General features: G+C 46.0%; 186 protein-coding genes and 3 pseudogenes (1 of these 189 running past the window's edge). 160 read left to right on the top strand and 29 right to left on the bottom strand.

The features are described 5' to 3' along the window. From ADS79_RS17325 to ADS79_RS17220, 22 genes are all read left to right on the top strand, one after another. Positions 1-1689, top strand: partial view of a M28 family metallopeptidase gene (locus ADS79_RS17325; protein ID WP_049739661.1) — the 3' portion only. Its footprint begins 54 nt before the window's first position; the window shows 1689 of its 1743 coding nt (coding positions 55-1743); its start codon lies off the left edge, out of view; the stop codon is at positions 1687-1689. A 265-nt stretch (positions 1690-1954) separates the two neighbouring features. After that, complete coding sequence (locus ADS79_RS17320) at positions 1955-2950, top strand: ABC transporter ATP-binding protein (protein ID WP_049739660.1); 996 nt, start codon at positions 1955-1957, stop codon at positions 2948-2950. Next, on the top strand, positions 2947-3918 hold the full coding sequence (locus ADS79_RS17315) for an ABC transporter ATP-binding protein (RefSeq protein ID WP_049739659.1): 972 nt from the start codon (positions 2947-2949) through the stop codon (positions 3916-3918). The genes ADS79_RS17320 and ADS79_RS17315 overlap by 4 nt, the downstream gene beginning before the upstream one ends. A gap of 58 nt (positions 3919-3976) precedes the next feature. Next, positions 3977-5686, top strand: a complete 1710-nt coding sequence (locus tag ADS79_RS17310) for an ABC transporter substrate-binding protein (RefSeq protein ID WP_049739658.1) — start codon at positions 3977-3979, stop codon at positions 5684-5686. A gap of 71 nt (positions 5687-5757) precedes the next feature. Next, a complete protein-coding gene (locus ADS79_RS17305) occupies positions 5758-6717 on the top strand; it encodes an ABC transporter permease (protein WP_049739657.1) in 960 nt (319 codons plus the stop codon). 14 nt (positions 6718-6731) lie between these two features. Then, entirely contained in the window at positions 6732-7646 is a 915-nt protein-coding gene (locus tag ADS79_RS17300; RefSeq protein ID WP_049739656.1) for an ABC transporter permease, read from the top strand. A gap of 19 nt (positions 7647-7665) precedes the next feature. Beyond that, positions 7666-8826, top strand: a complete 1161-nt coding sequence (locus ADS79_RS17295) for a M24 family metallopeptidase (protein ID WP_049739655.1) — start codon at positions 7666-7668, stop codon at positions 8824-8826. A gap of 9 nt (positions 8827-8835) precedes the next feature. Further along, the gene (locus tag ADS79_RS17290; protein ID WP_049739654.1) at positions 8836-9663 is read left to right on the top strand and encodes an alpha/beta fold hydrolase; all 828 of its coding nucleotides are present in this window, start codon (positions 8836-8838) and stop codon (positions 9661-9663) included. 44 nt (positions 9664-9707) lie between these two features. Next, entirely contained in the window at positions 9708-11138 is a 1431-nt protein-coding gene (locus ADS79_RS17285; protein WP_049739653.1) for a M20/M25/M40 family metallo-hydrolase, read from the top strand. 49 nt (positions 11139-11187) lie between these two features. Then, on the top strand, positions 11188-12978 hold the full coding sequence (locus ADS79_RS17280; RefSeq protein ID WP_049739652.1) for a M28 family metallopeptidase: 1791 nt from the start codon (positions 11188-11190) through the stop codon (positions 12976-12978). A gap of 12 nt (positions 12979-12990) precedes the next feature. After that, a complete protein-coding gene (locus tag ADS79_RS17275) occupies positions 12991-14757 on the top strand; it encodes a M28 family peptidase (RefSeq protein WP_049739651.1) in 1767 nt (588 codons plus the stop codon). A 345-nt stretch (positions 14758-15102) separates the two neighbouring features. Further along, on the top strand, positions 15103-16872 hold the full coding sequence (locus ADS79_RS17270) for a M28 family metallopeptidase (RefSeq protein ID WP_049739650.1): 1770 nt from the start codon (positions 15103-15105) through the stop codon (positions 16870-16872). Between the two features lie 13 nt (positions 16873-16885). Further along, a complete protein-coding gene (locus ADS79_RS17265; protein ID WP_236700016.1) occupies positions 16886-18610 on the top strand; it encodes an ABC transporter substrate-binding protein in 1725 nt (574 codons plus the stop codon). Positions 18611-18646: 36 nt separating this feature from the next. After that, positions 18647-19702 carry an ABC transporter permease gene (locus ADS79_RS17260; RefSeq protein ID WP_084765973.1) on the top strand — a complete coding sequence of 352 codons (1056 nt, stop codon included), beginning with the start codon at positions 18647-18649 and terminating at the stop codon, positions 19700-19702. Between the two features lie 5 nt (positions 19703-19707). Continuing rightward, a complete protein-coding gene (locus ADS79_RS17255) occupies positions 19708-20643 on the top strand; it encodes an ABC transporter permease (RefSeq protein WP_236700015.1) in 936 nt (311 codons plus the stop codon). 17 nt (positions 20644-20660) lie between these two features. After that, on the top strand, positions 20661-21674 hold the full coding sequence (locus ADS79_RS17250; RefSeq protein ID WP_049739649.1) for an ABC transporter ATP-binding protein: 1014 nt from the start codon (positions 20661-20663) through the stop codon (positions 21672-21674). Beyond that, positions 21653-22684, top strand: coding sequence for an ABC transporter ATP-binding protein (locus ADS79_RS17245; RefSeq protein WP_049739648.1), 1032 nt, complete (start codon positions 21653-21655; stop codon positions 22682-22684). The genes ADS79_RS17250 and ADS79_RS17245 overlap by 22 nt, the downstream gene beginning before the upstream one ends. Beyond that, entirely contained in the window at positions 22681-23436 is a 756-nt protein-coding gene (locus ADS79_RS17240) for an aspartate/glutamate racemase family protein (protein WP_049739647.1), read from the top strand. Before ADS79_RS17245 ends, ADS79_RS17240 begins: the two co-directional genes overlap by 4 nt. A 93-nt stretch (positions 23437-23529) precedes the next feature. Further along, positions 23530-24327, top strand: coding sequence for an aspartate/glutamate racemase family protein (locus ADS79_RS17235; RefSeq protein ID WP_049739646.1), 798 nt, complete (start codon positions 23530-23532; stop codon positions 24325-24327). Continuing rightward, entirely contained in the window at positions 24311-26074 is a 1764-nt protein-coding gene (locus tag ADS79_RS17230; protein WP_049739645.1) for a M28 family peptidase, read from the top strand. Before ADS79_RS17235 ends, ADS79_RS17230 begins: the two co-directional genes overlap by 17 nt. A gap of 163 nt (positions 26075-26237) precedes the next feature. Continuing rightward, entirely contained in the window at positions 26238-27074 is an 837-nt protein-coding gene (locus ADS79_RS17225) for a TIM barrel protein (protein ID WP_049739644.1), read from the top strand. Between the two features lie 289 nt (positions 27075-27363). After that, entirely contained in the window at positions 27364-27819 is a 456-nt protein-coding gene (locus ADS79_RS17220; protein ID WP_049739643.1) for an Lrp/AsnC family transcriptional regulator, read from the top strand. A gap of 97 nt (positions 27820-27916) precedes the next feature. On the opposite strand, the gene ADS79_RS17215 is transcribed toward ADS79_RS17220, so the two are convergent. Beyond that, positions 27917-29125: an MFS transporter gene (locus ADS79_RS17215; RefSeq protein WP_049739642.1), complete on the bottom strand. Its 1209-nt coding sequence runs from the start codon at positions 29123-29125 to the stop codon at positions 27917-27919. Between the two features lie 334 nt (positions 29126-29459). Then, positions 29460-31454, bottom strand: a complete 1995-nt coding sequence (locus ADS79_RS17210) for a Na+/H+ antiporter (protein WP_049739641.1) — start codon at positions 31452-31454, stop codon at positions 29460-29462. Positions 31455-31804: 350 nt separating this feature from the next. Between ADS79_RS17210 and ADS79_RS17205 the strand changes: the two genes are divergently transcribed. The 15 genes from ADS79_RS17205 to katG all read left to right on the top strand — a co-directional run bounded on the left by ADS79_RS17205 (position 31805) and on the right by katG (position 54335). Beyond that, the gene (locus tag ADS79_RS17205) at positions 31805-32518 is read left to right on the top strand and encodes an HAD family hydrolase (RefSeq protein WP_049739640.1); all 714 of its coding nucleotides are present in this window, start codon (positions 31805-31807) and stop codon (positions 32516-32518) included. A gap of 15 nt (positions 32519-32533) precedes the next feature. Then, on the top strand, positions 32534-33379 hold the full coding sequence (locus tag ADS79_RS17200; RefSeq protein WP_049739639.1) for a MurR/RpiR family transcriptional regulator: 846 nt from the start codon (positions 32534-32536) through the stop codon (positions 33377-33379). Between the two features lie 4 nt (positions 33380-33383). Then, entirely contained in the window at positions 33384-34136 is a 753-nt protein-coding gene (locus ADS79_RS17195) for an MBL fold metallo-hydrolase (protein ID WP_236700014.1), read from the top strand. 21 nt (positions 34137-34157) lie between these two features. Then, positions 34158-35747: an ABC transporter substrate-binding protein gene (locus ADS79_RS17190; RefSeq protein WP_049739638.1), complete on the top strand. Its 1590-nt coding sequence runs from the start codon at positions 34158-34160 to the stop codon at positions 35745-35747. Between the two features lie 15 nt (positions 35748-35762). After that, positions 35763-36707, top strand: coding sequence for an ABC transporter permease (locus ADS79_RS17185; protein ID WP_049739637.1), 945 nt, complete (start codon positions 35763-35765; stop codon positions 36705-36707). 5 nt (positions 36708-36712) lie between these two features. Beyond that, positions 36713-37531, top strand: coding sequence for an ABC transporter permease (locus ADS79_RS17180; RefSeq protein WP_049739636.1), 819 nt, complete (start codon positions 36713-36715; stop codon positions 37529-37531). A gap of 12 nt (positions 37532-37543) precedes the next feature. Beyond that, positions 37544-38527, top strand: a complete 984-nt coding sequence (locus ADS79_RS17175; RefSeq protein ID WP_049739635.1) for an ABC transporter ATP-binding protein — start codon at positions 37544-37546, stop codon at positions 38525-38527. Next, positions 38524-39504, top strand: a complete 981-nt coding sequence (locus ADS79_RS17170) for an ABC transporter ATP-binding protein (protein ID WP_049739634.1) — start codon at positions 38524-38526, stop codon at positions 39502-39504. Before ADS79_RS17175 ends, ADS79_RS17170 begins: the two co-directional genes overlap by 4 nt. Then, positions 39501-40313 carry a metallophosphoesterase gene (locus tag ADS79_RS17165; RefSeq protein ID WP_049739633.1) on the top strand — a complete coding sequence of 271 codons (813 nt, stop codon included), beginning with the start codon at positions 39501-39503 and terminating at the stop codon, positions 40311-40313. Before ADS79_RS17170 ends, ADS79_RS17165 begins: the two co-directional genes overlap by 4 nt. 375 nt (positions 40314-40688) lie before the next feature. Next, entirely contained in the window at positions 40689-41879 is a 1191-nt protein-coding gene (locus ADS79_RS17160) for a HupE/UreJ family protein (RefSeq protein ID WP_049739632.1), read from the top strand. A gap of 166 nt (positions 41880-42045) precedes the next feature. Beyond that, the gene (locus ADS79_RS17155) at positions 42046-42930 is read left to right on the top strand and encodes a permease (protein WP_049741033.1); all 885 of its coding nucleotides are present in this window, start codon (positions 42046-42048) and stop codon (positions 42928-42930) included. Between the two features lie 30 nt (positions 42931-42960). After that, entirely contained in the window at positions 42961-43785 is an 825-nt protein-coding gene (locus ADS79_RS17150) for a TIGR03943 family putative permease subunit (protein ID WP_049739631.1), read from the top strand. 24 nt (positions 43786-43809) lie between these two features. Beyond that, positions 43810-44268, top strand: a complete 459-nt coding sequence (locus ADS79_RS17145) for a cupredoxin domain-containing protein (RefSeq protein ID WP_049739630.1) — start codon at positions 43810-43812, stop codon at positions 44266-44268. A gap of 81 nt (positions 44269-44349) precedes the next feature. Then, a complete protein-coding gene (locus ADS79_RS17140) occupies positions 44350-51597 on the top strand; it encodes a DUF4350 domain-containing protein (RefSeq protein WP_049739629.1) in 7248 nt (2415 codons plus the stop codon). A 554-nt stretch (positions 51598-52151) separates the two neighbouring features. Beyond that, a complete protein-coding gene (katG, locus tag ADS79_RS17135) occupies positions 52152-54335 on the top strand; it encodes a catalase/peroxidase HPI (RefSeq protein ID WP_049739628.1) in 2184 nt (727 codons plus the stop codon). An 85-nt stretch (positions 54336-54420) separates the two neighbouring features. Here the strand turns inward: katG and ADS79_RS35710 are convergent, their stop codons facing one another. Beyond that, positions 54421-54579, bottom strand: coding sequence for a hypothetical protein (locus ADS79_RS35710; RefSeq protein WP_162839540.1), 159 nt, complete (start codon positions 54577-54579; stop codon positions 54421-54423). A gap of 267 nt (positions 54580-54846) precedes the next feature. Here ADS79_RS35710 and ADS79_RS17130 point away from each other — a divergent pair, with 267 nt between their 5' ends. The 4 genes from ADS79_RS17130 to ADS79_RS17115 all read left to right on the top strand — a co-directional run bounded on the left by ADS79_RS17130 (position 54847) and on the right by ADS79_RS17115 (position 59595). Next, positions 54847-55092 carry a YokU family protein gene (locus tag ADS79_RS17130; RefSeq protein ID WP_049739627.1) on the top strand — a complete coding sequence of 82 codons (246 nt, stop codon included), beginning with the start codon at positions 54847-54849 and terminating at the stop codon, positions 55090-55092. Between the two features lie 143 nt (positions 55093-55235). Continuing rightward, a complete protein-coding gene (locus tag ADS79_RS17125; RefSeq protein ID WP_049739626.1) occupies positions 55236-55778 on the top strand; it encodes a cupin domain-containing protein in 543 nt (180 codons plus the stop codon). A gap of 245 nt (positions 55779-56023) precedes the next feature. After that, on the top strand, positions 56024-57205 hold the full coding sequence (locus ADS79_RS17120) for a DNA glycosylase AlkZ-like family protein (protein ID WP_049739625.1): 1182 nt from the start codon (positions 56024-56026) through the stop codon (positions 57203-57205). A 122-nt stretch (positions 57206-57327) separates the two neighbouring features. Beyond that, entirely contained in the window at positions 57328-59595 is a 2268-nt protein-coding gene (locus tag ADS79_RS17115) for an ATP-binding cassette domain-containing protein (RefSeq protein WP_049739624.1), read from the top strand. 176 nt (positions 59596-59771) lie between these two features. Here the strand turns inward: ADS79_RS17115 and ADS79_RS17110 are convergent, their stop codons facing one another. Further along, complete coding sequence (locus ADS79_RS17110; RefSeq protein WP_049739623.1) at positions 59772-60647, bottom strand: succinylglutamate desuccinylase/aspartoacylase family protein; 876 nt, start codon at positions 60645-60647, stop codon at positions 59772-59774. Continuing rightward, positions 60640-62754 carry a sigma 54-interacting transcriptional regulator gene (locus ADS79_RS17105; RefSeq protein WP_049739622.1) on the bottom strand — a complete coding sequence of 705 codons (2115 nt, stop codon included), beginning with the start codon at positions 62752-62754 and terminating at the stop codon, positions 60640-60642. The genes ADS79_RS17110 and ADS79_RS17105 overlap by 8 nt, the downstream gene beginning before the upstream one ends. A 246-nt stretch (positions 62755-63000) precedes the next feature. Here ADS79_RS17105 and ADS79_RS17100 point away from each other — a divergent pair, with 246 nt between their 5' ends. The 18 genes from ADS79_RS17100 (at position 63001) to ADS79_RS17015 (ending at position 83392) form a co-directional block, all read left to right on the top strand. Continuing rightward, positions 63001-64641: a glutathione ABC transporter substrate-binding protein gene (locus tag ADS79_RS17100; protein WP_236700013.1), complete on the top strand. Its 1641-nt coding sequence runs from the start codon at positions 63001-63003 to the stop codon at positions 64639-64641. Positions 64642-64722: 81 nt separating this feature from the next. Then, the gene (nikB, locus tag ADS79_RS17095) at positions 64723-65646 is read left to right on the top strand and encodes a nickel ABC transporter permease (RefSeq protein ID WP_049739621.1); all 924 of its coding nucleotides are present in this window, start codon (positions 64723-64725) and stop codon (positions 65644-65646) included. Between the two features lie 19 nt (positions 65647-65665). Further along, positions 65666-67246, top strand: a complete 1581-nt coding sequence (locus ADS79_RS17090; RefSeq protein ID WP_049739620.1) for an ABC transporter permease — start codon at positions 65666-65668, stop codon at positions 67244-67246. A 12-nt stretch (positions 67247-67258) separates the two neighbouring features. Next, positions 67259-68245 (top strand): ABC transporter ATP-binding protein, encoded by a 987-nt coding sequence (locus tag ADS79_RS17085; RefSeq protein ID WP_049739619.1) that lies wholly within the window; start codon positions 67259-67261, stop codon positions 68243-68245. Continuing rightward, positions 68242-69210: an ABC transporter ATP-binding protein gene (locus ADS79_RS17080; RefSeq protein ID WP_049739618.1), complete on the top strand. Its 969-nt coding sequence runs from the start codon at positions 68242-68244 to the stop codon at positions 69208-69210. The genes ADS79_RS17085 and ADS79_RS17080 overlap by 4 nt, the downstream gene beginning before the upstream one ends. Before the next feature lie 14 nt (positions 69211-69224). Further along, complete coding sequence (locus tag ADS79_RS17075; RefSeq protein WP_049739617.1) at positions 69225-70247, top strand: asparaginase; 1023 nt, start codon at positions 69225-69227, stop codon at positions 70245-70247. Between the two features lie 13 nt (positions 70248-70260). Continuing rightward, positions 70261-71493, top strand: a complete 1233-nt coding sequence (locus tag ADS79_RS17070) for a cyanophycinase (RefSeq protein ID WP_049739616.1) — start codon at positions 70261-70263, stop codon at positions 71491-71493. 300 nt (positions 71494-71793) lie between these two features. Beyond that, on the top strand, positions 71794-73026 hold the full coding sequence (pepT, locus tag ADS79_RS17065) for a peptidase T (protein WP_049739615.1): 1233 nt from the start codon (positions 71794-71796) through the stop codon (positions 73024-73026). A 235-nt stretch (positions 73027-73261) separates the two neighbouring features. Beyond that, positions 73262-73981: an arginase family protein gene (locus ADS79_RS17060; RefSeq protein ID WP_201783412.1), complete on the top strand. Its 720-nt coding sequence runs from the start codon at positions 73262-73264 to the stop codon at positions 73979-73981. A 314-nt stretch (positions 73982-74295) separates the two neighbouring features. Further along, positions 74296-75639, top strand: a complete 1344-nt coding sequence (locus tag ADS79_RS17055; protein WP_174769619.1) for an SCP2 sterol-binding domain-containing protein — start codon at positions 74296-74298, stop codon at positions 75637-75639. An 87-nt stretch (positions 75640-75726) separates the two neighbouring features. Beyond that, complete coding sequence (locus ADS79_RS17050; protein WP_049739614.1) at positions 75727-76158, top strand: MarR family winged helix-turn-helix transcriptional regulator; 432 nt, start codon at positions 75727-75729, stop codon at positions 76156-76158. 44 nt (positions 76159-76202) lie between these two features. After that, positions 76203-77372 (top strand): HlyD family secretion protein, encoded by a 1170-nt coding sequence (locus tag ADS79_RS17045; protein ID WP_049739613.1) that lies wholly within the window; start codon positions 76203-76205, stop codon positions 77370-77372. Next, positions 77369-78559, top strand: coding sequence for an ABC transporter permease (locus tag ADS79_RS17040; RefSeq protein WP_162839539.1), 1191 nt, complete (start codon positions 77369-77371; stop codon positions 78557-78559). The genes ADS79_RS17045 and ADS79_RS17040 overlap by 4 nt, the downstream gene beginning before the upstream one ends. Positions 78560-78782: 223 nt before the next feature. Further along, positions 78783-79337 carry a helix-turn-helix domain-containing protein gene (locus tag ADS79_RS17035; protein ID WP_049739612.1) on the top strand — a complete coding sequence of 185 codons (555 nt, stop codon included), beginning with the start codon at positions 78783-78785 and terminating at the stop codon, positions 79335-79337. 101 nt (positions 79338-79438) lie between these two features. Then, complete coding sequence (locus ADS79_RS17030; RefSeq protein ID WP_049739611.1) at positions 79439-79777, top strand: cupin domain-containing protein; 339 nt, start codon at positions 79439-79441, stop codon at positions 79775-79777. Between the two features lie 75 nt (positions 79778-79852). Further along, positions 79853-81532 carry a peptide ABC transporter substrate-binding protein gene (locus ADS79_RS17025; protein ID WP_084765968.1) on the top strand — a complete coding sequence of 560 codons (1680 nt, stop codon included), beginning with the start codon at positions 79853-79855 and terminating at the stop codon, positions 81530-81532. Between the two features lie 79 nt (positions 81533-81611). After that, positions 81612-82703, top strand: a complete 1092-nt coding sequence (locus ADS79_RS17020) for a M24 family metallopeptidase (RefSeq protein WP_049739609.1) — start codon at positions 81612-81614, stop codon at positions 82701-82703. A 224-nt stretch (positions 82704-82927) separates the two neighbouring features. Continuing rightward, entirely contained in the window at positions 82928-83392 is a 465-nt protein-coding gene (locus ADS79_RS17015) for a M24 family metallopeptidase (protein WP_049739608.1), read from the top strand. An 89-nt stretch (positions 83393-83481) separates the two neighbouring features. Here the strand turns inward: ADS79_RS17015 and ADS79_RS17010 are convergent, their stop codons facing one another. Then, positions 83482-84396: a LysR family transcriptional regulator gene (locus ADS79_RS17010; protein WP_049739607.1), complete on the bottom strand. Its 915-nt coding sequence runs from the start codon at positions 84394-84396 to the stop codon at positions 83482-83484. Between the two features lie 142 nt (positions 84397-84538). Between ADS79_RS17010 and ADS79_RS17005 the strand changes: the two genes are divergently transcribed. From ADS79_RS17005 to ADS79_RS16950, 13 genes and pseudogenes are all read left to right on the top strand, one after another. Next, positions 84539-85792: an MFS transporter gene (locus ADS79_RS17005; protein ID WP_049739606.1), complete on the top strand. Its 1254-nt coding sequence runs from the start codon at positions 84539-84541 to the stop codon at positions 85790-85792. Between the two features lie 34 nt (positions 85793-85826). Then, complete coding sequence (locus tag ADS79_RS17000; RefSeq protein ID WP_049739605.1) at positions 85827-86780, top strand: hypothetical protein; 954 nt, start codon at positions 85827-85829, stop codon at positions 86778-86780. 98 nt (positions 86781-86878) lie between these two features. Then, positions 86879-87457: a DUF4062 domain-containing protein gene (locus tag ADS79_RS16995; protein ID WP_049739604.1), complete on the top strand. Its 579-nt coding sequence runs from the start codon at positions 86879-86881 to the stop codon at positions 87455-87457. A 189-nt stretch (positions 87458-87646) separates the two neighbouring features. After that, complete coding sequence (locus ADS79_RS16990) at positions 87647-88651, top strand: ABC transporter substrate-binding protein (protein WP_049739603.1); 1005 nt, start codon at positions 87647-87649, stop codon at positions 88649-88651. Between the two features lie 100 nt (positions 88652-88751). Then, positions 88752-88934, top strand: a pseudogene (locus ADS79_RS36720) (helix-turn-helix domain-containing protein); the annotation flags it as partial. A gap of 122 nt (positions 88935-89056) precedes the next feature. Continuing rightward, positions 89057-89266, top strand: a complete 210-nt coding sequence (locus ADS79_RS36170; RefSeq protein WP_049739602.1) for a hypothetical protein — start codon at positions 89057-89059, stop codon at positions 89264-89266. Between the two features lie 512 nt (positions 89267-89778). Continuing rightward, positions 89779-91203 carry a serine hydrolase domain-containing protein gene (locus ADS79_RS16980; protein WP_049739601.1) on the top strand — a complete coding sequence of 475 codons (1425 nt, stop codon included), beginning with the start codon at positions 89779-89781 and terminating at the stop codon, positions 91201-91203. Positions 91204-91339: 136 nt separating this feature from the next. Further along, positions 91340-92353 (top strand): MerR family transcriptional regulator, encoded by a 1014-nt coding sequence (locus ADS79_RS16975; RefSeq protein ID WP_161807302.1) that lies wholly within the window; start codon positions 91340-91342, stop codon positions 92351-92353. Between the two features lie 258 nt (positions 92354-92611). Further along, positions 92612-93724, top strand: a complete 1113-nt coding sequence (locus ADS79_RS16970; protein ID WP_049739599.1) for a TolC family protein — start codon at positions 92612-92614, stop codon at positions 93722-93724. A 492-nt stretch (positions 93725-94216) separates the two neighbouring features. Further along, positions 94217-94621 carry an alpha/beta hydrolase fold domain-containing protein gene (locus tag ADS79_RS16965; protein ID WP_236700012.1) on the top strand — a complete coding sequence of 135 codons (405 nt, stop codon included), beginning with the start codon at positions 94217-94219 and terminating at the stop codon, positions 94619-94621. A 357-nt stretch (positions 94622-94978) separates the two neighbouring features. Further along, complete coding sequence (locus ADS79_RS16960; protein ID WP_049739597.1) at positions 94979-96397, top strand: PQQ-dependent sugar dehydrogenase; 1419 nt, start codon at positions 94979-94981, stop codon at positions 96395-96397. A gap of 144 nt (positions 96398-96541) precedes the next feature. Beyond that, positions 96542-96835 carry a hypothetical protein gene (locus ADS79_RS16955; protein ID WP_049739596.1) on the top strand — a complete coding sequence of 98 codons (294 nt, stop codon included), beginning with the start codon at positions 96542-96544 and terminating at the stop codon, positions 96833-96835. A gap of 215 nt (positions 96836-97050) precedes the next feature. Then, a complete protein-coding gene (locus ADS79_RS16950; RefSeq protein ID WP_049739595.1) occupies positions 97051-97773 on the top strand; it encodes an SDR family NAD(P)-dependent oxidoreductase in 723 nt (240 codons plus the stop codon). A gap of 105 nt (positions 97774-97878) precedes the next feature. Here ADS79_RS16950 and ADS79_RS16945 read toward each other — a convergent pair. Continuing rightward, positions 97879-98777 (bottom strand): annotated as a pseudogene (locus ADS79_RS16945) (EamA family transporter). Between the two features lie 523 nt (positions 98778-99300). Here ADS79_RS16945 and ADS79_RS16940 point away from each other — a divergent pair. From ADS79_RS16940 to ADS79_RS16925, 3 genes are all read left to right on the top strand, one after another. Next, the gene (locus ADS79_RS16940) at positions 99301-100845 is read left to right on the top strand and encodes a spore germination protein (RefSeq protein ID WP_049739594.1); all 1545 of its coding nucleotides are present in this window, start codon (positions 99301-99303) and stop codon (positions 100843-100845) included. Then, positions 100842-102053 carry a Ger(x)C family spore germination protein gene (locus ADS79_RS16935; RefSeq protein WP_084765961.1) on the top strand — a complete coding sequence of 404 codons (1212 nt, stop codon included), beginning with the start codon at positions 100842-100844 and terminating at the stop codon, positions 102051-102053. Before ADS79_RS16940 ends, ADS79_RS16935 begins: the two co-directional genes overlap by 4 nt. A gap of 248 nt (positions 102054-102301) precedes the next feature. Next, positions 102302-103408: a GerAB/ArcD/ProY family transporter gene (locus tag ADS79_RS16925; protein ID WP_049739592.1), complete on the top strand. Its 1107-nt coding sequence runs from the start codon at positions 102302-102304 to the stop codon at positions 103406-103408. Between the two features lie 178 nt (positions 103409-103586). On the opposite strand, the gene ADS79_RS16920 is transcribed toward ADS79_RS16925, so the two are convergent. Beyond that, positions 103587-104561 carry an HPP family protein gene (locus tag ADS79_RS16920; RefSeq protein WP_049739591.1) on the bottom strand — a complete coding sequence of 325 codons (975 nt, stop codon included), beginning with the start codon at positions 104559-104561 and terminating at the stop codon, positions 103587-103589. Between the two features lie 189 nt (positions 104562-104750). On the opposite strand from ADS79_RS16920, the gene ADS79_RS16915 reads away from it, so the two are divergent. Beyond that, positions 104751-105674: a LysR family transcriptional regulator gene (locus tag ADS79_RS16915; RefSeq protein WP_049739590.1), complete on the top strand. Its 924-nt coding sequence runs from the start codon at positions 104751-104753 to the stop codon at positions 105672-105674. A gap of 291 nt (positions 105675-105965) precedes the next feature. On the opposite strand, the gene ahlS is transcribed toward ADS79_RS16915, so the two are convergent. Next, positions 105966-106811, bottom strand: coding sequence for an AhlS family quorum-quenching N-acyl homoserine lactonase (ahlS, locus tag ADS79_RS16910; protein WP_049739589.1), 846 nt, complete (start codon positions 106809-106811; stop codon positions 105966-105968). A 229-nt stretch (positions 106812-107040) separates the two neighbouring features. Here ahlS and ADS79_RS16905 point away from each other — a divergent pair, with 229 nt between their 5' ends. The 4 genes from ADS79_RS16905 to ADS79_RS16890 all read left to right on the top strand — a co-directional run bounded on the left by ADS79_RS16905 (position 107041) and on the right by ADS79_RS16890 (position 109928). Beyond that, positions 107041-107448, top strand: coding sequence for a winged helix-turn-helix transcriptional regulator (locus ADS79_RS16905; RefSeq protein WP_049739588.1), 408 nt, complete (start codon positions 107041-107043; stop codon positions 107446-107448). Between the two features lie 139 nt (positions 107449-107587). Beyond that, entirely contained in the window at positions 107588-108046 is a 459-nt protein-coding gene (locus ADS79_RS16900; RefSeq protein ID WP_236700011.1) for a delta-aminolevulinic acid dehydratase, read from the top strand. Positions 108047-108475: 429 nt separating this feature from the next. After that, the gene (locus ADS79_RS16895) at positions 108476-109222 is read left to right on the top strand and encodes an SAM-dependent methyltransferase (RefSeq protein WP_049739587.1); all 747 of its coding nucleotides are present in this window, start codon (positions 108476-108478) and stop codon (positions 109220-109222) included. Positions 109223-109343: 121 nt separating this feature from the next. Continuing rightward, positions 109344-109928, top strand: coding sequence for a TMEM175 family protein (locus ADS79_RS16890; protein ID WP_049739586.1), 585 nt, complete (start codon positions 109344-109346; stop codon positions 109926-109928). Between the two features lie 62 nt (positions 109929-109990). Here ADS79_RS16890 and ADS79_RS16885 read toward each other — a convergent pair whose 3' ends face one another. Then, a complete protein-coding gene (locus ADS79_RS16885; protein ID WP_049739585.1) occupies positions 109991-110899 on the bottom strand; it encodes a LysR family transcriptional regulator in 909 nt (302 codons plus the stop codon). Positions 110900-111042: 143 nt separating this feature from the next. On the opposite strand from ADS79_RS16885, the gene ADS79_RS16880 reads away from it, so the two are divergent. From ADS79_RS16880 to ADS79_RS16760, 24 genes are all read left to right on the top strand, one after another. Beyond that, positions 111043-111531 (top strand): DinB family protein, encoded by a 489-nt coding sequence (locus tag ADS79_RS16880; RefSeq protein ID WP_049739584.1) that lies wholly within the window; start codon positions 111043-111045, stop codon positions 111529-111531. 202 nt (positions 111532-111733) lie between these two features. Beyond that, entirely contained in the window at positions 111734-112249 is a 516-nt protein-coding gene (locus tag ADS79_RS16875) for a putative periplasmic lipoprotein (protein WP_161807301.1), read from the top strand. An 80-nt stretch (positions 112250-112329) separates the two neighbouring features. Further along, positions 112330-113115 carry an aminoglycoside nucleotidyltransferase ANT(9) gene (gene ant(9), locus ADS79_RS16870; protein ID WP_049739582.1) on the top strand — a complete coding sequence of 262 codons (786 nt, stop codon included), beginning with the start codon at positions 112330-112332 and terminating at the stop codon, positions 113113-113115. Positions 113116-113745: 630 nt separating this feature from the next. Continuing rightward, positions 113746-114780, top strand: a complete 1035-nt coding sequence (locus tag ADS79_RS16860) for a Cfr family 23S rRNA (adenine(2503)-C(8))-methyltransferase (protein WP_049739580.1) — start codon at positions 113746-113748, stop codon at positions 114778-114780. 222 nt (positions 114781-115002) lie between these two features. Then, on the top strand, positions 115003-115266 hold the full coding sequence (locus ADS79_RS16855) for a CD3324 family protein (RefSeq protein WP_049739579.1): 264 nt from the start codon (positions 115003-115005) through the stop codon (positions 115264-115266). A 361-nt stretch (positions 115267-115627) separates the two neighbouring features. Next, positions 115628-116254: a 50S ribosomal protein L4 gene (gene rplD / locus ADS79_RS16850; RefSeq protein WP_049739578.1), complete on the top strand. Its 627-nt coding sequence runs from the start codon at positions 115628-115630 to the stop codon at positions 116252-116254. A gap of 135 nt (positions 116255-116389) precedes the next feature. Next, on the top strand, positions 116390-116851 hold the full coding sequence (locus tag ADS79_RS16845) for a DinB family protein (RefSeq protein WP_049739577.1): 462 nt from the start codon (positions 116390-116392) through the stop codon (positions 116849-116851). Positions 116852-116984: 133 nt separating this feature from the next. Continuing rightward, complete coding sequence (locus tag ADS79_RS16840; protein WP_049739576.1) at positions 116985-118742, top strand: methyl-accepting chemotaxis protein; 1758 nt, start codon at positions 116985-116987, stop codon at positions 118740-118742. A 184-nt stretch (positions 118743-118926) separates the two neighbouring features. Further along, positions 118927-119391, top strand: coding sequence for a GNAT family N-acetyltransferase (locus ADS79_RS16835; RefSeq protein ID WP_049739575.1), 465 nt, complete (start codon positions 118927-118929; stop codon positions 119389-119391). A gap of 353 nt (positions 119392-119744) precedes the next feature. After that, positions 119745-121718, top strand: a complete 1974-nt coding sequence (locus tag ADS79_RS16830; protein ID WP_201783411.1) for an elongation factor G — start codon at positions 119745-119747, stop codon at positions 121716-121718. A gap of 389 nt (positions 121719-122107) precedes the next feature. Continuing rightward, on the top strand, positions 122108-124945 hold the full coding sequence (locus ADS79_RS16825) for a phycobilisome rod-core linker polypeptide (RefSeq protein ID WP_049739574.1): 2838 nt from the start codon (positions 122108-122110) through the stop codon (positions 124943-124945). A 302-nt stretch (positions 124946-125247) separates the two neighbouring features. Next, the gene (locus ADS79_RS16820; RefSeq protein ID WP_049739573.1) at positions 125248-128628 is read left to right on the top strand and encodes an ATP-binding protein; all 3381 of its coding nucleotides are present in this window, start codon (positions 125248-125250) and stop codon (positions 128626-128628) included. Between the two features lie 59 nt (positions 128629-128687). Beyond that, positions 128688-130853 (top strand): RCC1 domain-containing protein, encoded by a 2166-nt coding sequence (locus ADS79_RS16815; RefSeq protein WP_084765954.1) that lies wholly within the window; start codon positions 128688-128690, stop codon positions 130851-130853. Positions 130854-131035: 182 nt separating this feature from the next. Further along, positions 131036-131770: a hypothetical protein gene (locus tag ADS79_RS16810; protein WP_049739571.1), complete on the top strand. Its 735-nt coding sequence runs from the start codon at positions 131036-131038 to the stop codon at positions 131768-131770. A gap of 228 nt (positions 131771-131998) precedes the next feature. Further along, positions 131999-132565, top strand: coding sequence for an SLOG family protein (locus ADS79_RS16805; RefSeq protein ID WP_049739570.1), 567 nt, complete (start codon positions 131999-132001; stop codon positions 132563-132565). Between the two features lie 555 nt (positions 132566-133120). Then, positions 133121-134770 (top strand): ABC transporter substrate-binding protein, encoded by a 1650-nt coding sequence (locus tag ADS79_RS16800; RefSeq protein ID WP_049739569.1) that lies wholly within the window; start codon positions 133121-133123, stop codon positions 134768-134770. Positions 134771-134843: 73 nt separating this feature from the next. Continuing rightward, positions 134844-135770 carry an ABC transporter permease gene (locus ADS79_RS16795; protein WP_236700010.1) on the top strand — a complete coding sequence of 309 codons (927 nt, stop codon included), beginning with the start codon at positions 134844-134846 and terminating at the stop codon, positions 135768-135770. 15 nt (positions 135771-135785) lie between these two features. Then, a complete protein-coding gene (locus ADS79_RS16790; protein ID WP_049739567.1) occupies positions 135786-136676 on the top strand; it encodes an ABC transporter permease in 891 nt (296 codons plus the stop codon). A 24-nt stretch (positions 136677-136700) separates the two neighbouring features. Further along, complete coding sequence (locus tag ADS79_RS16785; protein WP_049739566.1) at positions 136701-137489, top strand: sensor histidine kinase; 789 nt, start codon at positions 136701-136703, stop codon at positions 137487-137489. Further along, the gene (locus ADS79_RS16780) at positions 137486-138616 is read left to right on the top strand and encodes a response regulator transcription factor (RefSeq protein ID WP_049739565.1); all 1131 of its coding nucleotides are present in this window, start codon (positions 137486-137488) and stop codon (positions 138614-138616) included. Before ADS79_RS16785 ends, ADS79_RS16780 begins: the two co-directional genes overlap by 4 nt. A gap of 5 nt (positions 138617-138621) precedes the next feature. Next, positions 138622-139890, top strand: coding sequence for a hypothetical protein (locus ADS79_RS16775; RefSeq protein WP_049739564.1), 1269 nt, complete (start codon positions 138622-138624; stop codon positions 139888-139890). Beyond that, positions 139865-140887 (top strand): ABC transporter ATP-binding protein, encoded by a 1023-nt coding sequence (locus tag ADS79_RS16770; RefSeq protein WP_049739563.1) that lies wholly within the window; start codon positions 139865-139867, stop codon positions 140885-140887. Before ADS79_RS16775 ends, ADS79_RS16770 begins: the two co-directional genes overlap by 26 nt. Next, positions 140857-141825, top strand: a complete 969-nt coding sequence (locus ADS79_RS16765; protein ID WP_049739562.1) for an ABC transporter ATP-binding protein — start codon at positions 140857-140859, stop codon at positions 141823-141825. The genes ADS79_RS16770 and ADS79_RS16765 overlap by 31 nt, the downstream gene beginning before the upstream one ends. A gap of 21 nt (positions 141826-141846) precedes the next feature. Then, complete coding sequence (locus tag ADS79_RS16760; RefSeq protein WP_049739561.1) at positions 141847-142923, top strand: M42 family metallopeptidase; 1077 nt, start codon at positions 141847-141849, stop codon at positions 142921-142923. 93 nt (positions 142924-143016) lie between these two features. On the opposite strand, the gene ADS79_RS16755 is transcribed toward ADS79_RS16760, so the two are convergent. After that, positions 143017-144348 (bottom strand): aspartate aminotransferase family protein, encoded by a 1332-nt coding sequence (locus ADS79_RS16755; protein WP_049739560.1) that lies wholly within the window; start codon positions 144346-144348, stop codon positions 143017-143019. After that, a complete protein-coding gene (locus ADS79_RS16750) occupies positions 144345-146132 on the bottom strand; it encodes a sigma 54-interacting transcriptional regulator (RefSeq protein ID WP_236700009.1) in 1788 nt (595 codons plus the stop codon). Before ADS79_RS16750 ends, ADS79_RS16755 begins: the two co-directional genes overlap by 4 nt. 319 nt (positions 146133-146451) lie before the next feature. Here ADS79_RS16750 and ADS79_RS16745 point away from each other — a divergent pair, with 319 nt between their 5' ends. Genes ADS79_RS16745 through ADS79_RS16730 form a run of 4 tightly spaced genes read left to right on the top strand, consistent with a single transcriptional unit; the run spans position 146452 to position 151532 of the window. Beyond that, positions 146452-147603 carry an amidohydrolase family protein gene (locus ADS79_RS16745; RefSeq protein WP_049739559.1) on the top strand — a complete coding sequence of 384 codons (1152 nt, stop codon included), beginning with the start codon at positions 146452-146454 and terminating at the stop codon, positions 147601-147603. Positions 147604-147618: 15 nt separating this feature from the next. Then, the gene (locus tag ADS79_RS16740; RefSeq protein WP_236700008.1) at positions 147619-148968 is read left to right on the top strand and encodes an APC family permease; all 1350 of its coding nucleotides are present in this window, start codon (positions 147619-147621) and stop codon (positions 148966-148968) included. A gap of 18 nt (positions 148969-148986) precedes the next feature. Further along, complete coding sequence (locus ADS79_RS16735; RefSeq protein WP_049739557.1) at positions 148987-150192, top strand: M20 metallopeptidase family protein; 1206 nt, start codon at positions 148987-148989, stop codon at positions 150190-150192. After that, the gene (locus ADS79_RS16730) at positions 150186-151532 is read left to right on the top strand and encodes a glutamine synthetase family protein (protein ID WP_049739556.1); all 1347 of its coding nucleotides are present in this window, start codon (positions 150186-150188) and stop codon (positions 151530-151532) included. The genes ADS79_RS16735 and ADS79_RS16730 overlap by 7 nt, the downstream gene beginning before the upstream one ends. Positions 151533-152027: 495 nt before the next feature. Here ADS79_RS16730 and ADS79_RS16725 read toward each other — a convergent pair whose 3' ends face one another. Both ADS79_RS16725 and ADS79_RS16720 read right to left on the bottom strand, forming a co-directional pair. Further along, positions 152028-153224 carry an MFS transporter gene (locus ADS79_RS16725; RefSeq protein WP_049741025.1) on the bottom strand — a complete coding sequence of 399 codons (1197 nt, stop codon included), beginning with the start codon at positions 153222-153224 and terminating at the stop codon, positions 152028-152030. A gap of 429 nt (positions 153225-153653) precedes the next feature. Then, entirely contained in the window at positions 153654-155033 is a 1380-nt protein-coding gene (locus tag ADS79_RS16720; RefSeq protein ID WP_049739555.1) for a D-serine ammonia-lyase, read from the bottom strand. 154 nt (positions 155034-155187) lie between these two features. Here ADS79_RS16720 and ADS79_RS16715 point away from each other — a divergent pair, with 154 nt between their 5' ends. The 10 genes from ADS79_RS16715 (at position 155188) to ADS79_RS16670 (ending at position 165568) form a co-directional block, all read left to right on the top strand. Continuing rightward, positions 155188-155742, top strand: coding sequence for a cupin domain-containing protein (locus tag ADS79_RS16715; RefSeq protein WP_049739554.1), 555 nt, complete (start codon positions 155188-155190; stop codon positions 155740-155742). Between the two features lie 200 nt (positions 155743-155942). Then, a complete protein-coding gene (locus ADS79_RS16710) occupies positions 155943-156800 on the top strand; it encodes a MurR/RpiR family transcriptional regulator (protein ID WP_049739553.1) in 858 nt (285 codons plus the stop codon). Between the two features lie 27 nt (positions 156801-156827). After that, positions 156828-157937, top strand: a complete 1110-nt coding sequence (menC, locus tag ADS79_RS16705; RefSeq protein WP_049739552.1) for an o-succinylbenzoate synthase — start codon at positions 156828-156830, stop codon at positions 157935-157937. A gap of 33 nt (positions 157938-157970) precedes the next feature. Next, positions 157971-159581, top strand: a complete 1611-nt coding sequence (locus ADS79_RS16700) for an ABC transporter substrate-binding protein (RefSeq protein WP_420835287.1) — start codon at positions 157971-157973, stop codon at positions 159579-159581. An 83-nt stretch (positions 159582-159664) separates the two neighbouring features. Next, a complete protein-coding gene (locus ADS79_RS16695) occupies positions 159665-160585 on the top strand; it encodes an ABC transporter permease (protein WP_049739551.1) in 921 nt (306 codons plus the stop codon). Positions 160586-160602: 17 nt separating this feature from the next. Beyond that, the gene (locus ADS79_RS16690) at positions 160603-161496 is read left to right on the top strand and encodes an ABC transporter permease (RefSeq protein WP_084765951.1); all 894 of its coding nucleotides are present in this window, start codon (positions 160603-160605) and stop codon (positions 161494-161496) included. Between the two features lie 24 nt (positions 161497-161520). Further along, positions 161521-162408 carry a serine hydrolase gene (locus tag ADS79_RS16685; RefSeq protein WP_049739550.1) on the top strand — a complete coding sequence of 296 codons (888 nt, stop codon included), beginning with the start codon at positions 161521-161523 and terminating at the stop codon, positions 162406-162408. A gap of 32 nt (positions 162409-162440) precedes the next feature. Then, the gene (locus ADS79_RS16680; protein ID WP_049739549.1) at positions 162441-163421 is read left to right on the top strand and encodes an ABC transporter ATP-binding protein; all 981 of its coding nucleotides are present in this window, start codon (positions 162441-162443) and stop codon (positions 163419-163421) included. Then, positions 163418-164389 carry an ABC transporter ATP-binding protein gene (locus ADS79_RS16675; protein ID WP_049739548.1) on the top strand — a complete coding sequence of 324 codons (972 nt, stop codon included), beginning with the start codon at positions 163418-163420 and terminating at the stop codon, positions 164387-164389. The genes ADS79_RS16680 and ADS79_RS16675 overlap by 4 nt, the downstream gene beginning before the upstream one ends. A gap of 30 nt (positions 164390-164419) precedes the next feature. Next, positions 164420-165568 (top strand): M20 family metallopeptidase, encoded by a 1149-nt coding sequence (locus tag ADS79_RS16670; RefSeq protein WP_049739547.1) that lies wholly within the window; start codon positions 164420-164422, stop codon positions 165566-165568. 186 nt (positions 165569-165754) lie between these two features. On the opposite strand, the gene ADS79_RS16665 is transcribed toward ADS79_RS16670, so the two are convergent. Both ADS79_RS16665 and ADS79_RS16660 read right to left on the bottom strand, forming a co-directional pair. Next, the gene (locus ADS79_RS16665) at positions 165755-166861 is read right to left on the bottom strand and encodes a toxic anion resistance protein (protein ID WP_049739546.1); all 1107 of its coding nucleotides are present in this window, start codon (positions 166859-166861) and stop codon (positions 165755-165757) included. Positions 166862-166887: 26 nt separating this feature from the next. Further along, a complete protein-coding gene (locus tag ADS79_RS16660; protein WP_049739545.1) occupies positions 166888-167538 on the bottom strand; it encodes a hypothetical protein in 651 nt (216 codons plus the stop codon). 418 nt (positions 167539-167956) lie between these two features. Between ADS79_RS16660 and ADS79_RS16655 the strand changes: the two genes are divergently transcribed. The 5 genes from ADS79_RS16655 (at position 167957) to ADS79_RS16635 (ending at position 174294) form a co-directional block, all read left to right on the top strand. Continuing rightward, positions 167957-168757 carry a VWA domain-containing protein gene (locus tag ADS79_RS16655; RefSeq protein ID WP_049739544.1) on the top strand — a complete coding sequence of 267 codons (801 nt, stop codon included), beginning with the start codon at positions 167957-167959 and terminating at the stop codon, positions 168755-168757. 832 nt (positions 168758-169589) lie between these two features. Then, the gene (locus tag ADS79_RS16650) at positions 169590-170606 is read left to right on the top strand and encodes an NAD-dependent epimerase/dehydratase family protein (protein ID WP_049739543.1); all 1017 of its coding nucleotides are present in this window, start codon (positions 169590-169592) and stop codon (positions 170604-170606) included. A gap of 1 nt (position 170607) precedes the next feature. Then, on the top strand, positions 170608-171687 hold the full coding sequence (locus ADS79_RS16645) for a dihydrodipicolinate synthase family protein (RefSeq protein ID WP_049739542.1): 1080 nt from the start codon (positions 170608-170610) through the stop codon (positions 171685-171687). Positions 171688-171704: 17 nt separating this feature from the next. Beyond that, on the top strand, positions 171705-172937 hold the full coding sequence (locus tag ADS79_RS16640; RefSeq protein WP_049739541.1) for an Nramp family divalent metal transporter: 1233 nt from the start codon (positions 171705-171707) through the stop codon (positions 172935-172937). A gap of 37 nt (positions 172938-172974) precedes the next feature. Beyond that, entirely contained in the window at positions 172975-174294 is a 1320-nt protein-coding gene (locus tag ADS79_RS16635; protein WP_049739540.1) for a GGDEF domain-containing protein, read from the top strand. A 194-nt stretch (positions 174295-174488) separates the two neighbouring features. Here the strand turns inward: ADS79_RS16635 and ADS79_RS16630 are convergent, their stop codons facing one another. Beyond that, positions 174489-175094, bottom strand: a complete 606-nt coding sequence (locus tag ADS79_RS16630; protein ID WP_049739539.1) for a TetR/AcrR family transcriptional regulator — start codon at positions 175092-175094, stop codon at positions 174489-174491. A gap of 186 nt (positions 175095-175280) precedes the next feature. On the opposite strand from ADS79_RS16630, the gene ADS79_RS16625 reads away from it, so the two are divergent. The 4 genes from ADS79_RS16625 (at position 175281) to ADS79_RS16615 (ending at position 179266) form a co-directional block, all read left to right on the top strand. Continuing rightward, a complete protein-coding gene (locus tag ADS79_RS16625) occupies positions 175281-176735 on the top strand; it encodes an MDR family MFS transporter (RefSeq protein ID WP_049739538.1) in 1455 nt (484 codons plus the stop codon). A gap of 48 nt (positions 176736-176783) precedes the next feature. After that, positions 176784-177032, top strand: coding sequence for a hypothetical protein (locus ADS79_RS16620; RefSeq protein ID WP_049739537.1), 249 nt, complete (start codon positions 176784-176786; stop codon positions 177030-177032). Between the two features lie 6 nt (positions 177033-177038). Next, a complete protein-coding gene (locus tag ADS79_RS34495; protein ID WP_084765949.1) occupies positions 177039-177362 on the top strand; it encodes a VWA domain-containing protein in 324 nt (107 codons plus the stop codon). Between the two features lie 146 nt (positions 177363-177508). Continuing rightward, positions 177509-179266, top strand: a complete 1758-nt coding sequence (locus ADS79_RS16615) for a Rieske (2Fe-2S) protein (protein WP_049739536.1) — start codon at positions 177509-177511, stop codon at positions 179264-179266. 261 nt (positions 179267-179527) lie between these two features. Here ADS79_RS16615 and ADS79_RS36715 read toward each other — a convergent pair whose 3' ends face one another. Beyond that, positions 179528-179668 carry a choice-of-anchor Q domain-containing protein gene (locus tag ADS79_RS36715; protein ID WP_420835288.1) on the bottom strand — a complete coding sequence of 47 codons (141 nt, stop codon included), beginning with the start codon at positions 179666-179668 and terminating at the stop codon, positions 179528-179530. A gap of 2 nt (positions 179669-179670) precedes the next feature. Continuing rightward, the gene (locus ADS79_RS16610; protein ID WP_328136577.1) at positions 179671-180246 is read right to left on the bottom strand and encodes a tetratricopeptide repeat protein; all 576 of its coding nucleotides are present in this window, start codon (positions 180244-180246) and stop codon (positions 179671-179673) included. 333 nt (positions 180247-180579) lie between these two features. On the opposite strand from ADS79_RS16610, the gene ADS79_RS16605 reads away from it, so the two are divergent. The 3 genes from ADS79_RS16605 to ADS79_RS16595 all read left to right on the top strand — a co-directional run bounded on the left by ADS79_RS16605 (position 180580) and on the right by ADS79_RS16595 (position 183678). Then, a complete protein-coding gene (locus ADS79_RS16605; RefSeq protein WP_049739534.1) occupies positions 180580-180819 on the top strand; it encodes a hypothetical protein in 240 nt (79 codons plus the stop codon). Between the two features lie 115 nt (positions 180820-180934). Continuing rightward, on the top strand, positions 180935-182260 hold the full coding sequence (locus ADS79_RS16600; protein WP_049739533.1) for an ArgE/DapE family deacylase: 1326 nt from the start codon (positions 180935-180937) through the stop codon (positions 182258-182260). Positions 182261-182265: 5 nt separating this feature from the next. Further along, a complete protein-coding gene (locus ADS79_RS16595; protein WP_049739532.1) occupies positions 182266-183678 on the top strand; it encodes a purine-cytosine permease family protein in 1413 nt (470 codons plus the stop codon). A 1370-nt stretch (positions 183679-185048) separates the two neighbouring features. Here ADS79_RS16595 and ADS79_RS16585 read toward each other — a convergent pair. The 3 genes from ADS79_RS16585 to ADS79_RS36710 form a co-directional block, all read right to left on the bottom strand. Beyond that, positions 185049-185273, bottom strand: a complete 225-nt coding sequence (locus ADS79_RS16585; protein ID WP_049739530.1) for a hypothetical protein — start codon at positions 185271-185273, stop codon at positions 185049-185051. 334 nt (positions 185274-185607) lie between these two features. After that, positions 185608-186012 carry a hypothetical protein gene (locus ADS79_RS16580; RefSeq protein ID WP_049739529.1) on the bottom strand — a complete coding sequence of 135 codons (405 nt, stop codon included), beginning with the start codon at positions 186010-186012 and terminating at the stop codon, positions 185608-185610. A 535-nt stretch (positions 186013-186547) separates the two neighbouring features. Next, positions 186548-186742 (bottom strand): aspartyl-phosphate phosphatase Spo0E family protein, encoded by a 195-nt coding sequence (locus ADS79_RS36710; RefSeq protein WP_049739528.1) that lies wholly within the window; start codon positions 186740-186742, stop codon positions 186548-186550. Between the two features lie 534 nt (positions 186743-187276). Here ADS79_RS36710 and ADS79_RS16570 point away from each other — a divergent pair. From ADS79_RS16570 to ADS79_RS16495, 16 genes are all read left to right on the top strand, one after another. Beyond that, positions 187277-187666, top strand: coding sequence for a hypothetical protein (locus ADS79_RS16570; RefSeq protein ID WP_049739527.1), 390 nt, complete (start codon positions 187277-187279; stop codon positions 187664-187666). 342 nt (positions 187667-188008) lie between these two features. After that, positions 188009-189907: a serine hydrolase domain-containing protein gene (locus ADS79_RS16565; protein WP_049739526.1), complete on the top strand. Its 1899-nt coding sequence runs from the start codon at positions 188009-188011 to the stop codon at positions 189905-189907. Positions 189908-190284: 377 nt separating this feature from the next. After that, on the top strand, positions 190285-190878 hold the full coding sequence (locus tag ADS79_RS16560; RefSeq protein ID WP_049739525.1) for a TetR/AcrR family transcriptional regulator: 594 nt from the start codon (positions 190285-190287) through the stop codon (positions 190876-190878). 90 nt (positions 190879-190968) lie between these two features. Further along, positions 190969-192468 (top strand): ABC transporter substrate-binding protein, encoded by a 1500-nt coding sequence (locus ADS79_RS16555; RefSeq protein ID WP_049739524.1) that lies wholly within the window; start codon positions 190969-190971, stop codon positions 192466-192468. After that, the gene (locus tag ADS79_RS16550) at positions 192465-193592 is read left to right on the top strand and encodes an alpha/beta hydrolase family protein (protein WP_049739523.1); all 1128 of its coding nucleotides are present in this window, start codon (positions 192465-192467) and stop codon (positions 193590-193592) included. Before ADS79_RS16555 ends, ADS79_RS16550 begins: the two co-directional genes overlap by 4 nt. Next, entirely contained in the window at positions 193586-194512 is a 927-nt protein-coding gene (locus tag ADS79_RS16545; RefSeq protein WP_049739522.1) for an ABC transporter permease, read from the top strand. Before ADS79_RS16550 ends, ADS79_RS16545 begins: the two co-directional genes overlap by 7 nt. Before the next feature lie 64 nt (positions 194513-194576). Next, entirely contained in the window at positions 194577-195458 is an 882-nt protein-coding gene (locus ADS79_RS16540; RefSeq protein WP_201783410.1) for an ABC transporter permease, read from the top strand. Between the two features lie 12 nt (positions 195459-195470). Then, positions 195471-196469: an ABC transporter ATP-binding protein gene (locus ADS79_RS16535; RefSeq protein WP_049739521.1), complete on the top strand. Its 999-nt coding sequence runs from the start codon at positions 195471-195473 to the stop codon at positions 196467-196469. After that, positions 196456-197424 (top strand): ABC transporter ATP-binding protein, encoded by a 969-nt coding sequence (locus ADS79_RS16530; RefSeq protein ID WP_049739520.1) that lies wholly within the window; start codon positions 196456-196458, stop codon positions 197422-197424. The genes ADS79_RS16535 and ADS79_RS16530 overlap by 14 nt, the downstream gene beginning before the upstream one ends. A gap of 42 nt (positions 197425-197466) precedes the next feature. After that, positions 197467-199770 carry a S9 family peptidase gene (locus tag ADS79_RS16525; RefSeq protein ID WP_049739519.1) on the top strand — a complete coding sequence of 768 codons (2304 nt, stop codon included), beginning with the start codon at positions 197467-197469 and terminating at the stop codon, positions 199768-199770. A gap of 349 nt (positions 199771-200119) precedes the next feature. Further along, positions 200120-202135, top strand: a complete 2016-nt coding sequence (locus ADS79_RS16520; protein WP_049739518.1) for an alpha/beta hydrolase family protein — start codon at positions 200120-200122, stop codon at positions 202133-202135. A 733-nt stretch (positions 202136-202868) separates the two neighbouring features. Continuing rightward, complete coding sequence (locus ADS79_RS16515; protein WP_084765940.1) at positions 202869-203588, top strand: response regulator transcription factor; 720 nt, start codon at positions 202869-202871, stop codon at positions 203586-203588. A gap of 1 nt (position 203589) precedes the next feature. Then, entirely contained in the window at positions 203590-204525 is a 936-nt protein-coding gene (locus ADS79_RS16510) for a sensor histidine kinase (RefSeq protein ID WP_049739517.1), read from the top strand. Between the two features lie 155 nt (positions 204526-204680). Then, complete coding sequence (locus ADS79_RS16505) at positions 204681-205604, top strand: ABC transporter ATP-binding protein (RefSeq protein ID WP_049739516.1); 924 nt, start codon at positions 204681-204683, stop codon at positions 205602-205604. Beyond that, complete coding sequence (locus tag ADS79_RS16500; RefSeq protein ID WP_049739515.1) at positions 205597-206289, top strand: ABC transporter permease; 693 nt, start codon at positions 205597-205599, stop codon at positions 206287-206289. The genes ADS79_RS16505 and ADS79_RS16500 overlap by 8 nt, the downstream gene beginning before the upstream one ends. Positions 206290-206390: 101 nt before the next feature. After that, complete coding sequence (locus ADS79_RS16495; RefSeq protein WP_049739514.1) at positions 206391-207206, top strand: DUF4097 family beta strand repeat-containing protein; 816 nt, start codon at positions 206391-206393, stop codon at positions 207204-207206. Between the two features lie 373 nt (positions 207207-207579). Here the strand turns inward: ADS79_RS16495 and ADS79_RS16490 are convergent, their stop codons facing one another. Beyond that, positions 207580-207819, bottom strand: coding sequence for a hypothetical protein (locus ADS79_RS16490; protein ID WP_049739513.1), 240 nt, complete (start codon positions 207817-207819; stop codon positions 207580-207582). Between the two features lie 383 nt (positions 207820-208202). Here ADS79_RS16490 and ADS79_RS16485 point away from each other — a divergent pair, with 383 nt between their 5' ends. The 3 genes from ADS79_RS16485 to ADS79_RS16475 are packed head-to-tail and all read left to right on the top strand — an operon-like array spanning position 208203 to position 211827. Continuing rightward, positions 208203-210527 carry a xanthine dehydrogenase family protein molybdopterin-binding subunit gene (locus ADS79_RS16485; protein ID WP_049739512.1) on the top strand — a complete coding sequence of 775 codons (2325 nt, stop codon included), beginning with the start codon at positions 208203-208205 and terminating at the stop codon, positions 210525-210527. Continuing rightward, a complete protein-coding gene (locus tag ADS79_RS16480) occupies positions 210514-211347 on the top strand; it encodes an FAD binding domain-containing protein (protein ID WP_049739511.1) in 834 nt (277 codons plus the stop codon). The genes ADS79_RS16485 and ADS79_RS16480 overlap by 14 nt, the downstream gene beginning before the upstream one ends. Positions 211348-211350: 3 nt before the next feature. Further along, a complete protein-coding gene (locus tag ADS79_RS16475; protein ID WP_049739510.1) occupies positions 211351-211827 on the top strand; it encodes a (2Fe-2S)-binding protein in 477 nt (158 codons plus the stop codon). 266 nt (positions 211828-212093) lie between these two features. Here the strand turns inward: ADS79_RS16475 and ADS79_RS16470 are convergent, their stop codons facing one another. Continuing rightward, positions 212094-213107 (bottom strand): FUSC family protein, encoded by a 1014-nt coding sequence (locus ADS79_RS16470; RefSeq protein WP_049739509.1) that lies wholly within the window; start codon positions 213105-213107, stop codon positions 212094-212096. Positions 213108-214418: 1311 nt separating this feature from the next. Here ADS79_RS16470 and ADS79_RS16460 point away from each other — a divergent pair. Both ADS79_RS16460 and ADS79_RS16455 read left to right on the top strand, forming a co-directional pair. Then, on the top strand, positions 214419-215561 hold the full coding sequence (locus ADS79_RS16460) for an alpha/beta hydrolase family protein (protein ID WP_049739507.1): 1143 nt from the start codon (positions 214419-214421) through the stop codon (positions 215559-215561). Between the two features lie 93 nt (positions 215562-215654). Beyond that, positions 215655-216128 (top strand): DUF6896 domain-containing protein, encoded by a 474-nt coding sequence (locus ADS79_RS16455; RefSeq protein WP_049739506.1) that lies wholly within the window; start codon positions 215655-215657, stop codon positions 216126-216128. A gap of 228 nt (positions 216129-216356) precedes the next feature. Here the strand turns inward: ADS79_RS16455 and ADS79_RS16450 are convergent, their stop codons facing one another. Continuing rightward, the gene (locus ADS79_RS16450; protein ID WP_049739505.1) at positions 216357-217418 is read right to left on the bottom strand and encodes a LuxR C-terminal-related transcriptional regulator; all 1062 of its coding nucleotides are present in this window, start codon (positions 217416-217418) and stop codon (positions 216357-216359) included. Between the two features lie 224 nt (positions 217419-217642). On the opposite strand from ADS79_RS16450, the gene ADS79_RS16445 reads away from it, so the two are divergent. Beyond that, a complete protein-coding gene (locus tag ADS79_RS16445; RefSeq protein ID WP_049739504.1) occupies positions 217643-219103 on the top strand; it encodes an amidase in 1461 nt (486 codons plus the stop codon). Between the two features lie 1115 nt (positions 219104-220218). On the opposite strand, the gene ADS79_RS16440 is transcribed toward ADS79_RS16445, so the two are convergent. After that, on the bottom strand, positions 220219-220410 hold the full coding sequence (locus ADS79_RS16440; RefSeq protein WP_049739503.1) for a hypothetical protein: 192 nt from the start codon (positions 220408-220410) through the stop codon (positions 220219-220221). A gap of 366 nt (positions 220411-220776) precedes the next feature. On the opposite strand from ADS79_RS16440, the gene ADS79_RS16435 reads away from it, so the two are divergent. The 8 genes from ADS79_RS16435 (at position 220777) to ADS79_RS16400 (ending at position 228247) form a co-directional block, all read left to right on the top strand. Next, positions 220777-221778, top strand: a complete 1002-nt coding sequence (locus ADS79_RS16435) for a beta-ketoacyl-ACP synthase III (RefSeq protein ID WP_049739502.1) — start codon at positions 220777-220779, stop codon at positions 221776-221778. Continuing rightward, the gene (locus ADS79_RS16430; protein ID WP_049739501.1) at positions 221768-222997 is read left to right on the top strand and encodes an ATP-grasp domain-containing protein; all 1230 of its coding nucleotides are present in this window, start codon (positions 221768-221770) and stop codon (positions 222995-222997) included. The genes ADS79_RS16435 and ADS79_RS16430 overlap by 11 nt, the downstream gene beginning before the upstream one ends. Continuing rightward, positions 222994-223626, top strand: a complete 633-nt coding sequence (locus tag ADS79_RS16425) for an MBL fold metallo-hydrolase (RefSeq protein ID WP_049739500.1) — start codon at positions 222994-222996, stop codon at positions 223624-223626. Before ADS79_RS16430 ends, ADS79_RS16425 begins: the two co-directional genes overlap by 4 nt. After that, a complete protein-coding gene (locus tag ADS79_RS16420) occupies positions 223623-223943 on the top strand; it encodes an MBL fold metallo-hydrolase (RefSeq protein WP_141260999.1) in 321 nt (106 codons plus the stop codon). Before ADS79_RS16425 ends, ADS79_RS16420 begins: the two co-directional genes overlap by 4 nt. Beyond that, positions 223940-225286 carry a F390 synthetase-related protein gene (locus ADS79_RS16415; protein ID WP_049739498.1) on the top strand — a complete coding sequence of 449 codons (1347 nt, stop codon included), beginning with the start codon at positions 223940-223942 and terminating at the stop codon, positions 225284-225286. Before ADS79_RS16420 ends, ADS79_RS16415 begins: the two co-directional genes overlap by 4 nt. After that, positions 225261-226415: a hypothetical protein gene (locus ADS79_RS16410; RefSeq protein WP_049739497.1), complete on the top strand. Its 1155-nt coding sequence runs from the start codon at positions 225261-225263 to the stop codon at positions 226413-226415. Before ADS79_RS16415 ends, ADS79_RS16410 begins: the two co-directional genes overlap by 26 nt. Before the next feature lie 44 nt (positions 226416-226459). Next, positions 226460-227329, top strand: a complete 870-nt coding sequence (locus ADS79_RS16405; RefSeq protein ID WP_049741020.1) for an SDR family oxidoreductase — start codon at positions 226460-226462, stop codon at positions 227327-227329. A 555-nt stretch (positions 227330-227884) separates the two neighbouring features. Continuing rightward, entirely contained in the window at positions 227885-228247 is a 363-nt protein-coding gene (locus tag ADS79_RS16400; protein ID WP_049739496.1) for a hypothetical protein, read from the top strand. A gap of 226 nt (positions 228248-228473) precedes the next feature. On the opposite strand, the gene ADS79_RS16395 is transcribed toward ADS79_RS16400, so the two are convergent. The 3 genes and pseudogenes from ADS79_RS16395 to ADS79_RS36165 all read right to left on the bottom strand — a co-directional run. Continuing rightward, positions 228474-229454 (bottom strand): BtrH N-terminal domain-containing protein, encoded by a 981-nt coding sequence (locus ADS79_RS16395; protein WP_049739495.1) that lies wholly within the window; start codon positions 229452-229454, stop codon positions 228474-228476. Next, complete coding sequence (locus ADS79_RS16390; protein ID WP_049739494.1) at positions 229438-230010, bottom strand: PadR family transcriptional regulator; 573 nt, start codon at positions 230008-230010, stop codon at positions 229438-229440. The genes ADS79_RS16395 and ADS79_RS16390 overlap by 17 nt, the downstream gene beginning before the upstream one ends. Before the next feature lie 456 nt (positions 230011-230466). After that, positions 230467-230686: pseudogene (locus ADS79_RS36165) on the bottom strand (IS110 family RNA-guided transposase); the annotation flags it as partial.

Raw genomic sequence — 230686 nt, 5'->3', positions numbered from 1 at the left:
AAAAGCAACCTTATGGCGTATACGCAGACCATTTCCAAAGAGGTGCGTCTGTCCGGCTCGGAAGAAGAGCTGCGTGCTTTTCAATTTGCACGTGAAACATTAGCAGAGTTCGGTGTGGAGTCTGAGCTGCTTTTTCACGATGCGTATATTAGCTTACCTGTAAAATCACAACTTGTTGTCGCAGATCAATTAATTCCATCGATTACGCATTCAATGGGGCAATCCGTCAATCATTTGCAAGCACAATTGGTGTATGCTACTTCTGGTACAACGCAAAATTACAAAGACTTACAGGTCGTTGGCAAAATCGTGCTCCTGGACGGGCTGGCTACACCGATTGCAGTAAAAACGGCGGAGGAGCAGGGCGCGATTGGAGCGGTCTTTATCAATGCGACCCACACGCATGAAATGATCGTCTCGACTGTATGGGGAACACCAACCTTAGATAACAAAGGGCTGCTCCCAAGCATTCCCGTTGTCTCTGTCACCATCGAGGCAGGAGAAGCTATCAAGAACAGTCTGGCAGATGGACAAAATGAATGTACAATCTCGACAGTCGTTGAAACCGGAATGCGCACGATTCCTACGCTCATCGCGGAAATCAGAGGCCAGGCCGAGCCGGAGAAATTCGTGCTGTTTAGCGGTCATATCGACTCCTGGCATTATGGAGCGATGGATAACGGGACAGCCAACGCTACCATGCTGGAGGTCGCACGCATTCTCTCCGGACAGCGCAGTCTATTGAAGCGAACACTGCGCCTCGCTTTTTGGTCGGGCCATTCGCATGGTCGTTATGCGGGTTCCGCATGGTATTGTGATACGCATTGGGAAGATTTGCGGGAAAATTGCCTCCTGCACGTCAATATCGATTCTGTAGGGGCGATAGATTCAACTGTCCTGACGGAAGCGAACACCATGCAAGAAACAAGAAAGCTCGCAAACGATGTCATCAGTACGGTTACCAATCAGGAATTCACGGGATCACGCTTTGGACGTTCTGGAGATCAGTCGTTCTGGGGAACGGGAACTCCTTCCCTTTTCATGGGCCTGTCCGAACAAGAGCCATCTAATGATCCTGCGGCGAAAGCATTCAGCCAGCTTTTCGGGTCGGGGAAATCGGGAGGGTTTGGCTGGTGGTGGCATACGACGGAAGATACCATCGATAAAATCGACCCAGAGCTTTTGGTCCGGGATTGTCAAATCTACTTGTCCATTCTTTGGCGTTCGTTGACGAATCCGATCTATCCGATTGACCAGATGGAGGCGATCAGGGACGTTGAGAGAAGCGTCGAAGAGTGGCAGCTGAGGGCAGGAAATCGCTTCGACCTGTCGTCAACACTCGAACGGATTCGCACACTGAAAGCCAGTTTGGCGGAACTGCAGGACGCAATCGAGACGGTCAATGAGGAAGAAAAGCTGATTACCATTAATCACTGCCTGTTGGAATTGTCCAGCTACCTGGTGCCGCTCAACTACGTGAAGGGCAGTAACTTTGAGCATGATTTGGCTTTAAAGCAACCAAACGTACCGAAATTCGCTGACATCGAGTTGCTGGTTCAAACGACACCGAAGCAGCAGGAGTACTATTTCCACATTACTGCCCTACAAAGAAAACGAAATGAAGTCAATTATGCACTCAAACAGGCAAACCATCTCGTAATGCACACTGTTCGATTCCTGCAAGAATGAATACGAGAATAATGAAGCTGTTCCCAATTGCGGAGGTTCCTGGGGGCAGCTTTTTTCTATTTCTCCCCGGTTTCGACTCACCATTACTTAGGGTCACTTGGGGTCATCCAAGGAGCTTTGCCCCAACCTAATGAGCCGGAAGCGATCCGCCAGAGGCGTAAAAGTAAGGACTTTACCTGTCTTTGCACAATCATCCGAGCTGGCATAGTCCTTGCTACTAAGTCTTGTAAATGAAGGAAGATGTCGATTCGCGAGGGGGGAAGTCATGTCTCGAGACAAGCCAAAAGTGTTAGAAGTCAGAAACGTGAAAACTCGGATCAAAATGGAAAATAGAGAGTACGCCATCATCGAAGATATCGATTTCCACGTTGATAGCAAAGAAACGGTAGGGATTGTCGGGGAATCAGGTTGCGGGAAAAGCATGACCGCCTTGTCGATCATGGGTCTTCTGCCAGAGAACGCGAGTGTAAGCGAGGGAGAGATACGCTTACAGGGAACGAATCTGCTATCGATTAGTAAAGACGCCTATCGAAAAAAACGCGGAAAAGAGATGTCGATGATTTTTCAGGAGCCGATGTCCTCACTGAATCCGGTGTATACGATCGGCTTTCAATTGATGGAGCTGATACGCGAGCACACGATCATGAGCAAGTCACAGGCAAAAAAGAAAGCGATCGAAATGCTGCAAACCGTGGGGATTCCCAGGCCACATGAGGTGGTAAACGAATATCCACATCAGCTGTCAGGCGGGATGAGGCAGCGGGTAATGATTGCCATGGGACTTGCCTGCAATCCAGATATTTTGATTGCAGATGAGCCGACAACCGCATTGGATGTTACGATCCAGGCACAAATTCTCGAGCTGATGAAAAAACTACAGGCACAGTTTGACATGGCGATATTGCTCATCACACACGACTTGGGCGTCGTTGCAGAGGTTTGTGATCGCGTCATTGTGATGTACGCAGGACAGATCGTGGAGGAAGCCCCTGTTCTCACCCTATTTGAAAACCCCAGCCACCCGTACACGAAAGGCTTGATTGCATCGACTCCCAAAATCGGGGACGAAAAGGATCGCTTACATACCATCGAGGGAACCGTTCCCCAGCTGTCCGAAATGCCAAAAGGCTGCCGATTCGTCACGCGCTGTTCAGAGGTTACTGAGCTGTGCATAAGGGAATCTCCGCCACTGGTAGAGCTTTCGGAGCATGTCCGATGTCGCTGCTGGTTATATCCGAAGAAAAGCGGGGTGTCTGTATGAGTGAGATCCTGCTAGAAGCAAAAGGATTAAAAAAGTATTTTCCTATAAAGAAAGGACTATTGCGACGTACGACCGCCCATGTGAAGGCAGTCGATGATTTATCCTTTCACGTCTTTAAAGGGGAAACCCTGGGCATCGTGGGCGAATCAGGCTGTGGAAAATCAACAACAGGAAAACTTTTAATTCGCCTATTGGAAGCTACAGAAGGTGAGGTGATCTACAAGGGAAAAAACATCCTGCACACGGAAAAAGAAGAGATGCGAGAGCTGCGTAAGGAATTGCAAATGGTATTTCAGGACCCGTACTCTTCGCTGAACCCCCGATTGACAGTGGGACAGATACTCGAGGAGCCACTTGCAAACTATTCATTGTATCCAAAAAAAGAGTGGCGGAGTAAGATTCTCGAGCTGCTTCATGTGGTGGGACTAGGCGAGCAAGCGATTCATCGATTCCCACACGAGTTTAGTGGAGGACAGCGACAGAGGATCGGCATCGCACGTGCATTGATGCTAGGTCCCGAGCTGATTATTGCAGACGAGCCAGTATCTGCTTTGGATGTCTCAATCCAATCACAGGTTTTGAATCTACTGAAGGATTTGCAACAGCAATTTTCTCTTACCTTTATTTTCATTTCCCATGATTTAAGTGTCGTCAATCATTTTTGCGACCGCATTCTGGTCATGTATTTGGGGCGAGTCGTCGAAATCAGCTCGAAAAAGAACTTATTTGAAAAGCCTCTCCATCCGTACTCGCAGGCGCTCTTGTCTGCTGTCCCAAGCCCTGATCCAAAGCGAAAGAAAGAACGGATCATCCTGACAGGTGACGTTCCAAGCCCATCCAATCCTCCGACAGGCTGCGCATTCCATCCACGCTGTCCGTCATGTATGGACGTGTGTAGGCAGATACGACCAGTCTTGAAGCAGACAGCAGCAGGAGAAGCGGTTGCCTGCCATTTATACACCGAATAGCGTCACACAGCACATGTGCTGATAGTTTCTAACCAAACAAGAATAGGGGGAATTCAACGTGAAGCGAATCAACCGAAAGAATGTACTGCTCTCACTCCTGCTGTCTGCCAGTATGCTTGCAGCTTGCTCTTCACAGCCAGCAAGTAGTGGCAGTCAAAATGCAGCAAGCCCATCTGGCACCAGCACTCCGGCAGCCCCGACTCAGCCTGCACCTGCTAACGGGCAGCCAACTGTAGGTGGAACCCTGGTGGTCGGAACACTATCTGGACCCGATACCTTGAATCCGCTCGTCTCCAATACTACACCGGGCAGTTGGATCGTTAACAATTTGTATCCGCATTTGATGCAGATGAATCCGAGTGGGAAAAAAGAGCCGTACTTGGCTGAATCGGTCACGACATCTGATGACGGACTTACGATCACCATCAAGCTCCGGGATGGGGTGACCTGGCAGGATGGACAGCCGATTACCTCGGAGGATGTCGCCTTTACAGGACAACTGCTGCACGATAAAAAGCTCCAATGGACAGCGGAGATTTTTGATCAGGTAGCCAAAGTCGAAACCCCGGACAAGCTGACAGTTGTATATACGTTAAAGGATCCATACCCTGCGTTCTCAGGGGCTATCGGTTACTGGGTGCGGATCGTTCCGAAGCACATTTGGGAAAAGATTGATGACCCGAAAGCCTTTGAAAACCAAGATCCAGTCGGGGCAGGTCCGTTTAAGCTCGTCAAGTATGAAAAAGGCCAGTACATCGAGCTTGCTGCAATCGACAAATGGTTTTCCGCACCAGGCGGACGCGCTTATTTGGATAAAGTGATCTTCAAGATTTACCCGGATGCCAATACGATGACACTAGCGCTGCAAAAAGGGGAAGTGGATGTGACATCGTCCGATTTACCGACCTCTGCTGCCAAGCTGCTGGAAACCAATTCATCCATTAAAGTAGAGCAAACAGCGAGTCTTGGGTTTGCGTACTACAGCTTTAATACAGATGCATCCAAGGGCGTTTCTCCTACCCAAGATGTAAATTTCCGCCTGGCGATGGCGACTGCGACTGACCGCAATACCATTTTGAACGTGGCGCTGGAAGGGGCAGGCATGCAAATTGACACGCCAATTTCCCCGCTGTTTGCAGATTGGATCAATCCTGACGCAAAGGCACCCGCGTATGATTCGGCAAAAGCAAAAGAAATCCTCGCGAATGCTGGCTACAGTGACACCGATGGGGATGGAATTCTGAACGCCCCGAGCAGCTTCGGAGGCAAAAACGTAGAGCCAGAGGTCATTTACGATGGAGCGAACGTGTTCCATCAGAAGGTTGCGAAAATTCTGGAGAAAAACGCCGCCGATATCGGAGTGAAGCTGATCTTGAAGCCAGTCGAGTACAACACACTGGTAGCGAAAGTGTTTAATGAACACGATTTCCAAATGCACATCGGAAAATGGGGTGTTCTGGACGAGCCAAGCGAGACTTTCGCCAATCTCTACCATTCAAAAGCCAAGAACAACATGGCCACCTACAACAATACAGAGATGGATCGCCTGGCAGATGGAGCAAAATACGCCAAAACCGAACAAATCGCCAGGGATGATGTAAAAGCAGCCCAAGCGCTGTTTGTCAAAGAATTCCCGGTTGTGCCGATCTACGTGCAAAAATTCAATCTTGCCTATAACGCAGATAAATTCGGAGGCTTCACCTTGTTCCCGGGTGACCTGCAAGGCTTAGTAGACCCGAACTCTCTCGTTGGCGTGTACAAAAAGTAAACTGGACATCCTCCTGAGCGGTTGTAGCCTGACCGCTTGGGAGGAGTGATCCACGTAAGGGAGTGCCGCTCATGACGCATTTTCTGATTGCTCGGCTGCTGCGCGGCGTAATTACCGTGCTCGTGGCTGTGACTGCCACTTTTTTAATCCTGCGTGTAATGCCCGGCGACCCGACAACCATGATGCTGGACAATCGTGTTCCTGAGGAAATCAGGCAGCAGTTGTTAAAGGACTTTGGTCTGGACAAGGATTTGTTTACACAGTACATCATCTTTCTCAAGCAGCTGTTCCTTCAATTCGATTTGGGGACTTCCTTTGTGCAGAGGGTGCCCGTGATGGACGTGATTTTATCGAGGCTGCCCTGGACCTTGATTTTAATGTCGGTCTCCATGCTTATTACGGCATTGATTGGCATACCGTTGGGCGTTATTGCCGCTTATCGAAAAGGATCGTTTCTCGATCAGGCGATCAATGCTTTATCGATCTTGGGGATCGCGCTGTTTATTCCCTGGCTGGGGATCATCCTGCTTTATTTCCTCGGATTGAAAATTCCCTGGTTCCCCATAGGTGGAGCTGTATCGGTAGGCATCGAGGGCTGGGATTATATCTGGGATGCTACCCATCATCTTGTTTTGCCAGTCGTTTCTTTAACGATTGTACATTTGGCCAGCTATGTGCTGTATATGCGGGCAAGCACCATTGACGTTTTGAATGAGGAGTACATCCGAACTGCTCGGGCCAAAGGATTGAAGGAAAGAGTAGTCCTCTGGCGACATGCCGTACGAAATTCCTTGCTTTCCACTGTTACCATGATGGGGTTGCAGCTTGGCGCCATCGTCGGCGGGGCTATCCTGACAGAAACCGTGTTTGCCTATCCAGGACTCGGCAGGCTGATCTATGAAGCAGTCAAAGAGCATGATTACCCGATTCTGCAAGGCACCTTTTTGATCTTGGCGGTAACGGTTGTCGTAGTGAATATCTTGACTGATCTCGTCTATTCGTACCTGGATCCCAAAATTACGAACAACTAGGGGGTGAAAAGTGATTGGAAAATACCACGTTGATCGAAGAAAAAGTCCCTAGTTCGTTGCCTTTATCGATCCATCAGCCGAGGACATCCCCTTTGCGGGAGTTTATCAAGCACTTTCGACGGAACCGCTTAGGCGTCATCGGTCTTTATGGCATTCTCATTTTGTTGCTTTTGGCTATTCTCGCTCCAGTCTTCAGCGATCGTCCCACGGGGTACGGAGACGTCGCAAACATGCTCCAACCGCCGAGTCCCCAATATTGGTTTGGTACTGATTCTGTTGGTTTAAGTATTTTCGATCAAGTCATCTGGGGGACGCGTGTTTCTTTATATGTCGGCCTGACTTCTGCTGTAATCTCGATCGTGATCGGGGTGCCGATTGGTCTGATATCCGGTTATTACGGAGGAAAAGTCTCTCAAATTGGCATGGCGATTACCGATATTTTTCTGACGCTGCCTGTCCTTCCCCTGATGATTATCATGGCAGCGGTACTCGGTACTGGCATCAGCAATATCGCGATCATCATCGGCTTGTTCAGCTGGCCGCAGATTGCGCGAGTGACACGAGCAGAAGCACTCGCGATTCGAGAGAAGCAATACATCGAAGCTGCCAGAGCGATTGGGACGAAAGAATCCAAAATTATCTTCCGTCACGTGCTCTTAAATGCTTTTCCCCCGATTCTGGTCAATATGACCATCATTATGGGAACATCCGTGCTTTCCGAGGCAGGGCTGAGCTTTCTCGGCTTGGGAGACCCGATGAGCTGGAGCTGGGGGACTATTTTGCAGAATGCACATTCTACCGGTGTCATTATCCATGCGTGGTGGTTGGCATTGTTCCCGAGCATTGCCATCGTCGTTCTCGTGCTGTCCTTTAACTTCCTCGGAATTGGCATCAATGAAGCACTAAATCCGCGCTTGAGAAAAAGATAATTTTCTGGAGGGACGAAAAATGCTGACCAAGATTCCGAAAGAAGCCTACACAGAAAGGATTGCCCGCATTCAAGAGCATTTGCAAAAGAACGCCATCAGTGGACTCCTCGTTACGAACACGTACAACATTTTTTACACGACGGGACTGTTTCACTTTCCAAATGAGCGGCCTGTTGTTTTGTTTGTTCCGGCATCGGGTGAATCTATTTTGTTTGTTCCTGTAATGGAGCTGGCAGAGGCGAAGCATGCGACAATCTTCCAAGACATACGCGACTATTTTGAATATCCGGGAGTCGTGCATCCGATTGATTGGATGATAAGCAGCATCAAGCACACATATCCAAATTTAGTGCAGGTAAGCATCGATGGTGGGAGTCGCGAGCTTTTTCTGCGCGTGAAAGAATTGATTGCGCCCACATCCTTGTCAGTGAATACCCTTATTCACGAACTGCGGCTCACAAAGGATCCTTATGAGGTCGAATTGCTGCGTTCGGCTGGATATTACTCGGATTATATCGTCAAGCGGGGAACGGAGGTAGCCACTCCAGGAATGTCAGAGCTGGAGATGCTGCAGACAATCTCGGGGGATACCCTGAACAAAATGATTGAAGATTTGGGTGAGGTCGTGTACGTCCCAGGTGGACCAGCTGGGGGACTCGTTCCTAGTGGCCTTCGCACGGCGATGCCGCATGCATTGCCGAGTGCGAAGCGCATGGAGAAGGGAGAGACGTTGATTCTCAGCTGCGGCGCAAATGTAGGCGGTTATCGAGCCGAATGTGAACGCACTTGCTTTATCGGGGATGTGAGTGCTGAGCAGGCAAAAGTGCTGGAGGTCATGGCAACCGCGCAACAGATGGCGATCGAAGCCATGCGTCCTGGCAATAAATGCTCGGATATCGACGCAATCGCACTGGATTACATCCGAAAAGCTGGCTACGGTCAGTACCTGCTGCATCGAACAGGTCATGGAAAAGGCTTGGAGGAGCATGAAGCTCCGTGGATCGAGGTGGGAGACCATACCATACTGCGTCCAGGTATGGTGCTCTCAAGCGAGCCGGGCATTTACATCGAGGAATTCTCCGGCTTCCGCCATTCGGATACGATCATTGTCACAGACGACGAGCCACTTGTCGTTACGCAATTTCCAAAGACACTCGATCAATTAATTATCAAAGCATAGGAGGGTAGCATGTACACGACTATAAATGATTGCCAAATTTACTATGAGGTCCACGGAAAAGAGGATGGGGATGCGATTTTTTTCATCCATGGAGCACCCGGTCTGGGGGATTGCCGCGCAGACCGCAAAGCGTTTGCTCCGTTGGAATCGACGCATAAGCTCGTATTTTTGGATATGCGAGGCTCTGGCAGATCAGAAGAAAAACCTCCGTATACGCATGAGCAATGGGCAGCTGATATCGATGAATTACGTAAGCAGCTGCATCTGGACAAAATCGTGGTCCATGGCGGATCGTATGGCGGTTACATGGCTTTGGAATACGTTACTCGCTATCCCGAGCATGTCTCGCAAGTCATGCTCAGAGATACAAAACCCGGCTCAGATCGTCAGGATGGTGCAACAAAGAGGGCGATGGAAGCCAATCTTCCCGGGCTTACTGAGGATGAGCTGGTCCGGATGTTTGCTGGCGAGATGCGTTCAAACGAAGAGCTAAAATCCGTCTTCTTCGCTCTCCAGCCCTTGTATACGGTAGAATACGATCCCGTGTCAGCGAAAGAAAAAATCGATAGCATCTACTATCACTATGAAACACACAACTTCGCCTTCCGTGTGAATCAACCAACATTTAATCTTCGTGACAAGCTGCCATCTATTGATGTGCCGGTTCTTGTATCTGTTGGCAGACACGATTGGATTACGCCCGTAGATGCTTCGGAGGAAATCGCCAGCCTGGTCCCTCGATCCGAGCTGGTTATCTATGAAAATAGCGGGCACTCGCCACATATCGAAGAAAATGAGAAGTACTTGAACCGCGTCAGGCAATTTCTTTCAAAGTAGTGCAATGATCATTTGAACGAGAAAAGCTAAAGGAGGGTGCCTAAATGAATTTGAATGAGGTTCTTTCGCATTTGGAGAAAAACTTCGATGAAGATTTGGAGCGTGTTCGCGAGTTTCTGCGGATGCCAAGCATTAGCTACACAGGCGAAGGCATAGAACAGACAGCGAGCAAATTGAAAGAGATCATCGAAGAGCTGGGAGGAACAGCGGAAGTGGTTCCGACCAATGGTCATCCCATCGTATTTGGGGAGTTTGACGAAGGGCAGGAGCACACCCTTCTAGTTTATGGAATGTACGATGTGATGCCGACGGACGAAGAAGGCTGGACAGTAGATCCGTGGGGAGCAGAAATCAAGGACCTGCCCAAATTTGGTCCGTGCATCATCAACCGGGGTGCAGTCAATACCAAAGGACCACTGGGAGCTTTCTTCAATACGATTCGCGCCATAAAGGAAGTGGATGGCAAGCTTCCTGTCAACCTGATCTTTGCTGTCGAGGGGGAAGAGGAAATGGGGAGTCGCAACTTCCCTGCCTTCCTCGAACAGTACAAAGAGAAATTAGCCAAAGCAGAAGCCGTCCTTTTCCCATTCTTTGAGCAGGATGAAGTAGGTACGCCTGGACTTGTGCTCGGTACGAAAGGCTTGCTCTATTTTGAACTGGTATGTCAAGGTGGCGATTGGGGAGGGCCCACTTCTCGCGGTATTCACGGCTCCTTTAATGCATGGGTGAAAAACCCTGCCTGGCGGCTTGTCCAAGCACTTTCAACCATGGTAGACGTGGATGAAAACATTTTAATAGAAGGTCTCCTGGATGATGTCTCCGAGATACCTGAAAAAGAGAGAAACATCTTAGCACAACAAATCGAGGATGGCATCTATGACGAAAAGGTGTTCCTCGAAAACTATGATGTAAGACGCTTGAAATATGAGGGTACAGGAATGGATGTTTGGGAGAAGCTGTATAGCCGGCCGCAGCTAAACATCGACGGGATTTTCTCCGGCTACACAGGACCAGGAACGAAAACGCTATTGCCACATATCGCGACCGCTAAAGTGGATGTCCGCATGGTGCCTCATATGGAGCCTGATGAAGTTGTACGCCTCATTCGCGCGCATCTGGATAAACACGGCTTTTCCGACATCGAAATGAACGTCGCCAATAAATACTATTGGTCGAAAGTATCTGTGGATGAGCATGTTGTTCAGGCGATGATCGACACATATCGCACAATGGGCAAGGAACCGCAAATCCAACCGCTGAACCCAGGCAGCGCTCCCTATTATGTTTTTGAACGCTATCTGCAAATTCCGTATGTAACAGGAGGAATGGGACACGGGGCCAGACAGCACTCCAGCGACGAATACTGCACAGTACAAGGCGTACTCGATTTTGAGAAGTCAATGGCGATCTTTTTCGACCACTATTGCCAGCGAGTATCTGGCAAACAGGATCAACAAGAAACAATTTCCAAATAATACAAGCCAATCGTAGTACACGATCTTCGTTGGAGAGGAGGCTTTCGGCGTGACTTTAGAAATCGATCAGGTAGAGAAAAGCGTGTTAGACGACATCGCGACAGATGTTCCGAAAACGATTCTGGACCGATTTGTCACATTAACCCGTGAATCGGGGAGTGAGGACGAAAGAATTGCTGCTCATTTTTTGGCCCAGTTTCTGGAGGATTGGCAAATCCCGCATCGGATTCATTACCCGAATATTCACTTAAGTGTTCCTATAAAGGCTACCCTCATCGTTACTGGACCTGTATCGCGAGAAATCACAGCCAAAACACCGTCGTGCTCGATTTCGACGGGGAACCAATGGATCTGCGGAGAGGTGGTGTACATACCTGCAGAGGAAGACGATCTCTCCGATGCATTTGACCCGCTGGCAACCAATAAATACGGTGATATCCGAGGGAAGATTGTATTGACTGACGGATATCCGGTGTCAGGAAAAACAAAAGAATTGGGCAATGAGGGAGCGCTTGGTGTTATTTTCATCAGTCCAGGTCGTTATATCCATGAGGGAACGATCGGCGTCGTCTGGGGCTCACCTGATTTGGATACCATGAACGAGGAGCCGCGGATTCCTGCTTTGATGATCGGAAAGCAGGACGGACACGAACTTATTACCGATTGTCAGGCAGGAAAAGTCACCTTGCAATTCCAGACGCTTTTGGACAGCGGCTGGTTTCCATGTCCACTGATTGATATCTGGATTGAGGGAACCGAGGAATCCGAAAAGTACGTTTTATTGCACGGTCATTTGGATTCCTGGCATCAGGGGATAGGAGACAATGGCACGGGAAATGCCGCCTTGATGGAAATGGCACGTCTGTTTCATAAGCATCGCCATCTACTAAAGCGCAGTATACGAATTGCGATTTGGCCAGGGCATTCGACAGGCAGATACGCAGGCTCAACCTGGTTCGCAGATCAGTTTGGCCTCGATCTCGACGAGAATTGCATTGCGCAGGTGAATTGCGACTCACCAGGCTGCCGCTGGGCAACTTCGTACGAGGACATGTCCTGGATGAGCGAGGTAGAGGAGCTCTGCCAATCCTCTATCCAAGATGCCGTCGGGGAGCAGTCCAAAGGCTTTCGGCCACATCGAGCGGGCGATTATTCCTTTAACAACATCGGTATCACGGCATTTTATATGCTTTCGTCCAGCATTCCTGCAGAAGAGTTGGAGGAAAAGGGCTACTATGCTGTTGGCGGATGCGGATCGAATATCGAGTGGCACAGTGAAGAGGACCTCATGCATCTCGCTGACCTGAATATTCTCGTTCGAGACATCCGGGTGTACATGACTACGATTCTTCGCGTGGTCAATTCCCCGATTCATCCCTTTTCCTTTTCGAAAACGGTGGCAGAGCTGATGGACACGATCGAGGAATACGAGACGGCAGCAATGGGGCATTTTTCGTTCTCTCTTGTGAAAAAGGAAGCCATGGAGCTTTCACATGAATTACAGGGATTTTACAAGAAGCTTCCATTCATTTCATCTACCATAGTCTCAGATCCAAATGTGAAAAGAGTGAATGAGGTCATACGCCAAATTGGACGAGAGCTCGTCACTATCAACTTTTCAAAAACGGGTAAATTCCGCCATGATTTGGCGATTGATATGCCGCGATTACCAGATTTATCTGCGTCGCACTATTTGTCCAAGCTTGATCCTGCCTCTCACGCGTATAGGGTTGTCCTCACGTATCTTACACGCGGTCAAAATCGCGTAGCTTGGACCTTGCAGCGTGTACGTAAGCTGTTGAAAATGTGCTCATTCGTAAGTGAAAAAGCCACAACCTAATCGGAGGGTGCCATGACGAGTCTCATAAAAGAGCATGAGAAGCTGCTGCTTGATGAAATCAGCATGGAGATCCCCAAACGGATTTTGGAAACATTTAGCGGGTTGATCCGAGAGTCGGGCAGTGAGGACGAGCGAACTGCCGCCCGTTTTCTCGCGTCGCTCTTGAAAGAATGGGGTGTACCACATACCGTACACGAGCCTTCTATCTACTTGAGCGTCCCTAAAACAGCTTCAGTAAAGACGCTTACACCTGAAACCAAGTCTTATCGTGCAAAAACGCCTTCCTTCTCCGTCTCGACAAATGGCATGCCTGTAGCAGGGGAGCTGGTTTATGTTCCCTCTGCACAAGCAACGGACCGATACGATATATTCGATGCCAAAGTGAAGGAAGAAGTGAATGACCTGACTGGGAAAATCGTCATCAGTGAGGGGTTGGCGATGCCTGAAAAGGTTGCCACCTTCCACGACAAAGGAGTTCTTGGTGCCATATTCATCAATCCTGGCAAGAGCATCCACGATGGGATTTGCACCACGATTTGGGGCTCCCCGGACTTGGATACGATCGACAATGAGCCAAAAATTCCTGTGGTTGCCATCAACAAAACGGATGGAGAAGAGCTAAAGGCGATGTGCAAGGCAGGAAAAACGATGGTCGAGCTGTCTACCCGTCTGGAAAAGGGCTGGTTCAAATGTCCGCTAATTGACTTGTTTATCGAAGGAACCGAGGAACCGGAAAAGTATATTCTCTTGCACGGCCATCTGGATTCCTGGCATGTGGGGATAGGAGATAATACAACAGGGGATGCAGCATTGATGGAAATGGCGCGGATTTTCTACAAGCATCGCGACAAGCTGAAGCGGAGCTTGCGAATTGCCATCTGGCCAGGCCATTCCACAGGACGCTATGCTGGATCGACATGGTTTGCTGACCAGTTTGCACTCGATCTTGATGCCAATTGCATTGCGCAAGTAAACTGCGACTCTCCCGGCTGCCGTCAGGCTACCTCCTACGAAAAAATGGACTGGACGAATGAAGTGGAGGATCATTGCAAGCAGGCCATTTACGATGCAGTCCAGGAGGAAGCCAAGGGAAAACGTCCGAATCGTGCTGGCGACTATTCGTTTCACAATATTGGGATCACATCCTTCTACAAGCTATCGTCCAGTATTCCGCAGGAGCATTTGAAGGAAAAAGGCTATTATCCGGTAGGCGGCTGCGGTTCCAACATTGAATGGCATACGGAAGACGACTTGATGCATGTAGCTGATTATGAGATTTTGCACAGAGATTTGCGTGTATATATGACCTCGATCTATCGTGTGTTACAGGCGACTATACTTCCCTATGATTTCCGCAAGACTGCTGATGAGTTCATCGAAACCATCCGGGAGTATCAGGAAGCGGCTGGTAAGCATTTTTCATTTGAACAAGCTGCAAGCGAAGCCACGACTCTTCGCCGTTTTTTAGAGGAGTTTTATAGCGATTTGCAATCACTGCAAACGACAAATCTTTCTTCGCCAGCTGTAAAGGAAGCAAATCAAAAGCTTTTGCAGCTAGGCAGGACCCTTATTCCAATCAACTTTACTCGCCGAGGGAATTTCCACCATGATCCTGCCGTTCAGATTCCCGCATTGCCCGATATCGCTCCTGCGCTGCAGCTAGCAGCATTAGAGTCAGGCTCTCACCGTTATCGTGTCACGCAAACTCATTTGCTTCGAGGACAAAATCACGTTGTTTGGGCAATGAAAGAAGCGCAAAAGATCATTAAGGGCCAATAGATCACTAACAGCTCAGCATTCATGCTTTCTGTTCTGTTCAGTAATAACCTTTTGGCAGTCATCGACTAGCTTAGTCTGTGGCTGTCTTTTTTATCGTTCTCCATGGAATGGCCCCACATCGACTTTGGTGCTTGCTGCTTTTAGCGTTGGAAGTTGAATTTTCTGAATCTTAGGTTTTTAGGGTCTTTACTGCCTGGCATTCCAACCCTAAATTCATATTCAAGGAAGAGGTTTTCCACAATTCGACAGCAAGATGGGCGTTTGTTTGCCCTTTTCGTGAATGGCACGGGACTTGCGTATATGACCAGACGAGGCACGCGAACGATAAAAGGGGGTAGATGAGTATTGGTTGAAGCCATGAAAAATCTGCTGGATGAGATCAGCATGGAGACGCCAAAGGTGATCCTGGAGCGCTTTGGCAGCCTGGTGAGAGAATCGGGAAGTGAAGACGAGAGAGTCGCTGCTCAGTATTTATCCAGTCTGTTGGATCAGTGGGGTGTACCTCATCAGGTGCATCGCCCAAATCTTTATCTGAGTGTACCAAGACCTGCGAGGCTCAAGCTGGTAATGCCCGTGGAAAAAGAAATACGAGCGAAGAATCCGGCCTTTTCTGTGATTACTGGTGATGAATGGAAAGGCGGGGAATTGATCTATGTCCCCACGGGTTTCAAGAAAAAGTGGGACAACCAAAAGGATGCATCCTTTGATCCAGCGTCTAGAAGCCTGTCGGGGAAGATTGTCTTGACCGAGGGTTTTCCAAGACCAGCTAGAATCAGAGAGCTAAACGAGCAAGGAATTATCGGCGCCATATTCATCCACCCCGGCAAAAACATTCACGAGAGCATTTGTACACCGATCTGGGGAGCGCCGGACCTGGATACGTACGAAAACGTCCCGAAGCTGCCAGTGTTGATGATCAATCGCACAGACGGACAGGAACTGATTGATAGAATCGCCCAAGAAAGTGTGGAGGTGCAATTCCAAACCCATTTGGATCAAGGCTGGTTTACATGTCCACTTATAGACATCTTCATCAAGGGCACAGAAGAACCAGATAAATATGTCCTGCTGCACGGGCACATGGATTCATGGCATCAGGGATTGGGTGATAACGCCACCGGAAATGCTGCCATGATTGAAATGGCCAGAATCTTCTACCAAAATCGTCACCTGCTGAAACGAAGCCTGCGCATTGCGATATGGCCGGGGCACTCCACTGGTCGTTATGCAGGATCGACTTGGTTTGCGGATACTTTTGGATTGGATCTAGATGAAAATTGCATCGCCCAGGTTAATTGCGATTCTCCCGGATGTCGATGGGCGACCTCCTACCACGAGATGAGCTGGATGAGCGAAGTCGATCCATTCTGTAAAACGGCCATTCAGGAAGCGATCGGAGAAGAATCCGTGGGACATCGACCACCGCGTGCAGGCGATTATTCATTCCATAACATTGGATTGACTGGCTTTTATATGCTGTCCTCAAGCATTCCTGATGAAGTGCTACAGGAGAAAGGCTACTATCCTGTTGGCGGTTGCGGGTCAAATATTGAATGGCATACGGAAGAGGACCTGATTCACATCATCGATTACGAAATCCTGAAGCGAGATGTGCGAGTCTATACTGCTTCTCTCTATCAGATTGTGAATGCCACCTTGCATCCTTTCCACTTTGTAAATACCGTTGATGAGTTTATCCAGACGATCGAGAGGTACCAAAAAGCTGCAGGCAATCATTTTTCATTCGAGCTCGCACTTGTTCAGGCGAGAGAGCTTCGTACGACGTTAGTCGATTTCTACAATCGAATCGAGCACGTGCAGCTCCACACGAGGGACGTTAGCGATCCGCAAGTAAAGCGTGTTAATGAGGTACTACGAAACTTGAGCAGATCACTGGTACCCATCAATTTTACTCGCCGTGGCAAGTTCTGGCATGATCCAGCCGTTGATATTCCACCTCTTCCTGATATCGCACCTGCCAACACACTGCCTCAGCTTGAGGAAGGGTCCCATCATTACAGGGTGACTCTGACGCACTTGATGAGGGGACAAAACCGACTTTCCTGGACATTGCATCATGCCAAGCGCCTCGTACACACATCATCTATCTTTTAGGGGGGGAAATCGAGTGAAAAAAGCAAGCAAGTGGAAGTTCGGTCTATTGGCAACAACCGTGCTCCTGGGAACAGTGCTTTCTGCATGCACCAGCGAGAGCCAGACGCAGCCCAAAACCAACGATACGCCGAAAACAGAGCCTGCGGATGCCAAGAGCAGGGAGATTCGCACTCTGCAAATCCTGACCAGACCGCAAGCCTCCTCACCTGATGAATACGAGCGGGCCAACCTGATTGCGGGAGCCATGAAAGAGTTGGGTATCAGCGTCGAGCTTAAGGCAATGCCCTATGAACAGCAATCGGACATCGTCTGGTATAAACGCGACGAGTGGGACATGACTGGCTGGCAAATGGCAGCACGTCCAGAGAGATTAGATCCGGATGAATTCATTTATAACCTGTTCCATTCCAGTACGGCAAAAGACGGCTACAACTTTGTAGGATACAACAACCCTGAGTACGACAAGATTGCGGAGCAGCAGCGGATCACGGTTGACAGAGAAGAGCGGAAAAATCTGATTTTCAAAGCACAGGAGCTGATCGCCAGCGACGTCGCTTATCTTTTCAATGTCCACCCTAAATTAAAATACGTGTATAACCATCAAGTGTTTGACAAAAACTCCATCGTTGAGATGGCGGGGATGGGTATCCGCAACATTTGGACTTATCTGAATGCGGAACCGATTGGGCAGCAAAAAAACATGATCTTAAATAGCAACGACTCCGTTCAGGCTATCAATCCATTTTACATTAGCGGCTCTTTTGACTCATGGGTAACCGAGCTGATTTGGGATCGTCTGATGCGAATCGACAAAGACGGTCTTCCGAAGCCTTGGGCTGCTGAATCAGTCACCTGGAAAACTGATACACAGGTGGAAATCAAGCTGCGAGCAGGGATGAAATGGCATGACGGCAAACCCGTTACCGCCGAAGATGTGAAGTTCTCCTATGAGGCTCCGCTAACCGGTGAAGTGCCGATGTATAAACCGTTTGTTGAAATCATCGATAAGATCGATATCAAAGATCCGCTCACCTTGGAGTTTACGCTGAAACGACCATGGGCTGCATTCGAAACGGCCAGCTTATCCAAATTGAATCTCGTTCCCAAGCATATATGGGGTCCGATCATTGAGGATTTGAAGAATAAACCGGAGAATGCGGAGAGCTATCAGGAGAAAACACCCATCGGCTCTGGACCGTTCAAATACGAGAACTGGAAATTCAAAGAGGAAGTCGTATTAACCTCCAACAAAGAGCACTTTTCACCTCCAAAAATCGAGAAGTGGATCATGAAGGAGATTCCAAACACCGAAGCGTCTCTTGGAATGATCGAAAATGGAGAAATCAACTTCCTGGCAGTGTTTCCTGGAGATGGACAGCTGCTCCAGCAAAAGGTAGAAGCTAGCCCAAATCTCACGATGGTAACAACGACCGATCTCGGCTTCCAATTCTTTGCTGTGAACCATCGCAGACCACCATTTAATGATGTGGCTTTCCGGCGCTCCTTGGCTGCTGCCATTGACCGGGACATGATGGCACAAGTCGTATACAAAGATTTCGCAGAACCGGGCGATTCCGTCATATCGCCAGCCCTGTCAATCTGGAAAAATCCGAATCTACCATATCCAACAGGTGGAGTAGAGGAAGCGAAAAAGATTTTGCAAGAAGCTGGCTATGAGTGGAATGCAGCAGGTAAACTGCTCTATCCGGCAGGCAAAAAAGAAGAGCTCGGAAAATAAGGGCAGAATCTCCTTCATTTGTGCCAGGTGCGAGGAATGCTGGCCGTAGTTGATCGCAAGCATTCCTCGCCTTTGAAGCCTTCCGAGAAAGGAGAGAACGTATTGGGGAACCGATCAAAATTCATTTTGAATCGTCTCGCTCAGATGATCCTGACCCTCTGGATCATTGCGACGATCCTGTTTTTTATCTTTCGACTGATGCCTGGTAATCCGCTGGTTGCCTACATTGACCCGACGTTTACGAAGGAGCAGCAAGACATTTTGATGGCACAGTTTGGCTTGGATAAACCGCTGTGGATGCAATATTTGATCTATCTAGCCAATCTGGTCCAGGGAGAGCTAGGCGATTCGTTTAAATTTCGGGCGCCTGTGATGGATGTGATTTGGGGCGTTTTGCCCAACACGCTGTACCTGATGATCTTTTCGTTCGCGATGGCTTACCTTGTCGGGATATTCGGCGGTGTACTCCTTGCATGGAAGCGCAAAACCAAATTCGAGACAGTCGGCATAATCGTCACCCTGTTTACGAGATCCGCTCCTCAAATGTGGGTCGGCATGATCGTGCTTGTGATCTTTTCCTTTCAGTTGCATTGGTTTCCATCAGGGGGAGCTTCCGCGACAGGTGTTGTCTATGCATCCGAATGGGAGAAGCTTACTTCACTTTCGTTTCTGAAGCACCTGTTTCTGCCGGCATTGACCGCGGCTATCTATCTGATGGGGCTTCCTCTGCTATTGATGAGGTCCAACATGCTGGATGTAATGGGTGAATCCTACGTGGAAGTCGCCAGAATGAGGGGGCTTAGTGAGCGTAGAATCATGCTCAAATACGCCGCGCGCAATGCAGCACTGCCAGTTGTCACCGCTATGGCCGTGGGGATCGGGTACGCGCTTGGAGGAAATGTCGTTATTGAAATGGTTTTTAGCTGGCCAGGTTTGGGGCGTCTTCTCGTCAATGCGGTTTCGGCAAGTGATTACGCCTTGGCCCAAGGAGCGTTTATCTTGAGCGCAGCTGTGATGGTCATGATGAACTTTGTGGCAGATATCCTGTACAGCTTTTTGGATCCGAGGGTCACATTTGGTAAAGGGAGGTGAGTGGAATGAACACGGACGTAAGAATGGGGCAGAGCCCTGTACAAGTCACTTATCGAAAAACAAGTCTGCTGACGATTCTTGCAAAGAATGTTGCGGGTGTCTACCGTTTTTTGAAAAATGATCCGTTTAGCATGACGGGTGCTGTCATTTACCTGTTTTTTATCTTGATCGCGCTGTCCGCACCACTCATCGCTCCCTATGATCCACATGAGATGATCAAGCACAACGGAAAACTGGCGTTCAACCAACCGCCTTCTGCTGAGCATTGGCTAGGAACAACGAACATGGGACGAGATATTTTCTCCCAGCTCATCTATGGCGCAAAGCCTGCGATGATGGTGGGGCTTACCGCAGCATTCTTTGTGGTGGTCGTAGGCACGCTGGTCGGTCTGTTCGCAGGCTACTACAAAGGCCGTGTCGATGGTGTACTGATGCGTGTCACCGATATTGCATTCGGTATTCCGTTTGAACCATTCGTCATCGTTTTGGTCGCTTTCTTAGGGCCGAGTGTCTGGAATATCGTCCTGGCGATGGGGCTGCTTTTATGGCGGGATACGGCTCGTGTCATACGCTCCCAGGTTCTCACGGTACGCGAGCGTAGCTTTGTGGAAGCGGCAAAAATTTCGGGCGCTTCTGATTTACGTATTTTATTCGTACAGGTAGCTCCGAACATCCTTCCGCTTTCCTTTTTGTACGGATCGCTTGCCATGGGCTGGGCAATCTTGACGGAGGCGGCAGTCAGCTTTCTCGGATTTGGCGATCCTGCCATGATGAGCTGGGGCTTCATGCTGAATGATGCGTACGCTTCCCAGGCATTGAGTCGCGAGGCGTACTGGTGGATTATTCCGCCTGGCATATTTATCATGCTGACGGTCATGGCTGGATTCTATATCGGAAGAGGCTCTGAAGAAATTTTGTATCCTCGGTTGAAGAATCAATAACCAAGGCGGTGAAATCATTGTCGTTATTGGAAGTAAACGACTTGAAAATCTACTACAAAACGTCGCGTGGAATGAGCAAAGCCGTCGATGGCGTATCCTTCGCGGTGGATCAAGGCAAAAGCCTGGGGCTTGTGGGGGAAAGCGGCTGCGGCAAAAGCACCTTGGTGAAGGGCATTATTCGCGTGCTCGCCGGAAATGGGAGCATTGCCGGAGGTTCGGTCACGTTTGATGGGAAAGACTTGACCCAGATGGCCGAATCAAGCATCCGCCAGGTTCGCTGGAAGGATTTATCCCTCATCCCACAGGCGGCGATGGACTCGCTCAATCCTGTTTATCCTGTCATTGATTCATTCCTGGAGATTTTGACGCTAAAGGGAAAGCTTTCTCGGGCAGAAGCAACGAAAAGAGCACATGATCTGTTCACTATGGTTGGATTGGATACAAAGCGGCTGCGGTACTATCCACATGAATTCTCAGGAGGAATGAAGCAGCGGGCGATGATTGCACTCGCGCTCGCACTAAGCCCCAAGCTTGTCATTGCGGATGAGCCCGTTACTGCACTGGACGTGATTGTACAAAATCAGGTCCTTCGGGTTCTGAAAACTTTGAAAAAGGAGCTTGGACTTACGCTGGTTATGATTACTCATGATATTTCTGTTGTAGCACAGACATGTGATGATGTGGCGGTGATGTACGCTGGGAAAATCATTGAAATGGGTCCTGTTTCACAAGTGCTGAAAAGCTCGATGCATCCGTACACGATGGGACTAGCCAATGCGTTCCCAAACCTGAAGAAAACAGAAAACACATTGATCTCGATTGAGGGTTCTCCGCCCGACTTGGTTGATCCACCCAAAGGATGCCGATTCGCTGCCCGCTGTCCTTTTAGGCTCGAAGCATGTAGCCAAGTAGAACCAGCGCTTGTTCCCGTGGGCGATCGTCATTTTGCAGCATGTCATCGTTTGGACGAAATCGCTGTTCTGCAGGAGATGGCCAAGGAGGTAGGTACATGGCAGAAAATCCCATCATAGAAGTCCGCGGGCTTTCCAAGCATTTTGAAGCAAGGCAGCATTTGTTTCGCAAAAGCGGAGTGGGAGGAGGCGTGTTAAAGGCAGTTGACGATGTGAGCTTTCGTATCCCCAAAGGACATTCCCTAGGCATCGCCGGTGAAAGCGGATGCGGAAAGACCACAACCGCCAAGATGCTCTTGAAGCTGTATGAGCCCACTTCTGGCAGCTTTTTATTCAACGGCAAAGACATCACGCATGTACGAGGGAAGGAAGAGCTCAAACAGTTTCGCAAGCAAGCGCAATTGATGTTTCAAAATCCATTTGAGGCCCTGAATCCGCGATTTACGATTTTTCGCTCTTTGCTCGAGCCGCTGATTGTTCACAACATAGGCACAAAGGAAGAGAGAGTTCTCCTCATCAAGCAGGCACTTGAGCAAGTCAATTTGATTCCCGCGGAAAATTTTTTTGAAAAGTACCCTCACCAGATGAGCGGGGGGCAACTCCAAAGGGTCGTATTGGCAAGGGCACTGATTGTAGATCCGATTTTCCTGGTAGCGGATGAGCCGGTATCCATGCTGGATGTCTCCGTACGTGCGGGCGTTCTCAACTTGATGAAAGCCTTGACAGAGCGTCTGCAGCTTACGACGGTCTACATCTCCCACGATCTATCGCTCATCTCTTATATGTGTGAGCAAACGGCGATTATGTATCTGGGAAAAGTCGTTGAGATCGGAGATACCATGAGCGTCTTGCACAAGCCCAAGCATCCCTACACTCAGGCCTTGCTAGCAGCAGTACCCTCTCCTGATCCAGACGAGGATCCGGAGGAGGTTCGCATAAAAAATCATGTGCCAAGCCCGATCAATATGCCCAGAGGTTGTCATTTTCAGGACAGATGCCCGTATACCGAGGCTATCTGCCGGGAGACGACCCCTGAGCTGCGACAAGCGGATACTGGTCAAATCGTCGCTTGCCACATGGTTACGCCTTATTTGGAAAGAAAGGCAGAAAGAGAGGAGCATGTGATATGAAGATCATGTACGTCGTACCAGGCCCGATGGATCAAAAGGAAGCCACTCGCAGAGGCGAGCTGCTGGGGCTCTGGGCAGCTCCCGGGACGAATGTGGAAATCGTCACGGTACAAGAGGGGCCAGCATCCATCGAATCGATGTATGAGGAATACTTGTCCATTCCTCCAGTTGCCAAGATCATGTATCAGCTAGAACAAGAAGGTTATGATGCCGCCATCCTCGGTTGTGCAGGTGACCCGGGCCTCGATGCATTTCGGGAGATCACCAGTCGCATGCTTGTGGTGGGTCCTGCTGCAAGCAGCTTTCATGCAGCCGCCATGCTTGGGCATCAGTTCACCTTGCTCACGGTTGCAGACAGCATGATTGGTTCGAGTCGTGAGTTAGTCGCCAGATCGGGATTAACTGACAAGCTGGCCTCTGTGCGTGCTGTCAACATCCCCGTACTGGAACTGGCCACAAATCGGAAAGAGACGTTGGAAAAGCTCGTTCGCATCGGACGAGAAGCCATCGAGAAGGACCACGCTGATGTCCTTGTTCTCGGCTGCATGTCTATGGGCTTTTTAAATGTGGCGGAAGAATTGCAAGAAGCGCTTGGCATTCCTGTGGTCAACCCTGCGAAAATTGCGTTGAAAATGACAGAAGCCCTCGTGGCGATCGAGCTGGTTCATTCCAAGAAGGCATTTGCGATACCGCCAAAACTGTCCAGTGGGAAAGTGAAATCACTCGATGAGCTGTTGGTGAGCCGTTCCTGATTTGATAACGGAATTCAAGAAGGAAAAGGGATAGACGTACAAGATGAAAAGTTTTGGACTCGCTAGGGCAAATGGCAGAGGGGTGAAGCGCTGGTGAAGATAGCCTATGTCGGAGCAGCGCCAAAATCAACAGAAGAAGTAGAGAGGCGGAGGAGTTTGCTGCAAGAATGGTCAGCTCCCGGCACAACTATTCAAATGGCTTATGCAAAAGATGGTCCTGCCTCGATCGAATCCATGTATGAAGAGTACCTCGCGATATCTGGATATGCGAAAGGCATGGTCCGCTTGGAATATGAAGGCTTTGATGCCGCAATCGTCGGATGTGCAGGTGATCCAGGTATCGATGCCTATCGGGAGCTTTGTACAAACATGCTTGTTGTGGGACCAGGAATGAGTAGTTTCCATGCGGCTGCCGTGCTCGGGCGGAAATTTACACTACTGACTGTAGCCGATAGCATGATTGCCAGCAGTTATGAATTGATTCAGAAATCTGGGCTTGCGAGTATGGTCACGTCCGTTCGAGCGGTCAACATACCCGTATTGGAACTGGCTGCGAATCGGGAGGAGACACTGGAAAAGCTCGTTCGCATCGGACGGGAAGCCATCGAGAAAGACCGCGCGGACGTGCTTGTTCTTGGCTGCATGTCTATGGCATTTTTACAAGTCGCAGAAGACATGCAGAAGCTGCTTGAAATCCCTGTGATCAATCCGGCAAAAGCGGCACTGAAGCTCGCTGAATCATTGGCAAGCTGTGGCTTGAAGCAATCCAAAGCAGCATTTACCGTACCGCCAAAGCTACCTTCAGAGCAAGCAAACACAATCGAAGAATTGCTTATCAAGAGAGAAAATAAATCCACGTTGGGAGAGAGTTATTATGACAATTACCTATAAAGATACGGAAAAAACACTCCTGGATGAAATCAATCTGGATGCTTCAAAAGTTATCCTGGAGAAGTTCAGCACTCTTGTTCGTGAATCATCCAGTGAAGACGAGCGAACTGCCTTTAATCATCTCGTCAGCTTCTTGGAAGAATGGGGAGTACCGCATAAGGTTCATCATCCAGAGCTGTATCTGAGTGTTCCGGTACACGCAGGGGTCAAAGTGACAAGTCCGACGGTAAAGGAAATTCGCGCAAAAACGCCAGCATTCGCTGTTTCCACGGGCGATCAATGGGTGAGCGGAGAGCTTGTTTACGTCCCATCCGGTCATGCAGCAGACATGCAGGAAGTGTTTCATTCCCAGGTCAGTGTCGATTCGAGTGACCTGAAAGGAAAGGTGGTTATTACCGAAGGTCTCGCCATGCCAGGAAAAGTAGCCTCATTTGACAAGCTTGGTGTACTTGGTGCGATTTTCGTTAATCCGGGCAAAAATATCCATGATGGAATTTGCACAACGATTTGGGGAGCCCCTGATCTGGATACGATTGACCATGAGCCAAAAATCCCTGCGTTAGCGGTCAATCGAGCAGATGGTGATGAGCTGATCGAGCTGTGCAAGCAAGGAAATGTTCAAGTCGAATTCCAGACCGTCCACAAGAAGGGATGGTTTGCCTGCCCGCTCATCGATATTTTCATCGAAGGGTCAGAAGAGCCAGAGAAATTCGTCTTGCTTCATGGACATCTGGACTCGTGGCATGTCGGGATTGGTGACAATACTACCGGGGATGCAGCGATGCTGGAAATGGCACGTGTGTTCTTCAAGCATCGCGACAAGCTGAAGCGCAGCTTGCGAATTGCCATCTGGCCAGGCCACTCCACAGGACGCTATGCGGGCTCAACTTGGTTTGCCGACACATACGGTCTCGATCTGGATGCTAATTGTGTCGCACAAGTAAACTGCGATTCACCGGGATGCCGTTGGGCCACATCCTACGACTACAGTGAATGGATGAGCGAAGTAGATGAGCTGTGCCAAGGAGCTATCATGGATACGGTACAACAGGGCTCGAAAGGCAGTAGACCTTCTCGTGCAGGAGACTACTCGTTTAATAATATCGGGATTACTTCTTTCTATATGCTTTCCTCAAGTATGCCGGAGGAGCTGCTGAAGGAAAAAGGATATTATCCTGTGGGTGGTTGCGGTGCAAACATCGAATGGCACACCGAAGAGGATTTGCTGCCCGTGGCAGATTTGGACATTCTACTCAAGGACATCAAGATCTACACGGCTTCCATTCTGCGCGTGGTCAATGCCTCCGTTCTACCGTACAATTTCCGCAATACCGTAGACGAATTCATGGAAACGATCCAAAGCTATCAAGAAGCAGCAGGGAATCACTTCAGCTTCGAGACAGCGCTGGCAGAGGCACAAAATTTGCGTGCAGAACTGGATTCGTATTACCAAGCGATCGAAAGGTTGGAAAATGCGGAAGTGACCGACCCACAGGTTAGGAAGGCGAATGAACAGCTGCAGGAGCTCGGACGGACGCTGATTACAATCAATTTCTCTCGCCGTGGCAAATTCCGCCATGATCCGGCTCTCGATGTTCCCAAGCTGCCAGATATCGCTCCGGCCATGACCTTGAATACTCTTACACCAGATTCACATTTGTACAATGTAACGATCAATCACCTAAGACGTGGTCAAAACCGCGTGGCGTGGGCTTTAAAAGAGGCGAAGCGAATCATTCTCAGTTAAGTAAGTGTTTTCAGAAAAAAGGAAGTCGCGAAGACCCGATAGCATTCATGATCGGGTCTTTTTCGCTCTTTTTTTAACCTCTATCCTTTCAGAATGATAGGAATGAAAATTGGGGAGATATGGTAGAATCAAGGGGAGGATTGGAATTAGGGAGGAATGAAAGTTGAACAAGCATAGATTTGGTGTTTCTGGAAGCACCATTTTAACGAATCCCAAGCAATTCGCTGAATTATTTTGGGACGATATTGACTTCATTGAAATTGGGGAATTTCCGAGTGAATCAGCTTTCCATGCTTTCTTAGATCTTTGTAGAGAGAAACAAACTCCCTTTGGCGTTCATTCACCGTTATTACGCAATGGAAGTAAATACGACTTGCTCGAAAAGGTTTCATTTGATCCTCTGGTAGCCAGAAAGCAAGTAGAGGAAGAAGCCGCATTATTGTCACGTCTAGGTGCTGAATATATGCTGGTGCATTTTCCTTACTTCACAGGTGAAACCACTGAAAATGTAAACAAGTTAATAGAAGTGGGATTGCAAGAATTGAGCCGTATTCAAAACGAATACGCGATACCGATTATTTGTGAACCGAAATTAGGGATTGGCCGTTCTCCGAAAGGAATTCAATATCTTGATTCTTTTCCGTTAGAAATTTGGGAGAAGTACTCCTTGAAGCTCTGCATAGACATAGGGGATTATCTGATTGCAACAGGCGAGGAAATTGTAAACTATGTAGAGAAGTGGAAACAATACATCAGAGTCGTTCATTTGCACAATGTAGCTTATCAAGGCGATAAATACATTTGGATTCCAGTACATCCAAGTCATGAAAATAACGGAGAGCAATACAAGCTAGCACCTATTCTGGTGTTTTTATCACAATGCAATGAAGTAAATTTCATTTTTGAACATACACCACATAGCAACCCAAGTAGAGAGTTTGTTCATGAAGGATATTCCTGGACAAAAAATATGGTGATGTCTTGTTGTGTTAATGGATAAACGGTCATAAATAGTTCCTTGAATCCATCTTTGTTGTGGAGCAGGGACTTTTTTACGTTTATCGGGGCATATCAAATGAATAAGAAAAAACGCCAGTCAAAAAACACACTTTGATCAATGATTTATCGTCTCTTTAAATAGTTATCGTATTGGTTTTTTGTTCCTGCATTTTATAATTATAATAGCTTTTCACAAGTATCATTAACTATCATTAGCAGATTACTAAGAAACTAATGAAAATTAGTCAATTTGGGTAAAAACACCTTTATTTTAAAAGGAGGATAAATCAATGGATCAAATCGATCGAAATATCCTGTACCACCTTCAGCATCAAGCGCGAATTTCTATGACTGAGCTTGGCAAGTGCGTCGGTCTGTCACAACCAGCTGTAACGGAAAGAGTAAAGCGTATGGAGGAGAAGGGGATAATCGAACAATATCGTACGATCGTTTCTCCTGAAAAAATCGGAAAACATGCCGCAGCCTATATGCCGTTTCATACTAGGGACTGTGATGGATTTATTGAATTTTGCCGTTCCTCCCCCGAAGTGATCGAATGTCATCGTATTAGTGGGGAATACAATTATATGTTGAAAATCATTACCGATTCGATTCGATCTTTAGAAGAATTTGCAAATAAATGCAATAAATACGGAACATACACGACTCTTATAGTGATGTCATCGCCAATTGATCATAAATTCTTCATTTCTAATGATGTACATTCTCTTTCTGATAGCATCTAGAAGCGATATACAACAAGAAATCCGGAGATCAAACCGGATTTCTCATTTCATGATTCTTGAGATAAAGCTACGGTGGATTATTTTTATAGTAGCTGCTTCAGCGTTTCATAGCTCGAAATCCATGTTCTTTGGAACGCCCGGTAATGAGTAGAGCAAACAGGAGCAAGAGGAGCACTACCCACGGGAAATTACTAATGCCAAGTGTTTCAAGAAGGATACCACCGATTATACCGCCACCACCGATGGCCATGTTCCAACCGGTTACAAGCATCGACTGGGCTACATCAGCATTTTCACCAGCTGCTTCTGCCAGTGCTGTTTGAAGTAATGTCCCGGCACCCCCAAAGGTCAGCCCCCACAATACAATACTGAAATAGATGACCTCAGATTGACCGATAAAGATCCCCATCAGTACAGATGCCGCAGCGAAGCCAGTGAGGCTAAATATTGTGAGCATACGCAACCAATGATCGATCAGCATGCCAATCATCCAAATACCAACCACGGAAGCAATGCCAAATAGAAACAGGATTAAATCAATTCTCCCGGAAAGCCCTGCCTGCGCAAGGAACGGGGCGATATAGGTGTAGAGGACATTATGCGCGAGTACCCAGAACACCACGACAAAGAGAACGGATCGGATCCCGGGTAGAAAGAAAACGTTGCGAAGGGGAAGCCGCTTTTTGGCAGCTTGCCCTGGAAAATCAGGAACTGCTTTGAGCACCCAAAAAATAAGTAGTAGCGACAATAGGGATGTAATTCCAAAAACAAGTCGCCACCCGATATAGCCCCCAATATAAGTTCCAATAGGTACACCCAGCAGAAGCCCGAGTGGAGAGCCGATCATCGCCACTGCCAACGCCCGTCCTCTCAAAGATTCGTGAACCATGCGACGCGCATAGCCTGCGGTTATTCCCCAGACAACACCGCCGGACACACCCGCGAAGAAGCGTGCAGCCAATGTCAGGATATAATTGGGGGATACGCTTGTAATCGTGTTGAATACAAGAAAAACAAGAAGACACATCAGGAGCAGTCGCCGTCTTCGCCACCCTCGTGTAGCCGTGATTAAAGGTATCGCAGCCAAAGTAGAGCCGAGGGCATATAAGGTGATGAGTTGGCCAGTGAGGGCTTCTGAAATTCCGAGCCCATCGCTGATTTGGGGCAACAAACCTGCTGGAAGCGTTTCAGTGAGGATACAGATAAACCCTGCCATCGCCAAAGCGAGTAATTTCCCCCATGGAAGACGGTCGGAAGTAGTATTATTCGATGCAGGCTGTGCGGCTGAAGCTATATTTTGGTTCATATAAGAGCACCTCTCTCTATATTTTCTAGCTCAGTGGATCTATGCCAAGCGCCGATTTTCTTGGTGACTTTTAGTTTACAGGATGAATTCGATGTTTAACATGCGTAACCAACTAAATATTTAACTTTTTTGTTTTGAAACAAATGAAATTATTTATAAATACCTATAATTTAAAGTTGAATGTTGTTTACTTCGATCCTCACATCAAAAACAATAAATCAGGGATAACAAAAAAGCCGGTTACACCATTTAACGTGGTGAAAGCCGGCTTTTTTTAAATCTGGAGCACCTTACCGTGCCAAATCCGTGTTTTGCTGGCGGAAAAGTGGATATCTCAGTGTCCTTCTTGGGACTCGAACAAACTTGCTTCACGGTAATTAACGTCCATGCGTAATTTACCGGCAAAGTGTCGATCGATGTCGCCTTGCTCGTATAACATCTGAATGGCGTTTCGTTCCGCTTGGATGGCCTTCAGTTCTAGCTCTTTTCGCTGAAAGCTCATGTTACGTCTAGTACCACTTCTACGCTTGTTGTTTTGGTATTGCAATGCCATCGACCGATAATCGGCCAGAACAGTAAGGACTGCATCCCGATTTTCCTCATTCTCCATTTGTTTAAGCCTGGTGATGGCGGACTGAATGGCTTCGAGTTTCAATTCCTTATAGCTGTCCCATTCAGGGTCAGAAGGAGTTATGAGACTGGGGATGCGATTTCGGCCTTTTAGCCATTTGCGCACGGTGGACCAGGCGAGCAGCAGCAACAGCTTGAACTTGACCCGATTCGTCAGTAAAAGCTCGATTCGATTCAGAGACGCACGGAAATAGGCGGCTAGCTGCGGGGTGATTCGCTCTTCGTATAACCAGCGTTCACCGACTTCTCGCTCCGCCTTCAATGCTTCCAGACGGATGTTTACCATCGCTCGCCAAGCCTGACCGATATCCGTTGTTCCCTCGAACTTTGCTTGCTGCATACGGCGAGTATACTCACCAACCAGTTCTACACCCTCTTGCTTGTTCTCCTCGTTCATTTCTTCGCGCACTGTGCGTAAGCCAGAATCCAGCACAGCAATACGAGCCGTGCGTTCTGTTTCTGCTCGGTTTTCAGGATGATCTCCTGTTTCTTCAGATTTTCGTACGAGTAAAGGCAGGAAGGTGCTGGCAGAAATCAGCGTCAGCAAAATAACTCCCGCACAAATAAAGAGAATCAGGTTGCGTTCAGGAAATGCACTGCCGTTGTCTAATACCATTGGGATCGAGAACGCGGCTGCGAGTGTTAGGGCGCCACGAACACCAGAGAGTGCAGTGATGACGGAAGAGCGCAGCTGACGATCCCTCGCCAATACCACGAGAAAGCGTAAAATCATCAATACGGCTGTAATCAGAAAGATATAACCGATGACCTGTCCGTTCTGATAGGCAGGGTCCTCCCATATTTTCGCTACGACTCCTGGAATCTCCAGTCCGAGCAAGAGGAAAACGAGACCGTTTAGTGAGAAAAGGATGACTGACCAGGTGCTGTCAGACACGATACGAAGACGAACAGAAGCAGATTCCACACGATCTCTCTCAATTGCATGGACGACACCTGCGGCGACAACGGCTAGAATACCTGAAACATGGCATTCTTCTGCTGCAATATAGATGAGAAACGGGGTGAGGATAATGATCAGCATATGTAGCGTCACATCCTCCATTCCGAGCCGACGCAAGAGCAAACGGAGCCAAATGACGGCAAAACCGAGTAGAGCGCCAATCACCAAACCACCGATTGCAATCACAAAAAAGCTACCAATGGCCTCAGACAAGGAAAAATAACCGGTAACAGTAGCAGCAATGGCAAAGTTGAACGCTACCAGACCCGAGGCATCGTTCATCAACGATTCTCCTTCGAGCAGACGCAAAATGTTTCCGGGCAGTTTGATACGGCCAGCGATCGACCCAACAGCTACAGCGTCAGTCGGTGAGAGGATAGCAGCAAGCGCGAATGCTGCGGATAGTGGAATGGTTGGAATGAGCCAGTGAATGAATGGACCTGCAAGAAGTACAGTAGCAAAAACGAGTCCTAAAGCTAATAACAAGATGTAGGTTCGGAGCTTCCACAGCTCATCGCGAGGAGTAATTTTCCCATCGTTGAAGAGCAGGGGAGCGATAAACAGAACCATGAATAATTCAGGGTTCAATGGAACGTGATGCAGGCTAGGCATATACGCGGCTACGATCCCAAGTGCAATCTGAATGAGTGGTACCGGAATGAACGGCACAAAGCGCTGAATGACATTAGAAGCACCGATGAGCAATAACAACACGAGTACCATGAGTAGGATTTCCATAAAGAAATTTGCTCCTTCAAAGTTTTGTCGCTCAGTAAACATACTGATCCATATGTATCACGCTTATTCCTCGATAACTATTGTAGTTGATAAAATCACGTCCAACGATCTGGTGGGGAAGACATTATATAGGAATGATATCGCACGTTACTTTTATAGTGAAATATTTTCTGTATTTAAATATTGTAACGTTTGCAAGTTTAATTGTGAACAAGGGATTTCAGTAATTTACCATTTCAACAATTTTCGTTAAAGCTAGGTTAATATCCGTTCACTATGATGACTATGAAGGAAATGAATCAAAACAAAAATAATGAAGGAAATACTACACGGAAATGAGGGTATGCAGCATGATTCAGTTTTTATGGTTTGATCTTGGGTACACACTGGTAAAAATGAACAGGGAAGAGATTTACCAGAAGGTACTTGGAGAGTTCGATGTATACCGCAGCCAGGAGGAAATCGCGCTTGCCTATCATCGAACAGACAAGCTGTTCATGCGAGAGTATCAAGGCGTGCTTGGCAAAGACAGCAGAGCCTTTTTACCGTGGTACGTTGGTGCTCTTAACTATAAATTGCGTCTTTCCCTACCGATTGAAGATGTGGTTCACGTTTATCGAAAGCTCGCCAGTGAATTTCCACTGCAATGGACTGCTTTCGACGGGGCGAAAGAGACTCTCGGAGAGCTAAAAAATCTCGGCTACAAACTTGGACTGATTTCCAACTGGGATCAAACAGCGAGGGTAGTGCTGGAAAATAACGGGCTTGTCGAGGTGCTCGATGAAATCTTCATCTCCTCCGAAGTAGGACTGGAAAAGCCTGACCCGGCTTTCTTCCGACTGGCCTTGGAAAAAGCCAATGTAACATCCAATCAGTCTCTTTACATTGGAGACAATTACTATGATGATGTGATCGGCTGTCAAAAGGTTGGCATGCACTGTTTGCTCATAAATCCATATGGAAATTGTGGCACAGAGGAACTATCCTATCAGCCAGTTATTCGCGGAATCCAGGATGTAGCTACCTACTTGGGGCATCCGCAGCAGCGTCTTGAGGTCAATTAACGGGAGAGATTTGCGATGCAGTCGTTTGTAGAGAGAATCCAGGAGCATTTTGACTCTTTAAGTACAGGTCAGAAAAAAGTGGCTCACTATATTCAAACCAACATGCAGGATGCAGTCATGCAATCTGCACACAAGATCGCGGAAAATTCGGGGGTAAGCGAAGCAACCGTTCATCGACTGGCGCAGGCTTTGTCCTATACCAGCTTCTCCAATATGCTTCAGGACTTGCGACACTATGTGCTGAAAGATCAGCGTGCCGTGAGAAATTTCCTGATTTCTACAAGCCACCAGGAAGATTCCTGGCTCGAAAAGCATTTTCAGCAAGAGCTGGACAATCTTCATGAGACGATGGCGCGCGCGGGCAAGTCTTCGATCAATCAAGCTGCGCGCATGCTGCTGGAAGCTGAGCGCATCTGGGTAGTTGGTTGGCGGATGGGATTATCCATCACTTCCTATATGAGCTTCGTTCTAAAGTACATGCTGGGCAATTGTGAATTAATTCCTCAAGGAGGTGTTGCGGAATACGCGACCTACATAAAGCCAAGCGATACGGTATTTGCTTGTGGCTTTCCCCGGTATTGCTCCAAAACGCTAAAGGTAGCTGCACACGCAAGGCAAGAGGGAGCAAAAATCATCGCGCTCACCGATTCCGAACTGTCACCATTTGCCAAGCTTGCTGATCTGACACTGTTTGCTTCCAATAAATCGACCGGATTTTTGGATTCGTATACGGCTTCCTTGTCGATGGCAAGCGCGATTATTAACGAGATCTCATACCTGGAGAAAAATCGCGTGCACAAAAATATTCAGAAGATGGAAATGATGTTTAAAGAGTTTCAGGATCAATTTGAGTGGAAATGAAAGCATGGGAAAGGAATCTGGGATGAATATTACGGTGATCGGCTGTTGGGGAGCGTACCCCGAGAAAAATGAGGCGACCTCAGGGTATCTGGTCGAATACAACGGGAGCAAGATTTTGTTGGATTGCGGAAGCGGGGTACTGTCACGTTTGCAAAATCACTGTTCTCTTGAAGAGCTGGATGCGGTCGTCATTACCCATACACATGCCGATCATATTGCGGATGTGTACAGCTTGGAGTTTGCGATTTTAATTCTTATGCAAATTGGCAAACGAAAGAAGCCATTGGACGTGTATGTATATGGTTCAGAGCCAGACGATCTGCCCTTCTGCTTCCCGCAATACGTGCATGTCCATTCGATCAACATTAGTGAGCCATTGATCATCGGTACAGTGAAGCTTGAATTTTCGGAGAACCTCCATGACGTACCCAGTTGTGCGGTCAGGCTGACGTCTGAGGACGGCAAGACACTTGTTTATTCTGGAGATACCGGCTATTGCCAATCGTTGATCGAACTTGCTCGTCATGCGGATGTGTTGCTAATCGAAAGCAGCTTTTACGAATGGCAAAAAGGGCTGATGGATGGTCACTTGACGGCGGGAGAAGCCGGTGCAATCGCTGCTCTAGCGAACGTGAAGCAGCTCTTGCTTACACATTTTCCCCATTACGGAGAGCTTACGCAATTGGTTGAAGAAGCAACACAGCATTACGGCGGACCCATCCATTTGGCTTCTGGTGACATGAAACTATCGATCTAATCCTGGAAAGGGGTTTTTCCCATGTTGAATATACGGAAAACGTTCGTAACAGGCTTCTCCATTCTTGCGGTATTGTCGATGGTCCTCACAGGTTGCGGCAGCAGCGTTACTCCAGCTCCGACAACTACAGGTTCAGCACAAGCAACGACTGAAGCACAACCAAAAGACAGTGGCCAGACTGAGAAAGTAGTGGGCGGAACTGTACGGGTTGCGATGGCAACGGAGCCGGATAATTTGGATCCATACCTGTCTGCAGCGACTGACACCAGTTCGATGATGGACAACGTATTCGACGGTTTGTTCGAAGCAGGGGAAAACAGTGAGTTGGTTCCAGCTATTGCAGAATCATATCAGGTCACCGAGGATGGACTGACCTATACGTTTAAAATTCGTAAAGGAATCAAGTTCCATGACGGCTCGGATTTGACTGCTGAAGACGTTCAATATTCGTATGCAAAGCTGTCCGGACTGAACGGAAAGGAACCGCTCTCGGCAAAGTTTGCAGCCATCGAGAAGATTGATACTCCTGATGATTTCACTGTTGTAGTCAAACTCAAAGAAAAGGACGCAGCTTTTCTAGCCGCCAACATCATCGCAATTGTGCCGAAAGATTATGAAAAACAAAGTGAAAAGCCGATCGGTGCAGGTCCTTTCAAGTTCTCGTCCTATACACCGGGCCAGCAGCTCGTTTTGGAGAGGAATGATCAATTCTACGAACAGGAGAAGAAGCCTGCACTGGAGCGTATCGAATTCAAAATCATGCCAGATTCCAATGCATCCGTACTGGCAATGCAATCCGGTGATATAGACATGATTCCGGGCATTTCTGACCAAGGAGCAAAGCAGCTGGGTGCAGGATTTCAGATCGTATCTGGCCCACAGAACATGGTTCAACTGATGGCATTGAACAATTCCGTCAAGCCGCTGAATGATGTGCGCGTGCGTCAGGCAATCAATTATGCGATCGACAAAGACGTGATTATCCAAACAGTTGCAGAAGGAAACGGAGTAAAGCTGGGATCCAATATGAGTCCGGCAATGAAAAGGTACTATCAAGAAGGCTTGACAGAGCGTTATCAGACGGATGTGGAAAAAGCCAAGGCACTGCTCAAAGAAGCTGGTTACGAAAAGGGCTTCAAGCTGGCAATCACAGTTCCTTCTAACTATTCCTTCCATGTCGACACAGCACAGGTTATCGCAGAGCAGTTGAAGGCAGTTGGCATTGAAGCTGAGATCAAACAAATCGAGTGGAGCAGCTGGCTGGAAGACGTGTACAACAATGCCAAATATGAAGCGACAATCATCGGCTTGACTGGAAAGCTCGATCCGCATGAAGTTCTGGGGAGATTTGAAACCACCTACCGCAAAAACTTCTATAAATTCAGCAACGCCGAGTTCGATGATCTCGTGAATCGGGGACGCACGGAAGTAGACGAGACCAAGCGGGCTGACTTGTACAAAGAGGCACAGACGATCCTCACCGAGCAGGCAGTCGCTGTATTCATCATGGACCCTAGCCGCTCTGTTGCATTGAAGGAAAATTTACACGGCTTCAAAATGTATCCTGTACAAAAATATGATTTCGCCGCGATGTACTTTTCCAAAAAGTAAACGAGGGATGCTGAAGTGAGATTTTACATGACGAAGCTAGCTACTTTACTGTCCACTGTGTTGCTTGTCTCCATGATGACGTTTCTTGTCTTTCAAATCTTGCCGGGCGACCCAGCCGAGATCGTGCTTGGCGTGGACGCAGATCCTCATCAACTCACGGAATTGCGCAAGACAATGGGATTGGAGCGGCCAGCGGCGGAGCGATATGTTTCGTGGATTGCGGACACGGTGACTGGAGATTTCGGTACGTCACTGCGCTATCAGCGATCGGTGGCAGATATCGTGACAGAGCGCTTGCCTGTTACGTTGTCACTTTCTGTAATGTCCTTGGGGTTGACCTTGATTATCGGTCTTCCCCTCGGCATCTACATCGCACGAAAAGATGGCAAGTTTGCATCGACGCTGTTATCTGCCTTCACGCAACTTGGGTTGGCGGTACCCTCGTTCTGGATGGCATTTATTCTGATTTTGGTGTTCTCCGTCACCTTCAAGCTTTTTCCGACTTACGGCTATGTTCCCTGGAGCCAAGATCCTGTGGGTGCATTCAAATCACTGTTTCTGCCTTCGCTTGCCCTTGCGATTCCGGGTATCGCTGTCATCATCCGGTATTTGCGCAACACGCTACTGGACCAGTTCCGCATGGATTACGTGCGTACGGCCAAAAGTAAAGGGTTGCGGGAAAAGAGCATCATGTACCGTCATATTTTGCGCAACTCTCTGATTCCGGTGCTTACGATTGTTGGCTTATTGATCGCAGACACACTGGGAGGCAGTATTGTCGTAGAAAATGTGTTTGCTTTGCCGGGGCTGGGCAATCTGCTCATCACGTCTATCGGCACACGAGATTTGCCCCTGCTGCAGACACTTGTTCTTTACATTGCGATTATTGTGGTTTTGATAAATTTTGTCGTCGACATCCTGTACAAAGTGATTGATCCGCGAATTCGATTGAAAAGGTGAACAAGATGAGATGGAATCAGCTAGTCCGCAATAAGCTGTTTATCATCGGAGGCTGCTTGGTTGCTTTGCTGCTAGGACTGATGGTGACGAGCCTGTTTTACACTCCGTATGGTCCCAACGACATGAATACAGCAATGCGCCTGGCACCACCGCAAGCCTCCCACTGGTTTGGAACGGATAATTTCGGACGAGACATTTTTAGCAGAATCATGGAGGGAACGCAGACCTCCTTTGTGATTGGCCTCGCATCTGTCGCAATCGGCTTGGTTATAGGCCTTTTGATTGGTTCAATAGCCGGTTATTTTGGAGGATGGCTGGACGAAATCCTGATGCGTGTCATCGATGCGATGCTGGCGTTTCCAGGAATTTTGCTGGCGATCATGCTCGTTTCCGTATTCGGTCCGGGATTTGGTAATACCATCGTCGCACTTGGAATTATGAGTGTTCCGGCTTTTGCCCGAATTGCCCGCAGTGGCTTCATTCAATACAAGGAGTTTGCTTTTGTCAAAGCAGCGATAGCAAGAGGTGCGGGCTCGCTGCGCATCATTTCTCTTCATATTCTTCCCAATATTACTTCACCACTCATTGTTGCCTCGACGATGCGATTTTCCGGGTCCATTTTGGCAGAAGCAGGATTAAGCTATCTGGGTCTTGGCGTACAACCTCCCGATCCTAGCTGGGGCCGAATGCTGAAGGAAGCCCAACCATTTATTATTGGCGCACCGTGGTACGTTTTTATCACAGGGGCGGTCATTACAGCGATGGTTCTCGGATTTAATCTACTCGGAGACGGAATGAGAGACGGTTATGACTTGAAGCGTTAGGAGGGACGAACAATGGCAAACACACTGCTGGCAATCCGTGAGCTGGATGTGACGTTTACAATCGGCAAAAAGCAATATCCGGCGCTACGACAGCTGAGCTTCCAGGTCAAAGAAAAGGAAAGAGTAGGTATCGTTGGAGAATCTGGCTGCGGAAAAAGTCTTACTTCCTTGTCCGTCATGGGTTTATTGCCTGAGTCGGCCACGATTACACGTGGAGAGATCAATGTAGCAGGTAAAGCCTGGTCGCCTGGAATGGGAGAAGAGTGGAATGCAACAAGAGGCAGGCACGTCGCAATGATTTTTCAGGATCCGATGTCAGCACTCAATCCGCTCATGCCAGTTGGGAAACAAATCGCAGAAATGGCACTGACCCATCTTTCTGTCTCGAAGCAGGAAGCAAAAGAGCTGGCTTTGGGAATGATGGCAAAAGTGGGGCTATCCCGTATCAATCAGCTTTACGGTGAATATCCGCATCGTCTCTCGGGCGGAATGATGCAACGAATCATGATCGCGATGGCATTGATTTGCAAGCCCAAGCTGCTGATCGCAGATGAGCCGACGACAGCGCTCGATGTCACGATTCAGGCACAAATTCTGGACCTACTTCGTGAGATGAATCGCTCAACAAATACGGCAATGCTATTCATCTCCCATGATTTGGGCGTCATCCGTGAGGTATGTGAGCGGGTCATTGTGATGTATGCGGGCTATATGGTTGAAGACGCTCCTGTTCAGGAAATTTTGGAGCATCCGAAACATCCGTATACAGCCGCTTTGTTGCAGGCGCTCCCTAGTATAGAGAAGCGAGGCCAACTGCTATATACCATTCCCGGACGGGTGCCGCCGCTAACCGAGCGGGGGGATGGATGTCCATTCGCTGGTCGCTGCCCGAGAGCCTCTACTATATGCCATACGAAAACTCCCGAGCTTGAAACTTGTGGGAATGGTCACCGTGTGCGTTGCCATCTCTATGCGGAAGGGAAGATATTCGCATGAGCAAAGCACTGATTCAGGTTGATGCACTGACGAAGCATTATCCTCTGCCCAAAATGAAGCTGCTAGAGAAGCGGCAATTCGTACAAGCCGTAAACGAAATCTCGTTCGAAATCGCAGAGGGAGAAATATTCGGCCTCGTTGGAGAGAGCGGCTGTGGGAAGTCCACAACTGGTCAAATGCTCGTCCAGCTAGTGAAGGAATCACAGGGTAGTATTTACTACCGTGACCAGCAAATTAACGGAATTTCAACCACTGAAATGAAAGCACTCAGGCGGGATCTGCAAATCGTCTTCCAGGACCCTTCCTCTTCTTTAAATCCGAAGAAGACGATTGGCTGGTTGTTAGAAGAGCCGCTTATCATACACGGTTACACAAACAAAACGACAAGAAAAGAGATTGTGATCGAGACACTGGAGCAAGTCGGTCTTGGTTCGGATTATCTGAAGCGATATCCGCATGAATTAAGCGGCGGGCAGAAGCAACGCGTAGGTATTGCTGCGGCGCTTGTGCTGAAGCCCAGATTTATTGTCATTGACGAAGCCGTTTCGGCTCTGGACGTTTCTGTCCAATCGCAAATATTAAATTTGCTTCTGGAGCTGCGTAGCAAGCTGGGGTTGACCTATTTGTTTATCTCCCACGACCTTAACGTGGTGCAATACATTAGCGATAGAGTAGGGGTCATGTATCTGGGAAGATTGGTTGAGGTATTTGATGTCGACCATTCGGTAAACGGACCGCTGCATCCTTATACCAAGGCTCTTTTCTCAGCGATACCTGACGTGAAGAGCACCCGAGAACGGATGGTTTTAAAAGGTGACGTGCCCAATCCGCTATCTGTGCCTGACGGGTGCCCATTTCATCCAAGATGTCCGCTGGCAATCGATAAATGCAGCAAAGAACGACCAGCCCTTCGGACGATAGCGCCCCATCACGCAGTCAGTTGTCATTTAATCGAGGAGGGGGATTTTCTCTCATGAAAGTAGGAATGATCTCAGACCTGCATGTAGATCTCAACGAGGCTCCTGGTGAACCCCTTGTGGAAGAGGCACTTCTGGAACTAGCAGGCCAAGAAAAACTCGGTGCCTTGATTATTGCTGGAGACATTTCCAATGATGTTCACCGGAGTTTGCAAGTACTTGAAATGCTCCAGGAGCAAGCTGGCATTCCTGTCCTTTTTGTTCCTGGTAATCACGATTATTGGAGCAAAGATAACGGGATCACGGACACGTGGGAAATCTATCGCAAGTTTCAATCGTACGCGGGTTGTGTAAGCGAAAGACCTTATACCCTGGAAAATGGATGGGTCGTCGTTGGCAATTCGGGCTGGTACGATTATACGATGGGAGAGTCGGGTTATTCCTTTGAACAATTTGAGCAAATGCATGCGATGGACAGGACTTGGCAGGATAGCTTTTATGTTCGATGGGGTATGAGTAACGGCGATATTCACCGTTATTTTTACGAGCATATGGAAAAAGACTTGGCGCAATTTCGAGACAGACAAATCATCATGGTGACGCATATGCTGGCTCATCCTTATTTTAAGGTGCCGATGCCGCATCCGCAGTGGGCGTATTTCAACGCCTTTTTAGGAAGTGTAGACTATGCCGAGCTCTACAGGAAATATGGGGTACGTTATGGAGTCATGGGTCATGTTCATTATCGCAAAAGACTGGTGGAGCAGGGGACGGAAATGATCTGCGCCTGCCTCGGCTACCGCAAAGAGTGGCGCAATGAGTCTGTAACCACTGAGCTCCGCGAATGTCTGCAGATCATCCAGCTATAATCCGGATTTTTCCTGCAGCTTGTGTCATCCCTCTGATATGAAGAACACACTGAGTCCATGCTTGCATGGACTCTTTTTCAACCTATAAGAATTTATAATCGCGCCGCTTATGAATGCTGGAACGCATGGAAACTTTCCGTTAAAACGCGGTCGCATCTCCTTTTGGCGAGAGAATTCCCTTACCAGCCCCTTTTTGAATATGTACTGAATTACATATAATGTCAAAAAATTTACTTTAGTCATACAGAAAATTTACCTTAATAAGAACTATTTGAATTAAAATGATCCCTGTCGTCACTCTCACTCCAAAACCTATTCTTCTAAATTTCACTAGCTGCGTTATACCACATCATGAAAAATTTAGGGGGAGTCTTCATGTCCTTGTCTTTCCGCGTTCTTTCTCTTCTATCATTTTTTACATGTCTATCACTCCTTTTTCTTCAACCTGCCCATGCTCATCCATATAGTGCCGGATACACAACCTTGTTAATAGGCAAAGAACAAACCATACTGTCATATGCGATCGACGAATTGTCAGTAATTGAACTAACAGGTGCTGACAAAAACAAAAACGGAATGCTGGAAACAGACGAATTCAATGCTGTCAAAGATCAATTTGCGCAATCTGTGAAGAAGCAACTTGTTATCAAAATCGATGGCGAAGGAAAAGAGTGGACATCGCTGAACAATGTGACGCTGCAGAGAGAAGGAGATGCATCAAAAATCGTTTTGAATGCGGTGTTCCCCCCCATTTTTCCTGGACAAGCTATTTCCTTGGAAGACAGTCTTTACGCGAATGACCCCAAAACGAATTATGTGGATTTGCTGACGATCCAATACGGCAATCAGAAAAGCACGGCTGCCTTATCTGGTAGAAATCGCAGCTGGACAATGCTCTTGACGGAATCCGACTGGGCTGGATTGGATCAAGGGATCAAACAACCACAGCAGCCATCAATTAATTTAGCCGGACAAATGGATGGAGCCTCTTCTGCAAAATCAGAACAAGAAGGGGAGGCTTCAGGCTGGTTTTCTTTCTTTTCTCTCGGAATGAACCATATTTTGAGCGGATATGACCATTTGCTCTTTTTATTTTCCCTACTCCTGGCAAGGCAAACGTTCAAGCAATACGCAATGGTGATTACCTCTTTTACGATTGCTCACAGCTTAACGTTGACACTAACGGTACTTGGTTTGATTTCTATTCCGTCCAGCATCGTCGAACCGGCGATTGCGTTAAGTATTTGTTACGTAGCTATTGAAAATATTTTTAGTAAAAAAGTAAATAACCGCTGGATCGTGACGTTCTTTTTCGGGTTGATCCACGGTATGGGTTTTGCCGATCTGTTGATGGAGATGAATCTTCCGAAAAGTGAGCTGGCAGTCGACATTTTCAGCTTTAACGTCGGTATCGAAGCAGTCCAGCTAGCGATTGTCGCTGTATTGCTGCCAGTCTTAATCCGTCTTGGAAGCTGGAATTATTCCAAAAAGGCGATCAATGTCGGGTCTGCTATCGCGCTCTGTCTCGGTGGAATCTGGTTCGTAGAAAGAATCTTCTTTTCGTAGACATCAAGGCACAACATCATGAACAAAGCGAGGAGGATTTATTCTGCAAAAAGCAATTGCACCCAGTAAGTCGTTGAAAGGCAAGCTTATTCCGTTGATTGTACCGTGCCTAATTCTTCTTCTCTTTCTTTTGGTTTCTGTCTCGACAGACGCTTTCCACGCGCTAATGACGAGTGACCGACTACAGATTTTTAAAACCATATTTATCAGTATGGTACTTGAAGCATTGCCATTTATTTTGATAGGAGTGTTTGTCTCGGCTTTGATGCAAGTATTCGTTTCTGAGCAGTCGATGCGCAAGTGGATTCCGAAAAATCCGGTTTTGGCCATCATTGTAGCGAGTGTGATCGGAATCATCTTTCCAATCTGTGAATGCGGCATGGTGCCAGTAATCCGTAGGCTGATCAAAAAAGGGATGCCCTTGTACGTTGCTGTTGTTTTCATTCTGGCTGGTCCTATATTGAACCCGATTGTGTTTCTTTCGACGTTTAGCGCTTTTCGCAACCGTCCGGACATCGTCTATGCACGTATGGGATTGGCTTTTGTTCTGGCTCTCGTCATCGGTTTGATCATCTATCATTTTGTAAGGAAGGATCAATTAAAAGTAGACTTACCAACAGATGACCACCAGCATTTCCATGAAAACAAGCTGACAGAAATCATGACGCATACCACCAGTGAGTTTTTTGAAATGGGGAAATTCCTGTTGTTCGGTTCGCTTGTCGCCGCTGGACTGCAAACCTTCGTGGCGAGGGATAGCCTGGCAGCGATTGGAGATGGATGGTTATCTTCTCACGTTGTAATGATGATCTTGGCTTACCTCATGTCCCTGTGCTCAACGTCGGATGCCTTTGTTGCCTCTTCGTTTTCATCGACATTTTCAGCGGGAGCGCTCGTTACCTTCCTCGTATTTGGGCCGATGCTCAATCTCAAAGGAACGATTATGCTGGCTGGCGTTTTTAAGACGAGATTTGTTTTGCTGCTGAGTGTGCTCGTACTTGTTTTTTCATTGGCAGGTTCTCTTCTAGTTGAGAGGTTTTTCTTGTCATAGTCGATCTTTTGGAAAGGAGGGCTCTAGCAGATGTCCAGAATCACGTGGACAAGCACGCAGTACTTTCTGCGGGCATGCATTTGGATTTGTCTCGTGCTATACATCCTTTATTTGTACAAATCCGGCAGCATCGTCTACTATATTGCACCTCGTATGCTGATTTTTGTAAAAATCGCTGTAATCGGTTTGTTTATCCTGGCAGTATTTCAGACGGACATCGCAATCCGTTCGCTTAAGCGGCAAGAGATCAGCTGTGGATGTGAGGCGGTGCCTTCCCGTTCAATTGGCAAAAACGTCGCGATATACGGTTTGTTTGTCCTGCCTTTGCTGCTCGGCTTTTTTTTGCCAAACACCGCCATGTCGAGTTCACTGGCAGCAAAAAAAGGAGTGAATGTCGGCGGAAATAATGTCACGTTTCTTGCCAACCAATTCAATCAGGACTTCGCGAAGCTGGGAATAAAGCTATACCAGCAAGATACGATTGAGCTAGGTGATGAACTGTACCTGGAAAAGCTGCAAACCCTCGACTCGTTCGTGGACAACTTTTTGGGGAAGGAAATACGGTTGACTGGTTTTGTGTATCGCGATCCGGAGCTGGGGCAGAATCAACTGATCGTCGGACGATTTGCCATTACCTGCTGTACTGCGGATGCGTCAACTTATGGTGTCATCGTGGAATCATCCGAAGCAAGTCAACTGCCAGAGGATATGTGGGTTACAGTTACGGGGACGATCGAAAGGGCGAAGCACAAAGGGACGGACGTATGGAAGGTAATGGGAACTCATTTTGAAAAGATCAACGCTCCCAGCAATCCCTACGTCTATCCCAACTACGATTTTGGCTCGCAATTATAGATGAGGGGATAGGAGGATTTCTGTATGCGCCACAGTCAAATGGTTATCCGTTTATCGGTTCTAATTTGCGGGAGTGCAGCCATTATGTATATGCTTGCCGGTCCAAATAGTGGGCAGCCGGAGCAGGCGGGAAAAACTCCGGCAATGGCGCAGCTTCAGATTGAAGACCGCAATGACCTACAGACTGCAGAAGTGAAGGTCAACGGGCAGGAGTTCAGTCCAGAGCATATCAAGCTGACAGCAGGGGTTCTTGCCAAAGTCAATTTTCGTCTCGACCCGTGCGAAAACTGCAATAAGCAGCTTGTATCAGAAGAGCTGGACATCAACTCTACCTTGCGTGAAGGCGACAATTTTTTTCTCATGCGAAACCTAAGGCCCGGGGCGTATACCTTCAAGAATGGCACAGGACAACTCGCAGGAACAATCACGGTTGTCGCAAGCTCTGAAACACAAGCTCCGCAGATTGCTGCAGACACGCCCTGAAACGACCGCCTTGAAAGGGGGGATGTCCTAAAAATATAAGCGATGCATGACACAACAAGGACAGGAAGGGAGATTGAATCCATGCATCATCTAGTACGTTTGACCACGGGCTCATGTAAGAAATGGACGAGCCTGGCTATGGCAATCATGATGTTTGTAACAATGCTGATGCCTTTGCCAAAACTGATGACGGTTGCGAAAGCTGCACAGGGAGCAGTAGCTAATGATTTGGTTTTTAGCCAAATCTACGTTGCCGGGGGTAACAGCGGAGCAATTTATAACACCAAGTTTATGGAAATTTACAATCCTACGGATAAAGATATTGTTTTGGATAACACGTATTCGGTACAGTACGCCGCTAAAGCAAGCAATTTCGCAGCAGGCAACAACCTTGTACCGCTTATCGGTACGATCAAGGCACACGGGTATTATTTGCTCACAGGAGGATCGGGCACGAATGGCACAGCCTTACCTCTGGCTGCTGATAAGACCTCAAGCATCAATCCGGCACAAGCATCCGGCAAACTGGCCTTGGTAAAGAAGACAGCAGTGATTTCTGGTAAAGACGATCCGGCTGTCATCGATTTTCTTGGCTATGGAGTCCAAGGCGACTCGTCGAACCAGCCAAACGAATATTGGGGAAGCGTTCTGCAGACAGATGCGAACAGCTTCAAAACAGGGACGATCTTGCGCAAAACAAATGACGGCAGCAATCCCAAGGGTGTAGTCGGTCTTGGTAACGGTTGGTCCTCCAAGGATGGGGGCGCTGATTTCGTCATAAACACTGCGACTGATCTCCAAAATCCAAATGGCACGATCTTCATCAAAAACTCCTCGTCAGCTCCAGAGCCTGAGATCATTACAGCAAGTCCTGTCTCGAGTTTCATCCAATTCACCCAATCAGGTGGAAAGGACTCGATCATCGGTTCAGCAGGCGCTGTTACCGGGGGAGCTGTAGTCAAAGTCTATGTCGTAAAGAGCGGCGAAGCACAAAGAGTTCAGGAGGCAACAGCAGCAGCAGATGGCTCGTTTACGATCCTGTTTGACGATGTGCAGCAAGCAGAATCGTTCTATCTGTCGGCAACAGATGGAGCGAAAAAGGAAAGCAAATTGACCCGAATTGATGTGAGTGACATCGGCAATGCCCTCACACCAATCAGCGAACTCCGGATCAATGACGCGTCCGGCATCCCAGTCAATAACCGCTATTCCACATCTATCGAAGGAATTGTCACCGTCGAAAACAACCTCCTTGGCACAGGAGGCAGCAATTTCTTCATCCAGGATGAAACAGGCGGTATTCAAGTATACGGATCAAAGGCACCTACGGTTTCATTCAAAGCCGGAGATAAGGTAAAGATTTCTGGTCATGTTGATTTTGTGAATGGGATGACACAATTTGTCCCGGATTCTTTTGCGGTGACTAGCACAGATACGGCTGTTCCGCAAGCAAAAAGCATTACAGTAGATCAACTCGCCAGCTATAATACGGCCGAACCGCTGGAAGGACAACTCGTCTCTGTAGTTGGCAAGGTGACAAATATTCCAGCGACAGGCCCAGATTACAGCATAACCGTTCAGGACGCATCCGGGAATGTCATGATTGTCCGCGTTTTGGGAAGCACGGGAATTGATATCGCTCAAACGCTTGAATTCAATCAGCAGTATACATTCAAAGGCATCGTTGGTCAATCGAAGACAAGCTCCCCATACACAAGCGGGTATTTTCTCATGCCGCGTTATACGAAAGATGTGAAGGGAGAACTGTCTTTTACACATGAGAAACTGACGAAAGCTTATAAAGATACGAATGTTACCTTTTCTGCTATCGCAAAGAATGCCGACTCTATTACCGTATATTACAAGGGTAAAGACGACAGCTCTTACAAATCGGCAAGCATGCAGACTGCAGATGACCTGAATTACAACGTAACAATAAACAAAGCAGATATCCCTGCAAACGAATTTTTCTATTATATGGAAGCGATCAGTTCAGGTAAGAAAGAAACAATCGGGTCGGCAGATCATCCTATCGCTGTCAATGTAGTTCAAGATAACGATGGACCTGTATTCTCTGATGAGCTTCCGTTTAACGGCGACATGATCGAATCCACGCATCCCAAGATTTTCGTGAAAATGGATGATCCAAGTGGCGTCGATGAAAAATCCGTAAAAATCAGCATAGATGGCACGGATTATACCTCGAAAGCTAACGCTACGGAAAATAGCATTACACTGAACTTGGCATCAGTTGTTGAACTGAGCGAAGGAAAGCATATCGTTGCGGTTGAAGCGAAGGACAAGCTTGGCAATTTGGGCAAGCATACATGGGGCTTCACGGTTTTGGAAAGGTTCAAGGAAGGTAACCACTACCGCGGCACCACTCACAATCATACGAGAATCTCGCATGACGCCGCTGGTGAACCGGAGGACGCCTTAAAAGAAGCCCAAAAATACGGCTATGATTGGTTTGCATTCTCTGATCACTCTCACGACATCGACGCGAATCTCGTTGGACAAGATACCGTGGAACGCAAAAACGGCTTGAAGGAGCGTTCCGGTGGTGCGGATTGGGAGCTTACGAAATCTTTGGCTAAGCAGTATACAAAAGACGGCAGCTTCGTTGTGTTTCCAGCATTCGAGATGACCTCAACGACATGGGGACACTCCAATGTTTTTGGTACGGATAATTTCATTGACCGGAAAGAAGAAAACGGCATTTACCAAAATCTTCAAAAGTATTATGCCTGGGTGCTCACCTACGACAATATCGTAGCCCAGTTCAACCACCCGGACATGTCAAAGGACGCTTTTGACAACTTCCTTCCTTATGACAGCAAGCTAGACCAGTTGTTCACAATGGTAGAGGTAGGGAACGGCTCTGGAAAATACGGTTACACGAATGCTAAGAAGAAATTTTTTGATGCGTTGGATCTCGGCTGGCACGTGGCTCCAACCTATGGCGAGGACAACCACGACGCTACCTGGGGTCAGACCAAGAAACGCACCGTAATCGTTTCAAAAGCTCTGTCTCAGGAATCGCTGCTTGAGTCCATGCGCAAAATGCGTGTTTATTTCACCGAAGATCCTAACTTCAAGCTTGACGTATGGGCAAGCGGTTATTATATGGGTTCGGTAGTGGATACAAAGGACTTAGAGTTTGACATTTCAGGAAGCGATTCTGTGGAAGAAAGTACTACTGATCCGAAGTACAGCTACTTAAAGACACCATCAGACGATCGTATCGATAAAGTGGAACTGATCACAAGCGGAGCGGTGGTCGTTGACACGTACACGCCTCCAGCAGGTTCCAAATCGTTCAACTGGAAGCCTAGATTTACTGTTACAGGCGGCCAGCAATGGTTCGTCGTGCGCGTGACGCAAAAAGACGGAGATACCGTCTATTCAGCTCCGATCTGGACACCAGCAGAAGCTCTGTCTGTTAAGGTAAGCAACGTTGATGCCGTGGATGGAGCCATTACAGGTGGAGTGCCAGCACCACTGAAAGCAGGTATTAGCAACCTGGGGTCCATCAGCCTGAAAAACCTGAAGGTCAAATTTTATAACGACCACGTAGATGCAGAGCATCTGATCGGTGATACCGTTATTGAGTCGTTGCCTGCAAACTCTTCGACCAGCACAAGCATCGTCTGGACAAATCCGGAAGCGGGCAATCACAAAATTGTGGTAGTACTTGAAGCGACTGATGGCAACGTACTCGAAGCCAATAAATTCGAGCAGCCGATCGCGATCAAAAATCCATTGGGCATCACGATCATGATCGATGCGACTCATGCCAACGAGAACACGACGAAAGACACCGGTACGTACAAAGACAACATGAAGGCATTCACCTCCATGATGCGTAAAGAGGCTTATACCGTCGTCGAGAATACAGCGCCTATCACGCCAGCTGTATTGAAAGATGTGAACATCCTGATGATTTCGCATCCTGCGACAGAGTATTCCGAGAGCGAAATAAATGCGATCAGAGGATTTGTCGATCGGGGTGGTTCCGCTCTCGTACTTGGCAAGAGCAACTACAAAGCAAATCAAAGTCCGAATAGCCTGCTTGCGGGTATCGGTTCTACCATTCACGTCAATGATGACGGTGTATTCGATGAATCAAAATCAGGAAATTTCTGGTCGGATCCACTGAAATCAAATTTCTCTGTGCGTGCACATCCGAAGCCAGTTAAAAACCGTATGACTGACTTTGTATCTGCACTCGATTATTACAGCGGGGCCAGCCTCGCCAAAGCGAATGGAACCAATAAAGAGCAGCTGGAAGACAGTAAGCAAGTAACGATTTTGGTCCGTGGTAATGAAACCACCTTCCAGGACAACGTGAAAAATGGCGGGGCTGAGTACAGTCTGTATAAAGCCGGCGCACAGCCTGGCGACTCTGTGAAAGGAGGGCACTCTATTCCGTTGGTTGCTTCCGAGTTGTTGGGAAGTGGACGTATCGTCGTTTCGGGTATGAATATCTTTAACGACAAGCAAATGGACCAATCGTTTGAGCCGAAAGGAAACGTCCCATTTGTGCAAAATGTAATCAACTGGCTTGCTCATCGCGAATCAACCGTTACAAGCATTGGCGATGCGCGCAAGCTCCCAGAAGGATCAACTGTGGTGGTCGAAGGAACTATAACCTCCGCGGCGGATGTATTCTACGATGCCTTCTATGTGCAGGACGAAACGGGCGGCGTCATGGCATTTAACGAAGTGCCTTCCGGATCGTTGAAACTGGGAGACAAAGTGCGCATCTACGGACAAATCAAGGTGTTTGAAAATAACACAGAGATCGAATTCGGTAACTTTGCTGACAGTATTGTCAAAATCTCGTCTGGAATACCGCTGGAGCCACAGTTCATGACAACTAGCGAAGCGAATGTGGACGAAAATCAAGGGCTGCTGGTAAAAGTCACTGGGAAAGTAACTGCCATCCCAGACGACAACTCCTACGTGATAAACGATGGCTCGGGAGATATCCTGGTCTTTGTTGACGGCTATATCATCAACCAAAGCGGACCGATTCCAAAGCTTGCCGTCGGAGAAACGCTGGAGGCTGTCGGTCTGACCGGAAAGTTTGCCGAAGGAACAAGGATTCGCGTGCGCGATACGAGGGAATTGAAAAAAGGAGCATCCACCGTACAAAAAGGTGTCGAGCTTGATCAGCATGAGATCACGCTTGCCGCAGGCGGAGCGGGTTTCAAGCTGAACGCAACGGTAAGTCCAGAAGATGCACCAGACAAAACTGTGGTATGGGGAACAAGTGACCAGTCCGTAGCTACAGTAGATGCGAATGGGTTCGTCACTCCTGTTGGTGCAGGTGACGCAGTCATTACCGTGAAACTGGCAGATGGGGGAGCTGCAGCTATGTGCGTCGTGTATGTCCTCACAAGCGAAATTAAAGTGAATGGGGTAATGCTCAACTATCCTTCACTGAATATGCAGATAGGCGGATCCGCTGAACTGACTGCAACTGTGACGCCATCCGATGCGACGAATCAAGCAGTTAAGTGGAGCTCGAGCGACGACACAGTTGTGACCGTACAAAACGGAATCGTTACAGCAATCAGTGCCGGACAAGCAACGATTACGGTAACGACAGTCGATGGAGCGAAAACTGCTTATTGCACAGTGAGCGTATCAGATTCTGATCCGGGTGGGCCACCTGCTGATAACGGTGCTGCGATGCTTGAGAAGCAATTGCAGTTGAATAAGGAGACTGCGGCTGCTATTGCCAAAGCGACCGATCGACTAGCGGTTAAAAACCTGGTAAGCAACGTATTGGGCAAACTGGATGAACTCGTTGAATCAGACAAGACGACAGTTCCCCAAAAGCTGGATGCGATGAATGATGCCGTAAATACAGTGTTTGGTGCCTTGATCGATAAGATGAAACAGGGAGTTGTCAGCAAGGACGAAGTGGCTGAAAGCACTTCTCGTCTTATGGCTGGCGCGGTCAAAAACGTAATCAAGGATATTCAGGCAGATCAAACGGCAAACATGGACAAAGCAACAAGTCTTGCTATCAACGTGGTCGATACAATTGGATCCAAGTTGGATAAAAAAGCATTCGGTGGGCTGGTGGAATCTTTTTCACAATACGTATCCACTCTATTGGCAAAAGTAACGACCATTGAAGTCCGAAAAGGTAGCGAGATCGCAAATCTGAATGACCAAATCAAACAAGCATCCAAATTTATCGACAGCATTTTGGACAAGCTGGGCAAAAACGCAGATCAAGTTGATGTTGACAAGACAATCTCTTTGATTGTTACTGACAGTGATCAGAAACTAAGAGATTCGAAGCAGTCTAAAGCTGTCAAAAATGCAGACATCAGTCTCACAAGTGACACAGTGAATCAATTGGTTAAAAACAGTTTTTCCATCGCAGTCAGTCAGTCTGAAGGGGCTGTTATGGTGGTGGGCGGTAAGGTACTGTCTAAAGTAAAAAATGAGCGTTTGGATATTGTCATAGCCCAGAGTGATGTAGCGATTCCAGACAACTTCATTGGTAGTACGGATGCCTACGAATTCACTTTGTATGCAAATGGAAATGAATACAATCAATTCGGCAAAGACACTGTAAGCATTTCCATACCAATCTCCGCGAAATCGAACACCTTGTATGCCTATTCTTATGACGAGAAGAAGAGGGCTTGGAACGTGTTGACAGATTCAAAAGGAGAAGCAATGAAAGCAAAACAAAATGGCTCCACCGTTACTTTTGAAACTCCACAACTCAGCAAGTTCATCGTAGCAGAAGGAGCAACTACAAAACTCACAGTAAAAGAAACAAGTCTTTCATTGCTGCAAAGCCAGAGCAATCAGCTGACCGTGACTGCTATCTACGGTACATCTGATAAGGTCGATGTCACAGACGGCGATAAAGGGACTACCTACAAATCCAGCAATCCGGATCTAGTGTCCGTCTCTGAGAACGGCCTTGTCCAAGTAAGTAAGGATGCCAAGGCTGATTCGGCAGTTATCACCATTACAAATGGTGGCAAATCGGTTACGGTTAAAGTGACGGTGCTCACGGTCAAGAGTATTGCACTCTCACCTGATAAAACGAGTGAAAAGGCGGGGAAAACCGTTCAGTTCAGCGTCACTGCGACATTGTCTGATCACTCCAAACTGGATGTCACCAATGGAGATACAGGTACCGTGTACAAGCTCGAGGATACATCGTACGCAACCATTTCAAAAGACGGATTACTCACAGTGAATAAATCTGCTCCGGCAGGAATAGAGCTGCGAGTAACCGTAGAAACGAACGGCTTTACTAAAGTAGCGTTCGTTAATGTGAAAAAGCCATAAATCGGTTGTCAAAGAAGCTGTCGACATGAATCATGTGTCGGCAGCTTCTTATTACATGATGAAAGGTCAATTGACACTGAGAATAATTAGCATGTTTTTCAAACATACGGTTTATGTACAAAGGAAGGTTGAGGCATATCCTTGTAAAAGGTCAAATAGGATACAAATAGTACAAAGCTTTTTGTCTTCTTGTAGGGCATTTACATTCCTTACTCAAAGGGCATCTCCATCATTAATTATCGTCCGCATAAAAAATCGTTCATCGAGCGCTCTCATAATAATTATGAAAAAGCTATTGTTATTTTTAAAGAAAATAGTTATTATCATTTTAGAATTACTCTAAAAAGTTAGGCTTGGAATTTCTTTCAGCTGCTTTCTCAGGCCATACGGGAGGGAGGAGTAAACAAATCCAAAGGAACATGTGTATGAAGCGAATCTTAAACGTGTGCAGACCAAAGAAACCGAAGATATTTTCTTGTCAGCCGATTTGTAAGATTCTTACTGTTCCAGGCATATTCATTCGATTCTTACTTACACACTGAGGAGGGACACAAATGGACGCTAACAACCATACAAATATGGGAAAGTGCCCGGTACATCACGGTGGAGCTACTAGCCACAAATCTAGTGGTACATCTAATAGGGACTGGTGGCCCAACCAGTTGAACTTGAATATTTTACACCAGCATGATCGAAAATCTGATCCTATGGGAGAAGAGTTTCATTATGCGGAGGAATTTAAAAAGGTAGACTACGCAGCACTCAAACAGGATCTTTATGATCTAATGACAAACAGTCAAGACTGGTGGCCGGCTGACTATGGGCATTATGGCCCATTCTTTATCCGCATGGCTTGGCACTCAGCAGGTACATATCGTACCGGCGACGGCCGCGGTGGTGCTGGATCTGGCTCACAACGGTTTGCTCCCCTTAATAGCTGGCCAGACAACGGCAATCTTGATAAAGCACGTCGTCTGCTTTGGCCGATTAAGCAAAAGTATGGCAACAAGATCTCTTGGGCAGACCTGCTCATTCTAGCCGGGAATGCAGCGATTGAATCAATGGGTGGCAAAACATTTGGCTTTGGTGGAGGACGCCAAGACGTTTGGCATCCAGAAGAAGACATCTACTGGGGTGCTGAAACGGAATGGTTAGGTGATAAGCGCTACACAGGTGATCGAGATCTGGAAAATCCACTTGCTGCGGTTCAGATGGGTCTGATCTATGTAAACCCAGAAGGACCAAACGGTAAGCCGGATCCGCTTGGAAGTGCTCGCGACATACGAGAAACCTTTGCCCGTATGGGGATGAACGATGAAGAAACCGTTGCACTTACCGCAGGCGGACATACTTTTGGTAAAGCGCACGGCGCAGGAGATGCTGCTCTTGTTGGTCCAGAGCCAGAAGGTGCTCCATTGGAAGCACAAGGCTTGGGCTGGCTAAGCACGCATGGTAGTGGCAAAGGTCGGGACACCATCACCAGCGGTATTGAGGGTGCCTGGACGGCGAATCCGACACAGTGGGATAATGGATATTTTGATCTTCTGTTTGGCTATGAATGGGAGCTTACAAAAAGTCCAGCAGGTGCCAATCAGTGGACTGCTGTAAATCCTGCTGAGAAGGATCTTGCACCAGATGCAGAGGATCCAACCATTCGTGTTCCGACCATGATGACCACTGCTGATATGGCCATGCGTATGGACCCCATATACGAAAAAATTTCTCGTCGTTTCCACAAGAATCCAGATGAGTTTGCAGATGCATTTGCACGTGCCTGGTTCAAGCTAACACACCGTGATATGGGGCCTCGTTCAAGATACCTGGGTCCAGAAGTTCCAGCAGAGGTGCTGATCTGGCAAGATCCAATCCCAACTGTTGATTATGAATTAACAGACGCAGAAGTAGCAGAGCTTAAAACCAAGATCCTAGACTCCGGACTTACAGTCGGCGAGCTCGTAACTACTGCTTGGGCTTCAGCTAGTACCTTCCGTGGCTCAGATAAACGCGGGGGCGCTAATGGTGGCCGCATCCGCCTTGCTCCACAAAAAGAGTGGGAAGTAAATCAGCCGGAACAGCTTGCAAAAGTGCTTACTGTATTCGAAGGCATTCAAAATGAATTGGAAAAGAAAGTAAGCATTGCCGATTTGATTGTGCTAGGGGGCAGTGCCGCCGTCGAAAAAGCGGCCCGAGCTGCCGGCTTCGATGTAACGGTTCCTTTTGCTCCCGGACGTGGAGATGCAACACAAGAGCAGACCGATCTGGAGAGCTTTGCAGTGCTAGAGCCTGTCGCTGATGGTTTCCGCAATTATCAGAAGAAGCAGTATCGGGTAAGTGCGGAAGAGCTCCTCGTTGATAAAGCACAGCTCCTAAACCTGACTGCACCGGAAATGACTGTACTGATTGGCGGAATGCGCGTGCTAGGTACAAACTACGGTGGCACCAATCACGGCGTATTCACGGATCGTGTAGGTACTCTCACCAATGACTTCTTTATCAACTTGCTTGATATGGGGGTCGTGTGGAAGCCGGTTGAGGGAGGCGTATATGAAGTATGCGATCGTAAAACAGGAGAAGTCATACGGACGGCAACAAGAGTAGATCTGGTGTTCGGTTCGAACTCTGTTCTACGCGCCCTTGCAGAAGTATATGCACAGGACGATAACAAAGAAAAGTTTGTTTATGACTTTATCGCCGCTTGGGTTAAGGTAATGAATGCTGACCGTTTCGACCTACAGTAACGGCTAATAGCTAATACAACTCATTGATAGGAAGCCATCAACTAGGAATTCAATCATTCCATAGTCGATGGCTTCCTTATTTTTATTAATCGCGCATGGCTCCTGCCTCGCGAGCAGTCATTGCCCCTAGTCCTTCGCTGAGATCCTTTTGAATCTCTTGCTTTACTTTTTGTGCGTCTGTTCCGGCAAACTCCGGATTCAAAATTGAACCCAGATTGTTTTTCGTTTGTTGATCTTTTTGCATACGTATCCACCTCCATTCCTTGTTTAACCACCGTATTATTTCCCAAAAATACACTTTGTTATCACTCCACATAAGAGCAGTTGGCATTGATAGGCCAGTGCCAAATAATATGCACTAGAAATTCAAATGCTGCCAATTTTTCGGCAGTGGGCACCATCGAAAGAGAGGAGATTGCCTATTATTCTTGTTTGCGAAGTTGGCATGAACTTTGCTAAAAGTTAAATGCGATACACATTACATGCTAGATGTCTGGGAGGATATTCAAAAATGATATGCGTATGGTGTAATGAAGACAAAGCGAGAGAAACGACAAAAGAGTGTTATTGGATTCTCCCTGATGGGGCAAGCACGGTAAAAATACTCCAAGTGCCGGCTATGGAATGTCTTGACTGTGGGATATATCTCGAAGATGACTTGAATGAAAAGGTCGAAGATAAAATATACACGAGTGATCTCTCAGGCTATTCAGATGTATTCACCTATGAAGAGCTTATGAATGCACCTACGATTTGACCGTTACCGCTGAAATTGATCCGATTGTTGTTCTTGGCAGTTGTCCATTTATATTGAATTGCCCATTATTGCGTACTTTACTTCCCCTTAAGTAGGCGTCTACATAAGATACACTGTACAACAATACAGAGGGGAGTACAGACATGTATCGACATACAAACCATTATTACCATTGGGATCATCCAATGTATGGACAATGGCTACGCTACAATTGGGATAATTATTGGAATCCTTATCATATAAACTGGAATAGCAGCTGGGGCGAGAGTACCCACATTCCTCTACAGGATTATGGCCCCAAACCTTTGGTGATAGATATCGACCAAGCTGCTAAGCAGAACAACAACTATAGAACTGCATTATGGACAGGTAAATACTTCCAAGTCACCCTCATGAGCATCAATGTTGGAGATGACATTGGATTGGAAGTTCATCCAGAAACGGATCAATTTATACGAATTGAAGAAGGTCAGGGACTTGTTCAAATGGGACCTCGCAAGGATTTTTTAGATGTACAGGAAATGGCATATGCTGGCTACGCAGTTATGGTGCCCGCAGGAACTTGGCATAATGTAATCAACACGGGCAACACACCGCTCAAGGTATACGTTATCTATGCCCCTCCACACCATCCTTTTGGAACTGTGCACGTAACAAAAGCTGATGCTATGTCGGAACACACGTAACCAGACTGAAGGATAAAATAAATGAATGCGTACCAAAAAACCACTTTGGCAGGAAGTGGTTTTTTGCATTGCGCGTAGAATCTACACAATATCCCCCAGCAGTTTTGGATCTATATGGGTTTCAAGGGCTAAACATGTTTTTAAGTAGGACAGGTTTGGTTTATACTCGGAAAACAGAGTGATTTTTTCACGACACCATTCCAAAACAGATTCGTAGATTAATCTGAAAAGCGGGGCTTGATCTGATGATAAAAATAACAAAGCAAGCGGCAAAACACTTTTTATTACGTCGTCTCATTTATCCAGAATTACAACAAGCCAACTTTAATGAACTTCTACAATGCTTAGAAGCGATTCAGCTTGATCCGGTTAATACGGTTGAGCGAAATCATCATCTGGTGGCAGGGTTACGCTTACCAGCTTTTACTCCTTTTGATTTGAACAATACGCTAACGAATGGTAAAGCTTTCGAGTATTTTGCACAGGCAGCATGTATTTTGCCCATGAATGACTACCCACTTTTTGCAGACATTCGCAGACAAATCAGGTTGAGAGCTCAAGATGAATTAAATCGGTATTCTTCAACGGCAACCGAAATTTTATCAAAATTAGCAAAAGATGGGCCGCTTCCATCCAATGCGTTTACGAGTGAAAATAAAGTTCGTGCAGGATGGGATACAACGGAAGAAAAGACCAAGGAATCCTCCCACGTTCTAGCATTGCTGTTTCAAACAGGACAAATTCAAGTAGTGGGGCGTGAAGGAGCAACTCGTTTTTTTGCTCGAACAGAAGATGCAATCCCGCTTTCCGTGCAACAGCAAGAATATGAACAAAGCAGCGAAGAACGCTCTCATGCTCTGTTAAAAAAATACGCACGAGCTTACAGAATTTTTAGTGCAGATGATGCTCGTTATGGCTGGCAATACAAAAGTACAGCGGCAAGTCGAAGAAAAATTCATCAGGAATTTCTAGCAAACAACACCTTTACTGAAGTGAGTATTGAGGGTGTGAAACGCTCATATGCCATATTAACGGAGGATTTGCCTGAACTCGTAAAATGCCAATCCTTGGAGACACCAGAGGGAATCCATTTTATTTCGCCTCTTGATTCATTGTTATGGTATAGAGAACGATTGGTCGATTTGTATGATTTCCATTATCGCTGGGAGATCTATACGCCAAAACAGAAAAGAATGTATGGGGCATATGTAATGCCCATTTTGGAAGATGGAAATTTGATAGGTCGAATGGATCCTCTCTTTGATAGAGGAAACGGTATGTTGGATGTTCAATTGTTATCTTTTGAATCCAATGTCTTTTGGTCAAACAATCGTAAAACTCGTATCATTGAAGCATTACATTCATTTGCAAAACAGCTTGGTGCAGATGATGTAAAGCTACCTGAAACGATATCAATCAAGCTGTAATACGTAGAAAGCAAACAGGTAAACAGTAGTAGAAGCTAGGTTCATGCTGCCCGACTCTCAGAACACGAAGAATGGTACAATATGAATATTGATAAAAACAATATGAACGAAAGGGTGGTAGCATGAGCGGAGTGAATCAGGAGTATATCGTCATCTCGGGTGCACGGGAAAACAATCTCAAGAACGTCTCCTTACGAATTCCAAAACGGAAAATCACGATCTTTACTGGTGTATCCGGATCTGGAAAGTCATCGATCGTCTTCGATACAATCGCCGCAGAATCCACACGACTGCTGAATGAGAACTTCAGCATGTTTGTGCGTACTTTCTTACCACGCTATCCGCAGCCAGATGCGGACGCAATCGAGAACCTGAGCATGGCTGTTATTGTAGATCAAAAACGGCTAGGTGGCGGTTCCCATTCGACGATGGGCACGATCACCGATATCGCACCTATTCTTCGTCTGCTCTTCTCACGAGTGGGCCAGCCCTATGTTGGACAAGCGCACATGTTTTCCTTTAACGATCCACAAGGCATGTGTCCTGAGTGCAATGGAATCGGTCGCAAATTAGGCGTCGACATGAGCAAGGCCGTCGACATGTCAAAATCGTTGAATGAGGGAGCAATCATGCTACCGGACTATAAGGTAGACAGCTGGGATTGGACGATGATCGTGCAGTCCGGGTCATTTGATGCAGACAAAAAGCTGAGCGATTATACGGATGAGGAATTCGAAGAGCTACTGTATGGCAAGGCGAGAAAAGTGAAGATGGATTTCGCGGGAAAAGCGACGAATATAACGGTCGAAGGCGTTATCGAGAAGTTCACAAACAAATACATTAAACAAGATGTGAAGACGAAGTCTGAGCGTACACAAAAAGCGGTTGCACCGTACATCAATGAGGGCCCATGCCCCAGCTGCCACGGCGCAAGACTCAGTCAGGCCGCGCTTAGCTGCAAGATCAATGGACAGGGCATTGCCGAAATGTCCTCTATGGAGGTTGGACAGCTCATCCGCAGCATTCGGGAGATTGATGATCCAGTGGCTGCGCCAATCGTCGGTTCGCTGACAGAGCGGTTGCAGCATTTGGTGGATATCGGGCTTGACTATTTGACACTGGATCGAGAGACAGATACCTTGTCCGGCGGCGAGTCGCAGCGCGTCAAGATGGTGAAGCATCTGAGCGGTAGCCTCGTGGATGTCACATACATTTTCGATGAGCCCAGTGTTGGCTTGCACCCTCGTGACGTACATCGGTTAAATGAGTTGCTTCAGAAGCTGCGCGACAAAGGCAATACTGTGATTGTCGTCGAGCATGATCCTGATGTCATCAAGGTGGCGGATCATATCGTTGATGTTGGGCCACATGCCGGCAATCGCGGCGGTTCCATCGTGTACGAAGGCAGCTATCAAGGACTACTGGAGTCAGGCACACTGACAGGTAGCCATATGAAACGGCCACTCCAGCTGAAACTCGATTGCAGGCAGCCATCCGACAAGCTGTCCATTAAAGATGCCACACTGCACAACCTGCAAAACGTGACTGTAGATATTCCAACCGGAGTGCTGACCGTAGTAACCGGTGTTGCCGGCTCTGGTAAAAGTACACTGATCAACGAATTTTTCCTCAGCCAGCATACCGATGCAATCGTCATCGACCAATCCGCGGTAGGAGTGTCAACACGCTCGAATCCTGCGACCTACACGGGGATTATGGATGATGTGCGTAAAGCGTTTGCTTCCGAAAACAAGGTAAACCAGGGCTTGTTCAGCTTTAACTCCAAAGGGGCATGCGAGAACTGCCAAGGGCTGGGCGTTGTTTATACTGACCTTGCCTTCCTAGACAGTGTGAAGCTACCATGTGAAGTATGTGGTGGAAAACGATTCAAGGAAGAGGTGCTCGCGTACAAGCTGAACGGCAAGTCCATTGCAGAAGTCCTGGAGATGACGGTGGAGCAGGCGTTGGACTTTTTCCAGCTAAAAGAGGTTGTGCGCAAGCTTCAGGCGCTGCACGATGTGGGGCTGAACTATATCACACTCGGTCAGCCGCTCAGCACGCTTTCGGGCGGAGAATGCCAACGCATCAAGCTGGCAAGCGAGCTGCATAAGAAGGGAAGTATCTACGTCATGGACGAGCCAACGACCGGCCTGCATATGTCAGATATCGGTCACCTTCTGGGGATCATGAACCGTCTCGTCGATGCTGGTAATACAGTAATCGTTATCGAGCACAACCTTGAGGTCATCAGTCAAGCGGATTGGATTATCGATATGGGGCCAGACGGAGGTAGCAAAGGCGGCCAGGTGGTGTTCGAGGGTACACCTTCGCAAATCATTCATGCCAAGCAGTCGATCACCGGAAGATACTTGCTGCCATCATCTAGCTAAAACAGGGGCTGATTTACTTCGGTGAATGCTTACGTTATAAAATGGCAGTCATTTACTCGCTTCCAGATAAATGGAGCGGCTGATCCCGGTAGAGTACCGAGAAACAGCCGCTCTTTTCACTTTTCCATTTTACGTCGGTTTTTTATGCTCCAGCCCGGACAGGAATAGGGATGGGATTATTGACTTTTTTCTAATGGTGCGATCCCGGCCAAGCTCTCTCCAGCAAAACAGTAACGGGGTGGACTAACCGTTGTAATGACACCGGAGAAGGGAGCAATTACCGAATTTCCTTCAAACGTCCCCAAAAGATCTCCTTCCACGCACGACTCACCAGCGGTAGCTTTAGGGATAAATAACCCTGGGTGAGGGGCTGTCAGTGTAGTGATCTCGTCGTAAAAGGATACGGAGGAGCCTGAGGGCGAGGCATCCACCATTCCAAGATGATGCAGGCTGCGGATGATAGCCCGACAGCACTCTTCAGCAGCTGGGATATCGATGATTCCACCTGGTTGACCCGCGGGCAATTCGATGATTAATGCTTTTTGGCCAGCTTGGCACGATTCAACGAACAACTGTCCTCTGACTCCGCTGGATTGGATGACGATCGGGAGAGATAGCGCCTCTGCAAGCTCCCGAATTTCCGGATATTCCTTGTAGAGTCCGAGTGTATAGGTGGTACCACCAGCACCGATGCAATGCAGATCGATCAAATATTCGGCATCGCGTGTCTCAAGCCAGAGCGCATGAGCCAATTGCATCGTCGGGCTACCCTCAGCATTACCAGGAAAAATGCGGTTCATATCAATCCCATCAAAAGGGGAGACGCGTGTTCGGTTCCGGAACGAAGCGGGGTTGCAAACCGGGATGACTTTCACGCGACCGTTGATTGTTTGCTGTTCAAGCTCCTTCATAAGCAGCATGGCTGCGTGAATAGCCGTCTGCTCATCACCATGGACAGCAGCGGTAACAGCAACGATTGGTCCATTTCCATTCCCGAATTCCTGCACGGTAAAGTTGGTGACGCTTGTCTGTTCAAATATTACCTCACGCATGAGGGAAAACCTCCATTTCCTTAGCGGAATTTGCATGTGATGAAACGTGTAAATAGTCCACTCCCGGCCGGGTCAACTTAATTCCCGCCCTGCCTCTTGTCGTAACAATATACCCTCGCTGCTCAAGGCTTTTCAGCCGACTGCGAATTTGTTGCTCCGATAAATCCTTGTGCCATTCTTGGGTTCTTTCTGCAATTTTTTTCCTGCCAATCGATTCCCCTTTCTGGTTAAACGAATGAATGACTTTCAAAATAAACAGGAATTCCTCATGGTCCACAGGCAGCTCTTCAACCGGTGGGAGGGGGACGGCTGTTTTTTCCATTACCAGGCTCGCAGCTATCAGTGGCTCCTTCTGATACTTCCGCTGGAAAAAGCTTTCATTGGGAATATCATTCATGGTGATGACCATCCCATCGCAAACAGCGAGCATGTAATCGATCGTGTTTTTCAGCTCCCGTACATTCCCGTACCAGTGGTATTGCATCAATCGTGCCATCACCTCGGGGAGGAGCTGAATATGACTCCTGCCACTTTGTGAGAGAAAGTGCTGGACGAGATGAGGGATATCCGATTTCCGGTTGCGCAGCTCAGGCAAATGAACATACAGGATTTTAAGCCGATGATAGAGGTCCTCCCGAAACGTTCCGCATTCGATCATGGACAGCAAATTCCGGTTGGTGGCGGCGATAACGCGCACGTCAATCGGAATGATTTTGTTTCCTCCGACCCGCATAATCTCTTTTTCCTGCAAGACGCGAAGCAGTCTGGCTTGCAGCTTTAAGGAGATGTCACCGATTTCATCCAGAAAAATTGTCCCGCCGTTTGCCTGTTCAAACAGTCCAATTTTTCCTCCTTTTTTGGCGCCGGTGAAGGCACCTTCTTCATAGCCGAACAATTCGCTTTCCACCAGTTCATCGGAAAGTGCGCTGAAATTGACTGCGAGGAACGGGCCGTCCCGCCGCAGGGATTCATTATGAATAGCGCTCGCATAAAGCTCTTTTCCCGTGCCGCTTTCTCCTTCAATCAACACGGTCAAATTGGTTTTGGCGATTTTCCCTGCGATCTGCTTGCACTTCTCAATGACAGGGCTGTGACCGCGAATATCGGAAAACGTGTACTTCGCGATATAGCCTTTCTTCACCAGCTCGCGCCGAAACGTTTTTTCCATCTCAATGGTTTCGTGTGCATTTTTAAACGTAGCGACGATTGCACCCTCACTCTCCAAATAAAAGCGGTGAACAATCACATCGGTATGCAGAACAGAAAACCAACTAGATTCTTCTGCGGAGTTATTCAAGATAAACGAAACAAGCTCAGAGTTGTGAAAAACCTCTCGCAGATGTCTACCAAGCGCCTTTGCATGGAACATCCCGAGCATATGCTGGAGGTTTTCATTGAACACGGTAATGACGCCCTTGCTGTTGACTGCTAAAATCCCATCGTTAACCCCGTCCAATACTTGCTTCAGATGCTTGTTCAATCGATCCGACTCTTTACTTGTTTTGGACAGCTTTTTGCTGAGATCGATGATTTTTCGTATGTATTTCTCCGAAACAATGTCACCCTTGTTCGCAAGCAGACCGATATGCTGAAGAATGCTCATGATTGTCGTGATATCAATCAGACGTGGTCCAATATTCACAGTTTGTTTAATAAACGAGGGGACCAGCTTCACTTCTCCCGGAGTAATGGCAAACTCCACTTCTGGAATGTTTTTTTTGCCCGGGTAGAACGGAATATAGTTGATATGGTTAATACCAAGCTGCAGCAACGTCTCGATCGATTCATAGACAGTTTCTGGAGCATCGTTTACATACAAGGCGTTTGTTTGTTCTGGCAGAAACAGGAGCTTGTCAATGTGCTCAAAATTGACCGTCCGCTTGGCGACTACGACCGTACAGCCGGTTCCGATATAAGGAGCGGTCTCTTCCTCGATTGCAGAGGTAGAGAGAATGATGAGCTGGTTGTGAAAGACTTGTGGAATCCCCTCATCATAGGAATAAGAGTGAATGCGCACGAAATCGCCAATCACGTCTTGAAGCTGGCGGACGAGCATTTTTCGGGTTTCCATCGTCCCGGTCAATAAAATGAGTTCTTTGGCATGCATCGTATTCCCCCTGAATCTTTCTCATGAAATGGTCGTTAATGGTTATAAATGTTTATAATGTTCCTCGTTATTTTTAACCATTATAGGAGGGGAAAGGGTGATTTGTACATAAAATATAGAAAATTTAAAATATAAAACCATCCTTCCTCCAGTTCATTCTAGTTGGCACGCTCTTTGCTTAAGTAGAATCCCAGACAGGTTGATTGAACTTGTCGATGCATTGCACATAAAGGAGGGGGATGTTTTTTGAAAAAGAATGGAAGGTTCCTTACCGGTCTGAGCTGTATGCTCGTTGCCGGAATGCTCACAGCTTGTTCTGCGCCTGCAGAGCAGGCCAAGCCTAGTGCGAACACAGCAGGCACAAGTAATGCGACACCAGCAACCAGTACAGCTACACCGACTACGCAGACAGAGAAAAAGGTCGTGGATAAAACAATTACGTTAGCAGTTGAGGCTGAGCCCGTCTCGCTCGACCCGCAAAACGTAACGGATGGAAACTCCATCACAGTCCAGAGAGCCATGTTTGAAGGACTACTGACTTTTACAGACAAAATGCAGCCAGTACCGGTACTGGCGACAGATTACCAGCTGAACGAGAATGCAACGGAAATCACCTTCACCTTGCGAGAGGGAGTTACTTTCCATGATGGCTCGCCATTTAACGCAGAAGTGGTCAAGGCCAACCTCGATTTCGTACTGGATGAGAAAAATGGCATGGCAAGAAGAAGCTTTTTCTCATTTATCAAGGAAGTCGTAGTCAAAGATCCGACACACGTGACAATCATCGCCAACGCACCCAATTCGACGATGATTTCGTATCTGGCTCATCCCGCAGCGTCGATGAAGTCATTGGAAGCTCTGAAAAAGAAGAAGGCTGATCCCACTTTTAACCTTGACCGTAATCCGGTAGGGACAGGACCTTATCAATTTGTGAAATGGAAAGAGAATCAGCACGTGAAGGTTGCGCCATTTGCTAACTATTGGAACAAGGAACAGGCAGCAAAAGCTGAAAGCATCGTGTATAAGCCAGTCGTGGAAGCAGGCACACGGATCAATATGCTGAAAGCTGGAGAGACAGACATTATAACCAAGCTGCCAACTTTGAACGCCAAGGAGATTGCCGAGGACAAAAGCTTCAACGTTTACAAGGCACCTTCTCTCAATGTCTACTATGTCGGCATGAACCTTAAGCTGAAAAAATACCAGGACAAGAAAGTAAGGCAGGCCATGAACTACGCCGTGAACAAGGATGAGTTGATTGGTGGCGTATTGGACGGCTATGGCACTGTGGCTGATTCCGCGATCGCACCGAACACCTACGGCTATGCGCAGCAAAAAGTGTATGAGTATAACCCGGATCAAGCCAAGAAAATGCTTGAAGAAGCAGGGATGAAGGACGGCTTTGAGGCAACGCTGTGGACCCGAAATTCCAGTGAGTTCATCGCGATTGCTGAAAATGTCGCGATGCAGCTGGGCAAAGTCGGAATCAAGGCAAAAGTCCAAGCGTACGAAAGCGGCACTTTGTTTGACATGCTTGACCACGAAAAAGGAACCGATCTCTGGATTGGCCGCTGGTCTCCAGGAACAGGGGAAGTTGATTACGGCATTCGTCCGAATTTTCATACGAAAAGTTTTGCCCCTGACAACAATAACTCTGGCTTCTACAGCAATACACAGGTAGATAAACTGCTTGACGAAGCGATCATGACAGCTAATAAAGACGAGGCGATGAAAAAGTACGCAGAGGTGCAAAAAATCATTTACGAAGACGCGCCTTGGGTATTCCTGCATGTACCTGACCTCATCGTTGCAAAAACAACCAATGTTTCCGGCGTGATGGTGCTGCCAAGCGATACCGTGATCGTAAACACCGCCGAAAAGCAATAAGACCCAATACGTTGCGGGCATGTTAGGCAGATTGCCTTTTTGCTATCGTGCCCGCAACGGTTCCCAAAAGAGGTGAGCTTCTTGTTTTCATTTATTTTGCGGCGGACGGCTGGCATGGTGCCGATGTTGATCGTTGTTTCCATTATTTCGTTTTTATTTGTCCACTTGACACCCGGTGACCCGATCCGCGTGCTTTACGGAAATGAAATCGATGCGGACACGTACCAGAAGCTCAAGGAAAAGGAAGGCTTCAACGATCCGCTTTACCTGCAATATACGCGTTATGTCGGCAAGATCGTCACCCAAGGAGACTTCGGCATTTCCTATCGCACGAAGTCGAATGTGTCCGATGAGATCCTGCGTCGCTTTTCCTACACGTTATTCCTGACACTAGCCAGCATGGTCTGGGCGGTTGTGATTGGGCTTGTTGTCGGTATCCTTTCCGCGGTCAAGCGTAACTCGCTGCTAGATCGGCTCGGCATGGTGTCCGCTATCACAGCCCTGAGCATACCGGAATTCTGGTTCGGCCTGATGCTCATGCAAATCTTCGCTGTGCAGCTCGGCTGGTTTCCTACGAGTGGGAGCGGAACCTTCTCCCATCTGATTTTGCCTTCCCTGACACTGGGACTAGGCGTAGCCGCCATCATCGCACGGTTTACGCGCTCCAGTATTCTCGAGGTGCTACGGGAGGATTATGTCCGCACGGCGAGGGCGAAGGGGCAAAATCAATGGGTCATTGTCTTGACTCATGTGCTGCGTAGCGCCTTGATTCCAGTCGTAACCATGACAGGCTTGCAGTTTGGCTTCTTGCTCGGGGGTGCCGTCGTCGTAGAGCAGGTTTTTGCTTGGCCTGGCCTGGGCTCCTACTTGATCGACTCTATATTAACCCGCGATTATCCCGTGATTCAGGCATTGATTCTGCTCTTTTCCGTGCAGTTTTTGGTGGTGAACCTGCTGGTCGATGTCAGCTACGGGCTTTTAAATCCACAAATTCGCTACGAATAACAAGGAGAAGGAGACCGATATGCAAACAAAGAAAAACCAATCTCCCTCGCCTTTTCAGACGTTTCTGAAAAAATTTCGCAAGCAGCGTGTTGCTCTCTGGTCCCTGGTCGTTGTCCTGTGCATCGTTTTCGCAGGCGTGTTCGCTCCGGTGCTCGTTCCTTATGACCCGCATCGGCCCGTCACGGATCAATACAAGGAAAAAGGTATTGATGCAAGCCAGTTGACGAATGAACAGGTGCCGGTCACAGTCTGGATGAGCGATGGAAATAAGGTCGCCAATAACGATGCAAGCGGGATTACCCTGGTGAGCGAGGATGGACAAATCGCCACTGCACGGAAAACGGCAAGCGGGGCTTTCGTATATGCGAGCGGGGAAGGCACGACCTCCATTCTCATATCCAACGGGGAGATCTCGACTCGCCTGAAAGTAGTCGTATCCGGTCAGGATAACAGACAGCCCTATCTGTCGCAGTTGGTAACTACTGTACCGAGCCAGCCCTTGCAACAAGGGGAGAGTGTGGAAGCAAACGTGAGCGCCATATTGACGGACGGTTCGCAACTAGCTGAGATGAAGGAGATTCTGGCGTTTGCCAAGCAATATGAGGCGGTGGAGGCAACTGCTCCGGCAACAAACGATGGCTTTGCCAGTTCGACAGATGGCTTTACCAATTCGTCAGGAACCACAGCCGAAAGCAGATCCCTTTCATTCCAATCGCTTACGCCTGCTGTAGTAAAGGTGAGTCAGGATGGCATGATAACTGCAGTCGGAGATGGGGAAGGTTCGATCAAGGTATCGGTTGATGGGATTTCTACTCTGATCCCTGTGTCAGTGAATCAGCCGATGAAAGAGCCCATTCCGGTGCGGCTGGAGCCAGGCAGCCTGGTCTTAAACTTGACGAATGCGTATAAACACCAGCCACCATCCGCTCTTCACTGGTTTGGAACTGATCACCAAAATCGCGACATATTCTCCCGAGTCCTCTGGGGTACGCGAGAAACGCTGCTAATCGGCTTCGTTTCCGTTTCGATCGGGGCAGCCATCGGAACGATACTCGGGCTGATCGCTGGTTACTGGGGACGGTGGATCGATGGATTGATTACTCGCTGTACAGATGTGCTCCTTGCCTTCCCGGGCATCTTGCTGGCAATCGCGGTAATCGCCCTGCTTGGACCAGGGATCACAAATATCATCTTCGCCGTTTCTGTCTTTACGATTCCCATTTTCATTCGGATCGTACGGGGCAGTACGCTGGCACTGAAGGAGATGACCTATGTAGAGGCAGCACGATCCATCGGAGTCCGCGACTCAGTGATTATCAGGCGACATATCTTTCCAGGTACGATCTCCGTTGTGATGGTGTATTTGACGATGCGGATTGGAACGGCCATTCTCATTGGAGCATCCCTTAGCTTCCTTGGGCTGGGAGGAGACATTACGGCGCCGGAATGGGGGGCCATGCTAAGTGCGGCAAAGGATAACAGTCGCAATTTGTTCCATCCTACTTTTTTTCCAGGCATTGCGATTGTCATTACCGTGCTTTGCTTCAACCTGATGGGCGACGGGCTGCGTGATGCGCTTGACCCGAAATTAAAGGAGTAGGAGGCGGGGCTCATGCAAGACATCATGCTGGAAGTAACTGATTTGACGGTCAATTTTCGTAATGATGAGACAGAATATACGGTTGTGAACAGCATTTCTTTTCAAGTGAAAAAAGGAGAGACCTTGGGGCTGGTCGGGGAATCCGGATGCGGCAAAAGCGTTACTTCCTTATCCATCATGAGACTGGTGCCTACACCTCCGGGGCGTATCGCGTCGGGAGAAATCCGCTACAAGGGTACCAACCTCCTCGCTCTGAAGGAAAAAGAGATGAACGCAGTCCGGGGCAATGAGATTTCAATGATTTTTCAGGAGCCGATGACATCGCTGACCCCTGTATTCACGATTGGGCGGCAGCTAGATGAAGTGATTTTGCTCCATACGGATTTGTCCAAAAAGGCGGCGAAAGCAAAATCGATCGAGATGCTAAAGCTGGTCGGAATCCCACGTGCGGAGGAGATTTATTCCAGCTATCCTCATGAGCTGTCCGGCGGCATGCGTCAACGGGTAATGATTGCTATCGGGCTTGCCTGCGAGCCGCAGCTGTTGATTGCAGATGAACCGACGACAGCGCTCGATGTGACGATCCAGGCGCAAATTTTGGACCTCATGCGTGAGCTGAAGGAAAAAACAGACACCTCGATCCTGTTCATCACGCATGATTTGGGGGTCGTCGCCGAAATGTGCGATCGGGTGATTGTCATGTATGCAGGAGAAATTGTGGAGGAGGCTGATGTGGACACGCTGTTCCACAATCCAAAGCATCCCTACACCTGTGGGCTGCTTGAGTCGATCCCTAGTCTGCATGAAAAAAAGCACCGCTTGTTTTCCATCGGCGGACAGGTGCCAGCCGCCGGTTCAATCAGAATAGGCTGCCGTTTCCGTGACAGATGCAGTGCTGCCTTCGAGCGCTGCGAACTAGAGGACCCGGAATTGGTTCCGCTCTCAAGCGGTCATTTCTGCCGCTGCTGGTTGTATGCGGAGCAAGGGGGACAATCATGAGCGATTTCCTCTTAGATGTACAACATCTGCAGGTGCATTTTCCGATCAAAAAGGGCCTCTTCCAACGAACTCAAGGGCATGTCAAAGCCGTGGATGACGTTTCGTTTTCGATCGCCAAAGGAGAGACCTTCGGTTTGGTTGGCGAGTCGGGCTGTGGCAAATCCACGACAGGTCGGACTGTCATGAATCTGATTAAGTCAACTAGCGGCCAGGTGCTATTTGCAGGGGAAAATCTCTCAGCCCTGTCCTCGAAGGAGATGCTCACGAGACGAAAGGATCTGCAAATGGTCTTTCAGGACCCATATGCATCCCTAAACCCACGTCTGACTGTTGAACAGATTTTGGAGGAGCCGCTTACGGCGCATCAAGTGGGGGATGCAGAGGAGCGAAAGCGGACTATCATGCGGATGATGGAGGTATGCGGACTTAACCCTGCCTATCTGAAACGGTACGCACACGAGTTTTCTGGGGGACAACGGCAGCGCATTTGTATCGCACGGGCTTTGATTTTGAAGCCAAAGTTGATTGTTGCTGACGAACCAGTTTCCGCTCTTGATGTCTCTATCCAGTCGCAAATCCTTAATCTTCTCCAGGATTTACAGGAAGAATTTCAGCTCACGTATCTATTTATTTCGCATGATTTGGCGGTGGTGAAGCATCTGTGCAGCCGAGTGGGTGTGATGTATTTAGGCCGAATGGCGGAGATAGGCACAGCGGAAAGCATTTACACAAATCCGCTACATCCGTATACGAAGTCACTCCTGTCGGCCATACCCGCGGCAGACCCCCGGCAGAAACGGGAGAGGATTTTGCTGCGCGGCGAAGTGCCGTCGCCATCCAATCCCCCAAAGGGCTGCGCATTTGTGACCAGATGCCCGAGCGCAAAGGACATCTGTAAGCATGAAAGACCTCGGGTCAGCAAGGTGGAAGACGATCATTTGGTCGCCTGTCATCTCTTTACGTAAGAGAGGAGACACATATGGAAGAAACAATGGTAATAGTCAAACGCGGAACGAATATCGAAAGTAAACATGCCGGGAGCATCGCTGTCATGGATAGCGATGGCAATCTCCTATACGGCCTAGGAGACTTCACAAAAATGACCTTTACCCGCTCTGCACTGAAACCGGTTCAGACTATCCCCGTTCTACAGTCGGGTGCAGCGGAACGCTTTCTGATGACAGATAAGGAAATCGCCATTTGTTGCGGTTCTCATAACGGAGAAGAACAGCACACGCAGGTCGTCGAATCAATGCTGTTTCGTATCGGGCTACAAGAGGAAAACCTGCAGTGCGGCGCGCATCCACCATACAACCAGGCGCATTATTTGGAGATGGTGAGAAAACAGGTGGAGCCTAGCGCTATTCATAACAACTGCTCGGGCAAGCATGCGGGCATGTTAGCGCTGGCGATGCACCTGGAAAGTGATATTGCTACTTATCACTATTTGGAGCATCCTGTTCAGCGCAAAGTGGCAGAAAGCCTTGCGGAGCTGGCTGAGATTCAGGAAGATCAGGTGTTGACGGGTATCGATGGCTGCGGTGTACCCAATTTTTCCATTCCCCTTCACAAATTGGCACTCGTCTTTGCCAAATTAGCCAATCCCGATAAAGTCGAGCCACTCTCACTCAGGCAAGCGATCAAACGAATCACACACGCTATGCTGCAGCATCCCGAAATGATCAGCGGTACGAATGATTTCTGCACTGAGCTGATGAGGGTCGGCAATGGAAAAATTATCGCCAAAGGCGGCGCGGAAGGTGTATATTGCTTGGGCCTTCCACACAGGGGGATCGGAATCGCAATCAAGGTGGAGGACGGAAACTGGCGGGCGGCCACACCGGCTGCTGTTGAGGTACTGAAACAGCTAGGGGAGCTGACCTTGCAGGAGGAGGCCGCGCTTAAAGCTTTTCATACGCCTGTGATCGAAAATCGGAAGGGTGAGGTGGTCGGCAGCATTGAGCCCTTCTTCCAATTGAAAGCAGTAAATAACATTCACTAAGGAGGTTACTGTGATGTCGCTTGTGAAACGTAGCTTCTCGAAACTGCTCTCCGTGTGTCTGACTTCGATTTTAATGGTGGCTGCTGGAGTGCAGGGAGCGTATGCGGAAGAAAGTGCAGCAACAGCAAAAGGATCACTCGTCATTATCGGCGGAAATCTGGAAACCAACAACGCAGACATTTACAACAAAATGATTGAGCTTTCAGGGGGAAAGGAAAAGGCTATAATCGGGATTTTTCCCACAGCAAGCGGCTCCATGACCTCGTCGAACGAGATGAAACAAGATTTTGAAGCGTACGGCATTCCGGCGGATCATGTCCGCATCATCGATATCACGGAAAAGAATTACAACGAAAAGGTGAACAACGCGGATGTCGTGAAAGCCATTTCCGAAAGCACAGGGCTCTTTTTCGTTGGCGGCGACCAGTCGCGCATCACCAAAGCTTTTTATAATGCAGATGGTTCCCATACAAAGGCACTCACTGCAGTGTGGGATGTGTACAAGGCAGGCGGTATGGTAAGTGGCTCATCGGCGGGTGCAGCGATTATGTCCAATCCGATGATCCAGAACACTACCTCTTTGGAAACATTCGAAAAGGGAGTGACCTACGATGGAAACAAACCCGGATTGTGGGTGACAAAAGGTCTTGGCTTTTTTGAAGGCGGAATCGTTGACCAGCACTTTAGCAAGCGCGGACGGATCGGTCGTCTCGTCGTGGCACTGGTCCATGAAAAAATGAACTACGGTTTTGGTATTGATGAGAATTCTGCGATGGTTGTGAAAGGCAGCGAGATCCAGGTCTTCGGCGCAAGCGGCATGTTCCTGATCGATGTATCAAAAACAACCCTTAGTAAAAAAGGTGCCTATGAAAACGTGGATGTTTCCTATATTGAAAAAGGGGACAAATACAATTTTGCTACCAAACAGTTCACCATGGACGAATCCAAAACACTGATTCCAAAAGGGAAAGAATACTACGAAGGAAATTCGCTGAACACGAACATTTTTGGCTCGGACGCAGCTAAAACAGCTCTCTTGGACGATTTGATCGATAATACGGAAAAGCAATCACGCGGCCTGGCGTTCAGTCTCGACTCGGATAAGAAGGGAAAAGGCGTATCTGTCGTCTTCAGCAAAACTGCAAATACGATCGGATACTATGATGCATCCGAGTATGCTTCCTCAGCACTTCACGTCCGGATGGATATCATCCCGATTGAGGTCCAGGTAAAAGAATCGAAATAAAAAAAGGCTACACGGATATACAGGCTGGCGTCGGTATTCAACTGACGTCAGCTTTTACGTTTGCATGAAAAAAGCCATTCCATTGTTCTAAAACCGCTTGACTCCAATAGAGTAGCATGGTGACATTTCGCACTTTATCTTTCGACTAGTTGTTTACCGTCAAATAGAAAGCTTCACCTTGGCCCAGTTCAATTTGAACGTTCAACATGGATCGTGGTAGAATTTTACATGTGCTTTTTTGGTAAACAAACAGATGTGCTTCGTTACCTAACTACTAATTAATGGAGTGGAAACAAGAATATGAAAACAGAGATCATTCATAGATTCATCTCTTACGCACAAGTTGATACACAGTCCGATGAGGGCAGTGAAGAATGTCCTTCAACACCAGGTCAGCTAGTGCTTGCGCAAATGCTCGTAGAAGAGCTTAAGGCTATAGGTATGCAGGAAGTGACGGTAGATTCGAACGGTTATGTAATGGCATCCCTTCCGGCCAATACTGACAAAAACATTTCCACGATCGGTTTTCTTGCTCATATGGATACGGCAACCGATTTTACTGGTGCTGGTGTGAAGCCTCAAGTCATCGAAAATTATAACGGAGAAGATATTGTCTTGAATGAAGCACAAAATATTGTCCTTTCTACGCAAAAGTTTCCAGAGCTGGCTGGGTACAAAGGCCACACATTAATCACGACTGACGGTACTACATTACTTGGTGCTGATGATAAAGCCGGTATTGCCGAGATCATGACAGCCATGGCTTATCTGATTCAACATCCAGAACTGAAACACGGAAAAATAAGAGTGGCATTTACCCCGGATGAAGAAATCGGCAGAGGACCTGAAAAGTTCGATGTGTCGGCATTTGGCGCTGTCTATGCCTATACGATGGATGGCGGTCCTCTTGGCGGGATTGAGTACGAGAGCTTTAACGCTGCATCCGCTATGATTACATGCAAAGGAACGAACGTTCACCCTGGAACTGCCAAAGAGAAAATGGTCAATGCTGCTAAAATTGCTATGGAGCTTCATGGCAGGCTGCCAGCTGAGGAAACTCCTGAGAAGACAGAAGGATATGAAGGCTTCTATCATCTGTCCTCCATTCGCGGTGACGTCGAGCAAACACAGCTTCGTTATTTGATCCGCGAGCATGATCGTAATCGGTTCCAGGAGAGGAAGACCGAGCTCACGCGAATCGTACAAGACTTACAGAAAAAGTACGGAGAGAAGCGCGTTGAGCTTGAAATCAAAGACGAATACTTCAACATGAGAGAAAAGATCGAGCCGGTCATAGAAATAGTAGACATCGCTAAGCAAGCACTAATAAACCTCGGAATCGAGCCGATTATTCAGCCGATCCGCGGTGGTACCGACGGCTCCCAGCTTTCCTATATGGGGTTGCCGACACCGAATATATTCACAGGCGGGGAAAATTACCATGGTCCGTTCGAGTATGTATCCGTTGATAATATGATGCAGGCTGTGAACACCATCATCGAAATTGTTAAGCTGTATGAACAAAGAGCGTAAAGAAATAACATAGTTAACGAGAGTGAGATAAATCTAATTCAGAAAGGAAGTGTTTTCACTGAGTTTAAAAAAGAGAGGAATTGATATTTTTGAATTTAACTCAAATCTAGGACTAAAGAGACTAAATGACTATGAGCCTGGTGTAAAAAAACTTCCTCGGCATCTTAAACAGAATGGATTCTATGAGTACGTGCAACCCAGGCGTATTTTTTCTTTGGAGCCCCCGGAATATCAAATGATTTTTGACCAGATCAGTGGTGTTTTAAATGAAAAACTGGTAGCTGACTACGCGATTAAGCAATCGAACATGTTGAAGGAGCATTTTCATGCGGAAAGCTTTAAACTCATTATTGGTGGGGACTGTAGCATACTTATTGGTACTGCACTCGCTTTAAAGCAACACGGAAATTACGCTCTTTTCTTTTTAGATGGACATACGGATTATGTGGATACCAAAATTTCGCAAACAAAAGCAGTTGCAGGAATGGATTTAGCTATCGTAACAGGTTGGGGCGTAGATGGCTTAACGAATATTTACGGTCTAAAACCCTACTTTGAAGAGTCCAATGTTTACTGTGTTGGCAATACAGAACTTGATGAAGACTATATTGCGCCTATCTTAGACTCTGATATTCGATATATAGACCTGATACAACTGAGAAATTCGGGTATTCAGCGGATTGCTGAAGAATTTCTGGAGCATGTAGATAAAGAGAATGTAGATGGTTTTTTCATTCATGTAGATGTCGATGTTTTAGCAGATTGTCATATGCCAGCAGTCGATAGCAGGGCTGAGAGTGGGCTTACTTACGATGAACTGCGTCATCTATTAAAAGTCCTTCTGTCACACGAAAAGTCTGTAGGGATGGAATTGACCATTTTTGATCCTGATTTCGATGAAAAAGGAACGATTGCGAAAGAGTTTATCCATCAAGTAAAAGACTTCTTTGAATAGGCTCTTGTAAGATTCTAATGTGGAATAGAAGCCTTTTTCAATCCTTCGTAAACCAAAGCTTGATAGTAGTTACGAGCCAAATCTTGATGACAAGATTTGGCTTTTATTTTATAGATGAGACAGCATAAGTTGTGATCGATATGCCACCAAACTGTTGGCAATGAGACAAAGAGATATTGACCGCCTCAAAATATGATGGTAATAATATATTATGATCATCATATTTTGAGGCTGTTCAGCGATAATCAATCGAAACGCAAGCAAGCCTTCTGTCAGGGAGCAACCAAAACATCATCGAAAAGGAGTGGTACACGATGTCAAAGTCTACAATGAATGACCATCCTAGCGTCATAAAGTACCGTATGAAACAAGAAGCTGCAGAAGAAGCTCACATTGCTCCTATTGACACACAGTGGTTGCGCGAGCTATGCCTGCATGCAGGAGCAGACGATGTCGGTTTTGTCTCTATTAACCGGACTGAGCTTGATGCCCAGCGCAACGACATCGTTAACCTGTTTCCCCAAGCACGGACATTAATCAGTTTCGTTTGCAAAATGAACCGTGAACCTTTGCGTTCAACAGCCAGGTCCATTGCTAACGCGGAATTCCATCATGTGATTGATGACGTGACACATATCGGACATCAAATTGTGAAAGAGCTTGAATCACGTGGCATTAAGGCGTTGAATCCACCGGCGGGATTTCCGATGGAGGTGACAAGTTCCGGCAAGGCATGGGTCATTTCCCATAAACCGATTGCGGTTGCTGCTGGACTCGGCCAAATCGGCATCCACAGAAATGTGATCCATCCCAAGTTTGGAAACTTCATTTTATTAGGAACAGTCCTTACGAATGCAGAATTGTCTTCAGAAAGCCAGCCGATTGACTACAATCCCTGCTTGGAATGCAAATTATGCGTGGCTGCCTGCCCAGTAGGAGCCATTGGTGCTGATGGTCATTTTAATTTCTCTGCTTGCTATACACACAACTATCGAGAATTTTCCGGCGGTTTTACTGATTGGGTGGAAACAATAGCAAGCAGCAAAAATTCGAAAGAGTACAAAGCCAAAGTCAATGACGCAGAAACGGCTTCCATGTGGCAAAGTCTTTCTTTTGGTGCGAACTATAAAGCAGCTTACTGTTTATCCGTTTGTCCTGCGGGTGAAGATGTGATTGGCCCTTTTCTTGCCGATCGCAAGAATTTTTTCCAGGAGGTTGCCAAACCACTACAGGATAAAAAGGAGATGGTTTACGTCGTGCCAAACTCCGACGCCGAGGAACATGTTAAAAAGCGTTTTCCTCATAAAGAAGTTCGACTCGTGAGTAATGGATTACGATCAAAATCAATCCGCGCATTTTTGGCCGGGCTTCCCCACATGTTTCAACGAAATCAAGCAAAAGATTTAGTGGCTATCTACCATTTTACTTTTACTGGAGAAGAAGAAGCGCAAGCAACGATTGTCATTCAGAACAAGACCATTTCTGTAAAAATGGGACACATCGGTGACGCAGATTTCCAATTGATTGCTGATAGTCAAACATGGATTCGCATGCTAGCCAAAGAGACGGGAATTTTATCAGCCGTCTTCTCACGTAAAATTCGCATCAAAGGCCCGTTAAAACTGCTCAAGGCATTCAGCAGATGCTTTCCGTCCTAAGAGTAAGACAAATATCAGCGATTTGGCTCAATGCATACAAAAGACTGAACAGGAGCTACCATTATGATGCATAGGAGGTCTCAAAGGATGAGAGAGGTTGATATCATCCTCCAACAAATCATTCGGAAGTATAAACAAGAAATGAATAAAATAATGGATGATTTCAGTATCCTTGACTTTCATTTTATGAAATTGCTATCTGACAAGAATGTAGCTTGGCCCGTTACTTCCATCGCTCATGAACTAAGCGTCTCTCCCATTGTCATTTCAGCAAATGCGGTCAAACTCGAGCAAAAGGGACTGCTTGCCCGCAAGCGTGTATCTGCAGATAAACGTGTTGTCCAAATTGGGCTCACGAAAGATGGTAGGAAGCGATTAACGGATTTGGAGAAGCGCAAACAAGATTTCCTCATGGCAAAGTACAAGCATTTTTCCCTGGAGGAAATTGAAACGATGCATTCTCTATTGAAACAGCTACTTACAGGAGCAAAAGGGTTGCGTAATGAAGAGATCAAGTGAGATCAACATGATACAAACAGAAATGATCGGTGAGAGGAACCAATATGAAAAAAAATATAACAATCATTGTGAGCATGATAGTAGTACTAACCATAGGTGGCTTTGGGCTTTTATTAGATGGAAAAGATGCGGTTTCACTCGCCATGCAGCAAAAAGGTAGTATTTTAACCGCGGAACAAATTAACGTTTCATTCCAGCAGGTGGGTGGCAAAGTAACAGATGTTCGTGTACAGGAAGAGATGGAAGTAAAAAAAGGGGATGTAATGATCCAGTTGGATCCTACTGACATCAACCTGCAAATCGCCAAAGTAACATCCGACATTCAATCAACAGAAATCAAAATTTCGCAGATGCAGGATTCAATCCGAATTGGTCAACAGAAGGTAAAAACCCAAGAGAGTCAAACAGCTCTTGGAATCAGGAGTGCACAAACCGCAGAAAGCAAGATCCTGGAAGGAACTAGAAAGGAAGATCTGGAGAAACAGCGCCTGGCTGTTGATACAGCAAGGGAATCGCTGAAAAACGCACAGACCAATTATGATCGAATCCAATCGCTATACGAAAGCGGTGCAGTTGCTAAATCAGCATTGGAATCGGCTAATCTTCAACTAATCAGTGCACAAAACACACAAAAGCAACAGGATGAAACCTACCAGCAAATGAGCAGAGGTGCTCAGCAGCAAGATAAAGATCAGGCACGCCAGTCGACTGAAAAAGCAATGCTGGGATTAGAAATGATTGCACAGTCTAAAGCGGAATTACAAAACAGTGCAATGGGAATTGACTTGTTAACGAAATCGAGAGAAGTCTTGCAAATTCAACTGGAGTCACTTCTTGTCCAAAAAGATCGTCTGACTCTTCGCGCCCCTCTTGATGGAAAAATTGTCAAAGTGATTCCTAAAACGGGTGAGAACGTTTCTGCAGGTGCCCCCGTCATTTTGTTACAAACGAACCAGATATACTACGACTTTTATGTGGATGAGACACGGGCTGCGAAGCTCACGGTCGGTGATTCCATTGCTGGCCACGTGTTAGCGCTTGATCAGAATCTGAAAGGGACGATTACATTTATTACCGCTGCTCCTCAGTTTGCGAGTCTGCGGATGAGCAGGGAAAAAGGTCAGTCCGATCTAAATACCTTTCAAATCCGCGTGTATCTTGAGCGCACAAAAAACATTCTCCCAGGTATGACCATTGAGGTGAGCGTAGAGTGAGAGCATTTCTGGAAGAATGGAAATTGATGATAAGCAGCAAATTTGTCCTAAAGGCAATGCTAACCCCACTTATTGTTTCGGTTTTCTTTGGTTATTTGTATAGCCACAACCAGATTAACAAGACATCCATAGCCGTCATAGACGAGGACAATAGTTTGTATAGCCAGCAACTGATTAACAAGGTGAACGCCTCTCAATATATCGATGTAAAGAGCATTCTTCACCAGGCTGTTGATCCTGAAATGCTGCTCGCCAATGAAAAATACGTAGCGGTGCTATATCTCCCACACGGTTTGGAACAAAATCGTTACCAAGGCAAGCAATCCAACATTGGATTCCTGGTAGACTTTTCTGTCCCGTCAGCCACAGGAAATTTACGCTCCGCCATGGCAGAAATCATTTCACTAGAGAATAGCACTGCTCCGACTGTAGGGAAATTGAAAGCGTTGGGATTAACCGATGATCAGATCTCTGCTACGATTAGCAACCTTTCCCTTCAGCAGCGATCTTTATTTAATCCGACATCCGATAATTTGAATGTAATAGGTTTCGGTTATATCACCATCGTTTCCTTAGGAATCATCTATGGAGCAACGCTCACTATAGTACCACGTTTACGGGAGGAGGGTAGGCTGGCAGACGATTTGAAGCAGCCCATTGGTTTATACTTAAGAGTCATTCCGTATACGATCGTCTATATGATTGTTATGATTCTTACGATGGCTGCGCTTAAACAAATCGGGGGTCTGCGTTTTGTCGCAAACCCATTGGAATATATGCTTCCGTTTGGATTGTTTTGCTTGATAAGCGCGTGGTTTGGAATGTTGATAGGATGGAATGCCAAGAATCCCCTTAGTGCTGCGGGGAGGGCTCAACAGCTGATCTCCCCGGCGTTCTTGTTAACAGGAGTGATCTCCCCAATCATCCTTTTTCCAGAGCCCATACAAATCATGAGTAATATGATCCCGGCAACATGGTACTTCAAGTTTTTCCGTGGAATGGGACTTCGTGGCGGAAGCTTGACGTACTATTGGGAAGAACTCGGAGTGTTTCTTCTGATGCTCGCCGTTATTTTTAGTTTACTGGGCTTGCTGATTATGAAGGAGCTCAAGAAACGAAATCAGACGCAAATGGAAGAAACCTTAGAAGCGAATGAGCCAATCTTGCTTATCGATACGAAGAAGTAATTCTTATAGGGATGTATACAGGCTTCGCAAGATGAACGACTCATTTGCGAAGCTTGTTTGTTACCTAAGTAGCTACGTCGAGTGACTCCTGTGTTTTTGTGTCACAAAAATTCATTACAGTATAACAAAAAAACCCTTTACATTATTACGGTATAGGAATAATATATTTTCATGGTACAAAAAATCAGAAAATGAATTTAATTCAGACAGGAGGAACAAGTTTCTGGAAAGCATCTATGAGAAGATTCGTGAGCTGCGCACACTGCAGAACATGACCTTAAAAGAACTTAGCGCCAAGTCGGGCTTGTCGATAAGCTTCCTGTCGCAAGTGGAGAGAGGCAACAGTTCACTTGCTATCACATCTCTGCAAAAAATCGCCGAGGTGTTGAATGTGCCCATTACCGCTTTTTTCGAGGAACAGCAAAATTCCCAGTACTTTGTTCCCGAGTCAGATCGCAAGCAGTTTCAGATTGAGGGATCGAGTGCGATCTATGTGCGCTTGGGCGGTGATTTTACAGGCAGGGCACTAGAGCCGTTTCATGTAACACTGCACCCTGGACAAAAGCAGGAGGTGGTATTTAACCATCCCGGTGAGGAATTTTACTACGTCATCGAAGGTCAAGTGATTTTCACAGTAGATGGTCAGGAATATCACCTAACCAAAGGAGACTCCATCCATTTTCCATCGACTCTCGATCACACGTGGTTTAATCCAACAGAAGAAGCGGCACAGGTAGTCAGCGTGCTGACGCCAGTGATATTTAAAATAAACAACTAGAGAAACGCAAAACAGAGACCAATTCTTTTTTTTACAGAAAATTATCTAAAATTTCTGTTTATTTGCGCTGCCTAAAAAGATCCATAGGGAGGAATTATGCAATGATCGTAATCAACGCCAATGAAGTGAAACCAGATGACCGACCAGGAGATTCTTTGCTGAAAACTTTGTTTCCCAAAGACATCATCGAGGGAGGAAAGGTCATGTTTGGTACTGTGGTCATTCCGCCAAAAGCACGCGTGCCCATGCAAGGTCAAGGGTCACACGAACAGGATGAGTATTCTTATATCATCCGGGGGACCATCCAGACTGGCAGTGGTGGAAAAGAGTACACGGTTTCAGCGGGAGAAGCGACACTGATACCAGCTGGAGAAGAGCACTGGGCGTACAATGCCGGAGATGAGGACTGTGAGATTGTCTGGATGCTCGTAGAACGATGATATACGTGCCCTTTCACAATCAGGGTCCATATCAAAATAAATAGACAAATAGGGATAAGCAAGGGGGATATTGTGATGAGGAAAGCTCCAAAAATTTTAAAACTTGTCGGTACGCTGACGCTAATGGCCAGTCTGGCATTGGCTGGATGCAGTAGCCAACCATCAGCAACTAGCAAGCCTGCAGACAACAATCAATCACCGCAAGCGACACAGGAGGCACCGAAAGAAAATGCGAATACACAGGCATTTTTGCGGTCTAACCTGAAAACAGAGCCGGTTTCGCTTGATCCACCAAAAGCGTATGATCCGGTAGCATTCGAGGTGTTGTACAACGTGCTGGAGGGTCTCGTGCGATTAGATGAAAACCATATGACTCAACCAGCGATCGCGGAGAAATGGGAGATTTCCGAAGGCGGCAAGAAATATACATTCAAGCTGCGGGACAGCAAATGGTCCAATGGCGACCCAGTAACCGCCCACGATTTCGAATTGGCTTGGAAGCGCATGGTCGACCCGAAAAATGCCTTTCCGGCAGCATTCCTTGCATATGTGATCGAGGGGGCCGAAAAGTTCAACAAAGGTGAAGGCACCGCTGATGATGTGAAGGTAAAAGCCCTTGATGACAAAACGCTGGAAGTGACACTGAAAGCACCGACAGGCTACTTTCTGAGCCTGGTGGCGGCTCCGGTATTCTACCCTGTAAATAAAAAGACCGTGGAAGCCAATCCAAACTGGTCTGCCGATGCATCCACCATCATTTCCAATGGACCATTTACGCTTACTGAGTGGACTCATGATCAATCGATTAAAGCGGTGAAAAACGAAAAGTACTGGGATAAGGATAAAGTCAAGCTGGCGGGCATCAACTGGGTTATGATTAATGACGAAAATACGCAGTTCCAAATGTTCCAGACAGGCGAGCTCGATAACATCGAAACCGTGCCGAAAGATTCAAAAGAAAAGCTGCTAGCATCTGGTGAGGCCAAAATTGCCCCAGAAGCAGCAACTAGCTTCTATCGTCTGAACACAGCCATGCCGCCATTCACCAACAAAAACGTTCGCAAGGCGTTTGCGCTTGCGGTAAACCGCCAGCTGCTCATTGACAAGGTGACACAAGGCAAACAGGTTCCAGCAATGGGGATCGTGCCGATTGGCTTCCCTGAGCCAGATGGCAAAGACTTCCGCCAGGTAGGTGGGGAGCTCTTCAAGGACAACGATTTGGAACAGGCAAAAGCACTCCTGGCCCAAGGCATGCAGGAAGAGGGCTGGACCACGCTGCCGGAAGTGACTCTCACGTATGATACGAACGCACTGAACAAGACCGTCGCACAAGTATTGCAAGAAATGTTCAAGAAAAACCTGGGCGTCGAAGTAAAGCTGGATAGCCGTGAGTGGAAGGTATTCCTCGATGAGCAGCGTGCAAGCAAACATCAGATGTCGCTCTCCACATTCTATGCGGACTATGCAGACCCACTCAACTTTATCGAGATTTTTCAGACAGGTCACCCTGGCAATCGGATTAACTACAGCAACAAGGCATTCGATGAGTTGATTCAAAAAGCGAGCGTGGAGCCGGATGAGAAAACGCGGTTTTCCCTGATGCACGATGCAGAAAAAATGTTCTTTGACGATATGCCTGTGTTGCCGCTTTACTACAGCACAAAGGCCTACATGGAGCAGCCGAACGTGAAAGGCATCCTGAGACATCCTGCGGCACTGATGGATTACAAGACAGTGGAGATCACGTCTAAGTAAGCCCGATATTGGCTTATCAGCAAGGACAGGAAATGTGCAGCATCTCTTATAAGGAAACGAAAGGGTTTGGTGAGTGTCCATGAAAGAGCGCCTGGAAAAGCTGTATGCTTATATGGAACAAGGTGGTGTGGATGCCATGCTGATCACTTTGCCAAAGCATATTTATTACCTGACTGGCTTTCTCAATGAGCCGAACAAGCGGTTTATGGGACTTGTTTTGCCTAAAGATGAGCAACCGTTTCTAATTGTACCGTTGCTCGATCTGGAGAAAGCGCAACTAGCCTCAAGAGTGACGGCTATTTATGCACACAGCGATTCGTCTGATCCATATGCATTGTTAAGAGAGAAGCTGGCTGGTCCGATCGCAAAGCTCGCTGTAGAGGAGGAGCATTTGCACGTGGCTCGCTACCGCGATGTCATGAAAGCGACTGGCGCTACTGAATCTGTTGATGCCGGAGAGCCTTTGCGCGAGATGAGAATGGTGAAAGGCCCGGAAGAGATTGCCATTATGAAGAAGGCGATTCTCCTCATCGAAGAGGTGCTACAAGCGTCAATCTCTTATGTGAAGCCAGGTATAACGGAAACCGACATCGTTGCAGAGATGGAATACCAAATGAAAAAGCTCGGAGCCGATGCTCCAGCCTTCTCCACGATCGTTTTGTCAGGTGAAAAAGCATCGCAACCTCACGGGGTCTCGGGCAGTCGCAAAATCCAGGAAGGAGAATTGCTCCTGTTTGATACTGGGGTGGTCGTGGATGGATACTTGTCTGACATTTCACGAACGTTTGGTGTTGGAGAAGTGAATGAAAAGCTGACCGAAATGTACGAAACGGTTTTGCAAGCGAATATGGCAGCGATTGCGGCGGTTCGGCCAGGTGTCACATTTGCCAGTATCGATCAGACGGCACGTGATATTTTAGAGCAAAAAGGATACGGCGAATATTTCCTCAATCGCGTCGGGCATGGGCTCGGTCTGGAAATTCACGAATATCCATCCCTTCACGGAAACAACCACGATCTCGTCAGAGAAGGTATGGTCTTCACGATTGAGCCAGGGATCTATATTCCTCAGTTTGCAGGGGTTCGCATCGAGGATAATGTGTGGGTGACAACGGATGGTGCCGAGGTGTTAACGTCCTATCCGAAAGAGCTGAAAATCATCGGTGTTTAAATAAAAGCAGCACTCCTTATTGATAGGCACTTCTTAAAGTAGTCATTGGAAAACCTCTACGGTTTACCGATGAAAACGTTAAGGGGTGCATTTTTTATTGCCAGAAAAGAAAAGCCAAAAGCATGAGAATAGAAGTGCAAGCAAAGGATAGAAAAAGAATCACAACTTTGGTAGTGTTAATGGCGACCAATGTACGGATGAATACGTAAATAAGGCAAAAAATATTGCAGAAAGGGGATACCGTTATTCATACTCGGCAGGTAGTCTTTAACGGCTACCGGGCTGAGTTAGAAAGAACAGTCTTTATTGGGGAACCAAGCAAGCAACAAAGGAAAACCTTTGAAGTCATGCGTCTTGCTCAGGAAACAGCAATGGAGTTTATAAAGCCGGGTGTAACAGCCAAACAGGTAGATAAAGTAGCCAGAGATGTGATTCATAAAGCAGGCTTGGGAGAATACGCCATTCATAGGGTAGGACATGGAATCGGCGTATCCTCACATGAAGAACATTACTTGCGCTTTGATAATGACTTGGTTCTTGAAGAAGGAATGGTGTACACAATAGAACCTGGTATTTATATACCTGGTCTAGGAGGCTTCCGTCATTCGGATACGGTTGTCTTAACTGCAGGTGGTAATAAACTGATTACGGAATATCCAAGAGATTTGGATTCATTAGTTTTTGAATAAGGTTATATGATCTCATCCCTTTTAAGTAGACAGGTAAGAGCATGACTCTACCTGTTCATTTGGAGGGGATTTTTCCATGCTGCCTTCGTTCAAAGGGTGCTTTCGGAACGAAAATACTGTTCAACGTATTGCAAAAAAATCTCCGAAGCAGGCGAAAGATATCGTCCCTCGAAGAAAAATGCAGAAACCGTACGAGAAAGAGGCGGGGCCAGGGATAGGATTGAAATCGGCGGTCCAGGCAACTCTGCCATTAATCGCGGGAGGACGGAAACCCCGAGCCGCTCCGCCACCAGCATCCGTGGAGAGGCGCATTCATAACGGACATGTGGCTCGAAGCCTTCTTTGACGCAGCTCGCATATAGCAGCGAACGGATTCCTGAACCCTCATTAAAGCTCACGAAGGATTCTTCCCTGAGCTCACTGATCGCAATGGTTCCACTTGTCTCTAACGGATGTCCTTTGGCCACAGCAAGAACCAACTCATCCTGATATAGAAAGGTAGAGCCAATCCCTGCTGGCGGAATCAACCTTTCTAAATGCTGTGGATATTGATGGTCCCACTCATGAGCGAGCGCGAGATCCAATTCTCCCTTCTTTAGTGACTCCAGCAATGGACTCGTCGTATTCTCCCGGATGAACACCTTAATCCCCGGATACTTTTGACCGAATGCAACCAGCATGCGAGGTAACCTGGTTTGAACCAAGGAATCCAAAGCTCCAACTGTAACTTTACCAATTGGATGTTTACTGAAACCTTTCGCTACATCTTTCGCTTTTTCCGCTTCTGCCAAGGTTTTTTCGGCAGCAAAAAAGAAAGCATTGCCTGCTTCAGTGAGTGTTACCCCACGTCCGGTGCGATTAAAGAGCCTGACCCCGAGCTCTCGCTCCAAATTCCCGATCTGTTGCGAAAGCGCAGGCTGGGCGACTCGAAGACGTTCTGCAGCACGTGTCAGATTGTTCAGTCTCGCAACCTCGACAAAGTATGTCAGCTGTCTAAGCTCCATGCGCCGTAAAACCACCTAACTCCATGATATAAGAGATGCTTATACCTACAATAACACAAATGTCTTTTTCTTATCAAAAGATCAGGATTATAATCATCACCAACCAAGAAGTCTAAACATTGCCAGGATGGGTGGTTTATGTATGAAACCAGAGCGTGTGGGAAAGTGGTATTTTGGATGGAATATTGTCATTGTCACTGCGATAATTACGATGCTGACAGTTGGCACCCGTTTAGGAGCAAGTCCATTTTTTAAACCAATGCTGGAAAGCTTGGGAGTCAGTCGTACGGTGCTTTCCTTTATTTTTTCTGTAAGCATGCTGGTGTACGGTATTGGAATGCCGATAGCAGGTTATCTCGTTAGCAAATATGGCACACGCTTCGTTTTACTCGTGGGAGTTGCGATCATAACAGGTTCTACTATATGGACGATTTGTACAAATGATGTGATCAGCTTTACGCTTGCCTATGGAATTTTTCTTTCTCTTGGACTTTCTTTTACAAGCCCGATCGCCGTTACGCCTATTGTCAGTAAGTGGTTTACTCGGCAAAGGGGGAAGGCACTGTTTTATTTGTCTACTGGAGGGATGGGCGGGGTAGCCTTTATGACACCTGCTTTTACATTCATGATTGAGTGGTTCGGGTGGCAAACAACCTTGCTGCTGCTGTGTGCTTTGTTTGTTGTGCTGATCGTGCCGTCTGCATGGTTGATTATCCGCGATGATGCTCCGCCGAATACTGACCTGCTTCCCGGACAGGCCACGAAAAATAAGACCAATCATGCAGCTGCAAGCATTCCTTTGAACAAGTGGCAGGATGCTCTGGTAACTCTTCCATTTTGGCAAATTTCCTTTGGGCTGTTCGTATGTGGCTTTAGCATGAATTTACTGGGTTCTCACGGTGTCCCGATGTTAACCGATCACGGCTTTCATGAGCATACCGCATCGTTTGGAGTTGGGTTAATTGGGCTTGTTGCCATGTTCAGCAGTGTTTTTTTGGGTGGGTTGTCCGATAAATATCCAAAAAGCACGATGCTTTCCATCATTTATCTCTTTCGAGGGATTGGGTTTCTTTCCATCGTGCTGGTGATGTCGTCCTGGCAATTGTATGTAGTCTCTGCCATCGGAGGACTTGTATGGGCAGGAAGCACGGCACTTTCTTCTGCTATTTTGGGAGATATCTATGGCCTTCGTTGGTTAGGGGTATTATACGGTTGGAGTTATTTGATTCATCAGATCGGTGGGGCGATTGGCGTCTTTGTTGCCGGATGGGGATATGAAGCTTTTGGAACGCATTTCTTTTCATTCGGATTGACAGGCGTTTTACTGGCAGCGGCAAGCATTGTATGTTTTCGATTGCCTAGGTCAATCTCAGCCAAAATAGGAGTGGCCCAGTAATTTCGTAATCATGAAAAAAACGAAGGTGGTTACAATGACTGACAAGAGTTTACAAGACATGATGAGCGAAATCGTTAAACAAAGGGAAATCAGAGATGGGCTTGCAGAGGAACTTCAAAAGCTTGTATTTGAGTATGCAAATGAACTTGCAAGGATTCTTAGTGAAGGGACCAAAATTGATGTGCCACATACCGGAGTATTAGAGGTTCAACTCTTACATTCAGAAATCGGCACGGGAAAGTGGATGACGATAGAAGGAAGATTAATCGATACACGAAAACCTGGAAGCACTGTCACTTTCCATGAAAATGATGAACGAACCGTCGCGAGTTTGCAGGACTTTTTGAAGGTAGCTAACAACATCCTTGAGATCGTAGATGCTTATGCTGTACAACAACAGATCAGTATTGATGAGTTGTTGCATGGAGTTCACAACTTTATGCTTTTTCGCACAAAAGAAGTTGCTGGATATAAAACGGTACACGTAATAAATGAGGGCACTAGAGATGAAATCCGAATCAGGTACCATGCTGAAAAGCACGAGTACTTGGTTTTTAAGGGCTTGGACTATAAAAGGAATCGTTTCGGTGAGGTTTTCCTGGCAGATGATTTATATCAGCTCGCCCATGCGATCGACAGTGATGATGCATACTTCGCAACTTGTCGGGCAATAAGGAAATTTATGGTTCATGATTTAGGTGTACGTGATATTACAACAAAAGGTGAGCTTGAGCGATTCAGTTATCATTTGAAACATGCTTCAGCGGAAACGAAACAAGAAAACATCCCCATCCATTATGGAACTTTCAAACTGGGTGACTTATGTGATTACTTCACTATGATGGACGAAGTTAGTGATCCTGCTTCTCTTTGGAAAGAAGTGACGATCGAATTTGACGACATAGATGAGCTTGAGGACATAAACGGATACATTGATGTCAGAGGTCTGGGTCGGTACTATGTCAATAAATTAGCTGGAAAAGATTAAAAATTTATTCATTCCACCTATCTACCCCTAATCGAGATTGACAAATAATGTGAGCGAATGGTAATATTTTGATTACTTTTATGACATGTAGGTGGCCTATGCGAAAAAAATTACAAGTCTTTATTTGTTCTACTTATATCGATTTAATTGAAGAAAGACATGCCGCTGTAGAAGCGATACTGCGTGCTGGACACATCCCTACTGGAACCGAGCTTTTCTTCAATGAAGTTTCGTTAGAATTTTCTAAGAGATGGATCGATGAATCTGATGTTTTTATCCTGCTTCTAGGTGGGCTTTATGGAAACATGCTTCCCGATGACTCAAAGAGCTATACGCAATGGAAATTTGAGTATGCCGGGGAAGTTGGAAAACCTAGATTTGCTTTCGTGGTCACAGATGAAGCATTAAGACGAAAGCCATACGACTTTGTAACAATCGAAAGCTATCAGAGGCTCCAAGAGTTTAAGCAATCCGTGATGGAAACCATTCCAACCTACTACGCTGACGATGAAAGGCACATTAAGCTGATTATTCGTGATCAAATGCCAGCATATCAACGAAGAGAGGATCTTCACGGATGGTTTTCTGGCAAAGAGGTCCCAGATGTACAAAAGCTGTTGGAAGAGAATGCAAGATTAAAAGCTGAGTTAGAAAAGCTTCAAAGAGGAAATAATTGATGAAGGAAAGTTCTCTTTCGCAAAAAGGGGACTTTTTTTTTGTCTTTGATGAACGCGCTTGGTTCCTCCCTTATCTAGAAGTCCAAATGCTTCATATAGTTGTCCATTTCGCGCATGTTCGTTCAGCGCAGAATCTGCTATACTCTCTATATTGGGAATGATTATCATTACAAATAGAGGGGTAGTACAATGAAGCTTCGTAATTTTCGTATCGCCATTTTCATGCTGGCCATCACATTCGTTATGTCCGCCTGCGGAGGCAATAGCAATAATCAAAGCAGTGGCAATGGTCAAAGCAATGAAAATAATCAGGGGAAAGAAACGACGCAAGGTGAAGTGACAACGAATACACGCATGTGGACGGATGGCAGTGGCCGTCAAGTAGAAATTCCGACACATCCGCAGCGTATTATTACGACACAATATTTGCCGGAAATGCTTGCGCTAGGTGTAAAACCGATTGCGGCGCCTAAACACTTGCTGACGAATTTCGCATCTGTACGTAATAAAATTGATGGTATTGAGGATTTAGGCTCAGTAAACGAACTGAATGTGGAAAAGGCATTATCATTGAACCCGGATCTCATTTTGACAATGGAAGATGACCAAGAGCTTATTAATAAGCTGAGCAAGATTGCGCCAACCGTTGTCATTACATGGGAGAACAAGGATGCCTTTGATCATCTCAAAGATACAGCCGATGCACTAGGTATTCCTGAAAAGGCAGAGAAATGGATTGCAGATTACAATAAAAAAACACTAGAAACAAAAGAGAAGCTTGCTGCTGTCGTTTCTCCGAATGAATCGTTTGGTGCTGTCGTGATCGGTGGATTCAAAGCAGGACAGCTGCGTGTTTATGCGGACCAGAACGTTGGTTATACGTTGTTTCAAGCACTGAAGCTTCCCATGCTTGATAGCGTAAAGTCAGAATGGGAGAAGGAGAGGCGTCCATTGGGCATGGATATCTCGATGGAATTGTTGCCACAATATGCTTCCGCAGACCGTCTTTTTGTCGTACAATTTGATAATGATCCGAACTTTTTGAATCAGGTTTTGGATAGTAATCTGTGGAAAAATTTGCCTGCAGTAAAAAACAACAAAGTATATGTAGTAGATAATGCACTATGGTTCCCACTTGATGTACTGTCTCTTGATCAGCAACTGGATGACGTTGTGAAATTACTTACAAGATAGTAAGGGAACTAGGTAAAGGAGTTTCTGGGTATGGGATTACACCGAATATACGTATGGACCGATATTGCTCTGATTACAGAGGGGAGTATATTCACGACTTTTCCGGAAGCTGACAGGTATAAGTCCGATGAACTATATCATTCACAGCCGGGTTTCTGAAGCCAAGAAATTACTGACCTCTACTTCAGAGTCTGTACAGCAGGTGGTAGCTGTTAAAAGTGGCTTTAGCGATCCGTTTCATTTTAGTCGGACATTTAAACGGCATGTAGGTATATCCCCTCGGCTTTATGTTAACCTTCACAGTGAGCAGAGTCGGATTGCGGTCTATCACCCCCTCCAGCAATTGAACGAGCAAGACGGGAACAGCCACAGCTTCCATTTAAGCAGAGTAAGGATGTCGCGGAGATGCCATTGTATGCAGGGGATTACATGCTCGTCGTGGTTGATAGTAAAGCCAGAGAGCTGTTCGATCAAGTGCGTCAGGGAGACATCTGGCGAAATTTGCCTGCTGTTCATGCAGGGCGCGTCACTATCCTGACTACAGACTGGCTATATGTCGATCCGATTTCAAGGTTAGGGCAACTCAAGGAGCTATCACGCTTGATAACGTCATGAGCCAGCGTTCCTCGTTTTTGACCCTGACACGTTGTCAACGAATCGCATAGGTTTTTACATCCGGAAGTTGCGTAACGTAGCAGCATCCAAATTCATCATTGTGTGCAAATTTACAAAAGAGAGGTAGCTGGGGGGAAACCAGTGCCTCGCTTTTTAGTTTAATCCCCACTCTAGACGGTTTTCCTCCTACTTTTGACGGTGTTTTAGTTGAATCCACCCTCATCATTTGGTTCTACTTTTTCCGAATGCGCATTTTTTTCAAGGAGTCCCAAGTCAAAACTGGTTTTACCATCACCTTCCTGGATATGAGTCGTAAATTCATATCCAGGAAGGAATTTTTATGTATTTTTTAAAAAAACCATTGAGTCTCCAATCACTGGAGAGTATATCATGAGAGAGAACAGGTTCTTTTAGAAAAATGGAGGGGAATCAGTCAATCGTTTGGAAGCGGTTACAAAAAGTCCTAACCGCTAAAGCTAACAACGTTCACAAAAAGATATGGGAGGAGAGGTATGGATATGAAAACACTGGGTTGGACAGAGTCTTTTGAAGAATACATGAAAAAAATAACGGAGGACGCCAAGGTTCCAGGTACCTCTGTCGGCTTGGCAAAAGAGGGTGAACTAGTCTATCATCAAGGGTTTGGCTACAGGGATGTGGAGACGAAAGCAGGCATCACTTTGGATACGGTTTTTGGCATCGGTTCCATTACAAAGTCTTTTACCTGTGTAGCCATTATGCAGTTGCAGGAAGCAGGCAAGCTGTCTGTACATGACCCGATTGTAAAGTATATTCCAGAATTTCGGTTAAAAGGTGGCAAAAGCGTCGAGAACATTACCATTCATCACTTCATGACACATTCATCAGGGGTGCCAGCATTACCCTCTTTGGGCTACGCGATGAAGAGGAGCATGCTGGATGATCCAGCTGCTGGAGAGGTTGAATACGACATTTACAATCATGCGTCGATTGATACGTATACAGACCTTCTGGATTATATCGCTTCGTTCGACTTTGAATTGCTTGGTCTTCCGGGAACGGAGCTTGCCTATAACAATGATGCTTACGGGTTGTTAGGCCTGGTCATTGAAAGGGGAAGCGGGCTGCCATACGAGCAGTATGTGAAGAAGCATATCCTGGAACCTGCGGGAATGAAGCATAGTGTATTTCTTGTGGAGGAGCTCGGGGATTATGCTAATCTTGCAACTTGTTACGCCAACAGAGTCGCAGACGGAGCCCACGAAGTATACGCAGCCCCTATCTGGTGGGACGCTCCGGCTATGCGTGCCGCAGGATTTCTAAAAGCATCAGTCCGTGATATGTTGAGTTATACCGAGATATTCCGCAACGACGGTCTGGTAGGCAAGGAACGAATACTATCAGCAAAAAGCGTGGAACAAATGATTTCACCACATGTAAAGCTGGGCTCAAATCAGTACTATGGCTACGGACTAATCATTCATCCAAATTATCACGGAATTCGTTTAATTGAGCATTCAGGAGGCATTAAGGGGGTCGCTGCACAAATGCTCATTATGAAAGAAACAGGGATAACAGCTACGATTCTAAACAATACGATGAGCGCCCCTATCGGTACTATGATGTCTGGACTAGTTTGCAGTTTGCAGTCACTGCCAGTGGATACCCTGGCATACACCTATCCTCAGTATGATATAGATGAAGGTCGTTTCCCTGAGTATGTAGGCAAGTACAAAGCCCATGCCGGCATTGGGATGACAGTAGAAGTGGAAGAAGGAAATTTAGTGCTTACCATGAACAAAGCGAAAATTCCGTTGAGATCAGTTGAAGAGGATGGCTTTGCCCTAAACGTAGCTGGTAACGAAAACGTGGTGCGATTTACCCGAGACTTTCAAGGTAACGTGATTCGTATGAGCTTGGGCGGCATGGTTCCATTGATCAAAGAGAAAGCAAGATAACCCCAATACACATAGAGAGAAATCATAGCAACACCCAAACTTTCCCAAACTGATTTTATTCCATTTGTTTTCGCTAAAAAATTCCATTTGGTCTCCAATCATTGGAGAGTTTATGATGAACATGGGGGGTGCTAGCTTGCAATCAGATAGCCGAAACGCCATCAAACAACAAGATACATGCGGACGTTCCACTTTTGTCAGAAAGTATACGATTGGTGAAGTGGCCAAATTGACAGACTCAAATGTCCGAACGGTTCGTTATTACGACGAAATTGGTCTGCTTAAACCTGCAGAGGTTACGTCAGGGAGGTATCGTCTGTACACGACTGAAGAAATTTGGAGATTGAAGCTGATTCTCACCCTTCGATACCTTGGCTTTGACATGAAAGAGATTCGCAATCTGATTTCTGGAGAAAAATCGGTTGCCAAAGTTATTAATTGGCAAATTGAGGCTTTGAGTGCCCAAATTCGTACACTTACCAATATTAAAGAGATTTTGCAGCAGACTGCTCAAAGTGACTACGGGGAAGACTCGCTGCATTATATGCACGAAATGGTAGAATCAATTGCTCTAAGTTCAGCAGAACGGAAACAATTAATTTTCGAACAAATGAAAGACTTGATGTTTCCGGATGAGGTCCCGTATGCGTGGAGAGATGCATTACTAAAGAGGCTGAAAACCTGTTTTGATGAAGAAGGTAAATTGTCGGCCGAACAAATTGCTGCTTTGAATGAAATAGAGAAAATGCTGGATCAACCTGAATTTATTGCAGAAGCAAAACTCAGCGCGACACCATACTTGAACATGATTCTGTTGGACAAAATAGATATTCCAACGTGGGATCAATATATGCAGGAAATCTCCAGTCGAGTAATTGATGCCATTCAGCAAAAAGCGACGTACGACAGCGAGGTTGTCCAATCGATTATTCACGATTATGTCTCCTATTTTGCAATAGGAGAGAATGTTCCCTATACGCCAGCTTATTTTCAAAAATTCGCCAAAAAAGTGGTCCCACTTGATACAAATAAAGTTGATTGCTTTACTCTACAATGCATTACTTTAAATCCTCGACTGAAATGGATGACACAAGCGAATGTGTTAATGGTGAAAGGGATACAACGGCTTGCCCAACTGGAACAGGAGTAATAGCTGATCATAGTAGCTCTGGGCTCAATGAATTCAAACTATTCGAGCATTCACTAAACGATTGCCTCGAAGAAAGGCTGAATCGCGAAATGAACGAGCAGTCAGTCATGTCTTCATTTTCATCAATTGAGCATCGGGTATTCGTCACTCATTTTTTTCCTCTAACTCACTGTGATCACACCGCTGAAGGCAGCTTCCTTTAAAGCAACCTTTGAACACTGATGTAACTACCCCATCATAATGAGGTGAGATTTCATAATGAATAGAGTGAGGTTTAACTCAATTCTTTCAGTAACTTTTTTAACCTTCATTTTTTGTTCCTCATCACCTAGCTTTGCTGCAAAAAATACTACCATCGATATGGATAGTCCAGAAATACTCACCATTAAAAAAGCAATAGAGCTAGTGAAAGCTGCAGATCCAGAGTTGTCGATTGCTCGTATTAACGCTGAAAATGATGAACTAAATATGCGACTCGCGAACAGGGATTATCGATTGATCGATGCTGATTCAATTGATTCGGTGGCACTTGCCGTACAAAAGTACATCCCAAAAGCAGAAGGAGATCTGAGTGCACGCGTAAGTAAGCTTTATCATGACACGGTACCAGGTACTTTAAATGCAAAGGCAATAGTATCCTACTATCAATTATTAGAAGCATATAACAAAAAAGAATGGAAAAAACATCGCTATCAAAGAGTGAATGATTTGTCAGTAGTGGTAAAGGAAATGGCAAGCAGACACGAGCCCACAAGCATTACGGTAGAAGATATTATGCAGGTGGAAACAAGATTAGCTAGTACACAGGTTGAGTGGTTAGAGGCTGAACGGAATTGGAGTGAAACGAAAATCAAGCAAAATGAAATATTAGGTGTAGATGCTAAGAAAGATTGGTTGCTTTTGCCTGAGCAGGATGCCGCGACGGAAGACCCTCCTATCATGTTTGAAGATGCTATTGCGTCACTAGCATCAGATACAAGCGTTAGTGTTCAAAAAAAGGGGGATGTACAAATCGCACAGTTACATGTCGATTTGGTTAATCGATATTCAGTTCCCTCTACTGATCCAGGGAAAATTGCTAGAAACAATTTGGAAAAAGCGAATATAGAACTAGAAAAGATGAAAAGAGCGAATAATTTTGCTATGTACAGTCTATACCAAAGTTATGAGGACGGATATAAAATCTTACAGACATGTAAGAGGGCAGTTGAACTTGCTACAAACAACTACAATATGATGATTACACAATTGAAACAGGGGCATTTAGGTACTGGAGAAATTCTGCAGGCGGAACAAGAATTAGCCCATCTAGAGAATCGATACGTAGAGGCAGAAAATAGCTTTAACCAAGCGAGATTGAATTTTCAGTAATTTGAATGATGCCATCGTTTATTTCGTTATAGCTAATAGTTGTAAAGTGATATCATTAGGAACGATCTGGTGTATATATCTTTTTATGTTAGATACTGTATACAACGTAGTGTTTATATGGTTAGGGCGCTTTCTACCACCAAGAATGTGCCCTATTTTTATTTGGAATTTTATAATGATTGTTGCCTTAGGCAATCATATTGTTTTTAGAACACTATGGAACGGTACCACACTCGGATTGATTAATCCGTTCAGGGCAAGCAAACTTATTGCTATATACTTATGTCAAAAATCATTCTAAGCTGTTGTCTGCATATGTAAGGCTTATTGCACTCTTTAGAATAGGAATAGGCGGAAGAGGAGTAGTGGACACAATAGAAGATACCACATGGCAATGAGTAATAAAATGGACACCAGCCAAAAGCTCGAATAGAGAATGGCACCATATGTTTAGTATGACTAATGAATATTGGACATCAAGAAAGTGAGGAAATGGTGACGATCAGCGATCAAAAAAGCAGAAGCAGGCATCTGATTGACCTGGAGATTGTCAGTGCCATTGACTTAATACCAACAAGCAATCTTTCCGAAACTATGTTAATGGAATCACGTGAAAATCAAGAAAAAATGATACCGAAAATCGATGTAACAGAGATGTTCCCTGTCACATTCGAAGAAAGGGTGGTGCCCAGCGGCAGCAGCGCCGGTGGTGGTCTAGCAGCTGTTCTAGCCCTATATATTCGTGATCAAAAGGAATTTGAGATCCATCATCTGCGGCTACGAAGTCCCATGCTCGATGATCGCACGGGTATTTGGCCAGAGCATCCATACGCCGGTGAATATGTTTGGACCAAACGAAGTAATTATTTCGGCTGGAAGTCTGTATTAGTGCATTAGCCTGGTCAGGAAGATGTAAGTGGGTATTGCGTGCCTGCGCGTGCAAAATCTTCGGCTGGATTACCACCCACTTATATAAGTATAGGCAGCATTGATTTGTTTATTGATGAAGACTTATTGTTTGCCATGTAGTCGTTGCCGTGAATTTATAAGTCAGCTACATAACGTTAATCTGCGTACAGAAGTAATGGTTGAGGAAGGAGTTGTTGTGACCATTGAACAACTATTGCCCTACGATTGGAGAAAAATGTAATAACGATGAAGACAGCTGAATCGACGTCAAGGGGCGATTGATACTAACGGCATCACTCTAATCATATTCTTAAAAAGAAACAAGCGGAGGGGGTGCACAGGTAGATGAGAAAAGTTAAGGTCCGTTTACGACCCATTATAAGTAAGATAAATATGCCCACTGTTTTGAAAACAGCCGTTCTTCCTGGAGATACCATGGAAAGTTTATTTGTTACAACCCAGGTAGGAGAAATTTTTTACATACGAGACGAAGTAATCAGGACATTTTTAGATATTAGCCCGCGAATTATAAAACTAGGTCTCTCTAGTGGTGGATATGATGAAAGAGGGTTGCTTGGGCTAGCATTTCATCCTAACTTTTATTATAACGGTCTTTTCTATCTTCATTTTTCAGTAGAGGGAACACAAGGTCCAGGCTCCCTTCCTGGTGCTTTTGAATCTTTTAAGCCTAACCCGTGTGATCCGAAAACCTTAAACCTAAAGTGGTCAAACAGAGAAATTCATTACGATCATATTGATACAGTAGAAGAATGGATTCTCCAATCGAATCGTCAACTTCAAAAACGACGGACAATTCTTAACATAAGAAGACCATTCCTAAATCATAATGGCGTCAATAGTTTAAATTTTTCACCAGAAACAGGAAGACTGGTTTTAACAACCGGAGATGGTGGATCCGGCTATGATCCATTTAATCTAAGTCAAGATGATATGGAGATCGCTGGTAAAATGATTGAAATTGATGTCGCTCAAGACACATTTATTCATAATCCACCTGTTGTCACACGCTTTAATGAACTTCCTGTACCTATTCAGGAGACGCTTACTGTAATTGCCAAAGGGGTTCGCAACATACCAGGTATTTCATTTCAAAAGTTCTATAATCAATATATCAAATATGTAGGGATTGTCGGACAGGACTTGGTAGAGTCGATTTTTTCATTCGTTCATTATAAGCCAATACCGGTTACCCAGCTTGTTCAAGCTTCTCTCATGAGTAATGAGCTGGACCAAGTAGGATTCATTAACTTTGGTTGGCGAGGGTGGGAAGGGGCTTTTCCAACTTCGATGATGAAGGGCTGCTCTACAGATCCAACTTTGAATGAGAAAACAATGACTTATTACGATGAAGCAATAAAAACTTCAGTAAAGCGTCTTCTACCTTTAACGAGTTATTTTCATAAGGATCCGAGACCAGATAAATTTGGTGGAACTGCACTTACAGGAGTCCACCCCTATATGGGGAGTGAAATCCCCGATTTAAAGGGAAGCATTGTGTTTAGCGATCTTGCCAGACATGAACAATCTCCAGTTAGAGGGGTTTTAGCCTATACCAGCGCACATGCAGATTGTAAACTAAGTGATTTTAGTGTCATAGAAACCGATTATCATTTCGGATCTCAATCAGCTTATTATGTTAGTTTGGGAACGAATCTTGATCAAACCAGACTATTTTTAGGGGTATATGGATCTGTGAAGGTGACGAATGCGAACCAAGGTACCGTTTTTGAAATTATTCCATGACTCGCAATTCATAAACACCCAATCCAAAAGGAGAAAAGCAATGAAGATAAAACAAAAGCACAAACTCCTCATGCCGAGCGGTCCCAATTTCGTGTGAGATCTTAATGCCTGATAATGAAAAATTATTGAAGGCTCTTCAGACAGATGCATACAATGGTTTGGAGTTATTTTCTAGCCTATATGGTTACCGTTAAAAATAGTACCCATGGAAACTTTACAGATTACAGTGAGATACTGGCTGAAAACTACGTCGCAAGCAGCGTTATAGGGGACAAGGAAGTTAAGCAGGCAATGCTTGGAGAAATTGACCCTAACGAAATGGAGAAGATTATGAATGTTCTTCTCCATGATTTTTTTGATAAATATTTGAAGGGGAAGGATTCACAGGTACTAGACACTGACGAAATACCTGAAGATGTGATTTTGATCAGAAAATAACCGTACTTTAAGAGAGACCGAACAACAAGTGAATCATTCGAGAATGGAGAGCTCGCATAATAAATGTTTATTGACTTAAAAAGATTCATCAGCAAAAATATATAAAGAATCAGAACATTAAAAAGGGTGTCACGGATGAGAGACCTCACTTGCCGTCAGAGATTTTTTGCAGTATTCCAGCAGGGCTTCATACTTTTAAAAGAAGAGGTGATCGGTTGAATAAGAACTTTATTGTATTTGGAGCAAGTCAAGGGCTGGGCGATGCTTTTGTGAGAGGCTTGCCTGTAAAGGGAGATACCGTATGGATAGTGTCACGCACACGACCTAGAAGTTTAGACATAGATGATGGCGTAAATCGAAAATGGCTCTCCGTTGATTTATCAAGTCAACAACAAATCCCATTTTTAAAAGAAACGTTAAAAGACATAGTTATTGATGTACTCATTTATAATGTCGGTGTATGGGAAAAACGTGGTTTTGAAGATGACTATTCGTTTGATAACGATGATGCAGGAGACATTGCGAACTTACTTACGATTAATTTAACTTCCACCATTACGTATATTCAAGCGCTTTTGCCGAATGTAAGACAGGCGATGAACGGAAAAATGATTTTAATTGGTTCCACAGCAGGGTTGGACCATACCAATAACTCACAAGTTTCGTTTGTTGCATCTAAGTTTGGCTTACGTGGTATTACAAATGCTTTACGTGAGCATGTGAGGAAAGATGGGATTTCTGTAACGTGTATCAATCCAGGAGAGCTTGCTGCTGATGTACCGTATGAAGAAGGGGCAGAAAAGGCAATGCTGTTGTATCAAGGTACGCGTATTCCTGTGCAAGACATTGTATCGATAGTCCAATGTGTTATTCATTTATCTCCTGTTTCATGTGTAAAAGAAATAAATATTCCTGCCATAACAGACTTAAATGCATGAATATACGTAGCCGCTATCGTTTGTAAGATTAACCTTACACAGGATAGTGGCTACCTTATTTTGATAGGGAATGTACAGTTAATGTGAGCTTTTTAGGCTATCGGCTTAATTCTGCGTATGTAAAGATTTCTTGTTCGAATTTCCTGATCGAATGTTACTACTGACAATCCCACTTAAAATAATGACAACTCCAATCCACTGAGGCAAGCTGATCGGTTCTGCCAGCACGAAAGCGGACATGGCAATAACGACCGGCAGTTCAGATGCTGTCAGAATCGTTCCCAATCCTGAACCAACATGTGGCATCCCAATGGAAAACAAAAGAGGGGGAAGAACGACTCCGAAAATACCGAGTGCCAATCCATAAGGAATCAACCACACTAATACATTCAGATCAAATAAAAAAGTCAGTGGAAGAATGGTACATACGGTTACTAATCCCCCTGTAGCAATAAGAGCACTTTTCAGAATGGGAGGGGTTGCTTTTTCCACAGAGCTGCTCAAAAAAACGAATACGGAAAAAGTTAAAGCCGCAAGCAATCCCCAGAGGCTTCCCACCCATGACAACGCGAGCCGTTCCTGAAACAGGATATTTGCTGCTAAAATGGAGCCGATTAGAAGTAGCGCAATGGAAATGAACTTTCTTTTTGTCGGCTTCTTCTTATGGAACACCCACTCAACAGTGCTCCAATCCAAACAAATTGGAATAAAAAAACAATGGCTAGAGAAGCATTCAAGGTTTGCAAGGCTTGATAATAGAATACTCCTGTCAACCCAAATGGGATCCCCGATAGAAGAAGTTTTAAAATTTGTGCCAGAGATAGTTTTTTCTTTTTGGTACATAGAACAACCAACCAAGCAAGCACAACTCCGAAAAAATACTGCCCCCCAGTTACTGCCGGTACTGTAAAACCTGTTGCATACGCCAATTTAACAAATGTGGATAAAATCCCATAGCAGCACCCTCCTAAAAAAACGATCAGTGCGTAGTGCCATAATTTCATCATGATCCTCCTTTTTTGAATGCGAAAAAGCCACACAAATGACCAGTACGGTCTTTGTGTGGCGAAAATAGAGATGAATCTCCAGAAAAGTCCACATTCCAAATCAGTTTTAGTATGTATGTTTCGGTACCAGTATAAAAAACACTTTCATCATTGTCAATGATTGGACATCTGTCGAGGAAGTGAATGCAAAGCAGGATACAAACGATTACGTCCAACTATGGTCCGACTCACAAGCAGAAGAGGCGGTCATATTCGACAATCATTTCTGGACAAGTCCTCTGAGAGAGGAGACGAGGCATAATGAATTTTCAATAAGGTTAAGCCCATCACACAATGTATGGCCTTTTCAACTTGTCGTTTGCTGTAATGGACGTATGCTCATTTAGGAGCTATCTATAACTTTTATTCGAAGGCTGCTTCATGATAAAGAATTAAATTAACCTTAATAAATTGGTATATATTTCTTCTACCTATTTCATACTATGCACATCAATAAACCAACCACCGGGAGAGGATGGTAATGCCAAAAAAGTACATCGGTAAACAACAAAAAGGAGCAATTCTTACGGGAAGTATTTCGGATCAAATAAATAAAATTCAAAAAGATCTTGGTAAAAGTGATGATTTCATTTATAAAAAGCTCCAATGCTTGCAGTTATGGTCTGCCGCAGTCATCTATATCGATGGACTTGTAGACCCCCATTTACTTCAAAATTCTCTGCTGCAATCCCTGCTTCATAAAACAGATGCGGCTCATTTTGAACCAACAAGTGATCGATTAGAATACCTACAGCTAAATATTTTGACTACTACACATAGCAATGTATTCTGCTCCTATGACGAGCTTTACGAGAGGTTACTCTCGGGTAATGCTATTTTGTTTCTGGAAGGGGAAAGAAAAGGTTTATGGATTGATGTCGCAGGATTGAAGGAGCGCAGTATAGGGGAACCACAATCTCATATGGTTGTGCGTGGTCCAATGGAAGGTTTTTCTGAAAATATCCGTACTAACATAGCCCTTTTAAGAAAGCGAATTCAAGATCCCCGACTCTGGCTAGAAACTCAAAAAATTGGAAAGGTTACCCATACGAGTATAGCCATCGTTTATATCAAAGAAATCGTTAATGAGGAGGTTCTCGCTGAGCTGAGGGAACGACTTGACAGAATTGACATTGATGCAATTCTGGAGGGCGAGTACATCGAGGAGCTCATTCAAGATAAAACAAGAACTCCTTTTCCGACTGTCTTTAATTCGGAACGTCCTGATACGATCGCAGCCGGGCTTCTTGAAGGTAGAGTAGCGATTATTGTGGACGGTACACCGTTTGTATTGTTAATCCCAGCTTTGTTTGTCCAGTTTCTCCAAGCCCCAGATGACTATTACCAAAGGGCAGATATTAGCTCTTTAATTCGTATGCTACGCTACCTTGCATTTTTCATCGCTCTCCTTGCCCCAGCATTATACATAGCTCTATCTACATTTCACGTTGAAATGTTACCAACGAACCTTATTATCAACCTCGCAGCACAACGGGAAGGAGTACCTTTTCCAGCATTTTTTGAAGCGCTTATGATGGAATTGACCTATGAGATACTGCGGGAAGCAGGCGTTCGCATTCCGAAGACAATAGGCCAAGCCGTGTCCATTGTAGGAACCCTTGTTATCGGACAAGCTGCTGTAGCAGCCGGCATCATATCCGCAGCGATGGTCATTATTGTATCCATTACAGCTATTTCAAGCTATGTGATACCTGAAAATGGTTTATCTCGAGCTGTTCGCATCCTGCGCTTTTGTTTTATGTTTCTTGCATCGTCGTTTGGGGTATTTGGCATTTGGCTTGGGCTAATGGCGATCCTATTGCATTTAACAACCTTAAAGTCATTTGGAGTAGATTATATGAGTCCTTTTGGTCCTTACGTAGCTTCGGACATGAAAGACAGTATCTTTCGTATGCCCTGGAAGCGGATGTATACACGTCCTATCTATTCGGAAGCAGATGAAGGAAACGATCGAATTCGACTACGGCGGAGGTACAACCTTTTTTCGGGAAGGAGAAAGCCATGACCTACAAAAGAGTTTTGGTCATCCTTTTAACAATTCTGATGTTTCCGCTGGAAGGGTGTTGGGACAGAAAGGAATTAAACCAATTGGGAATAGCAGTTGCTATTGGTATAGATAGCGCCCCGAACAATCAATTGAAAGTTACAGCTCAAGTTGTTATTCCCGCGCAGATAGCCCAGAATAATTCTTCCAAAAATGTTGGATCGAATGTCACTTTATTTGAGGCAGTTGCTCCCACATTAACGGAGGCCATCCAAATGATAACCGAAATTAGCCCGCGCAGAATATATTTAGGGCACATCAAGATGTTTATTTTAGGGGAAGCGTTCGCCCGTAAAGGAATTGCAGATGTGGTTGAAACGATGGTTCGCGCCCCACAAACTCGTGCTGACTATTATGTTGCAGTCGCAAAAGGGAGAAGAGCGGAAGAAATACTACAAATAACAACCCCTCTGGAATCGATTCCCGCAAATAAATTGTTTACATCGTTGGAAGCTTCATCAGAAGACTGGGCACCTACGATAAAAATTACGGTAGATGAACTCATGCATAATTTACTGACAAATGGTCGTCCCGTATTAACAGGAATTCGAATTGTTGGTGACTATCAAGAAGGCATAGGTGATTCTCCGAGAAATTTTGAGACATCGAAGCCTGCTACTCAGCTTCAATTTACAGGATTAGCTTATTTTAAGAAGGATCGTCTTATTGGTTGGCTGGATGAAGTGGAAAGTAGGGGCTACAACTATATCAATAATCGTGTTGATCAAATGGTTGGTCATACTGATCTCCCAGGGGGAGGACGGTTTGGTATGCATGTACTCCGAACGGATACGAAAGTAAAAGTAATACTAGATGAAGGAGAGCCAACTTTTAAAGTCATCGTCTCAATCAAAGGCAGAATTACAGAAGTACAAAAAACTTCCCAAAACGTTAGAACTTCGAATAATCTACGTCATCTCGAAAAGCTAGCCAGTGCAAAACTTGCTCAACTTATGAAAAGTTCTGTTGAGTCTACCCGCCGTAGATTTAAAATGGATGTTTTCGGCTTTGGTCAATTTGTTCACGAAGCTTATCCGAAAGTGTGGAAGAGCTTGGAACATGAATGGGATCGAGTTTTTATGAATGCAAAAATTGATTATGACGTAAATGTTAGCATTGGAAAGGTCGGAACTTTACTGGGTACGTTTCAGGATGTTATGAGGGAGTGATCCGATGCTAGTATCCATGATCATTATCATCATTTCTGTAGTCATTGCCGCAAAAGAATTACCACGGTTCAAACAGAGTTCCTCAAGAAATGATGCAATCGCGTTTACAATCATGCTCCTAGTAGGTACAGTTTGTAGTCTTCTCGCTGTCCATACAACGAAAAATATTAGTCCATTACAGGTAATTGAATTTATATACAGACCAATCAGTCAGTTATTTATTGGCTAGGTTTTATGGAGGGAAAACCTTGGAAAAGGGAAGGATTAGCGTAAGACAAGTTGTCGTGCTAACTTTTATGTTCACTCTTGGAGATATGCTACAATTATTTCCCTCGATTGTGTCCTCCGATTCTCAACAGGATGGCTGGATTTCAGCGGTTATTGTCATGATTGCTGGAGTATTCGTTACTGCTATCATACTCACTACCTTTCAGTTCGCTCCAGGTTTAACGTTGATTCAAAGTTGTTTGCATGCATTTGGAAACGTTTTAGGCTTTGTCATTTCAATCTGGTATCTATTTTTCTTATTAATTGATTGTTCATATTTAGTTAGGGAAATAGGCGGTTTTATGACAACGAGTATCTTCATCACGACTCCGCTACCTTTCGTTAATTTATTAATCATCTTACTGATGCTGTGGGCATTCAAAGCTGGACTGGAGGCTATGGGGAGGAGTGCAGAAATCTTATTACCCCTTCTCCTTATTGCCATTACGATTCTCATAGTAAGTCTGCTTCCACAAATGAATATCCATCACTTTAAGCCAGTAGGAGAAAATGGCATCGTTCCCATTTTGAAAAGCTCTTTGTTAGGAACTGCCTTTTCGTTTGGAGAATTGTTTGCTTTTTTGATGATTTTTCCGTATGTGAAACTTGGATCTAATATGAACAAAGAGGTTCTTTTTGGTTCATTTGCAGCTGGTTTGATCTTTTCGATCATCACAGCTATGTGCATTGGAGTTATAGGTCCTAAGTTGACCGCTTTCAGTACCTATCCGATGTATACATTAGCACAAAAGGTAAATTTGGGTAATTTTTTCCAAAGAATTGAAGCTATCATGGCTCTAGCCTATTTAATCACTACATTTTTTAAAGCTCTTGTTGTGTATTACGCATTTATAACTGGTACTGTACAGCTATTTCGACTAAAGGATAGGAGGAGTCTTTTTCTTCCCTCTGGAGTCCTGATTTTTGGGTTAGCTGTAATCATAGCGCCTGACGTAACCTATTACTTGGTTGAACTTGTAACACCATGGATGTTTTGGGACTTAACAAATGGGATATTGATACCACTATTTCTTTGTCTCATTTATAGTATCAAGCAAAGAATGGTAAAATCGGAAGTTCAAAAATGAGACTTGATAAGACAAGAAGAGGATGTAAAAAACGCGAAAGCCCTTGTAAAATAAGTCCCATAAGGACTCGCCACCAAAACCCAATAAGAAGCAGATTAACAACGAACACCTATCCTGTTCCATAGTGCTGACTGTGTGGGAACCTTATGGGGTGGATCATTCATTCAATAATCGTATTTTATTGTCCTGGCGAGGAACCTGCCTTAACCTTTTCCTTATGACGTTTGAATGGGATGCGACCCCTTACTGCATCGCGGTTTTTATAAATTGACAAACAGGTAAAAGTAAAAAGTGAGGCCAATAATGTCATGAGTGGCAAATCGTGGACGGCATTCCCTGGAAGAATAAACGGAAAAAGCGGAAATGCGTACAGGGCAGGCATACGGACGCGCATAGCTTGTGACAGTAGCAACATCAGTAATATGTCGATTATGACGACCACTGGCCATGACGGGATTTTTAAAAATAGCAAGGTACCAATCGTAGCCGACAGAGTTAAGGAAAAACCTTGTTTAAAAGCGGATTTTTTGCTGTATTCACGTTTATGAATCGCTTCATATGCTACGACGATGACAGGCGGAATCGCCGCAAGCTGGACCGAGCCACTTAGCCAGCAAACCACAAGCCAAGCGACCATGATGATGAAAAAGGCAGTTGCTTGTCGGACATGCTGCTTTGGCTTATGATCCAAATTTTTGTTCAACTGGAATACAAGGACAACGACCATAAAGAATAAGGACAGCAAGAACACGAGCAAAACGAGTGTCCAATCATGGGCATCCGTAACGAGCGGTAGCAGACCGGTGGCGAGAGACGGAGCAAAATTGGACTTCAGAATTGCAAGGACTAGCAGCATGGCGAACAAAGTCAAGACGACTTTGATCAGATAGATCAAAGGCATTTGGTTGACAGCAAAGCCAGTCAAAGACGTGATCGTGGGAGCAAGGCAAATGTTGATAGGCTGCCTAAGCCAATTCGCATCTCGAAACGCCCACATGGCTACGGCCATGGCTGCGAATTCAGGTAAGATAAATTCATGAGTATGGGTGACATCCGAAATAACGACCATTGCGATGATAAAAACAAACGCTGAACCGAAAGCCAGTAGCATTCGTCTATCCTTCATCACTCCACTGGTAATCTTGACAATCATCCTACTTCCTTCTTTCTATTTTAGGCAACCCTGTTCAGCTCTAACAGTGCTGGGATTGGATCAAACGCGTATTCCCCAGTCACATCCATCAGTCTGCAAGGCGCCTCCTTTTCTTGCATTATAGATGCGTTACGCATAAATTAATAATATAGATAATGTATTTCCTATACAGTTTTTATATAGAAGGTGATGGAACTGACGCTCAATTTACACGCACTTTTACTTTTTCATACTGTCGCGTCGACTGGGAGCGTGACCGCAGCCGCCAGGAAGCTGAATATAAGCCAGCCAGCCATTTCTGCACAAATCCGAAGTTTTGAACGGCAGCATGAAGTTGTGTTGTTTGAGAAAAAAGGAAGGAAGATCGCGCTGACTCCAATCGCACAAAGGCTTCTTCAACTTACGGAGAAGCTGTTTGCTTTAGAAGAGCAAATACGAATCATACTGGAGGATTACCATCGGCATCCGCGAGGTAAACTCCGGATCACTGGAAATTATATGGCGACCAGCGTACTCATTCCCAGGTGGGCATCCTTGTTCAAGCAGAAATACCCGGAGGTTGCGGTAAAGATCGCTACCGTTAATTCCGGGCAAGCATTGGAAAGTCTGCTTCAATATGAGACTGACGTTGCAATCTTTGGCCATGATGGACTTTCTGATCAACGGCTTCAATCGCTTTATTGCCTTGAGCTTTACAGGGACACATTTCAATTCGTTGTAGCGCCTTCGCATCGGTTTGCCAATCAGGGTATTGCAGTTGAAGCTGTAATGAAGGAGCCATTCATTATGAGAGAGGAAGGAAGTACAACCCGGAAGCGGCTGATTGAGCTTTGTGAGGAAAATAACGTTTTGCCACCAGCGATTGAGCTGGAGTTCAATGGGTTGAACGAGACGATTCAAGCTGTTGTTGCCGGGTATGGCGTAAGCTTCGTACCATCCCTTGCAGCAAACCGCTTCATTCAAGCTGGTGAATTGGCAGAGGTTATTGTTCCTGTAAAAAAAACGATAACAAATAGAATCATGCTGGCGGCACATGATCCTTCATTACTGGAAAACTATGTTCGTGATTTTATTTCGATTGCCTTAAATAGCCTTGGGCAAAAGAGTAAGTGAGTGGAAGCCCGGGAAGGTGTTTCATATGAAGTAATTGAAGCTGCCATAATTCAATTGATGAGGTTATGGGATTCATTATCTGCTCAACTGGGAAATTAGAGGGTGCTTGAGTAGCGAAGTTATATGAATGAGGTGGCTGTCGGCTCCGAGAGAAGAACTGGGAACACTAAAGGATTCCAGTCATCTATAATAACTGGGTAAAACAAAGCAAAGGCTACCTGTTGAACTGACAGCCTTTGCTCATCTGTCGGAAAGGATATTGGAGGAATCGGACTTATAATTGAATTCTCATTATTCGTAGCATCCTTCGGTTGATTTTCGAAATTGCTTAAACTGATTCGCATCATGCCCGAACCACACCTGGGAATTCGTACGCCTAGCCAATGTCCGGATTTTCTCAACTGCACTCCGGTAACCGAGCAAGTCATAAATAATGCCAGGAGGCTTGACTGGTGGGCCGTAGCTCTCTGCCGTATAGATGGCATCGGAAGCTAGAATGATGCCACCGGTTTCCGGCATTTCAATGTACAAGCCTAACATGCCCCAGGCATGGCCGCTTCCCAAATTAATAATCTTGATGCCTTCAGCCAGTTCTAGGTTATCTTCATTGCGTTTGACCGTTTTCCACTGTAAGTGGTTCTTGATCCATGCATCAATGTCGGCCCAAATATATGCTCCATTTTCGTTACGGGCATAGGACTGCAGTGCACCATTCAGTTCATCTTCATGAACGATAATTGCTGCATTCGTGAACATCTCCAAGCATCCTGCATGATCTAGATGCAAATGGGAGGCTATAACGTACTTAATGTCCTCTGGCCTTACATTTAATTGTTCGAGCCGGTTATGAAGGTAACATTCCTCACTTGCCACCCAGGGGAATGCCTGTTGGGTCGATTTGGCCCATCGGCCATCAACACCCATCGAGTTGGGGTTGCAGGCCGTATCGAACAAAATTTTTCCTTCAGGATGATCGATCAATACGGTATAGATCGGAAATTCCACGAATTGAGTCGGCGCATTAGGATTGCTGATCGTAGCCGGATTATGCATTGCAATCATCCAGTTTTTGTCCATGCTCATGCGACCGTTATCCATCACATACAACTTAGGGTGAGCTTTAATTATATTCGACACTCTCATTTCCTCCCCATTTTAAAATGATTCTTGGTAAGTCAGAACGATCACTTCGAGATACTGTCTATCGCAAGCGTGAATACCCGTATCAGCGATGTCCTTGACAACTTAGTCCTTGAACATGTTGCCTTAGTGGTAGTTAGACAAATGATATTTTATAAACTAAACTTACGTAAGTAGGCACTTTATTGTGTCCTGGGTACTTTAAGGTGCATAGGAGGGGGAACATTTGAAATCTTCGGCTAATCCAAAACAACCAGACATCTCGGTTGCGGAATGCGGATATAGTAGAGTTCTTGAAATCATATCGAATAAATGGACAGCACTCGTGATTTATGCAATGGAAAACGGAAGCATCCGATATGGTGAAATGAATAGAATAATTGTGGGCATCTCCAAAAAAATGCTGACTCAAACCGTGCGGAAGCTGGAACGGGATGGGGTGGTCCAACGTCATATTACACCAACCGTCCCCCCAGCCGTCGAATACTCTCTAACCCCTCTTGGCGAAACTTTACTTCAGCCGATGAGTGAACTAAGGCAATGGGGAAGGATACATTTTTCGCATGTAGAAACGGCTAGAGAAAATTACGATAAAACTAATAAAAAGGATGCCCAATCGAAAGAACGATCATGAATAAACGAAACCCAGTCTAACAAGGGAATTGATTTAAGTGATACTGAGTTTGAAGGATTAGGTGTGACCGTGGAGGATTTGAAAGGCTGCATTATTTCTCGTGAACAAGCTTACATGTTCGCAAAATAGTTTGGACTCATTGTTAACGAAAGATCTGATTGATATCCTATCCGGTAATGACCTGTATCCGGATACAGATAGGATCATTCTTTGCTTTCATGGTGATGAAGGCCACTTTATCATGCCAGAGCTGGAGGAAAGTATCTATGAAGAGGGAGAACCCACGGGAGACTTTAGGCCGGAGGAGATCAGACGCTTTGCCAAGCTGACAGGTAAAACTGTAATCGGCACCGGATGCTCAGTAGGAAAACTAGAGACGGCACAAGCATTTCTTGACAGTGGATGCGAAGTCTATGTCGGACCAAACGATTATCCAGATGGAAATGACGCACTCATGTTTGTGCTGAGGTTTTTCTACGATCTTATTCAAAACAAACGAAGCGTCAAGGAAGCTTTCCAAAACGCTAATGATTCTGTTTACGATTTTGAAATGGGCAGGCGCAGCGTACCTATTACCTCATACTTCATAACCGAGTAAAGTCGTATATGGAATAACACTGGCTCTTATTGATTTTGGATGGTTTTCCGCTGTCTCGCTTTTGATGTCCCATGGTACAGTTCGGCTTAGGTATTCAAAACTTGCTCCTATGATTCAAAAGCTATCCGGGGTTATTTTTATAGCATTGGGAATTCGCACGGTATTTGTAAAGGCGAGCAACTAAGCCCGGACAAAAGATCCGTACCAAAGAAACATAACGAGAACCTTATATGACGTCGCGTCTCCAATATATTGGAGGCTTTTTCTTTGTTATGCTCAACAGACAGTTATGCTGCTAGATATGCATTATTTGAATAGTGTAAAATGTTTTATAACGTTAGAAAAAAGGAGCTGGGATTATGATTTTCTATAACAATGACTGTAAGCGCTATTCCTCTTCAAAACGTGATTCAAGCAAAGGAGAATACAATGGACAGAAACAAATTCTCGGCAATAGCCCACAGGGACCATACATTTTGTAATCCGATCAGCGAAAGCAAGTTCAACACGGTTCTTAATCAAACAAAGTTAGCTCCTAATGATAAAGCGATTGACATTGGAGCTGGAACAAGTGAATTGCTCATTCGTTATATTGAGAAATATAACATTTCAGCCACGGCAATTGAGATGTATGATGGTGCGATCGAAACGGCTCGTAATCGTGCCAACGGGAGAGTTTCGTTAGACCGCATCGAATTTGTCAATGAAGATGCAAAACAAGTGATGAACAAATATTCCACCTTCGAATTTCGTCTGGGTATATGCATTGGATCTACGCATGCAATTGGTGATTTAGCAGCTACATTGCAAGCCTTGAGGAAATGTGTACATCCCGGTGGTTATATTCTTGTTGGTGAGGGATATTGGAAGAAAGATCCACCCACTGACTATTTACAGGCGCTCGGTGCACAACTTGAAGATTTGAGGACGCATCATGGAAATGTAAAATTGGGTGAAGAGTTGGGGCTGACACCTCTTTACTCCGTTGTAGCAAGTGAAGATGATTGGGATGCATACGAGGGTCTTTATGCGAACTCTATTGAAACATACTGCTACGAAAACCCTAATGATCCTGACGTGGATGCTATGCTCACAAGAATTAGGAGTTGGAGAAATATTTATCTAGAATGGGGTAGAGTTACATTAGGTTTTGGTCTCTATCTCTTTAGAAATTGATATGAAGCCCTGGCTATTTCGGAATTCAAAGTAGAATTTCTGAGTAAACAGAGGCTACCTGTGGACTACGAGGTAGCCTCTTCTCAACAAATAACGTGAAGAGAGGAAAAGGTGAAACACTTTGAAAGCGAATCGGATGGAAGCTTTCAGTGATGGCGTGCTGGCGATTATCATTACGATCATGGTACTGGAATTTAAAGTGCCGGATGGCCATGACTGGTATGCGTTGATTGGGCTTGGTCCAAAAATAGTAAGCTACATCTTCAGTTTTGTATATATTGGAATTTATTGGAACAATCACCACCATCTATTGCACATGGTTCGAACGATGAACGGGCGTTTAATGTGGCTCAACTTGCTGCTTCTTTTCTGGCTATCCCTTGTGCCGTTCACAACAGCTTGGATGGGTGAAAGCTATTTTGCAGCCACACCAACGGCACTGTACGGTATTATTTTACTACTCGCGGCATTCTCGTACTGGCTGCTTCAGCGCGCAATTTTTAGCCAGCATCCCGGTGATTCCTCATTTGTTCTGGCGATGGGCAGAGACTTGAAGGGGAAATTATCTCCTGTGCTCTATTTGATCGCGGCCTTGACCGCTTATGTGAGCCCTTGGATATCTGGCTTCTTTTTCTTACTTGTTGCCGTGATCTGGTTTTTACCCGATAAGCGAATCGAACATGCCCTGCGAGGCCATCAAAATTGAACAAGATGTACTGGTTACTCGACCATTGAGTGAAAGGGCACGTTCATGTCTACAACATTCTCCTAGCATGCCCCCTTGTCCGCATTCTTTATCGCGGCTTGAATGTACGACTCCAACGTATTAATAAAAGCTTTGGCGGCATACCCCAGATATTTGTCGGAGCGGTAGACAAGACAGATGTCCTGACTGGGCGTAGGATTACAGAGCGAAACAATGGCAATATCCTTGTTGGCAAGATTTTCGAGAAGCAAGCGGGGCAATACACATACACCAATCCCTTGTTCTACCAACGATAGGAGCGAGGATAGGGTAGTTGTTTCAATATGTGGCTGCAGTCGGAAGCCTTCTTGCAGGCAATACTGGCTAATGAGCTGTCTCAATTGATGATCGGATGGGAACATAAGCAGCTTCAAGTCCTTGAGTCGGGAAAAAGGGATCGCTTTTTCATCTGCAAGAGAATGGCCCGCCGGAACAGCCAACGCGAACTCTTCGTGAAACAAGGGAATGACAGTCATTCGTTCGTCGGAAACAGGCATAGTTGTAACGCCAATATCGATTGTCCCTTGGATAATCTGCTCCAGGATTTTCGTAGATTCGATGACAGACAAGGACAGTTTAGGATAGGTGCGGTGAAACTCGATGAGCAGCGCGTTAAATAACAAGTCGGCGTCTCCGGGCAGGACTGCGATTGTTAAAGAGCCGCTTTGGACGTTCTGCAGTTCAGCAATGGCTGAACGCGCGTATTCAAGATGTGAAAAAACATGGCGGCTTTGTTCCAGCAATACTTTTCCGGCTTCAGTCAAACCAATGCGTTTTCCCAGACGATCAAAGAGCGGTACCCCAAGCTCACTCTCCAAAAACTTGATTTGTTGGCTGAGATTAGATTGCGAGGTGCACAGCTTCTCGGCCGCGCGGGAAAAATGCATTTCTTCACAAACGGCGATAAAATACTCCAATTGACGTAGCTCCATGTAGCCATCTCCTGCGTCTCATCGTTTTTATTAATCATTATAATCGGAAAGGCATGATTGTTGGCTCTCTTTTGAACAGGTACACTGATTTTGACGATAAGCGCGCGCGAGTCAAGAAACGATAACCATTGGAGGGATTGTTCATGTCTCAAAGCATGATTCATACAGCTGTATCTGTTCGGCAGATTGCATTGCAGCAGGTTCAAGCGATTCCAGAGGAGCTCTTTGACGTTCAGCCACAGGCATTTGCCAATACAATTCGCTGGAATGTGGGACATCTCGTCTTTGCCCTGGATTATTTTCTCTCGCTCGGTCTGCCGTTTCACTCCAATCTTCCAGAAGACTATACGAAATTCTTTCATACGGGAACGAAGCCGGCAGATTGGACGCTTGCCCCTCCGACAAAAGCAGAGCTTGTCCAGTACATGACGGATCAATTGGAGAGACTTGCCCAACTAGCTCCTGGGCAATTCGAAAAACCGCTGCCATCACCGATCGAGATGGGCCCATTGCGATTCGAAATCGTAGGTGAGGTTGTCAACTTTGCCCTCGTCCATGAAGCCATGCATCTCGGGACGATCTCAAGCCTCGCCAAAGTGATCCAGCACGAGCTTGCGGATAGCGTGAAATAACGAAAAAACAGAAAAGGTAAACCAAGGACGGGTGCTGGTCATCCGTCTTTTTTGTACAGAAATACTTGGTTATACCTGTCTGCTTTTACTCGCCAATCCATTTTCTGTATAATAATTGGTATCTCCATTTTACCTGAACGTTAATTGAAAATTCATAACAAGCCAAATTTGTAACAAAGATATTCCAAATGAGGTGTGAATGGTGAAAAAGTTCATCGTTGTCTGCTCTTTAATAATGTTTTTAGTAGGTTGTGCTAATACGGAAACTATTACATTACCTTTAGAAGAAAAAGACGTTTCCCAGCTCATGGCTGAAAAAATGGACATCGCGGGATGGAATTTCTCAAGAAAGGATGATACTTACTCTTTTCGTTCTGTTCCAAGTGATCCGAATGCCGAAGGAGTTACCCTTGATGTTAACGCCAAAACCGGAACCGTGTATGAAAGAACCTCTGGTTTACCTCAAACGAATTTGGTACGGAAGGATGCTCCGAATTTCCTTCAGGTAACAAATGGAGAAATCTTTAAGAGCGAGATAAACAAAATGGCGAAACAAGTACTGGATAAAAACGGTCTAACTCCTGATAATGATAATTGGATTTCCGGAGGGTATGGTGAAGGCTTTATTTATGGTGATGTTAAGAAAGATGGCAAAAAAATAACCATAAAACTAGATATTTTCACAGAAGAGTGGGAAGAAATCGATAACCCATTTTAATGGAAGACGGGAATTTCTTACTTTGAAATGAATGTTTTTCAAGAACCATTACATTTTAGAAAAGAGGAGCTTGTAGCTGGATGAGTGATTTGAATAACGAAAAAATACCGACGGAAGCGATCCAAGCAAGGAAAGTTGTAGAGGAACTGCTTGGAAGTACAATAGTCGGAGTCTATCTATTTGGTTCTGCAGTAACGAGTGGCTTACGCATACATAGTGATGTAGATGTCCTCGTGGTTGTAAATCAATGTTTGACTGAAGAAAATCGCAGAAAACTAACAGACAGACTCATGCCCATATCCGGAAAGATAGGAAATTCAGATTCTGTGCGACCACTGGAAGTCACAGTAATAAACCATGGAGATGTTGTCCCCTGGCGATTTCCGCCAAAAAATGAATTTATCTATGGTGAGTGGCTCAGAGATGAATTTGAGAATGGACAAATTCAGGAACCAACCTATGACCCTGATTTGGCTATTGTTTTAGCACAAGTGAGAAAGAATAGCGTTTCTCTTTTTGGTCCGGATGCTTCTGAAGTACTTGAACCCGTGCCCATGACACATATTCGCAGAGCGATTATGGATTGTTTACCAGGATTAATTGCGGGCATCAAGGGCGACGAACGAAACGTTATTTTAACCCTTGCACGAATGTGGCTGACAATAGCTGTTGGTGAAATCTCATCAAAAGATATAGCCGCAGAATGGGTGATACCTCAGTTGCCTAAAGAACATGCGACTTTACTCAACGTGGCAAAAAAAGCCTATCGCGGAGAGGTTGTTGATAAGTGGGAAGGACTGGACAGCGAGGTGCTAGCACTCGTTAATCATATGAAAAGCTCTATCGAGTCTTATGTTAGTATCTGAACAAGATTTGATAGGCTTAAAAACATGTGAAGGTTAGAAGAGATAATAAGAAATGTACATGAACAAATAGGGTTGTCATGTAGTAGCCAGTATGCTAAAATCGTGCTGACAATTAACGATTGGAGTTGAAGGGGATAATGTAATATTTCTTGCCACTTTTTTAAAGAATAAAGCAGTATGATTTTATTCTTTATCGGCAGGATAGTTACCTTATTCTTTTCACTCAGAAAATATATCCTTTTCATACCCAGCATTGGGTTGGATGTGTCGTATTTTTTGAGCTGCAAGAAAGGTAACTTTCTTGTAGCTCTTTTTTATTTTGTAAAGAAGGTTGTCGAGCTCGATATCTCAGAGGATGTATCACAACCTGCCATTAGTCAATAAACCATTTCGAGGAGGATGAAAACGATGAAGACTGAGGTTGTAGATGATTATGTGAACCGGTTCCAGTTACGTGAAGCGGTTCACAAAAAAACAAATCGGTTGCCGGAGGTTTACCAATCTATCGACAGGTGCACGTAGCAACTTGTCTGCAAACGTATGCGCTTTTTCTGTATAGTTGTTTCATTATGTGTGATAGCGCCAATTGACGGTTGCTTTTTACGGTTTCTCCGGCAGTAAGGAGAAGACATGAAACTAACCTCTAAATATAATACGATTCGGCGAATATTGTCTGATTTAAAGCAACCCGAGTATCGTTATGCTCAGATTATGGATGCAATTTTCAAGCAAAACATCAGCGAATACGGACGAATGAAGATACTGCCCAAATTTTTGCGTGAAGAATTGACCCGGATACTTGGTCCGGACGTCTGCAGCATCGTACCAGTAAAGGAAGTCTCGTCGAAACAGGTTAGCAAGGTGCTATTTGCCATTGAGGGTGACGAACGAGTGGAGGCCGTACGACTTACTTATGAGCGGGGATGGAAATCGTATTGTATTTCCACGCAATGCGGCTGCGGATTCAAATGCAAGTTTTGCGCCACTGGTACCATTGGACTGAAACGAAATCTAACCGCCGACGAAATTACCGATCAATTGTTGTACTTTCGCTTGAACGGCCACGCTTTGGACAGCATCTCATTCATGGGCATGGGGGAGGCGCTCGCCAACCCACATATTTTTGATGCAATGACGATTTTGACCGATCCGTATCTTTTTGGTTTAGGACACCGACGAATCACCATTTCCACTATCGGTCTGTTGCCAGGCATCGACAAGCTGACACGGGAGTTTCCACAAGTCAATCTAACCTTCTCGCTGCATTCGCCGTTTGACGATCAACGAAGCGAGCTGATGCCGATTAACGACCGCTTCCCGGTCCGCGACGTACTCGTGGAATTGGATCGTCACATCCGGCAAACAGGGAGAAAGGTATATATTGCCTATATTCTTCTTCGAGGAGTTAACGACTCAGCGGAGCATGCACAAGCAGTTGCCGAGCTGCTAAGGGGAAGGGGACCTGGGGAGCATTTATATCATGTCAATTTGATTCCTTACAATTCAACCGACGTAACGCCTGAAAGCTTTCATCAATCAGACAAAGATCGGGTTCAAAAGTTTGTCAGTATTCTAAAGTCAAAGGGAATCAAAGTCACTGTGCGCACTCAATTCGGAACGGACATTGATGCAGCATGCGGTCAGCTATACGGACACAACAAGTAAAAGTAAAGTAAGAGTTACTATTTCCTTACGACTTGTAAAAGTAAAAAAAGAAACCATTTCAATAAAGGAGAATGAATTTTGTCTCATAACAATATTACAATCACGCATGTTCAATTCCATGCAAAGACAGATATTTGGTGAGATTTGCATGGAATAACATCATCACCAATCATGCTGGCTTTGCTACTTGAGATCTTTCAATTATTCAAGGAGTGAGTCTACATGAGATATATCAACGCTAATGAAATTCTCCCAAAAGATTTGGTTGTAAAATTGCAAGATTATGTACAAGCTGAATACATCTACATTCCCGCCATTAAAGATAAACATAAAAATTGGGGAGAACAATCCGGTTTTCGTGAAGAGATTAATAAGCGAAATAAGGAAATCATTCAGGCATATGCTTCTGGAAATTCGATTCAAGAACTTGCCGAATCCTACCACCTTTCTGTTTATGCTATCAGAAAAATAATTTATAACAAATAAAAAGCGCTGAACCGTGATCCTAATTTTGGTCCAATTAAAAACACTACGCTGTCAGAAGATGATCTCTGTACTCACACAGGATCATCTTTTTTCATGTCCCACTGATGAAGAAAGAAAAAGAGATAGGAGTGTTATACCAAACATTACAGAACCGTTTTGTATATGGTTTATGTGATTTCTATCGGTTAGCTTTATAACTATAGGTTCTTCTAAAATGCAGCAGGTCAAACGGAGGTTATTAGAATGGATGCAATTGTAAATATACAAAGAACGTTAATCAACGAGTTTTCTAATACAGGGAAGCTCTTAATGTGGATGTGGGTACCGATCTAGTGAAAGTTTACGATCAGGAGGAAAGAAAATGTTGAAAGTTACTATTTTTAATATGGAAGGAATTAATGTTGGTGAGATGGAACTTGAAGAATCCATTTTCGGTATTATTCCCAATGAATCGGTTATGCATGATGCAGTAATAAACTATCTGGCAAATAAACGCAGTGGAACACAATCTGCATTAACACGTGGCGAAGTTAGAGGCGGTGGTAGAAAACCGTATAAGCAGAATAAAATTGATAAATCTAGAGCAGGTTCAATTCGGATGCCACATTGGCGTGGCGGAGGTGTTGTGTTTGCTCCTAAACCTCGCGACTACAGCTACAAACTCAATAAGAAGGTTAAGCAGCTTGCTATAAAATCAGCATTATCAAGTAAACTACAGAACAAAGAAATCTTAGTTGTCGACGAGATCAAGTTAGAAAATTACAAGACAAAGTCTATCGTAGCTATGCTTGATGCTCTTTGCGCAGAGAAAAAGGTGTTAATTGTTACACCTTTTATAAATAACTTTGTTGTTAAAAGCGCCAATAACATACCTGGTGTAGAAACCACCGTAGCTGATTCACTTAATGTTTACAATGTTCTCAATTGCGATACATTAATAATCGCTAAAGAAGCTGTCACTATGATTACGGAAATGTACTCTTACTGAAAAGAAGTTCATTCCGAAGCATGGACCTGACGCAAAAGGTTACAGCCTTTATGCCACACAATTCAAAGAACAGTAATCCTAGACAGATGTGAGATAACCACATCTGACGTTAACCATTTTGGGGAGGTAAGAAACTTGAGAACAGATTTTATTTTCGACATTTTGAAGAATCGTCACAATCAATTGGTAGAGCTGGTTGCGCAATGCCCAGAGGACAAGCGTAATCTTGTGCCAGAAGGCTTCAAGAACAGTATTCATTGGCACATTGGTCATGTGCTTGCTGTAACAGAGTTCCATGTATTCGACCTTTCGGAATTCGCACCGAATAAGAGGCTTCCTGCGAGCTACCAGTACTTTTTCGCCTACGGAACGAAGCCCGAAGACTGGCAGGGCGAACTGCCTGCATGGGATGTTCTGATTGAACAATTAAGGAAGCAGCCGAACGAGATCCGGGAACTGCTGGAGGGCAAGCTGGACATACCAGTGAAAGAAAACTTTTTGAAGGCCGAGACGTATGGCGAGCTGATCGTCTCCACTGTACTACATGCGGCCGAACATATCGGCTTTGTTTCCGCCATGCTGAAGGCATTGAAATGATCTTTCGATTCTGATCGATGACAGCAGTTCAAAGGGTGCTTTGGACTGCTGTTTTTGATCATCTGATTTATCCGGGTTCACGATATGCTGCATTTGAGCCAGGATCTATAAGGAGCTATACGGGAGGATAATCATGAAACCAAATCATCGTCGATGGCGGTCCACCATCAGTAATAAATTGCTGGTCATCTCATTAGCAATCCTGATCATTCCGGCATTGCTGGTAGGAAGCATGAGCATCTGGGTCTCAGCTCGCGAAAGCGACTTGCAGACGGAGACCAATCTCCGAAACACGGTTCATATGGCTGCGGAGCTGATCGTTTCGTTCGAGGACGCCGTCAAAAAAGGCGGATTACATAAAGAAGAGGCACAGGAGAAAATGAAGCAGCTGCTTCTCGGGCCAAAGCAGCCAGACGGTACTCGGACAATCAATACAAATATAGACATTGGCGTGCATGGGTATTTTTTTGTTCTAAACGACCAGGGTGACCTGGTTGCCCATCCGACACAGGAGGGGGAGAAATTTTGGGACATGCAGACAAGTGACGGCTTTTATCATATCCGGGATATGCTCCAGAAGGGTCAGCAGCCAGGTGGCGGAGTTACCGTATACTGGTGGCCGCTGCCAGACTCGAAAGCTGACGCTATGAAAATTGCCTATTCGCTAAGGGACCCAAGCTGGGGATGGACGATTGTAGCCGGCTCCTATATTAAGGATTATAATGCGGGACAGCAACGCATTGTGCAGGGCACTATATATACGCTACTTGGTTGTATTGCAATCGGCGGGATTATCGTGATTCTGCTCGCGATGCGTCTTACGAGGCCGCTTGTTCAGTTGACACAGCAAGCTAAACTGGTTGCCGCGGGCGACTTGTCACAAAAAGCGATTGCCATACATAGCCGGGATGAAATTGGCGACCTGTATGCCTCCTTCCAGACCATGCACAGCAGGTTAAGAGAGCTGACGCAGGGGCTGTTGTCCCATGCTGATGCTCTGTCATCGGCCTCCCGCGACATGTCCGTCACCTTCAGAGAGGCGACAGCGACCACAGATCAAATTTCTGTATCTGCACAAGAAGTGGCTTTGAGCAATGAAACGCAAAAAAGAAGCTTGCAGGAGAGCGCCTATGCCATGGAGGAGCTATCAGCCAGCGCACAGCGCATCGCATCCACTTCATCGACAGCCTTTGAGGCTTCACAGACTACCTTAAAATATGCCGAACATGGAAACGGGCTGATCGCACAGTCAGCGGAGCAAATGCTTGCCGTATCCACAACGGTGGGCGACCTCTCACTGATCGTCAATCAGCTGAACAAGCGGTCGCATCAGATTGGCGAGATCATTCATGCGATGACGACCATTTCGTCGCAAACGAATCTGCTGGCGCTAAATGCAGCGATCGAGGCTGCACGAGCGGGTGAGGAGGGCAAAGGATTTGCAGTTGTTGCGGATGAGATCAGAAAGCTGGCGGAGCGCTCTAGGGCTTCCGCAATGGAGGTCACTGAGCTGATTCAGGTTATTCTCGCCGATATAAATAAAGCCGCTATTGCTATGGATCAAGGGGAGCAGGAGGTGCAGGCTGGCGTTGATTCCATTCGGCACTCGGGGGAGGCGTTCCACCGAATTATGCTCGCAACACGTAGCGCCGTGTATCACGTACAGGAGACCTCTGCTGCGGCTGAACAAATATCCTCAAGCTCCCAGGAGTTCAATGCTTCCTTGAAGGAGATCGATCACATGGCGGTTCGGTCCAACGATCTGGCACAGACGATTTCAAGCGCCACGGCCGGACAGCTCGCAGCCATGGAAGAAATCTCGGCATCTGCGGACTCGATGAGCCGGATAGCCGAAGAAATGCTTTTACTCGTGAAGCAGTTCAAGCTATAGACCCGGCAACGGTGTGGAAACCAAAAACCAGATTGTAGGGTAATCGGGGGTCCTCGTGATACTGATCATTGTACAGAAATCATAAAGTATTAGACTGGAAACTAAATTTCTAGACTGGTGAGGTGGCCAAGCAAAGGCATGATAAAATAATACCGATGATACTTACAAGCCAAGGGGTGAATGCATGACACTTATTCGTTTGGCCACGTTTGAGGATGTACCGCAACTTGTTCAAATGCGTTGGGACTTCTCTGAAGAGGAATATCCGAATGATACAGTCACATTTGAGGAATTTTACCCGGTTTGTAGTGAGTTCTTGGTAAAAGCGATAAAAAGCGGAGATTGGTATATTTGGGTGGGGGAAGTTGCTGGAAGTCTAGTCTCGCAAATGTATCTGCAATTCATACATAAAGTTCCAAGACCAGGGAAATCCCCAGATCCCTATTACGGCTACGTTACCAATGTGTATACTCGCCCTGCTTTTAGAAACCAAGGTATCGGATCAAAAATTCATAGTGCTATGCAAAAATGGTCACAAGAGAATGAAGTCGAGTTCCTTATACTTTGGCCAAGTAGCGACAGCGTAGAGTTTTATTCAAAAAATGGCTTTTCTCAATGTGAAGACGCCATGGAAAAGCACTGGGATTGAGCAGGTATTTTATTAACAAGTATCGCTAGTGGAACAACAACAGTGGAAGTCTAGGGCTTTATGGTCTTAAACTTCCGCTTCCTTTCTATTTATGGTTTCCTTTTATTGCTAGATGAAATGTCTGTAACAAATATCGAGCAGCTATACGGGAAAACCCGCATGTCATGCACTACTGTTAGTGCGATATGCGGGTTTTCTCTTTTTTCTGATAGAGGGAGATTGGAATTATTATCAAGAAATTTAAAAAACAAGTATAATAAGAGTATTTCAAATAAGGAGCGTGAATAGTATGCGGAAAAATACTATGACCATAAAAAAGGAGAATAATATGACGATAAAAAGGACGATAACCATTGAAAAAAATAAATATAGGGATTCTTGCGCATGTAGACGCTGGAAAGACGAGTTTAACTGAAAGAATACTATTTGAAACTGGCATCATCTCTGAAATCGGAAGTGTTGATAAAGGAAATACGCAAACAGATTCTATGGAGATGGAACGACAACGAGGAATAACCATTCAATCTGCTGTCGTTTCCTTTACGCTTGATCATGTGAAAGTGAATTTGATTGATACACCAGGTCATCCCGAATTCATCTCTGAGGTTGAACGGGCTTTACGAGTACTAGATGGAGTCATCCTTGTCATTTCATCTGTCGAAGGTGTCCAGCCTCAGACACGAGTTTTGATGAAGACACTTGCTAAAATGGGAATCCCCACAATCTTTTTTGTCAATAAAATTGATCGGGTGGGTGCTAGATACGAATCGTTACTTACTGAAATCCACGATAAATTGACACCTCATGCTCTCGCAATGAGCGTGGTTGCTAATATCGGTACATCAACTGCCCAAACAGAAATGTTCACGGAAAACAATCAGGATTTTATGGAGGCGCTGGCAAATCGTTTAGGCGATCTTAATGAACATTTTCTTGAAAAATATCTTTACAACGAGAAAGACTTAACCCCTGCCGACTTTGAATGGGAGTTTCTCGAACAGTTTAAGCGAGCACAGCTTTATCCGGTGCTATTTGGTTCTGCAATTACCGGTGAGGGCATCACCTATTTGATTACAGCCATACAAAACTGGCTGCCTTCTGTTCATTCCGAAGATACTTCTGTTGTAAGGGGGAAAATTTTCAAAATCGAACGTGGAAAGAACGACGAGAAGATCGCTTACGCTCGAGTTTTCACTGGTGAAATCAAGATACGGGAGAGTCTTGCCTATTATCGGACTAACCAAGCAGGGGAACGAATGGGATTTACCAATAAAGTGACGGGATTGCAGCACTTCTCCTCTGGAAAAACAACAAATGGAACAAGGGCTGTAAGTGGAGATATCGTAAAGATTATGGGGTTAACCGATTGTCAGGTTGGTGATGACATCGGTATGGCTTCCACTGAAACGACTGAAGCTCTTTTCTCCCCGCCTAGTTTAGTAACAACGATCAAAGCATGTAACGAAAAAGAAACGATTCATTTATACCGAGCATTAAAAAGATTAGCTGAACAAGATCCATTTATACAGATTAAGCAGCATCCTCTTCAAAGAGAGCTATCCATTCAGCTTTATGGTGAAATTCAAAAAGAAGTGATTCAAGATCAACTGAAAAAAGAAGCTCATATCGATATTGAATTTCTAGGGACGCAGCCTATTTATATTGAAAAGGCTATCTTTACAGGGACAGCAGTTGAACGAATGGGTGAGAGTGGAAATCCATTTTACGCCACCGTAGGCTTTCGAATTGATCCGAACCCTCGAGCAACCGGCATTGAATATCATCTAGAAGTAGAGCTAGGCTCCCTGCCTTTAGCGTTTCATAAGGCGATTGAAGAAACCGTCTATGAAACGCTTAAGCAAGGACTACACGGCTGGGAGGTTCGCGATCTAATCGTGACCCTTACTGATACCGCCTATGCAAGTCCGGTGAGTACGGCTGGCGATTTTCGGAAGTTAACGCCTCTAGTGTTAATGAGGGCACTAACTGAAGCAACCACCCAAATTTATGAACCCATTCATCGGTTCGAATTAGAGATTCCTATTGATTCGCTAAGTAAAGTTTTATTTAAACTAACTCAAGCCTCTGCAACCTATCAGAATCCGATCCAGAATGACCAGGTATTCACGATACTTGGCATGATCCCAATTAAGAACATTCATCCATTCGAAATCCAGCTTCCAGGTTGGACCCAAGGTGAAGGTGTATTTCTATCAGAATTTCATGGCTATCAGCCTCTCCATGGTGAAGTGCCAGTATGTACACGGTACGACCATAATCCGTTAAATCGAAAGGAATATCTCTTACATGCCCTGAATTCGATGTAAATGATGAAAACCAGTTAAAAGCAGCGTACGGGTTTTGTACGCTGCTTTTTCTTTCCTATAGGCTCATTTCTAAAAAAATGCTTCTTGATCTACTCATAGGTTTGCTGAAATAGACCTTAAAATAGTAGAAAGTGGAGAGATTTACGGGGACGCTGGACACGCCAATCGGGATTAATTCGTTGCTAGTTTGACTGAAAATGGTTCGGCTCTTGCTAAGAATCCTTGATCAGAAGCAAATGCCTACTTTTGGTACGAAGGAATATTAACCACCAACTCGTTTTTACCAACGACTAAATTCGATTAACGAAAGTTAGCATTCATTTCACTGTTTATCAGGTAAAGTGTGAAGTGTAATTCAAGAAAATATGGTAGAAAAAGGTGGTTTTGAATTGAAAGCTCGTCTGAAATCCGTGCAAACAGGGAAGTACCTGCAAGGCATCTTTGAATACGACCGCACTAGCACTGTACTTCAAGCGAATGGCCTGGGGTTCGATCCCATGGAAGAGTATACGCTGCTCAGCCTCGATGGAACCGATCTTGTCCACGGCTCGAAAGTCGTCATCCGTACCGGCAACAGCTATTATCTCCACCCGCTGAACGGAGGCGGTAGCAGTGTGCAGCTCAGTCATTGGGGCAGCAGCGAGCAGACCTTTGTCATCGAAAGGGGGAGTCCAAATGGTGGCTCAATCACGAGTGGGGACATCGTTTCGCTGAAAACGGAAAAGGGGAAGTATCTGACCGTCCATTCGAATCAAAAAAACAGACTGGGCGCGGAAGCCTTAAGTGCTGGGACTAACGAACAATTTGTCGTAGAAGCAATCGAGACGAAAGGTGCTCCATTGAACGTGGTCGCATTTGGGGATTCGATTGTGTGGGGACAAGGGCTCTACAATCGCGACAAGTTTACCTACTTGACCAAGCAATGGCTCCAGGTGGTAACGGAGCGTCCGGTCGAACTGTTTGTCTTTGCACACTCAGGAGCCACGATTGAGCCATCGGACAGCAATGATTCGTTCAGGGACAAGCAGTTTGCCGTTGCATCTGAGGATTTGACAAATCTCTGGAAGCCGATACCGCCAGGGGAAGTCAATTTCGGCTATCCGACTATCCATCAACAGGTCAAAAGCGCAGCGGTCAGGCTGCCGTATTGGCACCACGTATCTCCGGAAATGGTAGATCTCATTTTACTCGACGGTGGGATTAATGATTTGGGACCAGTCACAATTTGCCGTCCTTTTACTTCATCCCAGTGGATCATGGATAAAACGGCGGAAGCGGGCAAAAATGCCCACGAAATGATCAAGACTGCCCTCGCGAAATACCCAAATGCCAAAATCGTCATAACCGATTATTATCAAATCATCTCACAGCATACATCGTCCATGCTATTGGGCTTTCTGGACTGGATCTTTTCGAACCCGAGTACATCTTCCTCGATACCGGAAATTGCCGCCAGCAGTCAGACCAGTTCGTTTTTGCCAGACGAAGGTATACCTGATTTATCCCCGGAAGAAATGGAAGAGCTTTATCTTCGCGAGCTTTATACCAAACTGAAGGAAATGGGCTCCTTTGAAAACCTGAAAGCAAAGGATACCATCGCATTTGGAGCAGGAAAAGAAGATCAGGGCAACCTGCTGAAAGCAATGAGCGAGAATACCAGACTGTTTAAAGACCGAATGAACGCGGAAATGCAAAAAATCGCCAACATATTTCCCGATCGGGTCACCGTGGCTTCGTGCAGATATACCGACACAGATGCTGTCTTTGCTCCCAAATCCTCCCTGTGGTCGTTGTCAGGTATTCAACCGGTCGATCCGGTTTGGGAGAAGCGACTGGAGGATGCCAAGAAATGGGGTAAGACTATTGGACACGGACTTGCAAAAACTAAATTAGCTTCCATCGGTCATCCGCATGTGGCCGGAGCGAAAAAATATGCAGAGGGGATTCGCCTAGCCCTCCATAGAAAAGGGTGGCTGGTTGAAACTCATGGGCTGATCAAGAGAATTTTCCAGCAACTCTTGAACCGCGAAGCGACAGCGAAAGAGCTGGAATTTTTCCACATTCAATTTGCACAAGGGTTTACGGTGAAAGATATCGTACGTTTTATCGGAATGAACGACCTCTTTCGAAAGACAATCGAAGGCCTTGACGACCGGGACATGGTGAATAAAATCATGAACGCTTTTTTGGGAAGGATGCCACGTGAGTATGATTATGTCAGGTGGCCGTACATCACGCAGAGTGGGAATTGGGCGGTCACTGTGACAGAGATCATCGAATCCCGGGAGTATCACGAGCGCTTCGGCGAATGGAAGATTCCCTCTAGCGGTCGAAACCCTGTGGAAAAAGGCGTCTACGTGTTTCAGTATAAAGAGCGGGAAGGTACGGTAGCACTCGACTGCGTCCATGAAGAGATGAATACAGGCACAGCGCCCCTATGGCGTCATCACTGGACAAAAAACTGGTCCCTTGTGGAACCCTTTACGCACCGCGGGGCCCATTATTTGCTTGGGTACAAGGCCCACAGCGGTGAAGTGTTTATCGATCAGTACACCTTCGACTATGACGGAACGAGAAGCTTGTGGAAGCACCAATGGACCTCGAATTGGTCGATTTTGCAGCCATTCCCGTACAAGGATAAGCAGTATGTGTTCGGCTACAGGGAGCGCAACGGTGACTATTTTATCGATCAGATAAACGATGATATGGTTGGTACGACTCCAATCCACGATGGAAGCTGGACTAAAGGCTGGTCGAGCGTTCAGCCTTTCAAAAAAGGGAGCGATGTATTCCTGTTCGGATATCGCTACTCAGATGGAAAATATTTCATTGACCAGATCAAATCGGACATGTCCGGTTTTGAATCCAAATGTTCTGGCAAGCATTGGACGAAGGGGTGGTCAATCGTGACCCTGTTCTATGGAGCGGATGGAGAAGTATACGTATTTGGTTACAGAAGCCGCGACGGCGACTATTTCATCGATCGTGTGAATGACAATCTTTCCGGCACGACGCCAGTTGGAAATGGAAGATGGACCACCGGATGGTCAAGAATCTCTCCCTTTTATTGGAACGGAAACGTCTATTTGTTCGGATATCGGAGCCAGGATGGCAAAGTCTTCATTGATAAAATCAGAGACGACTTCCAGAAGACGGAGAACATATGGAGCAAGCATTGGACAACGGGGTGGACGACTGTTATTCCTGCCTTCATGATAGAAGAGTGAGAAAAGGCTGTGCTTTTGGCCGAAATTCCCTATTCGCGTGGAAAAGGAGAGGCACAGTTGCCCTCCTTTTTTCAATCGCATGTTCATCATTTTACAAGTCTTCAATGAACTTGGTAGGTACTCGTGCGGAGTTAATAACGAAAATTCTCGCCCTTCGGTTGACATTGGTGAGCGGTGTTGGGATCAGTACGATGGAGAAATGTGGAACAATCCTTAAGCAATAACATCTTTCTAATAGGGATTTAGCTGTAGAAAGCGAATAAAATGGATTACGACCAGATTTGCGATGGGGGGAGGACGGTTTGGCAGGCTGCAGCTTTCAACTGTTAGGCAGTTTGAAAATCACCTTTGACGACGAAGAGTTCACGGCGGCCATTTCCGGTGGAAAGGTCAAGCTATTGGTGTACTTGGTTCTGGCTTTTGACATGTCGCAAAGCAGGAAGCAAATAGCATTTGACTTCTGGCCCGATTCCACCGAGAAACAAGCTCTTTCAAATTTGCGCAAACTCCTTCACGATCTGAGGAAATCTCATCCGCAAATAGATCGGCATCTTATAATCACGCCAGTATCTATTCGCTGGAATAGTGAATCGACCTTCTATTCTGATGTTCGCGAGTTTGATCAGGCAGCCAAAGGAAAAACCATCTCTGATCTGCGAAAAGCAGAAGAACTTTACAGGGGAGAGCTTCTTCCGGGGTATTATGAGGATTGGCTTAGTACAAAGCGGGAGCTGCTGGCGCAAACGTATTTGAATGTGCTCAACAAGCTCATTTCGATTTTGGAAAGTCAACAGGAGTACGCAACAGCTATACTTTTCGCGAATAAACTGCTGGTCCATGATAAATTAAGCGAGGAAACGTACCGCACACTGATGCGGCTTCATTCCTTGAATAATGACACGCCTAATGTTATCCGAATTTTCCGCCATTTGCAACGCGCACTACAAGACGAATTGGGGATCGAGCCAGCGGAGGAAACAACACGGCTTTTGGAAAAGCTCACGCAAAATGTTGGCGAACATTCGACTAGTGACCACAGCCCTGCAAAGCTGATCGGCCGAACCGTCGAGTGGGGAATCATGCTGAGCGCTTGGAAGCAGGCAATGCAAGGAAAAAATACCCTGTTGCTATTGAAGGGTGAGGCGGGAATCGGCAAAACCAGACTAGCTTTGGAGTTTAAAGCGTGGGTAGAGACCCAGGGGGATCAAACAGCGTTGGCCGGCTGTTATCCGTCAGTGAGCGCCTTGTCCTACACTCCGGTCACTGTATGGCTCAGAAGCCTTCCTTTGCCTCAGCTCAGTCCGGTTCGGCTATCGGAATTAGCCCGTTTACTGCCGGAGCTGTTGGAACAATACCCTGAATTGCCGAAGCCGAATCCCATTCAGGAAAATTGGCAACTCAACCAATGGTACGAAGCGATCGAACGAATGGTGTTGGCCAGGCAACCGATATTACTGATCCTTGACGATATTCAATGGAGTGACACAGAGACACTGCGGTTGCTCTCTTATATTTTTCGTAGTAATTCCAAAGCTAAACTGCTCGTTATCGCAACGATGAGAACGGAGGAGTATCCGGTCGAGACCGTGGAACATGTTGTTTCCAACCTTCGGCTCGAACGAAAGCTTACCGAGATCGAACTTGCGCCGCTCAGCGAAGGAGAAACAAAACGTCTAATGACTGTGGCCATCGGGGATGATCTGGCTAACCGCCATGCGGCAGGCATACACGCGGAAACAGGAGGCAATCCGCTGTTTATCGTGGAAACATTGCGTGAGTGGCAAATGGGCGGTAGCAAAAGCGGGTTTCGTCTTTCTCCTTTGGTGAAATCCGTTTTTGAAAGCAGGGTGCGAAAGCTTTCACCAGATCAACGCTGGCTTGTTTCGGTCATTGCCGCTGTTGGCAGACCCATATTGGCAGCGTTTATGGCAGTGGTGACGAATACAGAAGAGGAAGCGGCTCTCGAACGAATAGAGCGGTTGGTGCAAGTGAAAGTTTTGCAGGAGGCAGGAGACGGAAAGTACGAATTTACCCATGACATCATCAGGGAAAACGCGTACAGGCTGAACAATGAGAGTAGGCGTCGACAGTGTCACGAGCATATTGCACATAGTCTGGCTGTTTTTCATCACGCGCAGCCGGAAGCCTTTGCTGCGGAAATCGCCTTCCATTACGAGCTTGCGGGCGTGGAAAAAAAGGCCACTGTCTATTACGAAATGGCTGCTTCGGCAGCGGAGAAAGTATACGCCAATGAAACACGGATCAAATATTACAAGAAACTATGCAGTCTGCTACCGCTAGAGCAAACTTTTCCCATCCTGATGAAACTCGGCGAAGCCTTGATCATCGTGGGAAATTGGAAAGAAGCGGAAATAACCTATCAACATTGGCTTGAACGTTTCGGATACTCCGTTACGATCAAAGAGCGGTCCTTCTGCGATGTTGCGCTGGGCAATTGCTTGCGTCTTCAGGGAAAGCATGAAGAAGCGAGATTTCATTTGGAACGAGCGCTTTACCACTTTAATCTGATGGAGGATCATGCTGGTCTGAGTCTCGTTTATGGAACGCTCGGCAGTTTGTATTACTTTAGAGCAGATTACAATAAAGCACTGCATTATTTGTTGGAGAGAATGAGGTTTCCAGATGTTGATAAACAAACCAAGGATGACTGCCGTTTTTTTGGTTTCATAGGATTCTTGTATTATGACCAATGTGAATATGACAAAGCCATTCATTGGTTCAAGAGACAGATCAAGCTCGCCACAAAGATCCGGGATGAGTATTTCGTCGCAGAAGCGATGGGAGGATTGGCACTGGTTTATTTTGAAACCGATGATATGGATTTGGCTTACGACTGTATTATCGAAAAAATGGAGATCAGTAAATCGATCGGCGCACGGATGAGCTTCGCTATGGCCATCGGCATGTTGGGCAAGTATTTTCATTTGCTCGGATCACGCGTGCAAGCAGAGCAATGCATCGCGTTCTGTCTGGAAGAAGCGGTCTTGATCAAGGATTTTCATATTGCAGCCGTCGTGCTCGGGATTGAGGGCTGCAATCTTATGGCGCAACATCGCTATGAGGAGGCAAGTCTTATGATCGGGCGCTCTATAGGGCTGTCAAAGCAGCATCATATTTCTTTCTTTGAATGCGACGGGCTCTATTTCATGAGCTTGCTGAGTGAGCGTCAGAATCAATTCGAAAACGCTGTCACAATTGCTGAAGAAGCACTGCTTATCGCCAACCGGCTGAAACGTAGAGACATGCAGGTCAATCTTCTTGTGCACCTAATCTTTTTGAAGACAGCTTTAGGATCGATACCCCCTGCCGTAGCTTTGGACCAGCTGGAACAGATGCTGGAACAATATCCCGATCAACAAGACCAGGCTGCCATTCGATTTGCAATGTGGAAGATGAGTCCCGAATCGCCCGTGCATCGGATTACCGCGCTCCAGTTTAACGAAGAGCTATACCGCAGGTCAGGTAAAGAAGTATATTTCAATCGTTGCAAGGAAATGAACGGTTCATCCCATGCTCCCGTAGCTCGTCCGATGCCAAAGCTTGCAGCTGAAGCTGTGCGAAATAAAGGAATTTCTCTGCATATCCTGGCGGAAATCGATGTGCATGTAAACCGACCAGACAGAAACGCTTTTGAAGCGCTCCCTTCTTTAGAATCGATCTGAAGGAGGGAGTTTTTCTATGGACAAACAAAGAGCGACACTCTTGACGGGATTTGATCCGCATGTCAACCGGTAAGCGGAAAATAGGGATGCTCTTCTTATTGGCAGTAATGTCGTTAACTATATTTTTCCCTATTCTTGCAGCAGCTCATGATGCTCCCGATATAAAGCTTGAACGAACGTTTGCAGCTGATCCGATCAAAATCAAACCAATTCCAATTGAAATCAATCCAAAAGTAATCCAACAGCCAAATGATTTTGAACCAATTATGCGACCTACAACTGTTCCCACTGTAATCGGAGGAGATGGACATACCGTTGCCTTGAAGAGCGACGGAACAGTTTGGGCATGGGGAGACAATGGTTATGGGCAACTCGGAATCGGAACATTTGACAACGGTAGTTCTGTCCCCATGCAAGTAAGCAACTTAAGCGATGTCGTCGCCATTGCAGCGGCGGGAGGAAGGAGTTTTCTCAAAACTGGCCATACCGTTGCCCTGAAAAGCGACGGAACGGTGTGGACTTGGGGACATAATGAAAATGGACAACTCGGAATCGGAACGTTTGACAAAGGTAGTACCGTCCCTGTACAAGTGCAAAACCTAAGCGATGTCGTCGCTATTTCAGCGGGTGCCTTGCATACTATAGCCCTGAAAAGCGACGGAACCGTATGGACGTGGGGATACAACTACTATGGCCAACTGGGAAACGGCGTAATCAGTAACGGTAGTTCCGTCCCTGTACAAGTATCCAACCTGAGCGGTGTCGTCGCCATTTCAGCACAATACTTAAATAGCTCTGCCTTGAAACGCGATGGAACAGTGTGGACTTGGGGGGCCAACTTTTTTGGTCAGCTTGGCTACGACACAGGTAAAAAAAATAACCCCACTCCCAAACAAGTGCCTAAAGTGAACGGTATTGTCTCTATTGCACAGGGTGAATATTTTACTTGTGTCTTGGGAAGCAACGGAACAGTATGGAACTGGGGATTGAACTACTTTGGTTCACTCGGCAACGGAACAAGTGGACAGCAAACGGCTTTTTTCGACCCTCAACAAGTACTCTATAACATGAATCCAAATAGAGCGCTCAACAGTGCCGTCTCCATTTCTGCAGGATCTGGCCATACGCTTGCCCTATTAAGCGATGGAACGGTATGGGGGTGGGGGAATAACGAATTTGGCCAACTCGGAAACGGTAATTTTACTAGTCGCCCACTTGCAACGAAGCTAGATCTGAATGGGGTTTTCACCGCCGTAGGAACAGGGAAGAATCATTCGATGGTCATAAGAAACGATGGAACCGTATGGACCTGGGGGGATAATGGTTCTTACCGACTCGGATACAAAACGCCACCGCCAGAGCCTGCTGAAGGATCTACGAACGTTCCGCGTCAGGTTCCCGAATTGGTTGTAAGCAAATTTTTGACAAGTATCGGTCTGGATTCTGAGGCGTACACGCTGACCACGAGCAGCAACCATCAAATCAAAGTGACAGCAACTTATTCGGACAAAAGCATCTTGCATGTCACGAATCAGGCCAAATACCAATCTTCCAAGCCAGAGGTAGCTACCGTGAACTCGGCTGGCGTGATATCCGCCTTACACTCAGGTCAATCGAATCTTACCGCAACGTTCTTGGACCAAAGCGTAATGGCTACGGTTACAGTCCAAGAACCAACTTTTTCCGACATAACTGAACATTGGGCAAAAGCGAATATTATTCGAGCTGTAGAACTTCACCTCACGAAAGGGTACCCTGATGGCACGTTCCGGCCGGATGGCAACGTCACCCGCGCTGAATTTGCCGTCCTACTGGTGAACGCACTGAAGCCTTCCAGTGAAGGTGCTGTGCTAACCTTTAAAGACAAGCAGACGATCGGTTCGTGGGCAGCTAGGGAGATTGCGCTGTGCACAGAACTCGACATTATTAATGGCTATCCCGACAATACATTTCGGCCAAACAAAACAATTAGCCATGCCGAGATGATCACAATGGTTGTACGGGCAGCCAACTTACCGGTTGCAGATGATGCTGCGACTGACTATCAGGATGACGTGGATATTCCCAAATATGCGCGAAGCAAAGCCGCTGCAGCCAGACTGTACGGCATCACCAGCTACATTACCAATAACAGGTTTGCGCCTAACGAACCGTCGACACGCGCCGAGTCGGTAACCGCTATTGTCAACATGTTGAAAGTGATGAAAGAAGCAGCGAAACCATAATGATTCCGTTAACTGACAAATCATTGGGTAAGTGAGATTTTGAAACGCTTTTGAAGCGCTGTCTTCTTTAAAATCGATCTGAAGGAAGGGAGCTATTAGAAATCACGCATAATGGAGACAGTCGAGCAGGATAAATGCAGCTACCAACAATTGTACAATACGTTACGAAAGGGTGATTTTCAATGAAGATGAATTTTATGAAAATGAAGGCAGTGAAGATTCTCTTATTTGTTGGCACGATCCTTGCTTGTTCTTTTGCATCCGCTTATGCGGCAGTCAATATGGAGCCGATCAATGCTTTTTTTAATCGGGGTGTATCATTTGTATTGAACGGCGAACTTTGGCAGCCAAAAGACCAAGCGGGAAAACCGATTGCAGCGATTTATTATAAAGGAAGCAATTATTTGCCGGCCCGTGCTTTGGCAGAAGCGTTAAAAATACCGATCGATTATGATGCAACCAGTCAAAAAATTTACATTGGCGGCAAACCTGCAGAAAAAACACCGATTTTTGCCATGCCGATGGAGATTGATAACATTTATGCCATTCTGTCAAAAGATCCCGCGGAAACACTGGTGAACGGGAAACAATTCAAGCAGGTACTCAAGATCGACCAATATGGAGATGTGAATATTACCCTTAACCGAAAATACAAGCGACTGGTATTAAATGCCGCCGTCATCAGTCCAGGAGAGCATGAAGTGGAATTTTCTCTTTATAATGCGGTTGATATTGCTGGAAATACAGCAAGCACTATCCTGGAAAAGCACAGCGTTAGTCCAGAAGACAATGAAAAGCAGCTTATCTTTCATGTAGAGGGTCTAGAAAAAATCAAAATCCATGTACAAAGTCCTAATTTGAATCCTTATATTTATGCGAGGATTTTAGATACCTCTTATTTTGATAACGGTGATTAGGCCGCTAACGATAGCTTCAAATAGACAAAAGCAGGCATCTGAATGAAGTAACGATTGGTAAACCACTATGGTTTGCCTTTTTTTGTTTCAAGCAAAGTAGCTGGAACGGGATATGCTGCTTCGATGTGATAATATAAGAAAAATAGGAGATGTAATACTTTCTGAAGTGACAGCGAGAGAAGGAAATCTGTTTTCTGCTTGAGCTTCTTTTAAACTAGAGGTGGCATCATGTTAAAACGGTTATTTGTATCAGGATACAAAGCTCACGAGCTTGGCATATTCAATGAAAAAAATCCAGGTTTAGCAATTATTAAGAAAGCACTGAAGCGCGACCTCCTAAGATTCCTTGAGGAAGAATTGGAATGGGTCATCATATCAGGTCAACTCGGGGTAGAAATGTGGGCAGCCGAAACTGTTCTGGAATTAAAAAAGGAGTATCCCTATCTAAAACTGGCGGTAATTACTCCGTTTTTGAATCAAGAGGAAAAGTGGAAAGAAGAGACCCAGGATTACTACCGTAATATTGTGATGCAAGCCGACTATATTAACAGTGTCTATCAATCATCTTACCAAGGAGCTTGGCAGCTTGGAGAGAAAGACAAATTCTTGCTAGCCAATTCAGACGGTATCTTGTTAGTCTACGATGAAGAAAACGAAGGCTCCCCAAAATTTTTAAGTAAGCTAGCCGCAAAAAAAGCGGAAATGGGCGATTATCAGTTGTTTCGAATTAACGCATACGACTTACAGAACATTGCCGAAGAGCAGCAGCAAGAATTATACAATGACTATTTCTAAACAAACAAACCAGCTATGGTCTATACCCATTATTCCTATGATGATAAGAGTGTTGAAAAAGTCTATTCGATTCGGGTACATAACCGAACTAGCCGGCTTCACCGTGTCATCCTAACTCATATCCTTTAGAAAAAACCATGCCGTAAGTTCAAACGAGAGGCAACCAAAAGATGATCTTGAACGCCTCCATGCTACGGGAGAACCCCCATGTCGTGCACTACTTTAGTGCGGCATGGGGGTTTTCTCGTTTTTTCTGATAGGAGGATGATCGGGGAACAATTTTAATGTCAAAAACGATGTTGAGTAGAAGGCTTATTCCCGCGAAATGGCTCAGTAAGATCTTCATTCATTCAATTAGATGATCAGAGTGTACGAGTTTTCGTCTCGGCACAAACTAGCATCCTTTTTTTTATTTGGACAAGAGGCTTGCTGTTAGCGCGAAATTAAAGATGATCGAATATTACAAGTTGCATGCAAGAATAGCACATCTATTTCGTTCTATGTGACCTATAATTCTGAATTAATAAAAAAATAATCCAAAACGGGGGAATCTACTTGAAAAGAAAAACAATCTTTCATGTCGCAAGTTCTGTCAGCCTGGCCATTACGGTCTTTGTCTCTGGCTGTTCCAGCGCTCCATCCTCGTCACCTGGCACGGGGGCAGGGAGTGAAAAACAAGAGCAGGGGACGACAAAAGTGGCAGGTCCAAAATCAGGGGGAACGCTTACGTATGCTCTGTATCAGGATATCGTTTCACTGGACCCTGCCTTTACGTATGATTTCTCTACAGTCGTCAACCAGATTACCGAAGGGCTTTTAAAGTTTGATGAGAATTCAAAGCTCGTTCCAAGTCTTGCAGAGAAATGGGAGAATCCTGATCCCAAAACGTATCTATACCACATACGAAAAGGGGTCTCTTTCTCTGACGGAACGCCAATGACCGTGGACGATGTCATTTTTTCCATGGAACGCACGCGTGATCCCAAAACCGCCTCTTATCTTGGGTGGATGTATGGCAATGTGGATAAGATCGAAAAAGTAGATGATTCGACTGTAAAAGTGACGTTGAAAGAACCTGATTCCAACTGGCGATACGCTATGGCAACCCCAGCCGGACACGTCATCAGCAAAGCGTATTATGAAGCACATGCCAGCAATTTTGGCAAGCCGGATGGCGGAGTAATGGGGACAGGACCTTTTAAATACGTGAGTTGGCAAACCGGTTCGGAGATCGTACTGGAAAAGAATACGAACTACTGGGACAAGACAGGCGGTCCGTACCTGGACAAAATTGTCTACAAGGTGATACCGGAAGCAATAACACGAGTAACAGGCTTAAAAACAGGACAAATCAATATGGCGATTACGCTTCCGATTGACCTACAGGAAGTGGTAGAAAAAATGGATAGTGTAAAAATCAGTCGTTCGGACAGCTTTCTCAGCGATTTTGTAGCGATGAACACACAGCGCAAGCCATTTGATGACGTAAAAGTGCGTCAAGCGATAAACTTCGCACTCGACAAGCAGAAAATCGTGAAAGAGATCATCAAAGATGCTGGTGTCGCAGGCAAATCGGTGCCAGTCCCGCCAGCTCTGTGGTTATTTGAAAAAGAGAAGTGGGAAGCGGCTTATAATGAGATTCCTGATTACAGCTACGACATGGAAAAAGCAAAACAGCTCCTCGCTGAATCCAGCGTGCCGAACGGATTTAATGGAAAAATCCTCGTCGATGGAGACAGTTTGCGGATGAACATCGCTCTTGCCCTCCAGGCAGCCGTCAAACCACTGGGTATTAATCTGGAGGTGGAGAAAGTGACAGGGGAAGAGCTCAATACTCGTTCATGGGGCGGTGCACGCGATTACGATATGTTGATTCAAAACTGGAACTCCGATTTTCCTGATCCATCAGGCAGTCTGCAACCGTTGTTCCTGTCTGCCAATGCTGCTGACGGCGGTTCGAACTTCGCCAACTACAAGAATCCGGAAGTAGACAAACTGCTTATCGAACAAGGACGATTGACCGATGACACAAAACGAAGCGAAATGATGATACAGGCGGAAAAACTGATTGCGGGGGATGCGCCTTGGATTGTCGTCAGTCATCAGAAGCATTTTATGATTACTTCGAAAAACGTGGCTGGGTACGAAATCTCCCCGATGGTTTTCTGGCAGGCGATTATGAAGGATGTTTATTTTACAGAGTAGCGGGCGGGCTCCAACCTGCCCTCGTTTGCGCCAATCCATTTAAGAAAGGCGGTAGATAAAAGTGGTTCACTATGTGGCTAGGCGTCTTCTTCTGCTTATACCGATCCTGTTTGTCGTCTCGGTCATTATCTTTGGCATGTCACGACTCGTTCCAGGCGATCCGGCATTGATCATGGTAGGCGGTCATCAAACGACGCCAGAAGTGCTGGAAAATATCCGGGAAAAATACCATTTGAACAAGCCGGTATGGGAGCAATATACCATCTGGTTGAAAAATACTCTCACGGGTGATTTGGGTGAAAGCTTCAAAATGAAGCAATCGGTCTCCGTTATGATAGGAGAACGTCTTCCATTGACCTTGCAGCTCGTTTTCATGAGCATCGTCTTGACCCTAGCGATGGCTGTACCGCTAGGAATACTGGCAGCAATGCGGAAGCAGACATGGGTAGATTATCTCTCCTCGCTGTTTGCCTTAGCTGGCATGTCGTCACCCGTCTTTTTCACCGGGGTTTTGCTTGTACTGCTTTTTTCCTTTCAACTCAACTGGTTGCCAGCTTTCGGAGCAGGCAAAGGATTTGTCGACAACCTGACTCATCTGCTGCTCCCCTCGTTTGCGCTGGCAGTCAATATGATTGCTCTGATCATGCGGATCACCCGCTCTGGCATGATTGATGTACTTAGCACAAACTATATGCAGACGGCGATTGCAAAAGGACTGCCGCGTGCCATCATCATACTCAAACACGGGATGCGTAACGCACTGATTCCTCTATTGACCGTAACCGGATTGCAAATCGGATTTTTAATGGTAGGAACGGTGCTGGTCGAGTATACATTTGGGCTTGGTGGGCTTGGTAGTCTGATCATCAATGGTGTCCAAACAAGCGATTATCCTGTTGTGCAGGGAACCATTCTTTTTATGGTCGTCGTTTTTCTGCTTTTGAACCTGCTTGTCGACCTGCTCTATGCTGTGATTGACCCGCGGATTCGTTACCAGTAAGGAAGGAGAGTCCATATGGCTATCGCACCGGTTCATATCAAAACGGAAAAAGGAGCCCCCATCAAAAAAAGAAAAGGATTGCTTGCTTCTCCTTTTTTTCGCAACAAAACAGCTATCATTTCTGGGGGCCTGATTCTTATCATTGTACTGATTGCCCTGTTCGCACCACTGCTTTCTCCTCATGACCCAGACGCTCAGGATTTAGCCCTGTCCATGCAGCAGTCCTCTTCGGATCACTGGTTTGGTACGGATAAGCAGGGACGAGACATTTTCAGCCGAATTCTGTATGGTGCCCGAACTACGCTGCTAGGAGCCATTTTCGTGGTGTTGATATCACTCGTCATTGGAGTACCGCTTGGGCTTGTTTCCGGTTATTTCGGTGGCCGCGTGGACAGCATCATCAACCGCGTATGGGATGTGATGCTAGCTTTCCCGTCGCTATTGCTTGCATTTATTATCGTCGCTACGTTCGGACGTGGATTTGAAAACGCAATCATTTCTTTGGGAATCGTATATATTCCGATGATTTCCAGAATCGTCCGATCGGTTGCGATGGTGGAAAAGTCGCAGTCGTATGTAGAAGCTGCCCGGACACTTGGGTACTCCCACACACGAATCATTTTTCGCCATATCCTGCCAAACTGTTATTCTACCATTCTGGTCAATGCGATGCTGGATTTGGCGTACGCGATTCTGGATCTGGCAGCACTCAGCTTCCTTGGGCTTGGCGTGCAGCCTCCTACAGCAGATTGGGGCTACATGCTCTCAGAGGGACGCGAATACATGCTGATTTCCGTTAATGCAGCGTTAGCTTCTGGTTTTGCCATCATGATAACCGTCATTGCTTTCAATCTATTTGGTGACTGTTTGCGAGACTATCTCGATCCGAAGCAGCGGAGGGCGTAGGCAAAAGAAATTCGGGGAGGGGCTATGCTGCTTTCACTCAATTTGTTTACGTTAGTGATCGTACTCGGGATCGTAGGTGGGATTATCGGTCTCACTACGATTGTGGTGATCTTGATCACCGAAAAGGAAATTGATTACTTGGAAGTCGAGAAAAAAAGGGCGGAGCTGGAAGTGCTTTTGAAAGAGTCTAAATTTTTGCAGTTGTCTTCACAAATCAGACCGCACTTCTTGTTCAACGCCCTGAACATCATCTCCACACTTATCCGTATTGACAAAAAACGGGAGGCAGAACAGGCAACCTATGCGATAGCCTCGCTAATGCGCTATCACTTGAAGGAAGCTGGGCCGCTCGTGACCGTACGGGAAGAGCTGGAATATGTCAAGCATTATTTAACATTGCAAGAGCTTCGCTTTGGTACTCGTTTGACCTGGCATATTCGTGCAAACGACGATGTGCTGGAACTACCGATTCCCCTCCTGACGATTCAGCCACTTGTAGAGAATGCCTGTATTCATGGGGTTGAGCCCCAGATTACGGGTGGAACAATCGCTCTCACGGCAACTTATGGGCAAGGGGTTCTGCAAATTGCAGTAGCGGACAATGGAGCGGGGATAAGCGAACGGGTACTCGAGGAGTTTGAGCACTGGAAAGTCACTTACCATAGTGGGGAAGGCAAGCTGCGAATCGGATTGAAAAATGTCCATTCGCGTCTCGTACATCATTTCGGCAAGGAAAGCGGACTGTCGATTACTCGGCTTATGGCCGGGACAGTCAGTCAAATCAAGATCGAATATCGGGGGGTGGAAGCATGAAGGTACTGATCGTAGACGACGAGCCACTGGAACTGTTGAATCTGAATAGCATACTCTCTTCGTATGATCGGAATGCCATCGTCCGTTCGGCAGCAAACGGAATGCAAGCCCTATCCCTAATGGAACAGCAGGAGGCAGACATTGTTTTCCTGGATATCCAAATGCCTGGATGGAACGGACTTGAGACACTGGAGCGGATCAAGCGAGGTTGGCCAGATGTTCAGGTTGCTCTGATCTCTGCTCATGGAGAATTCCACTATGCAAAAACAGCAATGGAGATCGGGGTTTGTGGCTATATTCTGAAGCCAGTCGTTCCCAACGAATTGATCCATTTATATGAAAAAATGACCCAGGAGTTGGCAGCGAAACGAAATGTGAGACCGTTGTTGCTGCAAACAGCGATAGAGCAATGGCTGGGGGTCAATCCGTTGAGAGTAAAGGTCCCGGAATCGGCCTGGAAGGCTGAATTTTCCTTTACGCCCAATCTGGTTCTCGTAGTAAAAACAGAGGCTGAACAAAACCGCGGAATGGATAAAAAGGAGAGGATCGTTCAGCAGTTTCCCATCGCCCTCCCAGACACGGTGGTGGCCCCGCAGCCAATCGAAGGATTCTGGGTATATTTGTCCCATGTCGATAACGACCGCGAAGTGCAGAAATTTTGTGAGCTTTTGGCCTATCGCAAGCTGCGATGGGAAAAAACGTATCCTGAATTACAGTGGACATATGGTGTGGGAGAGCGGGTCGATTCTTTGGATGCCTTGCGCAAGTCCTTTTTTTCCGCAATCAAGGTTTCGCAAAACAAAGAAGAGGCGATCATCGGGCAGTGCCTTAGCTTTCTGTCAAAGCATTATGAACTCTTACTTACAATCAATGATCTGGCCTCAGAGGTGCATATCAGTCCTTCCCATTTAAGTCGGATTTTAAAAAAGCGTCTGGGCATAACGTTCGTCGATCTTTTAACGAAGCTTCGCATCGAAAAGGCCAAGGAGCTCCTAGACAATCCAGCTCTCTCGATTGAGTACATTTCGCACTGTGTCGGGTTCAGCAGTCCAAACTATTTTGCTGTTACCTTTCGCAAGCTCCAGGGACAGTCACCGCGTGAGTACCGGTTGACATCGGGTGAGTGACAGCTATGAACGTGTATAATATCCACTTGTTTACTATCATCTCTTTGCTTGCCTGTCTGCTCGCGATGTATTGGACACAGCGAAATCAGGTCGCCAGCGATGAAGAAAAGCTCGGTGTAGGAAAAGGAATCGTCAAGCTGCTAGGACTCTGGATTGGAATTCCCTGTTTTCTAGCCTCAGCACAAGCGTCCTATCAATACGGAATAATCGGGATGTTGGGTTACAGTGTCGCAGGAATTCTTGGCTTGCTGTTCATTTTCATGGTTAACCGAAAAATAATATACCAGCGTCAGCCTTTGCGCTATTTGCCACTGCTTTGGGTGCTCGAAGATATCCTCATCTCGGTACTGGCGGGCAAGATGATTCTTAACCTCATTTATAGTATCAATGACCATTTGTCAATAGCTTTTGTGACATCGTTTTTGCTTCTGATGCTGGCGGTGCAATTTGGAAAACCAAATCAGGCGTCATTTGTCATCGTACTTCTGGCGATGTCTGCAACGATGCTGCTTCCGACACTCGTCTATCTGAAAGTCAGTGTGCCGACGGTTTATTCGGGTGTGAAATTCCTCGCTACCGATATGCTTCGGCTGGATATTTCATCAAGCTGGAGCTTGGCGGGCGCTTTGCTGGTTCGTTTCATGACTGGCAGTCTGATCCATCCGCGTCTGAGAATAACTTTTCACCAGATCAAGGTGTCAAAGCGCGGCCTATGCTTTTGTCTTGCACCGCTGATCTGGGCATGTCTCCCAATATCTATGGGCACCCTTTCGTTCGTGTCCAAAGCAGAAGCAATTTGGCCTTCGTTTCCAGATCAGGTGAGCGTAATGGTCGTCGGCTACTTCGCCGGTCAGATCGGTATCGTTTTGTTGATTGTGACCTTAATCATTATTCTCATCACCGCTGTACCACAAGCCACGCTCGGGGAACAGAAGAGTGCAGTTTGGATGCGGGGAGCCATCATTTTGGTTGCGGGAGCGATTTCTCTTTTGTTCCCCAAGCTGACCATCCTTGACACGATGCTCAATTTTGCACTGATTTGGGCAGCAGTGGCGCCAGTCGTTCTCCTCATAAGCAAGCTGGGACGGGGAGGTGCAGCGATAGTCATCATCGCTGGACTGACAACAGGCTGCTTTTATTCGCTAACAAGTGGAGTAACCATCGGTGTTCTGGTTGATGTATTGGTGTCTGTGTCAGTAGCCGTATTGCTTACGATTCCGACAAACTGGAAGAAACGGAGGAACAGTCTTGGACCAACTTTTGGAAGTGACTAATTTATCGACGCAATTCAAGACCGAGGAAAAAATCGCCTTTGCAGTGCGGCAAGTGAATCTTTCAATCAAACCTGGGGAAACCATCGGCATCGTTGGAGAGAGCGGAAGTGGAAAAAGTGTGACGGCTCGCTCGATCATGCGTATCGTCGAAAACCAGGGCGGACAAATTACATCCGGCGAAATCCTGCTGGAAGGTGACGATCTCGTTAAAAAAACGGAAAAACAGATGCGCAATATCCGTGGAAACATGATATCGATGATTTTCCAGGATCCGATGACCTCTCTGAACCCCCTGATCAAGGTTGGAGAACAGATTGCAGAGGTGCTTCGCTATCACAAAAACTACAGCAAGCAACAGGCGAGGGCAGAGACGATTCGAATCATGCAGGATATGTCCATTCCATCTGCTGAAAAACGCTACGGACAGTATCCGCATGAGTTTAGTGGCGGCATGCTGCAAAGACTGATGATCGCCATTGCACTTGCTTGCAAGCCCAAGCTGCTCATCGCTGATGAACCGACGACTGCACTTGATGTGACGATTCAAGCACAGATATTGCGCCTGATGAAGCAATTGCAGACGCAGTACAACATGTCGATTCTGTTGATCACGCATGATCTCGGAGTCGTTGCACAAGTATGTGACCGCGTGTCGGTGATGTACGCTGGTGAGATTGTGGAGAGTGCTGATGTCGCTACTTTATTTGAGGAACCGCTTCACCCATATACATGGGGCCTGATTGAATCGATTCCAAGATTGGGACAACGAAAGGGCAGTCTGCAGCCGATCCAGGGAGCACCGCCAAAATTAACGGAGGAAATGATCGGCTGCTCATTTGCCAAGCGCTGTCCTTACAAGAGCACACGCTGCGAGCAGCAGAAGCCAGTTCTCGAACGATTGCGACCTGCTCATGCTGTCGCTTGCCATCACGCAGATGAGCTAGTGAAACGAAAGGGCGATCCAGGATGGAAGAACTACTCACGGTTAAGCAACTGAAGAAGTATTATCCCGCCGGAAAAACCAATTTTTTCGGAAAGCATCAGCAGCTTCTGAAGGCTGTGGACGATGTATCCTTCCATATTTTACGAGGGGAAGTTTTTGGGCTCGTGGGAGAGAGTGGGTGCGGGAAATCAACAACGGGCCGCTGTATTTTGCGAGTCACTGACCCGACTGAGGGCAGTGTCATATACGATGGCAAGGAGGTGACGGGCTGCTCGCCAAAAGAACTGCTGGCACTCAGACGTGATATGCAAATGGTGTTTCAGAACCCGTACTCCTCCCTAAATCCCCGTATGACCATTCGCCAGTCACTGGAAGAGGTATTGTCTGTTCACCAGATTGCAAAAGGCAAAGAAGCTATGGGGCGAATCGAAGAACTTATGGACCTGGTCGGTTTGTCGGCGGATGTGATCGAGCGTTATCCCCACGAATTCAGCGGGGGACAGCTACAACGAATAGGTATCGCCAGAGCGCTTTCGGTAGAGCCGCGATTTATTTTTGCCGATGAACCGGTTTCGGCTTTAGATGTATCGGTACAGGCACAGATTCTTAATTTGCTGTCCCGATTGCGCGAAGAACTGGGGCTGACCATGCTGTTTGTCGCCCATGATCTCAGCGTGGTCGAACATATCAGTGACCGTGTTGGCGTCATGTATCTCGGGCAGATTGTCGAGATGGGAAGCGTGGAACAGCTGTTTCAAAATACACTTCATCCGTACACGCAAGCCCTCATGGCAGCGATTCCAGTCCCCGATCCTGCGATTAAAAAAAAGGAGCTCTTACTGGAGGGTGACATTCCCAGTCCAATCGATCCCCCTAAAGGCTGTCGGTTTGCTTCGCGCTGCCCAGAATGTTTTGCACCATGCAGGGAAGAGGCCCCGGTGTTGAGAGAAGTGACCCCGGGTCACTTTGTCGCTTGTCATTTGTACGCATAAATAAGAGAGGGTGTTTGAATCATGAGTTCACTTGCACAATACCTTCGTGATTTGGACCGGATTCACGGCGTTTCTGGAGATGAAGAGCGCGTGGCAGCCTATATGAAGGAGCAAATCGGGCCTGATGTTGACGAGCATTTTGCAGATCCGCTCGGTAACCACTATTTTGTGAAAAAGGGTACGAGCCCCGATTTCAAGCTGATGCTCTCCGCTCACATGGACGAAATCGGTTTTGTGGTTAGCCATATCGATCAAAAAGGCTTTGTCTATTTTCTGCCAGTGGGTTATCACGATAGCCGAATGGTAATGAATCAGGTATTGACGATTCAGACCCAGACAGGGCAGGTCAAAGGAATAACAGGCGGTAAACCAGCACATGTCGTTACCCCAGAAGAAGCAAAAATGGCAATTTCTCTTGAAAATTTGCATCTGGATCTGGGAACGTCCAGCCGCAACGAAACACTCGCACTCGGTGTGCAGATAGGCGACTACATTACGTTTGACCGCGCAGGACAGTTCCTGAACGGGACAAAGGTGTTCAGTGGCAAAGCAGTCGATAACCGATCCGGTTGTGCTGTCCTGATCGAAGTGATGAAAAGGCTGTCCCAAATGACTATCGCACCTACTGTGTATGGGGTAGCCTCGGTTCAGGAGGAAGTCGGACTGCGTGGAGCTGGACCTGCAGCATTTGCGATTCAGCCCGATATCGGTCTAGCGATAGATGTTATTTTTGCTGGTGGAACTCCCGGGATGGATGAAAGAATCACGCCGATAGAGCTAGGGAGAGGTCCGGCCATCAAAATGTACGACTGGACCCCCAGCAATGGCCACGGCAATAACGTCCCGAAGAAACTGACACGTAGACTGATACAGACAGCAGAGAAGCATGAGATTTCCTATCAACGTGAAGTCGTGCTCAATGGTGGAACGGATGCATGGGCGATCAGTCTGACAGGGAGAGGAGCACTAACCGGTTGCATCTCTCTACCTTCTCGCTATATTCATTCGGCGACAGGTATCGTACATATGGACGATCTGGAACAAGCTGTTGAATTGATTGTAGCTTTTATTCAGGAAATTCAGGAAAAATGGTTATAATCTAGGCAGGTTGAAGGAATAGGAATAAGATAGAAGTGAAATTACCGGCGTTCACCAGGAGCGCCGGTTTATTGTGTAACCATACGTTACCGATTACCATCCCGCATATTGTTTGACCTTTTCCATATCAATGCTGTTGCTTTCGAGATCCTTGAAAGCTTGATCCAGAATCGAGACCGCTAAGTCAATTTCTTGTTTGGAAATGGTCAAGGGTGGGGTAATCTCGATGACATTGCTATGAATGCCTACATAAAAAACGATCAAGCCCAATTCAAAGCAGCGGTAACAAACAGCTGCTGTTTTTTCAGCTGCAGGAGCTTTGGTGGACCGATTCTCCACAAGCTCGACCCCGATCGCCAATCCGCGTCCTCGAACGTCGCCAATCCACTCGTATTTTTGCTGCAGTTCCCCCAGCATTTGCAAAAAGTAGGCTCCGTTTTCTGCAGCATTCTCGATGAGCCTCTCTTCTTCCAGAATGGCGATATTCTCCCATGCAGCCATGCTGCATATTGGATTGCCACTGGCGGTGAACATATGGACGCCACTCCCCGTATCCAGCAGTTCTTTTCTTGCAACGACCGCGCTGATTGGCAAGCCTGCTCCAAGTGATTTGCCCAATACGACAGCATCAGGAGTCAGATCGAAGTGGTCAAAGGAGAACCACTTCCCCGTTCTGCCCATTCCTACTTTCACTTCATCGAAAATCAGGGATATTTGGTAACGCTGACACAGTTTTTGCAATTCCGGCAAAAAATCATCAGGAGGTACGACAAGGCCACCGTCACTTTGGATTCCTTCGACAATTAATCCGGCGGTATCTTCGGGAGGACAGACTGTCCGAAAAACTTCATTTTCGATGTATTGAATGACTTGTGAGGTGAGCGCGGTTGTCTCTCCAAATGGAGGTCGATACGGATTCGGATACGGCACCTTTAGGACATTGCCGCTGCCGATAAATTTGGCTTGGGCGGGATGGCCAGACAAGGAAAGAGAACCCATCGTTTGTCCGTGGTAGGAACCCATAAAGGAAACCATTCGGGATCGATTGCGGGCCAGAGGCAACAGCTTGAATACACAGTCATTCGCGTCCGAACCTGAATGGCCAAACCAGACCTTTTTCTCAAACGAACCCGGCATTATCTCGATGAGCTTTTGTGCCAAGCCGACCATGTTTTTCTCCGGAATGGTGAGCTGTGACGTAAATGATAGGGACTCATACTGTTGTTTCAATTGATGCGCGATGCGCGGATTACCGTACCCGATTCCAGCAACTGCCCAGCCAGCGCTCAAATCCAGATAGGACACACCTGCCGCGTCCATCAGTCTGGTCCCGAAAGCGGAGGCTACCGATATCGGGTAAAAGCGGATTTTCAACGCGTTGGATATGACTTTGTCTTCGACAGAAAGCAGTGTATCCTGATTCACCGGAGCATCCCCCTAACATTTTTCAAATCGTATTTTTTCAGCTTGTAATTCAGGTTTTGGCGGGGAATCCCTAGCTGCTCACTCGCTTTGGTGACGTTTCCCCTGGAGTCACGCAGGGCTTGCTCGATCATGACCCGTTCCAGGCGTTCGATCTGTTCGGGCAGATTCCCCCGGTAATCATGGACTGAGGGCTGGGCTGGCAGAGAGGGTTCTGCCAGTTGGTTCATTTTTTGTTTGAAGTCAGGGGGGAGGTGATCGTACGAGATCATCGTTTCGTCATAAACCAGATTCAGTGAACCCTCAATGGTATGTTCCAGCTGACGGACATTGCCCGGCCAGCTGTAATTCAGGAAAAATTGGAAAACGTCATCGTCCAAACCCACCACGTCAACTCCTAATCCATTCGAGTGCTTTTGGATGAAAAATTCGATGAGAACGGGAATATCTTCTCGTCGCATTCGCAAGGGGGGAATGAAAATAGTAACGACACCCAAACGGTAGTACAAGTCTTCTCGTAGCCTTTCGTTTGCTATGGCCTCATGCGGATCTTCATTCATGGTAGCAACTACCCGAACGTCGATATCGAGTAACTTTGACGATCCCAGTCGTTGGATTTTTCTCTCCTGGAGCACACGGAGGAGCTTTGCTTGCAGGTTTGGATTCATGGAATTGATTTCATCCAAGAGCAACGTTCCCCCATGCGCCTGTTCAAAGAGGCCTGCCCGATCGATGGCACCGGTAAAACTCCCGACGCTCGTCCCGAATAGCAACCCTTCAAGCAGTGCTTCCGGCAGAGCGGCACAATTTTGGGCGATGAAGGGTTTGTGTTTGCGTGGACTTTCATTATGGATGCTTTGGGCGATAAGCTCCTTGCCTGTCCCGGTTTCTCCCACAATCAGAATATTCGAACGAGAACGAGCAGATCTACGTGCTTGCTCGATCATATATCCCATTTCCTTGCTGGAATAGATGATCGTCTCAAACTGGTAACGGGTATTGCTTTTTTCTACGGTGGGAAGTAGGGGAACGGTTGCCCCAGAAGTCTGTTTTTGCAATTGGTAAATGGTATCGGTCAATTGCTTTTGCTCCGTAATATCCTTGGAGATTTCGACGGCTCCTACCTTTTTGTTTCCTAAATACAATGCCATGGTACGAGAAAGTGTCGTCACCGCTTTTCCATTGTTCGCAAAATGAGTCTCCCGATGATTAAGCACCCTGCCAGTTCGCAAGCTTGTTAATAAAGTGCTGGTTTCTTCGTCCAAGGGCCAGATATCTTCCAGCCTTTTTTCCCTGACCGCTTCGGGCTCGAGCGTATCCAATTCACCCATTTTCCGATTGTAGAAAATGATTTTTCCTTGCGGATCGATGCTGCAGACACCTTCTTCCAATTGATCCAGGATGGAGTCATACATGGCTTTGGTTTCATTCATTTGCTGCAACTGGTGCTGCAATTGCTGCGTTTGCGTAATGTTTTTGAAAATGAATAGAAACAGTACCGAATTTGGCGGGATACCCAGACAGGAGAGATTCACAATCAACTGCTGAGTGCCGAACGAAATGGTAATCCCGGTCATGTTTTTTCTTATTTGAATGCATTTGCGAAATTCTTCGGATGGGATCAGTTCAAAGATGGAGATCCCAATCAAACTACTGGGACTACTGGAAAACAGACGGGTGGCTGATCGGTTCAACGAAAGGATGTCTCCTTTGTCATCGGTAATCACCATGCCGTCAAAGCTTACGTTCCACACATCGTGCAAAGGGAGACTCGAGTAAACATTCACGTGTATTTATCACCTCTATAAACAGAAAAATTACAGTGAAAAAAAATGAGCGTTATTCATCAAGAGAGTAGGTTGGAGAGTTTCATTTTGTAAACTATAGCAGAAACGTCTGGTTTTTTGAAAGGTAAAAATCACATAAAGAGTTTAAATTGGGAAAGAAAAAAATATTTCGAAAAATTTTGGGCGATTGGTAATTATTTTTCGTTTTATAACGAGTGCACCGAAACAAAAGAGTGAATATTCGTGCGTTATCTCATTTTATATCTGTTGGCACGAATGTTGCTGAAAGACATGGCATCACATGTTACAGGAGGTCATTATGTCAGAAATATCTTTGCGAGATGTACAAGCCGTCGATGTCCATGCTCATCCATATGTAGCGAATGAACAACCTTACACGACCGAGGAGTTTATTCACAAGCTGTCCTTGTCCGTACTACCGATGCAAATGCACAAGGGACAAATCTCTTCGCCTCATCAGCCTTACCCAGGCTCCATCATGTGGATGCAAATTCTGATCAGACGAATGGCTCGTTATTTTGCTTGCGAACCGACACTGGCGGAAGTCGTGAGAGTGCGAAATGAGCGAGCGGCAAACTTTCAGACGTACACCAGAGAATTGTTTGCGGATGCCAAGATCACGGGTGTAATCACCGATTTCGGGTATCCGACACCGATGCTGAAAAAGCAGGCGTACACAGAGCTGTGTGGCGCGAGAATCTGGGAAATTCACCGGATCGAACCCGTCATGGTGCGCCTTCGCAAGGAATGTGCCAGCTTCGGAGAGTTCATCGAGAGGTATCGAGCAGATTTGCGGAACGCATTGGAGAGTGCAGATGTGGTCGGTTTGAAATCGATTATTGCCTACCGAAGTGGGCTGGAAGTGATGGATAAGAATGAGCAGGCCGCTTCCTCGCAATGGGAGGATTTCCAGGCAAATGAACGTGCTGAAGCCAAAGCTTTGCGGGACTATTGCCTGCATATTGCCATGGAGGAATGTACCTTTGCAAACAAAGTCATGCATATTCACACAGGTGTAGGGGATGGCGATGTTGTCTTGCCGAAAGCAAGCCCCAGCTTCCTGCTGCCGCTGCTGCGTCAAAAGGCATACGCAGAAACCAAGGTGCATCTCGTTCACGGGGGCTATCCTTGGGTGGAGGAGGCCGCATTCATCGTCAGTATTTTGCCAAACGTCTACATGGACATTTCCTTGCAAAATCCATTTGTAGGTCACGGAGTCAAACGGATTCTCTCACAAGTGTTTGAATTCGCGCCGTTTGACAAGGTGATGTATGGTTCCGATGCTTTTACCGTTCCGGAAATGAACTGGCTGGGAGTGCATTTGTTCAAGGAGTGCTTTGAACAAGTGTTGCAGTCATGGGTAGAGTCGGACTACGTTGATGCCGAGACAGCACGCTACATCGGAGAAATGGTATTGTACCGCAATTTTGAGAGCATCTATTTCAAATAATTTGGGGGTGCCATGATGGAACAACGAGTGTTGGAGCTTGCACCGGAGCGAAAGCTGGGGTATTGGCACATATGGGCCTTGGGGGTGGGAGCCGTCGTCGGGGACGGCGTCTTCCTGCTCATGGGGCAAGGAATCGCGATGGCAGGTCCGGGAGCGATCCTCGCCTATTTTATCGCGGGTCTGTCACAATTTTTTCTCATGATTGCCCTTGGCGAACTGGCAGTCGGGATGCCCAATGCAGGAGCCATGTCCCGTTGGGTGGAGAGGATGATGGGGCGCTGGTGGGGCTTTTTATCCGGGGTAACATTCGCGCTCGGATGGGTCATTGCAGGCGGTAGCGTCGGCTTGGCACTAGGAAAAATTACGATGTGGTTTTTCCCGCAATTGCAAGGAGAGTACTGGTCAGTCATTTTCGCGGTGTTCTTTATTACGGTGTTTGCTGTACTCAATATCTTGGGGACAGAAATCGCTGCAACCACGCAATTATTGCTCGTGATTATCATGACGGCTGTTATTGCTATCTTCTCACTCATTGGATTAAAAGATATGAATCTAGAGAATTTCACACCCTTTCTCCCGCACGGATCGGAAGGTTTTTGGTCAGCTATTCCGCTCGGAACGTACGCTTACTTGGGAGCAGTTACACTGGCAACTGCCGGGGGCGAATGTAAGGACCCTAAAGATTTGCCAAAAGCGCTGATCTGGTCCGGAATTACGTTTTTGATTCTCTATACGGCAGCTCAGGCTGTCTTGCAAGGCTTGATTCCCTGGAATCAGATTACGATGGACAGCTCGCCGTTTACGGTTGCAGCAGGACAAGTATTTGGCTTTGCTGGGGCATTTGTCATGAATGCCGTCGCCTGGATTGCCGCAGCCACCTGCATTTTGATGGGGACACTATATGCAGCTTCACGAATCTTTTATGCACAGGCTCGCGAGGGATTTTTACCAGCGTTTTTCGGGTATCTCCATCCAAAAACGAAAACACCTTTGTACGGCATCTTGTTTGTGTGGGCTTGCTCAGTCGCTCTTGTGATTTTGGGTTCCTTGAATCCTGATTTCCTCTATGTCGAGCTATCCAACCAGTTGGTTCTATCATGGATGGTATCCTGGACATTGGCTTTGATTGCCGCCGTTCTCTATCGCAAAAAGCATCCAGATGAGATCGAACGGTTGCCGTGGAAACAACCCTTGTACCCACTCTTCCCGATATTGGGCTTTATTGGAATCGGCATTGTCTGTTACGGCTCGTTCGTTGGGTCTCCGATGACGCTGCTGCGCGGTGCGATCTGGATGGGGGCTTTATTCATCGTGTTCAAGCTGTTTCAGAAGAAAGGTCAATCTACGGTTACTCATCGTAGCTAGGATAGGAAGGGATCAACCATGAAAAGCTCCATTCATGAAAAGCTGTCACTCGGCGAGGACCTCATGCAGCAACTAGCCGAAATCAGAAGTTACCTCCATCAAAACCCAGAGCTATCCTTTCAGGAATACCAGACTAGCTCGTATATCGTGTCTTGGCTGGAAAAATGGGGCATCCCACATCGCCGTTTTGGTGAGACGGGGGTCGTCGTCGACTTGGTAGGTAACGGGGAAGAGGGCCCTCATATCGGAGTTCGAGCGGATATAGACGCCCTCCCCATCGAAGAAAAAACGGAACTGCTGTTCGCTTCCAAACAACCGGGCGTCATGCATGCATGCGGACACGATGGACACACCACGATTTTGCTCGGTACTGTCTATCAGTTGTATCAGTTGAAAAGCGAATGGAGGGGACGCGTGCGCTGCATCTTCCAACCGGGCGAAGAAGCAGACGGGGCGGCGCAGCAGATGATTGAGCAAGGAGTTTTGGAGAATCCGCCAGTGAACGGGATGCTCGCCCTGCATTTATGGCCGCATCTGCCGTTTGGATCGGTAGGGGTCAGAACCGGAGCGATCACGGCCTCTTGTGACGATTTTCGGATCGAAATCGAAGGGAAGGGCGGCCACAGCGCAAGACCTCACCATGCAGTCGATGCCATTGCGATCAGTAGTCAGATTCTTCAGGCGCTCTCCCTGCTCGTTACTAAGAGTACGAATCCCGTGGACCCTGTGGTCATCCACGTAGGCAAGATTCAGGGCGGGACAGCAAACAACATCGTAGCAGATCGGGTCGTCTTGGAAGGAACGACACGGACGGTTTCGCGGGAGACGAGAAAAAGATTGCGATCCCAGTTCATCACTCTCGTCGAAGGAATCGCAGAGGCGTACGGAGCGAGAGCAAAAATCATGTACCCCGATGGCTTGCCTCCTGTCATCAACGACCCGCTGCTGACTGACTGCGTGAAACAGTGCGCGGGAGATTTGTTAGGTGATTCTAGTGTATACGTCCTGTTAGAGCCATCTATGGGGGCAGATGATTTTGGAGCTTTTGCCGAACAGGTCCCGAGCACGTATTTCCGATTAGGCATCCAGCAAACGGATCGTCCTGTGTACGATTTGCATCATCCGCAATTCCAGTTTGATCAGGAGATTATTCCGATTGGCGTCAAGTTATTTACCCATACAGTTCTCACATTGCTTGATAAAGGAGAGATAGAGACATGTTAACAAAAGAAGAAGTGATAGGAATGGTAGAGAGAGAGCAAATCGAATTCATCCGGATCGAATTCCTTGACTATGCCGGAGTCACACGCGGCAGGACCGTTCGCCCAGCCCAACTCGCAAGTGCGATGGAGAAAGGGGTCAATTTCAGTACAGCGATCATGAGCTTTGACTGCTTTGACGAGTACATCCCCAATCCGACGTACGGAGCAAATGATGGAGATTTTTTTGCCATACCGGATCCCGAGACATTTGCCATCCTGCCACATCGGAAAAATACAGCGCGGATGTTGTGTGACCTCGTCGATGCCAATGGAGATCCATGGGTAGGCTGTCCGCGAAATGCACTGAAGCGGCTTTTGTCAGAGGTAGAGTCCCAGCTTGGCGGGAAGATGTACATGGCATTTGAACAGGAGGCATATCTGCTCAATGAAGTGGATGAAAAGATCCAGCCAGCGGACAATAGCCATTGTTTCTCTACCGTTGGGGTGGACATCCAGGAGGAATTTGTCCAGGATTTTGTTCTCTCGTTGGAACAGATGGGCGTAGAAACCGAGCAAATCTCCAGTGAATACGGACCAGGACAATTGGAAATCAACTTGAAATACACACCAGCGTTGCAGGCAACCGACAATCAGGTGACGTTCATGCACCTGTTTAAACAAATTGCCAAAGACAAGGGAATGATCGGCACGTTGATGCCAAAGCCCTTCCAGCACCTGGCCGGAAGTGGCCTGCATGTGCATATTAGTCTCTATGACGAAGCAGGAGAAAATCTCTTTGAAGATACTTCGGATCAGCGGGGACTCGACATGTCGGAGAAAGCGTACCATTTTATCGGCGGGCTCCTCAAGCATGCTTCATCTTTAATTGCGATCGGGGCTCCGAGCGTCAATTCCTACAAACGCATGCAGCCGGGTACATGGGCTCCTGCACACGTTTGCTACGGCTCAGGCAATCGTTCCGTACTTGTACGAATTCCTGAAAAGCGCAGAGCGAGGCGATTCGAGTTTCGAGGAGCGGACGGCACTTGTAATCCGTATCTGTTGGCTGCCTGCTTGGTGGCAGCGGGACTGCATGGAATCCAGAGCAGAATGGAGCCAGGAGAGCCAGCTACTACCGATGTGAGTAAAATGAGCAATGCCGAGTTAAAGGAAAGAGGAATCGGTTGGGTGCCACGTTCTCTCCCGGAAGCAATCAGTCATTTGTCTGAGGATACGATCTTGGCAGAAACGATCGGTCGTTCGATTTGGGAAGAGTTCATCAACATCAAGCGGACAGAGTCAGATAAATTCAATCGCTATGTGACTGACTGGGAGAGAAAGCTGTTCTCGAATCTGTTCTGACCTGACTGTAAATGGTACATTCTTTCATAAAAAAAGAGCTTCCTTTTGTAAAACAGCAAGAATAAATTGAAAAGTCTACCAGTACGATGGAAATGGGGAAACGTGAAGTTCTTCTCTATGATGGAGAGGCCAGGAGGAAGGGCATCTACTTTGTCAGGAGGGAACAAAAATGAGAATGAATATGGATATTCTCATCCAGTTACTCATGCTCATTGTGATGATCATCGAACTGGCAACCAGGTAGAGAGAACTTTCATACCACTGGGAAGCGAGGAACCACCATACGTGGAACCTCGCTTTCGCTGTTTTCGGGCAGAATCTTCTGAACAAGTTTTTCACCGCGTGAAGAGGGAAGAGGGAAGAGAGCGAACCTTTGAGTCTTTGCAGAGAAAAATAGCAGCAAGAATTATACAATGACTATTTCTAAACAAAAAAACCAGCTGTGAAAAGCTGGTTTTAATTCTTGGCTGTTTCAAAATATAAGAATTATCTCTTTCAAGCGAGCTTTCGTTCAACCATATAGGAACCGATCCCTAAAAGCAGAGCCAGTCCTACGAGCACAGCACCGACCCATGGGAGGGAAGTGATTGAAAGATGAGTAATCACCCATCCCCCAATGAAAGCGCCAGCTGCATTTCCTAGATTACCAGCAGAATGGCTGGAGGTAGAGGCAAGAGCAGGTGCTGACTCTGCTAGGCTCATCACACGTACTTGCAGACCAGGAAAAACTGCGAAGGAAGCAGCTCCCCATAGAAAAATGGTCACGACGGCAGCTATTGGACTATAAACGGTAAACGTAAACAGGGTGAGGATGACACAAACGGTGAAGTATAGACCGAGTATGGAAGGCATCAGCTTCCAATCGGCCAGTTTCCCGCCTACGATATTTCCAATGGTCACCCCGCAGCCGAAGAGGACAAGAATCCATGTGACATGATATTCTGCGAATCCAGTAACTTTTATAAGTAGTGGCGCAATATAAGTAAATACGGTGAATAGACCTGCGTTTCCTAGTGCCCCGATAAGGAGGTAAAGGAGGAGCTTTGGTTTGACAAGAGCGGTGATTTGCCCAATAATGCTGCCCGCTTGTTCTTGACGGGTTTGCGGTACGAAAATAAGTATGCCAATCAATGCGATGATTCCCATAATGGCAATAGAACCGAACGAGGATCGCCAGCCCATGTGTTGACCGATAAATGTACCTAGTGGAACACCAATAATATTAGCAATCGTCAGACCTGCCATCATAATGGAAACGGCACTGGCCCGTTTGTGAGGAGGCACAAGACTCGAGGCGACGACAGCCCCTACTCCAAAAAATGTCCCATGAGTCAAAGCGGTTAGCATACGTGCCGCCATCAATATAGAGTAGCTGGGAGCAAAAACAGAGATTCCGTTACCGAGAATAAAGAGAACCATAAGCAGGCATAGCAGCCTCTTTTGGGGGATTCGGTTGGTAAGGATTGTCATGATAGGCGCACCGACGGCTACCCCGAGTGCATACATGGTAATCAGCTGGCCCGCTGATGAGATACTGACCTGTAAATCCTCTGCTACATTTGGTAGAAGACCCATGATGACAAATTCAGTCATGCCGATGGAAAAAGAACCTAGTGTAAGAGAGAGTAAAGAGATAGAAAACGTTTCCTTCTTAGCTTGTTCCTTCGTAGTCAGATGAGATAGCTCCTCCATGAATGGAATACAACCTTTCTGCAGTTTATGCGGCTTTGAATTTTTGGATGAAAGAGACCCAAGCGAGAAAGCCTGGGTCTTTTGATTTAAAAAATGAGCAATCTTACAGGAAATTTCGGCGAAGCCATACAATTTTATAACACATTTAAACAAAAAGGTAGAGCAAATGATGTTTTTTTGTAGAAGCAGAATGTATGATTGATGCATGTCGCAAAGAATCCCTAACAAAAATAAGGTAATGTTCATTCAAATAGAATTAGTTAAAACGGAGCTACTATCAAACTAAGGGTTTGAGAGTAAAATAGTGACAGCAAAACACCGGTAGTCCTGGACTTTACGTTCCCGCTTGTTATGGTGGGCGAACAAGAAAAAGCGGATCAGACTGTGTTGTTCACAGTCTTTGTCCGCTTTTTCTTTGATTCAACGATCTTATTCCGTAAGTGAATCTTTCAGTGTTGATAAATGTAAGCCTTTGTTATAATAGTCTTCCATTATTTCTCTTGGAACCAAGCTTCCGCCTGTTGCCCAAACAATATGTGTGCCATTTTCCAAGCTTCCTTCTAATGCATTTGCAGATATATATTCCTGACCAACTCTTGTATGATGCAGTTTGACGGTTCCTAGCATTCCAGCTAATGCAGATGGTTCAAGGTCAATATTTTCGGAGTTACTAAGAGCATGTAGTAAAATATATAATTCATCATCTTCAATTGTAAAAATTCCACTCAATAAGCTTTCGATTACTTTCCCTACAAATCGAGAAGGCCGTCCTACTGCAAGACCATCCGCGTCAGTCTTGTTATCTATCCCAAAATCCTGAACAGATACTTGATCATGTAATTCTGTTAACAACCCCAGCAGCATGCATGGAGAGTGGGTTGGTTCAGCAAAGAAGCAGTGCACATGTTCCCCGTATATCAATTTTAAGCCAAAAGCAACGCCTCCTGGACCACCGCCAACACCGCACGGAAGATATACGAATAAAGGGTGGTCTTTATCTACAATAACGCCAGCTGCATCTAATTGATCTTTTAATCGAATTGCTGCTACAGCGTACCCTAAAAATAAGTCCTTTGAATTTTCGTCATCAATAAAGTAGCAATCTGGATCTGTTTCTGCTTGTTTTCTTCCTTCTTCAACCGCTTTACTATAGTCTGATCGATGCTCAATGACAGTAACGCCTTTTTCTCTGAGCAAGTCCTTTTTCCATTGCTTTGCGTCTTCTGACATATGAACAGTCACGTTAAAACCAATTTTTGCACTCATGACTCCAATACTCAGTCCCAGGTTACCGGTAGATCCTACAGCGATCGAATATTGCGAAAAAAAGTCTTTGAACTTCTTAGTATCTAAAATAGAGTAATCATCCTGAGCGGTTAACAGTTTATGCTTAAACAAAAGATCCTCTGCATGCTTGAGAACCTCATATATCCCACCTCTGGCTTTAATCGATCCCGAAATAGGGAGGTGGCTATCACATTTTAACCATAGCTTCCCAGGAAGTGGTTGCTGATACTTTTTTTCAAGATAGCGCTGCATATGGGGAATAGGTACCAAAGGAGATTCGATGATGCCGTTCATGCTTTGGGTTTCTACAAAAACCTTAGCAAGATAAGGTGCAAATCGTTGCCATCTTTCCTCAGCATCATTCACATCATTTTCATCAATGGAAAGAGTATCAATGCTTGATGCATTATACTTGTCATTTATCCAAAATACTTCTTTTACTGACACTACATCTTCTAATATCGGATATTCTCGTTGCCATTGTAAAATCGATTTCCCTGCTACTGTGTGATCCGTTGGCATCGGTAACTTCCCCTCTTCTTTACATGTTTTTGGAGTACGATTACATAAAAAAGGTATTACGTGATTCTCTTTATGTTAAAATGTATTTAATAAAAGTCAATACAATTTACTTCAATTACAACTGAAATTAATTTCGAGGAGCAGCGTATTTATTATGAATGACATTCATGTAGGGCAAAAAATACAAGAATACAGGAAGAAGAAAGGATTAAACATCCGCCAACTAGCAGATCTGGTAGTAGTGACGCCTTCATTGCTAAGCCAAATTGAACGAGGATTAGCAAACCCTTCTATTCATACACTGAAGTTAATTGCTAAAGTATTAGAGGTTCCGGTTTTTAACTTCTTTCTGGAGCAGGAACACACAAAAAATTTGATTGTGCGATCCAATCATCGAAAAAAAATGATTCTTCCCGAATGTGAACATATTTCATATGAGCTATTATCTCCTGATTTAAACGGGGCAATCGAGTATGCTTTAATGAAATTGACACCTGGAACTCAATCTTCTGAGGCATTAATGGAACATGTAGGAGAGGAAGCAGCTTTTGTTCTAGAAGGGGAGGTAAAGCTGTATTTAAATGATGAAGTTCATATTTTGAGTAAGGGGGATAGTGTAAGAATACCGCCGCATATGAAACATAAGTGGGAAAATGCGTTTGATCAGAACGTGGTTGTTATATTCGCAGTTACACCACCTTCTTTTTAACTAAATAGATATAGAAGAAGGTGCTTGGGTGACAGAAGCGCCTTTTTGTTTTTTAAAGAGCTCGATCCTATCAACCTGATTCTAGTTAAGAAAAACACTTGATCTTTTATCCTGGTTTATTTAGAATAGCAAAAAGAAGTAAAACTTCAAAATGAAATAAAAAAAGAACCGAAACTTCTCCAGGGGGATTTAGACGAAAAATGGTTACGATACGAGAAAAAATTCGAACACAGTATGCTCAGTTAACTAAGCAACAAAAAAAGGTGGCAGAACATCTTCTGGAAAACCCAGAACTGTTTATGAATAATACGGCATCGAGTGTAGGGGAACAGATCGGTGTTAGCGAGACAACTATTATACGGTTCTGCTACGCATTGGAGTATAGCGGTTTCAGTCAATTACAAAAAGAAGTGTTTGCCGAGCAGCTACGAAATGAAAAGAATGCGCTTACACATCATCAGGAAACCGCCAAACGTTTTAAAAATAATCAGCATTTTTTTACCGAAGTGGTAAAAGAAAGTTTGGGCCGAATCGAGGGGATGCTTGGAACTATTTCAGAAACAGCATTTGAGAAAGTTTTGCAAAGCATTAGCAAATCAAAAAAAGTCCTTACAGTAGGCTTGCGGTCATCATATGCACCGGCACATTGGCTGGCATTCAGCTTACGTATGCTCTGTGAGGATGCCCAGGTGTATAACCAGAATACGGATGATATTGTCCAATTATCATCACGAATGGATAAACAATGGGTACTGATCGCCTTTTCATTTAAAAGATACAGCAAAGAAACACTGGATATTGTAAGGCTAGCTAAAAACAAGGGAGCTTATATCGTTGCTATTACCGATGATGTTCTGGCACCAGTCAGCCAAAACGCTGATATCGTGCTGCAGGTTCCAAGTACGGATTCCTCTACACTCGATGTTACTCCGCCACTTTTTGTATTGCTTCATGCAATTGTTGCTGGTATGTCTGTGATTGATTCAGAGCAAGTCAGGCAAAGAATACTGGAGTATGAACACAATTTCGAGATTTACAGAACGATAATGGAAGAATAAATTTCTGGATGAATGGGGCTATTCGAGATGCAAATAAAGAGAGTTATCTTACACTACATGAAACTGCAATTGAAACAACCTTTTACGGCAAGCTTTGGAACGGTAACAGATAAGGAATTTATTTTAGTCAAAATCATGGACGAGAATGGAGTGATAGGATGGGGGGAATCTGTGGCGATGGTCCTTCCTTGGTACAGTGAAGAGACAGTAAAAGGAAACTGGCAAATGCTTAAAGAACACCTCATTCCCATGCTGATAGGTACGCACCTGGAAGATCCATCCGATGTGTCCACTATTTTTCAAAAAGTACGGCGGAATAACATGGCAAAATCCGCATTGGAAGGGGCTGTTTGGGACTTGTTTGCCAAGCGCAAAGGAGTCAGTTTGGCACAAGCCCTTGGAGGGACGAAGAAAGAAGTAGAGGTGGGGATAAGTATTGGGATTGAAGCTTCGATTCCTAAACTTTTGGATGTCATTCACAAAAACCTCGATTTGGGCTATAAGAGGATAAAAGTGAAGATAAAACCTGGATGGGATCTTGCCGTAATGGAGGCTATTCGAAATAAATTTCCCAATATTCAGCTAATGGCAGATGCAAACTCCGCTTATACTTTGGCACATAGCGACCTATTGCAAGAATTGGATCGATTTGACTTGACGATGATTGAGCAACCACTCGCACATGATGATATCATCGATCATTCTACTCTTCAAAAAAAGCTAAAAACGCCGATTTGCCTCGACGAAAGTATTCATTCTGTAGAAGATGCCCGAAAAGCGATTGAGCTTAGAAGTTGTAAGATCATCAACATCAAAATCGGACGTGTCGGAGGATTGACCGAAGCTAAGAGAATTCACGACCTTTGCAAAAAGCAGAATGTTCCGGTCTGGTGTGGCGGAATGATGGAGTCGGGAATTGGACGAGCACATAACATTGCCATGACGACTTTGGACAATTTTATCTTCCCTGGTGATACGGCTGGATCAAAAAACTATTGGGAGGAAGACATTATAGACCCCGAGGTAACCCCTCACAATGGAGTTATTACATTACTTGATAAACCGGGAATTGGTTATGAGCCTAACTATGAAAAAATCGAGAAAAATTCGCTCTATTCAGAGGTTTTTCATGCATAACAACGCTTCCCAGCCATAAAACAGACTGAGAGGATGAGACAAGTGAAAGATATGTTAGAAAATCATAAAATATGGATCATATTTCTGTTTCTACTTGTACTCACAGGTTGCTCAACGGAAGATACTACTCCGAAAAGTCAAGATGCATCAAAAGCCACTAATGGAGGGGAGCTTGTCATCTCATCTGTTAGGGAACCAGATACACTAGATGTGCAAAAAACAACCTGGGTAGATAATGCGAATGTACATTTGTTCGACTATCTAATTGGTCGCGATATGGATGGAAGCATCATTCCAGGTCTAGTAAAAGATTACACGATAGCAGACGATGGGAAATCATGGACCTTCCATCTACGTGAAAATGTAAAATTTCATTCTGGTGAAGAGCTAACAGCTGAGTCAGTTAAGGCATCTATGGAACGGTTTATCAAGCAGTCTCCTGTTAATTTTCTTGCTGGCCCTATTACAGGAGTCGAGGCTAGTGATAAGTCAACGCTAATCGTTAATTTTAGTGAACCGTATGCACCTTTCATTGCTGGCTTGACATCGATATATTTATCTCCATTAGATCCAGCGGCACTTAAAAGTGAAGGCGACAAATTCGGGAATAAACCTTCAGGCACGGGACCTCTACTCTTCGAGAAATGGATACGAGGTGATTCTATTACTTTCGTAAAAAATGAGCAATACAACTGGGGACCAAGCGATGCTGAAAACAAGGGTGGAACCAACGTAGACAAGGTAGTTTTTCGATTCATCAAGGATGAAAACACAAGAATGCTTGAATTTAATCAAGGAAATATTCAAATCATGCTAGATGTGCCACCAAGCTCAGTCAAAACGTTAGAGAATACGTCTGGTGTACAGCTTCACAAACTTCTTGACAATGGTCTTACCTATTTAGCAATCAACAACGACAAACCACTCTTTCAAGATCCAAAGGTAAGGAAGGCAATTAATTTAGCTATTGATCGTAACCAGATCGTCCAATATGCGATGGAAGGCTATGCAAAGCCTATGTATGGACCACTATCTCCTACTATACCTGGCTACAGTGAAAAAGTCGAGAAAATGGCAGAACAAATGTACACAAGAAATGTTGAACAAGCAAAACAATTGTTACATGACGCTGGTTGGAGCAATGTGAATGGCAATGGGGTTCTGGTTAAAGAGGGTAAGCAGTTATCTATTGAACTACTTTTAACGGAAGAGCCTGTAATGCAGAGGATTGCTCAGATCTTACAAAATCAGTTAAAAGAAGTCGGAATTGACTTGAGAATTACTGTTCAGGATGATTCGACGATTCGTACAAATGAATCTAAAAAAATGCATGATCTTATTCTTTGGCAATACGGTTGGTCTGATCCGGATATCCTTTACATCTTGTTTGGCAAAGACATTCCAACCCGTCTTTTCAGTACGCCGGAATTGGAAGAACTGCTTATCAAAGGAAGGCAAACAATGGATGAAAAGGCACGAATGGCGGTATATGAGAGAGTACAAGAATTATTGGTTACAGAATCTCCTTGGGTACCATTGTTTGCAAGAGAGAGGATTACTGCGTATCGCGATATAGAGGGGTTTAAAGTAAATCCTTATAAAAAAATTGTTATTCAAGACATCAAGTTGAAAAAGCAGCAATAAGGACAACAGCTTCACTATGGGGAGGAGATTCCTCCCCTCACAAAAAAGGGGTTCCAGTGTGTTAATACAGAGGGGGAAGCACATTGTTAAGGTATCTGTTCAAGCGTTTTTGCACGATGATCTTGACTTTGTTTGGAGTGTCAATTTTAGTGTTTTTCATGGTACATCTAATTCCGGGAGATCCAGTAACGTACATCCTGGGTGATTTTGCTACAAATGAAGCGATAGCCAAATTGAGATCGGAAATGGGATTGGATCAGCCTACGGTAAGCCAATACCTCTCATTCGTCAGTGGAGTTATGCAGGGCAACCTTGGCACCTCATATATTACTGGACAATCTGTTTGGGAAGAAATTGCTCAACGTTTTCCGATCACGCTTAAATTGGGCATAATTAGTTTGCTTATTGGTAGCTGTATCGGTATTTTGCTCGGAGTAATATCCGCAGTAAATCAAAACACATGGGCTGACTATCTAGTTTCCATAGTTTCCTTACTTGGAGTCTCTGCTCCGGGTTTTTGGATCGCCCTATTTTTTATATACGTATTTTCCTTTCAACTAGCTATTTTCCCAATCTCCGGATATGCTGGCTGGCATTCGCTCATACTACCTTCGCTGACACTAGGATTGGGTTCTGTTGGAAATATAGCTAGGATGACACGTTCTAACATGCTGGAAGTGCTTAAACAAGACTATATGCGGACAGCGTTAGCGAAGGGGACTCGATACTGGAAAGTAATATTTGGGCATGGTTTAAAAAATGCATTTATCCCTGTCATTACGTTAATAGGCATTACTTTTGGAAATTTGCTTGCTGGTGCGATCGTCACCGAGACAGTTTTTGGGCTACCTGGCATGGGAAGCTTTACGGTGGAGTCCATTGTGAAACGAGATATCTATACAGTACAAGGACTAGTAATGTTCTTAGGTATGATGTTTATTCTCACTAATCTATTAGTGGATCTCATTTACAAATGGATAGATCCGAGAATTACACTTGAATAAGGGAGGGGATGATTCCTATGAAAGGGGAAAATACCATGCTAGTTTCTGTCGGAATCGATAAAAAAATTCCCTCTCGATCTTACTGGCGTTTGATTTGGGGTAGTCTTTTGAAAAATAAAGGTGCCATAGCCGGACTGATATTCCTCGTACTTATTATTGGAATGACGGTTTTTGCCACCGTTCTAGCAACACACCCAGTAGAAACCATGACTTTTGAAAACCGCTTTGAGAAACCGAGCAGTAGGCATTTTTTAGGGACAGACGAGTTTGGAAGAGACATCTTTTCCAGATTGTTAATAGGTGGGCAAATCTCGTTAATGACGGGTCTTCTCACTGTTGCGATCGCTGGTAGTATTGGAACTGTCCTGGGACTGATAGCAGGTTACTTTCGACGGCTGGAATTGATCATTACGCAGTTAGTTGATATTTTACTGGCGTTTCCTGCACTCCTTTTGGCAATTGCCATAATTGCTGTGTTGGGTGTCGGTTTACCTAATGCAATGATAGCGGTTGCTATCGCGCTTATTCCCTCTTACGTAAGGGTGGTTCGAGGAGCCGTACTGTCAATCAAAGAAAAAGAATACATTGAAGCTGCACGTGCCTTGGGAGTGAGAGATGCAAAAATTATTTCAAAGCACATTTTTCCAAATATTCTATCTCCATTAATTGTCCTGTCGACACTACAAATCGGCAACAGTATTCTAATTGCTGCCGAATTAAGCTTTCTCGGTTTAGGGGCACAGCCTCCGTCGCCTGAGTGGGGGGCAATGATTTTTGTTGGTCGATCTTTTCTAGCCAATGCTTGGTGGATGTCTTTGTTTCCTGGATTGGCCATCATCATTACGGTCTTGGCTTTTAATTTGCTAGGTGATGGATTGCGTGACGCACTTGATCCACGAGTGAAAAAATAATTACTGGTAAAGGATGAGTTAAACATGGACTTGCAAAAAAAAATCGAAGAATTAGTTGGACAAGCAACAGCAACATTCGGGATTGTCATCAAACATTTGGAGACAAATGAAGAGGTGAAGATTAATGAAGGGCATCTCTTTCAGATGGCAAGCTGTTATAAAGTACCGATTTTAGCGACTTTATTTCGTGAAGTAGAAGCAGGGACAATCGATTTAAATACGAGAGTCCGTCTTTCATTGACGGATCGAGTCCCGGGCTCAGGAGTATTAAAAGAATTCGATCCCGGATCTGAGGTTTCGCTGAAGGATTTGGCAACTCTGATGATTATTGTTAGCGATAACGTCGGAACAGATAAAATTCTTGAGCTGGTAGGCGTGAATCGTACTGACCAATATATGAAGAGTATCGGACTACAGGATACCTATGTGAATCTGACATGCTGGCAGTTATTAAGCTTGGTTGTAAACCTAGACCCTGAATTGCATAGCAACGAGCAGTATGAAGAAGTGTCGCTTCGTCTGTTCCAGGCAAAGCATGATAAAAGAAGCATCGTGTTTACCAAGAGTATAGAGAATAATGTGTCAACCCCAGCTGATATGGCATTACTGTTGGAGAAAATAGCCAGAAAAGAGTTGATTTCAAAGAATGCGTGCGAGCAGATGATTGACATTATGAAAAGACAGCATTTCCGAGATCGGATTCCAAATTTGTTGCCCGCTGGAACACCTGTAGCTTGTAAATCGGGTTCAGTCGGTAGTGTTCATAATGATATTGGCATCATTTATTTACCTGAAGAAAAAGGTACCGTCATTGTTTCGGCCTTCTCTGAAAATAACAGCTCACAACTGGAAGCAGCACAAATGATCGCGAAAGTAGCACAATCCGCTTACGACTATTTTGTTGCCAGGTAATCAGAGACAACGAAAAGGGGGGAATGTACCAAATGCATCCAGAATTACTACGTGTTGAAAATCTTACCATCGCGTTTCGCACGGACAATGCTTTGCTACCAGCCGTTCATCAAATTCAATTTTCTATTCGTGAACAGGAAACACTTGCAATTGTGGGTGAGTCGGGGTGCGGCAAAAGTATCACTTCTTTCTCTATTATGAATTTACTTCCCCCAGCTATTGCGAAAGTAACCGGAAGTGTTTTTTACCGTGGGAAACAAATTAACACTTTGCAGGAGAATGAAATGTCAAATATTCGGGGAAAAGATATTTCAATGATTTTTCAAGAACCAATGACATCATTAAATCCTGTTCAAACGATTGGAAAACAAATTGGCGAAGTGTTGAAAAATCATACCAAGCTGAAATCTACTGAAAGAAAAGCAAAGACAATAGAGGTGCTAAAAAAAGTCGGAATTCCCAGAGCCGAAAACATCATACATGAATATCCTCACCAGTTGTCAGGAGGTATGAGGCAGCGAGTGATGATTGCAATGGCTATCGCTTGCCAGCCAGACTTGCTTATTGCGGATGAACCGACTACTGCCCTTGATGTGACCATTCAGGCACAAATTCTCTACCTGATGAATGAACTAAAACAGCAAATGGGAACGTCCATATTATTAATAACGCACGACCTAGGGGTTGTTGCAGAAATGGCAGATCGGGTCCTTGTTATGTATTACGGGCAAATAGTTGAGGAAGCAGCAGTGGAATCTATCTTTGCCGAGCCGAAGCATCCCTATACGCAAGGATTACTTAACTCAAAACCCAGTTTGGAAACGAAGCGACAAAGGCTTGAACCAATCGTTGGAAGTGTCCCGGTTTTGGGCGAAGTCAAGATTGGATGCCCTTTTCTCCAAAGGTGTCAAAAGGCTTTTGATAAGTGCCAAACAGAAAATCCTCCTTTGATCAATACAGGTAACCAGTTAGTACGTTGCTGGTTATACACCGATGAGGAGGTGGCGATTTGAACAGACACATATTGGAAGTAAAACATCTAAAAACGTATTTTCCAGTCAAAAATGGATTGTTCGCAAAAAAAACAGAATATGTCAAAGCTGTTGACGATGTCTCTTTTTGCCTCGGCAAAGGAAAAACATTAGGGATTGTTGGGGAAAGTGGATGCGGAAAAACTACCATGGGGCGAAGCATCTTACGGTTGATTGAGCCTACATCAGGATCAGTAAAGTTTTTGGGGGAAGAAATTACAGCATTGAGTAGATCCAAAATGCGTGAATTCCGGGGAGAGATGCAGATTATCTTTCAAGATCCATTCTCCTCACTCAATCCAAGGATAACCGTGTTTGACACACTCGAGGAAGCGCTTTCGATTCATTTACCTGGAGAAAGTAGAGTAGAAAGAACAGAACATATACATCAACTTTTAGACATGGTTGGCCTTAACATTTCTCATGCTCATCGTTACCCTCATGAGTTTAGTGGGGGGCAGCGTCAACGGATTGGAATCGCCCGTGCTATTTCAGTCAATCCTTCGCTTATTATTGCGGACGAACCGATTTCAGCTTTAGATGTTTCCATACAAGCACAAATTTTGAACCTGCTTCAAGACCTCCAAGGACAGCTTGGGTTAACGTGTATTTTTGTTACTCATGATCTCAGTGCTGTTAAACATATTAGTGATCGGATTGGAGTTATGTATCTTGGTAGCATGGTCGAACAGGCCGACACCGATGATCTTTTCTCTAATCCGCTTCATCCCTATACAAAACTGTTGATGTCAGCAGTTCCTATACCGGATCCCACTCGAAAAAAAGAAAAGATTTATTTGCATGGTGATGTTCCCAATCCCGCTGATCCACCAACAGGATGTTCGTTTCATACGAGATGTAATCAATGTATGGATATCTGCTCATCCATAAAGCCGCAAGAGATTGAGGTAGAATCAGGTCACATGGTAGCTTGCCATCTATATTTGTAAGAGTAAAAGTGATTGACGAAAGGAGAAAACATGAGCGACTTATTGACATATTTGAAGAGTAAGCAAAATGAAATGCTAAAAATGTTACAAACACTGGTGGAAATCGAATCTCCTTCTCTCGAAAAAGAAATGAATGATTTATTGGGTAAAAAGATAGCGGAGATTTTTCTTTCTTTCACAGGTGGAACCATGGAGATTATCCCCAACCAAACGTATGGGAACCACCTTCGTGGAAGATGGGGACAGGGCGATCGTCAGATTCTTTTACTCGCACATCGAGACACGGTCTGGCAAAGCGGTGATTTGCAAAGAAACCCTTTTCGTATTGAAGGTGATAAGGCCTATGGACCTGGAATTTTCGATATGAAAGGCGGAATTGTTCAAGGAATATATGCATTACACTCATTACGGCACCTCCAAATAAATCTAAATTGTCAAGTTGTATTTTTAATCACTTCAGATGAAGAGATAGGAAGTCCATCCTCTCGGCAAATCATTGAGGAAGAAGCTAAGAAAAGTGATTACGTCCTCGTCCTTGAGCCCCCCATGTTCGATTATGGTGCTTTAAAAACGGCCCGCAAAGGAGTCGGGATGTACAAGCTAAAAGTAACAGGGCAAGCTGCACATTCAGGAATTGATCATCAAAAAGGGAAAAGCGCCATTGAAGAATTAGCCCATCAAACCCTATACCTTCATAAACTGACTGATTACACAATCGGTACAACGGTAAATGTCGGAACTGTTAAAGGAGGAACACGGGGGAATGTAGTAGCTGCGGAAGCGGAGGCGGAAGTGGATATACGAGTGAGGACACAAGCTGAATTTGATCGGATTATTCCCCTCATTGAAAATATCACTCCTGCAATTGAAGGAACTAGGATAGAGGTAGAAGGAGGAATAAATCGTCCACCACTGGAACGTACCAAGGATGTTGGCAAAATGTTTGAACTGGCCAGGAAAATAGGAAAGGAAAAATTGGGGATTGACTTGGTCGAAGTGGAGACTGGAGGGGCTAGTGATGGAAATTTTACAGCTCCTCTAGCGCCTACGCTTGATGGGCTTGGTCCTGTTGGAGATGGAGCACACGCAGTACACGAGCACGTATTGATTCAGGACATCCCCGTAAGAAGTGCGTTGCTTGGGTACCTGATTGAGGAGTTGGCAAGACAAAATAGATAAATTTAGCGGAAGATACGATGTTAGCGAAATCCATCGGCAAATAGTACTTGAGAAGAGTTCATAAAATTAAAAGTGCTGAGTGGGATAAATATTCTCGGCATTGAAAATAGCATATTAGTAGAAGGATATTTCAACGAACAAAAGAGGAAACCAAGTAAAGATCACTTGATTTCCTCTTTTGTTTATTTACTGTAGAAGTGAGGTTGGCTGATTGGCTGGTGCAGAAAGTTGATTTGGATCTGCCATACCGAGTTTTACTCTCATGTCTGCATTGAGCTTATCCATCTCTTGGATGAAGTTTTTACTAGAATTAATAATTCTCCGATTTGAATCTTCGGTAATTTGGATGGCACTATACACATCATTAAATGCCTGCTGCAGTTTATTGATAGCGATACTTGGTTGCTCCAGCATCGAGGTAATTTCTTGTGTATTCTGTTTTAAGCTTTGAGCATTGGCTACCAACATATCCTCAATGGCTTGATTGGTATTTTGTACAGCTTCGATTACCTTCTTCTGATTATTCAAGGCCAACTGAATTGCAGCGGACACTGTAACAACGTTTTGCGTCATCGTAATTGCGTTAAAGACAGCTTCATCCAACTTTTCGTTATTGTCCGCAATAACATCAACAGAAGCGATGGACTGTTGTAAGATGTTGATCATTTGACTCATATTTTTTACTCGTGTTACGACTTTGACCATTGCTTTTTCAAATTCGGGTTTGCGAAGTTGATTTTCAGGCTTATTGCTTTCACCTTCAAGCATCTCAAGCAACTTGTTACCGAAGTAAATCCGTTTCTCTAATTCATAAATATTTTCACCGGATTTTTTCTTAATGTATTTCAAGTTAATTACATCTTCTTTTAACTTGTCACTGCCATTAAGCAAGGAGGCAATGATGTTATCAATTTGTGTTCTAACGGACTCATATTTTCGAATATAGGTGGAAATTGGGTTTTTCCCTAAGATTCTGTTGAAAAGATTGCTGATCCCACCGCTTTGAAAGATTTTATTAGGATTCAATTCTTCTGTGCAAGAACGAAGCTTTAAGAGTGTATTGGGAATATCATTGTTTTTCCCATCCATCAGATCTTTCACAGGTCGTTTTAGAATTTCGAGAGATTCAGCGGCATTTCGTTGGGTGCTTTCGCCCAAATTACCCAGCTGCTCAAAAATTGAATCCATCTGGCTTTGATTATCAGTTTGCAGCTGGCGCACCACATTTTCTGCTTCCGATTGGATCTTGATGATGTCTTCTTGTCTAACTAATTGGATAGCCTGTGTCGTCATTGCTATAACACGCTCCTTAAAAGTGATTAGTAAATTTCTTTAGCATTATATTTTTCGGTAATAAGATTAAGCTTTCTCTCCAACTCATAGATGTCGTGTTGTTCAATGGAAGCAGAGATCACTTTCAGCTTTATGTTGATATCACGGAGACCGTCTAATAATTTACGCCTATTATTCAGCTTGTTTTCAACACTCAGCCTCAAAAAGGGGTTGATGACACTATTCAAGTCTTTCATAACGAGCATTTTAATATCATGCTTCGTTTGCGCACTACCGAGCGCTTCTATGTAGGGGAGGAGAGTATCGATCTTAGAACAAAGGTTTGTTGTTTTTTCGGAAATTTCATCATCGAGGTTGCGTTTTTCATTTTCGTTAACCACAATTTCCTTAATAATTTGTAGATACTCTCGTATTTCTGATGAGTAGGTAGATTCCGGTTCCCTTTGTTCACTCCCCGCTTCAGGAGAAGTAATTGTCTGGTCCGGTTCTGGTACCGTTAATCCACTGAATTGCTGCTCTTTCTTTTCAGCAAAGATGAATCCTATGGCTGCTGTTAGCAAAGGTATGGCTAACATGATAAATGTCGGAAGTATCGTGGATGCAAGTAAAGCTATGAAGTATCCTGCTACAGCACCAAGGAATGCATATCTTTTTTTGTATCTAACTCTTTCTTTCATCATTCGTCCTCTCTTTCTTACTTGTTTATAGGAAAAGCTTGTAAACCATATATAACATGACAAAAAAATATGTAAAGATGTCTATTTCATCTTTCGACAAGAAATTCACAAATAAGAGAGCCATCAATAGGGGAGGAATAATAAGTTGGGTATACAATTTTACTCATCCTAGTTGAGTTCCCTATATATTCTTGATTTTAGCATTATATGGTACAATTTGTTTAATAGATTCTACATATTTCTATGGACCAACTAAAAGTGTGTACTGTATGTAGAACAAAAAAACAAGAAATCCCTTGTGATTATGATTTTTGCAAATTACGGTACGCTTTGTTTGGTCGAATCACAGCTTTCTATCGTGCAACTAGATATTCGTAAATAGAGGAATGCCTCGACATAATTAAAGGGAGTGATCTTAGTGTCTATTGATTTGAAAAAGAAAGCAGAAGAGAACTTTATTAGTCTGAAGAAAAAGGCTGATGAAGCAATTTCTAAAGTCGGTTTGAATGGTCAAACAGCGCGGGTCGCACTAGCTATTGATATTTCTGGTTCGATGAGTACTCTATACCAAAATGGTGTAGTCCAACGTGCAGTTGAGCGTTTGCTTGCGCTTGGTGTGAAGTTTGATGATAATGGCTCGATTGACATCTTTCTGTTTGGCAAAAATGATTACGAAGTAGGAGAACTCTCTGAAAGGGATTTCTTCAACTATGTAAATAATCACATTGTCAGGAAATATCAACTTGAGGGTTTTACAAATTACGCGGGGGTAATGAAACGTATCGCCAAAAAGTATTACCCACAAGCATTTGAGGGATCCTCTACCGGTGGAGGGTTCTTCGGGAAGCTATTTGGTGGGGGTGGTGGATCGCAAAAGTTTTCAATTGACCAGAATGCGTATAAAGCGACTTACCAGGATAGTGAACCAGTATACGTTTACTTTCTTACAGATGGGGATAATGGAGATAAGGATGAAACGGAATTAGTAATTCGGGAAGCATCTAAATTGGGCATTTTTTGGCAATTCGTTGGGATCGGAAATGAAAAATTCCAATTCTTGAATAAGCTCGATAACCTTCAGGGACGATTTATCGACAACGCAAACTTCTTTAGTTGCACCGATCTTAATCGGATCTCAGACGAAGAGTTGTTCAAACGTTCTCTTGCAGAGTTCCCATCGTATCTCACTGATGCTCGTTCCAAAGGCTTAATTAAGTAGAAACAAATAGAAACCAGCTCAAATATAATTTGGCTGGTTTTTTTGTTTATGCACGCCCCGTTAGAAGGTAACTGCTAGTTTAGGGAGGTGCCTACCTGTATCTCTTTCGACGTCAGAAAAGGCGTGTGGCAGTGAAGTACCACTATAATTCATTAATTACAGGCGATAACATGCTCGTTGATGAACCCCCATTTTCAACGAATAATTTTAAAAACGCGTCAGTTGTCGCAAAAATTTAAACAACAAATGATTCCGTAACGATAACTTGCCTGATCATTCCCCCAAAAAGAGAAATAGCAGGGGACATCTAATCCAACGATGGAGAAAGTGAGGCTTTCAAGAAGCCAATGGGAACATTTTTCTAACATTTTTATCAGGTGTTAATGAAATTAATGATCGACTACGCCAAAAAAGAATTTTGGGAATATTGACTTAAGTTAAAAATAAAAAAGCAAAACCAGCTTTACAAATTAAGGGAGTGACCTTCGTCTGCAAGGCAGGGATCTAAACACCTTCGCCATTTAAGCACTAGTTTCCGAATATCTTTTGAACTGAGTTTAAACCATCATTTCTCAGTGGACAGACTTACTCGACAGTTCCTTCGAGCGCAAGCTTCGGAAGGGGCTTTTTTTCTTTATCCTTCAATCAAACAAGTGTAACCTCATCACACCCATCGCTGAAGAGTAATCACTTTCACTCCACAAAAGAGCTGTTAATTTCCCAGCCCTGATTTAAAGACAGTTAAAAGACTTGTCTCTTAGCCGAGTGCCACCATAAAATAGCGACATAAAGTTTTGAATAATTTGTTTATTTGAAATAAGGAGGATATGCTATGAGAACAACTCATGAACTGGATCAAAAAATGATTCGCCCTTCTGACCAATTGATTCAATCTATGGCAGATATGGACGGCGATCTGATGATTTTGGGTGTTGGCGGAAAGATGGGACCAAGCCTGGCAAAGCTGGCAAAAAAGGCGATAGAAAAAGCGGGTGTAGAGAAAAAGGTGATCGGAGTTTCGCGTTTTTCTGCGGGGTCCCTACAGGAAGAGCTGCAAGAGGCGGGCATCGAGACGATCGCAGCAGATTTATTGAATGATAAAGAACTGCAATCCCTTCCTGCCGTGAAAAATGTCATCTTTATGGCTGGGCAAAAATTTGGCACAACCGGCAATGAGTCGCTAACCTGGGCAATGAATACGTACTTGCCCGGAAGAGTGGCAGAAAAGTTCCGCGAGTCACGGATCGTCTCCTTTTCGACCGGAAATATTTATCCGCTGTCGGCTGTACTCAAAGGGGGTTCTTCTGAGGACGCGGCTGTTGGGCCTGTAGGGGAATATGCGCAATCATGCCTGGGTAGAGAACGGATTTTCAGCTACTTTTCTCAAAAATACGATATTCCTATGCTTCACTTCCGGTTGAATTACGCAATTGATATGAAATACGGTGTTTTGCTAGAGATTGCTAAGTCCGTCTATGAGCGACGTCCACTCGATCTAAGTATGGGGCAAGTAAACGTGATCTGGCAGGGAGATGCCAACGAAATGGCCATTCGTTCATTGGAGCTATGCACTACACCGCCGCAGCTCTTGAATATTACAGGACCAGAAACGACTTCTGTACGCTGGCTGGCCGAGCAATTCGCCGCGCGCTTCCATGTAGAGCCTGTTTTCGTGAATCAGGAGAAGGATACGGCGTTACTCAGCAATGCGTCCAAGTCACACCAGCTGCTAGGCTATCCGCGCGTTTCTCTCGGTCAGATGATCGATTGGACAGCAGAATGGGTTGCAGTCGGAGGGGAGACGAGCAATAAGCCTACACACTTCCAAGAAAGAAAGGGGGAATTTTAAGATGGCACATCAATTAACCACGGCTCTTCACCAAAAGCTGATAGAGGGAACAGTCATTCCAGCACATCCGCTGGCACTGGATCAAAAGGGGAACTTGGATGAAACAAGACAGAGAGCATTGACCCGTTATTATGTCGCATCCGGAGCGGGCGGAGTAGCAGTTGGAGTGCATACGACCCAGTTTGAGATTCGGGATAAAGAGATCAATTTGCTAGAACCAGTGTTGCGTCTGGCCGTTGATGAGATTGAGCAATTGGGCAAGGGTGATTCGTTTCTGAAAGTGGCTGGCATTTGCGGACCGACGACTCAGGCCATTAAAGAAGCAGAATTAGCGGCAAAGCTCGGATATGACTTAGGTCTCGTCAGTATGGGAGGACTGCTTGATTATTCCGAAGCGGAGCTGCTCAAAAGAGTCGATGAGATTGCAAAAATCATTCCGATCTTTGGATTTTACCTGCAGCCCTCTGTCGGGGGAAGACTCCTCAGCTACTCCTTTTGGCGCGAGTTCGCTGAGATTCCCGGGGTAGTAGCCATCAAAATGGCCCCGTTTAATCGGTACCAGACGCTCGATGTCGTACGAGCAGTGTGCAACTCCAATCGTTCTGACCAGATTGCCCTTTATACGGGAAATGATGACAATATCGTCGCAGATTTACTCACCTCGTACCGTTTTCAGGTCGACGGAAAAACAGTCGAGAAAAGCATTGTTGGCGGCTTGCTCGGTCATTGGGCGGTATGGACAAAAAGTGCAGTCGACCTTTTGGAACGTGTGAAGAGGGCAAAACAAACACAAACAGGGATCCTCGAACTGCTACAGGAAGGGCAGGCGATTACGGATGCAAATGCTGCCTTTTTTGATCCAGCTCACGACTTTGCAGGCTGCATTCCTGGCATTCACGAGGTCCTCAGGCGACAAGGCTTGCTTGCAGGACGTTGGTGTCTCAATCCGGATGAAGAACTGTCTGCGGGGCAGATGGAGGAAATCGACCGTGTCTATCAGGATTACCCAACATTGAATGACGATGCATTTGTGGCTCAGCATTTGGCTAGCTGGCTTTCTGGAAAACCTACATCGGTTTAAGAAAGGGGATCTTTCGCGTGGAACAATTACAGTCAAATGTCCAAAAGCAACAGAAGGCAACATCGTGGGTAAAATCTCTCGGTCCAGCTATTATTACGGCTGCCTTGGTAGTTGGTCCAGGAAGCGTCACCTTAACCTCCAAAATTGGTGCGATGTATGGGTACAGCTTATTGTGGGTGGTTGTCATTTCGGTCCTCTTTATGATGTGCTTTACCGAAATGAGTGCCAGAATCGGGATGGCAACGAATCAGTCCCTTTTGACGACGATTCGGGTAAAATGGGGGAGGGCGGCATCCATCATTATGGGATTGGGATGCTTTCTGGTCACCTCTACGTTCCAAGGTGCGAATGTCATCGGTGCAGGTGTGGCAATCTCGAGCTTGACGGGTGGATCACCCAAAGTCTGGGGCTGCCTCTTTACCCTGCTGGGTATCGCTATCTTGTTTTATCGCAATTTTTATAAAATATTGGAAAAGCTCATGCTGGTATTGGTAGGAATCATGCTCTTCTCCTTCTTGTGTACAGTAATCGTAATCAGGCCGAGCTTCAGCGGCATTATTTCGGGTCTCGTCCCGCAAGCTCCAGACGGATCAGCGATTCTTATCATTGGATTGGTGGCGACTACCTTTACAGTGGTTGGTGCTTTGTACCAGTCTTATCTCGTTCAGGAAAAAGGCTGGACGGCCATTCACGCCAAAGAAGGCTCGCGAGAAAGCTATACCGGGATTATTTTGCTTGGAATCATCTCTGCTCTCATTATGATCAGTGCAGCAGCAGTACTTAAGCCCCAAGGAATCCAGGTTAATGCGGCGACTGACATGGGGAAGGCACTGGAACCGTTGTTTGGCAGCTGGGCGATGATTGTCTTTATGATTGGCTTATGGGGTGCTGCCTTTTCGTCGCTCACAGGAAACGCTGCGATTGGAGGGGTCATGCTAGCAGATGCATTTGGCTTCGGGAGTCAACTAAGTAATAACCTTGTACGCTACTTTATTATGGCTGTGATGGTTCTGGGAGGAGTCGTTGCCCTTGTCTTTGGAAAAATTCCTGTCCAACTCATCATGATTACACAGCCGATCACAATTGTCGTTGTACCGCTGATTGGACTAGCATTATTTCTACTAGCAAACGATAAGAAATTGATGGGTGACTTGAAAAATACGCCAGTGAAAAATGGAATCACCATCTTGGCATTGCTGTTCCTAGTCGTTCTGGCAGTAAAGACGGTCAATGATCTATTCTTTTCATAAAAAGGAGAAATGAACAGGGGAGGAGTGGGGGAGCACGATGCAAAATACAATCAAAATCGGTGTCATCGGACCTACAATCATCGTCGAAAAAATCAGAGAAGCACTCAAATCATTCCCCAACTTTACACCTGTAATTCGAGCGTCCAATGAAATAGTGGACGCTTCTGCTTTTGCCCGGGAACTGATGGATCAGGTAGAGGTGCTGCTCTTTTCCGGCTACTATCCGTACAAAATAGCGAAGGAGAACGTAGACTTTACGATCCCTGTTCACTACATCCCGCTTACAGGAACGGGCCTGTTTCGTTCTTTGTTTCGTTTGTACCATCATCGCAAAATGCAGCGTCTTAGCATCGACTCCTTTCTCAGTCAAGGAGTGAACCAAGTCCTGCAGGAAGTGGGCGAGCCGTTTACGATCATTCATTACTACGAGGGTACTCCTTTTCAAATGGAAGAGATGGTTGCTTTTCATCGAAAAAAGTACGAGCAGGGGGTAAGCGACGGGGCACTCACTGGGGTTAAAAGAGTAGCAGACGAGCTGACACGGCTGAACATCCCAAATGACTGGGTAGTACCGACTGTTCAGGATATTTCTGTCTCTCTCGAACGTGCGCTGCTCTCGACGGAAAAGCGGCGCAACAAAGACTCTCAAATTGTTTTTGGGATCATCCAGATTGACGACTATCGTGAGCTGCTGGAAAAAAGCACGTCGGAGCATGGTGTACAGCGGCTAAAGCTTGAGATTCAACGAATGTTTTTGGATTATGTCGGTTGTTTAGAGGGACATTTGAGTAGTCTTGGTGGCGATGAGTATTTATTCGTGACAACCAGGGGGATTTTTGAACGCGAAACTCGTGGATACAAGACGATCCCGATTCTTTTGGAAGCAAAAAAGACGCTAGGAATCTCACTGAGTGTAGGTGTTGGCTTTGGACAGTCGGCTAATGAAGCGGGAACGCATGCACGCTTGGCACTGCGACAGTCAAAAGAATTCGGAGGTGACATCTGCTTCATCGTTCGGGAAGACAGGAGTGTGATGGGTCCCGTCGAAATGTCCCATCCCATGATATACGAGCTTTCGATCACGGATGAAGCTATTTTGGCGAGAGCCGAGAAGGCAGGGATGACTGCCGCCTATATGAGCAAGCTGATGGCGCAGGTGACCCGTCTCGGAAAAATGGAGTATACTGCGCAGGAGCTAGCAGCCATTCTCGGCGTAACGATTCGCAGCTCTCACCGGATACTGCTGCAATGGTTGGATGCCGAGCTGGTCGAGATTGTAGGGATCGAAAAAATTTCTGTGAAAGGAAGACCGCGGCAAATTTATCGGCTCAGCTTTGTTGATGAATGGCGCAACTGACAGGAAACCCTAATCAATAAGCAACTACTATTATTACGGTTATCAAATAGCCAGACGATAAGACACCGAGCCGATTATTTGTGAAAACGTCACAATTATCGGCTCTCACTTTTTTAAACATACCCGTACACGATTCAATTAGGCAGACTCCGATCAGCGGCGGAAAAGAAAGTATAAGTCATGCAGAAATAGAATCAGAAATGAAAATTCAGATTAGCTGATCCGAGTCGTGAGATTTGCGAGAATAAGATTGTCAGTTCTGTTGGTGAAAGGTCGAAATCTCGCTGTATCCAGTAGTGGATGGTCCCCACATAAGCAGAGGCAAGATAAGCAAATAAATAGTGCTGTTTGGCGGGGATTTCATTCAAGCTTTCGGAGTTGAAATAGCGATAAGAACGATGAAACTGTTCCTGTATTATATGGTTCATCCGCAATCCAAAGGACTCGTCTCCGTTTGGTCCCATGAATACCTGAAAGAACCTCTTGTGCGTGGCCACGTATTCAAAAGGTCGAACATAGCCATAAGGTGGCGGGGCATCAAATGGCTTTTGCCGATTGATGTCCTGACCAAGTTTTTTAATTATTGAATAAAATCCTTCCAGTATTTCGCTCTTAAATTGCTCAGCAAAATCTTGTATATCCTGATAATGCAAATAAAAGGTGCCCCTGTTCAAACCAGCCCTATCTGTCAGTTTTTTTACGGTAATGTTGTCCACTCCGTTTTCCATCGCCAGATCAAGAAAAACTTCGCGTAGCAGTTGACGAGTCCTGAGAATTCGACGATCAATCCTAGTTGTCATACAATTCCCTCTTTTTATCAAAATTTCAGCGAATTACTAACCATTCTGCTCATTCCTGTTGATTAATGAACACAAGAGAAGTAGAAGAGCATTGGATACAACTGTCTATCTATTATAATGATTTATATCACCGTTAATCAACACTGTGTTCATTATTGTATTTCAACATGAATAGGAGAGCGATACATGCTTAAAAGAGACTCATCTGCTTCGACCTCTAATGTAAATGCTGTAGTCACCGTAAACCGTGAATCGTTTATTTACGCCCTGATTGCAATTATTCCAGGCATGATGATGGTTATGCTCAATAGTACAGCGATGAATGTTGCGATTCCAAGCCTAACCCAGGATTTTCAGGTTTCATTTGAGATATTGCAGTGGGTCATCAACGGTTATTTGCTGGCGATGGCTGTTACGGTTCCGCTCTCAGGATGGTTTTCAGACAGAATCGGGGCAGGACGGGCTTATTTAATGACGGTTATGCTATTTATCATTGGTTCACTGTTATGCTCGCTGGCACAAAACTCTGGACAGCTTATCGCATTCCGTATCATTCAGGGATTGGGTGGGGGGATGATCCAGCCGATTGGCATGGCGATGATTTTTCGGCTGGCACCCCCAGACAAAAAAGGGCAGATTATGGGCATGCTTGGCATACCTATGCTGATTGCTCCAGCAACAGGGCCGATTTTATCCGGATGGCTTCTGGAGGCTACGGGTTGGCAATGGATCTTTCTGATCAATCTTCCCATTGGGGCGCTCGCAGTGTGGCTTGGCTTGAGTCATCTATGCAAACATGATTATCTACAAAAAACTCACAATAAACAGCAGTCGTTTGATCGACTTGGCGTTATGCTTGCACCAACAGCTTTTGTACTTTTGACTTTGAGTATAAATCAGCTTAGTTCAAATACGTGGGGATCCATTATGATGGGGGGGACAGGGGCTTTATTGCTGATTTGGTTGTGTATCCATGAGCTCCGTCATGAAAATCCCATTCTGGAATTAAGGGCTTTTCGTGCCTATCGCTTTCGAAGGGGCATGATTGTCAGTTCAATTCAATATGCAGCCCTGAATGGGTCGATCGTATTTATTCCGTTATTTTTGCAAAATTATCGTTCTTACAGTCCTTTCGATGCCGGATTAATTATGAGCATGCTTGCGATTACCTCTGGTCTGCTGATGCCAGTAGGTGGAAAAGTATATGACCGTTTCGGGATCCGGCCATTAGCTTGCTCCGGTATGGGAACCATTGCTGTGGCTTTGCTACTACTTTCCTGGATAAATGAGATAACAAATCATCTACTAATTGCAGGCATAGTCGGTTTACTTGGGATCGGGATGGGGTTATGCATGATGTCACTAAACACATATATTCTACAATCTGCTCCGGCTTCTATGATCAGCAGAATTACGCCTTTAACTGCAGCAGGAGCTAATCTAATTATACCGGTGGCAATTGCCTGCTTAAGCAACTTTCTAGCAATGCGTACCTTTAGTCACACTGTAAATGAATATAAATATAATCCAGTTGCTGCTGAAATGGCTGCTTATTCAGACACCTTTTTGCTGACAGCATGCATTGCTTTAGGCGGAGCATTTTTCAGTCTACTGCTGAAGCCATTAAAGGACAAGAAATAAAGGATAACGTAGAAGGGTGTAAGAAGAAAATGAGGAGTTGAATGAAAGATGGGAAAAGAAATAAACGCAGATGTGATTCTTTCAGGGAATGCCGTTTTTACATGTCTAGAGGATGAGCCCAAGCCAGCCTCCATTGCGATAGTTGGAAATAGAATTGTAGCGGTATGTTCGAAACAAGAAGTAAAGGCATTCATCGGTCCCGAGACAAAGATATATGAATTCGATGATCGATTGATTATTGGTAATAGTTCCTTTTTTGAATTATTTATGAAAGAAAAGCATAAAAGTAGCTCTTAGAAAACGTTGTTCTTCCGACTCAATAAGCTTGATAACCTTCAGGGACGATTTTTCGACAACACAAACTTCTTTAGTTGCACTCATCTTGAACGGATCTCCGGCAAAGAGTTGTTCAAACGTTCTCTTGCAGAGTTCCCATCGTATCTCACTGAAGATCGTTCAAAATGGCTTCATTCAATAGTAACAAATCGAGACCAGCCCAAATATCATTTGGCTGGTTTTTTTGTTCATGTACACCCAGTTATAGTTTTGAGAGTTGCCTATCGATATGGGAGCCAACCCACTCATACCGCACATGATACGGCGGAAAGGCATAACAAGGCCATTTAACAGCACTCTATAGCAAATTGTCCCTAGTACTTTACATAAGATTAATTACCAGCGACAATACCATACATTACAAATTAAAATGTTGACAATGTTAATAAGTGGTGATAAATTTGTTTGAAAATACAGATTATTAAGGAGGGGTAAGAATGCAACAAACCCAAAGCCAGCCGTGGATCAACGCGGGTACACTGGCGTCGATCCAAGAGAAGGGCCATAAGGTAATCCACGGCGGGATCGCCGTGTTTTATCATGAGGAACAGGTTTATGCCGTAGATAATCGCTGTCCACACTTGGGATTTCCCTTGCATATGGGTAGCTTGTGCGACGGGATACTCACCTGCCATTGGCATCATGCTCGCTTTGACGTCTGTAGCGGTGGAACGTTGGATCCGTGGGCGGACGATGTTCCATCCTATGAAGTGAAAGTGGAAAAAGAGGTAGTTTGGGTGAATCCGCATCCAAAGCAGACGAACAGCATTGAGAAATACAAGCTTCGATTGCGGGAAGGACTGGAGCAAAATCTGGGTCTTGTGATTGCCAAAGCTGTCGTCGGATTAGTGGAAGCCGGCGTTCCAGCAACGGAAATCATGGAGGTTGGCATCAAATTCGGTACCGTCTATGGAAGAGGCTGGAATTCTGGGCTCACCATCCTTACCGCGATGGCCAATGTACTGCCGAAGTTAGATAAAGCAGGAACGATACTCGCTCTTTATCAAGGGTTGCTTCATGTGGCTCGCAACAGCTCCGGTGCCGCAGCTCGGCATCTTCTAAAGCCGCTACCGGTGGCTGACGTTCCGTTCGAGCGTCTGACGGAATGGTACCGCAACTGTATCGAGGTCCGCGACACACAAGGGGCTGAAAGAGTGTTGCTCACGGCGATCCACCAGGGGACTTCTCTGGAGCAGCTTTCGGAGATGATGTTGATAGCGGTGACTGACCACTTTTATTTGGACGGTGGCCATACCTTCGATTTCCATAATAAAGCCTATGAAGCGATTGGCCTTATCGGCGAAGCGCACACCGATCAGACGCTGACCTCACTGGTTCGGCTCCTCGCCAATCCGACCCGGAGCGAGGAACTACATCAGTGGCAGTCCCCAGTTGATCTGGTCGACCCCCTAAAGGAAGTTTTCGCCCAGCTGGATAGCTTTTCTTTGGCCGAGCCATTTACGGATATTTCCGCAGCAGATGAGGAGAGAATCGTGAAACAGCTGTTAAGCGATGAACCCCTTGAAACGGTGAACCTTGTGACAGAGCTCTTGAATTCCGGCGTACATCCAGCCCACCTGGCCCAACTGGTTACTTTGGCCGCAGCGGAACGAATCGTCCGCTTCCATACCCAGAATGATTTCGGGGATTGGATCTCCGTTTTGCATACCTTTACGTATAACCATGCCATGCATGAGCGTTTGCGTCGCTCGAACCATCCATTGCTCATTCGGGCGATCTATCACGGGTTAATCAGAATTTATTTGGACCGTTTTTTGAATATACCTTCCGCACAACGTCCGGATGCCTCGGCCGTCCCCGCCGTCGACACTACCAATCCGGAGCGGCTGCTTGAAATTTTGGATCAACGCCAGCAAGTGAACGAAGCTGCCCGCTGGACAGCCGGCTTCCTTCACGCAGGCGGCGACCCTAACGCTCTGCTTAATACTTTAGGTCATGCGCTCTTACGCGAAGATGCCGAATTCCATTCGTTTCAAATGTACGAAGCGGCGGTCGTCGAATATGAGCTATGGGCAACACGCAACGACGCCTTCGCCATCCGTGCTGGAGAAACAATGCTTCTGGCGGCAACCCGCTATTTGGCGGTCCATGCGCCCACACCCCGTGAACAGCCGCATATCGCCCGTATTGCTACTCGGCTGCACCGGGGTGAGCGACTATTCGAAGAGGCGTAATTCTAACCTAAAAGTAACCTCTAGTTGGAGAGATGACTTCTTTGTCATCTCTTTTGCCGTCAAGAAAGGCGTGCGACCGTTTAATGATGGAGAATGAGATAACTTGGGCAGGAGTGAAATGGCCGAATTTCAAATAGATCGCGCAATGCCTATGAAGTCCGAGAGTCTTAAGATAACAGGCGTTTGCGATGTAGTAGAGTATGTGTTACATTCCTTGATCTATGGACGAATCGGAAAACAACACACTCGCTAAATCGAACATTACTTCGCTTCATAGGCACCGATATCCACAATCTCACCTTGAAATCTTAAATTTCCATCAAAATCCGTTCCACCGACGTTTGGCAAGCTTATTCCTGCGGTAATAGCGGGCGAATTAGACTGCAAATGCAAATCCGGCATTTTCAAGTCCATGAATTAGTGATCAGCGAACCGGGTAAGGGTATCAGTATCTTCAATGGGAAGGGGATACTCCGTTGAATAATTGGATTGAGCTGGCGCGTCAGCTTCTCTTCCGCTTTTCTCAGATGGAAATGAGCTTCTTCAGCATGTCCAGCCTCCAAATAGGTACGCCCCAGCTCCATGTAAATCCAGCCGATATCCGGCTCAATATCAAACCTGTTGGCGTGACTCAGCGCATCTTTTCCCCATTCAAATGATTGTGTGTACTCACCCGGCAAACGCAGGAGCTTCACCATCGAGCTGTACGGAAATACCTTTGAAGCCTCGTCACAGTGTCTGGAGATTTCAAGTGTCTGATGAATGAGCGGCCCGGCCTTGTTCAGATCATTTTTCGCCAAATAGATTTCGGACAGGTTCCAGAGAGAATGCATCTGGGTGTAGGAGATGCGATATTGCTCCGAATATGACAGGCTTTGCTTGATATAATAGATGGCTATGTCCAAATCGTTCATGAATCGGTAAACCTGGCCCAGCATGCTTAGGTTAAACGCGATCAGCCCGTAATTGTTGGTCGGCAAGCAAGCGTCCATTGACTCCAGAAAGTATTTCTTCGATTGAACCAAATCTCCGTGATAAAACTGGATATTCGCTAACCGATGCTGGAAATGGGCAATGGTCAGGGGGATGAGCCTGCTTGAAGGACGTACAGTGAACAGGATAATTCAAAACGATTCGTTCAGAAAATAGATTTGATTTAAAATGTTCTGAAAAATATTTTTCGTTAAATTTTTTCACTGAAAAATTTCTGTCGCAAAATGAGCGTCTAAATTGCTGGTTTTACACGAAAACAACGATGGCATAATTGTTGCAAATCTTTTCTTGCGAGTTCGAAATAAAGGAGGAAGAAAACAGTGACAGTTGATTTGCGCGGTATCAAGGCGATTGACGTTCATGCCCACTCTTACCTGCTTCAATCTACACAGATGACAGTGACAGAGATTGTGCAGAAGCTCTCATTATCCGTTTTACCCGATATGTTTAAAGAAACAAACTGCACCAACCCCAAAATTCCGTTTTCGGGGACCAATATGTATATGCAGATCACGATGCAGCGTCTTGCAAAATTTTTTTCCTGTGAACCGATCGCCTAGGAGGTCGTTACGCACCGAATCGGAGCGTCGAGCACATCGTCGGCTTAAATCAAGGGACAGCAGATTCCGATTGATGGTGGCGAATTGGCTTAATTTGAAAAAGGGAGGAATCAATATGGCGGCAAAAGATTGGAAAGGAATCGTACAGGAATGGGTCGAGCACAATCAGCAGCATATCGTCGAACTGTTGCAAGAACTGGTTCGTTTCAAAAGTGTGAATCCGAATTTTTTGGAGCGACCTGAAGCGAGTGAAAGTGACAAGCTACAGGAGTTCCTGAAGGATTACTTGCTTTCGATGGGACTTACCGTAGATAAGTGGGATGTATATGAGGGACAACCCAACGTAGTGGCGTCCATAAAAGGAAAATCTCGAGACAAAACGCTTATCCTGAATGGCCATGTCGATGTCGTTCCGGAAGGGGACATGAGTCGCTGGAGCGTCGATCCCTGGAAGGCTGAGATTCATGGAGGCAGGCTGTATGGGAGAGGCTCCATGGACATGAAGGCGGGAGTGGTGAGCAATATCATGGTGGCCAAGTTTCTCTCGGAATTGGGAGTGGAATTGAACTCTGATCTGGATCTCCATATCGTCATTGATGAAGAGAACGGCGGAGCTGGCACTCGCGCTGTGCTGGACCGCGGGTATCGCGGTGCCGGCGTAATCGTCACGGAACCGACCGACGGCACCGTCAATCCGGTAGAAGGCGGACTTCATTGGGCGCGGGTTTCGGTAAAAGGAGTCGCTGGACACTCGGCTTGGCGCTATCGTCACATTTATCCCGGTTATGAGCGGACCGGCGTGAATGCGATTGAGAAGGCAATGAAAATCATTCAGGCAACCTCGGAGCTGGAACGAGACTGGGGTTTGAATCGACGTCACCCGCTGCTGCCTCCAGGGGCAAACGCGATCAACGCGGGCGTTATGCTGGCGGGAGCAGGTGTCAAAAACGGCATTCCTGAAACGATAACGAATCCAGCGATTATTCCGGATTATTGCGTCATTGAGTACGACATCAAGTATTTGCCGACGGAGAACTCGGAAGACATCAAGCGAGAATTTGAAGCAGCAGTTAGTGCAGCGGCCATTACCGACAGCTGGCTGCGCGAAAATCCGCCTATAGTGGAATGGGGGCTGCGTGGTGTTGACTTCCCGCCAGTCAATACGCCATTGGATCATGATATCGTCAAAATCATTGCCGACGGTCAAGCAGCATTTGGAATCTCACCGGTGTATCAAGGATTTGTAGCCGTGTGCGATGTGGCCTGGTATGCAGGTCGCAACATTCCGGGCGTGATTTACGGGCCGGTCGGTGCGCAACCGCACGGGCCAGACGAGTACGTGGAGCTAGACTCGCTGTTCGAGGTGACGAAGGTGCTGATTTTGTCAGCGTTGAAATGGTATGGAATTTTAGGCGGTGACGAAAAAGAAAAGGAGTGTTAAAGCGCGTGGAAATAAATCAGAGTGCTCATACTGATAAAGATGTGTTCAAAAAATATCGCCAACCGAAAAACGTAGAGCAGTATGGAATCGAACAAGTCCCTGAAGAAAAGAGAACAGTGAAATGGTATGACATTTTTTTCATGGTTATCAATTTTTTAATGAATCCTGGCATGATTCTGATTGGCGGCGTTGCGGTTGCGTCTGGCTTATCATTCTGGGCGGCGATTACCTCCGTTATCCTGGGGATCGCGGTCGCGTTTGGCGCTTATCTCGTCATGGCTACGATAGGCGTTGATCACGGCGTATCAGGTGCGGTTGCAACGCGGATGGTCTATGGCGTCAGAGGATCAAAATACACAGTGTCGCTTTTTCGTGCGATCACGGCCATCTATTGGTTTTCCATTCAAACCATCGTGGGGGCGGCCGCTATCGTAGTGGTCATCAACAAGCTGTTTCAGACGGAAGTGAGCGTTATCGCTGTAAGCTTAACTTTTGCAATATTCCAAATTGTTATTGCCACTTTCGGTTACAACTGGCTTAAGTTTCTATCTCGCGTGGCACTGCCAATCAAACTTATCGCACTGATTTTCGTCTGTTATCTGTTCATGACCCATGATGATCCGAACTATGCGATACCCAAAGTGTTCGGATATGAAGGAACAATCGGTTGGGGGTGGGGCGCATTCATCGTTTCCTTGAACTCATTGACAGCGATTTGGTTGTCGATGACCACAGATGCGGCGGACTTTTGCCGCTACTCGCGAACCCGCGTTGACATGTGGATCGGCACCATGGCAGCAGCGTGCATCGGTACATTTACCTCAGCGTTTGTCGGCGCTTATTCTGCGGCTGCAACACTCGGAAAAGTGCCAAATGGGCTGGAGGGAGCAGCTTCTATTGCGAGCAGCGGCATAGCCCTATTCATCATCCTGCTTCTGGTCGTGCTGGATAACTGGACGATCAACGTCTTGAACATCTATACCGGATCGCTCTCGGTTGTAAATATGATTCCAAAGCTCGGCCGCTTTTGGGCCACGCTGATCGTTTCCGTCATTGGCGTCGGCTTGTCCATTTTCCCAATGATGCTAGATAAAATGCAAGCGACGATGACGGTCTCCGGAATTTTCTACGCGCCATTGGCTGCTATTTTGATAACTGATTATGTGTTGGTGAAAAAAGGAAGGCTGGTTGTCGACCAGCTCTTTGATGATCATGGCATCTACCGCTACACAAACGGCTGGAATGTACCGGCACTCATTTGGACAGTGATCGGATTCTTTATCTATCAAGTAACGCCGCCAGAATACTTCCAATCAGCAATTTGCCTGATCCTCACGGGGCTGGGCTATTATTTGCATCAAAGGCTAACTGGACAAGTCTATAAACAGCAGGAGAAACTGACAAGGATCAGTGCGTAAAAAAGAGAGAAACTTATAGAAAAATGATACGGACCGATATTGCCCAAGAGCTGCGAACAAACCGTAGCTCTTTCTCTTTTTTCTTGCTATAAAAAATAGGTTTCATCCCGATTCCAGCTAAGAGAACGAATGGGGGCATCTCACGCCATCGATCCTACACAAACGGATGCCGTGTAAAAAAATCAGAGCGCTCACGAACACTAAATGTATGGAGCCGACAACGCCACGATTGATATTAGTTGAATCTCTAAGTGCATTGCTCATCTCATGTATAAGTACTTGGAGACCTACTACCATCAACAGTACCACTATGCACTAAGACAAATATTAAAACATGAACTCCTTAGATCCCAAGGAGAATGTTCTTGACGACAGCAGATAGCTAAATCCACAAAGGTATTCAACTCAAATAAGTTGTTACTTGTTTGACGTGCTTAAATCAATAATGTTGTCTCGTGTTACAGATTTGTAATATTAACATAATGTTCAAAAATAACTAACCCAAATGAGAATCATCGTCCCGATAAGTGCTGCAGTGAAATCTTGCTTCCAATTTGTTTTCGCAAAGGGACTCCATTTGCCACCAAAAAGACTTGCCAATCGAGCTATAAGGAACATGGCAATTAAGATGGTTAGGACGTGGACTATGAGCAGCACATTTTCACCTCAGATCAATATGATTCTCAATAGAGAATGGAATGTGATTATACAAAATGTATGGAGGTAAAAGGGATGAACAAAGTGTGTAGCAATTGCTTGTTATGCGGAAATGAAGGGAGGCTTGCATAGATTATCCTGAGTGAATTATTAAACACAATAGTTATGCTTTAAAAAGGAAAATGTCACCTAATTTTTTCCGATTTAAGGATCGATATTTGACTTTTGGAAACATGAGAGAATTAAGTAGCCCAAAACTATTCCGCAAATAGTGGAAAACTTTGTTCCAACCGAGAGAATCGAAATGGAAGGAAAGTATGTCCCTAATGGCGAGAAGTAGATGAGAATTACAGTAGCTCCGAAAAGGGTAGGTATTCCAACGGCTACGATTCTTATCCAATCAAAGTTCCAGCGACCCTCTGCTTTAATTACTTGAACAAATTTTGGAAGGGCGAACAGTAACCCGATCAATGTTGGATAAAGCGAACTGTATAAGTTTGACGGAAAGGAATTGAATGTTTCCTTAGCTCGTTCAACTAATACGAGCTCATATTGCATGAGTGCGTTCAGTATGAAATAAACAATAAACATATAGCTTAAATATCCAGCAAGGCGTGTAGTTCCTCGAATGAGAATCCCCTCTTCCTATTATTATGCGATGAAAGTACCAGTAGTTTCGGGATATAACTTAATTTGAATTTTGTTAAAACAGTTCATTTAAAGCTTTGTATAACCAACAGTATTAAAAACATAAATCCACCAATGAGTACGCATGAAAAAACAAAATAACCAAACCAACGAATAGGTTTTGGCAACTTTTTGATATCAGCCGGTCGGATGGGCATGCCCACTATCTTTTGATAATGATCAGTTACGCTGTTGAAAGGCTGAATTTCTGGAGCTATATGACGTTGATCGTGGTCAGGATTCTCTTTCATAAAGGGACACCTCCAATTAGATGAATATCTCCATATTTTGGAGAGCAGGAGTGTTTTCAGAATGCCCATTGTGTTCAGTTATTTAAGGTCTTGTCTTCCTTTTGACAAACAACTGAAGCGATTTTTTATATCTCCCAAAGATCAAGGATGTAGGCGATGCGTCCCAGGCAAGTTCCATTAGGTTCTTTCCAATTCCTTTGCCTTGACATACTTGTTTAACCAGAATTTCAGGGATTGTACTAAAGAAGTAACCGTCTGAAAGAATTCCAGCGCTGCTAACTAAAACTATAAGCTTCTGTGATCATTTTTTCAAAAAGCTGAGATTAACAAAACATTACATGTGTCTAGTAGCAAATCCAAGAGTAAGTGAAGACAGTGGGCCAATGAATGCAAGAAAAAGTGAAAAAGCAGCATTTTTAATCTGATGTACTAGAAAAAATGTTGCAGAGCCAACTACTGTCATAAGGTTTAGAATCCATGGAAAAGGTAGGAAATAATGAAGGATTAGGGCAAAGAATTCACCTAATAGAACAAAACAAAGTAAACTTAACCAGAAACTCGATATGTTCTTTGAATGGAGAATTTTTAAGAGAAAAAAGCCAAAAATTCCTCCAATAAAAATGAAGGGAGTAATGAGTGATAGAAGTTTTATGTTTTCAAGTGGATCATTGATTAGTAAAAAGAAGATCAAAGTTGCACCAATTAGCGAACCAGTACAGCCTTTAAAATACGTAAGCATAATACTCCCACCTATTTTTTCCGGTTAGTAGCGGTTCCATTTTAACATTACTGTTAATTATTGGCAAATACAAAAGGCATCTATTTACCCATAGAGAAATTAAATAAACCCCCTTAAAGGGGGCAAATTAAAACATCAATTTATGAGCTTCTTTAAATTCCTGAATATCTTTAAAAAGAGACTTCACAAACGTTTTCATGTCATCAAATACTTGTCTTGAAAGTTCATTTTCAAAAACAATTTCATTTATGTGGTTAATGTGAACATGTGGAAAGGTTTCGATTCTAAAAACAAGGGGTTTTTTAAGTTACTGTAATATCTAATTAAAACAGATGAACGAAGTGCGTTGGGTTATTCCGTTCGAAGCTCATCTACGCGATCGATATTATAGTCACCAAAAATTTCTCTATCCTCTTCTGCTAACTTTGATGCACCTTAACATTAATAGTAGTAATTGTATCTAAAATTTGGTATTGCGAGAATCGTATTTATTTTACACCATTACTTCAGAAGTTAATATCTGGCGTTGAAATAACTACCGATTAGCCTGACTAATGGGGTGTTGATCTTGAGAAAGTATCTTGGTACGAATGTTCAAGTAGAAATCTATTCTTTGACTCAAAGAGATTATTATCGGACCTGTTAGACTGCAAATTTGCGCAAACGAGTTAAGTTCGTTCCGGAGAGCTTCTATCTTTAGGTCTAGACAATCTACATCATCAGGTCCCATCTTTCTTTCCCCTTTTCGATTGCAATTTATCCAAATTATAACAATGCGAGTGTTGAAAGACTACAGATCTTCTGTAAATTAGTGTAAGAGATTATAAATGCATAAAAATAGCCCCCAACAGGGAGCGCGCATATATGTTCGGCAAAAACATTATACCAGGGGCATACCACGAGAAGGAACTGGAAGATGAGGGCACAGATACAAGAACAATTGTCTTTTCTTCAACCAGTAAAGTATCTCAGCACTTCAAGGGTTAAAGACATCAACGTTTACTTAGAACTTGGACTAACAAAGGACCAGTATTACGAAAGTAAAAAAGATGTAATTGCTCAAATTGCCAAAGCACTCGGTATGATCTGAGTGCCTTTTTATTTTTCATTAAACAAGACGATGTTGACAATTAACCGATGTTTACATGATTAAGCACGAAATCTAGTCTTCCCTGCAAAATTGAGATGAAAGATGGATAGACGAGGGACAAGTAATCTGTACAATGGAAATAAATTACACATATCTAAATATGGAGGAATTCAAATGAGCTATGATTTAATGGCTTTTGAGCCGTCCAAAGCGCCGAAGGAAAGGAAGGCGTTTATGGATTGGTATGAGCAGCAAGTGCAATGGTCGGAAGATCATGAATATCAGCATTCTTCGGTCTGTTCGGAGGCGCTGCAGCGCTTTTACAGTGAGCTGTCTGAGCATTTTCCCAATATGAATGTAGATGATGAAATTTTTGAAGCTATGGAGGAAGCAGGAACTGATAACCGCTTGACCGACTATTCGCTTGGGTCTGCCGTCATCTATGCGGCTTTTGCTTATTCTGTAGCTGAGGAAGCCTATTCGACTATGCGGGAATTAGCGTTAAAACACAAGGTAGGATTTTTTGATGTCAGTAGCGACGACGGCGAAATATATTTCCCTTGAAGCGAAGTAAAAGACTAACGAGTATCGAGAGTTGAATACAGCATTGCCACGAACCACCTCACAGGTGGTTTTTTTGTTGAGAGTTGGATACAGGCAGATATTAAAAAGTCCCCGACAAAATCCATACAAAATTCGGGACGGCTAGTCAGAGACGCGCCTTACTACTTACGTGACATTGAAAATCTTGTATGTCTAGATACTGGAGTTTTGGCAGAAGCGGTTCTTTCCTCATAGAGGCGAAAGTGTTACCATCGAGGTTAAATCCAGAATATTCAACTGCGGCTCCAGTAAATGATGCTGTCATATTAAAATATCAATATACTAATGTGAAAGAGGGATTGTATGGGAATTGGATTTTGTATGGAAAAAGATTTTTCTTTGCACATGCAACGCTATTTACAGGAAAAAGTATCTGCCAGTGGAACCGCTGCCAGTGTAGCGATTATAGGCGGAAACCATGCTGCCGCCGCGGCGGTTGGAAGAAGCCCAGATGACAACTCGCCTGTCACCATAAACGATCGATTTGGAGTCGCCTCTGTTTCCAAGGTTTATTGCGCCATGGCGGTGCTGAAGCTTGTGGAACAGGGGAGGCTGGCTCTGGATACTCCAGTTGTGGAATATCTGCCTCGTTTCACCATGCGGGATCCCCGGCATCGCAGCATCACACTGCGGATGTGCCTAAATCACTCGTCGGGCTTGCCGGGGTCTTGCGCCAGAAATGATATTACCGCCCAGTGGCTTTTTTCCAATTGCTATGACGAGCGATATGACTATTTTTCTAAAGCCTCCCTCAAGGCAGACCCCGGAGCCTTTTCCACCTATTGCAATGATGGGTTTAGCTTGGCGGAGATGGCGGTTGCGGCAGTTGCGGGCAGAGAATACATGGATTTTATCAGGGAATATATAACCACCCCGGCGGGAGCAGGCTCCACAGGCGACGGGAACCCTGCTAACGGATTGAAACAGGCGATCCATATGAAGAACTGCCCCGCGGAATATGTCACGGCGATAGGTTCTGGGGGAATCGTAACCAATCTTCTCGATTGTGCCAGAGTGGGGCACCTGTTCCTAGATGCCTGTGGTATCCTGGCGGATGAGAGCATCCAGGAGATCGCAAGGCCGCAGGGTATGCTCCTTGCGGAGGATCAGGGACTGGGCTGGGACACGGTGAATTTTTTACATAAAGAGTTTGATTTTGGGCCCGGCGCGCTGGGCAAGAGAGGGGGGACTGTTCAATATGCCGCTTATCTTCTGGTAAGCAGGGAATATGGATTCTCAGCGGCGATTTCCACCACCTCAGATACGCAGTTGGATCCCCTGGACATTCTTTGTGAATTATGTGCCCAATATATTGAGATGCGGCAAAATCGAACGGCACGCCGGAAGCCGCTGCTGAAGCCAGAAACGGTTACTTCCCACGAAGTCCACCTAGAGAGGTTTCAAGGAGTTTTTATGTCGGCAAGCGCCATCTATCGGGTTGCTACGGGCAGGGATTTCATCACGGTGGAACGGTATGAGCGCTGTTCGGGGTGGATTCCCTATGTAGAAAAAGCGGTGTACTTTGGGGATGGGTTTGTATCTGACGACGGGGTGCTGCGCTTCCGGGAGCAGGGGGGCAGGCGCTACCTACTGATCGAGACGGCCTCAGAGACCATGGTGATTGGGCAGAAAGTTGATTTGGAAGAGACTCCCAGCCTCCATGAGAAGTGGAGGAACAGAACGGGGAAAACTTATCTGGCATGCAACATGCATCCTGGCGATTACCAGCCTGCAGGAGGACTGATCATCGAGCAATTCGAAGGGAGCGGCATTCTGCTGTTTCATTGCAGCCCTTACTATACCGTACCGGTCATAACCCGAAATGACAATGAGACAGGACACATTTTGGATGCTCCCGGATACCCTGGCTCCCACAACACCTTCGCGCCTTTTGCATTTGAAAGGGATGGCAGGGAGCTGATTTACAGCGGCGGGTTTGAGTATGTGGATTCGGATACCCTTGTATTTCTGAAGAATGGACGCATTGTATCTGACAAGCCATGCAGTAATCTGGTCTACAAAATTGCAGCGGGGAAAAAACTCCAGATCGCCAAATCCTGGTCTGTGCGTGTCATGATGCTGAAAAATGATTTGAGCATCCATTATGATGAGCTTTTACATCAGGATATGCCCCTTACCTGTGACGGATATATCGTGTTTGCGGGTGTTGAACCGTTGGACATTTCCGTCAAGCTAGAATAAGGAGAAGTAGCTGCATCCGTCGTTGTCGAAATCGGAGCTGTCAATTCCATCAAGCAGCAACAACAAGCAACAACAAGCAATCGTGGAATATGGTTCGTATCGTGGTTTCTTAAGAGATCACTGTCCGCCTGCCATTGGAAAACGATTCACTGTTGTTGCTTTTTTCATTCGATTTTTATGAAAAGCTTCGCCCAAAATGCAAAAAGGACGATTATCGATACCTAAAGCTCATATGCCGAATTAAAGGCCTAAAGAATTGTCGCTATTCATAAATCGAGCTGATATTTGTTGATTAATTTTCATAATTATTCTACAATATGATAAATTCACAATCTATGGATATTAAAATTATCATTTTGGAATGGAGTTATGAAAAAATGCCTAAGAAAAATTTCGAACTACTTTCGGATGAAAAAAAAGAAGCAATCTTTTTATTGGCAAAGGATTTGTTCAGCGAGTATTCGTTCGATGAAATCTCGATGGAGATACTCACCGATAAGCTTTCATTGCCTGCGGCGACATTCTATCGTTATTTCAAAGACAAAGAAGATCTATTTATCACGTTTCTGAACTGGTACGGCGACTATGACGAACTGTCGGAAGACTTCATCCGCAATCCCAAAGAAGAGAAAGGCGAAAGATCCCTGGCGGACCGTCGGCTGATTCATACGATACGCAACGCACCTGAAAGCACGCTCCTAAAGCTCTATTTCGGCAAATACAAAGATGCGACAAAAAGTGTCTTTTTAAAGGAACTTCTCAAGCTGAAGTATGGGGGAATGCTGCGAGAAGATATTGACCCGGATTTGATCGCCTACATGTACGGCACTACCATGTACAACCTTCAGCTCTATTTCAGGGAGATGGGGCTTAATTCACTGGAGGATGTGGAGCTCTGTTCCGAAATCGCGCGAAATTTCTATCAATCCTTTTTCAGGTACGGCATTATGAAGCCTGATTCCGCTGAATGACAAACACGCCATCCTGGAAGTTTGGATTAGCCTTGCCAACTTGCTTCGATGGAAGCCGTTCTAAAATAAGCTAATGTGGAGGGCATATTTATGAAAAGATTACTGGCAATCCTGCTATTTATTGCACTTGTAACAGGTCTGGGTGCATGCAGCAAGCCAAGCGTCAGCAGAGATACCTTGACTTACATTGCTTTTGCGCCAAGTGATTCGCTGGTTCCACTGGATATCGGTCTTTGCGAGCCCAATGTGATGCATGCGATCTATGACGGACTTGTAAAGATGGATACCGACGGCAATATTGCCCCAATGCTGGCGAAACGCTGGGACGATACTGGAGAAAAAACGGTTTTCTATCTGGACCCAAATGCGAAATTCCATGACGGTACCCCAGTGACGGCTGACGACGTCATATTCTCATTGGATTTGTTTTTTAAGGGCACTTATTCCTACGGCTTCAAATCCCGCATTGCCTCCTATGAGAAAAATGACGATCATACCGTTACTTTTTACAAAACGGCGCCATACGTCAACCTGTTCACGTTCGGCATCGAAAACATCTTTATCATTCCCAAGGTAGTCTATGAAAAGGATCCCGCCGCATTTGAGAAAGCACCTGTGGGCAGTGGCCCTTACAAGTTTGTCTCGAAGGATAACGGCGGGACGATCACGCTTAAGGCCTACGACGGTTATCACCTCGGCAAAGCCGAGGTGGAGAACATTATTGTTAAACCACCTGTTGACCCTTCCACTGCCGTCATTGCGATCCAAACAGGCGAGGCCGATATGTTCATGGGCGCGCCTATCAGCCAGCTGTCGGTATTCGACAGTAACGACAAGGCTGAGGTGGTTCTGGAGAAAAATTCATGGTCCGCCAATACGCTCCTTCCCCTCAGCAACAGGCTGGCACAGGATCACAATCTTCGCAAAGCCATTTTTCACGCAGTGAATCGCGTAAACGCCGTCGCCCTCGCCAATGAAAATATCGGTGATCCCGCCGTGAACCTGTTCGCTAAACGCCTTATGGGAGATTTTGCGGATAAATCCTATGGTCCGCTATACGACGAGAAGCTGGCAAAGGATTACCTGAGCAAGTCCCACTATGACGGGAGTCCCATTACCATAACAATTTGGCAGGAGACCGCTCTGGCCGAATCCGTTCAGAGCGACCTGAAGAAGATCGGTATCGATGCAAAGATTGAACAGTTGGACGGCAACGCTTGGTTTGACAAGCTCGAGAAAGGTGAACTGGAGTTGACGATTGTGCCGTACGGCTCGTTCTCAGGCACCCTGGAATCCATGCTGATATCCATGAGTAGCACAGGGGCCAATTACGGCGAGCATATGGATAAAAATACGAATTATGATGCTTTAATCAAACAGATGCAGACCGAAACGAACGAGGGGAAACGCAAAGAGTTAATTGGGAAGGCACTTGAAATCCTTTATGAGCGCGCTGATGTTAGTAACCTTTTCGATACACCCTTCGCCTATATCATTAACTCGGATTTTGACTATAACAGTAAGGCAGGCGCCGGAAGCCTATGCCTGTACTTTGGTGATATCAAGCTGAAAACGGGAGCGCAACGGTGAAGCGCATCGAGCTGCCCGGACCCGCCGGGAATTACCCGGTGGGTCTGAGGCACACATCGTATCCATTCTCAATTGAGAATATTTCGACTCCGCTCTCGTTGACCATTTACTATCCGGCTGTAGATAGCGCAGGTGCACCAGCTGCTTACGCGTTCCCACAGGTACTAGAGCCCATGGGACTCGATCGGGTGGATACCAAATGCCTCAAGGACGCGGCGCTTTCAGGGGATGGCCCGTTTCCTCTGCTGATATTCAGCCATGGTTACCTAACGTATGAGATGAGCAATACGTTGCTATGCACGGACCTGGCAAGCTTTGGTTTTGTGGTGGCGTCCATCGGGCATACCGGAGAAGCGTCAGTGATGCTGCCTGACGGTACATACATCCCCAAGGAACAGAAGTATATCGATTACGTATTTGAGCCCCAAATGCTCGACATGGCGGAAAAGCTTCTGAATGAAGTGGCATGTGTACAGGAAGGGACAGCTTTTGAAAACGAACTTGCCGAACTTGCGGCTAAATTTCACGCCATTCACAACGGCAACCTCAACGACAGCGCAGATATATGGGAGAGACATACTCTGAAGGCGGCGGAATATCTTGACACCCTGAATGCCGATCCCACCAGCTTCCTGTACCGCGGGGTGGATTTCACCAAAGGCATTGGGCTGGGGGGACATTCCTTCGGCGGCGCCACGGCGGCGAACTGTTGCGCCGCTTATGATTTGTTTGCCTGTGGCATCAATATGGACGGCGCACAGCTGGGCAGTAGCTTTGGCAAGGATATCGGCAAACCCTTTATGACGTTCAGCGGAACCGACGGAGGCCGGATACTTCGGGATATGTACCGGCGAAACTCCGCCGACGCCTATCGGATCAGCATCAGCAACGTCGGACATATCGGATTTACCGACCGGGGGATCATCGGGAAGCTTGCCGGAAAAGTATATCCGGCTGTTGGGGAAAAGGATCCGGAGCAGGTACGCGCCATCCTCTGCGACCTCCACCTTTCGTTTTTTAAGAAATATCTATTGGGAGAAAAGATCGAGATTCAAGCCCCGGGTGACGTTGACGTGGAGTTTCAACTGAAACCGGGCCGGAGAGGAGGAGAACTGTCATGCTGAGATACACGATAGGAAGAATTCTTCACATTATACCGACCTTGATCGTCGTTATTTTCATCATCTTTTTCATTCTAAACGTTGTTCCAGGAAATCCCGGGCGCGTTATCCTGGGGAAGGACGCCGATGCGAAAGCGGTCGCAGAGTTGAATCACGAGCTTGGAATGGACAGGCCGATGCTGGAACGTTTCGGAACATACTTACTGGACGTGTCAAAGCTTGATTTTGGTGATTCATACCGCAGCGGGCGGCCCGTCTTTGAAGAAATATTTGCCAAGTTCTCGACGACACTCACCCTTGCGCTGCTGGCGGTTGTTGCAATGTCCATCATCGGCATTCCCCTGGGAATTGTATCGGCAGTCAAGCAATACAGCGTCCTCGACTACAGCCTAACCGTTACAGCGCTGCTGCTGGCTTCCGTGCCGGGCTTTTTCCTGGCACTTGTGCTTATCCTGATTTTTTCACTAGGGCTCGGCATACTTCCCTCGATGGGAGCAGGCTCCCCGCTGCATTATGTGCTGCCGGTCATCACCCTTGCTCTGCCAAACGCGGCTTTTCTGGCCCGGCTGATCCGAACATCCATGCTGGAGACGATGCGGCAGGACTATATCCGCACCGCCAAGGCCAAGGGGGCAGGAAAGCTGCGGGTGATTATGCGCCATGCCCTCAAACCCGCGCTGATGCCGATTATCACCGTACTGGGGATGACATTTGCCTGGTTGCTTGGAGGAGCGTTGATTATCGAGATAATCTACGGCCTTCCGGGTATTGGCAATATCATCATCAAAGCTGTGCATATGAAGGATACTCCGGTCATTATGGCCGTCACTATTTTTCTGGCGGTGTTGTACAAGCTGATAATGCTTGCCGTGGATATCATTCAGGTCGTAGTGGATCCGAGACTGAAAAATCGCTTGGGTTGATGCTAGATGAATGACCTCCGACCTAGCATGGGCAAGGAGACCAGATTCTTGAAAGAGGAAAGGAATGATCACTGCTATGAATCAGCCCTCATTAGGAAAGCCGATTTCACCCACCGCAGACATGTGGCATCGGCTTAGGCGCAACAAGTCTGCGATGTTTGGACTCATTGTAATCGCTGTCATCATCGTTGCCGCGATCATGACGGAGTTTGCCGTCAGCTACAGCACTGTAATTGAAACCAATCCCGCCCAGCGGCTGCTCAGCCCAAGCGCCAGTCACCCCTTCGGGACGGATGATATGGGTCGCGATATCCTGGTGCGCGTCCTCTACGGCGCCAGATACAGCCTTGCCTTCGGCATTATCTGCACCATTCTCTCAGTGGTTTTCGGCTCGATCCTAGGGGCAGTGTCTGCCTTTTTCGGCGGTAAAGTGGATGCGGTCATCACCTTCATTCTGGATGCCGTCATCTGTATTCCGGGCATCTTGCTGTCACTCAGCCTTGTCGCCGTGCTCGGAGTAGGATTCCAAAACCTGATCATCGCAATCACTATTTCGTCCATCCCCAGCTTTGCCAGGATTGTGCGCTCCATTGTGCTCTCCGTTGTGGGGCAGGACTATATTGAAGCAGCGCGGGCCATAGGTGTCTCAAATGCGCGCACAATTTTTGTGCACGCTCTGCCCAACGCCATCGGGCTGATTATTGTGAACGCCTCCATGAACGTGGCCGGGCTGATCATGGCTGCCGCCGGACTGAGCTTCATTGGAATGGGAATACAGCCGCCGGACCCAGAATGGGGCGCCATGCTGAGCAACGCGCTCAAGTATATGCGCACCTACCCGCATATCGTCGTTTTTCCGGGATTGGCCATTGTACTCACAGCAGTCAGTTTCAACCTGTTAGGGGATGGCCTGAGCGAGGCGCTTGATCCCCGTATGAAGGAATAGGGGGTGTGGACTTTGGATAGTAACAACCTGTTGGAAATCAAGGATCTCGAGGTCGTCTATACAAGCGGCAAAAGTACGGTGCAAGCGGTCAACGGCATCAGCCTGAGCCTTGGGCGCAAGGAAACGCTGGGACTCGTTGGGGAGACCGGCGCTGGCAAGACCACCATCGCACTGTCCATATTGCGGCTGCTTCCGGAACGCACGGGCAGGATACTGAACGGCTCGGTCACCTTCGACGGCGTTCCAGTGCTGGAGCTGGGCGAAGCGGAGATGCAGGCAATCAGGGGGGGAAGAGTTTCCATGATATTCCAGGATCCCATGACTGCGCTGAATCCCGTCATTCCAATCGGACAGCAAATAGAGGAAGCCCTTTTCCTGCACAATGTCGATAAGCTGGATTCCAAGGCGCTTGGGGAGCGCATCAATGAAATACTGGGGCTGGTTGGTATTCCGCCTGAAAGGAAAAAAGAATATCCCCACCAGTTCAGTGGTGGAATGAAGCAACGCGTCGTGATTGCAATGGCGCTTGCCTGCTCCCCCGAGCTGTTGATCGCCGACGAGCCCACAACCGCGCTTGACGTCACTATTCAGGCCCAAGTGCTGGCTATGATGGAAGAGCTCAAGCACCGGTTGGATATGAGCATGTTGATGATTACCCACGACCTCGGCATAGTCGCGAAAACCTGTGATAAGGTCGCGGTGATCTATAGCGGGGAGATTGTGGAATATGGCACCTTTGAAGACTTTTTTGTCGGAGAACGCCATCATCCCTATACAGATGGGCTGTTTGGCAGTATCCCGGATATATACGGAAATGTAAGACGGCTGAGGCCAATAGAGGGCATGTTGCCTGACCCGACAGACCTGCCCGCTGGCTGCAAGTTCCATCCGCGATGCCCGCATTGCATGGATATATGCAAAACCGTTTTACCGGTCGCTTACATCAATGGGACTCATGCTGTAAAATGCCATATATTTGCATCGGAGGAGGGATATCATGGGGAATACTAATCCGATTTTGCTAGAGACAATTGGACTGCAAAAACATTTCAATGTGGAAAGCGGCAAGCTCCATGCCGTAGACTCAGTCGACCTGCGGATAAAGGCGGGGAGCACCTTGGGTATCGTGGGTGAATCGGGCTGCGGCAAGACAACGCTCGGCCGTACGATCCTAGGGCTTGCGCCCGCGACAGGCGGCCAAATCCTTTTTGAGGGACAAGATATCACCAATTGCGACGCCCGCAAATTCAAGGCGCTGCGCAAAGAGATGCAGATTATCTTTCAGGATCCCTACAGCTCCATCAACCCGCGCCATTCAATCAAGAAAACCATTGCCGAGCCTCTGCTGGTGAACGGGATCATCCGGGACAGGAAGCAAAGAGAGTCCCGCGTTCTGGAGCTTATGGAAACCGTTGGGCTGTCCCAGCGGCTCGAAAATAGCTATCCCCACGAGCTGGACGGCGGAAGGCGCCAGCGCGTCGGCATTGCCCGCGCACTGGCGGTACATCCCAAATTTATCGTATGCGACGAGCCGGTGAGTGCATTGGATGTGTCGATCCAGGCGCAGGTGCTCAATCTCCTGATGGATTTGCAGGAGAGCCTGAGCTTGACCTATCTGTTTATCACTCATAACCTGAGCGTTGTACGCCATATATCAACAGAAATTGCTGTTATGTATCTCGGTCAGTGCATTGAGCGCGCGCCCTCTAGGGAGCTGTTTGAACACCCGCTTCACCCCTATACAAAAGCTCTTATTTCCGCCATACCCGTCGCATCGGCAAAGGCTAGGGAAACACCAACGGAGATTATTAAGGGAGAGCTGACAAGCCCGATTAATCCGAAGCCCGGCTGCCGGTTTGCCTCGAGATGTCCTTATGTTAAAGCTGAGTGTACCGGCAAAGATATCCCGCTGCGCGATATGGGAGGGGAGCATTATGTGTCATGCGTGTTACACGGGGGCGTATAATTATGAAGCTTTTGGCAGAATTTTGGATTAGGAGGTGGGTGAGTGCTTGAAGCATATAAGCGAGCGGCAAGGATATACGCTGCCAACAGAAAGAAACACGTTCTGAACGAGCGCGTAACGGAGCATTGGATCAAGGGGAGCCGGGATTTCTGGTTTGCCAAAGACGTGTCGTCCTGCGATGGAATAGGGACGGAATATATGCGTTACGTGCATGAGGATATGGCTCTGTACAGGCTTTTCGACCATGTGGCATTTGCTGAGGCACTCGGTGTGTGGCATGAGAATGCGAAGCCATTGGAGTTGCCCGTGAATATCCATGGGGTTGACAGGAAAACCATGTATTTCTCCATAAACGGGGAGGAGGGTGAGTTTTGCTATGAGCTGAAAGGCGGCATTGTCAAAAAGCAAGAATATCCGCTCTATGATCAATATGAAGCAACCTCTCCCGATTTTAGGTATTCAGTCTACACAGACGAGGGCAACATCTTTTGCAGGGACAATAGTGCGGGGAAAACTACACAATTGACTACCGATGGCAGCGATTTGCAGCCCTACGCATGCCGGTACCAAATGATTAGCGAGAAGCTGATCAGCAAAGAGCCAAGGATTTTGCCCCTTGGTTTAAAGTGGTCGCCGGATTCCAAACGCTTTCTGACCTACCGAACGGATACCCGCGGGATCAGTCGGTTGCATCTGATACAATCGGATCCTTTGAGCAAAACCCCCGCTCCGGTGGAAGTCAGCTATCCTTATTCCATGCCGGCGGACGCGGAAATCCTGACAGCGCATGTATATCTGGTAGATGTGGAGAGCAAGCATTTCCGGCCTGTTTTGCTGGATGGACAGCCCCTGACTCTTTTTTCGCAGGCGATGTTCGACGCCAAAAACGACCAGCTGAAGTGGACGGGAGATGGCAAGACAGCGTACCTTGTACGCTATGACCGTTACTTTAAAAAAGCGCAGGCTGTCCTGATTGACATGGAAGCCTGTACCGCGCGCATAGCCGCTGAACAGGTTTATGAAACCTTCGGGTTTACAGAATACTTTGGATTTGCTTCACAGGAGATATTCAACGATCCAGGGCTTCTTTACCTGCCGGAAAGCGAAGAGCTGATCTGGCTGCTTGAGAGGGACGAATGCGCCTCCCTATTTCTCATTGACGCCGCAGACGGCAGGATAAAGCGCGACCTGACCCCAGGACCTTATACTGCCAGGCGAATGAGGCACTACAATAAGAATACAAGGACGTTGTATTTTACCGCCTCCGGCCGGGAGTCCGGTATCGACCCCTATTATCAGCTTTTATATGCGGTAAATCTCGATAGTGGACAATTGACAAGAATCAGCGAGCAAACCGCCGAACACATTCCTCGGTTCAGCCCTGACGGGGGCTATTTTATTGACACCTATTCCACCGTTCAAGCTGTGCCTGAAACTTTTGTGTGTCGGCCAGACGGTACGCCCATCACAAAGGTGGCCGAAGCGGATGTCAGCCGCCTTGTGGAAAAAGGGTATATAGAACCCGAACCGTTCCGGGTATTGGCCCGAGATGGAGTCACGCCCATCTACGGTATCATGGTCAAGCCCTTCGGCTTTGATCCCAATAAAAAGTATCCTGTTGTGGACTATATTTACGGCGGAAGCCAACGCATCAATACTCCCAAGGCGTTTCAGTTCCACGAGGTTTTTGATATGGATCCCATGGGAGGCCTGCAAAGCTTAGCCCAACTCGGGTTTATCGGCATTATTGTCGATGGCCTGGCAACCCCGCTTCGCACAAAGTCGATACACGATATGGCCTATGGTAAGCCAGAGGAATGCTGCGGCATTGAGGATCATGTCTGCGCTCTGCGCCAGCTTGCGGAGCAATATAGTTGGGTCGACTTGGACCGAGTCGGTATATGGGGCAGCTCGGGGGGCGGCTACGCCACAGTGCGTGCAATGCTACAATTCCCCGATTTTTTTAAAGTGGGGGTATCCCTCAGTGGCGACCATGATCAGGCAAAGTACCATACGCATTGGGGTGACCGCTGGGTAGGTCCCTATTCGGAGGTGGCGTACCACAACCAGGCAAACCGCAACTTTGCCAGGAATTTGGAGGGGCGTTTGCTGCTGATCCATGGCGATATGGACGACAATGTGCATCCTTCGGCAACCATTCAGCTGGCAGCAGCCCTGATCCATGAAGACAAGGATTTTGACATGCTGCTCTATCCCAACGGCAGCCACTTCCTCGATCAGTATCCCTATGTCACGCGGCGCAGGTGGGATTTTTTTGTTCGTCATTTATTAAGGGAAGAGCCGCCAAGAAATTTTTCGATGGAACAAGTGGGCAACACAGTTTGAAAAGGAGCGGATAAAATGGATGGTATGCCTCGATATGCCACACTTTCCCCATCGGGGAATACCACCGTTGTGATTGTGGATTGTGTTGATGCGGTTCAAGAGCTTCCCTGTCGCAAAAGCGGATGGATTTGCTAGGCGTGGGGCAGGTGGATTTTATGTGTCACCACACAATGCCTTCGCATAGGGCTCCTCCAGATGATGGGAGGAATTTGCGGTAACGTCACCCACAACATGGGAGTGAACGACGACCTCTATCTGAACTGGTTCTATTTTTAATATGTTCATGAGATTGAAATAAAAAAACACTTTAAATAGATTTGACTTTATTATGCAAGGAGGCGACTCTCTTATGAAGAGTCCAAGCATTGACGATATCATACAGTACCGGTTCCTCTCCCAGCTGAAGTTTTCCCCTGCGGGCGGGCAGTCAGCACATGTTGTGTCACAGGCAGACGATGACAACGGTTACCGGCATGAGCTGTGGCTGTGCAGCGCCGCCGGCAAGCTGCTGCGGCTGGCTGAGACCGGTAGGCAGAAGCTCTTTGCCTGGGAGGATGCGGATACTCTACTCTTTGCCGCCGAACGCTGCGAGAAGGACCGCGCCCGGAAGGACCGAGGCGAGGTGTTCACCCGCTTCTACCGCCTTTGCATCCATAGCGGCGAGGCGGTATCTGCCTTCGAACTGGGGCTAAGCGTCATGGACATCCGCCCGGTGGAAAAGGGCCTTTGGCTGGTGCTGGGGGAATATAACAGGAACCACCTGGCAGTGGATGGGCTGGAGTTCAACGAAAAGGAGGCGCGGCTCGACGCGCTGCGCAAAGACCGCGATTACCAGATCATCGACGAGGTTCCCTTCTGGTCCAATGGCCGAGGATTTACAAATGGTCTGCGCCGTGGCCACTACCTGTACGACGAGGCCGCGAATACTCTTACGATGGTCAGCGCTCCAAACCAAGAGGTAGAGATGCATGCACTTTCGCCCTGCGGGCGGTACATCGCCGGCGCGGGCCGCGAAATGGACGGCGTCTACTCTGAGAAGGCCACGCTGTGGGAGTACGACCGCGCATCGGGGACCACCACACGGCTTTCCGTTGGGCGCTTCCACATCAGGGGCGTGACTTACGCAGATGGCGATCTTCTGTTCTGCGGTGCGGAGGGAGCAGCCTATGGGCTCAAGGAAAACGGCGGCTTTTATCGCGTTGACAGGGCAAGCGGCTTTATCCACCTACTGGCGGGGTATGACGCCACCATCGGCTTGCCAGTGAACAGTGATTGCCGCCTGGGCGGTGGAACAATCCTCAAAGCCCAGGGCGGGCACCTGTACTTTACCTCCCTCCGGGGATATGTGTGCGGCCTTTACCGCATGCACCTGGACAGCGGAGCTATCGAGGCGGTGTATGACGAGGCCGGCAGCATTGACTGCTTCGACATCAGCGGCGACGCGATCCGCTGTATTTCCCTGACCGGGCAGCGCCTGCAGGAGCTCTATGCGCTAAAGGACGGCGTGCTGGAGCGTCTCTCTGGCTACAATAAGGCGGCGTATGAGGACATGTGGCACACACAGCCTGTACACCACACCATCACGGACCAGGACGGCTTCGTCTTCGATGGCTGGGTCCTTCTACCGCAGGATTACAGCCCGGAGAAGCGATATCCTGCAATCCTGCACATCCATGGCGGACCCAAGACTGCATTTGGCGATGTATATTTCCATGAGATGCAGGTATTGGCGGCGCAGGGCTACATCGTCCTCTACTGCAATCCCCGGGGCAGCGACGGCAAGGGCGACGCCTTTGCCGACATTCGGGGAAAATACGGTGGAATCGACTATAAAAATCTAATGCAGTTCCTGGACGAGATGCTGCTGGCCTATCCCGCCATCGACAGCGCGCGCCTCGGCGTGACCGGCGGTTCCTACGGTGGCTTCATGACCAACTGGATCATCGGACACACCAACCGCTTCCGCTGTGCCTGCTCCGAGCGCTCCATCTCCAATTGGTTTAGCTTCACCTACATCAGCGATATCGGCTACTACTTCGGCACGGATCAGATGCAGGCGGACGCGTGGAAAAATCCCCAGAAGCTGTGGGAGCACTCCCCACTGAGATATGCGGACAAGGTGAAGACACCCACGCTGTTTATCCACTCAGACGAAGATTATCGTTGCTGGATTCCGGAGGGCTACCAGATGTACACCGCGCTGCGCCTTCATGGAGTCGAGGCCCGCATGTGCGTCTTCCACGGTGAGAACCACGAGCTGTCCCGCTCGGGCAAGCCGGCCCAACGGCAGCGGCGCATGGCCGAGATACTACAGTGGATGAACCGCTACCTGAGGGAGGGCGGGGAGCAAAATGAACAGGAATGAACTATAACTCGCGGACTGCGAAAAGATTAACCGGCAGCGAAACGGGAGTACAGGATGAAGAAAGTATATCGTCCATTTGCGATTGATGGCATCTGAGTTCTGCCGTATCTCGTATTGGAGAAACGGTTAAACATACTTGAACATTCGTCCCGTTTTACGCTTGCGTACGGTCTCATATCCCGAATTTGTTGAAAATGATTTGTAGGAAGAGAAAAGCGAAACCGAGTTGCAGACAAACTTGGTTTCGCTTTTTGCCATAATAGCTAGATTGCGCCTGCCTTAATGGTTACACCAAAAACGTGTGCATATCCGTTTACTTCTGAAGATTGGCCTGAAGTAGTGAGCTACTTTGAGCACATGGTTGTAGGTAAAGCTTGGGCAGAATCTAGCTCTTGTAGTGTTAATTAAAACTGTTAACAGGCGACAAGCAAATACAATTTACACGATCATGTCGATAATGCTTTATAAAGCTAAAATATGCACTTCATTCACTTCATTCTTTGTTCTCGCCATGTCGATCACTCTTTCCACAAAGTAATCTCTACCTAATGGAAAGAATTAGTTGTTAACAGCGTAAATTCCTTGTATGAATGGATAGGTTATTTTCAGCCGTCTATCTAGTATTATTACGCGAACGGTCTTATCTCGCTTTGGGATAATCGGATTATAACAAACTTACGGTACTTTTTTGTTATACTAATGAATTGAAAAGTCATAGCAAGCGTGGAGAGGATTGATCGTTATTAATCATTCGATATTCATTATGGAAGATGATCAAGCCATTGTAGAAATGGTTGAGACTTATTTAACGAAAGAAGGATATGCGGTGACCGTTGCCGGGGATGGCGATGAGGGACTTCGGAAATTCGAGCAGGCGCAGGGGCGATTTGATCTGTTACTCGTCGATCTTATGATGCCCAAGATAGATGGAATGGAAGTCATCCGTCGCATTCGGGCTTACAGCCATGTGCCGATCTTGATTATGTCCGCGAAGGACAGCGACATCGACAAGGCGTTAGGCCTCGGGTTCGGTGCAGACGACTACATTGAGAAACCTTTCTCGATGATCGAATTGTCTGCGAGACTGAAGGCGATCATCCGGCGGGCGACGAAATACGCGAGCGTCGAGACGAACTTTGCGCCGAAGCATACAATCCTGAACATGGGCGATTTACGGATTGAATTTGATAATTACGCCGTCTTCAAGCACGAAGAGCCTATAAAATTGACATCCAAAGAGTTCGAGATTCTGCGACTACTCGCAGCGCATCCCAATCGCGTCTTTACGAAAGCACAAATTTACGCGAAGGTATGGAACGATGACTATTACGGCGATGAGAACGTCATAAATGTTCATATGAGCAGGCTGCGGGACAAGATAGAAGATAAACCGTCAGAGCCGCGGTATATTAAGACGCTATGGGGCATTGGCTACAAGTGGGAAGGTCGCTAAGATGACGTTCATTCTATTGATGATGATCGCGATTCTTATCTGTATAGTCATGTATCAGGCTGTTAATCGCGTGGGCCACCGCAAGCAATTGCGCCGATTGCGATCAGAGATCGAACGCATATCATCCCTCGCTACCCATGAGAAGTTATTGCTCATGACGACTGACCGGGAGTTCAAAGCGCTGCTGATAGAGATCAACCGGCTCTTGGAGGCGCAACATCAGATGTCCTCAAACTATGCCAAAATGGAAATATCGATGAAAAAGATGGTATCGAATATTTCGCACGATCTGAAGACCCCCTTAACCGTCGTACTGGGTTATATTGAGATGCTCCATCTCGATCCGGCGATGCAAGCAGATGAGCGCGAACGTATGCTGGGCAAAGTGTATGTCAAAACCCAGGAGACGTTGGGGCTCATTCATGATTTCTTCGATTTGGCTAAGCTGGAGTCCGGGGATCAAGATATGCCGATGACCCGAATTCTCATGAATGAACGTTGTGGCAAGACGATTCTGGCTTATTACGACATTCTTGCGGAGCAAGGTTACCTCGTCCATATCGAGATTCCGGATCAACCGATTTATGGCTTCGGTAATGATGAGGCGCTGCATCGCGTGCTGAACAATCTGATCTCGAACAGCATTCAATATGGCAATCACGGCAAGCAGCTCGGTTTGACCCTCCGGGAAGATGAATCTTCTGTCTATGTGGATATATGGGACAGGGGAAAGGGTATTGATGCTATGCATATCGATCATGTGTTTGAACGGATGTATACGCTGGAAGATTCGCGGAATAAGTTCTATCAAGGCAGCGGACTGGGACTTACCATTACGAAGCGGTTGGTGGAGAGTATGGGCGGGTCTATTCACCTTCGCAGCAAGCCTTATGAGTTAACGGTATTTACCGTTCAATTGAAAAAAGTACATTACTAGCTCATGCATTGAGGAGGGTTAACTCATTTCATGAGTTTTTTCATGAGCATCATCGCACATAGCGTCAGCTTAAGAAATTCGTAAGAGTGAAGTAAGAAAAAAGAAGATTACGTTCTGTAAGATATCGTTATGAGAGAGCGAGAGGTGAAAAGAGTATGGAGCATATAGTACGAACGAATCGATTGACCAAGGCTTTTCAAGGAGAGAAAGTCGTCTCGAATGTCAATATGAATATGAAGAAAGGCGAGATCTACGGATTCTTGGGTCCCAACGGCGCAGGAAAAACGACAGTGATAAAGATGATTACGAATCTCGTCAAACCATCGAGTGGGGAGATCGAGATATTTGGAGAGAAGCTAATGCCGAATTCCTATCATCTTCGGGGACGCATGGGAACAATTATTGAATACCCGGTGTTCTATGATAAGCTGACAGCCCGCGAGAATCTGGAGCTGCACTGCGATTATATGGGGTACTACAACAAAAAGGCGATTGATGAAGCGCTGGAACTTGTGAATCTGGTCGATACGGGCAAGAAGAAAGTAAAGACCTTCTCGCTCGGGATGAAACAGCGCCTGGGGATCGCCCGCGCTATTACAACCAAACCGGAACTGCTTATTTTCGACGAACCGATCAATGGTCTCGATCCGCTAGGAATCAAAGAGTTAAGAGACGTATTCCGCATGTTGTGCAAGGAATATGGCACGACGCTATTGATCTCCAGTCACATTCTAGGCGAGATCGAGCAAATTGCGGATACAATTGGCGTCATTCAAGGCGGTCGGTTACTACGAGAGATTGCGATGGACGAAATTCGTGGTGAGACGACGAATTACATCGAGATCATGACGCTGGATTGCAACCGAGCTGCTTATGTCTTAACGGATAAACTTCAATTGAACAATTTCCGAGTCATCGACAATCAATTCATACGAATCTATGACCAGCATATGGCCCAAAGCGAAATTGCTAAAACCTTGATCATGAATGAAGTGGTTATTGATTCGATTCATAAACGAAGCGGCTCATTAGAGGATTACTTTTTGCAAGTGTTAAATGGAGGTGGAGTACGTGCTTAATTTGATGAAGCTGGAGCTAAGAAAATTTAAGATCATGGGGTATATTCGCAGCGCTGTGATAGCTACTCTGATCATTTTCGGATTCATGATGTTGATGAGCTATTCGCCGAAGATGTACGGCATAAACGTATTTGAAAATTATAGCAGGGTGTTTTCTATGATAGATGTATTTGTGAGAGGGACATTTATTATTTTCGCGGCCGTCTTGCTGGGGCGATTCGTCATCGATGAGTTCAATCATAAGACGATTACCGTCTTGTTCATGTACCCGATCAAACGTCATAAAATCATTGCGGCTAAGCTTATGGTCGTGATCACGTTCACCTTTCTATGTATCGTGGCTTCCATGATTATTTTGAGTACGTTGTATTTTGTCATCAACTCATTCACACATTTCGTATCGGATGAACTGACGCTGACGCTCGTGTTGCAGCACGCTGGGAAATTAGGCTTCCATGCGCTGGCGGCAAGCTTCATGGCGCTGATTCCGCTCTACTTCGGGATGCGCAAATATTCTATTCCGACGACCATTGTATCCTCCATCATCATCGTATTGCTGACCTGCTCGGACAGTGGCGGATTCAGCTTGAATGACGTTATTATCGTTCCAATTCTGCTAGCCGCGATTGGCATAGCGGTTGGATACATGACGATTCGCAAAATTGATCAAATCGACATTCGTTAACTAGGGAAAGTATATTTGATATTTTTAGGCGATTCCAATGATCATTCCTGATAATTGGTTAATCAACACATCTAATGCAGAAAAGAAAGGAAGATAAACATATGAATAACAACATGAAGTTAGCAATGATTCTCCTGGCCGCTGCTAGTATCGGACTCGCCGGATGTACGAAAGAATCCTCCGCCACTAGTACATCAGGTTCGTCACAGCAAGACTCTACTATACTGACGAACACAATTGTGAATTCAGAAACATCGGATATTAAAAATGTCTCGAATACATTAAAAGGGGATATTTCTCAAATAGATGTAAAGAACATTCATTCTCTAAAAATTCAGGGTACCGCTGCTATAGTTACAGTCATAGGCGACAAACAAATCAATCAAGCACAATGGGAATTTTCCAAGGGAAATACAAAAGGAATGGATGCCAACGTGACTACGTCGATCCAAGATGGAACATTACAGATTATGCTTAAACAGGAACAAAAGAAGATCATAAATACGGAGCCATTGCCATCCTTAACGATACATCTTCCTTATAAAGACTTCAAATACCTTGAGATAGATAATGAATTTGGCAACATATTCGTTGAGTCAGAATTGTCGGTCCAACATTTAAATGTGAGCAGCATTGCCGGCAACATCACTGTAACGGATGTAATTGGCATGGAAAGCAGTAACATATCTACTAACGTTGGTAACGTCGAATTCGCTCTACCTGATCAATCGGCACCTCTATATGTAAATCTATCAACAAAACTAGGCAATATCGATAATCAGGTTCCTCTTGAAAAAGCAACAAATACCACAACTGTTGTTTCCAAAGAACTCCATGGATATGTGGGTGAGGCTCAATCTGAGAGTCCAACGCTCAACATTTCCACACAGGCGGGCGAAATTCTGTTCAAAAATTAAGTGTCATCAACGTACCAGGCTTGCCATAATCATGATCAGGCCTGGTATTGTTAGCAACCATTTTTAGTTCAACGGACTGAAAAATACAAAAAGTATACATAACCTTACCGAAAGTGAGGGGCAAGAAATAACGTCTATCATTGATAAATACAATGCTAGTGGGGATTGGCATGTGCATCTAGATGATACGGATGCCATTGGAATAAAAAAACGGGCTGGCAAATGCCCGGCCAGATCTGAGGGAGATCACCGCCATTTTAGACCAGAAGCTGTAGAAGAAAACGACGCCATACCGGACAGATTTGCTGATAGCAGTTTTGGGCTGTACTGGCGAAATGGTGAACAGGAGTCGGGGCGATGCTGCGCCGGCTCTTTAATGGGATGCCCCCTTTTCATTTCCTCTTTTGAAATTCCCCGTTACCTTAGCCATCACAAGCTGTTTCTCTTTGTGATTGCGTGCTTGCTCCATCTTGACCAAGAACTTCTGAGCTTCTTTCTCCTTAAGAATAGTCACTTGCTTTCCGTACCAGTCGATAAAAATCGTATTGTTTTTCGATACCCGGTAACTGAAAACTTCTTCATCCAATCGACTTTTTTTATCGATATTCTCCAAACCACTCACACCTTCGAATTGTTTGTTTTCAGACTTCCTCGACGATCCAACAGCTTTGCTAAACCATGTGATTCTATGAATGAAATGGTTGTTTGAAAGCGTTAGGTACTTGTTTAACACGTTTTTTCTAAAAATAGCGGCATTCCCATTAATCAAAAAAGAAGGTCAGTATTGCTAATTCAGAAATTTATCCCATCTGCACATTAGTGATTACCCACAGGATATAGAGCAGTAATCAGGTAAAGATTAACAATTGAGACGACACCAATGGGTGCTACAGCTGGGTTACTTTTTAAATAATACGGACAATTAGTCTTGTGTATATATAGGCTATGAAGAATCCGAGCGTTGCAAACTCACTACAGTTAAAGGCGGGAGTCTACATGCAACGATCCATTGGGAAAAGCATTCCTAGGAAGGAAACATGGGATAAAGTTACAGGGACAGCTAAATATATCAACGACAATTCGACACGAGGGCTCCTACATGCCAAAATTGCCATCAGTCCGCATGCTCACGCTAACATAAAATCAATCGATTTAACAGAGGCAATGAAAATACCAGGTGTCAAAGCGATCATAACAGGACAAAATTATCCGATACTGACAGGGTCACCACTAGAAGACCGCCCACCAATCGCAATAGACAAAGTAAGATATTTTGGAGAACCCGTCGCACTAGTTGTCGCTGAACAAGAATATATTGCAGAGATGGCGGCTCTCCGAATCAAAGTGGATTATGATCGATTACCGGCAGTCCTTTCTCCGAGGGAAGCTTTGCAGAAAAATGCCTCGCTTGTACATGAGCGTCTTGGCGAGTACAAGCGTCATGAAGAGGTTTATCCTGAGCCTGGAACCAACATCGCGAACCGGACCAAAATACGTAAAGGGAATATGGTGGAAGGTTGGAGAAACTGCCATCATACCGTAGAAGTCGAGGTCACTTTACCACAGTCGGACCACGCTGCGATGGAAATGAGATGCAGTATGTCACAGATTATGCCAGACGGCAAAGTAATCATCCATTCCACTTCACAATCGCCTTTCGTCATCCGAAGGGCAATCAGTCAATCGTTTCATATTCCTCTACATAAAGTGATCGTTCATACACCCTTGGTCGGTGGAAGCTTTGGTGGAAAAGCCGCGATTCAAATGGAATTTCTAGCTTTTTTGGCTTCCCATGCGGTAGGTGGAAAAGCTGTAAAATTGGTTAACTCCAGGGAAGTGGACATGATCTCTTCTCCTGTACATATCGGGTTGGATGCCAAAATCAAGCTAGGCTGTACCCGTGATGGAAAACTGATGGCTGCTGAAATTTTGCATCTGTTTGATGGCGGAGCGTATTCGGATCGGGGTGTGGTTATGAGCCAGGCGGGAGCCGTCGATTGTACGGGGCCATATCGCATCGACAATGTACATTGCGACTCTTTATGTATGTATACGAATCATCCTTACTCTACCTCATTTCGAGGATTCGGCCATCCAGAACTAACTTTCGCCATAGAAAGGGCGATGGATTTATTGGCGAATCAGGTAGGTATGGATCCTTTGAAATTTAGATTTTATAATGCAATACGACCGGGAGATACTTCCCCGACGCAAACCATGTTGAATAGAAGTAATTTAGGCAATTTGCCCATGTGCATTGCAAAATTAAAAACATTAATCGATTGGGACGATCGTCCTTCACGGGTATCTAATGATCACCTTATCAAGGCAAAAGGGGTGTGCTGCTTCTGGAAAAATTCAAATACGCCAACCGATGCCGGAGCTGGAGCTGTTATTGTGTTTAATGAAGATGGAAGCGTAAATCTGCTTTGCGGTGCAGTAGAAATAGGTCAGGGGACGAGGACGGCACTGACTCAGCTGCTGGCAGAACGTTTGCAGATGAATGAGGAAATGATAAATATCTCGTCAGAAGTCAACACCGAAGTTGATCCCCATCATTGGAAAACGGTGGCGAGCCGCAGTACTTTTTTAGTTGGCAATGCGATTCTGAATGCAGCCGATGATGCCATCATTCAGTTAAAAAACTTAGCAGCAATCGTTTTGCATTGCTCACCGAAAGATTTACAAGTAGGAGGAGGCAGGGTTTTCTTTAAGAATCATCCCGATAGAGGGATACCCATTGGGAAACTCGCTAACGGCTATAGATTCCCAAATGGGAATACGATCGGAGGGCAAATTATCGGCCGCGGAAGCTACGCGATGCGGAATTTAACTTTATTGGATGCAGAAACAGGAAAGGGCAATCCCGGCCCGGAATGGACGGTTGGTGCTCAGGCAGTAGAAGTAGAATTAAATACCAAAGATTACACGTACAAAATTGTTAAAGCAGCAACGGTCATCGATGCCGGCAAGGTGATCAATCCAGAATTTGCACGTAGCCAAATTACAGGTGGCATGAGCATGGGCCTAAGTCTTGCTAGTCGAGAAGCTTTTTTATTCAATGAAAAAGGCGCCATAATAAATCCGCAATTTCGAACCTACAAATTGATTCGTTTTGGGGAGCAGCCACAGTACGACGTTGATTTCATTGAGACACCTCATTTGGAAGCACCCTACGGATTGCGAGGTATCGGGGAACATGGCTTGATCGGCATGCCTGCAGCATTGGCAAGTAGCCTAAGTACCGCCGCTGGTGTAGAGTTTAATCATTTGCCTCTCACGCCCGAGATGATCTGGAGGACGATCCATGATTCCGTTTGACTTTGATTATTACCAACCATCTTCCATTCAATTAGCTGTGGAATGGTTTCAGTTTCTGCAACAACGGGGGAAGAATCCGTTGTATTACGCCGGAGGTACGGAAATCATCACATGGGCTCGAACAAATTCTATTCATCCGGGTGCAGTAATTGATTTAAAATCCATTCCGGAGTGTAATGTAATGGAAATAGAGAACGATAAACTAGTTATCGGAGCTTGCGTCACATTATCGGCATTATCCGCGGTGAATCTATTTCCACTGCTCAGTGAAACGGCAAAGGAAGTTGCTGATCAAACAGCGCGGAATACGATTACATTCGGAGGTAACATTTGCGGCAAAATTTATTACCGGGAAGCCGTGCTACCGCTATTGTTGACCAACAGCAAAGTGATTATAGCAGGAATGCGAGGGACAAAAGAGGTTTCTATTAACAAAATATTCACACAACATTTAAGGTTAGAACGTGGTGAATTTCTTGTTCAGACCTTAACAGACCGAAGTTATTTAGCACTGCCTTTCGCTCATTACAAAAAAAGGCAGATTGGCAACGTTGGCTACCCTCTTGTTACGATAGCTGCTCTCAAGAAAAATAACCGGATTCATACTGCATTCAGTGGTGTTTGCCCATTCCCGTTTCGATCCGTAGAAATGGACCAGGCGATAAACGAATCCTCAATCCCTTTAGCAGCTAGAATTGAGAACGCGATCAGTAAATTACCTGCTCCAGTACTAAATAATGCGGAAGGTTCCGCGCCTTATAGGAAATTCGTACTTAAACAAACGATTGCTGACTCGATACAAATATTAGAAAGGGAGTGAAGCATGTCATCGCTCGAGACTGCCTTGTATCCAATTGAATTCAAAGTCAACGGTGAGAATCGAACCATTCGCGTAAGAGCGGCAGAAATTCTCTTATTTACGCTTCGAGACAACCTCGGACTCACAGGAAGTAAATCCGGTTGCAATAATGGCGACTGTGGCACGTGTACGATATTGGTAAACGGCATAACCATGAAATCTTGCCTGATGCTCACAGTGGAAGCTCACGGAAAGCATATTACTACGATCGAAGGTTTGACGAACTCACTGGTACAAAATGCTTTTGCTCATAATCAGGCATTCCAATGCGGTTACTGTACTCCAGGTTTTATTGTGAACTGTGAAGGGTTACGGAATGTTCACCCGCATGCAGATGAAGAAACCATCAGGGTTTGGTTAGAATCCAACATTTGCAGATGTACGTCCTATGAAGAAATTCACAATGCAGTGAAGGACGTTTTTACACCGAAAAAGATCTGAAGGTGCTGGCTACCTTTCATAAGCCTAAGGAGGGAAGAGGTTGGACGAAATACATCGTATTTTGGAATCCGTTCAACGTACCGGTCTAAGAAGCGTACTAGCGACGATAACCCATGTGAAAGGAAGCGCCTATCTTCCATTGAGGTCAATGAGTTTGGGTTAATGATGCTTTGGCGGCTGCCCTACGTTCAGAATTGGATGATGCTGCTATGAATGATCGATTTTACCAGCCCGGATCTATTCGTGGATGTGGATTTTGCTGAAGATTATCGGGATTTAGTAGGACTCTGGAAATCTTGAGTCACTTGTTCAGAGTTCATATATAAGGCAGCTGGGTATAGATAGTTTTTCATATCGACGGGGACTTTCATTTGCATGGCAGATACCTTGGAAGTGGAGCTAGAAGTTCCGGATTCACCCAAGCCATTATTCCATTCCTTAACAAGCTTGGCTAGCTCGCTTACATGATCATTCCAAATTTGTTGATTCTCTTTCGTGAAACTGCCACTTTCGGACCATTTGGCAAAAACTCGTATCATGTCAGCAAGATTGGAATATCCAGACCGAAGCAGTTGCATTTGCCGAGTCAGTTGTTTCATTGTATCACGTTTTTTGGTGCCAAACGGATTGTAACGCAAGCTTTGCTCCGCTTTATCTAACTCGGTTGTCGCCTGATGAAGCTCCTGAAATAGCGATTTTTGCAAAGCATGAGCTGTATGGGAGGGACAGCCTTCTTTAATCCAAAGAGCAGTATTGGTAAATTGATTGGATAGATGATTTGCTAATTGGTCCAACTTATTTCGGGCTTTGTTAACGGAATCCGGTGGGAATAACAAAAGATGGATTACAATAGCGACTATCGCTCCAATAATCGTATCGCGTATCCGATCAAGGGGATAGCTCGGCATTTTGCTTTGAAAATACATGACCATTAAAATGCTGAGTGCAACTTGAACAAAGATAGCATGATTTACATTCAAGCACGTTACGAAGAGAGCTGCAACAAATAAGAAGAGGCCAATACTCCAACCGTTTATGCCGATAAAAGGCGTTATCAATACAGTAAAAAGGACGCCGGCAATGGTTCCTAAAACACGCTGCCAAGCAAATTGAATGGATTTATCAACCGTTAATTGAATAGATAAGATGACCGTGAGAGGAGCAAGGTACGGGTGTTTGGACCCAGCCCATTCAGCAAGTTCCCATGATAGTGCTGACGCTATCGGGATTTTCCATACAATCCCTTGGTTTTTGATAAAATCCATCAATTTTTCATTCATTTTGTTCGCTCCTTCTTACGTTATCCATACATTTTGACTCCTCCGATGGATGATTATCCGTGTGAGCTAGTGGATAACGGAGCACCCTTGTCGTTTATCCAAGGTATGCTTGGTTGAGAGATGCATCGACCACTCAACTAGATTCCTTATCCGATACTCAAATCGAGACCGCGCGGAATCTTGAAAATTGTTGCAGACCAAGTGATAAGGTAGTTTATAACAGCGAATTTACACATCGGGCCTGGTGGTCCTCAGTCAAGGAGCAGTTGCTCGATACCCTGCAGGATTTGTACCGGCTCGGTGGATGCTCGATATCGCCTTATGAGTCAATAATCCGTCTACCAGGGGAAAGAGTTCGGTCCCTCTCTGAAATGGAGTGTCGCTGGGAAAGAATACACCAGTTAGATGTATTATTGTATAAAGGCCCATCAATTATTAAAGCTAGAGGACTCCTGAGATATTTGAAGATAGCGTTAATCTGCAATCAATATCACTTTGAGACATAGGGGATTTTTTGTTGCCCAGCAACAATATCTTCGCTTTTTTTGTAGGTGAGCGCTAATGACTACAAACAATTGACTATCCCTCGGAGCAGGATGCCACGACGGAAAACCCTCCTATCACGTTTGAAGAAGCTGTCGCATCACTTGCAACAGATACAAGTACGCGTGTTCAGAAAAAAGGAGATATACAGGTCGCACCGCTACGTGTCGATTTGATCAGTAAATATTCAGTTCTATCTACGGATCCAGGAAAAATTGCCAGAAACAATTTGGAAAAGGCTAGCATAGAATTAGAAAAAATGAATAGAGCAAATGTCTACGCGTTGTACAGTATTTACCAAAGTTATGAGGACGGGTATAAACTTTTACAAACAAGTAAGAGGGCGCTCAAACTTGCTAGTGAGAACTATACGAGGATGATTATTCAATTTAAACAGGGGCTTTTAGGTACCGCAGAAGTATTGCAGGCGGAACAAGATTTAGCTCATCTAGAGAATCAATACGTAGAGGCAGAACATAGCTTTAATCAAGTGAAATTAAATTTTCAGTAATAGTAAATGTGCTCTCATTTATTTCGTTATACGTAATAAACACTTTTTAATAGAAACGCCGTACATAGTGGTGTAAGCTGTGACGGGGGAAGCAAGAATGCGGGTTGGAGTTAAGCCCATTGTGGTATCTCGCCCATACCCAAGGGTGGGCGAGATTGTAGTTAATCTGATACGGCCTTCTTGATGGAATTCTATCTTTTTCTCATTACCACGTTATACACTTTGATGAAAACATCCAATTTGAGAGGAAAAAATTGATGAAGATAAAAGAGAAGCACAAACTCCGTAAACCGAGCGGCCCCTATCTGGTAGGATGTACACACTTTTCTTATGAATATGATTCGAACGAGACAGGCGAAAAAAGCCGCGTGATTCCCTGCCTATGCTTTTATCCCGCAAAAGGTAACGGTGAAGGAAAATTGAAACCGTATGTGAATGAGAGTATCATTCCAGGAGCCAATGGTATTGAAACAAATTCATACGTCAACGCCCCCATCTGTGATGGCAAGCACCCGCTTCTCCTTTTCAGCCATGGATTCAACCTCTTCTGTGAAGCGAACACGGTTCAATTCGAGGAACTTGCTTCTCATGGATATATGGTTTTAAGCATAGGCCATCAGGGCTCAGGCTCGTATGAGTTGTCATCTGGTGAGCTTTTAGTACCTGATAACGAAAAACAAATAAAGGAGCTTCAAGCAGAAGCAGTAAATGCTATAGAGTTATTCGCATCATACTCTGCATGGCTCAGTGGAGATGGTAAAGGAGCAAGCATGGAGGAGCATCGCGATTCCTATAAAAGATTAATTGACGGTCAACCCGGTTTAACCACGCACAGTGAAGTATGGATAAAAGACAGTCTTGTTGCCCTTGACATGTTTCTAAATGATGATGAACAGGAGCATGCTCACCTTTACAATCATGTCGATAAAGAGAGCATCGGTGCTTTTGGAATGTCCTTTGGGGGATCAACCGCACTTAGCCTTACACATGCATCTGATTTAATCAAGGCCAGCGTCAACCTGGATGGTTTCTTCTACAGCACGATCTGGCAGAAACCGATAAAAAAACCGAGCTTGATGGTACAAAATGGTTCCGGTTTATTTTTAACATATCCTTTCTTAAACGCTGAAAATGACACCTATTTAGTATCAATCCAAAATAGTACCCATGCGAACTTTACTGATTACAGCGAAATACTGGCAGAAAACTTTATTTCAAAAGGTGTTGTAGGAGACAAGGAAGTTAAGCAGGAAATACTCGGAGAAATAGACCCTATTGAAATGGAGAGAATTATGAATGTCTTGCTCCTGGATTTCTTTGATAAATATTTGAAGGGGAAGGATTCATACGTATTAGACTCAGATGAATTGCCTGATGATGTGCTTTTGCTCAGAAAATAATCATGCTGAAATGTACAAAGGCTACGTTAACCACTACGCCAGTTTGAAAAGTTAATATTTGAAAAATATAAATAGCATAGAAGGCGGTAATGTATGAACTCACTAACTAAAGAAACGGTAGATGAATTATTGGCAGCAATGGACGCTTATAAAGTAATTGCGCAAGAACTCATTGACAAATTAATATTGGAAACGAACCAGCCTGAAAAATCAGAGATAATAAAAGGAAATTACTACTTAATTTCAAATGCGGAATTACGAAACGATGAAGAACATTTAACCGGTAATTGGTATTTTGATGTTCATGGAGAGCATTGCATGTTTGAAAATTTAGCTACTGGACAAAAATTGGAGGTTTCCCTCGGGAATACAGATGATATTGGAAATGTTGATCCTTACTTTTTTTATGACTTCTTGAAATCAACTGAGAATTTCAAACATTTAATTCAATATTTTGAAAATCCATTTAGTGATATGTTGAATTTCTTTGAAGTATTAGAAAAGCGAAAAATACTCATACATATTCACGGTGTTGAATACAGAAAGGTTCTTCAGAATGAGAAATAATTGAGAGAAAAGGTCGCTTACAATTTCTACAATCTCTAAACGATTACCAGGCTGTTTCAGTTGGAGAATGCGGCATATGTGCGGCCTTCACATCTGGTAATACCAACACTCCACTATAGATGTCTAGATAGGGCGCTCTCTACAAACAAGAAAGCGTCCTATTAAATCTCTGAACTTGGGAACCGGTTAGGAAAAAGAAGGAGCGGTATTCTTCGTCCCGTTTTCGTGTTATGTCGTTTTCAGTTTATAGCACAGTTCAGTCCTGTTCGAAACGCCTAATTTCCTGTACGTATTTTGCAAATGTCGCTTCACCGTGTTCAGGCTGATATGCAGCTCATTGGCAATCAGTTGGTTGGTATAACCTTGCTGTACGAGTTCGTAGATTCGCCCCTCCGTTCGCGTCAAGTGGGGGAGCGGTTCCTGCTCTCGGGTGGTAGACATCCCGGAGTGCCTTCCTTTGGGAATCAGGTAGATGGCGTAGGGAAGCGTTCGGTGATCGGAAGAATGGGTGGGGACAGAAGGTTGCACATAGATAGTGAACGCTTGCTGAGAAAGAGACAAAGTGCTTGCTGCTGGAGCAGAAAAAGTAGCGGGACTGGAAAGGGCATGATTCTTCATGTGCTGTTGGATAAAGGCGAGTACAGGATTCGTGTACGTTTTTCCTAAAAACCATTCGGCACAAATGTCTTTGGCTACTGGATTCACATAACGGATGTGGGTAGGAGGCTCTACAATGATGATGCCGATGGAAGACAACTGGGAATGGGCTGTGAATAACACACGTTCTTTTTGCAGTTCATCTGCATTCGTGTGGATGGCAAGCGTATGAGCTATCGTACGGGAAAGTGATTCTATCAATCGCACGTCATTCTCTGTGAAGCGTTTCTCCTGTTTGCTGCGTGCCAACCCAATGCATCCAAGCAGCCTGCCTTCCTTTTTGAGGTAAATGCCCATCTCATCGTAGTTTCCGTAGGCACGCATGAACTGGTTGTAGTAGATGGTTTGCTCGTATTCCTGGTCGGACATGACGTCATTGATGCGCAAAGCATTGCGGGAGGGGTTTTGAGGAATGGCAGTTTGCGGATGCAGCAGATCATGATGAAAATAATAGGAGACATAGTCTTGGATTAGCCTATCCTCGACATTGAGCGTGATAGGAAGAAACAAATTACCGTGTTTATCTGCGATCCAAAAGATAGACCGATGAAAGCCAAAGATTTGCGAGAGGGAGAGTAAAACCTGTTGAGGAAACCTTTCAGCTGGAACGAGGATGGATTCGATAAATTCCAAAATTTGGAACTCCCCAGATGGAATGTGTCCTTTTCCACAACCAGATTCCCCCTGTTTAATCGAGTTTCCACCATCATAATATATGTGTTTACAGGTAGCAACATGGACCTGATGAGAAAGCGCAGTTCGCAAAAAATGACTCTTTTGGGTAATTGGCAGCGCTTTCAGCGTTTGTCATAATGAAGCGAAAGAAACAAGCAAATGTAGAAAGGGAGGCGGTATAAGTGAATTTATCTCAATATTCAGTTTATGATGGAATAGGATTGGCTGAGCTTGTCAGGCAAAAAGAAGTCACTCCAAAGGAACTGAAAAAGGCCGCGTTAGAAGGAATCGCAAAGGTAAATCCACAGCTGAATGCGATCATCAGTGTCTTATCCGAAACAGCGGATGAGCAAATCGATGCGGGCCTTCCGGAAGGACCGTTTCGTGGGGTTCCCTTCCTCATTAAGGAGATTGTACTACATGCAGCTGGTGTACCGTTCAGCATGGGCAGCCGATTGGCAAAAGGGGCCGTCTTTCCTTACGACACTGAATTGATGGCACGCTTCCGCAAGGCTGGTCTCGTCACAGTTGGCACGACGACCACACCAGAATTCGCATACAACGCCACGACCGAATCCGTCTTGCACGGACCGACCCATAACCCGTGGAATCTGAGGCACAGCTCAGGCGGGTCAAGTGGAGGATCAGGAGCTGCTGTCGCAGCTGGAGTCGTCCCGTTTGCTCATGCGAATGATGGGGGAGGTTCCATCCGCATCCCGGCTTCCTGCAACGGACTGGTCGGGTTGAAGCCAACTCGTGGTCGCGTGCCGACAGGTCCTGATTACAGCGAGCCGTTAAATGGTCTCGGTATTGAATTTGCTTTAACGCGCACAGTCCGTGATGCTGCTGCGCTGCTCGATGCAGTAGCAGGGCCGGATACTGGCTGCTACTCTTGGGCAGAGCCGCCGAAGAGACCGTTTTTCGATGAGATTACCCACCTACCTCGCCGACTTCGTATCGCTTGGATATCAAAACCGCCTTCTGGAGCTTTAGTAGATCAGGAGTGTCTGGATAGCTTGCATGCAACTGTCCGACTTTGCGAGGAACTCGGGCATGAACTGGTTGAAGCTTCGCCGATCATCGACAGTGAACAGCATATACTTGCAACCCTTCGCATCTGGGCTGCCAATGTCACATCCTGGATCGATGGAATCGCCCAAGCGACAGGGCAAACACCATCAGAAGCTAATGTGGAAGCAGCGAATCTGTCCACCTATCAGTACGGAAGGACCATTACCGCCACGGAGCTGCTGGATGCCCTCGCCGTTCAGAACATCGTTTCCCGAGCAGTTGGCAGGTTTTTTACAGAGTACGACGTTCTATTGTCCCCGACGACAGCAAGACCGCCACTGCCTTTGGGAGAGCTGAACGCAAACGCCAAAGGGCTTAGCGCAAAAGAATGGACAGAGCAGATTTTTACGTATGCGCCCTTTACGAATTTGTTCAATACGACGGGCCAACCCGCCATTTCTTTACCGCTTGGTTGGAGCCGCGATGGACTTCCGATCGGCATGCAATTTGCCGGACGCTATGCCGATGAGGCTACGCTTTTGCAGTTGGCTTCCCAGCTAGAGCATGCCTGCCCGTGGAAGGAACGGCGTCCTGCTTTTCACGTCGCGGCAGAGCAATTGCCCGTTTTCTAGAAAAGTTAGCGACTTGATGGGGTAAAGGGAGCCGAGAATAGAGCGAGCCTTTGAGTCTTTGCAGAGGAGGAGCAGCAAGAACTACACAATGACTATTTCTAAAACCAGCTATGAAAAGCTGGTTTTTTTGTTGCATATTCATCCGTCATATTAAAGATTAGAAGAGACTAAATGGAGTGCAGATAGATGAAGTTGTCATGAACTGAAATTAAAACAAATCATCCCCCCGATAGAGGTACATTCATTTCGGCCATTTTCTCAAATAACCACCTTTATTAGAAGAAAAATCTCATTGATGTCCCTCAAGATTTGTTTACCAGCTTAGCGGCGCAATGCTTGGCGATACGGATAACATTCAACATATCTTGAAGTCACATGATTAAGCGGAACCTTAGTCAGCATTAAACTAAAGGGATCAAGAGCTCAATGCACACGAAAAACGGTAGCCTTCGTAAATGGCTGCCGTTTTATCAACTAACGGGCAGTTTGCGACAACACACAACATGTACAACATAAAGCAAACACTAGCCCTCAACAGCGCGGTTCCTCTTAGTGTAAGGAGAAAATAAAGTGCTAGACTGGGAAAATAAAGTATTAGACTGACGATGCTTCATCAAGCTAGCGGGTAGGAGGCTTAAGATCAATCTCGGCGAGCCTACCATAAATTAAAACAGGTCATTCCGCTAACGGGTACGATAGCTGAATAAACTAGGCCAGTCTAACACTTTATTTTTGTGTTTTGACTGGCCTTTTTGTATTTTATGAGACTGCCTTTTCGCAGAACAGCTGCCATCTGTCCGTTTTGTTGAAGTGGACGAGCCGGAAGGCTAAGACCGGGGCGGGCTGGGATCGACGGAGGTAAAGTGGACGCATTCACCGTTTTTTGTCGACATAGACATTTGTGCACTCTTCGGAACAATGACGAGTCCAAGAGCTTCCTTCTTGCCGCTTATAAGGGACGGAAAGCTTGTAATATGAATAATCGGCATAGGAATCTAACCATTCCTGCAATTGTCGCAATACACGTACCAGCGGCCTTTTTTGTGGTCAAACAAACGTTGCTTGATTTCGGCATTGATCCAATCCAGTTCATGCAGATTCAGCATTTTGTCCGACTACACTTTATTGGCCGCGAGTATAAGGTATTGGCAGATCCATTGCATAGTTTTAGCATCAATCAGGTCTCCATTTTCATCCATAAGTACAATGGTTTCGCGATCAAGGTCACATGTAATCTGAAACGAAACATTAAGCATCCTCTCCTCTTCTTCAAGGGGAATAGGGGATATAACACGAATGATGGTCATAGTTTCCTCCTAGGAGATTTTCTAGGTTGGTAATACATTCCCCGGAACTATGTATTTCCCTGTCGGCAATAGCTATTACTACCCGGAAACGGAGCACCCTACTTTGAAATGTGTACTTGGTTTCCAACTTGTTTTCAACCAGTTTTCAATTTATCGAAGATGATCGAATGGGATTGGGAGTTTAAGCGGTATCAACCATATATAAGGTAAAATGGTAAAATAGGGTTGTCGACTCCAGAAAAAAGGGGGTCGACTTTTTTTGTCGAATGTCGAAAGGGGGTACCACAAAAATGTAGTACTGTTACGGTCACTTCCGCACCACTAGAATGGGATTATATCGAACAATGGAAAAAGCGGGGGATCGTCATGCAAACGCGACGTGTCAAAATACTCGGCACCGGAAAATATGTGCCCCGTCGAATCGTGACGGATGAAGAAATGGATGCGCGCCTAGGGACACCGCCTGGCTGGGTCCGCAAAACGACGGATGTTGTCGCGCGCCATTTTGCAGGGGATGGGGAGACCGCATCGTATATGGGAGCGAGAGCAGCGGCAGATGCTCTTGCAGCAGCGGGAATACGTACCTCGGACATCGATTGTCTCGTATGTACGAGCGGGACGAAAGAACAGGCACTGCCCAGCACGGCCTCCTTCATCCAGAAAGCGCTCGGGGAAGAGATGTCTGGTGTTCCTTCATTTGATATTGATGCGACATGTCTCAGCTTCCTCACCGGTCTAGATGTGATGTCTTATATGGTAGATGCAGGGCGTTACCGTTATGTGCTGCTTGTGTCGACCGAGATCGCTTCAGTCGGACTGAACTGGAATGAGAAAGAAAGCGCCGGATTGTTTGGAGACGGTGCGGCTGCCGTCGTCATTGGCCCGTCCGAGAGAGAAGACGCTTCTCATATCATAGGCGCTTTGATTCGAACATACAGCAAAGGGGCGAGGCTGTCGGAAATACGCGGCGGCGGCACGCGCATACATCCGCGCGAGCATAATGCGCAGACGGAAACAGATTTTTTATTTCATATGGATGGGCAGGCGATTTTCAAAATGGCTTCGAAGCTTCTTCCTGGCTTTGTGGAAGAACTGCTGGCACCGACTGGAACTCGAATGGGCGATTTTAAAGCGGTCATACCGCATCAAGGAAGCGCAATGGCCATGCGGCTCCTGCGGAAAAAGCTCGGAATATCCGAAGAGCAGCTGATATATATTACCCCGAATCATGGCAACACGATTGCCGCATCGATTCCAATGGGACTTCATGAGGCGGTACGCCAAAGAAAGGTGCAGCGCGGGGACAGGGTACTGCTGATCGGTACGGCGGCCGGATTATCGCTCGGAGGGATGATCCTTGATTATTGAAGACTTCATTGCTAAGAGGCGATCAACGATCATGCTCACAGGGGGAAGGGCACCTGTCAGTCTCGACCTGGCGCGTTCCTTTCATAACACTGGTCACCGGGTGCTCGTTGCAGAGAGTGCGCGCTATCACGTTTGCCGCGTTTCGCGGGCGGTAGAGCGAAATTTCCTCGTTCCCGCTCCGAATACAGATACAGAGGCTTTTTTGCAAGACCTGGAATCGATCGTGACGAGCGAGCAGGTCGATGTTCTCATTCCGACTTGCGAGGAAATTTTTTTTGTAGCCAAAGGGCTGGATCGGTTACGCCGGCACTGCAAAGTATGGACGCCTCCCATCGAACAGTTAGGAGAGCTGCATGACAAGTGGAGGTTTGTTTTGTTAGCGAGACGGCACGGATTGACGGTGCCGCGATCTGAGCTCATTTCCACGCATGAGGAGTGGCTAACGCTTGCAGCGAAGGAACGACAGGGCGAATGCCTCGTATTGAAGCCAGCGTATTCGCGATTTGCATCGCGTGTTCTGTTTCTGTCCCGAGAGGATCACCCGGATAAAAGAAGGCGGTTTTTGGCAAATAACATGAATGCTGTGACACCACAGACGCCGTGGGTAGCGCAACAACGCATTTATGGTCGAGATATTTGTACCTATAGCGTCGCTTTTGAAGGAGAATTGATCGCACATACAGCTTATCCGAGCCGTTACCGGATCGGTCAGGGCGCTTCGGTTTATTTTGAGCCTATCGAACACGAGAGCTCTCGAGAGTGGGTCCGCAAGTTTGTCAAGGCGACGCAATTCACTGGACAAATCGCATTCGATTTTATCGAAGAGGAAGGTAGCGGACTGTTTGCCCTGGAGTGCAATCCGAGGGCAACGAGCGGTGTACATTTGTTTGGTGCGAGTGGCGGCCTAGTGCAAGCATTTCTGCAACCGAACGCGCTGCAAAAATCAGGCACCGTTCTGACCCCAAAGATGTCAAGCAGGGCCATGTTGGCTGCACCAATGTTTGCGGCAGGTTTTCGAAGCATTCGCAACTTTCGCGAGCTTGGCGCTTGGAGCCGAGCTTTTCGTATAGCCCGTGACGTCGTGTATAACCCGATGGACATGCGACCTGTTGCTGAGCAGCTGCGGGTTCTGGCCGAAGCATGGCGGACAAGCAGAAAGCATGGCATTTCACTTGTTGAAGCAACAACGATCGATATCGAATGGAATGGTGATGCATGACCAACGCATTGGTAACAGGAGCTACCAGGTTTTGGACAACATGCCTTCTTGCGATTAAGTCAAATGGGATGGAACGTAGGCGGCATGCGTACGGATTCCTCCTCGCGCAAATCCGTTTGGACGAATCGGATGCCTTGCTCCTGAAGCTCGGAGCGGATCGACTCGCTTCGTCCCATCATGCTGTGGACGTTGAAGGTACAAGACACGTCGTCGACGGGTGCCGAAAGCAAAATGTGCTGAGGCTCATTCATATTTCAACGCCGAGCAGCTATTTCGACTATCGAGACCGGGGAGGTATCAGCGAATCGGAACCGCTTCCAGTAAAGCAGGTTATCGCTTATGCCGCAACCAAGTTGCTGGAGCTGCGGCAACCAGGTATTGGAGAAGAGGAGGTTAGGTATGTGGTGCTATCGCATTTTCATGCCGATCATCCGGCGGGGCTGCGCGACTTTCCTAATGCTCGCATCCTGTATAAGCGGGATGCGCATACAGCGATCAAAGATCTTGGTTTGCTTGCCTCAGTCAAAGCTGGCTGTCTGCCTGGTCTGCTGCCGGACGATTTCGAGGAACGATCCGCATTCATTGATGAGACTCCAATGCGCAGGCTACCTGGGATTTTCCGTTCGTGATGGGTTATGATCTGTTCGGAGACGGTAGCTTGATCGCGGTTGACCTGTCAGGGCATGCTGCGGGGCAGATCGGATTGTTTTTGATGTCGGCTACAGGCGAGTACTTCTTATGCGCGGATGCGGTCTGGTCAAGCCGCGCTTATCGAGAACGGCGCAAGCCGCACGCGGCAGCCGTGCTGATCATGGATGATCGTGGTCAGTATGCTGATACTTTTGAACGGTTGTGCTTTCTGCATCAGCAATATCCTCAGATTCGAATCATACCGAGTCATTGTAAGGAAGAACTCTTACAGGAGATAGGAGAGAAGGAATCATGAACGGACTTATCATACTCCTAAAGCATTACATACAGACCAGGTTCGGGGGAAGATGGGCCGATCGTACGGCGTTCGAGCGCTGGCAGGAACGCCAGGTACTCCGCCAGCTTCGATTCGTCATGACTCATTCTCCCTTTTATCGGGAGCTATGGGGGGATATCCCGCTGGAGCAATGGAGACGGTTCCCGATTATCGACAAAAAAGTTATGATGGATCACTTTGATCACCTGAATACAGCAGGTATCCGAAAAGACGAGGCGATGGCGGTCGCGCTTGAAGCGGAGAATACGCGCAATTTCCAGCCGCGAATCGGAAACATAAGCGTCGGCCTGTCGTCAGGAACGTCCGGTAACCGCGGTCTATTTCTCGTCAGCGATCGCGAGCAAGCAGCCTGGGCTGGCACGATGCTGGCGAAGCTGTTGCCTGGACCACTGTGGAGACCAGAGAAGGTAGCCTTTTTTCTGAGGGCGAACAGCAATCTGTACGAATCCGTGCGCAGCGGCAAGCTGCAGTTCGAATATTTCGATCTACTAGAACCGATCGAGAGGCATGTGAAGCGGCTGGAAGTTTATCAGCCTGGCATATGGGCCGCGCCTCCATCTTTACTCCGTCTGCTGGCCGAGGAAAAACGGGTAGGTCGGTTGAGAGCGTTCCCGCATCGAATCATTTCTGTTGCGGAAGTACTGGAGCCGCTCGATGCTCGTATAATTCAAGAGACGTTCGGCTTGCCGCTTCACCATGTATACCAATGTACGGAAGGCTTTCTCGCTAGCACATGTCGGCACGGAACACTGCATTTGAATGAGGATGTGGTTCATATTGAAAAGGAATACGTTCAAGGGGAGAATGGCAAACGCAAATTCGTACCAATCGTGACCGATTTCTCTCGCTCTACGCAGCCGATTATTCGTTATCGATTGAACGATCTACTAACGGAAGCCGAGTCGGCCTGTCCGTGCGGCTCTGTCTTTACCGCGATCAAGCAGATCGAGGGCCGTTGCGACGATATCTTTTATATGTTGAGCGAAACGGATGGGGGACTTACTCCGGTTTTCCCGGATTATATTACACGCGCCATCCTTGCCGCTTCCCCTGTGATTGAAGAGTACCGGGCCCTTCAGATCGATGTGGAGAAAGTAGTGATTGAGCTTCAAGTCGCCGCCGGTTTCGTTCGGGAAGAGGTCGAGTGGCAAGTATCGACATCGATGGAGTTGCTGATGCGCAGGTTACACTGCCGCATCCCGAATCTCACATTTGCTCCTTATTCGTTTCAACCGGGACTTCGCAAGCTTCGACGCGTAGAAAGGAGATGGCAGATTGAGCAATCACATCTCCCTCTATGATCAAAGTAATCTCGAGCGCATCGATTGGCCGGATACCGAGGACGGCCGGTACGCGAAAGCTTATTTGGAGCCGCTTCTGCGCGAAGGGACCGACCGATTCATGCGCAACGTGAGAACGAGGATGCTCGTTTTGCGGACGGAGGATCTGGTTCTTCCTGTTACTGTAAACGATGATGATTACGACAATTCGTATGTTTGTTCTCCCTATACGCATTATATTCGCTATGCCAAACGGGAATTGGAGTTATTGAACCGCCCGCTAATGGAGAAAAGCTTGTCTGCAATTCTGGACGTCCTTGGCTATTTTATGAAAAGTTCGCAACTCAATCAGGTTGTCCATGTAAACAATTGGCTATTGTCAACGAACCTGTACCCCCGATTATCGGAAGGACAGCTTGCGGCCATTGTGAATACGGTGCGGGAAGCATTTCCCGAGCATGCAATCGTGCTGCGTTCCCTTAGTTCTTCGCTTCATCCGGCAATGATTGCAACCTTGCAAGCGAATGGCTGCAAACTGGTGCCAAGCCGGCAGATATATTTATACCAATCGAATGATCCAGCTTTCGGAAACGCAAAATCGCGCTGGCTATTGAAGCGGGATTACGAGCTGCTGGCGAAGAACGGGTATGAGTTTGTTTCGCCGTCGGACATAACAGACACAGACGTGCCCCGAATAGCAGAATTGTACGCGATGCTCTATTTGGATAAGTACTCCTACGACAACCCACAGTTCGATACAGCGTTTATCCGCTTAGCCAAGCAAACCGGCGTGCTGACCTTGTACGGGCTGCGCAAAGAGGGGCGATTGGATGCTGTTATGGGTTTTTTCAACCGCAATGGGGTCATGACGACTCCGCTTTTCGGCTATGATACGTCGCAGCCTGCTTCGGTTGGGCTGTACCGTATGCTGTCTGCTTGCCTGATCCGGCAAGCCCGTGAGATGGGAGATTTACTCCATGAGAGCGCAGGAGCTGCCCAATTCAAACGAAACCGCGGAGCGATTGCCGATATCGAATATTCCGCGGTATTTGACAGTCATTTGCCGCTTGGAAGAAGATGGTGTTGGACGCTTTTGGAGCAGCTGCTGAACGGTATTGGCGTTCCGATCATGCGCAAGTACAAGCTATAAAAAGCTATAAACAGATAGATTAAAAGGAGGAAAGGGTGCGGATCATGTCGCGAAGAGAGCAACAACTACCATCTCCTTCAGGAGAGAGGATCGCCCTCATTACGGGCACATCAAGCGGTTTCGGCATGCTGTCAGCTGTCGAGCTGGCGCGTAAGCAATACCGCGTCGTTGCGACGATGCGGGATACGGAACGGGCCATCGAGCTGCGCAAACGAGCCGAACAAGCAGGGGTATCGGAGCGACTGGACTATCTCAGCTTGGACGTGACATCTACTCAGGACATCGAGCAGGTCGTTGCGGAGACGCTTCGCATGCATGGCCATATCGACGTGCTTATCAATAATGCCGGGTTCGCTGTTGGCGGGTTCGTCGAGGAGGTACCGATGGAAGATTGGAGGCGGCAGATGGAGACGAACTTTTTCGGACTCGTTGCGATGACCCGAAGCGTCATTCCTGTCATGCGGAAACAACAAAGTGGTCTGATCGTGAATATCGGCAGCATCAGCGGACGAATCGGGTTTCCCGGCTACGCGCCGTACGCCGCCTCCAAGTTTGCTATAGAAGGGTTTAGCGAGAGTCTGCGTCATGAACTGGCTCCGTTTGGCATCCGCGTCGTGCTAGTAGAACCTGGCGCCTATCGAACACCAATCTGGCAAAAAGGGTTAGCAAATATTCCTTGCGACGCAGACTCCCCCTACAAACACAGACTCGAGGCGATTATGCGATATTCGCGCCGTGCGTCTGAACATGCACCCGATCCGCAGCAAGTAGCAGAGCTGATCGGGAGAATCGCAAGCACGCCATCGCCACGTCTGCGCTACCCAATTGGGCAAGGATCGCTTCTCGCGATATGGGGAAAGGCATTGCTTCCCTGGAAGTGGTTCGAGCACCTGATTGAGCGGGGAACGCGTTGATCATTCTTTCAAACACACCAAAGAAAGTTTGCTTCAGCGGACTTTTATTATACTTACTTTTGGATGAAAATAATGTAATAGACTGGGAAGCATTACATAGTGTCAATTTCAGATGAAGTAAAGGCAGTGACAGTGTCAGACCCGAAAATAAAGTCTTAGACTGCAACTGCCTTTATTCAACTATTGATAAGAGACAGCCCGGCGTATGAAGAGTCATGTCCGCTGAATCGGGTAAAAGGTTGGCTGTTATGCGCCGCGGCGGCTTATTCGTTTTATTAAGTTAACGGGTAGTTATGCTTAATAACATTGACCAATTTATGGTGAAATCGATATACTTTTCAAAAAACCACACAAATAAAGGAGTTTACAATAGAGGATATCTAAACATAACCCTAGATGGAAAAAACTGTTCAATAATATCGCTTCAAAATTAAGAACTTCTTTGGGAGATTTGGCTATTCGTATTGATACCGAGAAGTAAATCCTGATTTTAGCTTAACTATGAAAGGCTGAGCTAATTTATATAACAACATAAAAGTACGGTGGTGAATTTGAATGAATGAAAAATTTTGGTTAGTGCTGCAGTATCCCTTGAAAAGCGTAAAAGGAAACCAACGCGATGAATGGTTAAAAAATAAAGTGATGGAATATTTGAATATTTCTTTATCAGATGCTGAACTTGGCTATGTCGATGGTTTTGATATGGGGAAATGCGTGTCTGACCCGTATAAATATGTACTTAACATATTTTGTGTCATTACGGATGAACAGCGGAGTATTGCCTTGATAAAAAGAGTATTAAGAGAACACAGGCTTGATTATACTCGAATAAAAATTGCAACTATGCCCTTTGAGGACGGAGAAACATACACTCTGAAATATACCTATAAGAAAGGCGTGACTGATTTTTCGCTATAACAGGAAAGTGCAGGATCACCGTACATATGCGGGAAGCGGTTCCCCACGAGCGGTCCATTTATATTTTGTGGTTTGTGGAAGGGGAGTTTTGTTGTTGTTGATCCATGTGAGCTGTCGGACGACAAGAACTTGACCCTTTTGCACCCTCGTGAGGTGCTTAAGCTGATACTGAGTTAAAGCATGTGTGCCGAAAGGAATGATTCCGTTCAATGTAAGTGTAAGACTATCACAACAATAGCTCCATGGCTGCGCGTTCTTTATCCGCAATCTCGAGCAACAGCTTAGACGCATTTATGAGCTCTTGGTGCTCACCTGTTCTTCCTGCATGGTCGATTGAAGCAGAGACGCTGACCCACATTGGAGCGATCTCTGTAAACATACAGTGGGCTTGTTCGATCCTCGGGTCCTCCAGCCGATCAGCACATTCTCTCAAATAATCCCTATACAGATTCCGAAATAAAGCGCCGCCGGTTCCCGCCCGCTCCATTAGCGTTGCGGTAAGACATAAATCATGTTCGAAATTGTTGCTGCGAGAAGGCCACTTCAAGATTTCATTGCTCATTTTAACAATGCCTTTATTGCCAATATTCCGAATGGTCGGGTTCAGATAGTCATGCGCATTCATGGTCAAGGATTCGCGTATAGCAGAAACAAGCGGAAGCAATTCGTCGTTTGGCTCGATCGTAAAGGAACGATTCCGGGAACTCATGGGTCCCTTTGCATTTCTGGCAGCGGCCAAGCTTGTCAAACGCGTCTTCACAAGTCCACCCTGTTGTCTGGTGTCCGCCATGTAGGCGTATTCGTCATCTATACCGTAAAGTACCGCATAGTGACCGGCGAAGTGCACTTTGTTCTTAAAATAATCCAAGTAATAGGCATCTAATTTAAGCCCAACAGGAATGCCGTGTTCGATGCTGCTTCGGACGTTCTGCCACGCCTTATTGACGGACGAGGTTTCTTGATATCTGACGTTCAAGCCGAGTCGTTCGGCGAGATAAGCGCTCAGTTTATCCGGTTTTATCCTTCCTCCGATGAAGGGGAAGTCCATTTCCTTCGAATCCCAGTATATGAATCCAAGCCCTTGCCCGAGCCCGAACAACATCGGCTCAGACAGGCGGACTCCCGCATATTGCATTAAATTGCCCATGGCGGTTGTTTCGCAATGTTCGCCTTGATAAGGGATGAAACCTTCAATAAATTTGACCATGTCTACTTGCCTCCTCCAATAATTCATGTATTAAACGGCTAACGAACTCTTGTTCGCTCTCGATTAAGCTGAATGGATGCAAGAACAACGCCCTTACGTTCAGCGGCAAGCTAGCTCCGCCTTGTGATTCGTACTTCTGTCTTATTTTTATCGAGGCTTGTCCAAGAAAATCCAGTCGTTTCCGTAAAGCAATGACGGCCTCTTCCTTCCCGATATGGGGCAAAGCGGCCAAACCGAGATCGAAGCGGTTGTCGCGTTCCCGTGTAGACGACAGACTATCAAGAATTTCATTTTTCAGCTTACGTATACCCACTTCGGTGAGGGCAAACCGGGTCGGCGTTGGCCCCTTGCCGGATTTCTCGTCGGATGTCTCAGGTGAGATCCATCCTTTATCACTAAGTTTCTTCAATCCTGCATATATCGAAGTTGTACCGATATTCGCCCATTCTTTATAACCTCGCTGCTCGACTAACTTCATAATATCGTATCCGGAAGCTTGATGATGTTCCGCGATCATTTGCAGGAGCATGAATTCGACATTCGATAATGTATGCATAGAGAGACTCCTTATCTTTAGTATTTCATATATGGAATATAACATGAGTGTAATAAAGATTCAATAACCGAATCTGCTAGAAAACTACAGCTTGAGAATGTTCAAATCAGGAACTGACGAACTTCCGAATGTACGGGTCTTGAGGCGGCACTTGAGCTCGAGCATCGATCGATCATCCCGATCTTTTTTGTACCCAGGTGATCAACACTACTTCGCGGAAAGCAGTTTGCCGTCGTATGACGCTGACGCGACGGCGTTGCTATTGCAACTTGTACTTGAATTCCTCAGGCGGTTAAATGACTGAAGCAAACTCCTGTATGCGGGAAGTCAGTTAAGCTCCCATGAAAATTAATTTCTATGTATAACGAAAAATGGCAACACTAAAAAAAGACGTAGCTCATTCATTTTTTAAAAACAGCAACGCCTGAGTTCTATGCTATGAATATTTCTCTTAGATTAAGAGGCTTCAGTAATCGTAACGGTATATCCCAGCTTTTCTAATCTCTGAACCGAATGCCTTACTATGAACTGTTGTTTTTGCTTTTCAAAATAATCTTCTCCTAAATCGACATACATTTCTTTACGGGTAAGTAGATAGTAGGAGATTCTTAATATGGCATGGGCTACAGAAATTGCAGCTCGTTTTTTACCTTTTCGTGCTGCTGTTCGCCTATAC

The sequence above is a fragment of the Brevibacillus reuszeri genome (genome assembly GCF_001187725.1).
Lineage (GTDB): Bacteria > Bacillota > Bacilli > Brevibacillales > Brevibacillaceae > Brevibacillus > Brevibacillus reuszeri.
This window is presented reverse-complemented; position numbering and strand designations above follow the sequence as displayed.

Coding starts and splice junctions, on each gene's coding strand:
- ADS79_RS16995 (WP_049739604.1), top strand. CDS start 86,879: ATGCGAAAAAAATTACAAGTCTTTATTTGTTCTACTTATATCGATTTA.
- ADS79_RS17295 (WP_049739655.1), top strand. CDS start 7,666: ATGCTGACCAAGATTCCGAAAGAAGCCTACACAGAAAGGATTGCCCGC.
- ADS79_RS16390 (WP_049739494.1), bottom strand. CDS start 230,010: ATGCATACATTATCGAATGTCGAATTCATGCTCCTGCAAATGATCGCG.
- ADS79_RS16680 (WP_049739549.1), top strand. CDS start 162,441: ATGCATCCAGAATTACTACGTGTTGAAAATCTTACCATCGCGTTTCGC.
- ADS79_RS17150 (WP_049739631.1), top strand. CDS start 42,961: ATGTCCAGAATCACGTGGACAAGCACGCAGTACTTTCTGCGGGCATGC.
- ADS79_RS16470 (WP_049739509.1), bottom strand. CDS start 213,107: ATGAATGAAAAATTGATGGATTTTATCAAAAACCAAGGGATTGTATGG.
- ADS79_RS17000 (WP_049739605.1), top strand. CDS start 85,827: ATGACTGACAAGAGTTTACAAGACATGATGAGCGAAATCGTTAAACAA.
- ADS79_RS16440 (WP_049739503.1), bottom strand. CDS start 220,410: ATGACCATCATTCGTGTTATATCCCCTATTCCCCTTGAAGAAGAGGAG.
- ADS79_RS16780 (WP_049739565.1), top strand. CDS start 137,486: ATGAAGGTACTGATCGTAGACGACGAGCCACTGGAACTGTTGAATCTG.
- ADS79_RS16570 (WP_049739527.1), top strand. CDS start 187,277: ATGAGCTATGATTTAATGGCTTTTGAGCCGTCCAAAGCGCCGAAGGAA.
- ADS79_RS16415 (WP_049739498.1), top strand. CDS start 223,940: ATGAACGGACTTATCATACTCCTAAAGCATTACATACAGACCAGGTTC.
- ADS79_RS16460 (WP_049739507.1), top strand. CDS start 214,419: ATGAAGATAAAAGAGAAGCACAAACTCCGTAAACCGAGCGGCCCCTAT.
- ADS79_RS16455 (WP_049739506.1), top strand. CDS start 215,655: ATGAACTCACTAACTAAAGAAACGGTAGATGAATTATTGGCAGCAATG.
- ADS79_RS16400 (WP_049739496.1), top strand. CDS start 227,885: ATGAATGAAAAATTTTGGTTAGTGCTGCAGTATCCCTTGAAAAGCGTA.
- ADS79_RS17305 (WP_049739657.1), top strand. CDS start 5,758: ATGACGCATTTTCTGATTGCTCGGCTGCTGCGCGGCGTAATTACCGTG.
- ADS79_RS16505 (WP_049739516.1), top strand. CDS start 204,681: ATGGAGCATATAGTACGAACGAATCGATTGACCAAGGCTTTTCAAGGA.
- ADS79_RS16485 (WP_049739512.1), top strand. CDS start 208,203: ATGCAACGATCCATTGGGAAAAGCATTCCTAGGAAGGAAACATGGGAT.
- ADS79_RS16665 (WP_049739546.1), bottom strand. CDS start 166,861: ATGACGACACAGGCTATCCAATTAGTTAGACAAGAAGACATCATCAAG.
- ADS79_RS16560 (WP_049739525.1), top strand. CDS start 190,285: ATGCCTAAGAAAAATTTCGAACTACTTTCGGATGAAAAAAAAGAAGCA.
- ADS79_RS16580 (WP_049739529.1), bottom strand. CDS start 186,012: ATGCTTACGTATTTTAAAGGCTGTACTGGTTCGCTAATTGGTGCAACT.
- ADS79_RS17205 (WP_049739640.1), top strand. CDS start 31,805: ATGATTCAGTTTTTATGGTTTGATCTTGGGTACACACTGGTAAAAATG.
- ADS79_RS16635 (WP_049739540.1), top strand. CDS start 172,975: ATGCAAAATACAATCAAAATCGGTGTCATCGGACCTACAATCATCGTC.
- ADS79_RS17175 (WP_049739635.1), top strand. CDS start 37,544: ATGGCAAACACACTGCTGGCAATCCGTGAGCTGGATGTGACGTTTACA.
- ADS79_RS17160 (WP_049739632.1), top strand. CDS start 40,689: ATGTCCTTGTCTTTCCGCGTTCTTTCTCTTCTATCATTTTTTACATGT.
- ADS79_RS17240 (WP_049739647.1), top strand. CDS start 22,681: ATGAAGATCATGTACGTCGTACCAGGCCCGATGGATCAAAAGGAAGCC.
- ADS79_RS17025 (WP_084765968.1), top strand. CDS start 79,853: ATGAGGAAAGCTCCAAAAATTTTAAAACTTGTCGGTACGCTGACGCTA.
- ADS79_RS17020 (WP_049739609.1), top strand. CDS start 81,612: ATGAAAGAGCGCCTGGAAAAGCTGTATGCTTATATGGAACAAGGTGGT.
- ADS79_RS16895 (WP_049739587.1), top strand. CDS start 108,476: ATGGACAGAAACAAATTCTCGGCAATAGCCCACAGGGACCATACATTT.
- ADS79_RS16615 (WP_049739536.1), top strand. CDS start 177,509: ATGCAACAAACCCAAAGCCAGCCGTGGATCAACGCGGGTACACTGGCG.
- ADS79_RS17245 (WP_049739648.1), top strand. CDS start 21,653: ATGGCAGAAAATCCCATCATAGAAGTCCGCGGGCTTTCCAAGCATTTT.
- ADS79_RS17110 (WP_049739623.1), bottom strand. CDS start 60,647: ATGCGTGAGGTAATATTTGAACAGACAAGCGTCACCAACTTTACCGTG.
- ADS79_RS16775 (WP_049739564.1), top strand. CDS start 138,622: ATGAACGTGTATAATATCCACTTGTTTACTATCATCTCTTTGCTTGCC.
- ADS79_RS17215 (WP_049739642.1), bottom strand. CDS start 29,125: ATGAACCAAAATATAGCTTCAGCCGCACAGCCTGCATCGAATAATACT.
- ADS79_RS16735 (WP_049739557.1), top strand. CDS start 148,987: ATGAAAAGCTCCATTCATGAAAAGCTGTCACTCGGCGAGGACCTCATG.
- ADS79_RS16685 (WP_049739550.1), top strand. CDS start 161,521: ATGGACTTGCAAAAAAAAATCGAAGAATTAGTTGGACAAGCAACAGCA.
- ADS79_RS16545 (WP_049739522.1), top strand. CDS start 193,586: ATGCTGAGATACACGATAGGAAGAATTCTTCACATTATACCGACCTTG.
- ADS79_RS16620 (WP_049739537.1), top strand. CDS start 176,784: ATGGGAAAAGAAATAAACGCAGATGTGATTCTTTCAGGGAATGCCGTT.
- ADS79_RS17050 (WP_049739614.1), top strand. CDS start 75,727: ATGAGAGAGGTTGATATCATCCTCCAACAAATCATTCGGAAGTATAAA.
- ADS79_RS16650 (WP_049739543.1), top strand. CDS start 169,590: ATGAGAACAACTCATGAACTGGATCAAAAAATGATTCGCCCTTCTGAC.
- katG (WP_049739628.1), top strand. CDS start 52,152: ATGGACGCTAACAACCATACAAATATGGGAAAGTGCCCGGTACATCAC.
- ADS79_RS16520 (WP_049739518.1), top strand. CDS start 200,120: ATGAAGAGTCCAAGCATTGACGATATCATACAGTACCGGTTCCTCTCC.
- ADS79_RS16540 (WP_201783410.1), top strand. CDS start 194,577: ATGATCACTGCTATGAATCAGCCCTCATTAGGAAAGCCGATTTCACCC.
- ADS79_RS16690 (WP_084765951.1), top strand. CDS start 160,603: ATGAAAGGGGAAAATACCATGCTAGTTTCTGTCGGAATCGATAAAAAA.
- ADS79_RS16715 (WP_049739554.1), top strand. CDS start 155,188: ATGAATGACATTCATGTAGGGCAAAAAATACAAGAATACAGGAAGAAG.
- ADS79_RS16730 (WP_049739556.1), top strand. CDS start 150,186: ATGTTAACAAAAGAAGAAGTGATAGGAATGGTAGAGAGAGAGCAAATC.
- ADS79_RS17080 (WP_049739618.1), top strand. CDS start 68,242: ATGAGCGATTTCCTCTTAGATGTACAACATCTGCAGGTGCATTTTCCG.
- ADS79_RS16885 (WP_049739585.1), bottom strand. CDS start 110,899: ATGGAGCTACGTCAATTGGAGTATTTTATCGCCGTTTGTGAAGAAATG.
- ADS79_RS36715 (WP_420835288.1), bottom strand. CDS start 179,668: ATGCCGGATTTGCATTTGCAGTCTAATTCGCCCGCTATTACCGCAGGA.
- ADS79_RS17085 (WP_049739619.1), top strand. CDS start 67,259: ATGCAAGACATCATGCTGGAAGTAACTGATTTGACGGTCAATTTTCGT.
- ADS79_RS17130 (WP_049739627.1), top strand. CDS start 54,847: ATGATATGCGTATGGTGTAATGAAGACAAAGCGAGAGAAACGACAAAA.
- ADS79_RS16495 (WP_049739514.1), top strand. CDS start 206,391: ATGAATAACAACATGAAGTTAGCAATGATTCTCCTGGCCGCTGCTAGT.
- ADS79_RS16510 (WP_049739517.1), top strand. CDS start 203,590: ATGACGTTCATTCTATTGATGATGATCGCGATTCTTATCTGTATAGTC.
- ADS79_RS16815 (WP_084765954.1), top strand. CDS start 128,688: ATGTCAACCGGTAAGCGGAAAATAGGGATGCTCTTCTTATTGGCAGTA.
- ADS79_RS16940 (WP_049739594.1), top strand. CDS start 99,301: ATGCCAAAAAAGTACATCGGTAAACAACAAAAAGGAGCAATTCTTACG.
- ADS79_RS17125 (WP_049739626.1), top strand. CDS start 55,236: ATGTATCGACATACAAACCATTATTACCATTGGGATCATCCAATGTAT.
- ADS79_RS17255 (WP_236700015.1), top strand. CDS start 19,708: ATGAACACGGACGTAAGAATGGGGCAGAGCCCTGTACAAGTCACTTAT.
- ADS79_RS16645 (WP_049739542.1), top strand. CDS start 170,608: ATGGCACATCAATTAACCACGGCTCTTCACCAAAAGCTGATAGAGGGA.
- ADS79_RS16480 (WP_049739511.1), top strand. CDS start 210,514: ATGATTCCGTTTGACTTTGATTATTACCAACCATCTTCCATTCAATTA.
- menC (WP_049739552.1), top strand. CDS start 156,828: ATGCAAATAAAGAGAGTTATCTTACACTACATGAAACTGCAATTGAAA.
- ADS79_RS17165 (WP_049739633.1), top strand. CDS start 39,501: ATGAAAGTAGGAATGATCTCAGACCTGCATGTAGATCTCAACGAGGCT.
- rplD (WP_049739578.1), top strand. CDS start 115,628: ATGTTGAAAGTTACTATTTTTAATATGGAAGGAATTAATGTTGGTGAG.
- ADS79_RS16710 (WP_049739553.1), top strand. CDS start 155,943: ATGGTTACGATACGAGAAAAAATTCGAACACAGTATGCTCAGTTAACT.
- ADS79_RS17290 (WP_049739654.1), top strand. CDS start 8,836: ATGTACACGACTATAAATGATTGCCAAATTTACTATGAGGTCCACGGA.
- ADS79_RS17120 (WP_049739625.1), top strand. CDS start 56,024: ATGATAAAAATAACAAAGCAAGCGGCAAAACACTTTTTATTACGTCGT.
- ADS79_RS16785 (WP_049739566.1), top strand. CDS start 136,701: ATGCTGCTTTCACTCAATTTGTTTACGTTAGTGATCGTACTCGGGATC.
- ADS79_RS16585 (WP_049739530.1), bottom strand. CDS start 185,273: ATGAAAGAGAATCCTGACCACGATCAACGTCATATAGCTCCAGAAATT.
- ADS79_RS16425 (WP_049739500.1), top strand. CDS start 222,994: ATGACCAACGCATTGGTAACAGGAGCTACCAGGTTTTGGACAACATGC.
- ADS79_RS17315 (WP_049739659.1), top strand. CDS start 2,947: ATGAGTGAGATCCTGCTAGAAGCAAAAGGATTAAAAAAGTATTTTCCT.
- ADS79_RS17155 (WP_049741033.1), top strand. CDS start 42,046: ATGACGAGTGACCGACTACAGATTTTTAAAACCATATTTATCAGTATG.
- ADS79_RS17210 (WP_049739641.1), bottom strand. CDS start 31,454: ATGGAAATCCTACTCATGGTACTCGTGTTGTTATTGCTCATCGGTGCT.
- ADS79_RS16915 (WP_049739590.1), top strand. CDS start 104,751: ATGGAACTGACGCTCAATTTACACGCACTTTTACTTTTTCATACTGTC.
- ADS79_RS16435 (WP_049739502.1), top strand. CDS start 220,777: ATGCAAACGCGACGTGTCAAAATACTCGGCACCGGAAAATATGTGCCC.
- ADS79_RS17060 (WP_201783412.1), top strand. CDS start 73,262: ATGATTTTTGACCAGATCAGTGGTGTTTTAAATGAAAAACTGGTAGCT.
- ADS79_RS17070 (WP_049739616.1), top strand. CDS start 70,261: ATGTCGCTTGTGAAACGTAGCTTCTCGAAACTGCTCTCCGTGTGTCTG.
- ADS79_RS16935 (WP_084765961.1), top strand. CDS start 100,842: ATGACCTACAAAAGAGTTTTGGTCATCCTTTTAACAATTCTGATGTTT.
- ADS79_RS17275 (WP_049739651.1), top strand. CDS start 12,991: ATGACGAGTCTCATAAAAGAGCATGAGAAGCTGCTGCTTGATGAAATC.
- ADS79_RS17260 (WP_084765973.1), top strand. CDS start 18,647: ATGCTGGCCGTAGTTGATCGCAAGCATTCCTCGCCTTTGAAGCCTTCC.
- ADS79_RS16530 (WP_049739520.1), top strand. CDS start 196,456: ATGGGGAATACTAATCCGATTTTGCTAGAGACAATTGGACTGCAAAAA.
- ADS79_RS16625 (WP_049739538.1), top strand. CDS start 175,281: ATGCTTAAAAGAGACTCATCTGCTTCGACCTCTAATGTAAATGCTGTA.
- ADS79_RS16855 (WP_049739579.1), top strand. CDS start 115,003: ATGAGATATATCAACGCTAATGAAATTCTCCCAAAAGATTTGGTTGTA.
- ADS79_RS16630 (WP_049739539.1), bottom strand. CDS start 175,094: ATGACAACTAGGATTGATCGTCGAATTCTCAGGACTCGTCAACTGCTA.
- ADS79_RS17010 (WP_049739607.1), bottom strand. CDS start 84,396: ATGGAGCTTAGACAGCTGACATACTTTGTCGAGGTTGCGAGACTGAAC.
- pepT (WP_049739615.1), top strand. CDS start 71,794: ATGAAAACAGAGATCATTCATAGATTCATCTCTTACGCACAAGTTGAT.
- ADS79_RS16840 (WP_049739576.1), top strand. CDS start 116,985: ATGAAACCAAATCATCGTCGATGGCGGTCCACCATCAGTAATAAATTG.
- ADS79_RS17230 (WP_049739645.1), top strand. CDS start 24,311: ATGACAATTACCTATAAAGATACGGAAAAAACACTCCTGGATGAAATC.
- ADS79_RS17030 (WP_049739611.1), top strand. CDS start 79,439: ATGATCGTAATCAACGCCAATGAAGTGAAACCAGATGACCGACCAGGA.
- ADS79_RS16660 (WP_049739545.1), bottom strand. CDS start 167,538: ATGAAAGAAAGAGTTAGATACAAAAAAAGATATGCATTCCTTGGTGCT.
- ADS79_RS17145 (WP_049739630.1), top strand. CDS start 43,810: ATGCGCCACAGTCAAATGGTTATCCGTTTATCGGTTCTAATTTGCGGG.
- ADS79_RS16725 (WP_049741025.1), bottom strand. CDS start 153,224: ATGGAGGAGCTATCTCATCTGACTACGAAGGAACAAGCTAAGAAGGAA.
- ADS79_RS35710 (WP_162839540.1), bottom strand. CDS start 54,579: ATGCAAAAAGATCAACAAACGAAAAACAATCTGGGTTCAATTTTGAAT.
- ADS79_RS17105 (WP_049739622.1), bottom strand. CDS start 62,754: ATGCATGCCAAAGAACTCATTTTATTGACCGGGACGATGGAAACCCGA.
- ADS79_RS17045 (WP_049739613.1), top strand. CDS start 76,203: ATGAAAAAAAATATAACAATCATTGTGAGCATGATAGTAGTACTAACC.
- ADS79_RS17195 (WP_236700014.1), top strand. CDS start 33,384: ATGGGAAAGGAATCTGGGATGAATATTACGGTGATCGGCTGTTGGGGA.
- ADS79_RS16955 (WP_049739596.1), top strand. CDS start 96,542: ATGCATACAATGGTTTGGAGTTATTTTCTAGCCTATATGGTTACCGTT.
- ADS79_RS17005 (WP_049739606.1), top strand. CDS start 84,539: ATGAAACCAGAGCGTGTGGGAAAGTGGTATTTTGGATGGAATATTGTC.
- ADS79_RS17075 (WP_049739617.1), top strand. CDS start 69,225: ATGGAAGAAACAATGGTAATAGTCAAACGCGGAACGAATATCGAAAGT.
- ADS79_RS16990 (WP_049739603.1), top strand. CDS start 87,647: ATGAAGCTTCGTAATTTTCGTATCGCCATTTTCATGCTGGCCATCACA.
- ADS79_RS17200 (WP_049739639.1), top strand. CDS start 32,534: ATGCAGTCGTTTGTAGAGAGAATCCAGGAGCATTTTGACTCTTTAAGT.
- ADS79_RS16555 (WP_049739524.1), top strand. CDS start 190,969: ATGAAAAGATTACTGGCAATCCTGCTATTTATTGCACTTGTAACAGGT.
- ADS79_RS16405 (WP_049741020.1), top strand. CDS start 226,460: ATGTCGCGAAGAGAGCAACAACTACCATCTCCTTCAGGAGAGAGGATC.
- ADS79_RS16565 (WP_049739526.1), top strand. CDS start 188,009: ATGGGAATTGGATTTTGTATGGAAAAAGATTTTTCTTTGCACATGCAA.
- ADS79_RS16720 (WP_049739555.1), bottom strand. CDS start 155,033: ATGCCAACGGATCACACAGTAGCAGGGAAATCGATTTTACAATGGCAA.
- ADS79_RS17180 (WP_049739636.1), top strand. CDS start 36,713: ATGAGATGGAATCAGCTAGTCCGCAATAAGCTGTTTATCATCGGAGGC.
- ADS79_RS16670 (WP_049739547.1), top strand. CDS start 164,420: ATGAGCGACTTATTGACATATTTGAAGAGTAAGCAAAATGAAATGCTA.
- ADS79_RS16920 (WP_049739591.1), bottom strand. CDS start 104,561: ATGATTGTCAAGATTACCAGTGGAGTGATGAAGGATAGACGAATGCTA.
- ADS79_RS16395 (WP_049739495.1), bottom strand. CDS start 229,454: ATGGTCAAATTTATTGAAGGTTTCATCCCTTATCAAGGCGAACATTGC.
- ADS79_RS16745 (WP_049739559.1), top strand. CDS start 146,452: ATGTCAGAAATATCTTTGCGAGATGTACAAGCCGTCGATGTCCATGCT.
- ADS79_RS16740 (WP_236700008.1), top strand. CDS start 147,619: ATGGAACAACGAGTGTTGGAGCTTGCACCGGAGCGAAAGCTGGGGTAT.
- ADS79_RS17220 (WP_049739643.1), top strand. CDS start 27,364: ATGGATCAAATCGATCGAAATATCCTGTACCACCTTCAGCATCAAGCG.
- ADS79_RS17115 (WP_049739624.1), top strand. CDS start 57,328: ATGAGCGGAGTGAATCAGGAGTATATCGTCATCTCGGGTGCACGGGAA.
- ADS79_RS36710 (WP_049739528.1), bottom strand. CDS start 186,742: ATGGGACCTGATGATGTAGATTGTCTAGACCTAAAGATAGAAGCTCTC.
- ADS79_RS17190 (WP_049739638.1), top strand. CDS start 34,158: ATGTTGAATATACGGAAAACGTTCGTAACAGGCTTCTCCATTCTTGCG.
- ADS79_RS16700 (WP_420835287.1), top strand. CDS start 157,971: ATGAGACAAGTGAAAGATATGTTAGAAAATCATAAAATATGGATCATA.
- ADS79_RS16965 (WP_236700012.1), top strand. CDS start 94,217: ATGGTGACGATCAGCGATCAAAAAAGCAGAAGCAGGCATCTGATTGAC.
- ADS79_RS36170 (WP_049739602.1), top strand. CDS start 89,057: ATGCCATTGTATGCAGGGGATTACATGCTCGTCGTGGTTGATAGTAAA.
- ADS79_RS16760 (WP_049739561.1), top strand. CDS start 141,847: ATGAGTTCACTTGCACAATACCTTCGTGATTTGGACCGGATTCACGGC.
- ADS79_RS16475 (WP_049739510.1), top strand. CDS start 211,351: ATGTCATCGCTCGAGACTGCCTTGTATCCAATTGAATTCAAAGTCAAC.
- ADS79_RS16600 (WP_049739533.1), top strand. CDS start 180,935: ATGGCGGCAAAAGATTGGAAAGGAATCGTACAGGAATGGGTCGAGCAC.
- ADS79_RS16790 (WP_049739567.1), top strand. CDS start 135,786: ATGGCTATCGCACCGGTTCATATCAAAACGGAAAAAGGAGCCCCCATC.
- ADS79_RS17140 (WP_049739629.1), top strand. CDS start 44,350: ATGCATCATCTAGTACGTTTGACCACGGGCTCATGTAAGAAATGGACG.
- ADS79_RS17055 (WP_174769619.1), top strand. CDS start 74,296: ATGTCAAAGTCTACAATGAATGACCATCCTAGCGTCATAAAGTACCGT.
- ADS79_RS16970 (WP_049739599.1), top strand. CDS start 92,612: ATGAATAGAGTGAGGTTTAACTCAATTCTTTCAGTAACTTTTTTAACC.
- ADS79_RS16880 (WP_049739584.1), top strand. CDS start 111,043: ATGTCTCAAAGCATGATTCATACAGCTGTATCTGTTCGGCAGATTGCA.
- ADS79_RS17170 (WP_049739634.1), top strand. CDS start 38,524: ATGAGCAAAGCACTGATTCAGGTTGATGCACTGACGAAGCATTATCCT.
- ADS79_RS17090 (WP_049739620.1), top strand. CDS start 65,666: ATGCAAACAAAGAAAAACCAATCTCCCTCGCCTTTTCAGACGTTTCTG.
- ADS79_RS16860 (WP_049739580.1), top strand. CDS start 113,746: ATGAAACTAACCTCTAAATATAATACGATTCGGCGAATATTGTCTGAT.
- ADS79_RS16765 (WP_049739562.1), top strand. CDS start 140,857: ATGGAAGAACTACTCACGGTTAAGCAACTGAAGAAGTATTATCCCGCC.
- ADS79_RS17320 (WP_049739660.1), top strand. CDS start 1,955: ATGTCTCGAGACAAGCCAAAAGTGTTAGAAGTCAGAAACGTGAAAACT.
- ADS79_RS16810 (WP_049739571.1), top strand. CDS start 131,036: ATGAAGATGAATTTTATGAAAATGAAGGCAGTGAAGATTCTCTTATTT.
- ADS79_RS16805 (WP_049739570.1), top strand. CDS start 131,999: ATGTTAAAACGGTTATTTGTATCAGGATACAAAGCTCACGAGCTTGGC.
- ADS79_RS17285 (WP_049739653.1), top strand. CDS start 9,708: ATGAATTTGAATGAGGTTCTTTCGCATTTGGAGAAAAACTTCGATGAA.
- ADS79_RS16980 (WP_049739601.1), top strand. CDS start 89,779: ATGGATATGAAAACACTGGGTTGGACAGAGTCTTTTGAAGAATACATG.
- ADS79_RS16960 (WP_049739597.1), top strand. CDS start 94,979: ATGAGAAAAGTTAAGGTCCGTTTACGACCCATTATAAGTAAGATAAAT.
- ADS79_RS16835 (WP_049739575.1), top strand. CDS start 118,927: ATGACACTTATTCGTTTGGCCACGTTTGAGGATGTACCGCAACTTGTT.